This is a genomic window from Arthrobacter globiformis (assembly GCF_030818015.1).
Lineage (GTDB): Bacteria > Actinomycetota > Actinomycetes > Actinomycetales > Micrococcaceae > Arthrobacter > Arthrobacter globiformis_C.
This window is the reverse complement of record NZ_JAUSZX010000001.1, coordinates 3469740-3700425: the sequence shown is the minus strand read 5'-3', so window position 1 is coordinate 3700425 and position 230686 is coordinate 3469740. Positions and strand designations below refer to the sequence as shown.

At 66.3% G+C, this 230686-nt stretch carries 203 protein-coding genes, 3 tRNA genes, 3 pseudogenes and 1 riboswitch (2 of these 210 only partly in view); of the genes and pseudogenes, 132 read left to right on the top strand and 77 right to left on the bottom strand.

The annotated features are described in order from the left end of the window. The 4 genes from groL to QFZ23_RS17285 form a co-directional block, all read left to right on the top strand. On the top strand, positions 1–1444 hold the 3' portion of the coding sequence (gene groL / locus QFZ23_RS17300) for a chaperonin GroEL (protein ID WP_306924777.1). Its footprint begins 167 nt before the window's first position; the window shows 1444 of its 1611 coding nt (coding positions 168–1611); its start codon lies beyond the left edge, outside the window; it ends in the stop codon at positions 1442–1444. A gap of 223 nt (positions 1445–1667) precedes the next feature. After that, positions 1668–3737: an acyltransferase family protein gene (locus QFZ23_RS17295; RefSeq protein ID WP_306926919.1), complete on the top strand. Its 2070-nt coding sequence runs from the start codon at positions 1668–1670 to the stop codon at positions 3735–3737. A 237-nt stretch (positions 3738–3974) separates the two neighbouring features. Then, a complete protein-coding gene (guaB, locus tag QFZ23_RS17290) occupies positions 3975–5486 on the top strand; it encodes an IMP dehydrogenase (RefSeq protein WP_306924776.1) in 1512 nt (503 codons plus the stop codon). Positions 5487–5628: 142 nt separating this feature from the next. Next, positions 5629–7488 (top strand): ABC transporter ATP-binding protein, encoded by a 1860-nt coding sequence (locus tag QFZ23_RS17285; RefSeq protein ID WP_306924774.1) that lies wholly within the window; start codon positions 5629–5631, stop codon positions 7486–7488. Positions 7489–7526: 38 nt separating this feature from the next. On the opposite strand, the gene QFZ23_RS17280 is transcribed toward QFZ23_RS17285, so the two are convergent. From QFZ23_RS17280 to QFZ23_RS17265, 4 genes are read right to left on the bottom strand one after another with little or no spacing between them, the layout of a single operon-like run. Continuing rightward, positions 7527–7991, bottom strand: coding sequence for a hypothetical protein (locus QFZ23_RS17280; protein WP_306924771.1), 465 nt, complete (start codon positions 7989–7991; stop codon positions 7527–7529). A gap of 44 nt (positions 7992–8035) precedes the next feature. Further along, positions 8036–8692 carry a hypothetical protein gene (locus QFZ23_RS17275; protein WP_306924769.1) on the bottom strand — a complete coding sequence of 219 codons (657 nt, stop codon included), beginning with the start codon at positions 8690–8692 and terminating at the stop codon, positions 8036–8038. 44 nt (positions 8693–8736) lie between these two features. Next, entirely contained in the window at positions 8737–9627 is an 891-nt protein-coding gene (locus tag QFZ23_RS17270; protein WP_306924767.1) for a hypothetical protein, read from the bottom strand. 56 nt (positions 9628–9683) lie between these two features. Further along, positions 9684–10337, bottom strand: a complete 654-nt coding sequence (locus QFZ23_RS17265) for a hypothetical protein (RefSeq protein ID WP_306924765.1) — start codon at positions 10335–10337, stop codon at positions 9684–9686. Positions 10338–10368: 31 nt separating this feature from the next. On the opposite strand from QFZ23_RS17265, the gene QFZ23_RS17260 reads away from it, so the two are divergent. The 8 genes from QFZ23_RS17260 (at position 10369) to QFZ23_RS17225 (ending at position 21655) form a co-directional block, all read left to right on the top strand. Beyond that, a complete protein-coding gene (locus QFZ23_RS17260) occupies positions 10369–11505 on the top strand; it encodes a GuaB3 family IMP dehydrogenase-related protein (RefSeq protein WP_306924763.1) in 1137 nt (378 codons plus the stop codon). Positions 11506–11593: 88 nt separating this feature from the next. Continuing rightward, entirely contained in the window at positions 11594–13345 is a 1752-nt protein-coding gene (locus QFZ23_RS17255; RefSeq protein WP_306924761.1) for a glycerol-3-phosphate dehydrogenase/oxidase, read from the top strand. A gap of 50 nt (positions 13346–13395) precedes the next feature. Then, the gene (locus tag QFZ23_RS17250) at positions 13396–13884 is read left to right on the top strand and encodes a PTS sugar transporter subunit IIA (RefSeq protein ID WP_306924760.1); all 489 of its coding nucleotides are present in this window, start codon (positions 13396–13398) and stop codon (positions 13882–13884) included. Between the two features lie 70 nt (positions 13885–13954). Further along, positions 13955–14809 (top strand): SURF1 family protein, encoded by an 855-nt coding sequence (locus tag QFZ23_RS17245; RefSeq protein ID WP_306924758.1) that lies wholly within the window; start codon positions 13955–13957, stop codon positions 14807–14809. Beyond that, on the top strand, positions 14806–15306 hold the full coding sequence (locus QFZ23_RS17240; protein ID WP_306924756.1) for a DUF3817 domain-containing protein: 501 nt from the start codon (positions 14806–14808) through the stop codon (positions 15304–15306). Before QFZ23_RS17245 ends, QFZ23_RS17240 begins: the two co-directional genes overlap by 4 nt. Positions 15307–15377: 71 nt before the next feature. Further along, on the top strand, positions 15378–16967 hold the full coding sequence (gene guaA, locus QFZ23_RS17235; protein ID WP_306924753.1) for a glutamine-hydrolyzing GMP synthase: 1590 nt from the start codon (positions 15378–15380) through the stop codon (positions 16965–16967). Positions 16968–17126: 159 nt separating this feature from the next. Beyond that, positions 17127–21335, top strand: coding sequence for an AAA family ATPase (locus tag QFZ23_RS17230; protein ID WP_306924751.1), 4209 nt, complete (start codon positions 17127–17129; stop codon positions 21333–21335). Further along, positions 21332–21655, top strand: a complete 324-nt coding sequence (locus QFZ23_RS17225) for a hypothetical protein (RefSeq protein WP_306924749.1) — start codon at positions 21332–21334, stop codon at positions 21653–21655. Before QFZ23_RS17230 ends, QFZ23_RS17225 begins: the two co-directional genes overlap by 4 nt. Positions 21656–21710: 55 nt before the next feature. Here the strand turns inward: QFZ23_RS17225 and cpaB are convergent, their stop codons facing one another. The 3 genes from cpaB to QFZ23_RS17210 form a co-directional block, all read right to left on the bottom strand. Then, a complete protein-coding gene (gene cpaB / locus QFZ23_RS17220) occupies positions 21711–22457 on the bottom strand; it encodes a Flp pilus assembly protein CpaB (protein WP_306924747.1) in 747 nt (248 codons plus the stop codon). Between the two features lie 209 nt (positions 22458–22666). Further along, a complete protein-coding gene (locus QFZ23_RS17215; RefSeq protein WP_306924745.1) occupies positions 22667–22954 on the bottom strand; it encodes an FmdB family zinc ribbon protein in 288 nt (95 codons plus the stop codon). Positions 22955–23101: 147 nt separating this feature from the next. Beyond that, positions 23102–23713, bottom strand: a complete 612-nt coding sequence (locus QFZ23_RS17210) for a 5-formyltetrahydrofolate cyclo-ligase (protein WP_306924744.1) — start codon at positions 23711–23713, stop codon at positions 23102–23104. Between the two features lie 88 nt (positions 23714–23801). On the opposite strand from QFZ23_RS17210, the gene galU reads away from it, so the two are divergent. The 5 genes from galU to QFZ23_RS17185 all read left to right on the top strand — a co-directional run bounded on the left by galU (position 23802) and on the right by QFZ23_RS17185 (position 27388). Continuing rightward, entirely contained in the window at positions 23802–24707 is a 906-nt protein-coding gene (gene galU / locus QFZ23_RS17205; RefSeq protein WP_306924742.1) for a UTP--glucose-1-phosphate uridylyltransferase GalU, read from the top strand. Positions 24708–24713: 6 nt separating this feature from the next. Further along, positions 24714–25334 (top strand): GNAT family N-acetyltransferase, encoded by a 621-nt coding sequence (locus QFZ23_RS17200; RefSeq protein ID WP_306924740.1) that lies wholly within the window; start codon positions 24714–24716, stop codon positions 25332–25334. Between the two features lie 126 nt (positions 25335–25460). Beyond that, on the top strand, positions 25461–26438 hold the full coding sequence (locus QFZ23_RS17195; protein WP_306924738.1) for a hypothetical protein: 978 nt from the start codon (positions 25461–25463) through the stop codon (positions 26436–26438). 33 nt (positions 26439–26471) lie between these two features. Next, complete coding sequence (locus tag QFZ23_RS17190) at positions 26472–27272, top strand: SDR family oxidoreductase (RefSeq protein ID WP_306924737.1); 801 nt, start codon at positions 26472–26474, stop codon at positions 27270–27272. 43 nt (positions 27273–27315) lie between these two features. Further along, positions 27316–27388 (top strand) — tRNA-Ala (locus tag QFZ23_RS17185). A gap of 100 nt (positions 27389–27488) precedes the next feature. On the opposite strand, the gene QFZ23_RS17180 is transcribed toward QFZ23_RS17185, so the two are convergent. The 6 genes from QFZ23_RS17180 to QFZ23_RS17155 form a co-directional block, all read right to left on the bottom strand. After that, on the bottom strand, positions 27489–27890 hold the full coding sequence (locus QFZ23_RS17180) for a hypothetical protein (protein ID WP_306924735.1): 402 nt from the start codon (positions 27888–27890) through the stop codon (positions 27489–27491). Positions 27891–28089: 199 nt separating this feature from the next. Then, positions 28090–28431, bottom strand: coding sequence for a hypothetical protein (locus QFZ23_RS17175; RefSeq protein WP_306924734.1), 342 nt, complete (start codon positions 28429–28431; stop codon positions 28090–28092). A gap of 75 nt (positions 28432–28506) precedes the next feature. Continuing rightward, positions 28507–29013 carry an AFG1/ZapE family ATPase gene (gene zapE / locus QFZ23_RS17170; protein WP_306924732.1) on the bottom strand — a complete coding sequence of 169 codons (507 nt, stop codon included), beginning with the start codon at positions 29011–29013 and terminating at the stop codon, positions 28507–28509. After that, positions 29013–30008, bottom strand: a complete 996-nt coding sequence (corA, locus tag QFZ23_RS17165; protein ID WP_306924731.1) for a magnesium/cobalt transporter CorA — start codon at positions 30006–30008, stop codon at positions 29013–29015. The genes zapE and corA overlap by 1 nt, the downstream gene beginning before the upstream one ends. 82 nt (positions 30009–30090) lie before the next feature. Further along, the gene (locus tag QFZ23_RS17160; RefSeq protein WP_306924730.1) at positions 30091–30516 is read right to left on the bottom strand and encodes a DUF1761 domain-containing protein; all 426 of its coding nucleotides are present in this window, start codon (positions 30514–30516) and stop codon (positions 30091–30093) included. Between the two features lie 9 nt (positions 30517–30525). Next, positions 30526–31026, bottom strand: a complete 501-nt coding sequence (locus tag QFZ23_RS17155) for an Lrp/AsnC family transcriptional regulator (protein WP_373427894.1) — start codon at positions 31024–31026, stop codon at positions 30526–30528. Between the two features lie 171 nt (positions 31027–31197). Between QFZ23_RS17155 and QFZ23_RS17150 the strand changes: the two genes are divergently transcribed. From QFZ23_RS17150 to QFZ23_RS17140, 3 genes are all read left to right on the top strand, one after another. Further along, positions 31198–32430 carry an MFS transporter gene (locus QFZ23_RS17150; protein WP_306924728.1) on the top strand — a complete coding sequence of 411 codons (1233 nt, stop codon included), beginning with the start codon at positions 31198–31200 and terminating at the stop codon, positions 32428–32430. A 113-nt stretch (positions 32431–32543) separates the two neighbouring features. Further along, complete coding sequence (locus QFZ23_RS17145) at positions 32544–33263, top strand: ArsR/SmtB family transcription factor (RefSeq protein ID WP_306924726.1); 720 nt, start codon at positions 32544–32546, stop codon at positions 33261–33263. Further along, the gene (locus QFZ23_RS17140; protein WP_306924725.1) at positions 33260–33502 is read left to right on the top strand and encodes a 2-nitropropane dioxygenase; all 243 of its coding nucleotides are present in this window, start codon (positions 33260–33262) and stop codon (positions 33500–33502) included. Before QFZ23_RS17145 ends, QFZ23_RS17140 begins: the two co-directional genes overlap by 4 nt. A gap of 48 nt (positions 33503–33550) precedes the next feature. Here the strand turns inward: QFZ23_RS17140 and QFZ23_RS17135 are convergent, their stop codons facing one another. Together QFZ23_RS17135 and QFZ23_RS17130 are read right to left on the bottom strand one after the other, a co-directional pair. Continuing rightward, on the bottom strand, positions 33551–34060 hold the full coding sequence (locus QFZ23_RS17135; protein WP_003805226.1) for an Lrp/AsnC family transcriptional regulator: 510 nt from the start codon (positions 34058–34060) through the stop codon (positions 33551–33553). Between the two features lie 118 nt (positions 34061–34178). Next, on the bottom strand, positions 34179–35510 hold the full coding sequence (locus tag QFZ23_RS17130) for an MFS transporter (RefSeq protein ID WP_306924722.1): 1332 nt from the start codon (positions 35508–35510) through the stop codon (positions 34179–34181). 90 nt (positions 35511–35600) lie between these two features. Here QFZ23_RS17130 and QFZ23_RS17125 point away from each other — a divergent pair, with 90 nt between their 5' ends. Then, entirely contained in the window at positions 35601–36587 is a 987-nt protein-coding gene (locus tag QFZ23_RS17125; protein WP_306924720.1) for a LysR substrate-binding domain-containing protein, read from the top strand. Between the two features lie 46 nt (positions 36588–36633). Here QFZ23_RS17125 and QFZ23_RS17120 read toward each other — a convergent pair whose 3' ends face one another. Then, the gene (locus QFZ23_RS17120) at positions 36634–37665 is read right to left on the bottom strand and encodes a nitronate monooxygenase (RefSeq protein ID WP_306924718.1); all 1032 of its coding nucleotides are present in this window, start codon (positions 37663–37665) and stop codon (positions 36634–36636) included. A gap of 135 nt (positions 37666–37800) precedes the next feature. Here QFZ23_RS17120 and QFZ23_RS17115 point away from each other — a divergent pair, with 135 nt between their 5' ends. The 9 genes from QFZ23_RS17115 to QFZ23_RS17075 all read left to right on the top strand — a co-directional run bounded on the left by QFZ23_RS17115 (position 37801) and on the right by QFZ23_RS17075 (position 46682). Beyond that, positions 37801–38688: an N-acetylglucosamine kinase gene (locus QFZ23_RS17115; protein WP_306926917.1), complete on the top strand. Its 888-nt coding sequence runs from the start codon at positions 37801–37803 to the stop codon at positions 38686–38688. A 171-nt stretch (positions 38689–38859) separates the two neighbouring features. Further along, a complete protein-coding gene (locus QFZ23_RS17110) occupies positions 38860–39312 on the top strand; it encodes an NUDIX hydrolase (RefSeq protein ID WP_306924716.1) in 453 nt (150 codons plus the stop codon). A gap of 299 nt (positions 39313–39611) precedes the next feature. Next, entirely contained in the window at positions 39612–40721 is a 1110-nt protein-coding gene (gene rsgA / locus QFZ23_RS17105; RefSeq protein ID WP_373427947.1) for a ribosome small subunit-dependent GTPase A, read from the top strand. A gap of 172 nt (positions 40722–40893) precedes the next feature. Then, a complete protein-coding gene (locus QFZ23_RS17100; protein WP_306924713.1) occupies positions 40894–41982 on the top strand; it encodes an ABC transporter ATP-binding protein in 1089 nt (362 codons plus the stop codon). Next, positions 41982–42692 carry an ABC transporter permease gene (locus tag QFZ23_RS17095; RefSeq protein WP_306924711.1) on the top strand — a complete coding sequence of 237 codons (711 nt, stop codon included), beginning with the start codon at positions 41982–41984 and terminating at the stop codon, positions 42690–42692. Before QFZ23_RS17100 ends, QFZ23_RS17095 begins: the two co-directional genes overlap by 1 nt. Next, positions 42692–43435: an ABC transporter permease gene (locus QFZ23_RS17090; RefSeq protein WP_306924709.1), complete on the top strand. Its 744-nt coding sequence runs from the start codon at positions 42692–42694 to the stop codon at positions 43433–43435. The genes QFZ23_RS17095 and QFZ23_RS17090 overlap by 1 nt, the downstream gene beginning before the upstream one ends. Continuing rightward, complete coding sequence (locus QFZ23_RS17085; protein ID WP_306924707.1) at positions 43432–44391, top strand: ABC transporter substrate-binding protein; 960 nt, start codon at positions 43432–43434, stop codon at positions 44389–44391. Before QFZ23_RS17090 ends, QFZ23_RS17085 begins: the two co-directional genes overlap by 4 nt. Before the next feature lie 180 nt (positions 44392–44571). After that, positions 44572–45792, top strand: coding sequence for a pyridoxal phosphate-dependent aminotransferase (locus tag QFZ23_RS17080; RefSeq protein ID WP_306924705.1), 1221 nt, complete (start codon positions 44572–44574; stop codon positions 45790–45792). Positions 45793–45827: 35 nt separating this feature from the next. After that, complete coding sequence (locus tag QFZ23_RS17075) at positions 45828–46682, top strand: PPK2 family polyphosphate kinase (RefSeq protein WP_306924703.1); 855 nt, start codon at positions 45828–45830, stop codon at positions 46680–46682. Between the two features lie 37 nt (positions 46683–46719). On the opposite strand, the gene QFZ23_RS17070 is transcribed toward QFZ23_RS17075, so the two are convergent. Beyond that, positions 46720–46908 carry an exodeoxyribonuclease VII small subunit gene (locus tag QFZ23_RS17070; RefSeq protein WP_111905333.1) on the bottom strand — a complete coding sequence of 63 codons (189 nt, stop codon included), beginning with the start codon at positions 46906–46908 and terminating at the stop codon, positions 46720–46722. Between the two features lie 205 nt (positions 46909–47113). After that, entirely contained in the window at positions 47114–48397 is a 1284-nt protein-coding gene (gene xseA, locus QFZ23_RS17065) for an exodeoxyribonuclease VII large subunit (protein ID WP_306924701.1), read from the bottom strand. 285 nt (positions 48398–48682) lie between these two features. Between xseA and QFZ23_RS17060 the strand changes: the two genes are divergently transcribed. Then, a complete protein-coding gene (locus tag QFZ23_RS17060; RefSeq protein WP_306924697.1) occupies positions 48683–49531 on the top strand; it encodes a hypothetical protein in 849 nt (282 codons plus the stop codon). A 40-nt stretch (positions 49532–49571) separates the two neighbouring features. Beyond that, complete coding sequence (locus tag QFZ23_RS17055) at positions 49572–50648, top strand: 4-hydroxy-3-methylbut-2-enyl diphosphate reductase (RefSeq protein ID WP_306924696.1); 1077 nt, start codon at positions 49572–49574, stop codon at positions 50646–50648. Positions 50649–50682: 34 nt separating this feature from the next. Here the strand turns inward: QFZ23_RS17055 and QFZ23_RS17050 are convergent, their stop codons facing one another. Continuing rightward, positions 50683–51978, bottom strand: a complete 1296-nt coding sequence (locus QFZ23_RS17050) for a DNA recombination protein RmuC (RefSeq protein ID WP_306924694.1) — start codon at positions 51976–51978, stop codon at positions 50683–50685. 169 nt (positions 51979–52147) lie between these two features. On the opposite strand from QFZ23_RS17050, the gene ychF reads away from it, so the two are divergent. The 4 genes from ychF to QFZ23_RS17030 all read left to right on the top strand — a co-directional run bounded on the left by ychF (position 52148) and on the right by QFZ23_RS17030 (position 58191). Continuing rightward, on the top strand, positions 52148–53233 hold the full coding sequence (ychF, locus tag QFZ23_RS17045) for a redox-regulated ATPase YchF (RefSeq protein WP_306924692.1): 1086 nt from the start codon (positions 52148–52150) through the stop codon (positions 53231–53233). 325 nt (positions 53234–53558) lie between these two features. Further along, the gene (locus tag QFZ23_RS17040; protein WP_306924689.1) at positions 53559–55337 is read left to right on the top strand and encodes an ABC transporter family substrate-binding protein; all 1779 of its coding nucleotides are present in this window, start codon (positions 53559–53561) and stop codon (positions 55335–55337) included. A 179-nt stretch (positions 55338–55516) separates the two neighbouring features. Next, a complete protein-coding gene (locus QFZ23_RS17035; protein WP_306924688.1) occupies positions 55517–57058 on the top strand; it encodes an ABC transporter permease in 1542 nt (513 codons plus the stop codon). Next, complete coding sequence (locus QFZ23_RS17030; protein WP_373427893.1) at positions 57055–58191, top strand: ABC transporter permease; 1137 nt, start codon at positions 57055–57057, stop codon at positions 58189–58191. Before QFZ23_RS17035 ends, QFZ23_RS17030 begins: the two co-directional genes overlap by 4 nt. A gap of 43 nt (positions 58192–58234) precedes the next feature. Here QFZ23_RS17030 and QFZ23_RS17025 read toward each other — a convergent pair whose 3' ends face one another. After that, positions 58235–58864: a PH domain-containing protein gene (locus QFZ23_RS17025; protein ID WP_306924685.1), complete on the bottom strand. Its 630-nt coding sequence runs from the start codon at positions 58862–58864 to the stop codon at positions 58235–58237. Between the two features lie 79 nt (positions 58865–58943). Here QFZ23_RS17025 and QFZ23_RS17020 point away from each other — a divergent pair, with 79 nt between their 5' ends. Beyond that, positions 58944–60818: an ABC transporter ATP-binding protein gene (locus tag QFZ23_RS17020; protein ID WP_306924683.1), complete on the top strand. Its 1875-nt coding sequence runs from the start codon at positions 58944–58946 to the stop codon at positions 60816–60818. Between the two features lie 92 nt (positions 60819–60910). Here QFZ23_RS17020 and QFZ23_RS17015 read toward each other — a convergent pair whose 3' ends face one another. Continuing rightward, positions 60911–61753: an SGNH/GDSL hydrolase family protein gene (locus tag QFZ23_RS17015; RefSeq protein WP_306924680.1), complete on the bottom strand. Its 843-nt coding sequence runs from the start codon at positions 61751–61753 to the stop codon at positions 60911–60913. Between the two features lie 273 nt (positions 61754–62026). Between QFZ23_RS17015 and typA the strand changes: the two genes are divergently transcribed. Beyond that, positions 62027–63955 carry a translational GTPase TypA gene (gene typA / locus QFZ23_RS17010; RefSeq protein ID WP_003805173.1) on the top strand — a complete coding sequence of 643 codons (1929 nt, stop codon included), beginning with the start codon at positions 62027–62029 and terminating at the stop codon, positions 63953–63955. A 28-nt stretch (positions 63956–63983) separates the two neighbouring features. Beyond that, the gene (locus tag QFZ23_RS17005; protein ID WP_306924678.1) at positions 63984–64352 is read left to right on the top strand and encodes a hypothetical protein; all 369 of its coding nucleotides are present in this window, start codon (positions 63984–63986) and stop codon (positions 64350–64352) included. A 42-nt stretch (positions 64353–64394) separates the two neighbouring features. Here QFZ23_RS17005 and QFZ23_RS17000 read toward each other — a convergent pair whose 3' ends face one another. After that, a complete protein-coding gene (locus QFZ23_RS17000) occupies positions 64395–64904 on the bottom strand; it encodes a helix-turn-helix domain-containing protein (RefSeq protein ID WP_306924677.1) in 510 nt (169 codons plus the stop codon). A 63-nt stretch (positions 64905–64967) separates the two neighbouring features. Between QFZ23_RS17000 and QFZ23_RS16995 the strand changes: the two genes are divergently transcribed. Continuing rightward, positions 64968–66290 (top strand): MFS transporter, encoded by a 1323-nt coding sequence (locus QFZ23_RS16995; RefSeq protein ID WP_306924675.1) that lies wholly within the window; start codon positions 64968–64970, stop codon positions 66288–66290. A gap of 12 nt (positions 66291–66302) precedes the next feature. Here the strand turns inward: QFZ23_RS16995 and QFZ23_RS16990 are convergent, their stop codons facing one another. Then, entirely contained in the window at positions 66303–66560 is a 258-nt protein-coding gene (locus QFZ23_RS16990; protein WP_306924672.1) for a putative acetyltransferase, read from the bottom strand. Positions 66561–66714: 154 nt separating this feature from the next. Between QFZ23_RS16990 and fdxA the strand changes: the two genes are divergently transcribed. The 5 genes from fdxA to QFZ23_RS16965 all read left to right on the top strand — a co-directional run bounded on the left by fdxA (position 66715) and on the right by QFZ23_RS16965 (position 71312). Then, positions 66715–67041, top strand: coding sequence for a ferredoxin (gene fdxA, locus QFZ23_RS16985; protein ID WP_026265673.1), 327 nt, complete (start codon positions 66715–66717; stop codon positions 67039–67041). Between the two features lie 13 nt (positions 67042–67054). After that, complete coding sequence (gene dapC, locus QFZ23_RS16980) at positions 67055–68194, top strand: succinyldiaminopimelate transaminase (RefSeq protein ID WP_306924669.1); 1140 nt, start codon at positions 67055–67057, stop codon at positions 68192–68194. A 309-nt stretch (positions 68195–68503) separates the two neighbouring features. Further along, entirely contained in the window at positions 68504–69787 is a 1284-nt protein-coding gene (locus QFZ23_RS16975) for a citrate synthase (RefSeq protein ID WP_306924667.1), read from the top strand. A 184-nt stretch (positions 69788–69971) separates the two neighbouring features. Continuing rightward, positions 69972–70610, top strand: coding sequence for a TetR/AcrR family transcriptional regulator (locus QFZ23_RS16970; protein ID WP_306924665.1), 639 nt, complete (start codon positions 69972–69974; stop codon positions 70608–70610). Positions 70611–70700: 90 nt separating this feature from the next. After that, complete coding sequence (locus tag QFZ23_RS16965) at positions 70701–71312, top strand: hypothetical protein (RefSeq protein ID WP_306924664.1); 612 nt, start codon at positions 70701–70703, stop codon at positions 71310–71312. Positions 71313–71336: 24 nt separating this feature from the next. On the opposite strand, the gene QFZ23_RS16960 is transcribed toward QFZ23_RS16965, so the two are convergent. Both QFZ23_RS16960 and dapD read right to left on the bottom strand, forming a co-directional pair. Next, positions 71337–72188 (bottom strand): hypothetical protein, encoded by an 852-nt coding sequence (locus QFZ23_RS16960; protein WP_306924661.1) that lies wholly within the window; start codon positions 72186–72188, stop codon positions 71337–71339. A 78-nt stretch (positions 72189–72266) separates the two neighbouring features. Next, positions 72267–73295 carry a 2,3,4,5-tetrahydropyridine-2,6-dicarboxylate N-succinyltransferase gene (dapD, locus tag QFZ23_RS16955; RefSeq protein ID WP_306924659.1) on the bottom strand — a complete coding sequence of 343 codons (1029 nt, stop codon included), beginning with the start codon at positions 73293–73295 and terminating at the stop codon, positions 72267–72269. A gap of 139 nt (positions 73296–73434) precedes the next feature. Here dapD and dapE point away from each other — a divergent pair, with 139 nt between their 5' ends. Further along, complete coding sequence (gene dapE / locus QFZ23_RS16950) at positions 73435–74559, top strand: succinyl-diaminopimelate desuccinylase (RefSeq protein ID WP_306924657.1); 1125 nt, start codon at positions 73435–73437, stop codon at positions 74557–74559. An 84-nt stretch (positions 74560–74643) separates the two neighbouring features. Here dapE and QFZ23_RS16945 read toward each other — a convergent pair whose 3' ends face one another. The 4 genes from QFZ23_RS16945 to QFZ23_RS16930 form a co-directional block, all read right to left on the bottom strand. Beyond that, a complete protein-coding gene (locus tag QFZ23_RS16945) occupies positions 74644–75483 on the bottom strand; it encodes an amino acid ABC transporter permease (RefSeq protein WP_306924655.1) in 840 nt (279 codons plus the stop codon). Beyond that, the gene (locus tag QFZ23_RS16940; protein ID WP_306924653.1) at positions 75480–76130 is read right to left on the bottom strand and encodes an amino acid ABC transporter permease; all 651 of its coding nucleotides are present in this window, start codon (positions 76128–76130) and stop codon (positions 75480–75482) included. Before QFZ23_RS16940 ends, QFZ23_RS16945 begins: the two co-directional genes overlap by 4 nt. Before the next feature lie 99 nt (positions 76131–76229). Beyond that, entirely contained in the window at positions 76230–77117 is an 888-nt protein-coding gene (locus tag QFZ23_RS16935; protein ID WP_306924651.1) for a glutamate ABC transporter substrate-binding protein, read from the bottom strand. 86 nt (positions 77118–77203) lie between these two features. Further along, on the bottom strand, positions 77204–77959 hold the full coding sequence (locus tag QFZ23_RS16930; RefSeq protein ID WP_306924649.1) for an amino acid ABC transporter ATP-binding protein: 756 nt from the start codon (positions 77957–77959) through the stop codon (positions 77204–77206). Between the two features lie 106 nt (positions 77960–78065). Between QFZ23_RS16930 and QFZ23_RS16925 the strand changes: the two genes are divergently transcribed. From QFZ23_RS16925 to QFZ23_RS16910, 4 genes are all read left to right on the top strand, one after another. Then, positions 78066–78851: an LOG family protein gene (locus QFZ23_RS16925; protein ID WP_306924647.1), complete on the top strand. Its 786-nt coding sequence runs from the start codon at positions 78066–78068 to the stop codon at positions 78849–78851. A 79-nt stretch (positions 78852–78930) separates the two neighbouring features. Next, positions 78931–79317 carry a DivIVA domain-containing protein gene (locus tag QFZ23_RS16920; RefSeq protein ID WP_306924646.1) on the top strand — a complete coding sequence of 129 codons (387 nt, stop codon included), beginning with the start codon at positions 78931–78933 and terminating at the stop codon, positions 79315–79317. Next, positions 79314–80633 (top strand): hypothetical protein, encoded by a 1320-nt coding sequence (locus tag QFZ23_RS16915; RefSeq protein ID WP_306924644.1) that lies wholly within the window; start codon positions 79314–79316, stop codon positions 80631–80633. The genes QFZ23_RS16920 and QFZ23_RS16915 overlap by 4 nt, the downstream gene beginning before the upstream one ends. A 246-nt stretch (positions 80634–80879) precedes the next feature. Beyond that, entirely contained in the window at positions 80880–81047 is a 168-nt protein-coding gene (locus tag QFZ23_RS16910; RefSeq protein ID WP_003805139.1) for a DUF3117 domain-containing protein, read from the top strand. Between the two features lie 109 nt (positions 81048–81156). Here the strand turns inward: QFZ23_RS16910 and QFZ23_RS16905 are convergent, their stop codons facing one another. Continuing rightward, entirely contained in the window at positions 81157–81789 is a 633-nt protein-coding gene (locus QFZ23_RS16905; RefSeq protein WP_306924642.1) for an O-methyltransferase, read from the bottom strand. Positions 81790–82106: 317 nt separating this feature from the next. On the opposite strand from QFZ23_RS16905, the gene sigE reads away from it, so the two are divergent. The 3 genes from sigE to QFZ23_RS16890 all read left to right on the top strand — a co-directional run bounded on the left by sigE (position 82107) and on the right by QFZ23_RS16890 (position 84151). Next, positions 82107–82724, top strand: coding sequence for an RNA polymerase sigma factor SigE (gene sigE / locus QFZ23_RS16900; protein WP_306924640.1), 618 nt, complete (start codon positions 82107–82109; stop codon positions 82722–82724). Positions 82725–82732: 8 nt separating this feature from the next. Beyond that, positions 82733–83662, top strand: coding sequence for an anti-sigma factor (locus tag QFZ23_RS16895; RefSeq protein WP_306924638.1), 930 nt, complete (start codon positions 82733–82735; stop codon positions 83660–83662). Between the two features lie 90 nt (positions 83663–83752). Further along, entirely contained in the window at positions 83753–84151 is a 399-nt protein-coding gene (locus QFZ23_RS16890) for a twin-arginine translocase TatA/TatE family subunit (RefSeq protein WP_306924636.1), read from the top strand. Between the two features lie 24 nt (positions 84152–84175). Here QFZ23_RS16890 and QFZ23_RS16885 read toward each other — a convergent pair whose 3' ends face one another. The 3 genes from QFZ23_RS16885 to QFZ23_RS16875 are packed head-to-tail and all read right to left on the bottom strand — an operon-like array spanning position 84176 to position 87300. Further along, positions 84176–85303, bottom strand: a complete 1128-nt coding sequence (locus tag QFZ23_RS16885) for an Mrp/NBP35 family ATP-binding protein (protein WP_306924635.1) — start codon at positions 85301–85303, stop codon at positions 84176–84178. 10 nt (positions 85304–85313) lie between these two features. Then, entirely contained in the window at positions 85314–86033 is a 720-nt protein-coding gene (locus QFZ23_RS16880) for a DUF1003 domain-containing protein (protein ID WP_373427892.1), read from the bottom strand. Beyond that, complete coding sequence (locus QFZ23_RS16875; protein ID WP_306924631.1) at positions 86017–87300, bottom strand: magnesium transporter MgtE N-terminal domain-containing protein; 1284 nt, start codon at positions 87298–87300, stop codon at positions 86017–86019. The genes QFZ23_RS16880 and QFZ23_RS16875 overlap by 17 nt, the downstream gene beginning before the upstream one ends. A 77-nt stretch (positions 87301–87377) precedes the next feature. Between QFZ23_RS16875 and QFZ23_RS16870 the strand changes: the two genes are divergently transcribed. Beyond that, entirely contained in the window at positions 87378–88364 is a 987-nt protein-coding gene (locus QFZ23_RS16870; RefSeq protein ID WP_306924629.1) for a general stress protein, read from the top strand. A 133-nt stretch (positions 88365–88497) separates the two neighbouring features. Here QFZ23_RS16870 and QFZ23_RS16865 read toward each other — a convergent pair whose 3' ends face one another. Further along, on the bottom strand, positions 88498–90087 hold the full coding sequence (locus tag QFZ23_RS16865; protein ID WP_306924627.1) for an aminopeptidase P family protein: 1590 nt from the start codon (positions 90085–90087) through the stop codon (positions 88498–88500). A 105-nt stretch (positions 90088–90192) separates the two neighbouring features. Between QFZ23_RS16865 and QFZ23_RS16860 the strand changes: the two genes are divergently transcribed. Further along, positions 90193–91038, top strand: coding sequence for a PHP domain-containing protein (locus QFZ23_RS16860; RefSeq protein ID WP_306924625.1), 846 nt, complete (start codon positions 90193–90195; stop codon positions 91036–91038). A 9-nt stretch (positions 91039–91047) separates the two neighbouring features. Here the strand turns inward: QFZ23_RS16860 and QFZ23_RS16855 are convergent, their stop codons facing one another. From QFZ23_RS16855 to QFZ23_RS16845, 3 genes are all read right to left on the bottom strand, one after another. After that, positions 91048–91920, bottom strand: coding sequence for a DNA-methyltransferase (locus tag QFZ23_RS16855; protein ID WP_306924624.1), 873 nt, complete (start codon positions 91918–91920; stop codon positions 91048–91050). Positions 91921–91925: 5 nt separating this feature from the next. Continuing rightward, positions 91926–93599, bottom strand: a complete 1674-nt coding sequence (locus QFZ23_RS16850) for a DEAD/DEAH box helicase (protein WP_306924622.1) — start codon at positions 93597–93599, stop codon at positions 91926–91928. A gap of 301 nt (positions 93600–93900) precedes the next feature. Further along, complete coding sequence (locus QFZ23_RS16845) at positions 93901–95415, bottom strand: RNB domain-containing ribonuclease (RefSeq protein ID WP_306924620.1); 1515 nt, start codon at positions 95413–95415, stop codon at positions 93901–93903. 41 nt (positions 95416–95456) lie between these two features. Here QFZ23_RS16845 and QFZ23_RS16840 point away from each other — a divergent pair, with 41 nt between their 5' ends. Next, complete coding sequence (locus QFZ23_RS16840) at positions 95457–96143, top strand: ferritin-like fold-containing protein (RefSeq protein WP_306924619.1); 687 nt, start codon at positions 95457–95459, stop codon at positions 96141–96143. A gap of 50 nt (positions 96144–96193) precedes the next feature. Here the strand turns inward: QFZ23_RS16840 and thiE are convergent, their stop codons facing one another. After that, positions 96194–96895 carry a thiamine phosphate synthase gene (gene thiE, locus QFZ23_RS16835; RefSeq protein WP_306924618.1) on the bottom strand — a complete coding sequence of 234 codons (702 nt, stop codon included), beginning with the start codon at positions 96893–96895 and terminating at the stop codon, positions 96194–96196. 27 nt (positions 96896–96922) lie between these two features. After that, a riboswitch (TPP riboswitch) is annotated at positions 96923–97043 on the top strand. On the opposite strand from thiE, the gene thiO reads away from it, so the two are divergent. The 4 genes from thiO (at position 97037) to QFZ23_RS16815 (ending at position 100164) form a co-directional block, all read left to right on the top strand. After that, entirely contained in the window at positions 97037–98296 is a 1260-nt protein-coding gene (gene thiO, locus QFZ23_RS16830) for a glycine oxidase ThiO (RefSeq protein WP_306924617.1), read from the top strand. (Overlaps the previous riboswitch by 7 nt.) Positions 98297–98389: 93 nt before the next feature. Further along, complete coding sequence (gene thiS, locus QFZ23_RS16825; RefSeq protein ID WP_306924615.1) at positions 98390–98626, top strand: sulfur carrier protein ThiS; 237 nt, start codon at positions 98390–98392, stop codon at positions 98624–98626. Positions 98627–98631: 5 nt separating this feature from the next. Further along, complete coding sequence (locus QFZ23_RS16820) at positions 98632–99426, top strand: thiazole synthase (protein ID WP_306924613.1); 795 nt, start codon at positions 98632–98634, stop codon at positions 99424–99426. A 63-nt stretch (positions 99427–99489) separates the two neighbouring features. Then, positions 99490–100164 (top strand): 4a-hydroxytetrahydrobiopterin dehydratase, encoded by a 675-nt coding sequence (locus tag QFZ23_RS16815; RefSeq protein WP_306924611.1) that lies wholly within the window; start codon positions 99490–99492, stop codon positions 100162–100164. Between the two features lie 51 nt (positions 100165–100215). Here QFZ23_RS16815 and QFZ23_RS16810 read toward each other — a convergent pair whose 3' ends face one another. Genes QFZ23_RS16810 through QFZ23_RS16800 form a run of 3 tightly spaced genes read right to left on the bottom strand, consistent with a single transcriptional unit; the run spans position 100216 to position 101476 of the window. Continuing rightward, positions 100216–100518, bottom strand: a complete 303-nt coding sequence (locus QFZ23_RS16810) for a hypothetical protein (protein ID WP_306924609.1) — start codon at positions 100516–100518, stop codon at positions 100216–100218. 8 nt (positions 100519–100526) lie between these two features. Continuing rightward, a complete protein-coding gene (locus tag QFZ23_RS16805; RefSeq protein WP_003805104.1) occupies positions 100527–100751 on the bottom strand; it encodes a DUF3107 domain-containing protein in 225 nt (74 codons plus the stop codon). Positions 100752–100807: 56 nt separating this feature from the next. Further along, entirely contained in the window at positions 100808–101476 is a 669-nt protein-coding gene (locus tag QFZ23_RS16800) for a TetR/AcrR family transcriptional regulator (protein WP_306924607.1), read from the bottom strand. 84 nt (positions 101477–101560) lie between these two features. Between QFZ23_RS16800 and moeB the strand changes: the two genes are divergently transcribed. Further along, complete coding sequence (moeB, locus tag QFZ23_RS16795; RefSeq protein WP_306924605.1) at positions 101561–102760, top strand: molybdopterin-synthase adenylyltransferase MoeB; 1200 nt, start codon at positions 101561–101563, stop codon at positions 102758–102760. A gap of 46 nt (positions 102761–102806) precedes the next feature. Here moeB and QFZ23_RS16790 read toward each other — a convergent pair whose 3' ends face one another. The 3 genes from QFZ23_RS16790 to QFZ23_RS16780 all read right to left on the bottom strand — a co-directional run bounded on the left by QFZ23_RS16790 (position 102807) and on the right by QFZ23_RS16780 (position 107299). Continuing rightward, positions 102807–105155 carry a multicopper oxidase domain-containing protein gene (locus tag QFZ23_RS16790; protein WP_306924602.1) on the bottom strand — a complete coding sequence of 783 codons (2349 nt, stop codon included), beginning with the start codon at positions 105153–105155 and terminating at the stop codon, positions 102807–102809. Then, complete coding sequence (locus QFZ23_RS16785; RefSeq protein WP_306924600.1) at positions 105152–105835, bottom strand: hypothetical protein; 684 nt, start codon at positions 105833–105835, stop codon at positions 105152–105154. The genes QFZ23_RS16790 and QFZ23_RS16785 overlap by 4 nt, the downstream gene beginning before the upstream one ends. 96 nt (positions 105836–105931) lie before the next feature. Beyond that, positions 105932–107299 (bottom strand): glutamyl-tRNA reductase, encoded by a 1368-nt coding sequence (locus QFZ23_RS16780; protein ID WP_306924599.1) that lies wholly within the window; start codon positions 107297–107299, stop codon positions 105932–105934. Between the two features lie 159 nt (positions 107300–107458). Here QFZ23_RS16780 and hemE point away from each other — a divergent pair, with 159 nt between their 5' ends. The 10 genes from hemE (at position 107459) to hemL (ending at position 118687) form a co-directional block, all read left to right on the top strand. Then, entirely contained in the window at positions 107459–108553 is a 1095-nt protein-coding gene (gene hemE, locus QFZ23_RS16775) for a uroporphyrinogen decarboxylase (RefSeq protein WP_306924598.1), read from the top strand. A gap of 5 nt (positions 108554–108558) precedes the next feature. Beyond that, on the top strand, positions 108559–110043 hold the full coding sequence (gene hemG, locus QFZ23_RS16770; RefSeq protein WP_306924596.1) for a protoporphyrinogen oxidase: 1485 nt from the start codon (positions 108559–108561) through the stop codon (positions 110041–110043). Between the two features lie 113 nt (positions 110044–110156). Continuing rightward, on the top strand, positions 110157–111317 hold the full coding sequence (locus QFZ23_RS16765; RefSeq protein ID WP_306924594.1) for a hypothetical protein: 1161 nt from the start codon (positions 110157–110159) through the stop codon (positions 111315–111317). A gap of 74 nt (positions 111318–111391) precedes the next feature. Then, positions 111392–112093 (top strand): hydrogen peroxide-dependent heme synthase, encoded by a 702-nt coding sequence (gene hemQ, locus QFZ23_RS16760; RefSeq protein ID WP_306924592.1) that lies wholly within the window; start codon positions 111392–111394, stop codon positions 112091–112093. Then, positions 112090–113325, top strand: a complete 1236-nt coding sequence (locus QFZ23_RS16755) for a ferrochelatase (protein WP_306924590.1) — start codon at positions 112090–112092, stop codon at positions 113323–113325. Before hemQ ends, QFZ23_RS16755 begins: the two co-directional genes overlap by 4 nt. Continuing rightward, the gene (gene hemC / locus QFZ23_RS16750; RefSeq protein ID WP_306924588.1) at positions 113322–114320 is read left to right on the top strand and encodes a hydroxymethylbilane synthase; all 999 of its coding nucleotides are present in this window, start codon (positions 113322–113324) and stop codon (positions 114318–114320) included. Before QFZ23_RS16755 ends, hemC begins: the two co-directional genes overlap by 4 nt. A 17-nt stretch (positions 114321–114337) precedes the next feature. Continuing rightward, positions 114338–115219, top strand: a complete 882-nt coding sequence (locus QFZ23_RS16745) for a uroporphyrinogen-III synthase (RefSeq protein ID WP_306924587.1) — start codon at positions 114338–114340, stop codon at positions 115217–115219. Between the two features lie 42 nt (positions 115220–115261). After that, the gene (hemB, locus tag QFZ23_RS16740; RefSeq protein ID WP_306924585.1) at positions 115262–116242 is read left to right on the top strand and encodes a porphobilinogen synthase; all 981 of its coding nucleotides are present in this window, start codon (positions 115262–115264) and stop codon (positions 116240–116242) included. Beyond that, positions 116242–117342, top strand: a complete 1101-nt coding sequence (locus QFZ23_RS16735; RefSeq protein ID WP_306924583.1) for an LLM class flavin-dependent oxidoreductase — start codon at positions 116242–116244, stop codon at positions 117340–117342. Before hemB ends, QFZ23_RS16735 begins: the two co-directional genes overlap by 1 nt. Before the next feature lie 13 nt (positions 117343–117355). After that, complete coding sequence (gene hemL / locus QFZ23_RS16730) at positions 117356–118687, top strand: glutamate-1-semialdehyde 2,1-aminomutase (RefSeq protein WP_306924581.1); 1332 nt, start codon at positions 117356–117358, stop codon at positions 118685–118687. 105 nt (positions 118688–118792) lie between these two features. On the opposite strand, the gene QFZ23_RS16725 is transcribed toward hemL, so the two are convergent. The 4 genes from QFZ23_RS16725 to QFZ23_RS16710 form a co-directional block, all read right to left on the bottom strand. Beyond that, positions 118793–119530, bottom strand: coding sequence for an amino acid ABC transporter ATP-binding protein (locus QFZ23_RS16725; protein ID WP_306924579.1), 738 nt, complete (start codon positions 119528–119530; stop codon positions 118793–118795). Beyond that, positions 119527–120291 carry an amino acid ABC transporter permease gene (locus tag QFZ23_RS16720; protein ID WP_306924577.1) on the bottom strand — a complete coding sequence of 255 codons (765 nt, stop codon included), beginning with the start codon at positions 120289–120291 and terminating at the stop codon, positions 119527–119529. Before QFZ23_RS16720 ends, QFZ23_RS16725 begins: the two co-directional genes overlap by 4 nt. Positions 120292–120309: 18 nt before the next feature. Then, positions 120310–121260 carry an ABC transporter substrate-binding protein gene (locus QFZ23_RS16715; RefSeq protein WP_306924575.1) on the bottom strand — a complete coding sequence of 317 codons (951 nt, stop codon included), beginning with the start codon at positions 121258–121260 and terminating at the stop codon, positions 120310–120312. A gap of 283 nt (positions 121261–121543) precedes the next feature. After that, positions 121544–122254: a 3'-5' exonuclease gene (locus QFZ23_RS16710; protein WP_306924573.1), complete on the bottom strand. Its 711-nt coding sequence runs from the start codon at positions 122252–122254 to the stop codon at positions 121544–121546. A 143-nt stretch (positions 122255–122397) separates the two neighbouring features. Between QFZ23_RS16710 and QFZ23_RS16705 the strand changes: the two genes are divergently transcribed. From QFZ23_RS16705 to QFZ23_RS16695, 4 genes and pseudogenes are all read left to right on the top strand, one after another. After that, on the top strand, positions 122398–122814 hold the full coding sequence (locus QFZ23_RS16705; RefSeq protein ID WP_306924572.1) for an MGMT family protein: 417 nt from the start codon (positions 122398–122400) through the stop codon (positions 122812–122814). Beyond that, positions 122811–123188: pseudogene (locus QFZ23_RS23800) on the top strand (UvrD-helicase domain-containing protein); the annotation flags it as partial. The gene QFZ23_RS16705 and the pseudogene QFZ23_RS23800, both read left to right, overlap by 4 nt. Before the next feature lie 145 nt (positions 123189–123333). Continuing rightward, the gene (locus QFZ23_RS16700; protein WP_373427891.1) at positions 123334–126219 is read left to right on the top strand and encodes a PD-(D/E)XK nuclease family protein; all 2886 of its coding nucleotides are present in this window, start codon (positions 123334–123336) and stop codon (positions 126217–126219) included. Then, complete coding sequence (locus tag QFZ23_RS16695) at positions 126216–129665, top strand: ATP-dependent helicase (RefSeq protein WP_306924570.1); 3450 nt, start codon at positions 126216–126218, stop codon at positions 129663–129665. Before QFZ23_RS16700 ends, QFZ23_RS16695 begins: the two co-directional genes overlap by 4 nt. 76 nt (positions 129666–129741) lie before the next feature. Here the strand turns inward: QFZ23_RS16695 and QFZ23_RS16690 are convergent, their stop codons facing one another. Beyond that, positions 129742–131091, bottom strand: a complete 1350-nt coding sequence (locus QFZ23_RS16690; RefSeq protein WP_306924569.1) for a phosphotransferase — start codon at positions 131089–131091, stop codon at positions 129742–129744. 164 nt (positions 131092–131255) lie between these two features. On the opposite strand from QFZ23_RS16690, the gene nudC reads away from it, so the two are divergent. The 3 genes from nudC (at position 131256) to QFZ23_RS16675 (ending at position 135126) form a co-directional block, all read left to right on the top strand. Continuing rightward, positions 131256–132308: an NAD(+) diphosphatase gene (gene nudC / locus QFZ23_RS16685; RefSeq protein WP_373427890.1), complete on the top strand. Its 1053-nt coding sequence runs from the start codon at positions 131256–131258 to the stop codon at positions 132306–132308. 83 nt (positions 132309–132391) lie between these two features. Continuing rightward, a complete protein-coding gene (locus tag QFZ23_RS16680) occupies positions 132392–134524 on the top strand; it encodes an ATP-dependent DNA helicase UvrD2 (protein ID WP_306924566.1) in 2133 nt (710 codons plus the stop codon). Then, positions 134524–135126, top strand: a complete 603-nt coding sequence (locus QFZ23_RS16675; RefSeq protein ID WP_306924564.1) for a M48 metallopeptidase family protein — start codon at positions 134524–134526, stop codon at positions 135124–135126. Before QFZ23_RS16680 ends, QFZ23_RS16675 begins: the two co-directional genes overlap by 1 nt. 10 nt (positions 135127–135136) lie before the next feature. Here the strand turns inward: QFZ23_RS16675 and QFZ23_RS16670 are convergent, their stop codons facing one another. After that, positions 135137–136609 carry a zinc-dependent metalloprotease gene (locus tag QFZ23_RS16670; RefSeq protein ID WP_306924562.1) on the bottom strand — a complete coding sequence of 491 codons (1473 nt, stop codon included), beginning with the start codon at positions 136607–136609 and terminating at the stop codon, positions 135137–135139. A 221-nt stretch (positions 136610–136830) separates the two neighbouring features. On the opposite strand from QFZ23_RS16670, the gene QFZ23_RS16665 reads away from it, so the two are divergent. From QFZ23_RS16665 to QFZ23_RS16645, 5 genes are all read left to right on the top strand, one after another. Beyond that, on the top strand, positions 136831–137991 hold the full coding sequence (locus QFZ23_RS16665; RefSeq protein WP_306924560.1) for a YlbL family protein: 1161 nt from the start codon (positions 136831–136833) through the stop codon (positions 137989–137991). 129 nt (positions 137992–138120) lie between these two features. Beyond that, positions 138121–141108, top strand: coding sequence for a UPF0182 family membrane protein (locus QFZ23_RS16660; RefSeq protein ID WP_306924559.1), 2988 nt, complete (start codon positions 138121–138123; stop codon positions 141106–141108). 170 nt (positions 141109–141278) lie between these two features. Further along, a tRNA-Met gene (locus tag QFZ23_RS16655) sits at positions 141279–141352 on the top strand. A gap of 170 nt (positions 141353–141522) precedes the next feature. Then, a tRNA-Met gene (locus QFZ23_RS16650) sits at positions 141523–141599 on the top strand. Between the two features lie 163 nt (positions 141600–141762). Next, positions 141763–142698 (top strand): cytochrome b/b6 domain-containing protein, encoded by a 936-nt coding sequence (locus tag QFZ23_RS16645; RefSeq protein ID WP_306924556.1) that lies wholly within the window; start codon positions 141763–141765, stop codon positions 142696–142698. 4 nt (positions 142699–142702) lie between these two features. Here QFZ23_RS16645 and QFZ23_RS16640 read toward each other — a convergent pair. From QFZ23_RS16640 to QFZ23_RS16630, 3 genes and pseudogenes are all read right to left on the bottom strand, one after another. Beyond that, positions 142703–143961 (bottom strand): annotated as a pseudogene (locus QFZ23_RS16640) (cryptochrome/photolyase family protein). Positions 143962–144036: 75 nt separating this feature from the next. After that, entirely contained in the window at positions 144037–144828 is a 792-nt protein-coding gene (locus tag QFZ23_RS16635) for a PspA/IM30 family protein (RefSeq protein WP_306924555.1), read from the bottom strand. A gap of 109 nt (positions 144829–144937) precedes the next feature. Next, positions 144938–147001 carry a TPM domain-containing protein gene (locus QFZ23_RS16630; RefSeq protein ID WP_306924553.1) on the bottom strand — a complete coding sequence of 688 codons (2064 nt, stop codon included), beginning with the start codon at positions 146999–147001 and terminating at the stop codon, positions 144938–144940. A 307-nt stretch (positions 147002–147308) separates the two neighbouring features. On the opposite strand from QFZ23_RS16630, the gene QFZ23_RS16625 reads away from it, so the two are divergent. The 4 genes from QFZ23_RS16625 to QFZ23_RS16610 all read left to right on the top strand — a co-directional run bounded on the left by QFZ23_RS16625 (position 147309) and on the right by QFZ23_RS16610 (position 151771). Then, positions 147309–148973: a S1C family serine protease gene (locus QFZ23_RS16625; protein WP_306924552.1), complete on the top strand. Its 1665-nt coding sequence runs from the start codon at positions 147309–147311 to the stop codon at positions 148971–148973. A 245-nt stretch (positions 148974–149218) separates the two neighbouring features. Beyond that, the gene (locus QFZ23_RS16620; protein ID WP_102971961.1) at positions 149219–150019 is read left to right on the top strand and encodes an electron transfer flavoprotein subunit beta/FixA family protein; all 801 of its coding nucleotides are present in this window, start codon (positions 149219–149221) and stop codon (positions 150017–150019) included. A gap of 14 nt (positions 150020–150033) precedes the next feature. Further along, positions 150034–150987 (top strand): electron transfer flavoprotein subunit alpha/FixB family protein, encoded by a 954-nt coding sequence (locus tag QFZ23_RS16615; RefSeq protein ID WP_306924550.1) that lies wholly within the window; start codon positions 150034–150036, stop codon positions 150985–150987. A 4-nt stretch (positions 150988–150991) separates the two neighbouring features. After that, positions 150992–151771 carry a PIG-L deacetylase family protein gene (locus QFZ23_RS16610; protein WP_306924548.1) on the top strand — a complete coding sequence of 260 codons (780 nt, stop codon included), beginning with the start codon at positions 150992–150994 and terminating at the stop codon, positions 151769–151771. Between the two features lie 74 nt (positions 151772–151845). On the opposite strand, the gene QFZ23_RS16605 is transcribed toward QFZ23_RS16610, so the two are convergent. The 4 genes from QFZ23_RS16605 to QFZ23_RS16590 all read right to left on the bottom strand — a co-directional run bounded on the left by QFZ23_RS16605 (position 151846) and on the right by QFZ23_RS16590 (position 154985). Further along, positions 151846–152703 carry an anti-sigma factor gene (locus QFZ23_RS16605; protein WP_306924546.1) on the bottom strand — a complete coding sequence of 286 codons (858 nt, stop codon included), beginning with the start codon at positions 152701–152703 and terminating at the stop codon, positions 151846–151848. Between the two features lie 2 nt (positions 152704–152705). Continuing rightward, positions 152706–153311, bottom strand: a complete 606-nt coding sequence (gene sigK, locus QFZ23_RS16600; RefSeq protein ID WP_306926906.1) for an ECF RNA polymerase sigma factor SigK — start codon at positions 153309–153311, stop codon at positions 152706–152708. Positions 153312–153526: 215 nt separating this feature from the next. Further along, on the bottom strand, positions 153527–153994 hold the full coding sequence (locus QFZ23_RS16595; protein ID WP_306924544.1) for a tRNA (cytidine(34)-2'-O)-methyltransferase: 468 nt from the start codon (positions 153992–153994) through the stop codon (positions 153527–153529). A gap of 46 nt (positions 153995–154040) precedes the next feature. Further along, on the bottom strand, positions 154041–154985 hold the full coding sequence (locus tag QFZ23_RS16590; protein ID WP_306924542.1) for a J domain-containing protein: 945 nt from the start codon (positions 154983–154985) through the stop codon (positions 154041–154043). Positions 154986–155134: 149 nt separating this feature from the next. Here QFZ23_RS16590 and QFZ23_RS16585 point away from each other — a divergent pair, with 149 nt between their 5' ends. Beyond that, a complete protein-coding gene (locus tag QFZ23_RS16585) occupies positions 155135–155830 on the top strand; it encodes a hypothetical protein (protein WP_306924541.1) in 696 nt (231 codons plus the stop codon). Here the strand turns inward: QFZ23_RS16585 and QFZ23_RS16580 are convergent. Continuing rightward, a complete protein-coding gene (locus QFZ23_RS16580; protein ID WP_306924540.1) occupies positions 155800–156246 on the bottom strand; it encodes a hypothetical protein in 447 nt (148 codons plus the stop codon). The genes QFZ23_RS16585 and QFZ23_RS16580 overlap by 31 nt on opposite strands. A 91-nt stretch (positions 156247–156337) precedes the next feature. Between QFZ23_RS16580 and QFZ23_RS16575 the strand changes: the two genes are divergently transcribed. Beyond that, positions 156338–157027: a helix-turn-helix transcriptional regulator gene (locus QFZ23_RS16575; protein ID WP_306924538.1), complete on the top strand. Its 690-nt coding sequence runs from the start codon at positions 156338–156340 to the stop codon at positions 157025–157027. Positions 157028–157098: 71 nt separating this feature from the next. Next, the gene (locus tag QFZ23_RS16570) at positions 157099–158328 is read left to right on the top strand and encodes a cysteine desulfurase family protein (protein ID WP_306924536.1); all 1230 of its coding nucleotides are present in this window, start codon (positions 157099–157101) and stop codon (positions 158326–158328) included. Here the strand turns inward: QFZ23_RS16570 and QFZ23_RS16565 are convergent. Together QFZ23_RS16565 and QFZ23_RS16560 are read right to left on the bottom strand one after the other, a co-directional pair. Then, complete coding sequence (locus tag QFZ23_RS16565) at positions 158307–158888, bottom strand: FAD-dependent oxidoreductase (protein ID WP_306926904.1); 582 nt, start codon at positions 158886–158888, stop codon at positions 158307–158309. The genes QFZ23_RS16570 and QFZ23_RS16565 overlap by 22 nt on opposite strands. Next, entirely contained in the window at positions 158770–159561 is a 792-nt protein-coding gene (locus QFZ23_RS16560) for an NAD(P)/FAD-dependent oxidoreductase (protein ID WP_306924534.1), read from the bottom strand. Before QFZ23_RS16560 ends, QFZ23_RS16565 begins: the two co-directional genes overlap by 119 nt. Positions 159562–159716: 155 nt before the next feature. On the opposite strand from QFZ23_RS16560, the gene mnmA reads away from it, so the two are divergent. The 5 genes from mnmA to QFZ23_RS16535 all read left to right on the top strand — a co-directional run bounded on the left by mnmA (position 159717) and on the right by QFZ23_RS16535 (position 166697). Continuing rightward, positions 159717–160856 carry a tRNA 2-thiouridine(34) synthase MnmA gene (gene mnmA / locus QFZ23_RS16555; RefSeq protein WP_306924532.1) on the top strand — a complete coding sequence of 380 codons (1140 nt, stop codon included), beginning with the start codon at positions 159717–159719 and terminating at the stop codon, positions 160854–160856. 249 nt (positions 160857–161105) lie between these two features. Next, positions 161106–162740 carry an ABC transporter substrate-binding protein gene (locus tag QFZ23_RS16550; RefSeq protein WP_306924530.1) on the top strand — a complete coding sequence of 545 codons (1635 nt, stop codon included), beginning with the start codon at positions 161106–161108 and terminating at the stop codon, positions 162738–162740. A 129-nt stretch (positions 162741–162869) separates the two neighbouring features. Then, positions 162870–163961 (top strand): ABC transporter permease, encoded by a 1092-nt coding sequence (locus tag QFZ23_RS16545; RefSeq protein WP_306924529.1) that lies wholly within the window; start codon positions 162870–162872, stop codon positions 163959–163961. A 1-nt stretch (position 163962) separates the two neighbouring features. Further along, positions 163963–164985, top strand: a complete 1023-nt coding sequence (locus tag QFZ23_RS16540; RefSeq protein ID WP_306924527.1) for an ABC transporter permease — start codon at positions 163963–163965, stop codon at positions 164983–164985. Next, positions 164982–166697 (top strand): ABC transporter ATP-binding protein, encoded by a 1716-nt coding sequence (locus QFZ23_RS16535; protein WP_306924526.1) that lies wholly within the window; start codon positions 164982–164984, stop codon positions 166695–166697. The genes QFZ23_RS16540 and QFZ23_RS16535 overlap by 4 nt, the downstream gene beginning before the upstream one ends. 81 nt (positions 166698–166778) lie before the next feature. Here the strand turns inward: QFZ23_RS16535 and QFZ23_RS16530 are convergent, their stop codons facing one another. Beyond that, positions 166779–167435, bottom strand: coding sequence for an NADPH-dependent F420 reductase (locus QFZ23_RS16530; protein WP_306924524.1), 657 nt, complete (start codon positions 167433–167435; stop codon positions 166779–166781). A gap of 95 nt (positions 167436–167530) precedes the next feature. Between QFZ23_RS16530 and QFZ23_RS16525 the strand changes: the two genes are divergently transcribed. Both QFZ23_RS16525 and QFZ23_RS16520 read left to right on the top strand, forming a co-directional pair. Then, complete coding sequence (locus tag QFZ23_RS16525; RefSeq protein WP_306924522.1) at positions 167531–167953, top strand: chorismate mutase; 423 nt, start codon at positions 167531–167533, stop codon at positions 167951–167953. Between the two features lie 3 nt (positions 167954–167956). Next, positions 167957–168997 carry a hypothetical protein gene (locus QFZ23_RS16520; protein WP_306924520.1) on the top strand — a complete coding sequence of 347 codons (1041 nt, stop codon included), beginning with the start codon at positions 167957–167959 and terminating at the stop codon, positions 168995–168997. Between the two features lie 36 nt (positions 168998–169033). Here QFZ23_RS16520 and QFZ23_RS16515 read toward each other — a convergent pair whose 3' ends face one another. The 6 genes from QFZ23_RS16515 to QFZ23_RS16490 are packed head-to-tail and all read right to left on the bottom strand — an operon-like array spanning position 169034 to position 175522. Then, positions 169034–169753 carry a DUF4166 domain-containing protein gene (locus QFZ23_RS16515; RefSeq protein WP_306924519.1) on the bottom strand — a complete coding sequence of 240 codons (720 nt, stop codon included), beginning with the start codon at positions 169751–169753 and terminating at the stop codon, positions 169034–169036. A 47-nt stretch (positions 169754–169800) separates the two neighbouring features. Next, positions 169801–171093 (bottom strand): DUF58 domain-containing protein, encoded by a 1293-nt coding sequence (locus QFZ23_RS16510; protein ID WP_306924517.1) that lies wholly within the window; start codon positions 171091–171093, stop codon positions 169801–169803. A gap of 4 nt (positions 171094–171097) precedes the next feature. Further along, positions 171098–172066 carry an AAA family ATPase gene (locus tag QFZ23_RS16505; protein WP_306926902.1) on the bottom strand — a complete coding sequence of 323 codons (969 nt, stop codon included), beginning with the start codon at positions 172064–172066 and terminating at the stop codon, positions 171098–171100. 56 nt (positions 172067–172122) lie between these two features. Further along, on the bottom strand, positions 172123–173406 hold the full coding sequence (locus QFZ23_RS16500) for a DUF4350 domain-containing protein (protein WP_306924515.1): 1284 nt from the start codon (positions 173404–173406) through the stop codon (positions 172123–172125). Beyond that, positions 173403–174110 carry a DUF4129 domain-containing protein gene (locus QFZ23_RS16495; protein ID WP_306924513.1) on the bottom strand — a complete coding sequence of 236 codons (708 nt, stop codon included), beginning with the start codon at positions 174108–174110 and terminating at the stop codon, positions 173403–173405. The genes QFZ23_RS16500 and QFZ23_RS16495 overlap by 4 nt, the downstream gene beginning before the upstream one ends. Then, complete coding sequence (locus QFZ23_RS16490; RefSeq protein ID WP_306924512.1) at positions 174107–175522, bottom strand: hypothetical protein; 1416 nt, start codon at positions 175520–175522, stop codon at positions 174107–174109. The genes QFZ23_RS16495 and QFZ23_RS16490 overlap by 4 nt, the downstream gene beginning before the upstream one ends. Before the next feature lie 194 nt (positions 175523–175716). Here QFZ23_RS16490 and mtrA point away from each other — a divergent pair, with 194 nt between their 5' ends. From mtrA to secA, 7 genes are all read left to right on the top strand, one after another. Then, positions 175717–176391: an MtrAB system response regulator MtrA gene (gene mtrA, locus QFZ23_RS16485; protein WP_003804986.1), complete on the top strand. Its 675-nt coding sequence runs from the start codon at positions 175717–175719 to the stop codon at positions 176389–176391. Between the two features lie 157 nt (positions 176392–176548). Continuing rightward, positions 176549–178429, top strand: a complete 1881-nt coding sequence (gene mtrB, locus QFZ23_RS16480) for an MtrAB system histidine kinase MtrB (RefSeq protein ID WP_373427946.1) — start codon at positions 176549–176551, stop codon at positions 178427–178429. Between the two features lie 5 nt (positions 178430–178434). Next, entirely contained in the window at positions 178435–180144 is a 1710-nt protein-coding gene (locus tag QFZ23_RS16475) for an LpqB family beta-propeller domain-containing protein (RefSeq protein ID WP_306926900.1), read from the top strand. Positions 180145–180234: 90 nt separating this feature from the next. Beyond that, positions 180235–181143, top strand: a complete 909-nt coding sequence (locus QFZ23_RS16470) for a ComF family protein (protein ID WP_306924508.1) — start codon at positions 180235–180237, stop codon at positions 181141–181143. A gap of 172 nt (positions 181144–181315) precedes the next feature. After that, entirely contained in the window at positions 181316–182041 is a 726-nt protein-coding gene (hpf, locus tag QFZ23_RS16465) for a ribosome hibernation-promoting factor, HPF/YfiA family (RefSeq protein WP_306924505.1), read from the top strand. 29 nt (positions 182042–182070) lie between these two features. After that, positions 182071–183285: a winged helix-turn-helix domain-containing protein gene (locus tag QFZ23_RS16460; protein WP_306924504.1), complete on the top strand. Its 1215-nt coding sequence runs from the start codon at positions 182071–182073 to the stop codon at positions 183283–183285. 84 nt (positions 183286–183369) lie between these two features. Next, positions 183370–186102, top strand: a complete 2733-nt coding sequence (secA, locus tag QFZ23_RS16455) for a preprotein translocase subunit SecA (protein WP_306924503.1) — start codon at positions 183370–183372, stop codon at positions 186100–186102. A 59-nt stretch (positions 186103–186161) separates the two neighbouring features. On the opposite strand, the gene QFZ23_RS16450 is transcribed toward secA, so the two are convergent. Next, positions 186162–186683, bottom strand: a complete 522-nt coding sequence (locus QFZ23_RS16450) for an Rv3235 family protein (RefSeq protein WP_306924502.1) — start codon at positions 186681–186683, stop codon at positions 186162–186164. Positions 186684–186775: 92 nt separating this feature from the next. Continuing rightward, complete coding sequence (locus QFZ23_RS16445; protein ID WP_306924501.1) at positions 186776–187591, bottom strand: LysM peptidoglycan-binding domain-containing protein; 816 nt, start codon at positions 187589–187591, stop codon at positions 186776–186778. Between the two features lie 138 nt (positions 187592–187729). On the opposite strand from QFZ23_RS16445, the gene QFZ23_RS16440 reads away from it, so the two are divergent. Beyond that, complete coding sequence (locus QFZ23_RS16440; protein ID WP_306924499.1) at positions 187730–188299, top strand: hypothetical protein; 570 nt, start codon at positions 187730–187732, stop codon at positions 188297–188299. Between the two features lie 14 nt (positions 188300–188313). Here QFZ23_RS16440 and QFZ23_RS16435 read toward each other — a convergent pair whose 3' ends face one another. After that, positions 188314–188529: a helix-turn-helix domain-containing protein gene (locus tag QFZ23_RS16435; RefSeq protein ID WP_043419585.1), complete on the bottom strand. Its 216-nt coding sequence runs from the start codon at positions 188527–188529 to the stop codon at positions 188314–188316. Positions 188530–188682: 153 nt separating this feature from the next. On the opposite strand from QFZ23_RS16435, the gene QFZ23_RS16430 reads away from it, so the two are divergent. Genes QFZ23_RS16430 through QFZ23_RS16415 form a run of 4 tightly spaced genes read left to right on the top strand, consistent with a single transcriptional unit; the run spans position 188683 to position 197069 of the window. After that, complete coding sequence (locus tag QFZ23_RS16430; protein ID WP_306924496.1) at positions 188683–189327, top strand: SAF domain-containing protein; 645 nt, start codon at positions 188683–188685, stop codon at positions 189325–189327. Beyond that, entirely contained in the window at positions 189324–190652 is a 1329-nt protein-coding gene (locus tag QFZ23_RS16425) for an AAA family ATPase (RefSeq protein ID WP_306924495.1), read from the top strand. The genes QFZ23_RS16430 and QFZ23_RS16425 overlap by 4 nt, the downstream gene beginning before the upstream one ends. 58 nt (positions 190653–190710) lie before the next feature. Further along, positions 190711–195564, top strand: a complete 4854-nt coding sequence (locus QFZ23_RS16420) for an NAD-glutamate dehydrogenase (RefSeq protein WP_306924494.1) — start codon at positions 190711–190713, stop codon at positions 195562–195564. A gap of 35 nt (positions 195565–195599) precedes the next feature. Next, a complete protein-coding gene (locus QFZ23_RS16415) occupies positions 195600–197069 on the top strand; it encodes a sensor histidine kinase (RefSeq protein WP_306924491.1) in 1470 nt (489 codons plus the stop codon). Positions 197070–197181: 112 nt separating this feature from the next. Here the strand turns inward: QFZ23_RS16415 and QFZ23_RS16410 are convergent, their stop codons facing one another. Continuing rightward, positions 197182–197430, bottom strand: a complete 249-nt coding sequence (locus QFZ23_RS16410) for a WhiB family transcriptional regulator (RefSeq protein ID WP_003804966.1) — start codon at positions 197428–197430, stop codon at positions 197182–197184. Positions 197431–197663: 233 nt separating this feature from the next. On the opposite strand from QFZ23_RS16410, the gene QFZ23_RS16405 reads away from it, so the two are divergent. Further along, positions 197664–198161 carry a hypothetical protein gene (locus tag QFZ23_RS16405; RefSeq protein WP_373427889.1) on the top strand — a complete coding sequence of 166 codons (498 nt, stop codon included), beginning with the start codon at positions 197664–197666 and terminating at the stop codon, positions 198159–198161. On the opposite strand, the gene QFZ23_RS16400 is transcribed toward QFZ23_RS16405, so the two are convergent. Next, complete coding sequence (locus QFZ23_RS16400; protein WP_306924489.1) at positions 198158–202327, bottom strand: FtsK/SpoIIIE domain-containing protein; 4170 nt, start codon at positions 202325–202327, stop codon at positions 198158–198160. The genes QFZ23_RS16405 and QFZ23_RS16400 overlap by 4 nt on opposite strands. A 191-nt stretch (positions 202328–202518) precedes the next feature. On the opposite strand from QFZ23_RS16400, the gene glf reads away from it, so the two are divergent. The 4 genes from glf to QFZ23_RS16380 are packed head-to-tail and all read left to right on the top strand — an operon-like array spanning position 202519 to position 207310. Continuing rightward, the gene (gene glf, locus QFZ23_RS16395) at positions 202519–203706 is read left to right on the top strand and encodes a UDP-galactopyranose mutase (RefSeq protein WP_306924488.1); all 1188 of its coding nucleotides are present in this window, start codon (positions 202519–202521) and stop codon (positions 203704–203706) included. Then, on the top strand, positions 203703–205715 hold the full coding sequence (locus tag QFZ23_RS16390; protein ID WP_306924487.1) for a glycosyltransferase: 2013 nt from the start codon (positions 203703–203705) through the stop codon (positions 205713–205715). The genes glf and QFZ23_RS16390 overlap by 4 nt, the downstream gene beginning before the upstream one ends. Continuing rightward, a complete protein-coding gene (locus QFZ23_RS16385; protein WP_306924485.1) occupies positions 205705–206583 on the top strand; it encodes an ABC transporter permease in 879 nt (292 codons plus the stop codon). The genes QFZ23_RS16390 and QFZ23_RS16385 overlap by 11 nt, the downstream gene beginning before the upstream one ends. Position 206584: 1 nt before the next feature. Then, positions 206585–207310, top strand: coding sequence for an ABC transporter ATP-binding protein (locus QFZ23_RS16380; RefSeq protein ID WP_306924483.1), 726 nt, complete (start codon positions 206585–206587; stop codon positions 207308–207310). A 105-nt stretch (positions 207311–207415) separates the two neighbouring features. On the opposite strand, the gene QFZ23_RS16375 is transcribed toward QFZ23_RS16380, so the two are convergent. Continuing rightward, entirely contained in the window at positions 207416–209479 is a 2064-nt protein-coding gene (locus QFZ23_RS16375; protein ID WP_306924482.1) for a DUF6541 family protein, read from the bottom strand. 95 nt (positions 209480–209574) lie between these two features. On the opposite strand from QFZ23_RS16375, the gene QFZ23_RS16370 reads away from it, so the two are divergent. From QFZ23_RS16370 to QFZ23_RS16360, 3 genes are read left to right on the top strand one after another with little or no spacing between them, the layout of a single operon-like run. Continuing rightward, a complete protein-coding gene (locus QFZ23_RS16370; protein ID WP_306924481.1) occupies positions 209575–210258 on the top strand; it encodes a glycosyltransferase family 2 protein in 684 nt (227 codons plus the stop codon). Positions 210259–210261: 3 nt separating this feature from the next. Then, positions 210262–210615 carry a DUF2304 domain-containing protein gene (locus QFZ23_RS16365; RefSeq protein ID WP_306924480.1) on the top strand — a complete coding sequence of 118 codons (354 nt, stop codon included), beginning with the start codon at positions 210262–210264 and terminating at the stop codon, positions 210613–210615. A 1-nt stretch (position 210616) separates the two neighbouring features. After that, positions 210617–211441 carry a glycosyltransferase gene (locus QFZ23_RS16360; RefSeq protein ID WP_306924479.1) on the top strand — a complete coding sequence of 275 codons (825 nt, stop codon included), beginning with the start codon at positions 210617–210619 and terminating at the stop codon, positions 211439–211441. 22 nt (positions 211442–211463) lie between these two features. Here the strand turns inward: QFZ23_RS16360 and QFZ23_RS16355 are convergent, their stop codons facing one another. The 3 genes from QFZ23_RS16355 to QFZ23_RS16345 form a co-directional block, all read right to left on the bottom strand. Then, positions 211464–212267, bottom strand: coding sequence for an SDR family oxidoreductase (locus QFZ23_RS16355; RefSeq protein WP_306924478.1), 804 nt, complete (start codon positions 212265–212267; stop codon positions 211464–211466). Continuing rightward, positions 212264–213055: an acylneuraminate cytidylyltransferase family protein gene (locus tag QFZ23_RS16350; RefSeq protein WP_306924477.1), complete on the bottom strand. Its 792-nt coding sequence runs from the start codon at positions 213053–213055 to the stop codon at positions 212264–212266. The genes QFZ23_RS16355 and QFZ23_RS16350 overlap by 4 nt, the downstream gene beginning before the upstream one ends. 72 nt (positions 213056–213127) lie before the next feature. Continuing rightward, the gene (locus QFZ23_RS16345; protein WP_306924475.1) at positions 213128–214213 is read right to left on the bottom strand and encodes a Gfo/Idh/MocA family protein; all 1086 of its coding nucleotides are present in this window, start codon (positions 214211–214213) and stop codon (positions 213128–213130) included. A 37-nt stretch (positions 214214–214250) separates the two neighbouring features. Between QFZ23_RS16345 and QFZ23_RS16340 the strand changes: the two genes are divergently transcribed. The 8 genes from QFZ23_RS16340 to QFZ23_RS16305 are packed head-to-tail and all read left to right on the top strand — an operon-like array spanning position 214251 to position 222890. Continuing rightward, on the top strand, positions 214251–215300 hold the full coding sequence (locus tag QFZ23_RS16340) for a hypothetical protein (protein WP_306924473.1): 1050 nt from the start codon (positions 214251–214253) through the stop codon (positions 215298–215300). Between the two features lies 1 nt (position 215301). Further along, entirely contained in the window at positions 215302–216003 is a 702-nt protein-coding gene (locus QFZ23_RS16335) for a transferase (protein ID WP_306924471.1), read from the top strand. Next, positions 216000–217052 (top strand): N-acetylneuraminate synthase family protein, encoded by a 1053-nt coding sequence (locus QFZ23_RS16330; protein ID WP_306924469.1) that lies wholly within the window; start codon positions 216000–216002, stop codon positions 217050–217052. Before QFZ23_RS16335 ends, QFZ23_RS16330 begins: the two co-directional genes overlap by 4 nt. Position 217053: 1 nt before the next feature. After that, the gene (gene neuC / locus QFZ23_RS16325) at positions 217054–218208 is read left to right on the top strand and encodes a UDP-N-acetylglucosamine 2-epimerase (RefSeq protein WP_306924466.1); all 1155 of its coding nucleotides are present in this window, start codon (positions 217054–217056) and stop codon (positions 218206–218208) included. Between the two features lie 5 nt (positions 218209–218213). Continuing rightward, positions 218214–219272 (top strand): sugar phosphate nucleotidyltransferase, encoded by a 1059-nt coding sequence (locus QFZ23_RS16320; protein ID WP_306924465.1) that lies wholly within the window; start codon positions 218214–218216, stop codon positions 219270–219272. Positions 219273–219277: 5 nt separating this feature from the next. Beyond that, positions 219278–220285, top strand: coding sequence for an SDR family NAD(P)-dependent oxidoreductase (locus QFZ23_RS16315; protein ID WP_306924464.1), 1008 nt, complete (start codon positions 219278–219280; stop codon positions 220283–220285). Positions 220286–220306: 21 nt separating this feature from the next. Further along, a complete protein-coding gene (locus QFZ23_RS16310) occupies positions 220307–221461 on the top strand; it encodes an aminotransferase class I/II-fold pyridoxal phosphate-dependent enzyme (protein ID WP_306924462.1) in 1155 nt (384 codons plus the stop codon). Next, complete coding sequence (locus tag QFZ23_RS16305) at positions 221454–222890, top strand: lipopolysaccharide biosynthesis protein (protein WP_306924460.1); 1437 nt, start codon at positions 221454–221456, stop codon at positions 222888–222890. The genes QFZ23_RS16310 and QFZ23_RS16305 overlap by 8 nt, the downstream gene beginning before the upstream one ends. Positions 222891–223223: 333 nt before the next feature. Here QFZ23_RS16305 and QFZ23_RS16300 read toward each other — a convergent pair whose 3' ends face one another. Further along, positions 223224–224963: a GH25 family lysozyme gene (locus QFZ23_RS16300; RefSeq protein WP_306924458.1), complete on the bottom strand. Its 1740-nt coding sequence runs from the start codon at positions 224961–224963 to the stop codon at positions 223224–223226. A 475-nt stretch (positions 224964–225438) separates the two neighbouring features. On the opposite strand from QFZ23_RS16300, the pseudogene galE reads away from it, so the two are divergent. From galE to QFZ23_RS16265, 7 genes and pseudogenes are all read left to right on the top strand, one after another. Next, positions 225439–226480, top strand: a pseudogene (galE, locus tag QFZ23_RS16295) (UDP-glucose 4-epimerase GalE). Positions 226481–226629: 149 nt separating this feature from the next. Beyond that, on the top strand, positions 226630–227853 hold the full coding sequence (locus tag QFZ23_RS16290; RefSeq protein ID WP_306924456.1) for a CpaF family protein: 1224 nt from the start codon (positions 226630–226632) through the stop codon (positions 227851–227853). Continuing rightward, complete coding sequence (locus tag QFZ23_RS16285; protein ID WP_306924454.1) at positions 227853–228707, top strand: type II secretion system F family protein; 855 nt, start codon at positions 227853–227855, stop codon at positions 228705–228707. Before QFZ23_RS16290 ends, QFZ23_RS16285 begins: the two co-directional genes overlap by 1 nt. Then, positions 228704–229645 (top strand): type II secretion system F family protein, encoded by a 942-nt coding sequence (locus tag QFZ23_RS16280; RefSeq protein WP_306924453.1) that lies wholly within the window; start codon positions 228704–228706, stop codon positions 229643–229645. Before QFZ23_RS16285 ends, QFZ23_RS16280 begins: the two co-directional genes overlap by 4 nt. Positions 229646–229725: 80 nt before the next feature. After that, positions 229726–229965, top strand: a complete 240-nt coding sequence (locus QFZ23_RS16275) for a hypothetical protein (RefSeq protein ID WP_373427945.1) — start codon at positions 229726–229728, stop codon at positions 229963–229965. 3 nt (positions 229966–229968) lie between these two features. After that, a complete protein-coding gene (locus tag QFZ23_RS16270) occupies positions 229969–230364 on the top strand; it encodes a TadE family protein (protein WP_306924450.1) in 396 nt (131 codons plus the stop codon). After that, positions 230345–230686 carry the 5' portion of a hypothetical protein gene (locus QFZ23_RS16265; RefSeq protein ID WP_373427888.1) on the top strand. The gene runs 225 nt beyond the window's last position, so the window shows 342 of its 567 coding nt (coding positions 1–342); the start codon lies at positions 230345–230347; the stop codon falls past the right edge of the window. The genes QFZ23_RS16270 and QFZ23_RS16265 overlap by 20 nt, the downstream gene beginning before the upstream one ends.

Genomic DNA, 230686 nt, shown 5'->3' with positions numbered 1-230686 from the left:
CCGGGAAATCGAGCTGGACGACCCGTACGAGAACCTTGGCGCCCAGCTGGCCAAGGAAGTCGCCACCAAGACGAACGACGTCGCCGGTGACGGCACCACCACAGCTACCGTGCTCGCCCAGGCACTGGTCAAGGAAGGCCTGCGCAACGTTGCCGCCGGCGCCGCTCCGGGCCAGATCAAGCGCGGCATCGAGGTCTCCGTCGAGGCCATCGCAGCACGCCTGCTGGAGAACGCCCGTCCCGTCGAGGGCACCCAGGTGGCCAACGTTGCCGCCATCTCCGCCCAGAGCGACGAGGTGGGCGAGCTGCTCGCCGAGGCATTCGGCAAGGTCGGCAAGGATGGTGTGATCACCATTGAGGAATCCTCCACCACGCAGACCGAGCTGGTCCTCACCGAGGGCATGCAGTTCGACAAGGGCTACCTGTCCCCGTACTTCATCACGGACACCGAGCGCCAGGAAGCGGTCCTCGAGGATGCCCTCATCCTGATCAACCAGGGCAAGATCTCCTCGTTGCAGGAATTCCTGCCGCTGCTGGAGAAGGCGCTGCAGAGCTCCAAGCCGCTGTTCATCATCGCCGAGGACGTCGACGGCGAGGCCCTGTCCACGCTGATCGTCAACCGCATCCGCGGCACCCTGAACGTGGTTGCCGTCAAGGCTCCGGGCTTCGGCGACCGCCGCAAGGCCATGCTGCAGGACATCGCCACGCTGACCGGCGCCCAGGTTGTGTCCCCCGAGCTGGGCCTGAGCCTGGACTCCGTGGGCCTCGAGGTGCTGGGTACCGCCCGCCGCATCACGGTGACCAAGGACAACACCACCATCGTTGACGGCGCTGGTTCTGCCGAGGACGTCGCGGCACGTGTTGCCCAGCTGCGCGCAGAGCTGACCCGCACCGACTCCGACTGGGACCGGGAAAAGCTGCAGGAACGCCTGGCCAAGCTGGCCGGCGGCATCGGCGTGATCAAGGTCGGCGCAGCCACCGAGGTTGAGCTGAAGGAAAAGAAGCACCGCATCGAAGATGCAGTGTCCTCCACCCGCGCCGCCCTCGAAGAAGGCATCGTGGCCGGTGGCGGTTCCGCCCTGATCCACGCGCTGAAGGCACTCGATGAGGACCCCGCTGTCACGGCACTCGAAGGTGACGCGGCTGCTGCCGTCGGCATCGTCCGCCGTGCACTGGTCCAGCCGCTGCGCTGGATCGCCCAGAACGCCGGCCACGACGGCTACGTTGTGGCCGCCCGGGTTGCCGAGCAGGACAACAACCACGGCTTCAACGCCAAGTCCGGCGAGTACGAGGACCTGATCGCGGCGGGCGTCATTGACCCCGTCAAGGTCACCCGTGCAGCCCTGCGCAACGCAGCCTCCATCGCCGCGCTCGTGCTCACCACCGAGACCCTCGTGGCCGAGAAGCCCGCTGAGGAAAACGAGCACGCAGGCCACAGCCACTAGGCTGCTGCCGCCCGCTCTCGCGGTTCCGCCAAGGAGGCCCGTCCAGCTGTCGCTGGCCGGGCCTCCTTCGCGCTTTCAGGAGCATCTTCCCAGCTGAGACGCCGGTCACAGCCGGCGCGTTTGATTGGCCTGAAAAATCACGAAACGGTAACGTGGGTGCTTTGTGCTGCCGTTTGAGGGGTTATCTGTGCCAGAAGCGAGATCGACAGACCCGATGAAAAGCATGCCGCGCGTGGAGCCGGCAGGGGGACAAGCCCATGAACCGCGGGCTGCCCGCCTGAAGGCCAAGCCGGGCTACCGGCCCGAGGTCCAGGGCCTTCGCGCCCTGGCTGTGCTCATGGTCGTCACGTACCACGTGTGGCTTGGCCGGGTTTCGGGCGGCGTGGACATCTTCCTCCTCATCTCCGCATTCCTGCTGACCATGTCCTTCGTCCGCAAGGTGGAGAAGGGCACGCCGCTGCGCCTCGTGAGCCACTGGCTGCACCTCTTCAAGCGGCTGATCCCGGCCGCCGTCGTCGTGATTCTCGGCGTGCTGGCCGGAACCTGGCTGGTCCTGCCGCAGAGCCGCTGGCCCGACGTCCTCAACGAGGCGTGGGCGTCCCTCCTCTACGGGCAGAACTGGCTGCTGGCCAACAGCGCTGTGGACTACTACGCGCAGGACCACTCCGGGGCCAGCCCGCTCCAGCACTTCTGGTCGCTATCCATCCAGGGCCAGGTCTTCATTCTTTGGCCCCTCATCTTCGCCGGCTCCGCCCTGGTGTGGCGGCTGCTCCGGCGCCGCCGGGAAGTCGGCTACCGGACTGTCCTGATGGTTGCCTTCAGCGGCATCTTCATCGCTTCCCTGGTGTTCTCGATCGACCAGACGGCCAGCAACCAGGCCTATGCCTACTTCGATACGCGGACCCGGCTGTGGGAGTTCGCGCTGGGATCGCTGCTGGCCCTGGCGCTGCCCTACCTGAAACCGGGGAAGGCGCTGCGCGTGGTGCTGGGCTGGGCCGGGCTCGCCGCCATGATCTCCTGCGGCCTGCTCCTCACCGTGGACCGGTCCTTTCCGGGCTTCATTGCGCTGTGGCCCACGCTGGCCGCGGCTGCCATCATCGTCGCCGGGCAAAGCGGCAGCCGGTTCGGTGTGGACCGGATCCTGTGCTCCAAACCCCTCGTGGCCCTGGGGGACAACTCCTATGCCCTCTACCTCTGGCACTGGCCGGTCCTGGTGCTGGCCTTGGCGGGCACCGGCATCGCGGCGCCCAACCTGGTCCAGGGCCTCATCATCGTGGCTGGTTCCGTGGTCCTGGCCGTGCTGACCACCCGCTTCGTCGAGAAGCCCCTGCGCGACTGGCACTGGCCGCAGCTGCGGGCCTGGCGCACGGCCGTCGTTATTGTTGCCTGCGGCGCCCTGCTGGCCGGTCCCGTCGCGGTATGGCAGACGAAGCTGACGGCGGACGAAGCGGCCGCAGCCGCGCAGCCGCGCGAGCTGACTCCGGGCGCCGCCGCGCTGGCACCCGAAAACGCCGGCAAGCCGACGCCGGAAGCCACCGTGATCCCGGCCCCCGCGGCCATGAAAAACGAGTGGGCGGACATCGACGGGCTGTGCACCGACGAAAACGTCCCCAGCGACCCCCTGCTCAACGGCTGCCTGCAGAACAGCAAGCCGGACAAGGTCACCAAGCGGATCGTGGTGCTCGGCGACTCCCACGCGCAGCAGTACATGGCCGCGCTCGGCCCCATCGCCAGGGACCACGGCTGGGAGGTGGTCACCCTCCTGAAAGGGAACTGCCGGTTCGGCGCCGAATCCCCGGAGCGCGACGCCGACTGCAACGCCTTCAAGAAGGCCAGCGCCGCGTACGTCATGGAGCACAAGCCGGACGCGGTGTTCACCGTGGCATCCCTCACGCACAAGGAACCCCCGTTCGAAACCGAAGTGCCCGGCTACCTGGAGGGCATCAAGCAGTTCACCGACGCCGGGATCGACGTGGTGGGGGTCCGGGACAACCCCCGCTTCGCCACCAACATGCCCGAATGCGTCCAGAAGTATGGCACCGACGCTCCGGAGTGCAACCCGCCGCTCGGTGAATCACTGGCCGCCAAGTCGCCGCTGGACGCGTACCGGGGCAAGGTGGACGGGCTGCACCTGATGGACATGAGCGACTTCATCTGCGCTGGCGGCATCTGCCCGGCCGTGGTGGGCAACGTCTACGTCTACAAGGACGATAACCACCTCACCAAGACGTACGTCCAGTCCATGATTCCGATGTTCGAAAAGCGGCTCCTGGCCGCCACTGGGTGGAAGTAGCTGCCCGATTGTTGGGCCCACGCCCGCGAGGTTAGGGAGCGGGCGGGGCGTGCCCTTGCTCACAATGCCGGCCCGGAATATGGGGATCGCCGCCAAGGTTCTAGTATTAATTCAATTCCTCCAGAACCACCTCCTGGCCCCGAGCCAACCCTGCACAGGCCAGTCCCGTAATGACGGGCTGGTCATCGGCTGCAACCCCTACCCGTGAACCTGTAAACCAAGGTAAGAGGCGCACTCATGACCCAGCCCGAGCACGACCCCTTCGGCTTCATCGGCCTGACGTACGACGACGTCCTGCTGCTTCCCGGCCACACCGACGTGATCCCCTCCGAGGCCGACACGTCCTCCCGGATCTCCAAGCGCATCACCGTCCAGACGCCGCTGCTTTCCGCGGCCATGGACACCGTCACCGAATCACGGATGGCCATCGCCATGGCCCGCCAGGGCGGCCTCGGCGTCGTCCACCGCAACCTCGCGATCGATGACCAGGCCGACCAGGTGGACCGCGTCAAGCGCAGCGAGTCGGGCATGATCACCAACCCGCTGACCATCGGCCCCGAGGCCACGCTGCAGGAACTTGACGAGCTGTGCGCCCGCTACCGCGTCTCCGGCCTTCCCGTGGTCGACGACGGCAACCGCCTCCTCGGCATCGTCACCAACCGCGACACGCGTTTCGTGCCGGAATCCGACTTCCCGATCCGCCTGGTCAGCGACGTCATGACCAAGATGCCGCTCGTCACCGGCCACGTCGGCATCAGCCGCGAAGAGGCCTCGCACAAGCTGGCCACGAACAAGATCGAGAAGCTCCCGCTGGTGGACGAGCAGGGGCGCCTGAAGGGCCTCATCACCACCAAGGACTTCACCAAGGCCGAGCAGTACCCGCTGGCCACCAAGGACGACGAGGGCCGGCTGCGTGTCGGTGCCGCCATCGGCTTCTTCGGTGACGGCTGGGAGCGGGCCATGAAGCTGGTGGACGCCGGCGTTGACGCCCTCTTTGTGGACACCGCGAACGGCCACTCGCAGGGTGTGCTGGACATGATCCGCCGCCTCAAGTCGGATCCGGTTGCTGCGCACGTGGACATCATCGGCGGCCAGGCTGCCACCCGCGAAGGCGCCCAGGCCCTGATCGACGCCGGTGCCGACGGCATCAAGGTGGGCGTCGGCCCGGGCTCCATCTGCACGACCCGCGTCGTGGCAGGCGTGGGCGTTCCGCAGATCACCGCCATCTACGAATCGGCGAAGGCTGCCATTCCGGCCGGAGTTCCGCTTATCGCCGACGGCGGACTCCAGTACTCCGGCGACATCGGCAAGGCTCTGGTCGCCGGTGCTGACACCGTGATGCTCGGCTCCCTGCTGGCCGGCTGTGACGAGTCTCCGGGTGAGCTCATCTTCGTCAATGGCAAGCAGTTCAAGAGCTACCGTGGCATGGGCTCCCTCGGGGCCATGCAGTCGCGCGGCAAGAACACGTCCTACTCGAAGGACCGCTACTTCCAGGCGGACGTCTCCGGCGATGACAAGCTCATCCCCGAGGGCATCGAAGGCCGAGTGGCCTACCGCGGCCCGCTGGCATCGGTGGCTTACCAGCTGGTGGGCGGCCTCCGCCAGACCATGTTCTACGTGGGTTCCCCGACCATCCCCGAGCTCAAGGCCCGCGGCAAGTTCGTCCGGATCACCCCGGCCGGCCTGAAGGAATCGCACCCGCACGACATCCAGATGACCGTCGAGGCGCCGAACTACGGTTCACGCTGATCGGTTCCGCTGGCTGAGCTTGGGGCCACGACCGCCGGGGTTCCCTGACCGAGCTTCCGAGGTTAGGGAGCGGGTGGGGAGCGAAACCAGGGTTTGGGCAAGCTCAACCAGCGGACATGCCGGCCGGGGCTAGGCTGGAGCCATGTCCCAACCACGCCATCCCGCCGAACTGAGCCCCAAAAGGGAACCCCAGCGGCGGCTGGCACTGAAGCCCTATGCGCGTGCCGTGGCCCAGGTCCTCCGCGTCAGTTTCCGCGCGTCGCCCGGGGCCGTGCTCATGAAGGTGGCTGGATCCCTGATCTCGGCGGTCCTGCCCCTGGTTACCACGTACTTCGCCGGCCTGACCACCACTGCGCTGGCCGCCGCCTACAACGGGGACGCTGCCGCCGGGCAGCAGGCCATCCTCTACGTCATCATCACCGCCGGGCTGGGCCTGTTCTGGGGAGCCTTCAGCAGCGTGGACCGCTACATCCAGCAGCTCATGAGCTTCAGGGTGGGGGCCATCGTGGGCGACCTGATGTACGAGCGGTTCCTGGCCCTGGATTTCTGGCGGTACGACGACAAGGAAACGGTGGACCTCTACGACCGCGCCAAGCGGTTCTCCGATTCCTATGCCAGGGTCCTGGACCGGATCGCGGCCATCTTCACACAGCTGGTGTCTGTGATCCTGGCCATCGGCGCGCTGCTGCTGGTGAGCTGGTGGATCGCGGTGATCGTGCTGGTCGCCATCGTGCCCAGCGTCTACCTGCAGTTCAAGCTGTCCCGTGAGCAGATCGCGCACTGGAACACCCAGGTGGATTCGCGGCGGCAGCGGCGGATGATCGAAACCAACCTGCTCCGCCCGCAGCACATTGCGGAGATGCGCCTGTACGGAATCGTCGGGTACCTCATGGAACTGCGCTCACGGCTCCGGGACGCCGACGAGAAGCGCCGGCTGGACTTCCAGAAGCGGTACATCCCCAAGCAGCTGGCGGCGGACGCCCTGCAGTACGCCGCGGAGGTTGTCTCGCTCATCTGGGTGGTGGGCCAGATCATCGCCCGGGCCCAGCCGGTGGGGCAGTTCCTCTACGTCCAACAGATCGTCAGCCGGGCCCTGTCCACCGCGAACAACCTGGTGTCCTCGCTCAGCTCGATCGACGAGGACCTCGCCAACCTCAAGGACTACGAGCTGTTCATGGCGCTGCCCGTGCATTCCAGCCACGCACCGCCGCTCCTGGAGGCCCCCAAGACCGTTGAGCTGCGGGACATCCGCTTCACCTACACCGGCAGTGACATCGAGGTGATCCGGGGCATCAGCATGACCATCCGTGAGGGCCAGCACATCGCCATCGTGGGGGAGAACGGCGCCGGCAAGTCCACGCTGATCCGCATCCTGGCCGGGCTTTACCGCCCGGATTCCGGCCAAGTGATGCTCGACGGCGTGGACCTCGCCGCCGTCGACGTCACCTCCTGGCACCGCCACCTGGCGGTGCTCAGCCAGGAGTTCCTTAAGTACGAGTTCGCCACCGCGGCCGAAAACATCCTGTTCGGCGACGTCGACTCGCCCCGGAACGACGAACGGATCAGCCGCGCGGCCGCCGATGCAGAGGCCCTGGATTTCATCAACAAGCTGCCCAACGGCCTGGACAACCACGTCAGCAACTGGATGGAGGATCCGCGCGGCCGCAAGGGGAGCGGACTGAGCGGCGGGCAGTGGCAGCGGCTGGCCATGGCGCGGAACTTTTACCGGAACGCCTCCTTCATGGTCATGGACGAGCCCACCTCCGCCATCGACGCGCTGGCAGAGCACCGCATCTTCACCCGGCTGTTCGCCGAGCGCAGCAGCACCATCATCGCCATCAGCCACCGGCTCGCCACGATCGAGAAGGCCGACATCGTGTACATGCTGGAGGACGGCCGGATCGTGGAGCAGGGCACACACCGGGAACTGGTGGCACTCCGTGGCCGCTATTTCCGGATGTTCGAATCCCAGCTCAGCGTCGAGGAGGCCGGCGGGATCTGATTTCCGTCACGGCAATCCGGGCGGATCTGCGCTCCTGGTTAGCGGCGGGCCAGCCAAGCTGTATACAGGCGGTCGCGGTCACGGTGCAAATACCTTGAATAAAGCATCCCTGCCGCAACGGGAAGCGGAAATGAAGCAAGGAACGCCAGGATGGGCAGCACCGCCGGAGACGTTCCCCGCGGCGTAGCGAACATCAAAGCCCCGACGATCAGAAACATGGCGACCACCGAGGCGATGGCGACACCGGGAACAATGCGGACGTACTGTTCGGCGCGGGCCACGTCCTCCGCCGGCCGCGGGGACGAGCGTGTAAACCTCGGCCCGATGGCGATCAGCCAGCCAACCCCGGAAATCACCAGCCCCAAGCACGTGAGTATGAGGCCGTTCTCCGGATTTTGCCCCGTGGCGGCCAGAGCGCCAGCCTGCGCAACGCCCGGAAGAGCAAAGACCATTCCCATCCACCAGAACCAGAAGACACGGGCGCAGCGATGCGCATACCCCAATGCGTATTTCCTGGAATCAGCAGTGCTGGGCGTAACCGTATCCATCATGACGCGCCAGCCAATAGGCGGCGGACCGTCAGACCGGGTTGCTCCCCGGCCTGAAGGTCGCGGATGCGAAGTTGTCCGTTTTCATCCAACGGGCCGGATGCAAGTTGCAGGGAGCCGGCATCGGGCACCTTGATGTTGGCAACCACGGGCGTAGCTGATTCGACGCTGTACCGACGGGAGCTGATCATCCCTCCACCCTCCTCCCGCAATACCCCTACTGCCTCGTCCACGCTCATCTGCACGAAATCCAACAGATCTACATCGTCCCGCAGCGGAAGGCACAAATACTCGCTCAGTGGCCGGAGGAAGATAGCAGCGCGGCCGGCAGGGGAATCCACCAAGTAACTGGGAGAGACAATCTCGGATCCAATGCGGGTTATGTCGAACCACCCGGAAGACGTTCCAAAGATTCGGGCCAGAATCTTCGCCTCCGCCAGAAGGGTCACTTCTTCGCCGTTTATTTCCACAGTGTCCCGGATATTCAACGTGCAGACGCCTGCCCGCACCAGCTCGTGGTCGTCTGCAAGTTCGGCAAGGCCAAGCACTCGGCGGGTCAGCGCTGTTCCTGCGCCCGGATCAAAAGTGAGCAGAGCCAGAATCTCGTGACTGGTCATTCGGTACGCCGCTGCCGGCGTGGCGGTGTCGGTCATCATGTCCTTGTGCGGTTAGTTTGCGGGATCTGAACGTCTCCTGTGCCCTAGCCGAATCCGAGCTTACCGCCCGCCCATCCCATGGCGTCCTTGGCGGCACCTGCCACATCCCTGACGCCGCCGACCACCCCTGCGCCGAAGTCCCAGATTCTCTTGGTGACCGGGACGTCGCCGGAAATCATGCCCAGGACTCCCCAGCCAAGCGCGACCCCGCCGAGCACCAAGCCGGCCGGTGCTCCAAAGATTGTCCCGGTGGCAGCCAGCGCAGCAATAGAGAGACCGCCGCCAACGAAGCCGTCGGCCATTCTGAACGGGTCCTTGCCCTCGAGTCCAGACAGGACATCCAAAACCCCGACAGCACCTCCCAGTATGCCCAGCACCTTGCCGGCGCCCCTCATGAAGTCAAAAAACTTGCTGACCCCTTTTTCGACCTGCGCAAGGTCTATATTCCAGCTGAACTTGTCTGCTACGAACTGAAGCGCGCTCGCGATGTCGGAGGCCTTATTCCCGTCCTCCGCTCCAAGCTTTTCCAGCAGCCATTCCAGGCCCGAGGGCGCATGTTCATAGTTTGGGTCCGTAAAGGCATCGTCCCAAGTCCTGCCCTCAGCCGGCGACGGCTGGCGTGATGCTGCTGAGGTTCCAGCCGGCGCGGAAGCATTCCCGCCGTCCTCGTTGCTTGCCTTTTCCTGTTCGGTCGCCTGGGTCAGCAATAATTTGGACTGCTGCTGCAGTGATTCGGCCGCCTTGTTCAGCATCGGCCGCAGGGACGACGTCCATGCATTCCGGAACTTGTCTCCGTCCGCGCCCTTCCAAGCGGCTGACTGCACGAGGGAGTTCACGGTGGATTCCACGTTCTCAAGACGCAGCCTGGACTGGCCCATCGATTTGGACAGGGCACGAAGCTGCTCGATGTCAGCACCGTAAATTCCAGGCGCCATTGATTCCCCCAATATGTTCTCTAATCACGGCCTGGGCATCAGGACAGTGCACAAAACTATCGCATCATGGGTCCGGCTTCGATGGGGAGTTGTCCCCATCCGTGGGGCTTTCCACCACAGTGGTCCGGACCCGGGCAAGGCTGGGGCCGCGGCGGCACGCTGCTGAACCCGAACGTCACCGGAGGGTTGATGGGGGACAGCGCTCCGGCGCCCTCGCCTTCCCAGCGGACGACGGCGGAGCTGATGTGATGAAGGTCGGTCACCCCGTAATACTCCAGCCTGCCGTTCCCTGCCGTGCCGAAGGTCCGGGTTCCGGGGCTGGCTGCAGCCACGAACGGGCTGACTGCGGTCAGCCAGCGGGTGTGGACGGCAAGCGGGCGGGGCATGCTACGCAGCAGCGCGCCTAGGAGGGCCCTGCCGCCGATGCCTGCCCGGATCACCAGAGGTCCGGCGTCGACCGTCAACGCCTGTCCGGCCCGCACGGCATCGACGTCCACGACGCGGACCTCCTCAAAGCTGTAGGTGGCGGCAATGAAGCCAGCCACGTCCTCCGTCGGTGCCAGCAGTATCCGACGTCCCGTCGGCAACTGGACCATCGCGTCCGCGAACGGACCGAAGGGCGACTCCTGCCAGATCCCCACCACGGCGCGCAGGCCGGAAGCGGTTCCGATCCCTGCGATATGGCCGTCGAAGACCCGCCGTCCGCCCATCCGGCCACTGTAGCTGGGATAACCTAGAGCAGTGACTTACGAGATTGAGATTGGCCGTGGCAAGCGTGGGCGTCGTGCCTACTCCCTGGACGACATTGCGATCGTCCCCAACCGTCGCACCCGTGACCCCAAGGACGTCTCCGTCTCGTGGCAGATCGATGCCTACAAGTTCGACATGCCGGTCATTGCGGCACCCATGGACTCGGCCATGTCCCCGGCGACGGCCATCACGCTCGGCAAGCTCGGCGGCCTGGGCGTCCTGGACCTCGAGGGCCTCTGGACCCGGTACGAGGATCCGCAGTCCGTACTGGACGAGATTGGCGGGCTTGCCGACGAAACCAACAGCCCGGCCGTCACGCGCAGGATGCAGGAGCTCTACAAGGCGCCCATCCAGCCCGAACTGATCACGTCCCGGCTGGCCGAAATCCGCGCCGCCGGCGTCACCGTGGCCGGATCGCTGACCCCGCAGCGCACCCAGGAACACTACAAGACCGTGGTGGCCGCCGGCGTCGACATCTTCGTGATCCGCGGAACCACGGTATCCGCCGAGCACGTCTCCAAGGACCACGAGCCGCTGAACCTCAAGCAGTTCATCTACGAACTCGACGTCCCCGTCATCGTGGGCGGTGCCGCGGGCTACACGCCCGCCCTGCACCTCATGCGCACCGGCGCGGCCGGCGTCCTGGTCGGGTTCGGCGGCGGCGCCACCACCACCACGCGCCGCGCCCTCGGTATCCACTCGCCCATGGCCTCTGCCATCTCCGACGTCGCCGCCGCCCGGCGCGACTACATGGACGAGTCCGGCGGACGCTACGTCCACGTCATTGCCGACGGCGGCATGGGCACCTCGGGCGACATCGTCAAGGCCATCGCCGTGGGCGCCGACGCCGTCATGCTCGGCACCGCCCTCGCCCGGGCGGAGGAGGCCCCCGGAAAGGGCTGGCACTGGGGTCAGGAGGCGCATCACCTGGAGCTGCCCCGCGGCGACAGGGTCAACATCGGAACCGTCGGTCCGCTCGAAGAGGTGCTCTTCGGGCCGGGCCACAACACCAACGGAACCTCCAACCTGATCGGCGCGCTCCGCCGCTCCATGGCCACCACAGGCTATTCGGACCTCAAGGAGTTCCAGCGGGTCGACGTCGTGGTTTCTCCCTACGCCGGTAAGTGACGCACAGCCTCCGCCCGCACCCTGCCCATCGGCAGACGTACGAAGTACTCTGGTGAACTACAACGTTCGATGAGGATGGAGGCCTGTCATGACCGGTTTCGGTGAACGTCCGGCGGCGACCAGGGGAGCTTTGGGCCCCGAGGCACGGGAGGCCGCGCTTGCCGCGCTGAAGGCTTCGGCGGAGCCGGGCAAGGAACTGGACATCCTCATCGTCGGCGGCGGCATTGTTGGCACCGGGGTCGCCCTTGACGCAGTGACCCGCGGCCTGAGTGTCGGCATCGTGGAAGCCAGCGACTGGGCCGCCGGGACATCGTCACGGTCCTCCAAGCTCATCCACGGCGGCCTCCGTTACTTGGAAATGCTTGACTTCGGACTCGTGAAGGAGGCGCTCCAGGAACGGGGGCTGCTGCTTTCCGAGCTGGCGCCGCACCTGGCCAGGCCGGTGCCGTTCCTGTACCCGCTGACCAAACACTTCGTGGAGCGGCCGTACATTGGCGCCGGCATCGCGCTGTACGACGTCATGTCCATCTCTGGCGGGCACAAGCGCGGCGTGCCGTTCCACAAGCACCTTTCGCGCCGGGGCACCCTGCGTGCCGCCCCGAGCCTGAAGGACGACGCCTTCGTCGGATCGATCCGCTATTACGACGGCCAGGTGGACGACGCGAAGTACGTGGCCAACCTGGTGCGCACCGCCGCGTACTACGGCGCGCACGCGGTCAACCAGACCGCCGTCGTCGACTTCCTGCGCGAGGGCGAGCGTGTGGTGGGCGCCAAGGTGGTCAACCGCGAGGACAATTCCAGCTTCAACATCCGCGCCAAGCAGGTCATCAACGCCACCGGGGTGTGGACCGACGAGACCCAGGCCATGGTCACCGAGCGCGGCCAACTGAAGGTGCGCGCATCCAAGGGCATCCACCTGGTGGTGCCGCGGGACCGTTTCCAGTCAACGGTAGGCCTGATCCTGCGGACGGAGAAGTCCGTGCTGTTCGTCATCCCGTGGGGGCGGCACTGGATCATCGGCACCACGGACACCGACTGGCATCTGGACAAGGCCCACCCCGCGGCGTCCAGCAAGGACATCGACTACCTCCTGGAACACGTCAACACGGTCCTGAAAAGGCCCCTCACCCGGGAAGACGTGGAGGGTGTCTATGCCGGGCTCCGGCCGCTGCTGGCCGGCGAAAGCGACTCCACGGCCAAGCTTTCACGCGAGCACGTCGTGGCCCATCCCGTGCCCGGCCTGGTGGTAGTGGCCGGCGGCAAGTGGACCACGTACCGCGTAATGGCAAAGGACGCCGTGGACGAAGCCGTCCGAAGTATGGACGAGCGCGTGCCACCGAGCTGCACCGAGACTATCCCGCTGTTGGGGGCCAGCGGATTCAAGGCCGCCTGGAACCGTCGCAACCGGACTGCCGAGGAATCCGGGGTGCATGTGGCGCGTGTGGAGCACCTGCTGAACCGCTACGGATCCATGGCATCGGAGGTGCTGGCACTCATCCAGGACCGGCCCGAACTGGCCGAGCCGCTGCCCGGTGCCGACGACTACCTGCAGGCCGAGGCAGTCTACGCGGCAACGCATGAGGGTGCCCGGCACGTGCACGACGTCCTGACCCGGCGCACCCGGATTTCCATCGAGTCGTGGGACCGCGGTGTGTCTGCCGTCCCGGTAGTCGCTAAGCTTATGGGAGAAATTCTTGGCTGGAGCGATGCGCAGCGGGAAAGCGAAATCAAGCATTACCTTGCGCGGGTGGAAGCCGAACGGCTCAGTCAGCAGCAGCCCGATGACGAGTCGGCGGATGCTGCCCGGCTGGGTGCGGAGGATATCGTCCCGCTGCGCTGAGCTCGCAACCTGTCGCCGGACAGGCCCCGGCCCCACTGAAGGGACACCACTTGGCGGAACCACTGGACCGTTACGATGCCGAGCTCACCACACCGGACATGGTGATCCTCGAAATGGACGCCGAGGACAAGGTGGACGCGGCCAGCCAGCTGGCCCGGAAGCTGTTCGACGCCGGCCGCGTCTCAGACCTCGAGGGCTTCCTGGCGCACGTCAACGCCCGTGAGCACCAGCTGGCCACCGGCCTGCCCGGGGGAGTGGGCCTGCCGCACGCCCGCAGCGAGTTCGTCTCCGAGACCTCGATCGCCGTCGGGATCACCAAGTACGGCAAGGCCCTGGACTTTGGGGCAACTGACGGTCCGGCCACCGTGGTCCTGCTCATCGCCACGCCGGCGAGCTCGTTCTCCGACCACCTCGAAGTGCTGGCCACCCTGGCGCGGTCACTGTCCAAGGAATCGTTCCGGGAGTCGCTGCGCCGGGCCTACGACGCCGAGGTCATCGCTGAGCTCATCAACTCAAGCCTGGTCTTCTTCGACCACTAGAGATTGGGGATGCCCGGCTGCCCCACTCTGCGGTTCGTTGTTCTACACGAGGACGAAGTAACGTTAAGGGGTGTGGAAAACAGCCCTCCAGCCCCGGTGGATCGCAGGCTTGGTCTTTGCGATCGCCGTTTCGGGTGTCTTTGTGCTCCTGAGCCAATGGCAGTTCGGCCGTTCCACGCAGCCCGAGGTGCCGGTCAACCCCGCCACCGAGCAGGTCCAGGCCCTAACGAAAACCCTTCAGCCCGGTGACTTCTTCCGTGGTTCGGTGGCGGACCAGATGGTCCAGGCGTCCGGCACCTACGATCCGGCTAAGCAGGTCCTGGTCGCGGGCCGACTGAAGGACGGCAAGACCGGATACTGGGTGGTCACGGCCTTCGCGGTGACGGATGCCCCCGTGCTCAAAGGCGCGGCGGCCTCACCGAAGACCTACATACCGGTGGCCCGCGGCTGGATCGCCGACCCCGCTGACGCCACTGCCCCGCCGTCGGGCGTTATCCGGCTGACCGGACGGCTCCTGCCGTCCGAGGCCCCCGTGTCCAACGCGGCCCCTGAACCCGGCCGGGCGACGGCAGTCTCGGTGGCTGAACTCATCAACGCCTGGAACGTCAGCAGTTACCCTGCATTCGTTTCCGCCACGGCGGAAAAGTCAGGAACGGCCGACGTCGGTGCTGCCGCCGGCAGCGGTCTGGAGCCGCTCAGCATCGCTGCCCAGCCGCCGGCCGCGAAGGTCAACTGGCTGAACCTGTTCTACTCCGTGGAGTGGATCGTTTTTGCCGGATTTGCCCTGTTCATCTGGTGGCGGCTGGTCAAGGACGACTACCGCAGAAGCCTCGAGGACGCCGAGGACCACGACGCCGGTGGCCACAGCCTCGACGGACCAGAACCTGCCCAGCCCAACGAGATCCAACAAAAGGTACAGCCATGATCGAACCCAAGCCGGCCATCCAGCCCTCGAACCCGACCGGGGCGGCGAAGAAGCGACGCTTTGGCGGCACGGAGGCGCAGATCCGCTCCGCCCTGAAGTTCTACAAGGTCATGGCCTACCTCACTGGTGCCATGCTGCTGCTGCTGTGCTCGGAGCTGGTGGCCCGCTACGGCTTCGGCCAGTACCTCTTCGCCGGCGGAACGGACGCCCTGACTGGCCAGCCGTTCGGCTTCGGCTTCTCGCAGGCGGAACCGAAGGGCGTGCTCGGCGGGTTCAACGTGTCCGTGACCGTGCTCATCGTCCACGGCTGGATGTACGTCGTGTATCTCATGTCCAACTTCCGGCTTTGGACGCTGATGCGCTGGCCGTTCGCCAAAATGATCCTGCTGGCGCTCGGCGGCGTGGTCCCGTTCCTGTCCTTCATCGTGGAGAAGAAGTTCCACGCCGAGGTGGAGGCCGAACTCGCCGCCAACCCCCAGGCCGCCAGCCGCTACTGATCCGCGTTCCGTGCGTCACAGCGGGCCCGCTCAAGATGCGTCGGGGCAATCGCGCAAAGTAGGCTAGTACGGTGACTACTCCCACTGCATCCCAGACTTCCCAGAAGCCGGTGCTGGTTGTTGACTACGGTGCCCAGTACGCGCAGCTGATTGCCCGCCGCGTCCGGGAAGCGAATGTGTATTCGGAAGTGGTTCCGCATACCCACAGCACTGAGCAGCTCCTGGCCAAGAACCCCGCCGCCATCATCCTCTCCGGCGGACCCGCCAGCGTCTACGCCGACGGTGCCCCGAGCGTCGGTGCCGACCTGTTCGAGGCCGGTGTTCCGGTCTTCGGCATCTGCTACGGCTTCCAGGCCATGGCCAACGCCCTCGGCGGCAAGGTGGACAGGACCGGCCTGCGGGAGTACGGCTCCACCCAGACCACCATCCTCGGCGAAGGCCGTTCCGTCCTCGAAGGAATGCCCCAGCACCAGAACACCTGGATGAGCCACGGTGATTCCGTCCACGAGGCTCCCGAGGGCTTTGAGGTGCTGGCCACCACAGCGGGCGCTGAAGTTGCCGCCTTCGCCAACGAGGAGAAGTGCCTGTACGGCGTGCAGTGGCACCCCGAGGTGAAGCACTCGGCCTACGGCCAGCAGGTCCTGGAGAACTTCCTGTTCAAGGGCGCCAAGCTGGAACCGAACTGGACCACGGGCAACATCCTTGAGGAGCAGGTGGAGCGCATCCGCAAGCAGATCGGCGATGCCCGGGTCATCTGCGGCCTCTCCGGCGGTGTGGATTCGGCCGTTGCCGCAGCCCTCGTCCAGCGTGCCGTGGGCGATCAGCTGACCTGTGTCTTCGTTGACCACGGGCTGCTGCGCGAAGGCGAGGCCGAGCAGGTGGAGCGCGACTTCGTTGCCGCCACCGGCGTGAACCTCTACGTGGCCAACGAGCAGGAGCGTTTCCAGGCGGCGCTGGCCGGCGTCAGCGATCCCGAAACCAAGCGCAAGATCATCGGCCGTGAGTTCATCCGGGCCTTCGAAGAGGCCGAGCGCGCCATCATCGCCGACGCCGCAGCGCACGGCGAAAAGATCAAGTTCCTCGTGCAGGGCACCCTGTACCCGGACGTCGTCGAATCCGGCGGCGGCGAGGGCGCAGCGAACATCAAGAGCCACCACAACGTGGGCGGACTGCCGGAGGACCTGGAGTTCGAGCTCGTTGAGCCGCTGCGCGCCCTGTTCAAGGACGAGGTGCGTGCCGTGGGCGCCCAGCTCGGCCTGCCCCAGGAGATCGTTGGCCGCCAGCCGTTCCCCGGCCCCGGCCTGGGAATCCGCATCGTCGGCGAGGTCACCAAGGAACGCCTGGACCTGCTGCGCAAGGCAGACGCCATCGCCCGCGCAGAACTGACCGCTGCCGGACTCGACAACGACGTCTGGCAGATGCCCGTGGTTCTCCTCGCGGACGTCCGGAGCGTGGGTGTCCAGGGCGACGGCCGTACGTACGGCCACCCGATCGTGCTGCGCCCCGTCTCCTCCGAGGACGCCATGACGGCCGACTGGTCGCGGCTTCCCTACGACCTGCTGGCCCGGATCTCCAACCGGATCACCAACGAGGTGGACGGCGTCAACCGCGTGGTGCTCGACGTCACCAGCAAGCCGCCGGGAACCATCGAGTGGGAATAGCGTTATGAAAATGGCCGGCCTCCGCAGGGAGGCCGGCCATTTTGCATTCCCGGGTATCGGATCAGGCATGGCGGGCAACGGTGCGAAATGCGCCGCAACTTGGGCCGACCCAGTGTTGCGGTCTCTCAACCGCGGCCGTTTCCGGCTACGCTCGAAACTATGCCCGTATGGTCCAAGGCGTCACGCGCAAGCTCAGAAAAGAAGGCAGTAGTGTCAGTAGGTCAGGTCGACTCCGAGGGTTCGGAGGAGCTCAGGAAGTGGCTGTCCGGGCTCAAGCCCGTTACAGGGGCAGACACCATGCTGCGCTTCACCAAAACGCCCGAGGGTTCCATCGACCTCACCCACGCGCACCCTTCGGGCCTGGCGCAGCTCATGGCCGGGCGCCGGACGCGGCTCTCCACACTCATCCGCGACCAGCAGCAGTACGTCGTGGCCGCCCGGGCCTGCCGGAACCTGCGCTCCAAGATTTTCGAACTGGCCAATGACCGCGGCATCGAGGCAGGGTACTTCTCGGCTGGCACCGTGGTGTGGACCTCCGCCGTGGGCGGCAAACCGCAGCGCGTCTCGGCGCCGGTGATGCTGACTGCCATGTCGCTCACCATCCGCCCCGGGGAAGACGACTACGAACTCCAGCTCACGGAGCAGGCGCGCATTAATCCGGCCCTGATCCGGCATCTCAAAACCATCCACGGGATCGTGTTCGACGTCAACGCCGTGACACGGATGGCGTACAGCACTGCGCGGTTCGACCCGCTGCCCGTGCTGGACCGGATCAGCACCCTGGTCAAGCCGATCCATGGCGCCGACGTGGAGCACAACCTGCTCGTCTCAACCTTCGCGGACCTTTCCGGCAACCTTGACGATCCGTGGATCAACGGGCAGAACGCCCTGGTGGCCTCGCTGGCCAAGGCCGCGTCGGGTGAAATCGTCGACGTGCCCGCGCTCCAGCCCGGACGCTTTCCCAGCGTGGACGAGCGGGACCCGGCCGAGGAGCTGCTGCTCCTGGACGCCGACGCCGACCAGCAGTATGTGATCGACGCCGTCAGGGCAGGGGACTCGCTGGTGGTAAGCAGCCCGCCCGGCACCGGCCAGACGCAGACGGCCATCAACACCATCGGTGCGCTCGTGGACGAAGGCAAAACCGTTCTGGTGGTGGGGGACCGCCGCGCCAGCCTCAACGAAGTGGCCGGACGCCTCGAAGACCTGGGCTTGGACTCCATCCTTTTCCAGCTGTCCGGAAACGCAACACCGCAGCAGCTTAAGGGCCAGCTGGTGCGCGCCATCATGCGCAACGAGAAGGCGCAGGAGCCGCAGCTCGGGAGCCTGCACAAGACCCTCACCGAGCACCGCCATGCGCTTCTGGACCACGTAGCGTCGCTGCACAACGTGCGGCAGCGGTGGGGCTGCTCGCCGTACCAGGCCATGCAGTCGCTCGCGGAGCTGACGTCCATCCAGCCCGCCCCGGCCACCACCGTCCGCCTCAAGCGCAGCGTCCTGGACAGCATCCGGGACCGCGAGGAGCTGGCCGGTCGGCTGAAGCGCGCCGCCGAACTCGGTGCGTTCAGCAGGGCATCGACCACCAGCCCCTGGCACGGTGCACGGCTGGTGACGCGCAAGGAAACCGAGGAAGCGCAGGAGCTGGCGCGTGCGGTGGCGAAGAAGCTGCCGCTGCTGCAGGAACGGATGAAGGACGTGGCCAGCCACGCCGAAATCCGCCTGGGCACCACCTTCGCCGAATGGGGCTCCCAGCTCAAGCTTCTGGTGGCCGTCCGCGAAAGCCTGGACAAATTCACGCCGGACATTTTTGACCGGCCCGTGACGGACCTGATTTCCGCGACGGCGTCCTCGTCCTGGCGCAGGGAGCGCGGCATCGACATGGCCTCCATGCAGCGGTCCCGCCTGCGCCGGGTGGCCAAGGAGTACGTCCGCCCGGGCGTGCACATTGCCGATCTTCACAGTTCGCTGGTGCTGGTCCAGGAACAGCGTGCCCAGTGGGCCGGGTACGCCACCACACAGCGGCATCCGGCGGTGCCGTCCGGCCTGGCGGAAATCAGCATCATGCACCGCGGACTTACCCGCGAGATGAAGATGCTGGGTGATGCCCTGCGGCATACGGCTGCGGGCGGTTCGCTCGAAAACATTCCCTACCCGGAGCTCATGGAGCGTCTGGAACGGCTGGTCGCGGACACACAGACGCTGCAGACCCTGCCCGAGCGAACGCTGCTCATCGAGAACATGCGCGAGCACGGGCTGGGGGAGCTGCTGGCAGATCTCTCGGAGCGCGAGGTCGGCGCCGGGTCCGTCGCTGCCGAACTTGACCTGGCCTGGTGGCAGTCGGCGCTCGAGGCGATGATCAGCGGTGACGACTACCTGGCCATGTCCGACGGCGACGCCCTGCGCCAGCTGGAGGCGGAGTACCGGCTCGCGGACAACGCCCACATCGCCAGCGGTGCCGGGCGGCTGCGGTGGAAGCTGGCTGAACGCTGGCGCGCTGGCATCGAGGAGCATGCCCGCCAGGCGGACCTGCTCCGGAGCCTGCTCAAGGACGGGCGGGTCACGCTGGCTGCGCTGACGGCGCAGGCACCGGGGCTGGTTCCCATGCTGGTGCCTGTCTGGTCGGTCAGCCCCTACCTCATGACCGGCCTCCTGCCTGCCGAGCAGAAGTTTGACGCCGTGGTGATCCTCGACGCCGAAGCGACGTCGCTGCAGGCGGTCCTCCCCGCCGTCGCGCGCGCCCGGCAGGTGATCGCCTTCGGCGACGACAGGATCGCCAGCCCCCGCACCTTTACCGTTGCCGTGGAGCGGCTCGCCGCCGGCGAACAGTCGCACCAAAGTGTTGAAAGCGCGTTCACCGCACTTTCGGCAGTGCTGCCGACGGCGCCGCTGCGCTCTGTCTACCGCGCGGTGGACGAGGACCTGGTGCTGCAGCTGAGCAAGAACTTTTACGACGGAAGCCTCCGCCGCCTCCCCGAGGGGCAGTCGGCCACGGGGCTGGACCGTGCGCTGACGGTGGAGTATCTGCCCGACGGCACGGGCCTGCCCAGCGCTGACCATGAGGGCGTCGAATCGGTGGTGGCCGAAGTGAACCGGGTGGTGGAGCTCGTGTTCGAGCACGCGCGGCTCCGTCCCCGCACCTCGCTGGCGGTTGTGACTGCCAGCCTCCGGCACGCGGCACGCATCGGCGAGTCCATCCGGCTGCAGCTGCCCAACTACCCGTCGCTGTCCGGATTCTTCACAGCAGGTGATGAATCCTTCCGGGTCGTGGACCTGGAGCGTGCCCAGGGGCTGGTCCGCGACCGCGTGATTTTCTCGCCGGGCTACGGGCGGACGCCGCACGGCCGCGCCCTGCACAGCTTCGGTCCGCTGTCCGCCGAGGGCGGCCGGGCCAAGTTCGCCCTGGCCATGACCCGGGCACGGCAGTCGCTTCACGTCCTGACGTGCTTCAAACCAGAGGACCTTGACCGGACGCGGCTGGCCCACGGCGCCGTCGATCTCTTCGAACTTCTCGACCGGGAGATCTCCGGCAACACGGACCTGGGGACGCCTGCGTCCAGGGCAGCTGCAAGTGAACAGGCATTGGGGGCTGATCCGCTGGTTGCCGATCTCGGCGACCGGCTGCGGGCCCGCGGTGCCCGCGTCTGGCACCAGTACGACGGCGTCATCGACGTCGTGGCCGCGGCCGATCCGCTCAGCACCATGGGCCAGGACGAGGCCGATATTCCACGGCCGGTAGCCATCGAATCGGACGGCACCGAGCAGTACCGGCAGATGACAGTCCGGGAACGCAGCCGGCTGCGCCCCCAGCTGCTGGAGCGGCTCGGCTGGCGGTACATGCCGCTGTGGACCATCGAGGTCTTCACAGATCCCTCGGCGTGCGCCGACAGGATCGGCGGGTACCTCGGGCTTGAGAAGCCTGCCCCTACGCTTCGCTCCGTGGGGGCGCCGGGATTCTTCCTGGATGACGACGTCAGCACCCTTGCGGTGGGCGACTTCGAGCCCGATCTGGGGGAGGACTCGTACCAAGGCATGGATGGCAGCTTCGGCGACGACCCGAACGGTGACGATGGGGGCCAGAGCGGCTGGGAAGCACCCGATCGGGGTGCAACCGAGGCGGTCTTGGCGGACGCGCACTCGCCGGGTGCGGAACAGACGGACATTGATCAGATGGACGTTGATCAGACAGGCGCTGATCAGAGGGACGTTGATCAGACTGGCACCGATCAGGCTGGCACCGATCAGGCTGGCACCGATCAGGCGAACGGTGGCGGGGACGGTTTCGATTCCGACGCCGCCGGCGCGGGAGTAGGCTTCGGTTCTGAGCCCGGCTTGGAACGGCCGGCCACGGAACGGAAGAAAGGCCCGCTGTGATATCCGACGGCGGGACCGAACGCCAAGGCGGGGCCGAACGCAAAGACGGGCCCGAGCGCCAAGGCGGGGCCGAACGCAAAGACGGGGCCGAACGCAAAGACGGGCCCGAGCGCCAAGACGGGGCCGAACGCAAAGACCAGCAGTCCGCGGACCGCGAGAAGCCCGCAAAGGCGCGCCGCGCCAAAGAGGACGGGCAGCAGCGGACTGGCGTGGTCCCCAAACGTGCAGCCGAGGACGATCCCCGCACCTGGGGCGACGCAGAATCCGGCAACGACCACGACGCGTGGCTGAAGGAGCAGAAGCCCCCGCACTGGGGCTAAGCAACCGGGCAAACACGGCCGATTCCCACAGACCTGAGGATTCGCACGGGCCGGCTCACCGGGCACCGGATCCCACCAGTACAAAAAACAGCTTTCCCTGGGTTGACGCGCCCGCCAAGGCACTGGCCTGGGCAGGGGTGGCGGCCACTACCAGCAGCCCGTCCGAATCCCCGGCAGCCAGCCACTTGCCGCCCTGGCCTTCCTGACCGGAGGTCCACAGGACGGGCACTGACTTGGCGAGTACTTTCGAGGCTGATGCCTGCTCATAGCCGTTGCCGCTTGTCAGGACCACGTTCACGAGTTGTCCGGGGGACACCAGTTGGATGGATGAGGGATCTGCCATCCGCAGCGGCACCGCAGCGGACCCGGGCGGCGCTCCCGTCAGCAGGCCTGGCCCCACCAGCTGCGTATCGGTCAGGAGCTGGCCCTTGCGAAGCGGCGCTGCCAGCTGCTTGCCGTCCGCTCCGGAGCTGTCAGCGATAGTCCCGCCCGGCACCAGGGCCGGCGGAACGCTGACGCTCCTGACGTCACTCCCGGCCAGCTTCGCTCCCGCTGGAAGGTCACGGGCAGCGGCCAGGACGCTTACGGTCTGGGCAGGGGCAGGAGTGAGCTGGTGGACGGCGATCCCCGCGGCCGCGCACAGGAGGAGTGCCACAGCAAGACGGCGGTTTCGGTTCAGCCATCCCGCGAAGCGCCGCCCGCGCGGGCGCGGGCGGGCGGCAGAACCGGGCAATGCGTTGCCGCGGCCGGGACGAACGGCCGGGCGGGTTGCCCTTGCAGGGAAAATTCCGGTAGCTGGCATGCCGCCACGCTACGGGCAATCCGTTGGCTCACGACAGGTGCCGGTAGCGGTATGTGGAAAACGCGCCCCGAGGCGCATCGGAAGACTGCCCTGCAAGCGCGAACGGGCACTTGAGGCCGGGGCTGTACTCGATCGAAGCAAGAGAGTCCGGCCGGGTAATCCCGGCCGGACTCTATTAGCTTGAAGGCGGCAGTGCCGCAGGAACTCGCCTAGCTCGCGGCTGCAGCTGCCGGGGCAGCGGATGATGCAGACGACGAGGAGGCGGCCGGGGCGGCCGGCGCTGGCGCAGTGGGGGAGGGCGAGACGGCGCTTCCCTTGGAATCGCGCGAATCAGTCCGGTAGAAGCCGGAGCCCTTGAAGACCACGCCGACGCTGTTGAACTTCTTGCGGAGCGTGCCCTGGCATTCGGGGCAGGACGTCAGAGTGCTGTCGGTGAAAGACTGCACGATGTCGAAGGCATGGCTGCAATCCTTGCAGGCATAGGCATACGTGGGCACTGTAGATCCTCCTCTTGGACAAACGACAGGTCCCGTGCTGCCTGGCTTCATTTCCCGGATTCTCCTTGACGGATCACCGCGGCGGAAATGCCTCCATTAGCAGTCGCAGGGCCTGAGTGCCAATTCTACCACCCCGCCCGGGCGTGGTCACGCGAAGGCTACCAGCCCGGATGGCATGAGCACTGCCTCGACGGGGCGGTCGAAGTCTTCAGCTGGGATGGTCTGGGCGGGCAGAAGTTCGGAGTCGTAGATGATGGCAGCCTTCGGAAGGTGCAGGCCACCGGCGCTGGCTGCAGCCAGGAACTTGTCGTAATAGCCGCCGCCCTGTCCGATCCTGTTGCCGCTGCGGTCCACCGCCGTTGCCGGCATGAACATTCCGGCCGCAGTCCGCACCGTATCCAGGCCGTGGCGCTCACCGGCGGGTTCCTGGATGGGTGCATACCTGCTGCGGATGAACTCGCTGTCGGGGGTCCAGAAGACCCAGCTGAGTTCCCGGTCCGGTTCGCAGACCGGGAGCAGGATGCTGTGGCCGGCCTCATGAAGCGCGTGCAGCAGGGGAAGTGTCGGCGGTTCGAAATCGACGCCGAGGTAGGCGGTGAACGTGGCCGGCTTGCCCGCAGCGATCGCTTCGGCCCAGGGCAGCCCGTGGGTGGCGATGCCGTCGCCGGCGTTTGAGAGGTCCGTTGCTGTCATCGTGGCCCGGATCTGCCGGTGCCGCGAACGGATCCCGTCCTTCGACGGCATGGTCCCTGTTGGCATGGATGTCATCCTTTGTCGCAGCGGCAGGCGGCCGGGCCGCTGCCGGAAGCATTTACCGTATGAATGTTCCCTCGGATAGATTAGACCAGTGACTTCCACTAATTGTTCAGTCCGCAAGGCCGTAATCCCCGCTGCTGGGCTCGGCACCAGGTTCCTGCCTGCCACCAAGGCCATGCCCAAGGAGATGCTGCCGGTAGTTGACAAGCCGGCCATCCAGTACGTCGTCGAGGAGGCCGTCAAGGTAGGCCTGAGCGACGTCCTTATGATCACCGGACGCAACAAGCGCGCGCTCGAGGACCACTTTGACCGCGTCCCGGCCCTGGAAGCGACGCTGGAGGCCAAGGGCGACACCGCCAAGCTGGAATCGATCCAGGCCGCGAGCAACCTGGGGGACATCCACTATGTCCGCCAGGGTGACCCCAAGGGCCTTGGCCACGCGGTGCTGCGTGCCCGCCAGCACGTGGGCTACGAGCCGTTTGCCGTTCTCCTCGGCGACGACCTGATCGATGCCCGCGATGAGCTGCTCAGCATCATGATTGACGTGCAGGCCAAGACCGGCGGATCTGTGGTGGCGCTCATCGAGGTGGAGCCGTCCCAGATCAGCGCCTACGGCTGCGCGGACATCTCCGAGATTGATGGCGAGGGTTTCGTCCGCATCAACAAGCTGGTGGAGAAGCCGGACGTCAACGAGGCGCCCTCCAACCTGGCTGTCATCGGCCGTTATGTGCTCCACCCCGATGTCTTCGATGTGCTGGAAAAGACCGAACCGGGCCGCGGCGGCGAGATCCAGCTGACGGACGCCCTGCAGGAGCTGGCCAGCAGGGACGGTGAAGGCGGCGGAGTGTACGGTGTGGTCTTCCGTGGCCGCCGTTACGACACCGGCGACAAGCTCAGCTACCTCAAGGCCTGCGTGGAGCTAGCCATCGACAGCGAGGACCTCGGACCTGGTCTGCGTGCTTGGCTTCCGGAAATTGCCGCACGTCTGTCCGAGTAATCTTTCATGAGGGTCAGCCACATCTGGCCGGTCACGCTGGAGTGCGGGGACATTGTCCTGCGGCCCATCAGGTACCGGGATCGGAAGGAGTGGACCGAGGTCCGTTCCCGTAACAGTGACTGGCTGGCGCCCTGGGAGGCCTCGAATCCGATCGCGGGCGGGGCGCTGCCCGATTACCGCCAGATGGTCAGGTCCCTGAACACGCAAGCGGCCCAGGCCACCGCGCTGCCCTTTGTGATCACGGAGTGGACGCCCGGACACCGTGACCCCGTCATCGTGGGGCAGCTGACGGTCTCCTCTATTGTGTGGGGATCCGCCTTGATGGCGACGCTCGGCTACTGGGTGGACCAGGCGCGGGCCGGGCACGGGATCGCTCCCACTGCGGTGGCGATGGCAACTGACCATTGTTTCCGGACCCTTGGCCTGCACCGGATGGAAATCAACATCCGTCCCGAAAACGGGCCCAGCCTGCGCGTCGTGGAGAAGCTCGGCTTCCGGGACGAGGGCTACCGTCCGCGCTACCTGCACATCAATGGGGAATGGGCAGACCACCGCTCCTTCGCCCTGACCTCAGAGGAAGTTCCGGAAGGTCTCCTCAGCCGCTGGCTGCGGGTCAGGCCCGCCTGACCGCAGACAGGCGGAGCCGCTGGTCAGGGCCGGGTTCACGACATAAGTCCATTGATTTGAAGCTCGGCCGCGACACACCGAGACGAATGCCACAACAGCCCCCACATACCTCATACGGTTTTGTGTGTGGACTTCCCCCTTAGCAGCTCAGTCATCCTTGTGGCTGCTGTTGCGCTCTGGATCGTTTGGGTTGCCCCTTACGTGCTCCGCAACGGCCGGCATCAGTTCCAGGCTGCCGGTGACCTGACGCTGGATAGCGTCGACGCCGAAACTGCAAACCCGCAAGCCGGGACGGTTGTATATATGGCCGCCCAGCAGGAGAAACGCATGGACACCAGGAAGAGCAGCGAACCAGCAACAGGCCTCACCCCGGCTCCGTCCGGCAGTAGGCCTGCCGCCAGGGGGACCGGTGCCTTTCGGATCCGCTATGGACGGACGGCAATCGCGCTTGTCGGGTTGCTGTCCTTCCTCACGGCGGTTGTGGCCGGAGTCCTGCGTCTCTTTGGGCTCGGCAACCCCTGGGTTCCGGCCGTGGCGTTCCTGACAGGTGTTGCCGCCGTCGTGGTTTTGCGGCGGCTCGCTGTCCGTGACCGGCGCAGGAAAGTCAACGCCGCCTTCAAGGCGGCCATGGGCTCGCCGGTAAGCCGGGAGCCGGCCGTCGAGCGCCCCGCGGAGGCGGCACCCGCCCCGGAGTCCGTTAAGCCCCGGGAAAGTGCCCTCTTCGACGCCGAGGCAGAAGCGCCGAAGCCCAAGCCTCTCACGGCAGTCGAACTGCGTGAGGCGGCACTGGCAGTTGCCATCGCGGCCGGCGACGAAAGCGCCGCAGCCCCTGTGCAGGGCCCGGCGGCTGCGCCTGAATCCAGCTGGGATCCGGTGGAAGTTCCCAAGCCGACATACGTTGAAGCGGCCAAGGCCGAGCGTCCGGCACCCGAGCCGCTGGCGCTGCCCGAGGCTCCGAAGTCGGTGGGCAAGCCTTCACTCAAGCAGGGGCCGGCTGCCGCACCTCCTGCTGCCTCCCCGAATGCCGAGCCCGCCAAGCCGCTGACCAAGGCCCAGAGCGCGCTGAGCAACCTTGATGACGTACTGCAGCGCCGCCGCGCGTAGCCGGCCTTCAAAGCAGCACCAGCTGTCACCGTAATGGTCCGCATCTGCGTTGCCGGCGGCACTGGCGAGGCTGGCCGCGAAGTGGTGCGCCAGGCCCTTGGCCTGGGGCACGCCGTCGCGGTTTTGACTCGAAACCCGCCGCTCCCGGGTGCCCGGGAGTATTACGACGGCGCCGCGTACTTCCGCGCGGACGTCACCACCGGAGACGGGGTGCCCGAAGCGCTGGCGGGTGCCGACGTCGTCATCGATTGCCTCGAAGCGCGGACCGGCAAAGCACTCAGGCACTATGCGGCCGGCGGCGCACTGCTGCTGGGCGAAGCCGCGGCGGCTGGCGTGGTACGGGCCGTACAGCTTTCCATCATTAACTGCGACCAAAGCGCCCTCACGTATTACCGGTCAAAGGCGGACAAAGAGCGCGTGTACGCGAGATCGCCGCTCGAAACGCGCACTGTGCGGGCAACGCAGTTCCACAGCCTGGTGACGGGGATTTTCGGTGCGGGTTCCCGCGTTGGCCTCGTACCGGTGATCAAAGGCGCCCGGTTCCAGACGATCTCGCCGGCCGATGTGGCGGCGGCGCTGCTGGAAGCCGCACTGGGACCGCCGTTTAGTGATTCCCGCGCGGTGGAGACCGTCGGAGGGCCGGAGGTGCTGAGCATGGCATCGATGGCCACAGTCTGGAAGCGGATAACCGGTGCCAGGGGCCTCGTGACCGAACTGCCGCTGCCCGGATCGACGGGCAGATTTTTGCGTGAAGGGAAGAACCTGGCGCCCGAACAGCGTTACGGACACACGACATTTGAGGCCTGGTTGGCAAACCGGCAAGAAAATTTGTAGCCTAGGGAAACCGGCGTTGAGTTCCTCCGGGAAACGGCGCCACGGGGTTATAGCTCAGTTGGTAGAGCGCTTCGTTCGCATCGAAGAGGTCAGGGGTTCGAATCCCCTTAGCTCCACAGTTACACCCCGGTCTTCGGACCGGGGTGTTTTTGCTTTGGCCCGTGTGGTCGCCGGGGCCGGGCATGGCTCTCAGGTTGGGGGATGCGCGGCTGCAGCTCATGAGTTCGAAGATCCGTGTGATTTGGGCGGCAGATGGCCGCGCCTGGATGCTTCCCGGACTACCTGCCGGATGTTGGCGAACAGCACTGCCTTCACTGCTGTCATGTCCGGGTTGTGCCCGTGCTTCAGCGCGCTCTCAAGGCTTCGGCAGTATGCCTCAAGGCGGTGCGCGCCGGCCATCCCGGAGCTGACCCTCAGGCTGATGATGGCCTCCAGAGTTGTGTCTGTATCACCGCGGGTGAGGCCCTTGAAGATCTTGGCCGCCCGCACGGGGAGCATCACCAGATACTCCTCCATGAACTTCCGCGCTGCATCCTTCCCGGCTTCGTCCGTGAGGTCCTGCAGCGCACCGTCATCCAGTACCGGAAGGTCCTGGTCCGCGTCCGGGTCCTCCGCCATGCAGCCACCTCATCCAGTTGTCCACGCCGTCCTGCGATTCTCAATGAAATGGTCCGGGACGCAGCTCAAGAACCTGACACTGTCATCGCAGGTTCGGATCAAGAGTTCGCCAACGTTCATCTTGTTCTGCCAACGCGAAAGGCGGCCACGGGCAGGAGGAGTGCCCTGCCCGGGCCGCCAGGCGTGTAAGAGGCGCGGGCTACTGGCCGCCGCAGAACTTGCTGTAGGTGCTGCCGGCCTGCTCGTAGCCGGCCTTCAAACCGGTGAGTTTCGCCTCATCCGGGGTTTCCTTGGCGGACTCGTCCGTGTACTCCAGGATGGCCTGCAGCGCCGGGCGCAGCTCGTCCGAGGACACAGCCTCGATAGGGCGGATCTGGTTGGCCAGGCGGGTCATGCCGGTCTTGCCCACGGAGTTCGTGGGGTTCGAGACAACCGTCCTGATCCGGTCACAGGTTTGTGCGGTGGTGAGCTGCGGTGCAGCGCAGGCGGAAGCGGAGAGGACGAACCCGGCGGCAAGCAGGGCGGTAGTGAGTTTCTTCATGTTTCCCTCAGTAGTTGATGTCAATCGATTGTAAGCAGACGCAACCGGCTCGGGACGGCCGGGTTACGGCTGTTGCTAGCAGCCGCCAGACTGCTCATCCGCCAACTGTTCGTCCGACTCGATCCTGCGAAGCACGGAGAGCCGCTCTCCGATGCGTGACAGAACGGCGGCCAGTTCCTCAGGAGGGCCGCCCTCCGGTGGTCCAAAGGGGCTGCCAAACAGGCCCGGCGCAATGAGGAACGGAGTGATGTCCCGCTCGTGGAGGACGTTCAGCAAAGTCAGGAACCGCTGCCAGTCAGCCGGGCTGGACGCGGACTCTGCAGAAGGTGAAGGTATGCCGTCCACGACCCAGGCTGGGAACGTCTCCGCCAGCAGAAGATAGTCCGCCGTCGACCAATTTCCGCCGCATAGCTCGGCGAAGCTGGCCCAAAGCATGTCCGGGTCGGCGCCTTTGACTGACAGCGGACCGGTGGGCAGGGCCAGGACGTCCCGCTGGGAAGGGGAGGGCCTGAACAGCCCGTAGGCGCCCAACTGCCGTTCGGTGCCGGGCGTGATGACCAGGCCGCGGTGAAAACCGGCCACTAGAGCCAGCCCTTCCGCTTGAAGATGAGATACATCAGGGCGGCTGTGGCTGCCATCAGCAGTATCGCCATGGGGTAACCGTAGGCCCAATGCAGCTCCGGCATATGGTCAAAGTTCATGCCGTACACGCCGGCCACAAACGATGGGGCGAAGAAGATGGCCGCCCAGGACGAGATCTTTTTTACCTGCTCGTTCTGCTGCGCGCTCGCCTCGTTCTGCCGGTTGGCGGTAAGCGTGCCGTCCAGGGTCAGCGCGTTTTGAAGGAGGTCACGGAATGAATCAGCCCGCGAAATCACCCGCTCCACGTGGTCCTCGACGTCCCGGAGATTGTGCTGGAGCTCGGCGTCGGCAGCAAAGTCGTCAAATCCTTGATTCAGCTGCTGCATCATGGCCGGCAGCGGATGGATGGCCCGCTGGAACTGGATGACCTCGCGGGCGAGTTCATAGATGCGGCGGGACACCGCGGAATCCCCCGAAAACAGTTGGTCTTCGATTTCGTCGATGTCGTTTTCCAGCCCGGCCACCACCGGGGCGTAGTCGTCCACCACCTGGTCCAGCAGTGCGTACAGTACCGCCGGCGGTCCGTGGCGGAGGAGATCCGGCCTGGACTCCAGGCGGCGGCGTACCTGTCCGACGCCGGACATCTCGGCATGCCGGACGGTCACCACGAAGTTCGTTCCAACGAATATATGGAGCTCGCCGAATTCCACAGTTTCGGTGTCATCGCGGTACCGGGCCGGCCTCAGAACAGTGAAAAGGCTGGCCCCGTAGCGCTCCAGCTTTGGCCGTTGGTGGGCCGAAACGGCGTCCTCCACGGCCAGGTCATGCAGGCCAAACTCCTCGGCGACGGCGGCCATCTCGGCTTTCGAGGGACGGTACAGGCCGATCCAGGCCATCCCGCCGTGGCTGTCAAGCGTTTCAAACGTCTGTTCCAGGTTTTCGGGCTCCGCGGTGCGGACCCCGTCGACGTAGACGGCGTTGTCGATGATGGTCACAGTCTGCAGGTCTCCGTCTATTTGGGTCAGGACATCGCGTTGGGTCAGGACATCGCGTTGGGGTCAGGACATCCGCATTGGGTCAGGACAGCGCGCCGATGATGACTCCGGCGGCTGTCACAGCGAGGACATCGTGGCCGGAGTCGATGAGCGTCACCGCGGCAGGACGTCCGGCGAAACCGTTGTGGATTACGTGGCCGCCCACACGGAACACCACTGCCAGCACGAAAGCGAACGATCCGCCGGCCAGCGCGCTGTCGAGTCCGAGCTTGCTGATCAGAACTGCGAGCAGGATGGCTGTTAGGGCTGCAGCTGCCATCATGGGAACCCAGATTCCGGCGCCGCCATTAGTGTTCCTGAGGTCCTCTTCCGTCTTGCCGACGGCCTCCATCCACCGCTTGCCGAGCACAGCGGGCAGGTACCAGACGAAGCCGATGGCCATGCTTGCGACGAAGGCAAGAAGCACCGCAAGCCAGTTGACCTGAAAGAAGTAAGAGAACCAATCCATACTCGAATCCTATTCCGGCCGAAGGGGCGCAGGCCCCGGAGCCGACTGAACCAGGCGGCTGATCAGCGGCTCGGTCCGGTACGGGATGTGCGTGTGGAGGGCCAGCACGGTTTCGGTGCGGATCACGCCCTTGATGCGCAGGATCGAACGCAGCGCGCCCTGGAGGTTTTGCGTGTCCGTGGCCACCACCCGGCACCAGACGTCGCCCCGGCCGGAGATCTCGTGCACTTCGAGGACCTGGGGAATCAGCCGCAAAGCGGCGATCACGCCGTCGAGCTCCCGGTGCGTCACTTCAATCGTCACAAAGGCGACGACGTCGTATCCCACCGCTTCGAGGTCGATCTCGCGGCCGCCGTCGTGCAGGATGCCAGAGCGCAGCATCCGGCGCACGCGTGACTGGGCAGTGTTCCGCGCAATGCCGAGTTTTTCGCTCAGCTCACCGATCTGGACCCGGGGGTCGCGGATCAGCTCGAGCAGGATCTTCAGATCCGTGGGGTCCAAGGTGTTCAAATCGTCACTCCGGTTCATGAATCCGGCCAAAGATTGATGGTTTTGCTCAATATTCCCACAGAATGACGCACGGGTACGCACTCCTGCCGCATTCTTTAGGTACCAAGATTCCATCCGCGCGGGCAGCCCCCACAAAGGGCAGGTTCCCCGGACACAGGCAAGGGCACGTGCATGACCGTCTTTAGCGAACTTCGAATGCGTCCGGCTACGGCCACCCGCTGGGGCTGGGATGCGTCCACCACCACACGGCTGGCCATGGCCGGCGTCGTCATTTTCACGCTCCTGGTGGGAGCAAACCTCGCGACCCCGCTGTATCCGCTGCTGCAGGTGCGGCTGGGCATCGGCTCCCTGGGTATCACCGTCGCGTTCGCCGCCTACGTCCTGGCACTCGTGGCCACGCTCATGCTCGCGGGGCACTGGTCCGACCACATCGGGCGCCGTGCGGCACTTCTCCTTGCCGTGCTGACGGGGCTCGCGGGTGGCCTGGTCTTTGCGAACGCGGACAGTCTTGCCGGGCTGTGCGGCGGCCGGGCGCTCCAGGGCGTCGCCGTCGCCCTGGCTACCGGGGCCAGCTCGGCGGCACTGCGTGAACTGCTGCCGGAGCGCCCGGAGTGGGCCTCCCGTTTCACCCTCCTGGCCTCGGCCGGGGGAGTGGCAGCGGGCCCCGCGATCGGAGGGATCCTCTCGCTCCTGCCGGACTCCACCAGCACGCCGTACCTCATCCATACGCTCGTCCTGGCCGCCTTGCTGGTCCCGCTGTACCTGCTGCGAGCCCGTCCCGCCATCAAGCCTGCCGGCCCCCGTCCGCTGAAGGCGCTTGCGCCGCGCCTGCCCACGGTGTCCCGCGACGCCCGGGGTGCATTCTGGCTGGCGGCAGCCGTCGGCTTCCTTAGCTTTGCCGTCTTCGGCTTCTGCCTGTCCCTCGCGCCGGGTTACTTCGCGAAGATCCTCGGCACCGAATCGCGGCCGCTGATCGGCCTGCTGGCCGGGCTAACCCTGGGATCGTCCGCCCTGAGCCAGTTGGTCGCCGTCCGGAGCAGGTTCGCTGTGCCGGCCGGGCTGGCTGTGCTGGGCGGCGCCGTGGCGCTCATCGCGGCCGCCGCTGCCGCTGGCAATCCGTGGCTGCTGGTCGCGGCGAGCGTAGCCGCAGGCGCCGGCCAGGGCGTCGCCTTCCGGACAGTTTTCAACGACGTGGCAGGCAAGGTGGAAGCGTCCCGGCATGCACAGATCATCAGCACCGTTTATGTAATCACCTACCTCGGAAGTGCCGTCCCGGTAGTGGGGCTGGGGCTCGCGACGGCGGTCTACGGGCTCGACGCGGCCGTCGCCGGATTCGTGACAGCCTGCGCCTGCGCCGCGGGGCTGCTGGCGGCGATCACCTGGCGCCGCAGCCTCCGCCGGTAGCAGCGGCCGGAGAAACCGCCGGAGTAAGCACGTTCCTTGCAAAGAAACGGTTGCAAAGAACTGATTGCAAAATAACCGTTGCAAAGAAATCTTTGCAAGAGTAGCCTTGCGATATGGCCAGCAAGCCGAACTTTGAAGCCCCCGACGTACAGGACCTGCCGTACCCCGTCCGGAAGATGGACCCCGCTTCCCTCAAGGCGCTTGCGCATCCGCTGCGAGTCCAGATCCTGGAAATGCTTTCGCGGTACGGCGCGCAGACGGCGTGCAGCCTCGGCGAGCTGCTGGGGGAGTCCAGCGGTTCCACGAGCTATCACCTGCGCCAGCTGGCCAAGCACGACTTCGTTCGGGAGGTAGAGGGAAAAGGGACCGCGCGGGAGCGGTGGTGGGAGCGGCCGCGCGGCGCCATCGAGGTCTCGTCACCTGAACTTGCCAGTTCCCCCGCCACCCAGGAAGCGTCGCGGCTGGTGAACCGGGAGTTCGAGCTCCGCCGCCAGGCCGTGCTCGCCGATTTCATGGCGCACGGGGCGGACAGCCTGGACCGTGACTGGCTGGAAGCCGCAACCGTAAGCACCGCCAATGTGCGGATGAACGAGGAGCAGCTGGGCGCCTATACGCGGGCCATGGAGGCCTTCTCCTATCGGCTGCTGGAGGAGATCCGCGGCGAGGGGGACCAGGAAGGTGCCCGGCCGGTCCAGATCCACTTCAACGCCTTCCCCATCCTCAGGGTCCCCGCGTCCGCAGGCACCCGCGGCCAGCGCAGGACTCCGAACCCCGCCCAAGCGGAATCCTTCAGCACAAAACAGTCAACGAGCCCCGAAAGGAAAGAGCCATGAGCGCTCTATCGGTCAACCAGTCCGTTCCCTGCGCCGGCTACCGCCGTGCCTCCGTCGTGGAAGCCATGGCCGTCCGTATCGGCGCAGGCCTGGTGGAATGGGCGGAGCGGCGCCGGGTTGTTCCGGAGGAATCCGCCCGGCAGCAGCGGGACGCCGCGCGGCGCCGCGATGAATTGAGCCTGTTGCGTGGCGATGTCCTCGGGGCAGCCCACTCTGGCCTGCTGCTTGCCCGCCACTAGGTAGCGCCGGGTCGGTTGTTCCGGCGCCTGGTGAGTTCCGGCGCCTGGTCAGTCCTGTTCCGGCAGCGGTCCGTGGTTGCCCTGCATGTGGTCGAACACCAGTGTGGTTTCGGTGTGGCCCACCACGGGGTCGGTGGCAAGGTTGTCCAGAACCCAGTCCCGCAGGTCCTCGGTGGTGGCGACGGCGATGTGCAGCAGATAGTCGACCGAGCCGGACGTATGGAAGGTTGAAAGTACGGCGGGCAGCTTGGGGACGCGGGAGGTGAACCGGTCGATCTGCTCCCGGTCGTGGGCACGGAGCCGGACGGCGATCAGGGCCTGCACTGACCGGCCAATCGCGGAAAGGCTCAGTTTCGCTTCGAATCCCTGGATGATGCCCCGGTCCGAAAGAGCGCGGGTGCGCATGAGGGCGGTGGAGGGGGCGATGCCCACCAGCTCGGCCAGCTGCTTGTTGGATATCCGGGCATCGTCCACCAGGGCCGCCAGCAGCCGCTCATCAATGGCGTCCAGCGGCTCGTGCCCCGCTGGCGGCCGAATATTCTTCGGGTTGCTGCTCACGGATCCTCCTGAAGTGTTCTCCGTTCATCTTAGCGGCGCCAATGTTGCCAAGACATTCACAGGCGGGCGGCACTTCCGAACATCTGCAAGTTTTCGGCCCGGTTCGGCGGCGAATTATTCAGGGATGCTGCAGGCTTGCCTTATCCGGCTGGCGCTGCCGCCGCTGGGGCGCGGACGAGGGGTGCACGACGGCGGTGATCACCGCCGTCGTGCATCCCAGGATGATGACGGCGGCCGCCAGCGCCGGCCAGCCGAGGGACTGGAACACCAGTCCTCCGGCCCAGCCCAAGATGCTGGAGCCCAGGTAATACGCGAGGTTGTACAGCGATGCTGCCTGTGCCCGGCCTGACTGGGCGATGGCTCCGGTCCAGCCCGCGCCGATGCTGTGGGCCGCGAAGAAACCGCCGGTGAAGATGATGAGGCCGGCCAGTATCAGCACCAGCACCTGGGTGAGGGTGAAGGCGAGGCCTGCCGCCATAACCGCAATGCCGGCCAGCAGCACCGTGCGCCGGCCGAAGCGCTGCGTCAGGGCTCCGGCCCAGCGTGAGGTCGCAGTGCCCGACAGATAGGCCAGGAAGATGAGGCTGATGAGCGTGGCCGGAAGGCTGAACGGCTCGCCGGAGAGCCGGAAACCGAGATAGTTGTAGACGGCCACGAAGCCGCCCATCAGCAGGAAGGCCTGCACGTAGAGTGCCAGCAGCCGCGGGTTGGCCAGATGCCCAGACAAGGTCCTGGCCGCTCCGCGGAGGCCGATACCCCGGGCGGGGCTGAAGCCGCGGGCCTTGGGAATCAGGACCAGGAAGAGCACGGCGGCCACGGTGGCCAGGACGGAGACGGCGAGCGCGGCGGCGCGCCATCCCCATAGTTCCCCCGCCGGCCCGGCCACAAGCCGGCCGGCCAGGCCGCCCAACGTGGTGCCCGCGACGTAGCTGCCCGCGGCCACGGCAGCGTGCGCCCGGTCGATCTCCTCGTTGAGGTAGGCGATGGCGATGGCCGGGATGCCGCCCAGGGCCATGCCCTCCAGCATCCGGAGCCCCAGCAGGACGGGGAAAGACGTGGCCAGCGGCACCAGCAGCCCCAAGGCCGTGGCCAGGCAGATTCCCCAGGTCATGGCCTTTACCCTCCCGATCCGGTCTGCGAGGAACGACCAGGGAATGACGGTGACGGCGAGGCCCACGGTGGCCAGGGAAATGGTCAGCGCGGCGTCCGCGGCGCTCACCCGAAGCTCGGCAGCCATGACAGGAAGTACTGCCTGGGTGGAATAGAGCTGGGCGAAGGTGGCCACCCCGGCAAACGCCAGGCCAGCCAGGATCCTGCCGTAGGCCTGTGAACCCTTCGGATGCCCGTTCCATTCGACGCCTGCCCCGGCAGCCGGACTCGCCCCGGCAGCCTGCGCCGGCCCGGACTGGCTCGGCTGGATTCCGCGGGCATGCTGGTTGGGCGTTGGCATGCCTTCAGCGTAGATCTATGCTGTCCTAGCATCCAATGCATGATTCACCGATAATTCATGCGGGAACGGATTGATTGACGGAGGAAAACCGTGGATATCGAGCACAGGCAACTGGTGCAGCTGCTGCCGGTTCTGCCGCTGCTGGCGGAGCTTGGGCGGACACAGCACATCACCGAAACCGCCGAGCTGCTGGGCGTTCCGCAGTCCACGGTCAGCCGCGCGCTGGCGCGCGCCAGTGCCGTGGTGGGGACCGATCTCCTGGTAAGGGACGGCAGGGGCGTGCGGCTAACGCCTGCTGCCACGACGCTGCTGCCCTACGTGGAGTCGGCGCTCGCCGAGTTCCGCGCCGGCCTGGACCTTGTCCGGCACGAGTCGGAGGTGGTGCGCGGCCGGATCGCCGTGACCTTCCAGCACACGTTCGGCGAAGCGACGCTGCCACTGCTCATCAGTGCGTTCCGGAGCCGCTATCCGCAGACGGAGTTCGATCTCAGCCAGGGCTCCCGCGACAGCTGTCTGGCGGAACTCTCCTCCGGGGCCGCCGATCTCGCGCTGACCGCACCCGTGGCACCCGCCGGCAGGACCATCGGGTCCGCAGCCCTGTATCGGGAACCACTGCGGCTCGTGCTGCACCACCGGCACCGGCTGGCGGACCGGAAATCAGCGTCTGTGGCCGAGATCCGGAAAGACCCGTTCGTCGCGCTGGGATCGGGGTACGGGCTGCGGTCCCTGACGGATGTCCTGTTCCGGGAAGCCGGCTTCCGGCCGCGCATTGCCTTTGAAAGCCAGGATGCACACACCGCGCGGGGCCTGGTGTCCGCCGGGCTGGGTGTCAGCATTCTTCCGCCGGAGGGCGGCAGCGGCCCGGGCCGCGGCGTCACGGCGGCCACCGGGGACCTGGGCTGGGTCGAAATTGCGCTGGAATCGGAACTGGCATACCGCGAGATCGGTCTGGCTTGGCGCGAGCGCCGCGGCGTGCGGGAGAGCGAACCGGATGCGCTGCGGCTCTTCCGGGAGCTGGTATTGGGCGAGGGGCCAGGGCTGCTGGCAGGGCTGGTCCAGGCCCGGTCGGGCCCCTGACTGGCCGTTGGCGCCCGGCCCTTAACTGTCCGGCCCGGCCCGGCCCTTAACTGTCCAGGAGCGCTCCGACCGCCTCGGCCACGGGTCCGGTCCTGGCCGAGCGCCAGCCCTTTCCTGCCCAGAGGTTCAGCCGCTCCCGGTCACCGGCGGCCGCTGCTGCCGCGCGGATGGGAGCTGTCAGATGGTGGATGGCGGGGTAGCCCGCAGGGGCGTCCCGGTGGTCGCGGACAAAGTCATTGACGAGTGCCCGTGCGTACCGGCCGGTGAACGCCCGGGTGGGTGCTGTTTCGGTGAAGCGGTCATCGCCAAGGGCGTCCTTGTGCAGCTGCCGCGCGCCGCTTTCGTCCGTCCGCAGCAGCGCCGTTCCCACCTGCGCGGCAACCGCCCCGGCGGCAATGACCGACCTGACGGCGGCGGCGTCCGACACCGCGCCGGCCGCGATCAGCGGAAGGTCGACGGCGGCTGCCACCTCCCGGATCAGGTCAGTCGTCGACGGCGGCATGTCGCCTGGTTTAGTCCCGGGCAGGAACGCGCCGGAGTGGGCGCCGGCGCTGCTGTGCTGGACGACGAGGGCATCGGCTCCGCGGTCCGCTGCCAGCTCGGCCTCGGCGCGGCTGGTGACCGTCGCGACGACGGTCGACCCGGCTTTCCGGAGCGCCTCGACAACTGCGGAATCGGGCAGCCCGAATGCGAAGCTGACCAGTTCAACGGGGTGCTGCAGCAGGAGGTCGATCTTCGCCTGCCAGGCGTCGTCGTCGTCAAGCACCAGGGGCGGCACGGTCACGCCGTAGCGCCCGGCGTCCCGGTCAAGGCTGCTCCGGTACTCCTCCATCCTTGCCACGGCGTCGCGGGAGGGGTTCAGCTGTGCATGGTCGGGCACAAAAACGTTGACGCCGAACCGGACGCCGGCGTCCCGGCAGGCGCGGATCTCGGCGCTGACCGCGTCCGCGCTCTTGTAGCCCGCGGCGAGAAAGCCCAGTCCCCCGGCGCGGTGGACCGCCGAGACGAAGCCCGGCGTGGACGTCCCGCCTGCCATGGGCGCTGCAATGATGCGGGTATCGATCTCGGCGTGGGGCATGGCCGGCTCCTTGGGGCTAATCAGTAATCTGTTCAGGTGACTAACTCTGACAACCTATCCGGTGCGGCCCCTGTCCCGTCCAGTGCCGTCCCGTCCAATGCTGTTTCGTCCAGCACGGTCCCGTCCGGCTCCGCCCTGCCCAACGACGTCGTGATCGGCCTCGACATCGGCGGCACCAAGACGAGGGGCGTCCGCTTCGAGCACGGGGAACCGGTAGCCGACCAGAGCGTGGGAAGCGCCAACGTCCAGAACGTCAGCCGTGAGGAGGCCGCCGCGCATCTCGCGGAGCTTTTCGCCAAAATCGGCAGTGGCCCGGTGGCGCAGGTCTATGCCGGCGCCGGCGGGATCGACACCAATGAGGATGCCGCCGCCCTGGCCGCCCTCATTGAGCCCTACGCCCCGGGGGCCCGGATTACGGTGGTCCACGACTCCCGGCTCCTGCTCGCGGCCGGCGGCGCCAGTAGCGGCGTCGCCGTCATTGCGGGCACCGGCTCCGCGGCCTGGGGAACGAACGGGGACGGCGATGAGGCGCGGGCCGGCGGCTGGGGCTACCTCCTGGGCGACGAAGGCAGCGGTTACTGGCTGGGCAGGGAGGCCGTCCGGCACAGCCTGCGGCGTATGAACCAGGGTCAGGAACCGGACGAGCTGACCAGGGCGCTCCTGGACTCCTGCAACACCGATGACCCGAACAAGCTGATCGCGCTCTTCCACTCCCCCGACACCGGACGCCGCTTCTGGGCGCAGCGGGCCCGGCTCGTGGTGGAGGCGGCCGACGCCGGCCACAGGGTAAGCCGCGACCTGATCGACCAGGCGGGCAAGGACCTGGCGGACATGGCTGCCCAGGTCCTCCGGCAGCTGGGGCTGGACGGTCCGGTTATCCTGGGCAGCGGCCTGGGCATGAACGTAGTCCGGCTCCAGGAATCGTTCCGGCAGCACCTGGCCGTGGCAGGAGTCCGTGACGTGCGGATCCTGGAGCAGGACCCTGTTTTCGGTGTCCCGCTGCTGGTCCGCGACCAGGCCTGACCCGGGCATGACTGAGCGCGAACGGACACTTGGGCCCCGCCTGAGGGCCCCAAGTGTCCGTTCGCGCTTGGACGGAGCAGGTTTCCTCCTGCGGGAGATGCTTAAGGTTCGTCACAGTCCCACTCCAGGACGGCCGCCTGCACGCGGACAGCGCGGGGCTACGCTGGAGCCATGACCGTTCTCTTCGACACCCGCCCCGCCGCTTACGCGGTGATCATCCGCGACAGCGCGATACTCCTGGCGTACTGGAAGCAGGATGGCAAGGAAGGCTGGACGCTGCCCGGCGGCGGGCTGGACTTGGCCGAGCACCCGGTGGACGGCTGTATCCGTGAGGTCTTCGAGGAGACGGGCTACCACGCCGAAATCGGCGCAATGCTCGGGATCGACGTCGGGCACTGGCCGGCGGGTTCGCGGCTGGACGGGGCGGACCGCGACTTCCAGGCGCTCCGCCTGGTTTATGAGGCGAGGGTGACGGGCGGGGAACTCACCCACGAAGCGAACGGCACCACCACGCACGCCGCGTGGATACCGCTGCACGACATCGGCTCGCTCAACAGGGTGTCCCTGGTCGACGCCGCGCTGCGGCTGTTCCGGGAGCGGCCGGTCAACGGCAAACTGGACTGAATTTCCGGCCCCGCCTGGTTTCCCTAGCCAGCCGGCGCCCAGCTGGCTATTCTGGGGGAGTCTCCGGGAATTCTGTCCGGCGGCGGCCAGTCTGGCGTGAACTTCGTGCGGGGGAGGTGGACCTGATGATTGCAGAATTCGTGCGCGCTCCGCGCCTTGTCGAAAGTACTCTCATTACTCCCGCCCCCGCTGCTGCCCACTCGTAGCCAGTCCAGCGCACTCTGTGCACAACGCACGGCCTGGACGGCCGGCGGCGCTTCGGGGCCAACCCGAGGTCCACAGTGAAAAATTCTTCCGGCATTCGTGCCAACCAGTTTCAAAACCAGACTCCTTCAATAAAGCCTGACCCCCTGCCTGGCCCAGTCCCGTACGGTTTTACGGAGGCAGCGGCGCAGCACTTTGCGGCCCATCCGGCAGCCGGCGGCGAGGCGGCCGCCCGCGTCGTCCGGGTGGACCGTAACCGGATTGTCGCGGCCACGACCGACGGTCTCGTGCACCTGCCTTACCCGGCCGGTACCGTGCCGGCCACCGGCGACTGGATCTGGGTAGGCCGCAACCGGGCCGCGGAACCGGCCGTCGTCGGCGTTCTTCCACGCACGTCCGAGCTGAGCCGCAAGCGTGCCTTTGACCCGTCCACCGAGGCGCAGGTCCTCGCCGCGAATATCGACATGGTGGGCGTGGTTGTTCCCGTGGACCGTCCGCTGAGCCACAACAGGCTTGAACGGACACTCGTGGCCGTCTGGGATTCCGGCGCCACACCCCTGGTGATCATCACGAAGGCGGACCTGGCGGAGATCGCCGATGACGTCGTCGGGAAGGTGATCCTGCAGGCAGCCGGCGTGGACGTGGTGACCACCTCGGCCGAGCAGTGGGACGGCATCGACGAACTGCTCTCCCGGGTGCAGCCGGGGACAACGCTCGCCCTGCTCGGGCCCTCCGGCGCAGGAAAGTCCACGCTCATCAACGCGCTCGTGGGACACCACGCCCAGTCAACAGGTGACGTGCGCGCCACCGACGGCAGGGGGAGGCACACCACGACGTCGCGGCAACTGGTGCCGCTGCCCAACGGTGCCGTGCTGATGGACACTCCCGGTGTCCGCGGGTTCGGGCTGTTCGACGCCGAGGACGGCATGGAGGAGATGTTCGGCGACCTGCAGGCGCTCTTCGAGCACTGCCGCTTCGCCGACTGCGCCCATGACAGGGAACCCGGGTGCGCCGTCCGGGCGGCGCTCGACGACGGTTCCCTCGAGGAGAGGCGGTGGGCCAGCTACGTCAAGCTCCAGCGCGAGCTCGCTGCCCTTGAGCGGCGCCACGACGCTGCGGCGAGAAGGGCGTACCAGCGGGAATGGCACCAGAAGGTGGTGGTGGCCGGCCGCAGCCAGCGGGCTGCTGAACGCTACCGCCATTGATGAACCTGGAGTGTTTGTCTCCGAATGATTACGGTATCCGTGCCTGCGGCGGTTTTGCCGCGGGCACTGGTTACGCTGTGTCAAGACGCGCTTTACAGCCAAAAAACAGCGTGCTTATGATCAATTCGCTTTACCGTCCGATGTTGCCGCCCAACAGTTAGGTAAGCCGGGTATGGCCGAAGCCATGATTGAGTTCCAGAGCGTCACCAAGCAGTACCAGGGCGGGCAACCGGCGGTGGACCAGCTGAGCATGTCCATTGATCGGGGCTCCATCACGGTGTTCGTAGGACCATCAGGCTGCGGCAAAACCACCTCCCTGCGCATGATCAACCGGATGGTGGAGCCCACGTCCGGGACTATCACCGTGGGCGGGCGCGACGTCACCTCCGTACCGGCGGCCGAGCTCAGGCGCTCCATGGGCTACGTAATGCAGTCGTCCGGACTAATGCCGCACCGCTCCGTGGTGGACAACATCGCCACCGTGCCCCGGCTGAACGGCGTCTCGAAAGCCGACGCCCGCAAGCGGGCGGAAGAACTGCTCGACGTCGTGGGGCTGGCCCCGTCGCTGGGCAAGCGGTACCCGTCGCAGCTCTCGGGCGGCCAGCAGCAGCGCGTGGGCGTGGCCAGGGCGCTCGCCGCCGATCCGCCTGTCCTGCTCATGGACGAGCCGTTCAGCGCCGTGGATCCCGTGGTCCGCGACGAACTGCAGCAGGAACTCCTGCGCCTGCAGCGCGACTTGGCCAAGACCATCGTTTTTGTTACCCACGACATCGACGAGGCCACCGTGCTTGGGGACAAGGTGGCGGTTTTCGCCGTCGGCGGCAAGCTGGCGCAGTACGCCACGCCGGAGGAGATTCTTCGGGCACCGGCCAACGAGTTCGTGGCTTCGTTTGTTGGCCGGGACCGCGGGTTCCGGCACCTTGCCTTCACCACGGCCGACGGCGTCGCGGTCCATCCCGTGGAAACGGTCACCCGGGGCGGGGACGCCAGTGCCAACGCGGACGCCTGGCGCCTGGTGGTGGATGAAGAGCAACGCCCGCTGGGCTGGGAAGGCCCCGGCCTTGACTCCCAGCTCATTCCCGGCGGCTCACTGTTCCGTCCGGGCGACACCCTCCGGCGAGCCCTCGACGCCGCGCTGTCCTCCCCATCGGGGCTCGGCGTCGCGATCGACGGCGACGGCAAGGTTGCCGGCGTCGTCAAGGGCGCGGAGGTGCTCTCCGTAATCGACTCCGCACGCCAGGCCCGGCAGGGCGCACTCTGATGGAGTGGTTCCTGGCGAACAGCCCCATGGTCTTTGAACGGGCCGGCCAGCACCTGGTCCTGGCCCTGGTTCCGATGATCCTTGGCCTGCTGATCTCCATCCCGCTGGCACAGTTCTCGCGGCGGCACAGCGCACTCCGGCAGCTCGTGGCCACCGTGAGTTCCCTGCTCTATACCATCCCTTCCCTGGCCCTGTTCATCATCCTGCCGCCCCTGCTGGGAACCCGGATCCTTGACCCACTGAACGTCATTGTCGCCCTGACCATTTACGCGGTGGCGCTGCTGGTGCGGGCCGCCATGGACGCCTTCGATTCCGTGGATGATGACCTCCGGCAGGCGGCTGTGGCCATGGGCTACCAGCCGACCGCCCGGTTCCTGCAGATCGACCTGCCGCTGTCCCTGCCCGTGATGTTCGCCGGCCTGCGTGTGGTGTCGGTGAGCAACATTTCGCTGGTGAGCGTCGCCGCCCTGCTGGGGGTTGGAAACCTCGGGATGCTGTTCACGGACGGACTGCAGCGGAATTTCGTCACCGAAGTAGTGGTGGGGATTGTCGCCATCCTCCTGCTGGCCCTGGTGATGGACGCGCTGCTGGTGATCCTGGAACGGGTCCTCACGCCGTGGACCAGGGCAGGCTCCCTAAGGACCGACGCGAACGCCAGGTCCGGCGCCGAATTCCTCGCCGACGCCAAAGTGCACGCGGGGGCGGGCTGATGAACATCTTCACTGAGACATTCGCCTGGCTGGCGGATCCAACGCACTGGTCCGGTCCGGGCGGGATACCTGTCCGCCTGCTCGAACACCTGCAGTACAGCGGCCTGGTCCTGATCATCGCCGCAGCCATCGCCGTCCCGGTCGGGCTCTACATCGGGCACACGGGCAGGGGCCGCGTTGTGGCCGTGGCCGTGGCCGGCGCCCTCCGCGCGCTGCCCACACTCGGGCTGCTGGTGCTCTTCGCCCTCGTCGCCGGAAGCGGGCTCATGCCGCCGGTGTGGGCGCTGGTTATCCTCACGGTGCCGCCGCTGCTGGCCGGCACGTACGCCGGCATCGCCAGCGTGGACTCCAACGTGGTGGATGCCGCCCGCGCCATGGGCATGAGAGAGCTGCAGGTCCTGTTCGGCGTGGAGGTTCCCAACGGGCTCCTGGTGATGTTCGGCGGTATCCGCACCGCCGTGCTGCAGGTGATCGCCACCGTGTCGGTGGTGGCCTACCTTCCGCTCGGCGGCCTGGGGCGCTATCTGTTCGACGGGCTGGTGCTCCAGGACTTCCCGCGGATGCTGGCTGGCTCGCTGCTCATCGCGGCGCTGGCGATCGTCGTCGACCTCGTCCTGGCGGCCGGGCAGCGGCTGGTCGTTTCACCGGGACTTTCCGCACGTTCCAAGGGCGGCCGCAAGGCCGCCACCGATCTCTCGGCTGCCGCGCCCGCGGCGGCTGCTGTTCAAGGAGGCACCGCATGAAGTATCCCGTCCGCACGACCCTTACCCGCCGTGGCCTGGGCGGCCTCGCCGCCGGTGTCGGCGTCGCCCTCGCCCTGTCCGCCTGCAGCAGCGGCAATCCGCTGTCTTCCCCCTCCACGAGTGCAACCGGCGGCGCCACCTCCGGCGGTTCCCTCGTCGTCGGGTCCGCGGACTTCCCGGAAAGCCAGATCATCGCCGAGATCTATGCCGGCGCTTTGAACGCGGCCGGAGTCACCGCCACCACCAAGCCGAACATCGGCTCCCGCGAGATCTATTTCAAGGCCGTTCAGGACGGTTCGGTGGACGTCGTTCCGGACTACTCCGGCAACCTTCTGTCCCACGTCGACGCGCAGGCTGCCGAGGTCACGCCGGAGGACGTCTACAAGGCCCTTCCAAGCAAACTGCCTCAGGGTCTCGCCGTCCTTGAGCCCTCCAAGGCCGAGGACAAGGACGCCATGGTGGTCACCAAGGCCACCGCGGAAAAATACCAGCTGAAGTCCATTGAGGATCTGGCCAAAGTCTGCAAGGACCTGACCATGGCCGCACCCGCCACGTTCGAAACCCGGTCCTACGGGTTCCCGGGGCTCAAGAAGAACTACAACTGCGAGCTCAAGGGTCTCAAGCCCTTCAGCGACGGCGGCGGCAACCTCACGCTGCAGGCGCTCCTGAGCGACGAGGTCCAGGTGGCCGACATCTTCACCACCACGCCGTCCATCGCTGACAATGACCTCGTTGTGCTGGAGGACCCGAAGAACAACTTCAAGGCCCAGCAGGTGCTCCCGCTCTACAACGACGCGAAGGTGACGGACAAGGCCAAGGAGGCACTCAACAACGTTTCCAAGACCCTCACCACGGACGACCTGATCAACCTCAACCGTGCCGTGAGCGGAAGCCAGAAGCAGAACGCCAAGGACGCGGCTGCTGCATGGCTCAAGGACAAGGGCATCGTCAAGTAATTCTCATTACTGACTGGGTGAGTAGGACGGCGGTTGCCGGTTCCGCGCGGACCGGCAGCCGCCGTCGTCGTCGTTAGACGGGCGACGGGTTCTGCGGGTCACGCCCGTGGTGCCTTGCGGTCAACACTGTGTGAGGCACGTCTCCCCGGAAGTGCATCCCGCTTGTGGCATATTTGATGAATGGCAGAATTCAAGCAGTCCACCAAGCTTCATAATGTCCTTTACGACATCCGTGGACCGATTCTTCAGGCCGCCCAGCAGATGGAGGCAGAGGGTCACCGCATCCTCAAACTGAACATCGGCAACCCCGCACCCTTCGGTTTTGAAGCGCCGGACGCGATTTTGGTGGACATGATCCGCCACCTGCCCCACGCCCAGGGATACAGCGATTCCCGCGGCATCTTCTCGGCCCGCACCGCCGTCTCGCAGTACTACCAGACCCGCGGTATCCAAAGCATCCACGTGGACGACATCTACCTGGGCAACGGGGTCAGCGAGCTCATCACCATGTCGCTGATGGCCCTGCTCGAAGAGGGCGACGAGATCCTGATCCCCACCCCGGACTACCCGCTGTGGACCGCTTCGGTGGCGCTGGCCGGCGGACGTCCGGTGCACTACCTCTGCGACGAGGAGTCCGGCTGGCAGCCTGACCTGGAGGACCTCGAGGCCAAGATCACGCCCCGCACCAAGGGGATCGTGGTCATCAACCCGAACAACCCTACCGGCGCCGTGTACCCGGAAAGCACGCTGCGCAAGATCGTTGCCCTGGCTGAAAAGCACGGGCTGGTGATCTTCGCCGACGAAATCTACGAGAAGATCCTCTACGAGGACGCCGTCCACGTGAACATGGCCGGGCTCACCGGCGACGACGTGCTGTGCCTGACCTTCAGCGGGCTGTCCAAGGCCTACCGCGTCTGCGGCTACCGGGCGGGATGGATGGCTATCTCCGGGCCCAAGAAGGAAGCCGCCGACTATCTTGAGGGCATCAACCTGCTGGCCAACATGCGGCTGTGCGCCAACGTCCCGGCCCAGCACGCGATTCAGACGGCACTAGGCGGCTACCAAAGCATCAACGACCTCATCCTGCCCGGCGGCCGCCTGCTGGAGCAGCGCAACAAGGCGTACGACATGCTCAACGCCATCCCAGGAGTGAGCACGCAGCAGGCACGCGGAGCCCTCTACCTGTTCCCCAAGCTGGACCCGGAGGTCTACAACATCCGGGACGACGAAAAGTTTGTCCTGGACCTGCTGAAGGAACAGAAGATCCTGGTTTCCCACGGCCGGGCGTTCAACTGGGTCCGGCCCGACCACTTCCGGATGGTGACCTTGCCGAACGTCAAGGACATCGAGGAAGCAATTGGCCGCATGGGAGACTTCCTCAGCAGGTATCAGGGGAACTAGCCTTTAGCCACATTCAACTGTGGAAAGAGGTCCCCATGGCCGGCGTTGTGGAATTCGCGAAGTTCCCCTCCAAATCCTTAAGGGTCGGCAAGGGCTTCAAGCTGGCGGATGTTGACCCTGATGCCACCACAGGGTATTCCGGGGTCAAGGCCGACGGCGCGGCGCTCCTTGAGGACCTTGATGGCAAGCTTGCGGAGCTCCAGGAAAAGCTGTTCGCCGAGTCCAAGTTTGGCGGCACCAAGCGTGTCCTGCTGATCCTGCAGGGAATGGACACCGCCGGCAAGGGTGGGATCGTGAAGCACGTCCTGGGCGCCATGGATCCGCAGGGCGTGCAGTTCAAGTCGTTCAAGGCCCCCACGCCTGAGGAAAAGGCCTACGACTTTCTCTGGCGCATCGAGAAGGAAGTCCCGGCCGCCGGCATGCTGGGGGTCTTTGACCGGTCCCATTATGAGGATGTCCTGATCCACCGGGTTCACCGCTGGGCCGACCCGAAGGAGCTTGAACGCCGCTACACGGCGATCAACGAGTTCGAGGCGCGGCAGGTGGCCGTGGGCACGAAGGTCATCAAGGTCATGCTGCACATCAGCAATGACGAGCAGAAAGAGCGGCTGCTGGCCCGGCTGGACAATCCGGCCAAACACTGGAAGTACAACACCGATGACCTGAAACAGCGCGCCTTCTGGGACGACTACATGGCCGCCTACCAGGCAGCCTTCGATGTCACCAACACGGACCATGCACCCTGGTACGTCGTGCCGGCCAGCAAGAAATGGTACGCGCGGATCGCGGTGCAGCAGCTGCTGCTGGAGGGTCTGGAAGAACTTGAGCTGGAGTGGCCCAAGGCCGAGTTCGACGTGGAAGCCGAACGCCGCCTCGTCGAGCGTTCCTGAAAACCGGGTTTGATCTGCGGCTAAGTCTCCGCCGGCGTTAGCTGTCCTTGCGGGCAGCCGCGAGCCTCTTCCGGGCGCCCTCCAGCCAGTCCTCACAGCGCCGTGCCAATGCCTCGCCCCGTTCCCACAGGGCCAGGGAGTCCTCGAGGCTGGTCCCGCCGGCCTCGAGCTTGGAGACCACGGCCACCAGCTGTTCCCGTGCTTCCTCGTAGCTGAGGGCATCAATGTCCGGAGGAAGAGCGGGGCCAGGCCGGGCTGCGCTGTTTGGCTGGTCTGTATTGTTTGGCAGGTCTGTGTTGTTCGGCTGCGCTGTGTTGTTCGCCGGTTCTGTGTTGATGGTCGGGTCTGTCATGTTTTCTGGCCTGTCATGTCGATGGTGATGTCATTCGGTGCCGGCGTCATGTCGGCGCCGGCTTAAGGTGCCCCTCGGTTCATGGTGCGCCTGTGGACTCCGCGCCGAACCGCCCGCCGGCCACCCGGACCGAGAGCGCGGCTCCGGCGGGGGCCTGGGACGGCTGGCGGACAACTGTCCCGCCGGACCCGGAAAGCTGCACCACGGCGTAACCGCGGTCCAGGGTCTGTTGCGGTGACAAGGCCCGGACCTGCGCCTGAAGGTGGACCAGCTGGTCGGAAGCCCTCATGACGGCGGCGCTGATGGCTGCCGTGGACCGGCGGGCCAGCCGTTCCACATCGTCTGCGCGCGCCGTGATCATGCTCTCCGGAGCCGCGAGGACGGGACGGGACCTGACTGCCGCCAGACGGTCCGTTTCCCGGGCCACCAGCAGCGTGACGGAGCGGCGCAGCTGGGCCTCAGCCTGCCGTACCCGGGCAAGTTCCTCCGAGACTTCGGGCACGATCCGCTTGGCTGCGTCCGTGGGCGTGGAGGCCCGGAGATCGGCGACGTCGTCCAGGATGGGCCGGTCCGCCTCGTGTCCGATCGCGCTGACCACTGGAGTCACCGCGGCGGCCACCGCGCGGATGAGTTCCTCGCTGCTGAACGGCAGCAGGTCCTCCAGCGCTCCACCGCCGCGGGCGATGACGATGACGTCGACCTCGGGACGGGCATCGAGTTCGCGCAGCGCCTTAACCATCTGGGATACGGCGTTGGTGCCTTGCACCGCGACTTCGCGGATCTCAAACTCGACTGCCGGCCAGCGCAGGGCAGCGTTGCGCAGAACGTCCTTCTTGGCATCGGAGTCGCGGCCGGTGATGAGCCCGATCCGGTGGGGGAGCAGCGGCAGGCGCTTTTTCCGCGACTCGGCAAACAGGCCTTCCGCGGCCAGTGCATGGCGCAGCCGTTCTATCCGTGCGAGGAGATCGCCCAATCCAACAGGGCGGATGTCCTTCACGGACATGTTCAGGCGCCCGGTCTTCAGCCAGAACTCAGCCTTGAGCAGGGCCACAACCCGGCTTCCGCGCTCAAGCGGTGTCTCCTGGCGGTCGAGCAACCTGGACCAGATGGAAGCCGGCAGCGAGATCTCGGCGTCAACATCCCGGAGGGTAAGGAACGCACTGCCGCCGCGCCGGTTCAGTTCGATGACCTGCCCTTCAACCCAGGCTGCCGGTGCCCGCTCGATGTGGTTTTTGAGCTTCTGGGAGAGCAACTGCAGCGGCCAGGGGTTGTCCGGGCTCGTGTCTGCGGCAGTGGCCGGCACCGTACTGGGGCCAGCCGCGGGGGCCGTGCCGGGTACAGGGACGGTGGCGTTTTCAGCCATGTGCAGCCCCGGTTGCGGCGAATGCCAGTTGCATGGTCGCGGTCCTTTGCCTGTGGATGGTGCGTGCGCAGTGGGTTAATCCACTCTATCCATAGCTGTATCACCGGGCTCCGACAGTAATGATGGAATTGCGCGGCATTGCTCATAACCCGGCATTTGCCGATGGCCCGACATTTCTTGATCGCCCTACTTTTTCGATCGTGGGACGGCGCGCCTAGGATGGCAGTGTCCTGCCGACCAGCCAGGCACCCGACCAGCCGAGAAACCCGACCAGCTAGGAATCCCTTGCGCTCATTTTTTGCGGCCTTGGCCGTCATCCTTGGTCTTCTCCTCTCCGCCGCCGCGGTTCCGGCCATCTGGGTGGACCGCAACATCGTGCAGGAGGATGGCTTCGTTGCCCTGGCGGCACCACTGGGCAAGGACCCAGCTTTCCAGAAGCGCCTGGCAACCGCCGCCGTCAACAGCATTGAGACCGGCGGCAGCATCCCGGCGCAGGTGGCCGCACTGGTCCGGCCGGTGCTGGAAAGGGCGGCAACCTCCCTCACTGGCCTGCCTGAGTACCCGGCTGCCTGGGAAGAAACGCTGCGGAGGAGCCACCGCCTCAACTTCGCCGATCCGGCCTCCCTTCCGCCCGAGGGAGATTCCAGCACCTCACTGACCCTGGATGTGGCCCCGCTCGTCGCCCTCGCGGCCAAGCAGATTTCCAGCCAGGTGGGTGTTCCGCTGGAGGCGCCGGGCCAGACCCTGGTGAACATCGGCCAGACGAACCAGCGCCAGCTCATAGAACGGGTTACCGCATACTCTCCGCTGGGATACAGCCTGGCCGTCGGTGCCGGGGCGGCATTTCTCCTGGCGCTCGTGACCGCCCGCCGGCGGTGGAAAGCCCTGGCGGGCATAGGCGTGGGCACACTTGCGCTTTCCGGACTGTGGACGCTGGCATCCCGCTGGGCCGCCGACGCCGTCATGGGAACCGCGAGCGGAAACGAAATGGCAGACCTGTTCAAGCGGGAGTTCGTTGCGGCTTCCGCTGCCGGGTTTGCGTCCTGGACGCTGGCGGCGGCGATCGTCGGTGCGGCCCTGGTGGCGGCAGGCCTGCTGCTCAGGGTGGTCGGCGGTCCTGCCGGCAGGCCATGAGCCGCCCAGAGGCCTGCCGCCCAGCCGGTAGCATGGAGCAATGACTTCCTCTGCAGTTTCCCTTTCGATGCCAACCGTCCCGCGCCGGCGGCGTTCGCCGGAGGAAGTGCTCGCGGCGGCACCGGTCCCGGGCCCCAAAAAGGTTCTGCTGGCAGCCCCGCGCGGATACTGCGCAGGCGTGGACCGCGCGGTCATCGCCGTCGAAAAGGCACTGCAGCACTACGGACCGCCCGTCTATGTACGGAAACAGATCGTCCACAACGTGCACGTGGTCAGCTCCCTGGAGGAGCAGGGCGCCATCTTCGTGGACGAAACGGACGAAGTGCCCGAGGGCGCCCTGGTCATCTTCTCGGCCCACGGCGTATCCCCGGCGGTGGTCCAGTCCGCGGAGGACCGCGGGCTGCGGACGATCGACGCCACGTGCCCCCTCGTGACCAAGGTCCACAAGGAGGCCGTCCGCTTCGCCAAGGACGACTTCGATATCCTCCTGATCGGCCACGACGGCCACGAGGAAGTCGAGGGAACCGCCGGAGAAGCCCCGGAGCACATCCAGATCATCAACGGCCCGCACGAGGTGGACAAGGTGACCGTCCGGGACCCGGAAAAGGTCATCTGGCTTTCCCAGACCACACTGAGCGTGGACGAAACGATGGAAACTGTCAGACTGCTCAAGGAACGGTTCCCGACGCTCCAGGACCCGCCCAGCGATGACATCTGCTACGCCACGACCAACCGCCAGGTGGCCATCAAGAAGATCGCGCCCCAGGCGGATCTGGTGATAGTGGTCGGTTCGGCAAACTCTTCCAACTCCGTCCGCCTCGTCGAAGTGGCGCTCGAATACGGCGCCAAGGCGTCGTACCGTGTTGACTTCGCCAACGAGGTGGACGAGTCCTGGTTCGAGGGTGTTGCCACTGTAGGCGTCACCTCAGGCGCGTCCGTTCCGGAGGTCCTGGTCAAGGACGTGCTCCGCCTCCTGGCCGATTACGGATACGACGCCGTCGAAGAGATTGTGACTGCGGAGGAGGACCTCCTCTTCTCCCTGCCCAAGGAGCTCCGCGCCACGCTCAAGGAAGCGGGGGACGTGTCCCGCGCCCTCGGCGGACGCCGTTCTCGCTAGCAGGAGCACGCGAACCGGCGTCCATCCGGCTTCTTTAGGCGGCGTCCTCTTCCTCCACGGTTGACCGCAGTCCGCCGGCTTCCAGTTCAGTCGCTGCCAGCTCCGCGGCGTGCAGGTCATCGCGCTGCCGTGATTCGCCCTGCAGTTCGGGGGCCGCGAGCGAGCGTGGCGTGACCTGCACAGCCGGAGGCGTCACCAGTCCGCTGGCGTCCAGGGCATTCAGTTTCCGCGCGGTGGGAAGCACCCGTGCCTCCAGCGTGCCGACCATCGCGTTGTAACGGTCCACCGAGCTTTTCAGCGAGGACCCCAGCTTGCCCACGTTGTCCCCGAGGGTGCCCATCCGCTCGTACAGCTGCCGGGCAAGTTCGAAGAGCTCGCGTGCACTGTCCGTGAGAACGTCCTGGCGCCACGTGAACGCCACGGACTTGAGCACCGCGAGCAGTGTGCCGGGGGAGGCCAGCACCACATTTTTGGACAGCGCGTGGTCCAGGAGCGCCGGGTCGGCGGAGAGCGCGGCGGCGAGGATGGACTCGGCAGGGACGAAGCAGATCACCAGTTCCGGCGAGTTCCCTGAAATGTCCCAGTACTTCTTGGTGCTGAGGGCGTCCACATGCGTCTTCAGTGCCTTGGCGTGCGCGGCCAGGAGGTTTTGCTGCGCTGCCTGGCTGATCCCGGGCCTGTCACTGGCTGACTGTCCCAGCTCCTGCGCCTCGAGGTAGGCGGACAGGGGGACCTTGGCGTCGACAACGAGCTGCTTGTCGCCCGGCAGCTGGACCACAAGGTCCGGGCGGACGGCGGCCTCGGCGCCTGAGGTGCCGTGGTGCTGCTCATGGAAGTCGACGTGCCGCATCATGCCGGCCGCCTCCACGACCCGGCGCAGCTGCACTTCGCCCCACTGGCCGCGGGCACTGTTCGACCGGAGCGCCGACTCAAGTGCATGCGTGGACCGCATCAGCTGCTCGTCCGTGAGGCGGGCCTCCTGCAACTGCTGGGCCAGCTGCCCGTACTGTTCAAGCCGGTCCCGTTCCAGCAGGGAGACCTGCTGCTGCACCGCCGTCAGCTTCTCGGCCACCGGCGCCAGGGCCCGCAGGACGCTGGCGTCCTGCTCACGCGACGTGCCCAACTCCCGGTTCTGGGCGGACAGGAGCTTCCGCTCGGCATCCGCGGCAGCGAACTGGGCGCTCACCTCCGAAAGACGCGCCGAAACGCCGTCGAAATCCGCTTCCAGGGCGGTGCTCCGGCGGCGCAACACCACGTACACCGCGCCCGCGCCGGACACGGCGCCCAGCAACAGCATTAAAAGGGCCAGAATGACTGCAAAAGGTTCCATGCCTTCACTGTGGCACGGGGCTGTGACATTTATTGTGAAGGCGACACCTGGCGGCACGCACAGGACAGGCGCACAGGACAGCGGCACGGAATGCCGGACGCGCGAGAACGGGCGCCCGGAGAAGATAGCGGCACGGGGTGCGGGGACCGAACAGGTAGAATCAATGTCCGTGGCTCTTACTATTGGCATCGTCGGACTGCCCAACGTCGGCAAATCAACACTTTTCAACGCACTGACCCGCAACCAGGTCCTGGCCGCGAACTACCCGTTCGCCACCATCGAACCCAATGTCGGCGTCGTGAACCTGCCCGACCCCCGGCTGCAGCAGCTCGCCGGGATCTTCGGCTCGCAGCGCGTACTGCCCGCGGCTGTCTCCTTCGTTGACATCGCCGGCATCGTCAAGGGCGCCTCCGAAGGGGAAGGCCTGGGCAACCAGTTCCTCGCCAACATCCGTGAAGCGGAAGCCATCGCCGAGGTGGTGCGCGTCTTCGACGACCCCGACGTCATCCACGTCGACGGCAAGGTCGACCCCCGCTCGGACATGGAAACCATCAACACCGAGCTGATCCTCGCCGATCTGCAGACCATCGAGAAGGCCATTCCCCGGATCGAAAAAGAGGTCAAGATCAAGAAGCGGGAGGCCGCGGAGCTCGCTGCCATCAAGGCTGCGCAGGCGGTGCTGGAGCGCGGCGACACCATCTACTCGTCCGTCACGAGCGACAAGCTGGAGATGGAACACCTCAAGGAGCTCAGCCTTCTGACGGCCAAGCCCTTCATCTACGTGTTCAACGCGGACGAGGGAATCCTCGGCAGCGAGGAGAAGCAGGCCGAGCTGCGCGCCATGGTTGCTCCGGCCGACTGCATCTTCCTTGACGCCAAGCTCGAGTCCGACCTGGTGGAGCTGGACGAGGCCGAGGCACGCGAAATGCTCGAAATGAACGGGCAGGACGAATCCGGACTGGACCAGCTGGCCCGCGTCGGATTCCACACGCTGGGGCTGCAGACCTACCTCACGGCCGGGCCCAAGGAGGCACGCGCGTGGACCATCCACCAGGGCGACACCGCGCCGCAGGCAGCCGGCGTCATCCACTCGGACTTCCAGCGCGGCTTCATCAAGGCTGAGGTTGTCTCCTTCGAGGACCTCATCGATGCCGGTTCCATGGCGGAGGCCAAATCGCGCGGCAAGGTCCGCATCGAAGGCAAGGAATATGTCATGGCCGACGGCGATGTGGTGGAGTTCCGCTTCAACGTGTGAGTTTCCACTGAGGTACTCAGTGATTGAGTATTAACGGCGAAAAGCCCCGATCCTTTGGATCGGGGCTTTTCTGTGATTGGCTCCCATACCCGCCGTGCAACCGGGCGTCAAGGAAAAACACTGCGGACTTTTCGTCCGGCAACAGCTTGGTTGCATCTCGATAACAACCTTTACTGAGGGACAACTTTCGGACCGCAGGTGTCGCCTTCGGGTCTAGGCTACTTGTCATGTGAGACTCGCCACATCTCACTGGGGGGATGTAGCGGGTCTGGCCGGCGCCCACAGCGAAGGTCTTTTCCACACTCACAGAAACATAGGAGGCGGAATGCGATTCAGTCGTATTTCCAAAGCAGTAGGCGTTGCAGCCGCGGCTGCACTGGCGCTCAGCGCCTGCGCGAGCACCAATGGCGGGACAACCCCGTCCAGTAATGCGGCCGGCAAACAGGGGGGAACAGCCACTGTAGTTGAGGTCAACGCGTTCAACACCTTCAACCCCAACACGGCCGATGGCAACACTGACATCAACTCGAAGGTCAGCTACGCCACACACTCCGGGTTCTACTACATCGATAACCAGCTGAACATCGTCCACAACGACAAGTTCGGCAAGATGGAAAAGACGTCTGACGATCCGCTGACCGTCAAGTACACCATCAACGAAGGTGTGAAGTGGTCGGACGGAACGCCCGTCACCGCAGCGGACCTGCTCCTGCAGTGGGCAGCCTTCTCCGGGTACTACAACGACGCCGACGCCGAGGGCAAGGCGGGGACATCCTACTTCTCCTACGCCGGCGACCCCACAGGCTTGAAGCTCACCGATTTCCCCGAAATCGGCGACAACAACCGTTCCATGACCATCAAGTACTCCAAGCCGTTTGCTGACTGGGAGATCGCGCTGGGCGGTCCGGGCATTGATATTCCGGCCCACGTCCTGGCCAAGAAGGCCGGCCTTGCCGACACTCAGGCGTTCATCAACCACCTCAAGAGCCTGCCCCGCGGCGACTCCAAGGCGCCGAAGGCCGCCGATGCCAAGCTCAAGGCCATGTCCGACATGTGGAACACCGGCTTCGATTCCAAGACCCTGCCGAGCGACCCGAGCCTGTACCTCTCCAACGGCCCCTTCGTTGTCCAGAGCATTAACCAGGACCAGTCCCTGACCATGGTCCGCAACAAGGACTACAACTGGGGCCCCGAGGCCAAGCTGGACGAGATCACCGTCCGCTACATCGGTTCCTCCCCGGCCCAGGTCCAGGCGCTGAAGAACGGCGAAGCTGACATTATCGCTCCGCAGGCCTCGGCTGACACCCTCGAGCAGCTCAAGGCACTCGAGAGCCAGGGCGTCACGGTGGAGCAGGGCAACCAGCTCTCCTATGACCACATCGACCTGAACTACTCGGGGCCCTTCGCCGACAAGAGCGTCCGCGAGGCATTCTTGAAGACGGTTCCGCGCAAGGACATCGTTGACAAGATCATCAAGAAGCTCGACCCCGAGGCAAAGCCTTTGGACTCGCAGCTGTTCGTTCCCGCGCAGCCGGCCTACGACGCCTCCGTGCAGGGCAACGGTTCCTCGGCCTTCCAGGATGCGGATGTTGATGGCGCCAAGAAGCTCCTGAACGGTGCGACCCCCGAGGTCCGCATCATGTACAACAAGGACAACCCGAACCGTGTGGACGCGTTCTCGCTCATCCGCGAGTCCGCAACCAAGGCCGGCTTCAAGATCGTTGACGGCGGACTCGGCGCCTCTGACTGGGGCAAGGCCCTCGGCAAGGGCGGCTACGACGCCACGATCTTCGGCTGGATCAACCCGGGCGTCGGAGTCTCCGGAGTGCCGCAGATCTTCCGCTCCGGCAACGGTTCCAACTTCAACAAGTTCAGCGATCCTGAAGCCGACAAGCTCATGGACGAACTCATTGTGACGACTGACCGCAGCAAGCAGGATGACCTGACCAAGCAGATCGACAAGAAGATCTGGGCCTCGGCATACGGTCTCCCGCTGTTCCAGTCGGTTGGTGTTGACGCCTACAGCGACCGCATCACCGGCGTGAAGTTCATGCCGAACCAGACGGGCGTCTGGTGGAACTTCTGGGAGTGGGCCGAGAAGTAGGCCCGTGCCACGAAGTGCAATTAACTAGGTGAGGCGCCGGGACCATGCACCACGGTCCCGGCGCCTTGCAGCGCCATCTCCCGGCAGCGCCCTGTGTTGGCAGCACAAGCAGTAAGGCGCCGCCAAACACGCGACCGGTCCGGGCAATCCCTGGACCCGAATCCTGAGGTTCTATCACAATGGTGACCTACATAGTCCGGCGGCTCGTCACCGCCGCACTCATCCTTCTGGGCGCATCCTTCCTGGTGTATCTGCTGACCGCCGCATCAGGCGACCCGCTCGCAGAGTTCCGCGCCAGCAGCGCGCCGAACAAGCAGCAGCTCATGGACTCGAGATCTGCGCTGCTGGACCTCGATACGCCGGCGCCCGTGCGGTATTTCAAATGGCTCGGCGGCGCAGCCCAGTGCCTGGTGCCCTTCACCGGCTCCTGCAATCTCGGCAAGAACATCGTCGGCCAGCCCATCACGGACGCCCTCGGCCATGCACTCATTCAGACACTGACACTCGTCACCGGGGCCACCGTTCTGGCCATCCTCGTGGGCATCACGCTGGGCATCATCACCGCCCTGCGGCAGTACAGCACACTGGATTACGGCGTGACCTTCATGGCCTTCCTGTTCTTTTCCCTGCCGATCTTCTGGGTCGCCGTCCTGCTCAAGGAATTCGGCGCCATCGGCTTCAACAACTTCCTCCGTAACCCGGAGATACCCCTGACTGTCTCACTCGGGGTCGGCGCCGTCCTCGGCGCCGTGGCCGTGATCGTGGCTGGCGGCGACGCCAGACGCAGGGCAATCATCGGCGGCATCGTCTTCGCCGCTGTCGCTGCAGTACTCATCTACTTCTCCGTCACGCAGTGGTTCAAGACGCCCGGCCTGGGCCCGGTGGTCATCGCCATCGCCGGGGTGGGCATCGCCTTTGCCGTGACCCTGCTGACCGCAGGCCTGCGGAACCGCAAGGCGCTGCAGTCCACCCTGATCGCCGTCGGCGCGGGAGTGGTTCTCTACTTCGTGCTCCAGCCGCTGCTGAACCAGGCGACGTTCCTGATGATCGTGCTGCTGGCCGTCGCAGCGGTCCTGGTCGGTATGGCCATCGGCTACTTCATGGGCGGCTACGACCGCGGACAGTCCATGCGCGCGGCCGCGATCACCTCCTTCCTCGTAGGTTTCCTCATCTTCCTGGACCGCTTCATGCAGGCCTGGCCCGCGTACTTTAACAACAGCAGGGTCCGGGGACGGCCGATCGCCACGATCGGCGCCGGCACACCAAACATCGAAGGCGACTTCTGGATCCTGGGCATCGATTCGTTCACCCACCTGATCCTGCCCACCACCGCGCTCGTCCTCATCTCCCTCGCCGGGTACACGAGGTTCACCCGGGCCTCCATGCTGGAAATCATGAACATGGACTACATCCGGACGGCGCGTGCCAAAGGTCTTTCCGAGCGGACCGTGGTCATGCGCCACGCCTTCCGCAACGCCCTGATCCCGGTGGCCACCATCGTCGCGTTCGACATCGGCGGCCTCATCGGCGGCGCGGTCATCACCGAGACTGTCTTTTCCGTCCGGGGCATGGGGTTCCTGTTCCTGGACGGTATCCAGCACGTCGACCCGAACCCCGTCATGGGCGTCTTCATCTGCGTCGCCATCACGGCCATGGCGTTCAACCTCATCGCGGATCTCGCCTACTCCGCACTGGACCCACGAGTAAGGGTGAAAGCATGAGCCAGCCCAGTCAGCAGGATGAAATCATGGCGGAGGAGGCCAGTCTGCGGGGGCAGGAAGCTGCCGGCATCGAGCCTGTCTCCGAGGCCAGGGGCCTGAGCCAGGGCCAGATTGTCCGCAAGCGGTTCCTCGGCCACTCCGGCGCCATCGTCGGCCTTGCCGTCTTCGCCATCATCTTCGTCATGGCCTTCACGTCCGTGGGCTATGCCGGGATCCCCGGCTGGTGGAAGTACACCCATGAGGCCGTTTCGCCGCTGGTCAACGACGGCACTCCCACTGCTTCGCTGTGGCCGCTGGCTTGGGGGGAGCATCCCTTCGGCCAGGATCGGATCGGGCGCGACCTGTTCGCCATGACCATGCGCGGTGCCCAGCAGTCCATCACCATCATGGTCGTCATCGGCCTTATCGCCGGCCTGATCGGTGTGGTCGTCGGGGCACTGTCCGGCTACTTCCGGGGCTGGATGGAAGCCGTCCTGATGAGGCTCACCGACGTCATCATCATCGTTCCGGCGCTTCTCCTCGCCGCCGTCATGGCACAGCTCGCTGGACGCCGGGATGAAGGCAGCTGGTTTGCGGCCTTCGCCAGCAGTAACGGTGTCCTCGCCCTCGGCATCTTCCTGGGACTGATCAGCTGGGTGGGCCTGGCGAGGCTTATGCGCGGCGAGTTCCTCACCCTGCGGGAGCGCGAGTTCGTCGACGCGGCGCGGATTTCCGGGGCCAGCAACGCACGGATCATCTTCAAGCACATCCTGCCCAACGCGGTGGGCGTGCTGATCGTCAACGTCACCCTCACCATGTCGGCGGCGATCCTTACTGAAACGGCACTCAGCTACCTCGGTGTCGGCGTCAAGTCCCCGGACACCTCGCTGGGCCTGCTCATCTCCCAGAACCAGGAAGCCTTCGCCACCCGCCCCTGGCTGTTCTGGTTCCCAGGCCTGTTCATCGTCCTCATCTGCCTCAGCATCAACTTCATCGGCGACGGCCTGCGGGACGCCTTTGACCCGCGGCAAAAGAAGTTCAACGCCAAGAAGGCCAGGGACGCCGGGGCAACAGTTCCGGAGGCGACGCCGGTGGCGGCCATGGACAGCAGGGCAGATGACGGCCGGACCTCCGGCGGAGACAGGGGAGCCTGACGTGCTGCTGCGACGCCGCGGGCGGGCGCAGCGTGCTTCCTGCCTACAGGACGGCCACGCCCCAGTAGCTAAGCCCGAGAAGGATCAGGGTCGCCGTAGCCTCGAGCCAGCGGAACTTCACGCTGACCGGAGTGGTCTCGGCTGCTCCGGCATCAAGCAGTCCGGCCTCAACCAGCTGCTGCCAGCGTCCGCGGACCAGCTGCGCGGCCTGCCCCGAGTCGGTGGTCTTGAGGTCGCCGGGCCGGACGGAGTTTCCCGGCCCGTATGTGCTGTCCGGCAGTCCCCGAAGGTCCTCGGGGCGGGCGTTGCGTCCGCCCCAGATGCCGGGGGCGGGAGCCGCCCAGGCCCCGTAGCTTCGGCCGGGGGTGACGAGGGTCAGCGCGTACCGCGTGTCCACCTGCACGAGCGCCGCCCATGGCACCGTGATGGCACGGAACGGATTCTCGATGGTGACCCCGGCGTCGTGCACAACCACCGCGGGACGCCAGAACAGCAGCCAGCCCAGGTAGGCGATGAGCAGCAGCGGCCCGGCACCGGCCAGGGCGGGGACTCCGCCCGCCACGACCAGGCCGGCCAGTCCGGCGGCCGCCACGAACCACGAAAATCCGGCAAACCATTTGTTGGTGCGCGCTTTGAAGATTGCGGCGTTTCCGGCATGCGGCACAGTGCTCATGCCCCCAATAATTCAGTATTCCCGGCCGCAGCACTAATCTCAGCTGCTCCGCTGGCCCGGGTGGAAGGAAAACCCCAACATGTCTGACTACATCAGCCCTCACCGCCCGTCGTCGGACCCGCTGGAGCCGGGCTCCATTGAGCCCGGCACTGGACGGCGGAGGGCAGACGGGAAGGGTTCCGTCGTCCTTGAAGTGCGCGACCTCAGCGTCGACTTCGGCGTCGAAAAGAAGTGGGTGCCGGCCGCCGTCGGCCTGAACTATGAGGTCCGCGCCGGCGAGGTCCTGGCCATCGTGGGCGAGTCCGGCTCGGGCAAGAGCGCCAGTTCCATGGCGTTGCTCGGCCTGCTGCCCAGCAACAGCAGGGTGTCCGGGAGCGTCAGGCTCTCCGGCAAGGAGCTGCTGGGCGCGGATGCGGCCAATATCCGCAGCGTCCGGGGCAAGGATGTGGCCGTCATCTTCCAGGAGCCCATGACGGCGCTGAACCCGGTCTACACGGTGGGCGCGCAGATCGTCGAGACGGTGCGCCTTCACAATGAAGTCTCACCGGACCAGGCCAAGGAGCGCGCACTGCGGATGCTCGAACTGGTGGAGCTGCCGGACCCGGTGAAGGCTTTCAAGTCCTATCCGCACCAGCTCTCCGGCGGCCAGCGCCAGCGCGCTATGATCGCCCAGTCGCTGTCCTGCGATCCCAAACTGCTGATCGCTGACGAGCCCACCACTGCCCTGGACGTCACCGTGCAGGCGGAGATCCTGGACCTGATGAGGAACCTGCGCAACAAGCTGGACAGCGCCATCGTCCTGATCACCCACGACATGGGCGTCGTGGCGGACCTGGCCGACCGGATCGCCGTCATGCGCAAGGGCCTGATCGTGGAGACCGGCACCGCCGAGCAGATCTTCCACAACCCGCAGCACCCGTACACGCAGGCGCTGCTTGCGGCCGTGCCGCACCTCGGACAGGGCGGAACGGAAGCCGCGCCGGACGTGGACGTGACGGCAGCGCTGGCCGCCGCCACCCACGCACAGCTCGACTCCGTGGACCACGATGAACTGGTCCGCCGCGAGCGGGAGAACGCGGCGGCCCTGGCAGCCGCCGAAACCAGGGGACCCGTGGGCGAACCGGTCCTGGAGCTGACCGATGTCGCCATCGAGTACCCAAAGCAGGGCCGCGTGCCGGCCTTCCGCGCGGTCGAGGGGGCCAACCTGACCATCCATCCCGGGCAGGTGGTGGGCCTCGTGGGGGAGTCCGGATCGGGCAAGACCACCATCGGGCGCGCCGCCGTCGGACTGCTGCCGGTGGCGGCCGGAACGATGCGCGTGGTGGGCGAGGACATCTCCGCCGCGAAGAAGAACGGTAAGCAGCTGCACCAAGTGCGGCGCCACATCGGCATGGTGTTCCAGGACCCGGCCTCGTCCCTGAACCCGCGCCTGCCCATTGGCGAAAGCATCGGCGAGCCGATGTACCTTGCCGGCGTGGCGAAGGGCGCCGACCTCCAAAAGCGCATCGAGGCGCTGCTGGACCAGGTGGAGCTGCCGCGGAACTACCGGAACAGGTACCCGCACGAGCTGTCCGGCGGGCAGAAACAGCGTGTCGGCATTGCCCGGGCACTCTCGCTCAAGCCGAAGCTGATGGTGGCTGACGAACCGACGTCTGCGCTCGACGTATCGGTCCAGGCCAAGGTCCTGGAGCTGTTCCAGAACCTCCAGCGCGAGCTCGGGTTCGCCTGCCTTTTCGTCACCCACGACCTCGCCGTCGTGGACGTGCTGGCGGACCGCATCTGCGTCATGCAGCGCGGCCGGATCGTGGAGCAGGGCTCCCGCGACCAGATCCTGCGCAACCCGCAGGAGGCCTACACGCAGCGGCTGCTTGCCGCCGTCCCGTTGCCGGATCCGGAAAAGCAGCGCGAGCGCCGGGAATTGCGCGCCCAGCTGCTGCCCACCGGAACGGAGTAGCGGGGTCAAGTAATAGCAAGGGTGCCGGTGACCGCCATCAGGCAGCCACCGGCACCCTTGCTATTTTGTGCTGTGGATGCTGAGACCCGCCCCTAGGAAAGACGCAGCCCCAGCTTCGCGAGCCTGTCACCCAGCAGCGCACCCAGGGCGCGGTGCCCCTCGCCGTTCATGTGGACGCTGTCCTTGAGCTGCGACTCCAGCCCGTAGCGGGTGAGCCAGTCCCCGACGCTGACAAACGGAATGCCGTGGTCTGCGGCGACAGTCCCCAGCAGGGCGTCAACCTCGGCGCGCCGTGCGCCGCCGTGATCCGCGCCCTTGCCCAGCGTTCCCACCATGGCCAGCTTCGCGCCCGGGTACCGCTGTTTGATCGTCGTGATAAGCCGGTCTGCGTTGGCCGAGATCTGCTCGTTGCTCGCCCCTTGCTTGGCGTCGTTTCCGCCGCCTTCGATGAGCACCAGCGGAGGGAAGCCGTAGGGCAGGTGCCAGTCGCCGCGCTGCAGGGCATCGACGTAGTTGCCCGTGGTGCCGTTGGAGGCGACGAAGCCGGTGCCGCCCTTGCCGCAGAAGAAGACGTCATAGCCCAGCCCCGTGAGGGCCCGGCGCGGCCAGCTGGCCTGCGGCTCGGACTGCGAGTCGCCGATCAGCAGCGCGGTGTCGGCAATGTTGCCCACGATTACCTCGTCCCGACCGTTGGCCGGATTGCGGTACAGCGCTCCTGCCGGAAGGCTGGCGGGGTCGACGGCAGCCCCCAGATCGCTCACGACCGCCGAACCGGCGGCCACGGCCTCACCGGGGGCGGCCACCGGGGCGGCGGCACGAGGCGCCGCCGATCCGGCACCGGACGCCGGTTCCATTGCTGCGCCGCAGCCCGTCAAAAATACGCTGGCGGCGATGACCGGGCCAATCAGGAGGGCCCGCGTCGAGGCTTGTAACATCCGTGGACTCCTGGCCTTTTCGAAAAGTGGTCTAGCCAATAGTGGTGGATCACTTTCGGAAAAGCCAGTGATTTTGCTCACATGACGCGCCGCTGGATTCACGATTTGGTAACGGGCCCGGGAATGCGGGAGATGCCCGTTTTAGGCCAATAAATGGCTCAGCGTTTAGACTGGCAGTAGGTGCCCTGTGTTAAGGGTCTGATCCGTCGTGCGTTCCGGTTGGAAATGTCGCGATACAACAGCTGACTTCACCACTGAATCGAGCAATAACGCATGTCTGAAACCACCACCAACACCGCGGTAGCAACTGCAGTTCGCAGTGACCTGCGCAACGTCGCGATTGTGGCCCACGTTGACCACGGCAAGACCACCCTTGTGGACGCCATGCTCAAGCAGACCAACTCCTTTGCCGAGCACAACCACCTCGAAGACCGCGTCATGGACTCCGGTGACCTGGAGCGCGAAAAGGGCATCACCATCCTGGCCAAGAACACCACGGTGGCCTACAACGGACCGTCCTCCAACGGCGAAACCATCACCATCAACGTCATCGACACCCCCGGCCACGCCGACTTCGGCGGCGAAGTGGAGCGCGGGCTGTCCATGGTGGACGGCGTCGTTCTTCTCGTGGATGCGTCTGAGGGCCCGCTGCCCCAGACCCGCTTCGTCCTCCGCAAGGCCCTCGCCGCGCACCTGCCGGTGATCCTCCTGGTCAACAAGACCGACCGCCCCGACGCCCGTATCGAAGAGGTCGTCCACGAGTCCATGGACCTGCTCCTGGGACTGGCCTCCGACCTCGCCGATGAGGTTCCGGACCTGGACCTGGACAAGATTCTCAACGTCCCGGTGGTTTACGCCGCCGCGAAGGTAGGCCGCGCGTCCCTCGAGCAGCCTGCCGACGGCACTGCCCCGGAGAACGAGGACCTCGAGCCGCTTTTCAGCGCGATCATCGAGCACATCCCCGCTCCGACCTACAACCCGGAAGGTGTCCTGCAGGCGCACGTCACCAACCTGGACGCCTCCCCGTTCCTGGGCCGTCTCGCACTGCTGCGCATCTACAACGGCACGCTCCGCAAGGGTCAGCAGGTTGCCTGGGCCCGCGCCAACGGTGAGCTCAAGACCGTCAAGATCACCGAACTCCTCGCCACCAAGGCCCTCGAGCGCGTTCCGGCCGAGTCCGCCGGACCGGGCGAAATCGTCGCCGTCGCCGGCATCGAGGAGATCACCATCGGTGAGACCCTGACCGACGTTGAGAACCCCCAGCCGCTGCCCCTGATCACCGTTGACGATCCCGCGATCTCGATGACCATCGGTATCAACACCTCCCCGCTGGCCGGCAAGGTCAAGGGCGCCAAGGTCACGGCCCGCCAGGTGAAGGACCGCCTGGACAAGGAACTGATCGGTAACGTCTCCATCAAGGTGCTCCCCACCGAGCGTCCGGATGCCTGGGAAGTCCAGGGCCGCGGCGAGCTCGCGCTGGCCATCCTCGTGGAGCAGATGCGGCGTGAAGGCTTCGAGCTCACCGTCGGCAAGCCCCAGGTGGTCACCAAGACCATCGACGGCAAGGTCCACGAGCCGATGGAGCACATGACCATCGACGTGCCCGAAGAGTACCTCGGCGCCGTCACCCAGCTCATGGCCGCGCGCAAGGGCCGCATGACCAACATGGCCAACCATGGCACCGGCTGGTGCCGCATGGAGTTCATCGTTCCCGCCCGTGGCCTGATCGGCTTCCGCACCAAGTTCCTCACGGACACCCGCGGCGCCGGCATCGCCGCTTCCATCGCCGAGGGCTACGAGCCCTGGGCCGGTCCCATCGAATACCGCACCAACGGTTCCATGGTGGCCGACCGTGCCGGTGTGGTGACCCCGTTCGCCATGATCAACCTGCAGGAGCGCGGTTCCTTCTTCGTCAAGCCGACCTCCGAGGTTTACGAAGGCATGATCGTGGGCGAAAACTCCCGCGCAGACGACATGGACGTCAACATCACGAAGGAAAAGAAGCTCACCAACATGCGTGCGGCTTCCTCCGACAGCTTCGAGAACCTCACGCCCCCGCGCGAGCTCACCCTCGAAGAGTCCCTCGAATTCGCCCGTGAAGACGAGTGCGTCGAGGTCACGCCGGAGGACATCCGCATCCGCAAGGTCATCCTCGACTCCAACGAGCGTGCCAAGGCCAACCGCGCCCGCGCCAAGGCATAACGGCACCCTCTCGCAGGGAACTGCGACCGTGAACAGAAGAGCTGCCGGCATGGCAGGCGGCCTGGCCGCCGCCGTGCCGGCAGCTCTTTTTGCTGCCTTCGCCGGAACCGCGCTGCACCGCCAGGAGTTCGGGGCCATCGGTCCTGCGCTGCCGCTGGGGGCCGTCGGGGCGCTGCTGCTCCTGGCGTCGCTCCAGCTGTTCCTCGGGGCGGCGTTCAGGACACTGATTCCGACGGCGCTGTGCGGCGCCCTCTGTTACGCCCTGGCCGGCTGGTGGTCAGGGATGGAGTCCGGCAAGCGGCTGATCGCGGGGGACCTGGCCGGGAGCATCTGGGTCTATGGGATCGTGGTGGTTACCGTCGGAATGCTGGCCTGGTGCCGGCGGTACAGCCGATAGTCCTCTGGCGATACCGCCACCGCTCATCCGGCGGTACGGCCGCTAGTCAGCCGTCGGGTCCCGGTGGTGGGCAATCATCAGTGAGGTGGCCTCGCCGTCGTCGTCTGCGGGAAGTGCCATGTACTCTTCGACGACAGCGCGGAGCTTGCCCAGCATTTCCTCCCGCCGGGCGGCGTTGAACTTCACGCCCAGCCGCCACACCTCGATGTCCTCAGGCGGCAGGTCCCGGGTCTCCTGAAGGAACGTCTCGATGAGGATCGGCGAGACATTGTCCACGGGTGTGCTCCACGACTTGCGGCTGGCGATGTAGGGCACCTCCGTGGCGCCGCGCCGGCCCTTCCGGCGTTCCTCCGCCAGCAGGAAGCCGGTCCGCACCAGGGTCCGGACGTGGTGGAGGCTGGAGGCTGGATTGAGGCCGAGCAGCTCGGCGATTTCCTTGTTGGTCCGCGACTGGTGCAGGCACAGCCGAAGAATCCTCAGCCGCAGCGGGGAACTCAGCGCGCGGCCCTTGGCCACCAGGTCCGCGTCGTCGCTCTCCGGCGGGTGGTTCATAGACGCAAGTGTAACGAGCAATAAGTGATTGACATATATCAATCAGCCCCCGAGACTGAAGCCGTGAATGCCGAACCCACTGCCGCGGAGCCAACAGCAAGGCCGCTGTGGCGGGACCGTAACTTTTCCACCTTTTGGGCCGGACAGGCCTTGGGACAGTTCGGTGCGCAGCTGGGCCAGCTCGCGTTGCCGGTGCTGGCCGTCACCATGCTCCACGCCTCGGAATTCGAGGTGGGCGTGCTGAACGCCGCAGGTCTGGCGGCGTTCCTGGCAGTCGGTCTGCCGGCGGGGGCCTGGGTGGACCGCTGGCGGAAGCGCAGGACCATGATCTCCGCCGATCTGCTGCGGATGGCCGCCATGGCCACGGTGCCGATCCTGTGGTGGAGCGGCAGCCTGGAAATCTGGCATCTCTTTCTGGTCGCGGGGATCGTGGGGACGGCCACGGTGTTCTTCGACGTCGCATACCAGAGTTACGTGCCGGTCCTGGTGGCATCCCCGCAAGTGCGCGAGGCCAACTCAAAGCTTGAAGCGACGGCCCAGATCGCACGCATCGGCGGACCCGCTGCCGGCGGTGCACTGCTGGCGGTCGTGTCGGCTCCCGTGCTTTTCGTGGGCGAAGCCGCAGGTTATCTGCTCTCCGCGGTATTCCTTGCCCGTACCCGCGACTCAGAGGCACGTGTGCCGGCGGCCGGACGGCGCCCCCTTCCGGTCGAAATACGGGAAGGCATCTCGTTTGTTGTCCGGCATCCGCTTATCAGCCGCATCGCGGCCTGCACCGGCGGAATGAACTTTTCCGGCATGCTGATCTATACACTGATGCCGCTGCTCGTGCTGCGCAGCCTCGGGCTGGGGCCGCAGGGCATGGGCCTCATCATGAGCGTGGGTGCAGCAGGCGGGCTGCTGGGCGCAGTGGCGGCGCCGCGGCTCGCCGCCCGGATCGGCGAGGGTACCGTGATTCCCGTGTGCGCCCTGGTCAGTTCGGTCTTTCTGCTGCTGGTGCCGTTCGCGGGCGTCGTGTCCGAACCCGGAGTCTCACTGGCCCTGCTGCTGATCTCGGAGTTCGGGTTTGGCTTCAGCATCCTGGTGTACAACATCATGCAGCTCACCATGCGCCAGCGGGTTTGCCCGCCACGGCTGCTCGGCCGCATGAACGCGTCCATCCGGTTTGCGGTGTGGGGCGTGATGCCGCTGGCAGCCTTGGCATCCGGGTACCTGGGCGCACACCTTGGCCTGGTGCCCACCATGCTGATCGGAGCGGCCGGCAGCTTCCTGGCCACCGCTCCGGTCCTGTTTTCGCCGTTGCGGAGGATGCGTACTCTTCCGGACGGGGCGCCGGAACACGCTGCCGTGGATGACGGGGCGCTGGAGGAAAAGGACAGGGCCTAGGCCGCGCCGGCGTCAGTCCGAGGCCGGCGGCGTCCGCCGTGAACCACGGCGCGGAGGTGCCGGCGGCACCTGTTTGGCGGCCACCACCCTGTCAAGGGGAATGCCGACGTCGGAAGTCCGGGTCCTGACGGTGCATTCACTTTCGCCGCACTCCAGGAGGTCTCCCAGCGCGTCCGTAAAGCCGCCGTCGAGCCTGTAGCGCACCACCACGCGTGTTCCGGGCGGGGCCGTGGCCAGGAACTGCCGGGGTGTTGGTGGTGTCGGACTCACCCGTCCATCGTATGACGCGTCCGGAGTGTGACGCGCCCGCTTCGTTCGCGGGACGAGCCTGGGAGATAATAGGCTCTGAAGTGGACAGCCCGGCATGCAGGCCGGAAGCAGCAACCGGCCAGTCGCCGGGAATCAACGTGGAGAGGCAAGGGACGTGACGTACGTAATCGCGCAGCCGTGTGTAGATGTCAAGGACAAGGCATGCATTGAGGAGTGCCCCGTCGATTGCATCTACGAAGGCGAACGCTCCCTCTATATCCATCCCGATGAGTGCGTCGACTGCGGTGCCTGCGAGCCCGTCTGCCCGGTGGAGGCCATTTACTACGAGGATGACACCCCTGAGGAATGGGCCGACTACTACAAGGCGAACGTCGAGTTCTTTGACGACCTTGGCTCCCCGGGTGGCGCCGCCAAGGTGGGCAACACCGGCAAGGACCACCCGATGATTGCAGCGCTCCCGCCGCAGAACCAGGACCACTGAGGCGGACCCCTTCGTGACTACAGCTGTGCGCAGTTTCGGCCTTAGCCTGCCCGACTACCCGTGGGAAGCGATGGCGCCGTACCTCGCGAAAGCGGCTGAACACCCCGGCGGTGCGGTGAACCTGTCCATCGGCACGCCCGTGGACCCGACGCCGCCGGTCATCCAGGACGCCCTTAAGGCGGCCGCGGATGCTCCCGGTTACCCCACCGTCCACGGCACGCCCGCGCTCCGGGAAGCCATCGCCGGGTGGTTCGGCCGCCGCCGCGGAGTGGAAGGGCTCGATCCCCGCGCCGTCATGCCGACCGTGGGTTCCAAGGAACTCGTGGCGTGGCTGCCGTTCCTGCTGGGCCTCAAGCCGGGCGACGTCGTCGTCCGGCCTACCGTCGCCTACCCCACCTACGACATCGGGGCCACGTTCGCCGGGGCCACGGCGGTGGCGGCTGATGACCTCGACGAACTGGACGCGGCCACCCGGGCCAAGGTCCGCCTGGTCTGGATCAACTCCCCGGGCAACCCCACCGGCAGCGTCCGGGACGCCGCATCCCTGAAGAAGATTGTGGACCAGGCCCGCGAAATCGGCGCGCTGGTGGCGTCCGACGAGTGCTATGCCGAGCTTGGCTGGGGGGAGTGGGACCTGCAGCGCGGCGGGCAGGCTGTTCCGAGCATCCTCGATCCGCGCGTCGCCGGTGCGTCCCACGACGGGCTCCTCGCCGTGTACTCGCTGAGCAAGCAGTCCAACCTGGCCGGCTACCGGGCGGCCTTCGTCGCGGGGGATGCGGCCCTCATGGCCAACCTCGTCAACAGCCGCAAGCATGCTGGCATGATCCTGCCGTACCCGGTGCAGGAAGCCATGCGTGTGGCCCTGGGCGACGACACGCACGTCCTGGCGCAGAAGGACCTGTACCGCGGACGGCGGGAGCGGCTCCTGCCGGCGCTCGAGTCCTTCGGGCTGACGCTGCACGAGTCGGCTGCCGGCCTGTATCTGTGGTGCACCGCGGGCGAAGCCACCTGGGACACCGTGGCACGCCTCGCGGAGCGGGGGATCGTGGTGGGTCCGGGCGTGTTTTACGGCGACGCAGGGCACGGTTATGTGCGCGTGGCCCTCACCGGAACCGACGAACGGATCGACGCCGCGGTGGCCCGCCTGGCCTAGGCCGGTTTCCCGGCGTTACGCCGACGTCGCCATGGGCCCAGACCCCAAAGGGGGCGACTTTTGACGCTCCGGCCGCCGTAACATTGATGTGACTCGCACCACAACTAGCCTGTTTTAGGGATAATTCGGCGCTCCCGGATTAGTGGCAACCTGCAAGTGGCGGTAGTTTTTTAATTGACTATCAATGGTGGCTTTCTACAAGAAGGCGGCAAGGCCGTTGGAATTCCCGTCTGGGCGGGACCCCGCGCGGCTCACCTGATGTTGGATCAAGCTTTCTAGAGAGGCCAGACGCCTCATGAAGGGGACTCCATGACTGAGACCACCAGCGCAACCCTGCGCCACGCAGGCGGCGAGCTCGAGCTCCCGCGCATCAAAGTTGTTGAGGGAAACGAAGGCTACGACGTTTCCAAGCTACTGAAGCAGACCGGCGCCGTTGCCTTTGACCCCGGCTTCATGAACACGGCCGCCACCACGTCGGCCATCACCTACATCGACGGCGACGCAGGCATCCTGCGGTACCGCGGCTACCCGATCGAGCAGCTGGCCCAGCACTCCAACTTCCTGGAGGTCTCGTACCTGCTGATCTACGGCAACCTCCCGACGCCGACCGAGCTGGAAGACTTCGACCAGAAGATCCGCCGCCACACCCTGCTGCACGAGGAGCTCAAGGGCTTCTTCGGCGGCTTCCCCCGCGACGCGCACCCGATGCCCGTGCTGTCCTCGGCCGTGTCCGCGCTGTCCACGTTCTACCAGGACTCGCTGGACCCGTTCAATGACGAGCAGGTGGAGGTTTCCACCATCCGCCTCATGGCGAAGCTGCCGGTCATTGCGGCCTACGCGCACAAGAAGTCGATCGGGCAGCCGATGCTGTACCCGGACAACTCCATGAACCTCGTGGAGAACTTCCTGCGCCTGAGCTTCGGCCTGCCGGCCGAGCAGTACGAGCTGGACCCGGTAGTGGTCAAGGCCCTGGACCTGCTCCTCATCCTGCACGCGGACCACGAGCAGAACTGCTCCACGTCCACGGTGCGCCTGGTGGGCTCCTCCAACGCCAACCTCTTCGCGTCCGTGTCAGCCGGCATCAACGCCCTGTTCGGCCCCGCCCACGGCGGCGCCAACGAGGCCGTCCTGAAGATGCTCCGCCAGATCCAGGCCGACGGCGTCAAGCCCGAGGACTACATGGAGAAGGTCAAGAACAAGGAAGACGGCGTCCGCCTGATGGGCTTCGGCCACCGGGTCTACAAGAACTACGACCCCCGCGCCAAGATCATCAAGGCCACCGCGCACGAGGTCCTCAGCAAACTCGGCGGCCACGACGAGCTCCTGGACATCGCTATGCGGCTGGAGGAGAAGGCCCTCGGCGACGACTACTTCATCCAGCGCAAGCTGTACCCGAACGTGGACTTCTACACCGGCCTGATCTACAAGGCCATGGGCTTCCCGGAGAAGATGTTCACCGTGCTGTTCGCCATCGGCCGCCTGCCGGGCTGGATTGCCCAGTGGCGCGAAATGATCAACGATCCCAACACCAAGATCGGCCGTCCGCGGCAGCTCTACACAGGAGAGCCCGAGCGGCAGTACCCCGCCCGCTAAATCCGCACCGGCTCCCAAGCCTCACGCTCGGTTCGGTCCCCTCGTCGGGGCCCTTTGAGCGGAGTACGACGGCGGCCGCCCACCTTCCCGGTGGGCGGCCGCCGTCGCTTTTTAACCCGCTGACTGAACCCGGCCGACGGGAGCGCCGCCGCGGTTTCGGCGCACACCCGTGCTAAAAACAAGAATGCCGAAAATCGTGGACGCCGCGCAGCGCCGACAGGAGATCGTTGGCGCCGTGTGCAGGATCATCGCCACGGACGGCCTGGAACGCGCGTCACTGCGGGAGGTGGCGGAGGAGGCAGGCCTGGCGGTGGGCTCCGTGCGGCACTACTTCGACAGCAGCGATGACCTGCTCGCCTACTCGTTTGCGGCGGTTTCGGACCGCCTCCTGGCGCGCCTTCATACTGCGCTTACCGGGCTCGGGCCCGCAGCCGATGAACCGGACACGAGCGGGGCGGTATTAACACTCCTGGGCGAATTCCTGCCCCTGGACGAGGAACGCGCCCTGGACGCGTGCGCCTGGCTGGCGTTCAGGAACGCGGCGAGGATCCGGCCCTTCCTCGCCGCCGAGGCAGACAGGAGCCACCGGGCCGTGGCCGCCGTCGTCGGCCAGGTGATCACCCGGCTCCTGCACGAGGACCATGCCACCGGGGCCGATGCCGGGCCGCAGCTGGTGACGGCGGCCGAACACCTGCTGGCGACCCTGGACGGGCTGGCCATGCACGCCCTGCTGCAGCCGGGCTGGATGTCCCCGGAAATGTGCCGTGACGTGCTCGAATCCCACATCGAGGGGCTCCGCAGGAGGGTCGGTGCCAGCCATTAACCTCCCCGGGCTGGGGGAATAGACTGAAAGCCGGAGAGCGGGTTGCCGGCACAACGGGGCGGATAAACGAGATGCCAAGGAGGCATACGCATGCAGCACACAGGCGGTCCAGGCTGGCGCATCACTATGGACACGTCGGGGCCCATGCTCATTGCCCTCTATATACGTGATGTCGCGGGGCTCGACGGTGCAGGCTTTCCGGCGCTTTCGCATGCCGCGCCGAAGGTCCGTCACGTGGACCATGGCCACCTCACCGCCGAAGTGGGCGGCATCAGCGCCCTGAAAACGGAGTGGGAAGCCTGGTGGCAGCAGCTCCTCAAGGCCCACCCGCAGATGTCCCCTGAGCTGTCGCCCCCGGGGTTCCGGTCCTTCGCCAACTCGCCGGCGCTGCGCAAGGTCCTGCAGGCGCACTTCGGGGCAGCCCTGACCTGGGCCAGGGAGCGGCGCGCGGAGTACGCCGAACTGGAGGCCGAACGGGTGGCCGGAGGCTCCGCGCACCTGCTCGAGGACATCGTGGAGGACCGGCTCCTGGAGGTGGGCCGGGACTCACGGGACTTTGCTCTGACGATCATCGAGCTGCCCCTGGATGAGCAGCGGGCCTGGTACCTGGAACCGGACAAGATCATCATGAGCCACGAGCTGCTGTCCCAGCCCGAGGTGTTCCGCAGCTACGTGCAGCCGGTTGTGGAGATGCTCGTCTAGAGCCCGAGGGCCAGGACGTCAGATTCAGGACCCATCGGCAGCAAGCGTGATGGCCACCCGGCCGCCGGCGTCCGGTGCATCCTGCCACCCGTTTCGGGCATTCCTGTCCCAGCGCTTTCCGTCCACGTCCACGCGTTCCACCGAGAGCTCCTTGGCGTTTGCCACTGCCCAGTGGGCCACGGACCAGGCAAAGGTGTCGGTGACGTCGACCTGCAGCGTTTGGCCGGTGGCCGTCGTGGGGATGCTTCCGTAGGAGGCTTCCAGCTCATCGAGCAGGGCGGCGGGGTCGCCGGCGGTGTCCGGTGAGCGGAGAGTGCAGTTCAGGGCAGCCGGGGACTCGCCTGTCAGGGCCGAGGCGAAAGACCGTGCCATCGCCTCGTGCTCGGCGTATGCCGCCGGGTAGGCGGAGCGCTGGACCCGCTGGGCGGCGTCGGTAATTTCCAAGGTGGCATAGCCCGGCACCTTCACGAGGGCATCGTAGAAGGCGTTCGTGGCATAGACCGGGTCCATCACCTGGTCCTGGGTGCCCCAGCCCTGGGACGGACGCTGCTGGAAGAGTCCCCTGGAGTCCGGTCCGGCGAGATCGCCGTGGTCGATGTTCCGGAGCTTGGATTCCTGCATGGCGGTGGCCAGGGCAATGCTGGCTGCCCGCGGAGGGAGCCCGCGGCGCACCGACACAGCCGTGATCAGAGCAGCGTTCGCAGCCTGGTCGGTGGCCAGGGCAGCCTGCTGTGAGCCGGCGGCGGCCGTGCATTCCTCTGTGATCAGCTGTTCGGAGCGCTGCAGCAAAGTGGTCACGGTGTAGATGCCGCCCGCGACCAGGACGAGGGAGAGGCCGGTGATGGCAGCTCCGCGCAGCGTGCGTCCGCGTGTCACGTGGTTACTCCAGCAATCTGCCGGCACGCCCTTTTGGGTGGCGTGCCGGCTATGTCCTCACGGTCAGTTGGCGTGCGGTCAGTTGGCGTGGAGGGCGTCGTTCAGTTCCACGGTCTGGCCCTGGCGGGGCAGGACTTCAACCTCACCTGTGGTGGAGTTGCGGCGGAAGAGCAGGTTCGGCACGCCGGACAGCTCCACGGCCTTGACGATCTTGCTGGTGTCCTCGCCGTCGGCGTCCTTGGGGCCGGCAAGCCGGACGCGGGTGCCGGCCGTGACGTACAGCCCTGCCTCCACCACGGAGTCGTCCCCGATGCTGATGCCGACGCCGGAGTTGGCACCCAGCAGGACGCGCTGGCCCAGGGATACCTTTTCCTTGCCGCCGCCGGAGAGGGTGCCCATGATCGAGGCGCCGCCGCCGACGTCGGTGCCGTCGCCGGCCACCACGCCGGCGGAAATGCGGCCCTCAACCATGGAGGTCCCCAGGGTGCCGGCGTTGAAGTTCACGAAGCCCTCGTGCATGACGGTGGTGCCCTCGGCGAGGTGGGCACCCAGCCGGACGCGGTCGGCGTCGGCAATGCGGACGCCCGCCGGGACGACATAGTCCACCATGCGCGGGAACTTGTCCACGCCGTAGACGGTGACGGCGCCGCGCTTGCGGAGCTTGGCGCGGGTCAGTTCGAACCCGTCCACGGCGCACGGGCCGAAGTTGGTCCAGACGACGTTGGGAAGCTTGCCGAAGATGCCGTCAAGGTTGATGCTGTTGGGCTGGACCAGGCGGTGCGAGAGGAGGTGCAGGCGCAGGTAGGCGTCGGCGGTGTCGGCCGGAGCTTCGTCCAGGTTGATCTGGACGAACACCACCTTCTGCTCTGTCCCGCGGTCGGCGTCAGTGCCGACGGCCGCGATGTCCGTCAGGGTTTCGTCGGCGTTTTCCACGGCGCGGAGGCTTTCGGCGGCCACACCGAGGGCGGGAGCGGGGAACCAGGCATCCAGCACGGTGGCTTCGCCGTTCCGCGTGGCGATGGTGGCTACGCCGAATCCATAGGCCGAACGGGAGCCGTCGGACAGTGTCTGGGCAGCGGGCACGGCGGAAGAAGCGGTTTCAGTCATGCGCCAAGTCTATCGAGACGAGGTGCACGCACCGAAACCGGTCCGCGCGAATCTGAGTCGCATTTCGGGGCGTTCCCAGCGCGGGGAACGCCCTGGGCTGCTGCCCCGGTGGGGAGGGGCAGGCGCGGGATACAGTGGGATGGTGATTGCCGAAACAGCCCCCGTAACCCTAGACCTGCGCCAGGATGTGGCACTGCTGACCTCCGCGCTGATCGACATCAACAGCGTCTCCGGGAATGAGCGCGAGCTGGCCGATGCCGTCGAGTCCGCACTCCGCCAGCTGCCCGGCCTCGAACTGGTACGTGACGGCGACTCCATCATCGCCCGGACCAACCTCGGCCGAAGCGAGCGGGTCATTCTGGCAGGCCACCTGGACACCGTGCCGCTGCCGGTCACGCAAGACTCGCTGGGAACGGTGCCGTCCACCTGGCCGTCCGGCGTCCCTGGCGACGGCGTTCTGTACGGCCGCGGCGCCACGGACATGAAGGGCGGCGTTGCGGTCCAGCTGGCACTGGCGGCTTCAATGTTCGACGGCGGCGCGGAACCGGGCAAGGACGTCACCTTTGTGTTTTACGACCATGAGGAGGTGGAGGCCGTCAAGAGCGGGCTGGGCAGGCTGGTGCGGAACCACGGCGGGCTCCTCGGCGGCGACTTTGCCATCCTCCTTGAACCGACCGACGGCACCGTGGAGGGCGGCTGCAACGGCACCATGCGGTTCCACGCCACCACCTCGGGCGAGGCTGCACACTCGGCGCGGGCCTGGATGGGCCGCAACGCGATCCACGCCGCCGCGCCCATCCTGGAACGGCTCGCGGCGTACAGCCCGCAGACCGTGACCGTGGACGGACTGGACTACCGCGAAAGCCTGAACGCAGTGAAGATCCACGGCGGTACCGCGGGCAACGTCATCCCGGACCGCTGTGTCGTGGAGATCAACTACCGCTTCGCCCCGGACAAGACCCCCGATGAGGCGGAGGCGCACGTTCGCGCTCTGTTGGACGGGTTCGACGTGGTCCGTACGGACAGCGCTGCCGGCGCGCGGCCGGGACTGAACCACCCTGCCGCCGCGTCCTTCGTGGCCGCCGTGGGCGGCGAGCCGAAACCCAAATACGGCTGGACCGACGTCGCCCGCTTCAGCGAACTGGGCATCCCGGCCGTGAACTTCGGGCCCGGGGACGCGCTCCTGGCGCACAAGGACAACGAGCACGTGGAGGCCGAAGCCATCCGCACCTGCCTGCGGGCGCTGCAGACGTGGCTGTCCTGAGCATGCTGTCCTGAGCACGGGCAGATAAACACGAAGGGTCCGCAGCCGGATGGCTGCGGACCCTTCGCTGTCAATGGCTGCCGTTTATTTCACTATGGTGGAGACACCGGCGGTGGGGGCCTTCGCCACTCCGCCGGCAGCTTTCTTGGACCCGTGCCGCTCAATCCAGATGGCCAGCCGCGACACTGCCAGATTAATGGCGATGTAGATGGCCGCTGCCACGAAGAACACCGGGAACAGGAACTGCGGGCCCAGGAAGTCAGCCATTACCTGCACCGCGCGCAGCAGTTCGCCGTAGGCCACGATGTATCCCAGTGACGTGTCCTTCAGCAGGACCACCAGCTGCGCCACCAGGGACGGCAGCATGCGGCGGACCGCCTGGGGCAGTTCGATGGTCAGCCGGGACTGGAAGCTGGTCAGGCCGATCGCCAGCCCCGCTTCGCGCTGGCCGCGGGGGAGGGACTGGATGCCTGCGCGGATGATTTCCGCGAAGATCGCCGCGTTGTAGAGGACCAGGCCGGCCACCACGGCGATGAACGAGCTGGTGGCGAAGACCAGCAGCACGAACAGCATCATCAGGACCACCGGCATGCCGCGGAGGAACTCGAGCACGATCCGGGTGGGAATCCGGATCCAGGCGACGTCGGAGATACGCATCAGGCACAGCAGGAGTCCCAGCGGAAAGGCAATGACCGCCGCGATGGCCGCCGCGCTCAGCGTCGCGCTGATGCCGTTGAAGATCAGCGTCCAGACATCCGCCTGGCCGAAGATCGCCCAGCGCTGCGCCTGGAAGATGCCCTGCTGGGCGAGGGTCATGATGGCCCAGGCCAGCAGGGCCGCGATCAGCACGACGCCGATCACGGACCCGATCAGCGAGGTGCGGCGGGCCTTGGGGCCGGGGACGTCGTAGAGAACCGAACTCATCGTGCGATCGCCACCTTTCGTTCGACCTGGTGGGCGAGGTAGCCCAGCGGCACGGTGATCAGGAGATAGAAGAAGGCAACGCCCACCAGCACCCACATGACGGCGTCGCCGTGGTCGTTGGCCAGCTGCTTGCCGTAGCCGAACAGCTCCAGCACGTAGAAGGCACCGGCCACGGACGAGTTCTTGACGAGCGCGATGAGGATGTTGATCATCGGCGGGATCACGGTCCGCAGTGCCTGCGGAAGGATGATGAGCGAGAGCACCTGGCCGAACTGCATGCCGATGCTCCGGGCCGCCTCGGCCTGGCCGACGGGAACGCTATTGACGCCCGAGCGCACCGCCTCGGCGATAAACGCGGAAGTGTAGGCGCTCAGGGCGATGATGGCTGCGATCTCGAACTGCTGGAAGGTCACGCCCAGCCGGGGGAGGACCACCGCCGCGAAAAAGAACGCGATGGTCAGCGGCGTGTTACGCACCACCTCCACGTAAGCCATGCTGAAGCCGCGGAGGGCAGCCACGGGGGAGACACGCGCCGCGGCCAGCAGGGTGCCAACCACCAATGCGATGATGCCGGAAACGGCGGCCAGGAACAGGGTTCTGAGAAAGCCGTCCCAGTATTGGGGGAGGCTTTCAATGATGACGTCCATAGGGTCCTTTAGCTGCGTTCAGGGGAATGTGCGGAAAACGGAAGCGGCGGTTACCGACAGGCTGTAGCATGCACAGCCGCCGGTAACCGCCACGATCGTTTAGTAGCGGTCGATGGCCGGAAGTTCCGGTGCCGTCTTGATGACCGCGCCGGCCGTGTCTTCCCAGGCCTTCTTGTAGGAGCCGTCCTTGGCGAAGGCCTCGAGCTGGTCGTTGATCCAGTTGCGGAACTCGGTGTCACCCTTCTTCAGGCCGATGCCGTATGGCTCCTTGGTGAAGGTCTCATCGGAGGCCAGCTTGAACGCGTCCGGCTCCTTGTTGACGAAGCCTGCCAGGATGACGTTGTCCGTGGTCACAGCCTCAACCTGCTTGTTGCGCAGCGGCTCGAGGCAGGCCGAGTAGGTGGCGGCCGGAACCAGGACTGCGCCGTACTTCTCCACGATGGTGGAGGCCGGGGTGGAACCCGTCACGGAGCAGACGTTCTTGCCCTTGACGTCCTCGGGCTTGGTGATGGACGTGTTGTCCTTGTTCACCATCAGCGCCTGGCCGGCTTCGTAGTACGGGCCGGCGAAGTCGACTTCGGTCTTGCGCTTGTCGTTGATGGTGTAGGTGGCCACGATCAGGTCCACCTTGCCCTGCTTGATGAACTGCTCGCGGTTGGCGGAGACGGTCTCTACCCATTCAATCTTGTCAGCGGGGATGCCCAGCTTGGCGGCGAGCAGCTTGCCGATTTCGACGTCGAAACCGACAGGCTTGCCGTCCAGGCCCTTCTGGCCGAACAGCGGCTGGTCGAACTTGGTGCCGATGGTGATCTTGCCGGCGGAGGCGAGCTTTTCCATGGTGGTGCCTGCAGCGAAGCTGGGCTTCTCGACCGGCGTGGGGTTGGAGCCGGTCCCGGTGCCGCCGCCGCCGCAAGCGCTAAGCGTAAGAGCGATGGCCGCGGATGCTGCTGCCAGAAGGGATTTCCTTCGGGTCAAAAATGCCTTCATGACATTCCTTTCATTGGGCGGCCGTCCGTGACGGCCAGGGTGCGAAATCGGGGGTCTTGAAGTTGGGGGATTGCTGGATCGGTTTGTCAGTGCGTGAGCAGCTTGGACAGGAAGTCCTTGGCGCGGCTGCTCTGGGGGTTGGTGAAGAACTCCTCGGGAGTGGCGTCCTCAACGATCTGTCCGTCAGCCATGAACACCACGCGGTCGGCGGCCTTGCGGGCGAAGCCCATCTCGTGGGTAACCACGATCATGGTCATGCCTTCCTTGGCCAGCTGGATCATGACGTCCAGGACCTCGTTGATCATTTCCGGGTCGAGGGCCGAAGTCGGCTCGTCGAACAGCATGACCTTGGGCTTCATGGCGAGGGCGCGTGCGATGGCCACGCGCTGCTGCTGGCCGCCGGAGAGCTGAGCCGGGAGCTTGGGCGCTTGATGGCCCACACCCACGCGCTCAAGCAGGGCCATGGCCTCCTTGTCCGCTTCCGCCTTGGAGACGCCCTTGACCTTGATGGGGCCAAGCGTCACGTTTTCCAGGATGGTCTTGTGCGCGAACAGGTTGAACGACTGGAACACCATGCCGACGTCGGCGCGCAGCCGGGCGAGCTCCTTGCCCTCCTCGGGCAGCCGCTTGCCGTCAATGGCGATGTCGCCGTCGTCGATGGTTTCCAGCCGGTTGATGGCCCGGCACAGTGTGGACTTCCCCGAACCTGACGGGCCGATGACCACAACCACCTCGCCCTTGCGGACCTGGAGGTTGATGTCCTTCAAAACGTGCAGCTGACCGTAATGCTTGTTGACGGCATTCAGGGAGACGAGTGCATCGCCGGGCAGTTGAGTAGTCATGGATAAGAATCTAGCGAACATTGGTCGGTTATGACCGGAATCACTCCAACTTCCCGCTGATCGTAATTCAAGAGATACCTGCAGGTCATCAGGTTAGCCTTGGGGGATGAGCATCAACGCAGATCCGTCAAAATCAGTACAACCCCGCCGGAAAGGGCCCCTCGAGCTGCGCCGCAAACAGGCTGCGGTGGAGATGTCGGATCAGCGGCTGCTCGACACCAAGGGCCCCGGCCACTTCATCCACACCGATCCCTGGCGCGTCATGCGGATCCAGAGCGAGTTCGTGGAAGGCTTTGGCGCCCTGTCCGACCTGGGCCAGGCGGTCAGCGTCTTCGGCTCCGCGCGCACCAAGCCGGGAACTGCGTTCTACGACATGGGCGTCGAGGTGGGACGCAAACTGGCCGAAGCCGGCGTGGCCGTCATTACCGGCGGCGGACCGGGCTCGATGGAAGCGGCCAACCGGGGAGCGGTGGAAGGCAACGGCGTCTCCGTTGGGCTCGGCATCGAGCTGCCGTTCGAGCAGGGCCTGAACCAGTGGGTGGACCTCGGCATCAACTTCCGCTACTTCTTCGCGCGGAAGACCATGTTCGTGAAGTACGCCCAGGGCTTCATCGTTCTTCCCGGCGGCCTCGGCACCCTGGATGAGCTCTTCGAAGCCATGGTCCTCGTCCAGACGCAGAAGGTCACCTCGTTCCCGATCGTCCTGCTGGGTGCGGCATTCTGGGGGCCGATGATCGACTGGATCAGGGGAACGCTGGTGGCTGAGGGAATGGTCTCGGAAAAGGACCTGGACCTCATTCAGGTGGTGGACACCCCGGAGGAAGCCGTGAACCTCGTCCTCCACGGCCACGTCCGCGCGCCCTCCACCAACGGCGACCAGCGGCCCGAGTAGCAGCAGCCCGGGTATGCGGCCAGGGCAGCAGCTGCGCCGATAGGCGGCAGGCGGGGCTACGTCTGGCACGATTGGTGGTGTGAGTTTCTTCCTCGTTTTCCTCGCCATCGTCCTGATTGGAGCCACCGCCCTCATCGGGACCGATCTCGGGGCGGGCATGCTGCGGAGGAAACGCGCCCGCGCACCTCTCGCCAGGGACGGCTTCAACGACGGATTCGATGAACCCGTGGCCTCCCTGCCTCCGGTGCTGCTTCCCGACGACGCCACACCTGCCGACGTCGACCATGTCCGGTTTGCGCTGGGGCTGCGGGGTTACCGGATGGACCAGGTGGACCAGGTATTGGACGACCTGCGCGACCAGTTGGCCGCCAGGAACGCCGAAATAGAAAGCCTCCGCGAGCAGCTGCACGCCTGCGCCGGACAACTGACTGCCGCCGAACAGCCTGCCGCCGGGGACCGGACGTGAGCTCCCCAATGCCGCCTCCGGGCCCCGTTCCGCCAGCAACGGCCGACCCCCCGCCGTCGGATCACGGGACGCGGCTGGACACGGCGTTCCGGACCGCCGCGGCACGGCTCGGCGGCCGCCTGGTCCGCTGGCCGTGGTGGGCCCAGGTGGGGGCGGTCTACGTGGCCGCCCGGCTGGTCAGTGCGTGCATCTTCATGTCGGCCGCCCTGCACCAGGGATTCAACCCCTGGTTCCCGGCCAAGCCCGACTACTGGAACTTCATCAACATCTGGGACGCGCGCTGGTACGAATCCGTCATGACCGCCGGGTACCCCTCCGAACTCCCGGTGGATGCAGCCGGCAACGTCCAGGAGAACACTTGGGCCTTTTATCCGCTGTTTCCGACGCTGGGGCGGATGCTCTCCGCTGCCACGGGCATGAGCCCCGCCGCCGCCCTCGTCCTGATCGCGATGCTCGCCGGACTGGCGGGCTCCCTGGTGGTCTACCAGCTGTTCCGCACCCGGACAGCCCACTGGCCGGCCCTCTGGGGCGCCGCGTTCTTCTCCACCTTCCCCGTCTCGCCGGTGCTCCAGGTGCCGTACGCGGAATCCCTGAACCTCCTGCTGCTTGCCGCAGCGCTGTTGCTGCTGGTCCGGCGCCACTACCTGTGGGACATTCCCGTGGTTCTGGTTATGTGCCTTTCCCGGCCCACGGGTGTGCCGTTTGCTGCGACCGTCGGGATCCTGTTCCTGTACCGCGCCGGTGAGGCATGGCTCGCCGCACGGAACCACCGACTGGCCGACCAGGCGCGCCAGATCCACAGCCGGAACGAACTGTGGTCCCTCGCCGGGCTGACCGCCGTCAGCGGTGCCGGCGCCCTCGCCTGGCCCGCCATCGCGTGGGCGGCCACCGGCGACATCGCCGCGTACACCAAGACCGAAACCGTATGGCGCGGACACGACCTCGTGCTTTTCAAACCCTGGTTCGACACCGGCGTCCTGCTGTTTGGGCCTGTGCTGGGGCTCGTGGCACCGTTCGTTTTCGTGGCGGTGTTCGGGCTCTTCATGGCCTCCCCGCCGGTGCGCCGGCTGGGAACGGAACTCCGGCTGTGGTGCCTTTGCTACATGGGATACCTCGTGGTGTTCCTGCATCCGCAGACCAGCACGTTCCGCATGCTGCTGCCGCTGTTTCCGCTTGCGCTGGCTGCCGCGCTCGTCTCCCGATCCAGGGCCTACCGCGGCGCCGTGATCACGATGTTCGTCCTGCTGCAGATCGTGTGGGTGGTGTGGCTGTGGACGTGGGCGCAGCTGCCGGGCGGAGGGGATTATCCGCCGTGACGGGCCCGGGGTTTCCCCGGGATCAGCTTGCAGAGGGGCGCAGGAATCCGGACGTGACGAATTGTCCATCGATTAGCTACAGACGGGTAATTACAGGATAATAGGTAATAAGCAAGGATATAAAGCATTCGGATTGTTCGGCCATGGCGGCTGCCGAAAGGACCGCCAGGGCGGCATTGTTTTGACCACGCGGACTCAGCCCGGCCGGGCTGCTCGGTCCTGGGACTACTGGAGGGGATATTCCTCATGGCGGCTATGAAACCACGCACCGGCGACGGCCCTATGGAAGTAACCAAGGAGGGCCGCAGCCTGATCATGCGTGTGCCGCTCGAAGGCGGGGGCCGGCTTGTGGTTGAACTTAATGCCACAGAGGCGGCCAACCTCAAGGACTGCCTCGTCGGCGTCACCGAATAAGAGTAAAGGCAGAATAAGAGTAAAGGCAGGGCCCGCAGCCGGAAGGCTGCGGGCCCTGCCTTTTTCGTATCCTTGTCCGCCTATGCTGGCCGGCCTCTTTCGGACCTGCCTATTTCTTGACCGCCACCAGCAGCCCGTCACCGGTGGGGAGCATGGCGGAAGCCAGCCGGTCGTCGTCGCGCACGGCCCTGCCCACCTGGCGCAGCACAACGGTGGTTGCGTCGCGGGCCGCCGGGTTGGACACCCGGTCCTTGTCCAGGGCGTCATTGACGATCAGCAGGCCGCCGGTCTTGAGCAGGCGTACGGCCTGCTCCACGTAGCGGGGAAAGTTGGGCTTGTCCCCGTCGATGAACACGAGGTCATAGGCGGCGTCGGTGAGCCTCGGCAGGACATCGCCGGCACGGCCGGAGATGGTGCGGGTGCGGTTGGCCGGACTGCCGGCCTCCTGGAACGCCTCCCGCGCGGCCTTCAGGTGCTCCACGTCCACGTCGATGGTGGTGAGCACGGCCTGCGGGCCGAGGCCGCGGAGCAGGCAGACGCCCGAAACCCCGGCGCCGGTACCGATCTCGACGGCGGTCTGCGCCTTGGAAGCCGCGGCCAGCACAGTCAGCACGGCGCCAACGCCACGGCCGATGGGTGTCACGCCCAGCTCGAACGAACGCTCCCGGGCGCGCAGCAGGACCTCATCCTCGGCAGGCAGATCTTCTGCATAGGACCAGCTCGTGGACTTATCGGCGCTCATGGATTTCGCTTTCTGGGCGGCAGGGGGCATGTTCTTACAGCGTACTTGGTTGGACGGCGCCCGCGGGGTAAGTGACAGCGGGGACGGCTGTGATGGCGCATACTCTCACGCTGTGCGGTGAATGGCGAACAAAATCCCCGGAACCCAGGCATGAATCCGCGCCAAGAGTTGCGCTTCTAGCAAAGAGGGGCTCCGCAGTCAGGAAATTCCCAGCCAACTTTGACATGATAATAATCCGCTCATCCAAGTGGTGATCGGCGCCGAATCAATGATGTAAAGCACGTCAGGCGTTATTACATCCACGAGGGGAGTGGACGATGTCAGCATCCGTTGCGGCACCTGTCCCTGCAACTGAAGAGCAAGCTGCCGAGTGGGCCATGCCCACGTGGGAAGAAGTGGTCACCAACCACTCCGCCAAGGTGTACCGGCTCGCCTACCGGCTTACCGGTAACAAGTACGACGCCGAGGACCTCACCCAGGAGGTGTTCGTCCGCGTCTTCCGTTCCCTGGAGAACTTCAAGCCCGGAACCCTGGATGGCTGGCTGCACCGGATCACCACCAACCTCTTCCTGGACCAGGCGCGGCGCAAGAGCCGCATACGCTTTGACGCGCTCGCCGAGGACGCCGAATCGCGCCTGCCCGGCCGGGAACCCGGCCCCGAGCAAAGCTTCGAACTCAACAACCTGGATCTCGACGTCCAGGCCGCCCTCGAGGAACTCCCGCCGGATTTCCGTGCCGCCGTCGTCCTGTGCGACCTTGAGGGACTGTCGTACGACGAAGTCGCCGAAGCCCTGGGCGTGAAGCTGGGTACGGTGCGTTCGCGCATTCACCGCGGCCGCACCATGCTGCGCGAAAAGCTTGCCCACCGGGATCCGCGCCCGCAGCAGGCGCGCAAGCCGCGGCTGAAGATCCCCCGCATCGCCGGCGTTCTCTGATCGGCGACATGCGTCAGCTACATCGCTTGCTGGAGGGGCTCAGGACCAAGACAGGGTTCCCGCTTGCCGGCGGACGGCACCCGCAGACGACGGACCATATCCGCGCGTGCGCCGAATGCGCCAGCGCGCTGCACCGGCAGCGCCAGTACATTGAGCGGCTCCGTACTGCCGCAGTCCCGGCCGCCAGTGACGAACTGACGGCGCGGCTCCTGCTCCGCACCGAGCAGTTGGCCATGGCGCCGGCCCCCGTCTCCCGGCCCAGCCGGATAATGCTTGCGGGGCTGGCCGGCGGGGTGGCTGTCGTGGCGGCAGGGGCAGTCGCCGCCGGAGCCTACACGGTCGCGGGCGAACCCAGGCAGTATGCCGCGGGCACGGCCTCGCTCTACGGCCAGTCCGGGCATTCCCCGGGAACAGACAGCCGCTTGGCCGCGCTGCGGTCCTCCGGCTGGACCTGCCCTGAACTGCCCGCCATGGGCTTCCACCTTGTTTCCGCCAGCACAAGGGTGCTGGCGGGCAAGCCCACCGTGGAACTGCGCCTCACGGACGGGCAGCACACGGCACGGATTCTGGAACAGCACCAAGGATCGCCGGCAGCGCCCTGGCCGGTCAACCCGCTCACCGGCCACGCGGCGGGAAGCGACGGATACGTCGCCGCTGACCTGCCGGGAACGATGGCGGACGGCCAGGTCTGGGTCAAGGCGGGGCAGCCGTGGAGCGCGATCTACCAGACGTCGCGGAGCACCTTCACCTACGTGTCGGACCTGCCCGCCACTTCGGCCGACGACGCCGTGGCGATGCTCGCCGGGACCGGAGGTGCGACGAGCCCAGGTCTTGCGGCAGGAACGGACACGGCCGGCGGAGGTGCCGCGGTGCAGGAGACTGTCGTCGACCGGGTGGAACGCGGCCTCCGCAAAATAGCCCGCCAGCTGGGGCTTTGAGACGCATCCCCGTCCGTGCAGCATGCCCTCAGGTGGCGCCGGCCGGGCCGAAATCGTCACTGCCTCCCCGGAGAGGGTAATCTTCCTAAAGTGTTTGGAATCAACGGCCCGGAGTTTATCCTTCTGCTGCTCATCGGCATTCTGGTGATCGGCCCCCAGCGGCTGCCCGAATACACCCAGAAGCTGGCAAACCTGGTCCGTGAAGTGCGCCGGATGGCCTCGGGCGCGCGGGAACAGATCAAGGAAGAAGTCGGCATCGACATCGATGACGTCGACTGGAAGAAATATGACCCCCGCCAGTACGATCCGCGTCGCATCATCAAGGAAGCGCTCCTCGAAGACGACACCAAGCCGGTCAGCTCCGGGGGTCCGGCGGCCGTAGCCGCAGCGGCATCAGCCGCCGCTTCCCATAACGAGGAACGGCCGGCGCGCATCATCGAAAGCCTGGGTGTCGGTGAGCGGGCTCCCTTCGACTCCGAGGCGACGTAGCGGATTTCGACTGGACTGGCTCAATCAGCGGGGCTGGACGTCCAATTTCATCCCTGCCAGTCCCCGAGGCCTGGCGGCGAGCTTCCCCGCGATGCCGGACAGCGCCGCAGCGGCGGGCGTGTCCGGTCCGCCCAGGACGATGGGCTTGCCTGAGTCGCCGCCTTCCCGCAGGAGAATGTCCAGCGGAATCTGGCCCAGCAACGGCACGTCCGTGCCGGTCGACGCGCTCAGCCTTTCGGCGAGCACCTCCCCGCCGCCGGTGCCGAACAGGTCCATCCGGCCGCCGTCGGGCATTTCCAGGAACGACATGTTCTCGATGACCCCGGCCACCGTCTGCCCGGTCTGGGTGGCGATGGCACCGGCACGCTCTGCGACGTCGGCCGCGGCGGCCTGGGGAGTGGTGACCACTAGGATCTCGGCTTTGGGCAGCAGCTGGGCCACCGAGATGGCGATGTCGCCGGTGCCCGGCGGCAGGTCCAGGAACAGCGCATCAAGGTCGCCGAAGTAGACGTCGGTGAGGAACTGCTCGAGGGCCCGGTGCAGCATGGGTCCGCGCCAGGCCACGGGCTGGTTGCCGGTGACGAACATGCCGATGGAAATGACCTTCACGCCGTAGGCCACCGGCGGCAGGATCATGTCGTCCACGCGGGTGGGGGTCTGGGTGATCCCCATCAGGGCCGGCACCGAGAAGCCGTACACGTCCGCGTCCACGATGCCCACGCGCAGCCCCTGCGCCGCCAGGGAACAGGCGAGGTTGACCGTTACCGAGGACTTTCCCACACCACCCTTGCCGCTGGCCACCGCGAAGACCTTGGTGAGGGACCCTGGCTGGTTGAACGGGATGCCCCGCTCGCCGCCTGGGCCGCGCAGCTGCTCCTTCAGCGCATCGCGCTGCGCCTGGGTCATGACTTTGAGGTCCACCTCGACGGCGGTCACGCCGGGAACGTCCAGCAGCGCCGCCTCGGAGTCCCTGGTGATCGTGTCGCGGAGCGGGCAGCCGGCAATGGTGAGCAGCACTGCCAGGCGGACGGTCCCGTCGTCGGAGATCTCCACGGAGTCCACCATGCCCAGATCGGTGATGGGGCGGCGGAGTTCCGGGTCGATGACAGTTGCCAGGGCAGCGTTGACTGCCTGAACGAGAGTGGTGCTCATGCCGTGGTGCTCAGCTTTCGGGAGAGGTGGGTCGGTGGGCTGCCCGGCCCTGCCGCGGTTTTTCGGACTTGACCTTTGGGATCTGCTGCGTGCGGGGATTGCGTTGCTTCTCCCGCTTCTCCTTCAGCTTTTCCCGGACCAGTTCGCGCGGCGATTCATGGCTTCCGGGCCCGGACGGCTCGTGCGTGCGGAGCTCCTCCTGGGCTTCGAGCAGGTCCTCCAGCAGGCTGCGCAGTTCCGCCCGGACGTAGTCGCGGGTGGCCACTTCACGCAGCGCGATCCGCAGCGAGGCCAGTTCCCGGGTGAGGTATTCGGTGTCCGACAAGTTGCGCTCCGCCCGCTGGCGGTCCTGCTGCAGGGATACGCGGTCTCGGTCGTCCTGGCGGTTCTGCGCGAGCAGCAGCAGCGGCGCGGCGTAGGACGCCTGGAGGGACAGCATCAGCGTCAGGAGCGTAAACCCGAGTTCGACCTTGTCGAACTGCCAGGCCGTGGGGGCGAAGGTATTCCAGGCCAGCCAGAAGACACAAAACACGGTCATGTAGAGCAGGAACTGCGGCGTGCCCATGAAACGGGCGAAGCCCTCCGTTGCGTGGCCGAACGCATCAGGGTTCGGCGAAAACTTGGGGAGGATTCTCTGGCGGCCGCTCAGCGGCGTGTCCAGGCTTCCCTGGGCTGCCGGCTTTCCGGGCGGACGGGTTCCCTTTACCGTGTTCTCAGCCAATGCGGCCACCAAGCTTCCTGACCGGGGCCTCGCCGTCGTTGGCCCGCCAGTCATCGGGCAGCAGATGGTCCAGGACGTCGTCCACCGTCACTGCGCCCACCAGGCGGCCGGCCTGGTTGACCACCGGCAGCGAGTTCAAGTTGTACGTGGCGAGCGTGCGGGCCACTTCGCTGATGTGTGCCAGGTCCGAGAGGGGCTCCAGGTTCTTGTCCACGAGGTTGCCCAGCGACTCGAACGGCGGGAAGCGCAGCAGCTGCTGGATGTGCACCACGCCGAGGAACCGGCCGGTGGGCGTTTCCAGCGGAGGACGGGCGATGAAGATGGACGAGGCGAGGGCAGGGGAGAGTTCCTCGCGGCGGACGTGGGCGAGGGCCTCCGCGACCGTGGCTTCAGGCGGCAGGATCACGGGCACGGGGGTCATGAGGCCGCCGGCGGTGTCCTCGTCGTATTCGAGGAGGCGCCGGACGTCCTCGGCGCCCTCAGGCTCCATCAGCTGAAGAAGTTCCTCCGCCTGGGCGGACGGGAGCTCGCCGAGGAGGTCGGCGGCATCGTCAGGGTCCATCTCCTCCAGGACGTCCGCGGCGCGCTGGACGTCGAGGGCGGAGAGGATTTCCACCTGGTCGTCCTCGGGCAGCTCCTGCAGGACGTCCGCGAGCCGCTCGTCCTGCAGTTCGCTCGCCACTTCGAAACGACGTTTGTCGCTCATTTCCTGCAGCGCCTCCGCGAAGTCCGCGGGCTTGAGGTCCTCGTGGTTCGCCACGAACTGGGTGGCTGCCTGCGGTTCTGTCTTCGCTCCCTGGTGGGCGTCGGCCCAGTCGATGATCATGGTCTCGTTGCGGCGCAGCCTGCTCAGGGGCGCCAGGGAATGTCCCCGCCGGACGAACAGCTTGCTCACGAACCAGTCGCCCGAGCGGTGCTGGTCCATGGCGATGTCCTCGATGGTGGCGTCGCCGCTGCCGTCCGTCAGGGTGACACGTCGGTCGAACATTTCGGCCACCACCAGGGTCTCGGCGCCGCGCTGTTCGAAGCGCCGCAGGTTGACCAGCCCGGTGCAGATGATCTGCGTCTGGTCGATGGAGGTGATGCGGGTCATCGGGACGAAGACACGCTTCTTGCCGGGAACTTCCACGACGATGCCCACCACGTGCGGGGCGCCCCAGGTTCCGCGGGAGAGCACGACGACGTCACGCAATCGTCCCAGACGGTCGCCCAGAGGGTCGAAGACGTCCAGTCCCAGGAGGCGCGCAACAAAGACGCGGGTAGGATTCGTGCTCACCTCTACAGGCTACCGAGTCTGCTCTCTTTTAGCTGAATTTTCAGCTTTCACCCATCCTTATGGGCAAGAATGGGGGTATGGCTAACATTTTTGGTGCTCCGAAGGCTGCGCCCAACGGCTCGGACGAATCGAAGACTGTCCCCACCGGGGATACCGTCGGCTCGTATACCTCCTACCTGGACGCCCAGAAGGCCGTTGACTACCTTGCCGACCAGCAGTTCCCGGTGCACCTCGTGTCCATCGTGGGGAACGACCTCAAGATGGTGGAGCGGGTGACGGGGCGCCTCAGCTACCCGCGGGTGGCGCTCTCCGGTGCCCTGAGCGGCATGTGGTTCGGCCTGTTCGTCGGCGTCATGCTGTCCTTCTTCACGCCCGCCGGCGGGACGTTCTCCATCATCAGCTCGGTGCTGATGGGCGCGGCGTTCTTCATGCTGTTCGGGATCGTCACCTACGCCATGCAGCGCGGCAAGCGTGACTTCACGTCCACCAGCCAGGTGGTTGCCACCAGTTACGACGTCATCGTGGCGCTCGAGGCGGCCCACGAGGCGCGGCGGCTGCTCCAGCAGCTGCCGATGACGCCGTCCGACGCCACCCCTGGTGCGCGCCCGGCGTCGTCCGCCCAGCACGACTACCAGAACCAGCCCTACCAGCAGCAGGGCCGGCACCAGGGACCGCCGCAGGGCCCGTCCCAGAGCCAGGCGCCGCAGCGGCCGGCGGGCTGGAACGACCCCTACGGCCAGCGCAGCCAGGACGCCAGCGAGCAGTACGGTGCAGGGCAGCACGCCGAGGGCGGGCAGCCGCAGGGCCAGCAGTACGGCACAGACCAGCAGGGCCAGCCGTACGGCGCAGAGCAGCCACACGGTTCCGGCCAGCAGGCCGGCGCCAATCAGCAGGGCCAGCAGTACGGCGCTAACCAGCAGGGGCAGGGCACGGAAGGCACGCCGGCAGCGGGCCAGCGCCCGGCGTCCGTCCGTTACCCTGACCTGCCGGACGGCCGGCCGCAGTATGGCGTACGGGTGGATCCGAACCAGGCTGACCAGGGGCGTGACGGACAGCAGCAGTAGCGGGAGACAGCAATAAGGGACGGCCACCGGATCACCCGGTGGCCGTCCCTTTCTGCTGTGTTCCTGGGTCTGCTGTGTTCCTGGGTCTGCAGGGTTCCAGGGCGTCCGCCACGGACGCCCTGCAACCCAACGCTTAACCCTTGGCGTCGATCTCCTGGTAGATGCCGGCCATCCAGGCCTCGACGTCGTCCGCGGTGCGGGGCAGTGCCGCGCTGAGGTTCACGGGGCCCTCGGCTGTCATCAGGATGTCGTCCTCGATGCGCACGCCGATGCCTCGGTACTCCTCGGGAATGGCGAGGTCTTCCTGCTTGAAGTACAGGCCCGGTTCGATGGTGAAGACCATTCCCTCGCGCAGCACGCCGTCCAGGTAAAGTTCCCGCTTGGCCTGGGCGCAGTCGTGGACGTCGAGGCCGAGGTGGTGGCTGGTGCCGTGCGGCATCCAGCGCCGGTGCTGCTGGCCGTCCTCGCCGAGGGCTTCCTCGACGGGGACCGGGAGCAGGCCCCATTCGGCAAGGCGCTCCGCGAGGACAGTGGTTGCGGCCGTGTGGATGTCGCGGAACTTCACGCCGATCTGGGCGGCCGCGAAGCCGGCGTCGGCTGCGTCGAGGACGGCTTCGTAGATCTTGCGCTGCACGTCCGAGAACTTGCCGTTGGCCGGGAGCGTGCGGGTGATGTCCGCGGTGTAGAGCGAATCCGCCTCAACGCCGGCGTCCAGCAGGAGGAGTTCCCCGGCGTTGACCTTGCCGGTGTTGCGGGTCCAGTGGAGCACGGTGGCGTTGTTGCCGGCGGCGGCAATGGTGTCGTAGCCAAGTTCGTTGCCTTCCTCCCGGGCACGGGCGAAGAAGGCGCCTTCCACTACGCGCTCACCGCGGAAGTGTGTCAGGGCGCGGGGCAGCGCCTTGACCACTTCGGCGAAGCCCTCCACCGTTGCGGCCACTGCGATCTGCATCTGCTCGATTTCCCACTCGTCCTTGGTCAGGCGCAGCTCGGAGAGTGCTTCGGAGAGCTTCTCGTCGAGGGCGTCCAGCACGCCAAGGTCCAGGTTGTCCGGGTCCTTGGCGGTGTTGTAGCGGGCGGTGTCCACGAGCGCGTCGATGTTTTCGTCCACCTTGCGCACCAGGCGGATGGAGACGCCGCCGATCTCGGGGGCGCCGACGTTCTTGGTGACGGCCACCTCGAGTTCGTCGATGTGGGCCGTAGGGATTCCGAGCCGGGCCTCAAACTCGGCCAGCGTCGGCCGAGCCCCGATCCAGAACTCTCCCGACCGCGCGTCGGCGTAGAACTGTTCGGTGTCCCGTCCGGCCAGCGGCCGGAAGTAGAGCGTGGCGCGGTGGCTGCCGCCGTCGTCGCCCTTTCCCTCCTCAACAGGTTCGAAGATGAGCACGGCGTCGGGCTCATGGTCCAGCCCGAGGCCGGTGAGGTGGGCGAAGCCGGAGTGCGGCCGGAAGCGGTAGTCGCAGTCGTTGGACCGGACCTTCAGGGGCCCGGCCGGAAGCACCAGGCGTTCACCCTTGAACTGGTCGGAGATGGCCCGCCGCCTCTTCGCGGCGTGGCTGGCGACGGCGTCCCGTTCAGGGGTCACCTGCGGCGCGGGCGCCCAGTTGCTGGCCATGAAGGCCTTGAAAGCCGCGGAACTGGGCCGCTGGGAGCGGTTGTTGACGCGCTCTTCCAGGGGCTGGGAAGCTGTGTTTTCACCGTTGTGGGTGTTGTCTGCAGAGTTCACCGTCCCATCGTCTCACCAGCCGAGCGGCTTAGGCCAACACCGGCGCGGGAGGGAGAATCATGCCCATCCCGGCCACATGGGCGCGCCATCTACTAGGCTGGGCTGGTGAGGATAGATCTGCACGCCCACTCGAATGTTTCCGACGGCACGGAAACTCCGGCTGAGGTCATGGCAGCCGCGGCGGCGGCAGGGCTGAACGTCATCGCGCTGACGGACCATGACTCCACGGACGGCTGGGAGGAAGCGTCCCGGGCGGCGATCGACAATGGAGTGGCAGTGGTGCCCGGCATGGAGATTTCCTGCCGGACGGAGCACGGGATCAGCGTCCACCTCCTGAGCTACCTGCATGACCCCACGCACCCGGGTCTGCTCGAAGAAATCTCGAAGGCCAGGGAAGCCCGACTCACCCGCGCCGAACGCATGGTCACGCTGCTGGCCGAGGATTACCCCCTGAGCTGGGACGATGTGATCCATCATGTCGCGCCGGGGGCCACGCTGGGACGGCCGCACATCGCCGACGCCCTGGTGGCGGCGGGAGTGGTGGCGGACCGTTCCGAGGCCTTCACCTCGATCCTCACCTCCCACTCCCGCTACTTCGTCCAGCACTACGCGCCGGAGCCGGCCCTCGCCGTCGAACTGGTCCGCGCCGCGGGCGGCGTACCTGTCTTTGCCCACCCCGTCGCCTCCGCGCGGGGTCGCATCGTGGGTGAAAGCACATACCACAACATGATCGACGCGGGCCTGGCCGGGCTGGAGGTCAACCACCGGGACAATCCGGAAGAGGGCCGGGAATTCCTGCGGAAGCTGGCCGCCCAGCACGGGCTCCTGGTGACCGGATCCTCGGACTATCACGGCCTGGGCAAGCCGAACCGGCTGGGCGAGAACCTGACCGCGCCGGACGTGTTCGAGCGGATCGAGGAGCTGGGCACGGGCACCGCCGTCGTGCGATAGATCGGATGCCTACGCGGGCGGGCAGGACGCGATTTCGGCATGCGCTCCGAGCCGCTTGGCCATGACGTCGATGGCCGGCTGGTTCTGGTCCACGCAGACGAACCTGCGCCCCATCTTGGCCGCCACGGCGCCGAGCGTGCCGGAACCGGCGAAGAAATCGAGGCACCAGTCACCCGGACGGCTCGACGCAGCCACCACGCGGCGCACCAGGCCCTCGGGTTTCTGCGTGGGGTAGCCGGTCTTTTCCTTGCCCGTGGGGGAGACGATGGTGTGCCACCAGACGTCGGTGGGGAGCTTGCCCAGCTCACGTTTGGCCGGAGTCACAAGCCCCGGGGCCATGTAGGGCTCCCGGTCCACCTCGGCGCTGTTGAAGTGGTACTTGGCCGGGTTTTTGACGTAGACGAGGATGTTGTCGTGTTTGGTGGGCCAGCGGTTTTTGGCGCGCGCGCCATAGTCGTAGGCCCAGATGATCTCGTTGAGGAAGCATTCCCGGCCAAAGATGGCGTCCAACATGACCTTGGCGTAGTGCACCTCGCGGTAGTCAAGGTGCAGGTACAGGGTACCGTCGTCGGCCAGGAGCCGCCAGGCCTCCACCAGGCGCGGTTCGAGGAAGGACCAGTAGTCGCTGAAGGCGTCGTCATACCGGTGCAGGGCGCCCTTAATCGTGTCGTAGGAGCGGCCCTTGAAGCCCACCCGGTCCCCGTCGCCGTCGGCGTTCAGCACCATCCTTGTTTCCTGGCGCTGCTGGGCCCGGCCGGTGTTGAAGGGCGGGTCCACGTAAATGAGCGTGAAGGCGCCGTCCGGCAGCGTGGGGAGGAAGTCCGCGTTATCCGCGTGCACCACCAGGTTGCTGCCGTCCGGCGCCCAGACAGTTTCAGTCATTGAGGCTATGGGACCTCGGTGCCGCCCGGCTGCGAGCCGGTTGCTGCGGATTCGCTGCCGGAGACCACTTCGCCGTTGCGGCGGCGCGTGCGGGTGCGGTTGCGGCGCGGGCGCGCCGGCTGCTCGTCTTCAACAGTTGCAGTTGCAGTTGCAGTGGGGCCGGTGCCGGCATCCGCGCCGGAGTCTGAAGAACGACGGCGGCGCTCGCCCGAACGCTTGCCCGCGTCACCACCGCGGCGGCTGCCTTCCCTGCTGGCGGAGCGGCCAGCATCGCGGCCGCCCGAACGGGTGTTCTTCTTGCCGGTCTCGCCCAGGTCCTCGAGGACTTCGGCGTCGACGCCGGCGAGGGTCCGCTTGCTGCGCGGCAGCCGGCCCTTGGTGCCTTCGGGGATGTCCAGGTCCTCGTACAGGTGCGGTGACGAGGAGTACGTTTCGATCGGCTCCGGAACGCTCAGGCCCAGCGCTTTGTTGATGAGGCTCCAACGCGGCATGTCGTCCCAGTCCACGAACGTCACGGCGGTGCCCTTGTTGCCCGCGCGGCCGGTGCGGCCCACGCGGTGCAGGTAGATCTTCTCGTCCTCAACGCACTGGTAGTTGATGACGTGCGTGACATCGTCGACGTCGATGCCGCGGGCGGCAACGTCGGTGGCGACAAGGACGTCCACCTTGTTGTTGCGGAAGGCGCGGAGGGCCTGCTCGCGGGCGCCCTGGCCCAGGTCGCCGTGGATGGCGGCGGCGGCAAAGCCGCGGTCGACGAGTTCCTCGGCAACCTTGGCGGCCGTGCGCTTGGTCTTGGTGAAGATGATGGTGCGGCCGCGGCCGCGGGCCTGCAGGATGCGGGCAACTACCTCGGTCTTGTCCATGCTGTGCGCACGGTAGATGAGCTGGCGGATGTCACGCTTGGTGAGGCCTTCGTCATCCGGATCGGCGGCGCGAATGTGGGTGGGCTGCGTCATGTACCGGCGGGCCATGGCGATAACGGGCCCGGGCATGGTGGCGGAGAACAGGAGGGTCTGGCGGACGGCTGGCGTGCCCGCGATCAGGGTCTCGACGTCGGGCAGGAAGCCGAGGTCCAGCATCTCGTCGGCTTCATCGAGGACCACGATCTTCACGTTCTTCAGCACGAGGTGCTTCTGCTTGTAGAGGTCGATGAGGCGGCCGGGAGTGCCGACAACGACTTCCACGCCCTTCTGCAGAGCCTCGATCTGTGGCTCATACGCGCGGCCGCCGTAGATGGTGGCGATGCGGGCGTTGCGCTTGCGGGATGCGGTCTGCAGGTCGTTGGCCACCTGGACGGCCAGTTCGCGGGTCGGGACAATCACCATCGCCTGCGGTGCCCCGGGGGCAGGCAGTTTGCCGAAGCCCGGGTCATCCTGGCCCACCACCCGCTGCAGGGCGGGAATGCCGAAGCCAAGGGTCTTGCCGGTGCCGGTCTTGGCCTGGCCGATGATGTCGTGACCGGACAGCGCCACGGGCAGGGTCATGGCCTGGATGGGGAAGGGGTGCGTGATGCCGGCGTCGGCGAGGGACTCGACGATGTCGGCGCGTACGTTGTAGTCGGCGAAGGACTTTTCGGCTATTTCGTGCGGCTTCTCGTCCGAGATGATGGTCTCTTCCGGCTCGATGGTCTCGGTGCCGGTGTCGTCGGAGAGAAGCTGGTGGGTATGCAATTCACTCACAGGGGAGTTTCCTTATTCATTTAGGCATTGGCGCCGCCTGCTCAACGGGGCGGGCACGGGGGCCGTTCCGGAGCACGCTCAGGCGCGCAAGCAATTCCAGTGGAAGCCGATCGCGGGCTATCTAATTGCCGGCACTGGGGACCGGCGGGTGTGACTCAAGATCGCGTAGGGGCGGGCTTGTTGAATTCAAATCAAGGAAATCAACGACCGGGCATCCATTACTACCCACCCAGTCTACTGGCAAACCCGTGTTTTCCTTGACTCGCGCCGCCGCAGGGACCCGTGGTGGCGCAACAGCGGATCAGTCGACGAGCCCGAGGCGGATCTCCCTCGTGGTGATGTCCGAGGAGATGAGGCGGACGCGGACCCTGGTGCCGGGCTCCATTTCGCCCTCGCACCTGGCCGTCACGGCCGGTTCGGCGATCTGGACCACGCCGGAGGGGCCCGATCCGTTGGTCCCCTTGCCGTTCGGTCCCTTGCCGTTCCCGTTTCCGTTGCCTGCGCCGTTCCCGTTGCCGTTTTTGGCCGGCTTTGACCCGGAGATCACCACGGCATCGAACTCCTGCCCGATGTGGTTGATCAGCAGCGCGGCTTCCACGGTGTCCAGGGCCAGCCGTTCCATCCTTGCCGCCAGCTGGTCGGAGTACGCCATGATTTCGGGCAGGGAAGGGAGCGCCTGTCGGGCCCAGTCTGGTACCGGCCGGTTGTTGCTCAATGCTTCGCAGATGACCAGGACGAACCGGTCCACGAGGCGGCGAAGCGGGGCGGTGGTGTGGGCATACGCGGTGCCGATGGCTGACTGAACCGCGTCCTCCGGGACCGTTCCGTCGAAGTGCGTGTACCCGGCCCCGCGGAAGAGCATGCCGGCCGAATGGAGGATAGCCAGCTGCTGGTGGTCCGTGGGGTCGAGGGTGCGCAGGTACTCGCCGTAGCTTTCCTGCCCGTCCCAGGGTTTGCCCAGTGCGGCGGTCTGCCGCTTGAAGTGGCTGAGTGAGCGTTCATCGGGGGCAGGCATGGTGCGCAGGATCCCCACTTTGCCGTCGAGCATCAGCGACGCGGCGGCCATTCCGGTCATCAGCGAAATCTGCGCGTTCCAGTCCTCCACCGGAAGTTGCGGCACCGCCACGATCCGGTAGCCGCCGTCGGGAAGCTGGACGATCTCCTGCTCCGGCATGTTCAGGCTGGCCCCGCCGCGGGCGCGCTCCAGATCCACGCGCTTGCGCCCCACCTCGCGCAGAAGCTGCAGAACGGGAGGTGCTGTGCCGGCGTCCAGGTCCGCCTGGACCCCCTTGTAGTTGAGCTTGGCGCGGCTGCGCACCATCGCCCGGCGCACCACCACGGACACCACCTCGGCGGCGGCGTCGAGCTCGAACTCCCAGACGAAGGCGGAGCACAGCTGCCCGGCCAGCAGGCTGCCGGCGTTCTCGCTGATGACCTCCGGATGCAGCGGAATCCGGCCGTCGGGGGCGTAGAAGGTCTGCCCGCGGCGGCGGGTTTCGGCGTCGAGCGCGCCACCTGGCTGCACGAAGGACGGGACGTCGGCAATGGCGTAGAGGATCCGGTAGCCCTCGCCGCGGCGTTCGATGAACAGCGCCTGGTCAAGGTCGGTGGACGACGGCGGATCGATGGTCAGGAAGTTCACCCCGGTCAGGTCCAGGTCCGGAAACTGCCGGTCCGCGACGGCGGCTTCGGCCTCCTTGAGCACATCCTCAGGGAACCCCCCCGGAAGCTCCAGCTCCGTCCGCAGCGCGCTCAGGGCGTCCGCGAGCGCGTTGGTCTGCTCGTGGACGCTGGGCGACAGACGATGATGTGACACGAAAATCAGGTTAGCCGGAATTGCGCCGTTAGTCTTGGATTATGGGCACATCCTCGGCTGGCACCGCTCGCTACGACCGCTTCGTCGCAGACCTGTTCGGCGTGATGGCGTACGGCGAACTGTCCGCGTTCGAACGGCTTTCCTCTGACGCCCGTTACTCACCCACACTGCATGACCGGGCCGTGATCGGCAGGATCGCGGTCATTGAATTCCAGCACTACGAACACGTGAGCGCCAAGCTGGCGGAGATGGGCGTCGACGTCGAAAATGCGATGCTGCCGTTCCAGTCGGCCGTGGACCACTTCCACGAACGGACCCGTCCGGCAGACTGGTACGAATCCCTGATGAAGGCCTATGTGGTGGACACGGTTTCCGCCGATTTCTACCGGGCGGTGGCCCGGTTCGTGGATCCCGGAACGCGTGACGTCATCCAGCAGATCCAGTCGTCGGAAGAGGCTACGGGCGTTCTCCGGGAGCGGCTCAGGGGAGCGCTGGCGGACGACCCCCGGCTCGCGTCCAGGCTCGCGCTCTGGGGCCGCCGGCTCTTGGGCGAGGCGATCATGCAGGCCCAGCGGGTGGGCCACGAACACGCGTTTCTTGGCGAGCTGTTCGTCGAGGCGGAGCCCGGCGCCACGGACGCCACCGCGCGCGAGCTGGTGCGGGGCATCACCGCCGAAGTCGCGGAAAACCACTCCCGGCGGATGGTCCAGCTGGGCCTGAGCGGGTAGCTTTCCGGGTCCTCCCGCCCGGCCCGGATCCCCCGTCTGGGCCGTTCCGTCTAGGAGACCACCGCCGGGGACGTTGCGTTGAGGGCGTCGAGCAGTTCCGCCGCGGCGGCCGCCGGGTCAGGTGCCTCGGTGATCGCCCGCACGACGACGATCCGGCTTGCTCCGGCCGCCAGGACCTGCTCGACATTGGTGCGGTCGATCCCGCCGATCGCGAACCAGGGCAGCAGCAGGCCGCCGACCCGTTCCTCGTTCGCAGTGCGGACAGCCTCCGCCGCATAGCGCACCAGGTCGAGCCCGACGGCGGCGCGCCCGGGTTTGGTGGGCGTGGCCCACAGCGGACCCACACAGAAATAGTCCAGGCCGCTGCGCCCATGCGCGGCGTCGATGGCGGCATCCACCTGATCCGTGCTGTGGGTGGACAGTCCGATCACGGTGGAATCGTGCAGCAGCTTCCGGGCGGCGCGGAGGGGCAAGTCCTTCTGGCCGATGTGGAACACCGGTGCGCCAGTGATGGACGCGATATCGGCGCGGTCGTTCACGGCCCAGAGCCGGCCGTGCCTGCGGGCGGCGGCGTGGACGATTTCCAGCAGCTCGAGTTCCTCGGCCGCCTCGATGTTCTTGTCCCGCAGCTGGATGATGTCCACGCCGCCGGCAAACGCCGCGTCCACGAAGTCTGCAAAGTCCCCGCGGTCCTTGCGGGCGTCGGTGCAGAGGTACAGGCGGGCGGCGGTGTGGGCAGAGTGCTGGGTCATGGCAACCACCTTAGTTCCTCTAAACTGGGCAGGTACCGCGGGAGCCCGTTACTGCTGTCATAAAAGGCGCAGGGCTGAGAGGGCGTCAGAGCCGACCGCTTGACCTGATCCGGTTAGTACCGGCGTAGGGAAGGATTTTGCGTGAACCCTGGAACAAGCGGCGAAGAATGTGCCGCCGCAAGTCTTGAGGCAGATGTGGCCGTCATCGGCGGCGGCGTGGTGGGCCACGGCATCGCTTGGGAGGCACGGCGCTCCGGCCGCTCGGTGGTGCTGATAGATGAGGCCCCCGGCAGCGGCGCAAGCTGGGCTGCGGCCGGCATGCTCGCTCCGGTCAGCGAATTGCATTACCAGGAGGAAGGGCTCCTGGAACTGATGCTGGAGTCCTCCGCCGGATGGCCGGAGTTTGCCGCCACCCTCACCGCTGGCGAGGACGCCGGGTACCTGACGACGCCGACCCTTGCAGTGGGTGCCGATCCCGCCGACCGCCGTGCCCTGATGGACCTGCGGGAGGTGCAGCGGACCCACGGCCTGGAGGTTGAACCGCTGACCATCCGCGAGGCACGTTCCCGGGAGCCGCTGCTCAGCCCCGCGATCTCCTGCGCCCTGGACATCCCCGCGGACCACCAGGTGGATCCGCGAAGACTCGTCCGGGCGATTGCTGCCGGCCTGGCCAGCCGTGGCCAGGAGATTGCCGCAGCAAAGGGATACGCCGTGCGTGAGCACGCCGCCGGCCTGCTCTGGGACGGCGGGCGGGTCTGCGGGGTCCGGCTGGCCCGGGGCGGGTCCGTCAGGGCGGCCGAGACGGTGGTGGCCAACGGCCTGGCCGCGGCCCAGCTGCAGAACCTCCCGGAAGGCCTGCAGCTGCCGCTGCGCCCGGTCTACGGAGACATCCTCAGGCTCAGGGTCCCTGCACACCTGCAGCCCCTGCTCACCGCAACAGTCCGCGGCATGGTGCGCGGCGTTCCGGTCTACATCGTGCCCCGCCGGGACGGGACGGTGGTGATCGGCGCCACCCAGCGCGAGGACGGCGTACCGGGCACCAGCGCCGGCGGCGTCTACCAGCTGCTGCGCGACGCACAGGTCCTGCTGCCGGCAGTCGCCGAGCTTGAGCTCCTTGAAGCCACGGCGCGGGCGCGGCCGGGCACACCGGACAACGCGCCGCTGCTCGGCCGGGTGCCGGCCCGTGGGGAGGGGCCCCGGACGGACGTGGCCGGCCTCATCATCGCCACCGGCTTCTTCCGCCACGGCGTCCTGCTGACCCCGGCGGCCGCAGTGATCTGCCGCCAGCTCATGGACGGCATCACGGACCCGCGCTGGGCCGCGTTCCGGCCGGGCCGGTTTTCCCCCGGGCTCCCGGACCCGGTGGGAGCGGCCGTTGCACTCAGCCCTGCCCCGGGCTGATCACGCCCCAGCTCATCACCGCAGGCGATGACCGCCCCGCAGCGCGCACTGTCACATGACCCGCGTCACATTTGACCCGAACAAGGAACCAGCATGAATATCACTCTGAACGGTATCGAACAGGAAGTAGGCGAGGGTGCGTCGGTGACCTCGCTCGTCAGCCAGGTCACGGGGCGCCGCCTGTCCGCCGACGGGCAGGCCGTCGACGGCCAGCGACTGGGTGTGGCGGTGGCGCGCAATGCAGCCGTCGTGCCGCGCAGCCAGTGGCACAGCACCGCCCTCGCCGAGGGCGATGAGATCGAACTGGTCACGGCAGTCCAGGGAGGATGAGCACGATGGCAGAAACACTGATTGAAACAGCAGACAGCCTGGTCATTGACGGGGTGGAGATGACCTCGCGGCTCATCATGGGCACCGGAGGCGCTCCGAGCCTGGACGGTCTCGGCTCAGCCCTGATCGCGTCCGGCACCCAGCTGACCACAGTTGCGATGCGGCGCTATTCGCCTGCCGAAACGGGCTCGCTCTTCCAGCTGCTGGTGGACCACAACATCCGCGTGCTCCCCAACACCGCCGGCTGCTTCACGGCCCGGGATGCCGTCATGACGGCCGAGTTGGCCCGTGAGGCGCTGGAGACCGACTGGGTCAAGCTCGAGGTCATAGCGGACGAGCACACGCTGCTGCCTGACGCCGTGGAGCTGGTGGACGCCACCGAGCAGTTGGTCAATCGCGGCTTCAAGGTCTTCGCCTACACCAACGACGACCCTGTTCTGGCGCTCCGGCTCGAAAACCTGGGAGCCTCGGCCGTCATGCCGCTGGGAGCACCGATCGGCACGGGCCTGGGTATCCTCAATCCGCACAACATCGAACTCATCGTGTCGCGGGCTTCCATTCCCGTGGTCCTGGACGCGGGGATCGGCACCGCCTCTGACGCGGCACTGGCCATGGAGCTGGGCTGCGACGCCGTGCTGCTGGCCACCGCGGTCACCCGCGCGCAGAACCCCGCACTCATGGCCGAGGCCTTCAAACACGCCGTCATCGCCGGTAGGCTGGCGCGTGCGGCCGGGCGGATCCCGCGCCGTGAGCATGCCCTCGCGTCGTCGGCCATGGAGGGCCGGGCGGAGTTCCTCTAAGTCCGGCCGCCTCTGCCGGCCCGGCGCGCGGCAGGCTCAACAGGTCCTGCTTAGGAGTGCACCGTGGCCGCCAGGGACGACATTCTCACCCGACCCCAGATCGACGAAGCGCTCGCCGGGCTTCCCGACTGGCGCTACAGGCTGGGCGGCCTGGTCACCGTCTATAAGACGCCGACGGCGGCGGCCGCGCTGGAGCTGATCGCCGCCGTCGGGCGTGTGGCAGAGGACACGGACCACCATCCGGACCTGGACTGGCGCTATAACCGGGTGTTCATCCGGTTCAGTTCCCACGACGTCGGGGGCGAGGTGACCACGCGGGACACCGGCGCCGCGGCCGCGGTCAGCGCGGCTGCGGAGGCGGCAGGCGCAGAGGCCCAGCCCGGCCTGTACCGGTCGGTGGACATCGGCATTGACACGGCTGACGCGGCGGCTATTTCCGAGGTCTGGCGCGTCGCGCTCGGTTACCGGAAGGGCCGGTTCGGGGACCTCGTGGACCCGTACGGCCGCGGTCCGGGCGTGTGGTTCCAGGAGACCCCAACCCCGAACGAGAACCACCTGCACCTGGACGTCCACCGCTCGAAGGCCGAGTCGGCACCCATCCTGGAGAAGACGGCGGCCACCGGGGCCTTAATGAACAGTGACCACGCACCCAATTGGGTGGTGGTCACTGATGCCCAGGGGAACCGGCTCTGCCTGTGCACCGAGGAAGGCCACGGGCCGGACGTTGCCGGATCCTGACGTTGCGGGTCCCGACGCTGCCGGATCCTGGCATTGAAGATCCCGGGGTGGTCAGATCTTCAGCGCTGCCGTCAGCCGCTTGGTGTCCTGCTTGGCGCGGTGCCGGCCCAGGTAGACCGCCACTGCCAGGGCGGCGGCCGTCCCGGCCACCATGGGAAGGACCCACGGCAGCCACGTCAGGCCCGGCTGGTAGCCCAGCCCCGCCCAGATGCAGATGATCCACGCCAGCATGCCTACCACCGCGCCGGTGCCGGCCGGCAGGAGGATGCCGTACTTGGTGTGGCGCCGGTCGTTGGCCCAGACGATGAAGCCGGCAGCAACAGTCACCAGGAGCACGATCGCGAGGGACAGCACGGCTCGGCCTACAGTGCGCCGAAGCCGACCCGGCGCACTTCCTCTGCGCCGATTTCGACGTAGCCAAGGACGTTGGCCGGGATGATGATTTGACGGCCCTTCTCGTCGTTCAGACGCAGCTCGCTGCCCTTGGCGATGGCCTCGGCCACGACTTTGGCCACAGCGTCAGCATCCTGAGCCGATTCCAGCACAATTTCACGGCCGACGTTCTGAATGCCGATCTTTACTTCCACAGCAAGGCCTCCCAGCCAGTCAAGGTTGAAATTTCAAAGGTAGTTTCAGTTGTAGTCTAGGTCTCTTTGGGGAAGCGGGAGATTCCGCGCCAAGCTAAACGGTAAATCAGGTCGCTGGCCACATCCAGGTCGAGGTTCCCGTCCGTTTCGAGCCAGTACCGTGCACTGACCTGGGCCATGCCCGCAAGTCCGCGCCCCAGCAGCTGCGCCTCCAGCAGGGGCAGCTTGGTGTCCTCCGCAATGACCTGCGCAATGGCGTTGGCGAACGTCTTGTTGAACGTCTCCAGGCGCGAGCTGACGTCGGCGTCGTTGATCAGGTCGGACTCAAAAACCAACCGGTGCGCCTGGTCGTCGCTGTCAATGAAGCGGTAGTAGGCGCGCATGACGGCCTGCACACGTTCCTTGTTGTCCGTGGTCGAGTTCAGGGCGCCCAGCATGAGCTCGGTCAGTGCCTCGAGGTGGCTGTCCAGCAGGGCAAGGTACAGCTCCCGCTTCGACGGGAAGTGCTGGTAGAGCACAGGCTTGCTGACGTGGGCCGTTTCCGCGATCTCGTCCATGGCGGCTCCGTGGTAGCCGTTGGCAACAAAAACCTCCTGGGCTGCGGCCAGCAGCTGGGCCCGGCGCTCGTCGCGCGGCAGCCTGGCGGAGCGCTGCCCGGCGGCGCGGGCCGGGCCGGCATTGGATTGCGCGGCCTGAGTTCGATCAACCGGTGCATGATGAACCACTGTTGGCCTTCTTTCCTTTGCAGTTAACTTCACTTTACCCGGGGGTAATATGACCGCGCGGTATCTTCAGGCATACATTGAAGTATGGCTTCTCCGTCCACCGCAAATACAGTCCGCACGCTCCCGGGCCCCCTCGTCGATCCCGCGCCCGGGCTTTCCACCGAAGAGGTGGAGCGGTATTCCCGGCACCTCATCATTCCCGAAATCGGCGCCCTGGGCCAAAGGCGGCTGAAGAACGCGCGCGTGCTGGTGATCGGGGCGGGCGGCCTGGGGTCGCCGGCCCTGCTGTACCTCGCCGCTGCCGGCGTCGGAACCATCGGGATCATCGACGACGACGCCGTGGACCTGAGCAACCTGCAGCGGCAGATCATCCATGGTGTGCGGGACGTTGGCCGTCCCAAGATCGAATCCGCCCGGGACGCCATCGCGGAACTGAACCCGCTGGTGGACGTCCGCCTGCACAACGTCAGGCTCGATGCCTCCAACGCCCTGGAACTGTTCGCCGGCTACGACCTCATCCTGGACGGGGCGGACAATTTCGCCACGCGCTACCTGGTCAATGACGCCGCCGCCATCCTCGGCAAGCCGTACGTGTGGGGATCGATCTTCCGCTTCGACGGGCAGGTCAGCGTGTTCTGGGAGCAGCACGGGCCCACGTACCGGGACCTCTACCCGGAGGCCCCGCCGGCCGGTTCCGTGCCGTCGTGCGGGGAAGGCGGCGTGTTCGGCATGCTGTGCGCGGCGGTCGGATCGCTCATGGTGACCGAAGCCGTCAAGCTGATCACCGGCGTCGGGCGTTCCTTGCTGGGCCGGGTGGCACTGTACGACGCGCTGGGCGGCAGCTGGCGCGAGATCAGGGTGTCCAAGGACCCCGAAGCCCCGCGGATCACAGAACTCACCGACTACGAGGCCTTCTGCGGCGTCGCCCCGGCGGAGACAACCGACACCGAGCACACCGTGACGGCCACGCAGCTGGCCACGATGCTGGCCTCGCGGCAGGCCGGGCTGAAGGACTTCGACCTGGTGGACGTGCGTGAAGCGGGGGAGCACGACATTGTCCGGATCGATGGCTCCGTGCTGATCCCGCAGGGGCGCATCCTCTCCGGCGAGGCCTGGGGCGAGCTGCCGCAGGACAAAGACATCGTGTTTCACTGCAAGGCCGGGACACGGTCGGCCGCCGTGCTGGCCGCCGCCCGGAAGGCCGGCTACCAGCGCGTCAGCCATCTCGACGGCGGCATCCTCGCCTGGGTGCGGGACGTGGAGCCGCAGAAACCCGTCTACTGACCCCGGCGGCGTCCCCGCCGGGGCCAGCGCCGGTTTTGCCGGCTGGTCACCGTGCAATGACAGGGATCTGCCGGGTATGCAGGACCTTGCCGGTGATCCAGTCCAGCAGGTCCACGGTGAGCTTGTAGTCGCCGGCCGCCGGCGGCCGCAGCAGCATGTCGTACCGTTCCGCCGCACCGAAGTTGACGAGACTCGCACGCATCGGGCTGGTTTCCGAAATCGGCCGGGCCGGCCCCGCGGGGTTTGACGTGTCGCGGAACGCGCGGCCGTCATGTGCGATCAGCTCGGCCATGGCCACGCGCTTTCCCGCGGCGTCCGTAAAGTACGCGTTCACCGGGTAGTAGTTGGCGTTCAGCAGGCGCAGCAGGGTGGGCTTGACCGTGCCGCCGTTGGGCACGCGGGCGCGGATTTGGGTCAGCTCCATCGGGCCCTCCACGGTGGGCGTCTGCGCCAGTTCGCCGCCGAGCAGGTAAAAGTGCTGGGGGTTGAACTTGTCCAGGCCGGCGTCGTCGCCGGACAGCCCGGCGGCGTGGTTGAGCTCGTGCCAGCGAGGATCCACCGAATACGGGACCAAGATGGTCTCGGTACCGATGTCGTACTCCGGTCCATCAATGAACGCCCTGCGGGCCCCCTTGGTGACGGGGAAGTCCGGGTGCACGGGCGGGTCGATGACCAGCGGGCCGAACATGCCCATCTGCACGTGCAGCGTGGTGTTGACGTGGCAGTGGTAGAAATACGTTCCGGATGCCCCGGCGTTCGGGTTCCCTGGCTGGCCCCGGTCCGGCCGCCACTGGTACGTGTATGAACCGGCTACCTCGAAGGAGGTGTGGCCCACGCCGTCGTTCCTTGGGTCGGGCTCCATCCCGTGCCAGTGCAGGGTATGGACCCGCTTGCTGGGATGGATGGTGCCGTGGAACAGCTGGCCTTCCGTAAGGCGCACCAGGGGAGCGGGGAAAATCTGGCCGGAGTTCTCGGTCTGGAACGTCCACATCTCAAATTCGCCGCCGTCGCCGAACCTCATCTTGCGGTTGAAGAACTTGAATTCATGGGCGACGTCGGGATTCAGTGGGAACTCGGTCTTCGGGCTTCCCTCATGCAGCTGGTGCGAGCTGAAGTCCACCTGGCTGCGGAAGAGCTCGGGCCGCGGCGTGGCGTCCACCGGGCCGGGGGCGGCAACGGACCAGTGGCCCACCAGGCCGCCGGGATACATGCCGCCGCGCGCCACCTGCGACGGTTCCGCGTGGCAGTGCATGGGGTAGCCCCAGTCCCTGTCCCGGGCGTTCCACACCTGGTCCACGGTCTCAGGCGGGCGCCGCACGGGCAACACGGAGTCCTTGCGGTCCAGCGGGTGCATTTCCACTACGTCTTCCCACTGCTGGAGCACCACGTGGCCGTCGGCGTCCACCCTGCCGTGCGTACGGGGGAACGACTCACCGTTCCGGCGCACCGTCCAGAGATGGTTGCCGTGGAAATGCAGCTGGTGGTGGACCACGCCGGCGTTGACGAAGCGCATGAACTGGCCGGTGCGGACCGTTCCCGGCGCGGTGCTCAGGCTGAAATTGCGGACGTCGATGTCCCGGGCGGAGCCGGACATCAGTGTGTCCTCTTCCCGCGTGCGGTTCAGCGCCTCGTCCGTGGAGACTGCCAGGGACTGAAAGCCACTGCGACCGTTGAGGGTGAAATAGCGGGGTTGCACCGGCGTTTTGTCGGGATCCACTGTGCCGTTCCGGGAGGCGATGCCGGCCCACACAGGGTCGATGTTGTGGAGGATCCAGAACCACTGGCGCTCGAATTCGGGCCCGTGGGCGCCCTCGCGCCAGGGTGAGTCCGGGTTTACCACCAGCAAGGCGCCGTAGAGGCCCAGGACCCGCTGGACCGGGTCGGCCGTCGGATCGGCGGGGTCGGTCCCGGGGTCGCAGTACAGGTAGGCGCCTTCCGCGGGCGCCTTGAAGGTCAGGGTTTTGGTCTGGGCAGGCTTGATGACGCCGGTGCCGATGTGGGCGTTCGCTGCGCCTGCATTCAGGAACTGGAGTGCGTGGTCCTGGGCCAGATGGTTGGTCACGCGGATGCTGATGGTGCTGCCTGTCTCGGCGATGAGCGTCCTGTCAGGGAAGAAGCTTGCCCAGTGGGCACGGTGGACAAGGAACTGGCCGGGATTGGCCGGATCCTTGGCCGCCGGTGCAGGCCGGCCCCGGGGAGGCACTGCGGCCTTGAGCGGATAGGTCCGGCGTGCCACGACGGAGCCGTCGCGCAGGAACACCCGGGGGCTCATGAAGAGGCTGGGCTTGGGGTCTTTAACCGCGGTCTGCCGGTCTCCGAAGCCCCGGTGGTAGACGAGCGTTCCGTCCACCATGGGAAGGTAACCGTCGTTGATGTGAAGGTCCAGGGGACTCATGAGGGTATTTTGGCGACAGTGAGGAGCGGCAGGGCGAGGGCCTGGGCGGCGTCGTCCAGACCGGTGTACTCGACCTCCATGGCGACCGAATCGTGCGGGGCAAGGTAGCTGATCCAGACGCGCTCGGTGGCGCCGACGGCGATCGTGCCTGGGCCGCGGTCGGCGTCCTGCGGGGCCACGGTGATGCCGGAAGGCAGCAGCTTGAGGCGCAGCTGCCCCGGGCTGAACAGGACAGGCTCGGGGCGGACATTGGTGAGGGCCACTTCGAGCACCACGACGTCACCCCAGGTGAAGTTCCCGGGCTGCGGCCAGTCGGAGTCCAGAAGGGGGTCGCTGTGGTGGTCCTCCACTGCGGTGCCCCGGCGGTTGGAAACGCGCTGTATCCCGGGCTGGCCTGCCGCAGCGGCTCTGCGTGTTCCGTCCGTGACCTGCGATATCGCCGAGGCGAGCGGCGTGGCAGCCGGCTGCCCCTGCGCATCAAGCCTGGCGAGGCGTCCGGCGTCGACGAGCGACAGGGTCCCGAACGCCGTGGAGAGCCCCGCTCCGCCGCCGGGCCTGCTGCGGGAGACTAGGCCGTAGGTGCCACCGCCTACCAGGAGGAGCGCTCCGCCTCCGACGATTAGTCCGAATTGCCGGCGGCTCAGGGGCGGAACGGCAGGTGCCGGTGAAGAAAAGTTCATGATTGCTCCCCAATATGGTTTTCACGGGCAGCTTCAATGCTGCGCAGGGAACCTATGGAAAGCTTGTGGGGACCTGTTTGTCAGGACATATGCCGGCTACGCGGAGTTCCTGCGTGCCCCGTTTTCCTGCAGGTTGACGGCGTCCTGCAGGGGGCTGGCCGTGAGGCCACTGTGGTCCACGGGGCACTCTGCCTTGGACGCGGCGGCCGGCTGCTCAACCGTGATGCCGTACAGGGTTTCCAGGGCTGCGACGTAGTCGTCCTGCTGGCCGTTGGACGCCAGCTCGCGGGCACGGACGGTGGGGACATGGAGCAGCTGCTTCACCATGCGGCGCAGCGCGAACTCCACCTCTTCGGCAGCGGCGGTACAGCCGTGGCGTGCCCGCACCTTTTCCATTTCAGCGTCGAGCACGTTCATGGTGTGGCGGCGGAGGGCAACGATGGCCGAGTCCACGGACCGCGCTTCGCGCTCCTGCTCAAAGGCCTGGGCGGCGCCGGCAACCATGCTGCTGGCCTGGGCGAGCGATTCCGCCTGCTCCTGGGGTGCCGCGAGCCGTACGGACTCGAGGGTCAGCAGCTCCACGCCGTCGAGCTCTCCCACGGCGGGATCAAAATCGTGGGTGAGCGCCAGGTCGATGGCGATCAGCGGCTGGGCGGACCCGGCGCGGACCTGGGCGAGCTCGGCGGCTTCCACCCTCGTGTCCGAGCCGCTGCAGCCGATCATGACGTCGGCGGCGGCGACGGCGGCGTGCAGGGTGTTGCCGTCGAGGGCGGTCCCGCCGCGGGTGGCCACGAAGGTGGCCGCGCGTCCTGAGGACGAGAACACCGAGATGTCGTGGCAACCGCGTTCGCGGAGGAGGGCCATGGTGGCGCCGGCGTAGGCGCCGGTGCCGAACACCACGACCTTCTTCTTCGACCAGTCGGTCTCTTCAGACAGGTCGATGGCGAGGTCGAGTGCCACCGAAACGATGGACAAGCCGCGGGAGCCGAGTGCTGTCTGTGCGCCGACGTCTTTGGCGGTCTTGGAAGCGGCCTGGAACAGGCGGACCAGTCCGGCGCTGGCCGTGCCCTCTTGCTGGGCGGTGATCAGGGCCCGGCGCACCTGCCCGGCGATTTCACGCTCGCCAACCACTGCGGAATCGAGTCCGGAGCTCACGGCGAAGAGGTGCTGGCTGACGTCGGGGCCGGTGTGCGTGCTGAACGACCGGGACACGAGTTGCTCGCTGAGTCCGCTGGTTTCGCTGATCTTGCCCACGAGGGCGGCGCGTGCGGCCTCCACATCGTCGGCATGGGGCGCCTCGCCGTAGATTTCGTAGCGGTTGCAGGTGGCAAGGACAACCGCGCCCTTGACCGCCGGCGATCCGGCGAGGGCGGACGTGGCAATGCCAGAAGAACCGTTGCTCAGCTGAGCAACGGTTTCGAGGTCGATGTCGGCGTGTGTAGCCACCAATGAAAAAAGAACCACAGCAGGACAATCATAGCTTTTTCGCGGCGGCGTAGAACAACCTTTCGCCCGGATGAGGAGATTTCCACGCCTGTGATTCCTGCCACGACCGGATACGACTGCCGCGGGATGACAGGCTGTCGTTATCTTTTGGGGGCGATTTTGGGCACAATCAAAGGCATGACTTCTAGCGCTGTAACACCCGCCGGTACCGGACTCGACGCAGGCCATCCGCTTCGCGACGGACGCACTGCAGACTCTCCGCTCATCACGGCGTACCGCGGCGGCAAGCCAAGCCGCCGCCCGGTGTGGTTCATGCGCCAGGCGGGGCGTTCCTTGCCGGAGTACCTGAAGGTTCGCGAGGGCGTCGCCATGCTGGACTCCTGCCTCCGGCCCGAACTTGCCTCGGAAATCACCCTGCAGCCGGTGCGCCGGCATGACGTGGACGCGGGCATCTTCTTCTCCGACATTGTTATTCCGCTTAAGCTTGCCGGCGTCGGCGTGGACATTGTGCCCGGTGTGGGTCCTGTCCTGGACAAGCCCGTGCGGACCGCCGCCGACGTCGCCGCCCTGCCCCGCCTCACGGAGGAGTCGCTGGAACCCATCCGGGAAGCCGTCCGGCTGACGGTGGATCAGCTCGGCAAGACCCCGCTCATTGGCTTCGCCGGCGCACCCTTCACGCTGGCCGCGTACATGGTGGAGGGCAGGCCCTCCCGCGACCACCTTGGTCCGCGCACGATGATGCACGCCGACCCCGGGACGTGGACGGCGCTGGCCAACTGGGCCGCCGACGCCTCCGGCCTGTTCCTGCGTGCCCAACTGGAGGCGGGCGCGTCGGCCGGGCAGCTGTTTGACTCCTGGGCCGGATCCCTGGGCCTGGCCGACTACACCCGCTTCGTCGCCGCAGCCTCGTCCCGCGCCCTGGACCACGTCCGTGACCTTGGCGCGCCGCTGGTCCACTTCGGCACGGGCACCTCCGAGCTTCTCGTGGCCATGCGCGACGTCGGTGTAGACGTCGTCGGCGTGGACTACCGGCTGCCGCTGGACGAGGCCAACCGCAGGCTGGGCGGCACCGTCCCGCTGCAGGGCAACATCGATCCTGCACTGCTGTCCGCTCCGTGGGAGGTCCTTGAGGCGCACGTCCGCGAGGTCATCGCATCGGGCGCTGCCGCCCCCGGCCATGTGCTGAACCTTGGCCACGGCGTGCCGCCGGAAACGGACCCGGACGTCCTGACGCGCGTCGTCGAACTCATCCACTCCATCTCTCCGGAGTAAAGGCCTTGGCTGCGGGCAGTCCTCCGGCTGCCGGACGCACGGCGCTGGTGGTCGGCGGCGGCATCTCCGGGCTCCTGGCCGCCCGGGAACTGGCACGGGCAGGCCTCACCACCACGGTGCTGGAAGCTTCCGACGCGTGGGGCGGCTGTGTGGGCCGCCATGACGTGGCCGGGCTGACCCTGGACAGCGGGGCCGAGTCCTTCGCCACCCGTTCCACCGCCGTGGCAGACCTGGCTGCTGAACTGGGGCTGGGCGGACACATCGTTGCCCCGCGGCCCGGCGGCGCCTGGGTGCAGTTGCCGGGCGGGCCCCGCGAACTTCCCAAGACCGGTGTGCTGGGCATCCCGGCCAATCCCTGGGACCCGGAGGTTCGCCGCTCGCTTGGCCTCGGTGGCTCCCTGCGCGCCTCGCTGGACAAGCTGCTGCCCGCCTCCGTGGGAACCACCGCCGAGGTCTCTAGCGTCTCCGCGCTGGTGCGGGCCCGGATGGGGCGCCGCGTCCTGGAACGGCTGGTGGAACCCGTGGTGGGCGGCGTGCATTCGGCTGACCCGGGCCTGCTCGACGTCGACATGGTGGCCCCGGGGTTGCGTGCGGGCGTTACCCGGCACGGCTCGCTGGCAGCGGCGGTGGCCGCCCACCGCAAGGGGACCGGAACCCAGGCCACGGCAACGCCTGGCGCGTCAACACAAGGTAAACCGGCCAAGGCAGGTTCCGCCGTCGCCGGCCTGAGGGGCGGCATGCACACCCTCGTCACGGAGCTCGTGGCGGACCTCCGGGCACGCGGCGTGCAGCTGCTGCCGGGGACGGCAGCGACCGCCGTTGCACGGACCCCGGATGGCTGGGAGATAACAGCGGGGGAGGACGGCTACAAGGCCGACAAATTGGTGGTCGCCCTGGACGGCCCGTCCGCAGTACGGCTGCTCAAGGAAGCGGTCCCGGCCCTGGCCGCGCATGAACCCGGCCCCGGACCTGTGGTCAAGCTTGTGACACTCGTTGTTGATCTCCCCGCACTGGACCGGCGCCCGCGTGGCACCGGAATCCTGGTGGCGCCGCAAACTGAGGGGATCGAGGCGAAGGCCCTCACCCACGCCACCGGCAAATGGGACTGGGTGGCCGAAGCGGCCGGACGCGGCAGGCACGTGCTGCGGCTTTCCTATGGACGCAGCGAGGGAGCATCAGCCGCTTCGGCGACGGCCGTGCCGGGGCCGGAGGCGGCATCGGACGAGGAGCTCCTTGACATGGCTTTGCAGGATGCGTCAGCACTGCTGACCGTTCCCGTCACACGCAAGGTGCTGGTGGACTGGGACGTCGTCAGCTGGGCCGGAGCACTGCCCTTTGCCGCGGTGGGGCACCGGCAGCGGGTTGCGGACGTCCGGCAGGTCTGCGCCGGCATTGACGGGCTGCTGATGGTCGGCGGCTGGCTGGCCGGCAACGGCCTGGCGGCAGTGGTGGCGGACACGAAAAAACAGCTCGCCACCTTCCTGGCATAGCGGGGCAGGGAAGGTGTCCGGGGTTTCCGGGAGGCAGTGTCCCTGCCGCCCGCGATACCTTCTTGCTGGCACGCCCGCAAGTTTTTCCTCGCGCGAAAATGTGTTTAGGGTCGATGACTATGGTCAATCAGAAGTCCGATGGTTTTCGTTCGCTGACTGGTTTCCATGGGGGTCTTCGGCGCGGCACGGCAGCAGCTGCGTTCGGAGCGGTACTGGTCTTCTCCGCAGGCGTTCCTGCATCCAACGCTGCCGCGTCCGAGCTGCCCGCATCCGACCTGCCCGCGGACCCCGGTCAGGGCGGTACCGCTGCCGGAACAGGGCCGGATGCCACCGTCGACGCCGCCGGCCTCGAAGCCTGGGCGGCGGCCGCGCTGTCCAACCACGGCAGGGGCGAAGGCGCGCCGCACAGCGGCAAGTCCAACAGCGGCAAATCGGGCGACAGCAAGTCGAACGAAGGGAAATCGAACGGCCGCAGGGCGGCCGAACCCTCCGAGCCCTCGCCATCGGAGTCACTGCCGCCGTCGCTTGCGCCACTGGTCCCGGTCCCAGCCCCGGTCCCCTCAGTGACGCTTACAGCCAGCCCGACGCCCGAGCCGTCGATAACCGCCTCGGCCACCCCTACGCAGCCCGCTCCGGCACCGTCGCCGTCCGATCCTGGTCACACCGGCCCGGCACCGTCGCCCGCGCCGCCCTCGTCGGAAACGGCATCGCCCTCCCGGCCGGCCAGGCCATCAGGCTCTCCGGTTGCCCCTGCACCCTCCGAAACACAGCCCTCCGAAACACAGCCCTCTGGCACGCCGTCACAATCGGGCAGCTGGTCGGGATCGTCGGCAGGAACCGGCGGCTCTTCCCCGTCCGGTCAGGCTCCTGCCGGCCAGTCGCCGGCCGGCTCAGCGTCCGGAACCGCGGGATCCTCCGCGCCGGCCGCCGGTAGCTCCCAGGGCGCCGCGGCCAATAGCTCCCCAGCGACCGCCGAAAACCCGTCCGCGGACGCCAGCCCGTTCGAGGACATCACCGGTCTGTCAGGCGGATCAGGCCTTCGGGGACGCTCGGCCGCGGGCGTCGCCGGCGGAGTCTGGGGTTCGGCGCAGCTCGCAGGCCCCAACAACATGGCCACGATCAGCTCGCCCTACACGCGCGGACCGGCCGAGAGCGCCGTCATGGGCGTTTCGCGGAGCGGGACCATTGAGCCGCAGGTGTGGTGGGGAGCGGGGCTGCTGGCGCTTGCCGGGGCGGCGGGGGTGGCGGCAGTCCGGATCCGGCGGTCGCTGTGAAATTAGCCACTTCTACGCGACGTAGAAGTTGAGTTTTTCGACTTAGGCCGCATGGAAGGGGCAGGATAGTAACCATGAGCCACACTCCTGCCGAATCTGTCACCAAAACCGAAGACTCAGCCGAGCAGTTCTTCACCCTCTGGACCGTTTTCAAGCGTACCGCCGAGGTCCTCCGCAGCGCCGATGCTGCCGAGGATTTCGACGCCCTGGTGGCGCGCCTGGCCCAGGGAGGGGTGACCCACCGCGGAAGCTACGACGTATCCGCCATGCGCGCCGACGCCGACGTCATGGTCTGGCTCCACGGCCCCAAGCCCGAGGCCCTGCAGCAGGCCATCCGCGACATCCGTCGCAGCAAGCTCTTCGCGGGGACGGAACTCGTGTGGTCCGCCATGGGCGTGCACCGCGAGGCGGAGTTCGCCAAGAACCACACCCCGGCGTTTTCCCGCGGCGTGGAGCCGGCGGAATGGCTGTGCGTATACCCGTTCGTCCGCTCCTACGAGTGGTACCTGCTCCCGGAGAACGAGCGCGGCAAGATGCTGCGCGACCACGGCCTGCTCGGCCGCGACTTCCCGCAGGTCATTTCCAACACGGTTTCCTCATTTGCCCTCGGGGACTGGGAGTGGATCCTCGGCCTGGAAGCGCCCGAGCTCGTGGACCTCGTTGACCTGATGCGCCACCTGCGTTCCACCGAAGCACGTAACCACGTCCGCGAGGAGATCCCGTTCTACACCGGCCGGCGGATCACCTCCGGCGAGATTGCCGAGGTTCTCGCATGAGTCCGTTGGACCCACAGGAAGGCGTCGCGAATCCTGTCACCGAGGCCGGCAGGATGGCCCCCAAGGAATACGACGGCATCCTCCTCGCCTCCTTCGGCGGCCCCGAAGGCCAGGACGACGTGATTCCGTTCCTCCGCAACGTCACCCGTGGCCGGGGGATCCCCGATGAGCGGCTGGAAGAGGTGTCCCACCACTACCGCGCCAACGGCGGCATCAGCCCGATCAACCAGCAGAACCGCGAACTGAAGGCCGCCCTCGAAGCCGAGCTGGCAACGCGGGGGATCGACCTGCCCGTGCTGTGGGGCAACCGCAACTGGGACCCCTACATCCCGCAGACGCTCCAGGACGCGTACGACGCCGGCCACCGCCGCCTGCTCATGCTCACCACGAGCGCGTACTCCTCTTACTCCAGCTGCCGCCAGTACCGCGAGGACATCGGCATGGCCCTGACCGAAACCGGGCTCGATGGCAGGCTGGAAGTGGACAAGGTCCGCCAGTACTTCGACCACCCCGGCTTCGTGGAACCCTTCATTGCGGGCACCGCCGAGGGAGTCGCCGAGGTGCGCGCCCAACTGGCCGCCGCCGGCAAGCCGGACGCCCCCATCCATATTCTCTTCGCCACCCACTCCATCCCCACCCGGGATGCTGTGGCCGCCGGCCGCTCCGAGGACGAACCCCGCGAGTTTGCGCAGGATTCCGCCTACGTGGCCCAGCATCTCGCCAACGGCGCGGAGATCATGCGCCGCGTGGAAGCCGATTCCGGCATGTCCGCGCCGTGGTCCCTCGTCTACCAGTCCCGGTCCGGCGCTCCGCATATCCCGTGGCTCGAGCCGGACATCAACGATGCCATCGAGGACCTCGCCAAGCAGGGCGTCGCGGGCATTGTGATCGTGCCCCTGGGCTTCGTCAGCGACCACATGGAGGTGGTCTGGGACCTCGACACCGAAGCGCTGCAGACCTGCCAGGACCTGGGCCTCGCCGCCACGCGCGTGCCCACGCCGGGGACGCACCGCCGCTTTGTCGAGGGACTCGTGGACCTGATCTGCGAACGGACGGTAGCCAACAACATCGCGGACCGCCAGGCCGTTACCGGCCTCGGCCCCTGGTACGACGTATGCCGTCCCGGCTGCTGCGAAAACTTCCGCGGCGCAAAGCCCACCATTGCCGGCGCCGACACCACCGTGGGCCAGGGGCACGACCCCTACCCTGCCGCCGGGCGGGACGCGAAGTGACAGTACGGATCGGCACCAGGGCGAGCAAGCTCGCCCTGACCCAGACACAGCAGACAGCCGACCGGCTGGCCGCCGTCGGAGGGTTCGACGTCGAACTCGTCCATGTCAGGACCGACGGCGACGTCCTCACCGGCTCGCTGTCCCAGATGGGCGGCACCGGCGTCTTCGTCGCCGCGCTGCGCGACGCGCTGCTGCGGAACGAGTGCGACGTGGCTGTCCACTCCCTCAAGGACCTGCCCACGGGTTCTGCCCCGGGCCTGACGCTGGCCGCAACCCCGCCCCGCGTGGACGTCCGCGACGTCCTGTGCGCCCGCGACGGCCTCAAGCTGGCCGACCTGCCCAAGGGCGCCCGCGTCGGCACCGGCTCGCCCCGCAGGGCCGCGCAGCTGCGCGCCGTCCGCCCCGACCTGGACATCGTGGACATCCGCGGCAACGTCGACACGCGGCTGGGCCGGGTGCCCGGCCTGCCGGGCAACGCCACCGACGCCGTGGTTGCCGGGAAGTCGTGCGACCTCGACGCCGTCATCCTCGCCGCAGCCGGACTGGAACGGATCGGCCGCCTGGACACCGTCACCGAATACCTGGAGACGGACATCATGCTCCCGGCAGCTGGCCAGGGCTCGCTGGCCATCGAATGCCGCACCGCTGAGGCGCCCCGCCGGGCCGGGTCCACCGAGGGGTCGCAGGGCGTGCTCGCCCAGGCGCTGGCCGCCCTTGACGACGCCGACACGCGGCTCGCGGTCACGGCCGAACGTGCACTGCTTGCCCGGCTCGAGGCGGGCTGCGCCGCCCCCGTGGGCGCCTACGCGTACCGCAAGGGCAGCATGCTCCACCTGGAAGCTGTCGTCTGCGCCGTGGACGGCACCGCCTCGGTGCGGGACAAGCGGGCCACGGACGGACTCACCGAAGTTGGTGCCACCCTGCTCGGAATCGAACTGGCCGAGGTCCTGCTGGCAGCGGGGGCTGCGGACATCGCGGACCTGACGGCTTCCTGACCGCAGCCGGCCACCGTATGGGAACGACGAGCGGGGAGAACCGGGCTGGCGGGCGCCCGCTGGAAGGGTCCCGCGTCCTGGTGACGCGAAGCCCCGAGCGGTCCGGACCATTAGCGGAGGCACTGCGGCTGGCCGGTGCCGTTCCCCTCCTGCTGCCGCTGACGGCCGCCGAACGCGCCCCGGACCAGGCTGCGTTCGACGACGCCTTCGCGGCGCTGGGCGCGGGCAGCTTTGAATGGCTCGTGGTCAGCAGTGCCACCACCGTCCTGGCCTTGCAGGAAAAGGCGGCAGAGCACGCCGTAAAACTGGGCGACTGGCTTCCGGCCGGAACCCGGGTTGCCGCCATTGGCCCCGCCAGCCGGAGGGCGCTTGAGGCTGCGGGAATTGCCGTGCACTTCGAGCCGGAGCAAGAACATTCAGCCGCCGGGATCGTCAACGGGTGGCCCGGCGGGCCCGCCGATGTGCTGCTGCCGCAGGCCGATATCGCCGCCCCTGCGCTGGCCCGCGGACTTGAGGCGAAGGGTGCCCGGGTCCGCACTGTGGTGGCCTATTCCACGGTGGACTTTCCGGCCGAGCCGGCGCGGCGCCTCGGCCGGACTCTTAGTGGCCTTGGCCAGCCCGACAGCGAAGGCACGGCCGCCGCGCTGCCGCTGCTGACGCCCGCCGAAGCGAAAGCCGAGGTCGACGACGGCGTCCTGGCCGCCGTCGTCGCCGCCTCACCCAGCGCGGTGCGGCGCATCTGCGCCACCCTGGCGCCTCTCGGCTCCTGCCGCCTCGTGGCCATCGGCCCGGCAACAGCGGCCTTGGCGGAAGCGCAGGGGCTCACAGTGGCGGCCACGGCCCGGGAGGCCACGCCCGAAGGGCTCGTGGCGGCCGTCATCCGGGCGTTTGCCCCCTAAACATCCACTCATCAACAGCAGGCCCACAGTGAAGGACAGGACATGAGCTTTCCGCACCACCGCCCCCGGCGGCTCCGCACCACCCCCGCCATGCGCAGGCTCACGGCTGAGCACCGGCTCGCCCCGGCAGACCTGATCCTTCCCGCGTTCATCCGCGAGGGGCTCTCGGAGCCCAACCCGATCGCCTCCATGCCCGGCGTCGTGCAGCACACCACCGACACGCTTAAGCGGGCGGCGGCCGAAGCCGTGGAACTGGGCGTCGGCGGCATCATGCTGTTCGGTATTCCCGAGAGCCGGGACGCGGAGGGCACGGCGTCGCTGGACCCGGACGGAGTGCTCAACAAGGCCATCCGCGACGTGCGGGCGGAGGTGGGGGACAGCCTCGTGGTGATGAGCGACGTCTGCCTGGACGAATTCACCGACCACGGCCACTGCGGCATCCTCGACAGCGACGGCTACGTGGACAACGACGCCACGCTGGAGATCTACGCGAAGATGGCGGTGGCCCAGGCCGACGCCGGCGCCCACGTGCTGGGCCCGTCCGGAATGATGGACGGACAGATCGGCGTGATCCGCCAGGCCCTGGAGGACGCCGGTCACGTTAACACCGCCGTGGTGGCCTACGCCGCGAAGTACGCGTCGGCGTTCTACGGCCCGTTCCGGGAAGCGGTGGACTCGCAGCTGAAGGGCGACCGCAGGACCTACCAGATGGATGCCGCCAACCGCCGCGAGGCCATCCAGGAGGTGGAACTGGATCTTGCCGAGGGTGCGGACATGGTGATGGTCAAACCGGCCATGAGCTACCTCGACATCCTCGCCGACGTCGCCGCGATGAGCCCCGTGCCGGTCGCGGCCTACCAGATCTCCGGCGAGTACGCCATGATCGAGGCCGCCGCTGCCAACGGCTGGATCGACCGGCGGGCGGCGATCACCGAATCAGTCCTCGGCATCCGCCGCGCCGGGGCCAACATGGTCCTCACGTACTGGGCCAGCGAAATCGCCGGCTGGCTCAAGGAATCCTGATGCCGGCGCCGGCCCCGGGCCAGACCACAGCACCCACCGCTCCGGTGGGTCCAGGACAGATCCTGCTGGGCCTGAACACGTTCGGGGACGTCGGCCTGGACCGTGCCGGCGAGCCGAAGCCTCATGCCCAAGTGCTGCGGGACCTGCTGGACCAGGCGGTCCTGGCCGACGCCGTCGGGCTTCACGCCTTCGGTGTAGGGGAGCACCACCGCCGCGACTTTGCCGTGTCCGCCCCCGAGGTGTTCCTGGCAGCCGCCGCGGCGAGGACCGCCAGGATCCGGCTCGGTTCGGCCGTGACCGTCCTGAGTTCGGACGACCCCATCCGCGTGTTCGAGCGCTTCTCCACCGTGGACGCCCTCTCCGGTGGCCGCGCCGAGGTGATGCTGGGCCGCGGCTCGTTCATCGAGTCCTTTCCGCTGTTCGGCCTGGACCTGGCGGACTACGAGGTGCTGTTCGAGGAGAAGCTCGAGCTCTTCGACAGGGTGCGGGCGCAAAAGCCGGTCCATTGGGAGGGCCGAACCAGACCCGCGCTGGCGGGGCTGAGCGTCTATCCGCCGCTGGAGCACCACCTGCTGCCGGCCTGGATCGGCGTCGGCGGCACCCCGGAGTCCGTCCTGCGGTGCGCCGAGTACGGCTACCCGATCATCTTTGCCATCATCGGCGGCCAGCCCCGCGCGTTCGCTCCGCTGGTGGACCTGTACCGCGAGGCGATGGCCAAGTACGGCCAGCCCATGCAGCAAATCGCCACCCACTCGCCCGGCCACATAGCTGAAACCGATGAGGCGGCCCGCGAGGAGCTGTTTCCGCACTGGCTTGCCCAGCGGAACAGGATCGGCGCAGAGCGGGGCTGGGGCCCGGGAAACCGCCGTGAGTTCGACACCATGTGCGGTCCCGAGGGTGCCCTGTACGTCGGCTCGCCTGAGACGGTGGCGCAGAAGATAGCGCTGCTCAAGCGGAACCTCGGCGTCGACCGCTTCGACCTGAAATACGGCAACGGCACGCTGCCGCACGAATCCATGATGCGCTGCATCGAACTCTTCGGCACCGTGGTGGCACCGCGGGTGGCCGAGCTCCTGTCCGGTGACACTCCCGCAGACTGAAAGAATGGGAACCATGACTTCCAGCACCCCTCGCAACGAGGAACTCTTCGACCGAGCCCGCCAGCTGATGCCCGGCGGCGTGAACTCCCCCGTCCGCGCCTTCGGTTCCGTCGGCGGCACGCCCCGCTTCATGGTCGCGGCCAAGGGCCCTTACCTGACGGACGCCGACGGCAAGGACTACGTGGACCTGGTCTGCTCCTGGGGCCCGGCCCTGCTGGGGCACGCCCACCCGGCTGTCCTCGACGCCGTGCACGCCGCCGTGGACCGCGGCCTCTCCTTCGGTGCCTCAACCCCCGATGAGGCCAACCTCGCGGCCATCGTCAAGGAACGCGTGTCCGCCGTCGAACGGCTGCGCATGGTTTCAACCGGAACGGAAGCCACCATGACGGCGATCCGGCTCGCCCGGGGCTTCACCGGCCGCAACCTGGTCATCAAGTTTGCCGGCTGCTACCACGGGCACCTCGACGGGCTGCTCGCGTCCGCCGGCTCCGGCGTGGCCACGCTTGCCCTGCCCGGTTCCGCAGGCGTCACGGCCGCCACCGCCGCCGAGACCCTGGTGCTGCCGTACAACGACCTCGGCGCCGTTGAGGCAGCCTTCGCTGAGCACGGGCCCAACATCGCCGCCGTCATCACCGAGGCGGCGCCTGCCAACATGGGCGTGGTCACCCCCGGCGAAGGCTTCAATGCCGGCCTCTCACGGATCACTGCCGCCCACGGCGCGCTGCTGATCGTCGACGAGGTCCTGACTGGCTTCCGCACGGGCTACTCGGGCTACTGGGGCCTCACCGGCGGCGCCGCCGACGCCACCGAGAAGTGGACCCCCGACCTTCTGACATTCGGCAAGGTGATCGGCGGGGGCATGCCGGCGGCGGCCCTCGGCGGACGTGCCGACGTCATGGACTACCTCGCGCCGCTCGGTCCCGTCTACCAGGCGGGCACGCTGTCCGGCAACCCGGTGGCCATGGCTGCCGGTGTGGCCACCCTGACGCACGCCACCCGAGACGTGTACTCGTTTGTGGACGCCCGGTCGCTGGAGCTGTCCGCCGCCCTGTCCGCCGCCCTGGCTGCGGCCGGCGTGGATCACTCCATCCAGCGCGCCGGTAACCTGTTCTCGGTGGCCTTCGGCACGTCCGAGCAGGGGGTCCACAACTACACCGACGCACTGAAGCAGGAGTCGTTCCGCTACGCGCCTTTCTTCCACTCCATGCTGGATTCGGGCGTCTACCTGCCGCCGTCCGTCTTCGAGGCCTGGTTCCTGTCCGCGGCGCACGACGACGCCGCCATGAACCGGATCTTCGAGGCACTGCCGGCCGCCGCGGAGGCGGCCGCCGCAGCGAAGGCCTAAACCGCCGTCGATGCCTCCCGGCGTCGGACTTTCTTTCCAGTAAAAAACTCTGGCACCCGCCGCGGCGGGTGCCAGAGTTTTTTACTGTCCGGTGTTCCGGTGTGCCTACAGGACGTCCGAGAGGAAACCCTGCAGCCGTTCGGTCTGCGGGTTTTCAAACACCTGGCCGGGCGGACCCGACTCCACCACCACACCGCCGTCCATAAAGGTTACGGTGTCGGAGACGTTGCGCGAGAAGCCCATTTCGTGGGTAACCACCACCATGGTCATGCCGCCCTTCGCGAGGTCCGCCATGAGGGCCAGGACCCCCTTGACCAGCTCCGGGTCCAGGGCGGAGGTGGCCTCGTCGAAGAACATGACCTCCGGCTTCATGGCGAGGGCCCGTGCGATGGCAACGCGCTGCTGCTGGCCGCCGGAGAGGGTGGCAGGGCGGACGTCGGCCTTGTGCCTGAGCCCGACGAGGTCGAGCTGGTCGAGGGCCTCTTCGCGCGCCTGCTCCTTGGGCAGCTTCCGCAGCTTGCGCAGGGCAAACGCCACGTTCTCGCCCACGCTCTTGTGCGGGAACAGGTTGAACTGCTGGAAAACCATGCCGATCCTGCGCCGGAGCTCATCCGGGTTCTCGTTCAGGACCGATTTGCCGTCCAGGAGGATGTCCCCGGCATCCGGTTCGATCAGCCGGTTCATCACCCGCAGAAGGGTCGACTTCCCGGAGCCGGACGGCCCGATTACCGACGCCGTGGTGCCGGCCGGGACGCTCAGGTCGATGCCGCGCAGGACCTTGTTGTGCCCGAAGGCGAGATGGACGTTTTTCGCTTCGAGAGAGCCTGAGGTGAACTGGCTCATGAGTGGGCTCCCTTCCCGACGACGGCTGCAGCCTCGTCCGGTTCCATCTTCTGCGGCCGGCCGGTGCGCAGGCGCGCGTCGATCCAGTTGACGAAGTGCGTCAGCGGAACGGTCATCGCCAGATAGAACACCGCGGCCGCCACGTAGCCGGACAGGTTGCCGCTTCGGGCGGCGGCGTCCTGGCCGATCTGGAACAGCTCCCGTTCGGAGGCCAGGAGCCCCAGGGTGAAGACCAGCGAGGATTCCTTGATCAGCGCGATGAACTGGTTCACCAGCGCCGGGAGCACACGGCGGATGCCCTGCGGCACCACGACCATGCGCAGCGAGGGGCCGTAGCCGAAGCCCAAGGCGCGGGCGGCCTCGAGCTGGCCCTTATCGACGCTTTGGATGCCGGAACGGAAGATCTCCCCGATGTAGGCGCTGGACATGAGCGAGAGCGCCGCGATGCCCATGGGGTAGGGGCTGGTGACCCCTGTCACCTCGCGGAAGATCGGGCCGAAGCCGAGGCCGATGACGAGGATGGTGAGAACCGCCGGGAGGCCACGGAACACGTCCGTGTACACCCGGGCGGCCCACCGCGCCACAGGATTGCGCGAGATGCCCATCAGGGCCAGCACCATGCCGACCACGCAGCCGATGATGCCCGAGACGATTGCGAGGACGAGGGTGTTGGGCAGACCGACCGCGAACATGGCCGGGAGTACTTCGGCGATGGCCTTCCAGTCGAGGAAGGTCTCGGCGAGCCTGTTCAGATAATCCATGTGGCGCCTGTCAGTTGGTTACTTCGTGGGGACCTGGACGGCCTTGCTGCCCGGCTTCCAGCCCTCAGGAGTCTGCTCCTTGATGGTCGGGCGGTCCGTGTACCACTGGGCGGTGAGCTTGGTCCAGGTGCCGTCGGCGATCACGGCATCGAGCGCCGAGTTGAGCGCGTCAGTGAGGGGCTTGTTGTCCTTGGCCACTGCGTAGGCCGTGAAGTTCTGGGTGTTGACCTTCTTCTCGGCGATCTTCGTGCCGTCGCCCGACTTGACCTGGCCCTCGGCCTGCTGCGAAGGGGCAACCCAGGCGTCGATCTGGCCGCTCTTCACGTTCGCGTAGACCGTGTTGTAGTCCGGGAAGCGGACCGGCTCGAGCTTCAGCGTGTTCGTGACGAAGTCGTCCTGGACGGTGCCCTGGACGACGCCGATGCGTACACCCTGCTTCAGGTCGTCGAAGGACTTCACCTTCGCGTTATCCTTGGTCACGATCGCCATGTAGCCGAAGTCGTAGCCGTTGGTGAAGGCCACGGTCTCGCGGCGGGCGTCCGTGGTGGAGATGGAGGAGGAGCCGACGTCGAACTGCTTGTTCTTCACCTGCGCCAGGAGGCCCTGGAACTTGGTCGACGCGAACTCCACCTTAAGGCCGAGCTTGGCCGCCATGGCCTTCAGGAGTTCGTTGTCGTACCCCGTGAAGTTTCCTTCCTTGTCGATGAAGATGTTGGGCGGCGCGTCCGAAAGGGTGCCGACCTTGAGCGTGCCGGGAGTGATCAGGCCAAGCTTGGACTTGTCGATCTTGTCCAGCGCGGTGACGTCCTTGGTGGTGTACTTGTCCAGCGTCTGCTGGTCGCTGCCGGCGAGGGCGTCGGTCGACGAGCCACTGGGAGCAGCGGTGCCTCCACCGCAAGCAGCCAGGGATACGGCCAGGGCTACGGCTACGGGAACCGTGGACAGCCACTTCAAGGCTTTGATTTTCATCACGCATCACTTTCATTGGGATAAACGAGGGCGGGCAGTCAAGCCGTCTGTGGCCGAGATCCGGCTCCGCAGAGGGCGCGCCCGCAAAACATAATTGTCTCACCTGCCGTTAACTCAGCCGTTAGACGACGTAATGAATGCGATGTGCACGTTCTATCGAATATAATGCGAGTTTCGCCTGATTGACGGGCCAATAGCAATGACTGAAGTTGCTGTTACAGAATCAGCAAGGCGCCGCGGGGACGCTGCCGGGGCGAGCTCGCGTTTGTGAATTGCGTCGCAGTCAAAAGCTGCCGCGGCTGGCATCCTCAGGAGGCAGCACGGGCCAGTCACCCTCGATGACGGCGGCTGGCTTGGTCTTGCGGAGGTACTGCTGGAAGTCGGCGGCCTGGCTGACGGCCCAGTCCACCTGAAGCTGGTGCAACTGGCCGGCCGGCATGCTCAGCTTGGGGAATTTTCCGGCCATGGCGTCGAGCATGCGCAAAGTTGCCAGTGCATCCGCGGCCGATGTGTGGGCGTTTTCCAGCTCCACGCCGTACTCCTCGCACAGGGCTGTCAACGTCCTCTTGCCCTTGCGGTAACGGTCCACCTGCTTGTTCATGATGTACGGGTCCAGGACGGGGAACCGGCTCAGCTGCGGCACACCGTAGCGGGCCGACTCGGCGGCCAGGACGGTGAAGTCGTAACTGGCGTTGAAGGCGATCACCGGAACGCCGTCGTCGAAGAGCCCCTGGAGCACGGCAGCGACTTCCTTGGTGACCTCGGCCGCAGGCCGGCCGTGGCTGCGGGCGTGTTCGGTGGTGATCCCGTGGACATCGCTCGCCTCAGCCGGAATCTCAACCCCCGGATCGGCCAGCCACTCATGCTCGCGAACCACGTTCCCGGAGCTGTCTACCACGGTGACAGAAGCCGTCACGATCCGGGCGGCACGGGAGTTGCGGCCCGTGGTTTCGAGGTCGAACGCGGCCCGGGGGAGAGTGTTCCAAGTGCTCATGGCTCCAAATTACCCGGAGGCACCGACAGTAAAGGTGCTTGCCCGCCGCGTGTCCGGCATGGTGTGGGAAGACACGGTGTGGGAAGACGCACACGGCGCCTGTCCTGACCGCTGATGGTGCGTACCGCCGATAGTCTGAAGGCATGCGGGCGGAGTACGTGGAGGCGGTTTTGGCGGTGGTTGACCTCATCCCGGCCGGCTCGGCGGTGGCCTACGGCGACGTCGCTGAGCTTCTTGGTGCCGGAGGGCCCCGGCAGGTGGGGTCCGTGCTGAGCCACTACGGCAGCGGCGTCCCATGGTGGCGGGTGCTGCGGGCCAGCGGCCTGGCGCCGGATGGCCACGAGTCCGAGGCACTCAGCCACTACCGGCAGGAGGGCACGCCCCTGCGCGGGGACTATCGCGGGTTTGCGAGGACGGGCGAGGGACGGTGGCGGGTGGATCTGACCGCTGCGCGGTGGGCGCCGTCCGACGCCGATTTTGACGCCCTGGACATGATTGCCGAGCGGCTGGAAGCGTCGCTGCGAAAATTGTCAGTCCCGGATGATGGAATGTCCGTGTGACCGCAACACTCGATCAGACCTCCGCCGATCAGGCGTCCGTACTCACTTCGGAACGGGACCACGCGGACTCCTTCTCCGCCGCCCCGTTTCCGTCTGCCGGTCTTCGTCTGCTGCCCCCTCGGCAGGTGCACTCCCGCGTTCCGGTCCTCACTGCGGACCAGCTGGCCGCCGTCGAAGTGCCCCGGGGAGCCGGCCCCGTACTGGTCCCCGGAGCGCCCGGAACCGGAAAATCCACCGTGCTCATCGAGGCGGCAATCCGCCGGGTGGAGGCGGAAGGGGTGGACCCCGAACGAATCCTCATCCTTGCCCCGGGACGGCTTGCCGCGGACACCCTGCGGGACCGGTTTACCGCCAGGCTGAACCGGAGCCTGAGCACCACGCCTGCCCGCACCTGGGCCGCGTATGCCTTTGACCTCATCCGCCGCGCCAAAGCGGAAGGGCTCCTGCCGCTGTCGAAGGCCCCGCGGCTCCTGTCAGGCCCCGAGCAGGACCTCATCATTAAGGAACTGCTGGAGGGCCATGACCTGCCGGGCCTCGGGCTGCCCTGGCCCGACGACCTCACGGCCGCCCTGCCCACGCGCGGGTTCCGGCACGAGGTCCGCCAGCTTTTCGACCCGGATCACAGAGACGGGCCGCACCGCCGAGGACCTCGCCGGCCTGGGCCACGCCTGCGGGCGGCCGGACTGGATTGCCGCTGGGGCACTGTATGCCGAGTACCGCGACGTCCTCGACCTGCGCATGCCGGAGGCATTCGATCCCGCGGGCATCATCACCGCCGCCCGCCAGCTCTTTCAGGATTTCCCGGACTTCCTGGCGGCGGAACACGACCGTCTCCAGCTGATTCTTGTGGACGATATCCAGGAGGCCAACCCCGCCGTCTTCGAACTCCTGGCCGATGTGGCCGCCGGCAAGGATGTCTATGTGACGTCCGCACCGGACACGGTGGTGCAGGGGTTCCGTGGAGCGCGGCCGGATCTCGTGGCTGAGCTCCCGGGCCTGCTGGGCGGCGAGGAACGGACAGTCGTCGAGAAGCCGCTGTCCCATGCCCACCGCCATCAGCCGGCTGTGGCCCAGGCCTGGCTGGGGGTGGCGGACCGGATTTCCCTCCGGTCCGGCGGCCAGCTCGCCCGCCGTCTGGACCCGGTTGCTTCCGACCCCGCTCACAATGCTGGGGACCCCGGTGACACTGCTTCGGCGGATACAGCCACCGGTGACTCTGCCCAGCCGGCACGCGGCACCGTGGAAGCGCACCTTCTGCCCTCGGCGGTGCATGAATTGCGGTACGTCGCCCAAAGGATCCTCGAAGCGCACATCAGGGACGGGCGGCCGCTGGAGGACATCGCCGTCATCGTCCGGAACGGCGGCCAGCTGAGCCAGCTGCAGCGCTACCTCTCCGGCCAGGGAATTCCGGTGCGGATTCCGGTGGCCGAGTCCGCCGTGCGCGATGAGGTGGCTGTCCGTCCGCTGCTCGACGCCTACGCGGTGGCCCTGGATCCCGAGGTCCTCACCCCGGAATCGGCGGTGTCGTTGCTGACATCCCGGATCGGCGGTGCGACGTCCCTCGAACTGCGCCGGCTCCGCCAGTCGCTCCGGCGGGAGGAGCTGCTGGGCGGCGGCGGACGCTCCAGCGATTCCCTGCTCGTGGAGGCGCTCGTTGAGCCCGGCGCGCTTGGCTCACTGGGCATCGAGGGCCGGTCGGCGCGAAGGGTCGCGCGGATGATCCAAGCCGGGCGGAAGGCCGTTGCCGAACCCGGTGCCAACGCCGAGACAGTGCTGTGGGCCCTCTGGCACTCCACCGGGCTCGCGGCGGCATGGACGGCCGCTGCGCTCGCCGGCGGACTCGTCGGAGCGCGGGCGGACCGGGATCTGGACGCCATGATGGCGCTGTTCCACACGGCCGAGCGCTACGTGGACCAGATGCCCGGGTCCGGCCCGGAACAGTTCCTGGAATACCTGCTGAACCAGGAACTGCCCATGGACACCCTGGCGGCGCGGGCCCAGGTTGACGACGCCGTGGAGCTCATGACGCCCGCCAGTGCCGCCGGCCGGGAATGGCCGTTCGTCATCGTCGCCGGCCTGCAGGAAGGCGTCTGGCCCAACACCCGCCTCCGCGGCGAGCTCCTGGGCAGCACACTGTTCGCGGACGCCGTCGAACACGGCGTGGAGTATGCGCTCCAGCTTGGTCCGCTGAGCCGGCTGCGGGAGATCCGCTACGACGAGCTCCGCAGCTTTTCCACGGCAGTGTCCCGGGCAAAGGACGTGCTGCTGTGCACCGCCGTGTCTTCGGAGGATGAACAGCCCTCGTCCTTCCTGGATTACGTTGCGCCGCTGCTGCCGGGCCAGGAGGGGCGCGGCTACACCCCCGTGGAACGGCCCCTGACGCTGCGCGCGCTCGTGGCAGAACTCCGCCAGTACGCCCAGCTCGACGGCAGGCTGGCCGCCGAGGCGGATGAGGCCGTGCGTGTCCTGGCCCGCCTTGCCACGGCTGAGCCTCCTGTTCCCGGAGCCCATCCGGACACCTGGTGGGGGCTGGCCCCGCTGACGTCCGTGGACCGTGTGGTGCCACCGGGCGGCACCGTCTATGTTTCGCCGTCCAAGGTGGAGTCGGTGCAGAAATCCCCGCTGGACTGGTTCATCCAGGCCGCCGGAGGCGAAGCGGCCACGGACTTCGCCCGCAGCCTCGGAACGCTGGTGCACGCCATCGCCCAGGATCTCCCCGACGCCAGCGGAGCTGAATACCTCGCCGAACTCGTCCGGCGGTGGCCGGCCCTCGGCATGAAGGACAACTGGGAAGGCAAACTGGACTTCCGTAGGGCGGAAGCCATGGTCCGGAAACTGGCGCAGTACATTCTGGTCATGCGCAGCGAGGGCCGACGCCTTGTGGGGGTCGAGCAGGACTTTGAGGTGATCCTGCCCGAGCCCGGTGCTGTTCCCCGAGAGGATGTTCCCACCGATGAGGGTCCCCGGTCAGCCGTCCTGCGCGGGCAGGTGGACCGGTTGGAGATCGATGCCCAGGGGCGGTTGGTGATCGTGGACCTCAAGACGGGCAAGCGCCAGCCGGGCAAGGCCGAACTGGGTAGGCACCCGCAGCTGGGCGCTTATCAGGCGGCCGTGCTTGCCGGGGGCTTTGACACCGCCGAGGCTGCCGACGCCAAGCCCCGGCCGGGCGGTGCCGTGCTGGCCCAGCTGGGCACAACCACCAAGAGCCCGGGCATCCAGCACCAGGACCCGCTGGACCCGGGGGATAACTGGGCGATGGAAATGGTGAACGACGCCGCCGCGGTGATGTCCGGCCACGAGTTCGAGGCAAGGCACGATCCCGCCAAGGCCGGTTTCGGCGGCCACGGCTGCCGGCTGCCGGAGGTATGTCCGCTGTGTGCGCGGGGAAAGCAGGTTACCGAATGAGCCGGACGGCAGAGCTGCCCGAGCCCAGGTTCAGTCCCGAAGAGCTGTCCGTCCTGCTGGGTGAGAAAAACCTGCCGACGGCGGAACAGTCGGCCATCATCTCCTCACCGCTTGCCCCCCGGCTGGTTATCGCAGGCGCCGGCTCGGGCAAGACGGCCACCATGGCAGACCGCGTCGTCTGGCTGGTCGCGAACGGCTGGGTCAAGCCGGAGGAAGTCCTCGGTGTCACGTTCACCAGAAAGGCAGCCGGCGAACTGGCCAGCCGCATCCGCGCCAAACTCAGTGCGCTGCAGCGGACGGCCAGCGGTGACTCCGGCGGCGCCGTGGCCGGGGCGCTGCTCAGCGCTGATGCCCTGGAGCCGAAGGTTTCCACCTACCACTCGTTTGCCAGCGGCATCGTCTCCGACTACGGCCTGCGGCTCGGGATTGAGCGGGATGTCGTGCTGCTGGGCGGCGCACAGGCCTGGCAGCTGGCCAGTGAGGTGGTTGAGGCGTTCGACGGCGAGTACTCGCATTTCAGGGTGGCCAAGTCCACCCTCGTCAAAGCCGTCATCCAGCTCGCGGGGGAGTGCGCGGAGCACCTCCAGGACCCGGACGGTGTCCAGGGCTGGCTGATGCAGCGGCTCGCCGAGTTCGAGGCCCTGCCGTATGTGGCCGGGGCCAAGAAGAACCCCAGCCAGGCCGCCGGCGAACTCGGAGCCATGCTCCGGACACGGGCCAGTGTGGCAGAGCTCGTGGGGCGGTACGCGGACGCAAAAAGGGCACGCGGAGCGCTGGACTTCGGCGACCTCGTGGCGCTCGCGGCACGCGTGGCCCGCGAGGTGCCCCTGGCCGCCGAGATGGAGCGGCAGCGCTACAAGGTGGTGCTGCTGGACGAATTCCAGGACACCTCACACGCCCAGCTGGTGCTGTTCTCCAGGCTCTTCGGGGACGGCCACGCAGTCACGGCCGTCGGTGATCCGAACCAGTCCATTTACGGCTTCCGCGGGGCGTCCGCCGGACAGCTGTTCCACTTTGTCAACGAATTTCCGGTCTGCGAGGACGGCCCGACAGGGACGGCGTCCCGGCGTCCCGCCCCCGTTTCGTACCTGACCACTGCCTGGCGGAACGGCCGCAACATCCTGGCCGCGGCCAACCTGATCTCGGCTCCGCTCAGCGCCGCCGCGGCCCAGACCGGACCCGCAGGGCAGCGGTCCTCCGGCGCGGCCGTGGAGGTGCCTGCGCTCCGGCCGAGCCCGGCGGCGGTGCAGGGCCGGGTGGTGCTGGGCCGTTTTGCCACCGATGAAGATGAAGCAGCGGCGATCGCCAAGGATCTCCTGAGGTTCCGGGCAACGGATTTCGACGGCTCTTCCCCGGAACCGCGCGTCCAGCCTGCCATGGCCGTCCTGTGCCGCAGGCGCGCGCAGATGGAGTGCCTCCGCAAGGAGTTCGAGGCCACAGGGATCCCCTATGAGATTGTGGGCCTGGGAGGGCTGCTGGACACTCCCGAAATCGTGGACCTGGTCTCTACGCTGCGGGTCCTGGCCGATCCGGGCCGTTCGGATTCGCTGATGCGGCTCCTGGCCGGTGCCCGGTGGAGGATCGGCCCCGCCGACCTCATGGCGTTCCGGGACTGGTCCGCGTTTCTGGCTCGGCGCCGCGGCATGGTCGATAACGGCCGCGGGCTGGGCGTGGACGATCCGTCGGGTGATGAGGATTCGGAGGCCGCCGACGTCGTCATCGAGGGCGACATCACCGACGCCGCAAGCCTCGTCGAAGCCCTGGACTGGCTACCCAACGAAGGGTGGACGTCCGCGCACGGCCGCAGCCTGACCCCTCCTGCCCGCGAACGGCTGCAGCGCCTGGGCACGGAACTGCGGCAGCTTCGGGCGCTGATGGGGGAAGATCTGACCACCCTGCTGGGCGAGGTGGAACGGGCCATGCTGCTGGACATCGAGGTTGCCGCGAGGCCCGGACTCAGCATTCACCAGGCGCGGCGGAACCTGGATGCGTTCCAGGACGCGGCCGCCGGGTTCCTGCAGACATCTCACCGGGTGGACGTCCTGGCCTTCCTTTCATGGCTGGAGGCGGCAGCCTCGGAGGAGGGCGGCCTGGATGTGCCGCCCGCGGACGTCAACCACGAGGCCGTGCAGCTGCTGACTGTGCACGCCTCGAAGGGTCTCGAATGGGACGTCGTGTTCGTGCCGGGCCTGAACTCGGGCGCGTTCCCCAGCAGCCGTGACTCCAGGTGGAGCAGCGGTTCCGCGGCCCTGCCCTGGCCCCTCCGGGGTGACCGTGCCGATCTTCCGCAGTGGGATCTGGACCAGCCGGACCAAAAGGGGTGGCTGGACGCCGAGAAGGTGTTCAAGGGAGACGTTCAGGCCCACGGCGAGGCTGAGGAACGGAGGCTGGCCTACGTTGCCTACACCCGGGCCAAGCACGTGCTCTGGATTTCCAGTGGAGCGTGGGTCGGCGGACGCGGCGGTATGGCGGAGATGTCGCCCTTCCTTGCTGAGCTGGCGCCGCTGGCAGAACAGAAAACTGCGGAAATCCACCCTGGCTCTGTCGTTGAGGACTCCCTGCCCCAGGAAAGTCCCCTCACCCGGGAGCTGGAGGTGGCGGCCTGGCCGTATGATCCGCTGGAAGGTCCTGTGGACCCCCGCAACGGCAACCGGCTCCGGCTTGTGCCGGGACGTAGGGCGGCCATGGACCGTGCCGCCGACCGGCTGCTCACCGAGATCGCCGCTGTCGAAACTGGTGCGCCGGGGATCTCCGAGGGCCATGGGTTGCGCCCCCAGGCGGCAAACTGGGAGCGCGAGGCCGCCCTCCTTTTGGAACGCCGCGCCAGGCGGGCCCGTAGCCGCGACGTGCATCTGCCCGGGCATATCTCAGCGTCCACCCTCGTGGACCTGGGGGAGGACGCCGAGGCCGTGGTCCAGCGGCTCAGGAGGCCCGTCCCGCGGGAACCGGGCATGTCCGCGCGCAAGGGCACCGCTTTCCATGCCTGGGTGGAAGAGTACTTCGGAACGGCGGGAATGCTGGATCTCGGCGAAGCGCCCGGCTCCGACAACCACATTGACGAGGCCTACGGCCTCGACGACATGGTCGCTACCTTCAAGGACTCACGCTGGGCACACAGGTCACCCGCCTACGTGGAAGTCCCCGTGGAGACCCGCATCGGCGACGTCGTTGTCCGCGGCCGCATCGACGCTGTGTTCCGGGACGCCGACGGCGGCTGGGACCTCGTGGACTGGAAGACCGGCCGCCGGCCGTCGGCAGGGCAGCTGAAGACCAAGAGCGTCCAGTTGGCCGTCTACCGGCTGGCCTGGGCCCGGCTCAAGGGCGTGCCCCTCGCGGAGGTCCGTGCTGCCTTCTTCTACGTCGCGGACAACCATGTGGTACGCCCGCACGACCTCGCGTCAGGCGCCGAACTGGAAGGGATCGTGGCCGCCGCCCTCGCCAGTTAGGAAGATTGTTCAGTTAGGCAGGACAGGGCGGAAGGCTGGCCGGTTAGGAAGATTGGCGTGTGGGAATCCGGCCCAGTCAGGTCGTCTTGGCGTCGACCACCGTGAGGGCGACGGTGGAGGTGTCCGCGCCTGAGGGCTTCGCGGCCTGGGCATCTTCCGGTGTCCCGTCCTGTACCCTGTCCGCTTCGGCATCGTCAGATGCGCCGGCATCCTCCGCCGCGTCATCTTCAACGGCGCCCTGCGACGTGTCCTGCCCTGACGGCTGGTCTGCATTCTTCCAGGGGTCCTCCTCGTCAGCCGGGACGGGCGCCACCTCGACCGGGATGGGCGCCACCTCGACCGGGAGAGGCTTCACATCAACCGGGATTGGCGTGACGTGGACGGCGGGCATGGCCTCGGAAATGTCGGTGGCCGCCGGGGCGTCAACGAGGCCGGGTGAGGCCGGTGCCTGGCCGGTTGGCGGGGAGTCGGGCTGGGCCGGCGGCAGGGGTTCCACGCTGATGGGCTGGCCGCCGTATTCGGCGATGTCGTCGGCCAGCGTGGAAAGCATGCCTTCGGCCTCGGCGATCATGTCGGCGTCGGCCGCTGCGATGCCCTTGACGAGGTACTGGGCCAGGGCAAATTCGGCTGAGAGCGCGGCGCGGCGCAGCAGGTGGTTGTCCGGCGCGTCCCGGCGTTTCGCGGTGTAGTGCTTGACCACGGCGTCGACGAATTCGTGCTCATTGGATGCCACGAGCCAGGCGAGGTCGTCGGCGGGGTCGCCGATGCGCAGGTCGGTCCAGCCGGTGACGGCAGTGACGCGGTGGTCCTCGACCAGCAGGTTGTCCTCGTGCAGATCACCGTGCACCACGCAGGGGTTGAACCGCCACAGTGAGACGTCTTCCATGGCGTGCTCCCAGCGCCGGAGCAGGAGGGCCGGAATCTTGCCCGTGGTCGCGGCCTGGTCGAGCTCGTTGAGCCTGCGCTGGCGAAACTCATTCGGCGTGTAACTGGGCAGGTCGGCGTTGCTCACCAGTGCGCGGGGCAGGTCGTGGATTGCCGCCAGCGCCGTGCCGATCTCCTTCGCCAGCTGCGGCGGACCCGCCGTCAGCTCTTCGACGGTGCGCGTGGCGCCATGCAGGTGGGAGTACACGAAGGTGGTCAGGTCCTGCTGCCGGACGGTGCCCGCCACGGTCGGCATAAGAAACGGCAGTTCGGCCCGGATGGCGGGCGCGAAGGCGCGCAGTACCAGGAACTCGGTCTCCAGCCTGGTGCTTGCTTCCGCGTGCCGGGGTGAGCGGACACGCCAGCGCTTGCCTTCTGCATCAAGAAGGAGGGCCGAATCAAAGTCTGCCGGGTCATCCGGGGCAGAGCTCACAGCGGTCGGGCTCAGTCCGGGAACTGCCGCGGTGGCCACAGCTGCCAGTTCGATTGGTTCTCTTCTCACGGTTCCACGGTAGATTGAGCGGCGTCCAAGACAATGATGTGTCGCGGCGAGTCTCGAGATCCACCTAAATATGGATACCGCGAGGCAAGTACAGACGCACTGTCCGGGTCTGCAGGTGCCCTCCCGAAATGTAAATTGTCACTGCGAGTCAGTACGGTGGATACATGAGTCACGCGGAGGCCGCTGCGCCGGTCGGTCAAGCGGCGGGCACGATGCCGGAACATCAGCTGGCGGCAGGCGAACTGCTAGCCAACCATCTCATCGACACCGTGCTGCCGGTTCGGCCCGCAATGGTCAACAGGGGGTCGGTTGAACGGATGAGGCCCGGCCTCGTTCCGGACCTCCTGGCGGCCGGAACCGCCAAGGCCATGCTCCTGTCCGGCCGGCACGCGCTGGTCCACGGGGATGCGCTCGTCCTGGCAGAAGCCGGACCGTTGCTGGACCGGCTCGAGAGGTCGGCGTCCGGCCCGGAGCACATCATCTATCTCGGCGCGGCCCTCGGCTCCGAGGACCTTCCCGCCGGAACCGGCGTCCTGCTTTTCATCCTGCCGGAACCGGTGGATCCCGGTTCGGCCGGCTTGCCCGCCGGAGCCACCTGGGGAGGCTTCCGGGACGTCGCCGCGCAACTGGATCCGACGCACACCGCACTGTTCGTTGAGGCCAGTGCCATTGCCAACTGGCACGCCACCCACACCCACTGTCCGCGGTGCGGCGCCGTCACAGATGTGGAGGCCGGCGGATGGGTCCGGCGGTGCCCGGCTGACAACTCCGAACACTACCCGCGCACGGACCCGGCCATTATCGTCACGGTGGTCGGCCCGGACGGCCGTGTCCTGCTGGGCGGCGGAGGTCCGCTGGACGCAAAGAATTACTCCACACTGGCAGGATTCGTCGAGCCCGGGGAATCCCTCGAGCAGGCCGTGGTCCGGGAAATCCAGGAAGAGGTGGGCGTGCGGGTCAAGGCGTGCCAGTACCTGGGCTCCCAGTCGTGGCCGTTCCCGGCGTCCCTCATGCTCGGCTTTACAGCCGTCACCGACGACACAGAAGCAAAGCCCGACGGCGTAGAGGTTACCAGGGCGCGCTGGTTCAGCCGGGAGGAAGTCCAGGAAGCCGTGCTTAGCGGTGAGATCGTGATCTCCACCAGGCTCTCCATCGCCAGGTCCCTCATCGAGCACTGGTACGGCGGCGTGATCCAGGACCGTCCGGCCGAGGACTGACCCGCCCGCCGGCCAGCAACACACCTACCGTCGACGCCTTCATGGCAGAGCAGCCCATCCATCCCCAAAGCAAGCAGCAAGAAGTGACGACAGAAAATCCTGATGGCAACGCCTCCCTCGAGGACCGGATCCTTAGCGGCCTCGACGCGGAGCAACGGGAAGTGGCAACCACCCTGACTGGCCCGCTCTGCGTGCTCGCCGGAGCCGGCACAGGCAAGACCCGCGCCATAACCCACAGGATCGCCTACGGAGTGCACTCAGGCGTTTACAGCCCGCAGCGGCTGCTGGCAGTCACGTTCACGGCACGCGCGGCAGCGGAAATGCGCAGCCGGCTCCGCGATCTCGGGGTTGGAAACGTCCAGGCCAGGACGTTCCACGCGGCCGCGCTGCGGCAGCTGCAGTTTTTCTGGCCGCAGGCGGTGGGCGGGACGCTGCCCAACCTGCTGGACCACAAGGCGCAGATGATCGCCGAGGCCGCCCGCCGGCTTCGGCTGAGCACAGACCGCGTCTCCATCCGGGACCTAGCATCGGAAATCGAGTGGGCCAAGGTGTCCATGCTCACTCCGGCCAACTACCTGGAAAACGCGCAGGACAGGGGCGCGCCGGGAGGCTTTGACCTCACGGCCGTGGCCCGGGTGTTCCAGGCCTACGAGGACGTCAAGACCGACCGCAACGTCATCGACTTCGAGGACGTCCTCCTGATCACCGTCGGCATCCTGCAGGAAGACCCCAAGGTGGCGGCGACGGTCAGGGAACAGTACCGCCACTTCGTGGTGGACGAATACCAGGACGTTTCCCCGTTGCAGCAGCGCCTCCTGGAACTCTGGCTTGGCGGCCGCAATGAACTGTGCGTCGTGGGTGACGCCAGCCAGACCATCTACTCGTTCACGGGAGCGTCTCCGAAGCACCTCCTCGGATTCAAGGCCCAGTACCCGGACGCGAACGTGGTCAAGCTGGTCCGGGACTACCGGTCCACTCCGCAGGTGGTCAAGCTGGCCAACGATCTGCTCGCCTCACGCCGGAGCGGCGGACCCGCGGCCGATGCCGCATGGGCCGCGCCGCTGAAGCTCGTGGCCCAGCGGAACCCGGGACCCCAGCCGCAATTCACCGAATGCACCGATGACGAAGCCGAGGCTGCAACGGTCGCCGGCAAGATTCGCACTCTCCTCGACGACGGCGTGCCGGCGAGTGAAATCGCTGTCCTGTTCCGCACCAACGGCCAGTCGGAGGCCTACGAACAGGCCCTGGCGTCGGCCGGGATCGGCTACCAGCTGCGCGGCGGCGAGCGCTTCTTTGCACGGAAGGAGGTCCGCGACGCGATCCTGCAGCTCCGGGCAGCCACCCGTGCCGCGGCCGAGTCCGACCCCCAGCCTCTTGGCCAGCTGGTGCGCGACATCGTCGCGTCACTTGGTTACACGGACACCGCCCCGCACAGCGGCGGTGCCCTGCGGGAACGCTGGGAATCCCTGGCCGCGCTGGTGGCTCTGGCGGACGAGCTGGCGCAGAATCGGGGGCCGCAGTTCGGCCTGGCTGACTTTGTCAACGAGCTTCAGGAGCGCTCCGTTGCCCAACACGCCCCGACCGTCCAAGGGGTCACGCTGGCGTCCCTGCACGCGGCGAAGGGCCTTGAATGGGACGCGGTATTCCTCGTGGGGATGTGCGAAGGGCTCATGCCTATCTCCTTCGCAGACTCTCCCGCCGCGGTGGACGAAGAACGCCGGCTGCTGTACGTCGGCATCACGCGCGCCCGCGAACACCTGTCCCTCTCCTGGTCCACCGCCCGGACCCCCGGCGGGCGCGCCAACAGGAAGCCGTCCCGCTTCCTCGACGGGCTCCGCCCGGACTCGGTGGCCAGCTCGGCCGCGCGGGGGAGGGGAGCCGCGCCGCGCCGCAAGGCGGCCGCCCCCGCTTCCTGCCGCGTCTGCGGCAGCATGCTGGCCAGCGGGGCCGAGCGGAAGGTTGGACGCTGCAGCCAGTGCCCGCCCAGCTATGAAGAGCAGACGTTCAACGCGCTTCGTGAATGGCGCAAGGAGGTCGCACATTCCGCCGACGTCCCGGCCTTCGTGGTGTTCACCGATGCCACCCTCACCGCCATTGCCGAGGCCCGGCCGTCCTCACTTGAGGAACTGGCCCGGCTCGCCGGCGTTGGCCCGTCCAAACTGGAGCGGTACGGCGAGGCAGTCCTCGCGGTGCTGACGGAAAGCAGCACGCTGTAATGCCTGGAAAACTTGAGACCAGCACGCCTTTGACCACCCACGACGGCGCGCCCGTGGAGGTCCGCCGCTCCGCCCGGCGGCGCCGCACAGTCGCGGCCTTCTGGGAGAACGGCACCGCGGTGGTCGCAATCCCCGCCCATTTCAGCAGGGCACAGGAATCGGACTGGGTTCACCGGATGCTGGAGAAGCTCCGGACCCAGGGGGAGAAGCGTTCCAGCGGTGCGGGGCGGCGGCCTTCCACGGATGCGGCCCTGGCCGCGCACGCTGCGCAGCTCTCGGCCAGGTACCTCGGCGGCAGGTCGGCCCCGACGTCGGTCCGGTGGGTCAGCAACCAAAACTCGCGCTGGGGTTCAGCCACCCCTTCCGACGGGTCCATCCGGCTTTCAGACAAGCTCCGGCCCATGCCGCAGTGGGTCATCGACTATGTGCTGCTACATGAACTCGCGCACCTGCTGGTGGCAGGTCATAACGCGGCGTTCTGGAAACTGCTGGAGGCGTATCCCGAAACGGAACGTGCCAAGGCCTTCCTGGAGGGCGTGTCGTTTGCCACGTCGCGCGGCCTCGCGGCCGGCGAAACAGGACAAGCAGAACCGGCTCTTTAAAGACCGCTGGTTACGCCTGGCTCTTCGGAGCGTCGCCCTCGCCGCCTTCGCCCTCGTCGCCGTCGGCCTTTTCGGCTTCGCCCTGGTCGCCGTCAGTCTGGTCGCCGTCAGTCTTTTCGCCGTCGATATCGGCGGGGCTGTCAAAGCCGCCGTTCAGGAGCTTCTGGAGGGCGTCGTCCACTTCGCTGTCACTGGCCTCGGCGAGCTTGCGGCGTTCGCTGAATCCCTTGGGATCGTCAAGATCCTCGGCAGTGGGGAGCAGGTCGGGGTGTTTCCAGACGGCGTCGCGGCCGTCGATGCCGCGCTCGGCCTTGAGCGATGCCCAAAGCGCGGCGGCTTCGCGGAGGCGGCGGGGCCGCAGCTCCAGCCCGACGAGGGAAGCGAACGCATGTTCCGCGGGACCGCCGGTGGCCCGGCGGCGACGGACTGTTTCGCGGAGCGCTGCAGCCGAGGGAAGCACCTTTTCCGTGGCGGCAGCGGTGAGCTCGTCCACCCACCCCTCCACCAGGGCCAGTGCAGTCTCCAGCTTCTGCAGGGCCTGATCCTGTTCCGGCGTGCGCTGCGGCATGAAGACACCCTGCGAGAGGGCCTCCTGGATTCCCTCCGGATTGCTGGGGTCAAGGTCCCGGGCCAGCTCCTCGATCCGCGACGTGTCGATGTGGATGCCGCGCGCGTAGGCCTCAATGGCACCCAGCAGGTGCCCGCGAAGCCACGGAACCTGGACGAACAGGCGGGCATGCGCTGCCTCGCGGACGGCGAGGAAGAGCCGGATGTCGTTTTCGGGAAGGCTGAGCCCCTCGCCGAACTTGGCCACGTTGCCGGGAAGCAGTGCCATCTCCAGATCGGCCAACGGAACGCCGATGTCCGTGGAACTGACCACGTCAGTGGAGAGTGCGCCGATGGCCTGGCCCAGTTGCATGCCGAAGATGGCGCCGCCCACGTTCTGCAGCATGGACGAGGCGCCGCCCATCATGGACTTCATCTCCTCCGGCATCTGCTCCGTCATGGCGGTGGAGAGGGCGTTGGCCACGCTGTTGGCCACAGGCTCCGTCAGCCGCTTCCAGGTGCCGAGCGTCTCCTCCACCCATTCGGCGCGTGACCACGCCTTGCCGATGAGGCCGGTAGCGGGCAGGTCCGTGACCTGGTCCAGCCACAGTTCGGCAAGCCGCAGCGCCTCATCCACTTCGCGTGACTGCGCGGACGTGACCGAGGGGTCGGCGCTGCCCGCGGCCACACGGCGGGCGTTGTCATGGGCAAGCTTCCAGTTGACGGGGCCCTCAGAGGGCGCGCTCATCATGGCCTGCACCTGGGAGAACATCTGGGCCAGCAGGTTGGGATCGTTCGGCAGTCCGGCGGCTTTGGCCAGTTCTGCGGGGTCAATGTCACCCAGGCCCTTGCCGCCCATGAGGTTCTGCAGCATCTCCGCCAGCGGATCCTTTGGATTGTCGTCGCCGTTGGACGGATTGAGTGGATTGGAGGTCATGATCCCGCCGATCGTCGGTGTGACTATTAATCAACTTCACGCTACCCCTGTGCGGGAGCGGCTGTCTGCCGAAAGCAGGGACGTTCGCTGTAGGCAAAGAGCTAACGGCAGGCAGGGACGCGTAGTGTTAGAAGCCGGAACGTATGTAGGCTGTGCCCGGCCGTCCGCCGGGCTGCGGCCGCGGTGCAGCGCTGAACGACGCGGTGCGGAGAGGTCCTTCAGTGACGATTACCAAGGGCGGCCAGCCCGCAGAGGAGTCCCCGGCGCCCGCCGCGGGTGGCGGGAATCCCGATGGAACTGAGGATGCCCGCCGGTCCCGGCGTGCACGGGGCAGGGATCCCCGTATCTCCGCGATGACACTGTCCGGGCTTCTTGCGCTCGGGCTGGGCGTGACGGCCGCAGTCCTGCCGGTCCCGTATGTGGTTGAATCGCCCGGGCCCACGTTCAACACACTGGGCACTGAAAATACGAAGCCCGTGATCAGCGTTTCCGGCCGTGAGACGTTCCCGGCCAAGGGGAACCTCGACCTCACCACTGTCTATGTCGACGGCGGCCCCAACGGTCCCGTGAGCGTCTTTGAGGCGTTCTCGGCGTGGCTTGACAGCTCTAAGGCGGTGTACCCCGAGGAACTGATCTTCCCGACGGGCGTAACCAAGGAGGAATCCCAGCAGGAGAGCGCAGTGGCCATGGCCACGTCGCAGGAGAACGCCGTGGCGGCGGCCCTGAAGGGGCTCGATATTCCTTACGGGCAGAAGCTCGAAGTAGCGGACCTGTCCGAGGGTTCGGCCGCGCAGGGCAAGTTGCAGAAGGGGGACGTCTTCACCTCCATCAACGCCAAACCAGTCACGTCACTGCAGGTGATCCAGGACGAACTGGCCGCCGGAAAGGGGAAGCCCGCCGTCGTCGTCGTAAGCCGGGACGGCAAGCAGGTGACCGAAACGGTGACACCGGCCAAGAACCCGTCGGGACGGTACATCATGGGCGTCCTGCTGCAGTACCGCTTCACCTTCCCGTTCGACGTGAAGATCTCCCTGGACAAGGTGGGCGGCCCGAGCGCCGGGATGATGTTCGCCCTGGGAATCATGGACACCCTGACGCCCGGGGATCTCACCGGCGGAAAACACATCGCGGGGACCGGCACCATCAGCCCCGACGGCATAGTGGGCCCGATCGGCGGCATCGCGGTGAAGATGCACGGTGCCCGGGCTGACGGGGCCTCTATGTTCCTGGCTCCTGCTGCAAACTGCGCCGAGGTTGTGGGGCATGTTCCGGACGGGCTGCAGGTGGTCAAGGTGGAAAACCTGGACGAGGCAAAGTCCGCCGTGGAGCTGGCCGCCAAGGGTGCCGACACGTCGGGACTTCCGGGCTGCACCAACAACTAGACTAAATCGAGGAACTAAGGCTCCGGTCCGCTCGTGGCACTAATTGACAGCCGGTGCCGGCGCTATGCGGGCCTTCCACTGAAAACTTAAAATCATGACCAGCAACTGACAAAGCTATGAGGTACGAGTTTGTCCCGTCCTGCCAGCCCCACCCCGCCCGGAAAACTCCAGACAAGGCGCGGTGCGTTGACGCCCACGCTCATCGTTGTTGCGCTGGTTGTTGTCGGGTTCATCTTCTTCGCCAATGTGTGGACGGATGTCCTGTGGTACCAGCAGCTTGGCTATTTCGAGGTGTTCCTGACTGAGAACCTGGCGAGGATCGGCATTTTTGCCACCGGCTTCCTCATCATGTTCGCGGCCGTGTTTTACGCGATCCGCATCGCCTACCACGCCCGCCCGGTGTACGCGCCGGACTCCGAAATCCGGGATAACCTCAACCGCTACCAGGCGCAGCTGGAACCCGTACGGCGGGTGGTCATGACCGGGCTGCCCGTGCTGTTCGGGCTCTTCGCCGGCAGCGCCGCCTCGAGCCAGTGGCAGAAGGTCATGCTGTTCTTCAACCAGGAGTCCTTCGGCCAGAAAGATCCGGAGTTCGGGCTCGACATCGGCTTCTACCTGATGACGCTGCCGTTCCTCGGCTTCGTCACCGGGTTCCTGATCAGCGTGGCAATCGTGGCCGGCATCGCGGGCATCCTCACGCACTACCTCTACGGCAGCATCAGGATCATGGAACGCGGCATCTTCACGAGCCGTGCCGCGCAGATCCACCTCGCCGTCACCGGCGCCTCATTCCTGATCCTGCTGGGCATCAACTTCTGGCTGGACCGGTACTCCGCTCTGCAGAACAGCGGCGGCCGCTGGGCGGGCGCCCTGTACACCGACGTCAACGCCGTGATCCCCACGAAGGCGATCCTTGCCGTGGCGGCGGCCCTCGTGGCCATCCTCTTCATCGTCGCAGCCATTATTGGCAAATGGCGGCTTCCGGTCATCGGTACGGCGATGCTGGTCATCACCTCCATCCTGGCCGGCGGCGTCTACCCGTGGGTCATCCAGCAGTTCCAGGTCCGCCCGTCCGAGCAGACCCTGGAACGGAAGTACATCGAGCGCAACATCGGCATGACCCGGGCAGCCTACGGCCTGGACCAGGTAAAGGTGGAGCGGTACAACGCCACCACCACCACCACGGCCGGCGCCCTGGCCCCGGATGCGCAGACCACGGCCAACATCCGGCTCCTGGACCCGAACCTCATCTCTGACGCCTTCTCGCAGCTTGAGCAGTTCCGCCCGTACTACCAGTTCCCCAAAGCGCTCAACGTCGACCGGTACATGGTGGACGGCAAGGTGCAGGACACCGTCATCGCCGTGCGCGAGCTGAACCCGGACGGCCTCAGCGCCGACCAGCAGTCCTGGCTCAACCGCCACGTCGTCTACACCCACGGCTACGGTGTTGTTGCCGCGAAGGGCAACAAGTTCACGGCAGACGGAAAGCCGGAGTTCCTGCAGTCCGGCATCCCGTCCACCGGCGTCCTCGGCAACGACGAGACCTACGAACCCCGCATCTACTTCGGCGAGGACTCCCCGGAATACTCGATCGTGGGTGCCCCGGAAGGCGCACCGCACCGCGAGCAGGACCGCCCGGCGTCGAAGGAGGGCGGCGAAACGCAGTACACCTTCACCGGAAACGGCGGCCCGAACGTTGGCAGCTTCTTCAACAAGGTCCTGTACTCGATCAAGTTCCAGTCCTCGGACCTGCTGCTGTCCGACGGCGTGAACGACGCGTCCCAGATCCTGTACGAACGCAACCCGCGGGAACGCGTGCAGAAGGTGGCTCCCTACCTGACGGTCGACGGCAACGCCTACCCCGCCGTCGTTGACGGCCGGGTCAAGTGGATCGTGGACGGCTACACCACTAGCCAGTACTACCCGTACTCGCAGCAGGAACAGCTTTCCGACGCCACCACCGATTCGCAGACCACCGCCGGCCGCAATGTGGCGCTGCCCAACAGCTCCGTCAACTACATCCGCAACTCGGTCAAGGCCACCGTGGATGCCTACGACGGTTCCGTCACGCTCTATGCGTGGGATGAACAGGATCCCCTCCTGAAGGCCTGGCAGAAGGTGTTCCCTTCCACCCTGAAGCCTTATTCGGAGATGTCCGCCGCTGTCATGAGCCACGTCCGCTACCCGGAGGACCTGTTCAAGGTCCAGCGTGAGCTGCTGGGGCGCTACCACGTGACGGACCCCGTGAGCTTCTACAAGAACGACGACGCCTGGAGCGTTCCGAACGATCCCACCGTGTCCCAGGAGGTCAAGCAGCCGCCGTTCTACATGTCGCTGCAGATGCCGGACCAGAAGACTCCTGCGTTCCAGCTGACGTCGTCCTACATTCCGCAGGTGGTCAACAACAATGCCCGCAACGTCCTTTACGGCTTCCTCGCGGCCGATTCCGACGCCGGTTCGAAGAAGGGCGTGAAGGCGGACAGCTACGGGCAGCTCAGGCTCCTGCAGGTTCCGCCCGAAGCCCAGGTGCCCGGCCCCGGCCAGGCGCAGAACAAGTTCAACTCGGATCCTGCAGTCTCACAGGCGCTGAACCTGCTGCGGCAGGGTGCATCGGATGTGCTTAACGGCAACCTGCTGACACTTCCCGCCGCCCGGGGCATGCTATACATCCAGCCCGTCTACCTCAAGTCCACGGGTGAGACCTCCTACCCGACACTGCAGAGGGTGCTCGTTGCCTTTGGCGACAAGATCGGCTTCGCCCCCACCCTGGACGAGGCCCTCAACCAGCTGTTTGGGGGCCGGTCCGGAGCCCAGGCCGGAGACTCGCCGAACAACGGCAAGACACCGACGACTCCGGGCGGCGGGACCACACCGCCTCCAACGGGTTCGGCGGATGCCAAGGCAGCGCTGAAGGCAGCCCTGGATGAAGCCAATGCGGCCATAAAGGCCGGCCAGGAAGCACTGGCGAAGGGTGACTTTGCGGCGTACGGCGAGCAGCAGAAGAAGCTGTCAGCGGCGCTGAAGAAGGCGCTCGACGCCGAGGCGAGGCTTGGCACCGGAACTGCCAGCAGCCCGACGTCGCCGTCCGCGACGCCGACGCCGTCACCCAGCAGCTGATCGAGCCGTAGCTGATCCGACCAGAGGCTGATTGAGCGGTCGCTGACCAAGTGAAAGGCCGGCCCATCCCCACAAAAGGGGATGGGCCGGCCTTTCGCTTTGCCGGAGACGCAGATCACGTCGTTTGGATTTGGCCTCCTGTTCACCGGCCGGTAGAGTTGTTCTTGCGACGCGGGGTGGAGCAGTTCGGTAGCTCGCTGGGCTCATAACCCAGAGGTCACAGGTTCAAATCCTGTCCCCGCAACTGAAGAAAAAACCCGGATCACCGTTTGGTGGTCCGGGTTTTTTGCTGTCTCGACTTGGCTGGCGGGAGGTTTTGTTGGCCGAGGGGAGGGTGCCTGCTGGTCGGCACCGGCCCCGCCGGACGGCCGTGGTCAAAGCGCCCGCAAAAGTAGGGTAGTGTTAACCAAGCGACGCGGGGTGGAGCAGTTCGGTAGCTCGCTGGGCTCATAACCCAGAGGTCACAGGTTCAAATCCTGTCCCCGCAACCAGAAGGAAGCCCTGACCACAAGGTGGTTGGGGCTTTCTGCATTACCGGAGCATTTGTTCATGTGCTCAGGGTTCCTAGTATTCTCTATTCGCAGGGCCCGGAATTCCTGGCCGGCGCACGGCGCCCACACGGGTCAGTCACTCTCGAGAGGAACGTGTAGCTCGATGTCCACAACGAAGAACAAGTCCGGCACTGCCAGGGGCAAGCGCGCCAGGCTGTACTGGGCGGTGCCTGCAGCGCTCGTGGCCCTGGTGCTGGTGGTGCTCCTCGCAAAGTGGGTCACCGGCCTGCCTGACGTTCGCTCGTTCGTTGCGGACTACCCGGGGCATTCGGAGCTTCCCGCCGGCGCCCCCGTCGGCTTCCCCGCCTGGCTGGCCTGGCAGCATTTCCTGAACGCCTTCTTCCTGCTGCTCATCATCCGTTCGGGCTGGCAGGTCCGCACCACCACCCGCCCCGGCGGCTACTGGACCCGAAACAACAAGGGCCTCATCAGGACCAGGATGGCTCCCACCAAGATCAGCCTGGAACTCTGGTTCCACCTGACACTGGATGCGCTGTGGATCCTGAACGGGCTCGTCTTTGTGATCCTGCTTTTTGCAACCGGCCAGTGGACCCGGATCGTCCCCACATCCTGGGATGTTTTCCCGAATGCCGTCTCGGCCGCCCTGCAGTACGCTTCGCTGAACTGGCCCACGGAGAACGGCTGGGTCAACTACAACGCCCTGCAGCTGCTGACCTACTTCGCCACGGTGTTCATCGCTGCTCCGCTGGCCTTCATCACGGGCCTGCGGATGTCCGCCGCGTGGCCTAAAAAGGCCACCGGGCTGAACAAGGCCTTCCCCATCGAGGCCGCCCGCGCAGTGCACTTCCCGGTGATGATCTACTTCGTGGCCTTCATCGTGGTGCACGTATTCCTGGTCCTGGCGACCGGCGCGCTCCGGAACCTCAACCACATGTACGGCGGCAGCGACGACGTGAGCTGGGTCGGCTTCTGGTTCTTCGTTGCGTCAGTTGCGGTAATGGTCGCAGCGTGGTTCCTGGCCCGGCCGCTGTTCCTGCGACCCATCGCCTCCCTCATGGGCAAGGTCACCAGCCGCTAGGTTCTCACCCCTCCTTGAGCCGCTGGTAGGTGTCCAGCGCCCGTTCCCGGGATTCCTGCAGACCCACCAGCGGCTCTGGGTAGCCGGGAGCCGCCGCCGGATTCTTCCAAGGCTCGTGCACGGTCCGGTCATCCACGTCCGACAGTTCAGGGATGTAGCCACGCAGGTAACTGCCTCCGGCGTCGAACTTCTTGCTCTGGGTCACCGGGTTGAAGATCCTGAAATAGGGCGACGCGTCCGCGCCGGAACCCGCCACCCATTGCCAGTTTGCCGGGTTGTTTGCCGCGTCTGCATCGACGAGGGTGTCCCAGAGCCAGGCCTCGCCCACGCGCCAGTCCGCGAGCATGTTCTTCACCAGGAACGACGCCGCCGCCATGCGGACCCGTACAGCAGCTGCCAGCAGAATTCACGCCAGCCCAGCTCGCTGCGGAAGATCCCGACGTCGGCCGGTGCGTGGTGGAGGAAGCGTTCCCGAAGGGAATGCCAGACGCGGAAGGGACTGATCTCGCCGAAGCGAAGGTGCGGTGAGAGGCGGCTGGTGCCCTCGACGCCCGGCAGGTCCCGTCCCCTGCCGTAGTCCTCCACGGGACCGTCCAGAAAATTCTCCAGCCGTTCCTTGGCGCCGTCTTCGCCCGGGGTCCAGGTCCGGGCGAGTCCGCCACTCCAGTCCGGCCGACGGGGGAGGAGCCGCCAGCTTTCCAGACGGTCACCGGCCGGCGGGCGGCCGGACCTTCCTGCTGCGGGCTCCGGCAACTGATCCGGGGCATCGGCCGGCAGCCGCGGTTCGGCGCCGGCCAGGCAGGAACGCCAGAACGGTGTGAAGACCTTGTACGGCCCGCCCGAGCCGGTGCGCACCGTCCACGGCTCGAACAGCAGGTTTGCCTGGAAGCTGGTCGCCTCGATGTCCTGCCCGGCGGCCCATTCCTTGATGCCGGCGTCGATGGTCCGCTCCGGCTGGCCGTACCGCCGGTTCCAGAATAATTTGTCCGCATCGGTTTCAGCGGCCAGGTCCTCGATGACTGTAGCGGCGGCGCCCCGGCGGAGCAGCAGCCGTGACCCGTGCGCTTCGAGGCTGTGTGCGAGCGCGGACAGGGAATGGTGGAGCCACCACCTCGCTGCAGCGCCCAGCGGGCGGATGCCGGGGGAGTCATCGTCGAGGATATAGACAACCGTCACCGGGTCCGGCAAGGCTGCCACGGCGGCGAGGGCGGGGTTGTCATCGAGGCGCAGGTCGTCCCGGAGCCAGACAATGGTGGCAGCCATGGATTCACGCTACACGTCCAGGAGATGGCGGAGGCCGGGATCCGCTGGGATCCCGGCCTCGTGCAGCGTGGGAGATTACAGCTTGTCGAAGTCCGCCTCGTCCACGGTGGACGTGGAAGCGGAGGACGCCGTTTCCCCGGCTGCGATGGCCGGTTTGGCATTGCCAGACTTCAGCGCCGCGAGCCGCGCCTCGATTTCGGTCTGCTCGCCGAGGTCCTCAAGCTGGTTGAACTGGGCATCGAGGCTCGAAGCGGCAAGCTCCTGCTGGCCGCGGACCTTGGCCTCTTCGCGGCGAATTTTCTCCTCGAAGCGGCCGACCTCGCTGGTGGGATCCATGAAATCGATGCTCTTGAGCGCGTCGTGAACCTGTGACTGAGCGGCAGCCGTCTTGGAACGGGCCACGAGTTCGTTGCGCTTGCTGGTGAGCTGGTTCAGCTTTCCCTTCATCTGGTCCAGCCCGGTCTTAAGCCGGTCCACCACCTCGGTCTGGGACGCGATACTCGGTTCAGCTGCCTTTGCCTCGTTTTCCGACGACATCTGGCGCTGCAGGGCGACTTTAGCAAGATTGTCGAATTTCTGGGCGTCGGCCGGGTTACCGGCGCTGCGGAACTCATCTGCCTTGCGGGACGCCGCCAAGGCCTTTTGACCCCAGTCCTGAGCGTTCTTGATGTCCTCGTTGTAGTCGTCCTGGAGCATGCGCAGGTTTCCGATGGTCTGGGCCACCGCGGACTCGGCTTCGGCAATGTTGTTGGTGTAGTCCCGGACCATCTGGTCCAGCATCTTCTGCGGGTCCTCGGCCTGGTCAAGCAGCGAATTGATGTTTGCCTTTGCCAGCTGCGCCATGCGGCCGAAAATGGACTGCTTCATGGTGTTACCTTTCGTCCTGCTCCGAGTTTTGCCACTGAATTCAGTGACGTTCATGTACCGCTTCCACCCGCCGGCCCGTCGGTCCGGGCCAGCCGCCAGTGTTTGCTGGCTAGAAACTTCCCGAGTCGCCGCCGCCGAAGTCGCCCCCGCCGAAGTCACCTCCACCGAAGTCACCTCCGCCGGAGTCGCCGCCCCAGCCGCCGCCGTCGCTGTGTCCACCACCCCAGCCACCGCCGCTGCCGCCATTGAGGATGGAATTGATGAGGATGCCGCCAAGGATGGCACCGCCAAGGCCGCCGCCTCCGCCGCCGCCGAACATGCCGCCCCGCCCGTATCCCTGGCCGTACCCCTGGTTGGCGTAGCCGAAACTGTCGACGTCGGACTGGGCCAGCTGGGCCGCCTGGGCAGCCAGCGCGTGCGCCTGTTGCGCGTAGGTCAGCGCGGTCACGGGGTCGTTGCGGGAGATGGACAGCGCGTAATCGAGGTTGCGCTGGGCTTCCGCCAGGCGGGTCCGGGCCTCCGTGCCGACACCGCCGCGGCGGGCCGTGATGTAGTCCGAGGTAGCACTGATCTGGGCCTGCGCCGACATGATGGTCTGCTGCAGTGAAGCCTGCGCCCTGCGTGCCTGCTCCTGTTGGTCCCTGATCCCACCCAGGGCATTGTCCAGTGACTGGTGCGCCGACTCAACCCGCTCGAGGGTGGCGATGGGATCGATCTTGCCGCTCTGGATTTCGCTCTTGACGCGGGCGAGGGCCGCTTCGACTCCGGCCACGGGACCCTCAAGCTCCGGGTGGGCGCCGGACTGGATCATGGCCCGCGCCTGGGCGAGGTCCTGTGATGTGTCCACAACAGCGGATTCGAGTCCCTGGCGGGCCGAGTCCAGGTTGCCGGCCACCTTGGAGATTGCATCCAGCAGCACGTTTGTCTGGTGCAGGCTCTCCTCGGATGCACGGACGGCGACGGCTGCGAGGCTCCCCTCTCCGGCGGCAAGCTTTTCGCGGGCCGTGGCGCTGGCGTTCTGAACGAAGGCCAGCCGTTCCTTGGCCTGCGTGATGTTGTCCGATATTTGGGCGAGGGCGCTGTCCGCATACTTGCCCCGAAGCTCCGCCAGGGTCTGGTCAGCCCGGGCGATCTTCGCATCAGCCTCCGAGGCGCCGGCGTCCACTGCGGCGAGGGCCTGCGGCGCATTCTTCTCGAGCTCGCGCAGCGAGTCGAAGTCCGCCTTCTGCTCCTGCAGCGATGCCAGCGCAGCCTCCGACCTCCGGATGATTTCGCCGAGCCAGCTTCGCTGCTGTTCTTCGGTATCGGGGATGTGGTCGTCCAGCTGCTGCTGCAGCTTGAACGACTCGGACATGTGCGCCTTCGCCTCCTGGAGCGCCTTGGTGAAGTTGCCCACGGCCGCTTCCCCGTATTGCGCCTCGGCGAAGCCCAGTTCCTGCTCGCTCGTCTTGATCGCGTCGTCTGCCTCAATCAGCAGGGAACCGCTCTTCCTGCGCAGGTCCTCGATGCTCATGCCGGCCAGGGGATCGAGTTCGGCGCCCTGCGGGCCGTAGCTTGCACTGGACGCCTGGCCGGCCTTCTTGCGCCTGTTGCGCAGGTAAAGATACGTGCCCGCGCCGCCAGCTGCGACGACTCCGGCGCCAACGAGGATGGCCGTGCCCGCACCGGCACCCGACGGGACTGTTCCGCTTCCGCCGCCCGCGGCGTCACCGATGGCGGCCGCAGTGTCAATTGCAGCTTGGGCAAAGTCCTTCTTGCCGCCGCCGAGGTTTGTTGCGATTGCATTTTGCGTGATGTTCCCGGTCTTCGACGCTATGGCGCTTGCCGAGTTTGGAGCGAAGTAGTAACGCCCCTCGGTGGAGATAGCCAGCAAGACGTCAGCACGTCCCATACCCTTCTGGGTGGCCACCGCCTGTCCCCACGACTTGGGATCAGCGGGGTTGCTGAATGATTTCACGGTGACCACGTACAGGTTGTACTTGTGGTCCTTGAGGAGCTTCTGGATCGAGTCCTCAACTTCGCCCTTGCGGCTGCCGAGGACATTCGCGTCGTCGACAATGTTTTGGCCGGAGGGGATGTTCACCGGATCCTCGGCCCAGGCCGCCGCGGCCGGAGCCGCCAGCATTGCCGTCAGGCCGATCACGGCGAGAACACGTTTCAACATTGACCGCATGGCAACCCTTCAGCACGCCGCGGCTGGTTCGGGATGAACAGCCGTCACAGAATGCAGCAGCGCCCCCACGCCGGGTGTAAAGCCGCAGGTCGCTGTGGCAATTCTTCTTGATTCTATGGTGCACCAGCGGGACCGTCCACGGCGGGGAATATGCCACCAGCGAAAAGCGCTGGAGACCTTGGTGGCCGTCCAGAACGATGGCAGGAAAACCATGACGGAGCGCATTCAGGAACCTCCCAGCAAACGTCCGAACTAGTTTCAGTCCGATCGTCCATAGTTAATACAGACGCGGATGAAAGGAAGTCCAATGACTGAGCACCCAGTACCGGGCGCAGCACCTGAGAACCGAGATCCTTCAGGGCGCCCTGTTGATCCGACCCCTCGGCCTGAGCCCGCCGAGGGTCTCCAGCCTCCTGCGCAGCAGGACGGCGAATACCGCACAGCCGGCGGTTCCGAGAACCCCACGGTGCGCCTTGACTCCGATCGCAACCCCACCCGGCCGTTGTACCGGCCCGCACAGGACGCAGGCCAACCAAGCGAAGGCCAGCCCCGGGGAGTCCAGGCAGATGAAGGCCGGCCGTATGGCAGCCCCGGGGAGAACCGCGAACGCCCGCAGCAGCAGCGCTCCGGCAATCCGCACCCCGTTTACCCCCAGCATGCCCCCTTCTACGGCCAGCAGTCGGCGCCCGCGACGCAACCAATCGGTCCCCAGTACTCCCAGCACAACAATCATTCCGCTTTCCAGGACAGCCGTGCCAACCAGCCCAAGCGCAAGGCGACGTTCGGCGTCGGCACGCTCGTGGCCAGCATCCTGGCCGCAGGGCTCGTGGGCGGCGGCGTTGCGACGGTAGGCGCCGGCAACCTGTTCGACGCCGGCTCTGCGCCGGCTGTCAGTTCCGGCAGCCAGCCCGGTACGGTGATCGTCAACAACCAGGACTCGGTCAATGAGATCACGGCAGCAGCGGTCAAGGCATCCCCGAGCGTTGTGACCATCAAGGCCACCAATGGCAGCGAGGGCGGCACGGGCTCGGGAGTCATCCTCGACGACCAGGGTCACATTCTCACCAACACCCACGTGGTGACGCTGGACGGGACGGCCGCGAGCGCAGACATTGAAATCCGCACCAACGACGGGCGCGTGCTCACCGCCAAGGTCGTTGGCACAGACCCGCTCTCCGACCTTGCGGTCATCAAGGTGGACAATCCGTCCGGCCTCACGCCGGCAGTGCTGGGTGATTCCAGCAAGCTGAACGTCGGGGACACGGCTGTTGCCATCGGTTCGCCGCTCGGCCTGACCGGCACGGTGACGGACGGCATCGTCTCCACGCTCAACAGGACCATCAGCGTGGCGTCCTCGGCGGCGCCCAAGCAAGGGACAGACAATTCGCAGGGCGGTGACCAGGGATTTGAGTTCGCTCCTCCGGGCCAGGGGCAGAGCCAGAACCCGGCCAGCAAAGGATCAATTTCCATCAACGTCATCCAGACAGATGCGGCCATCAACCCGGGCAACTCCGGTGGCGCGCTGGTGAACAGCAAGGGTGAAGTGATCGGTGTCAACGTCGCGATTGCCTCCGCCGGTGGCAGCTCCGCGGCAAGCGGAACAGGCAACATCGGCGTGGGCTTCAGCATCCCGATCAACAATGCAAAGCGCGTGGCGCAGGAAATCATCGACAACGGCAAGGCCACCCACGGCCAGCTTGGCGTGAGTGTCCAGGAGAAGTCGGCATCCGCATCCGGGTTCTCAACGGGTGCCGATGTGGCCTCGGTGGAGCAGGGCTCGGCGGCGGCCAAGGCAGGGATCAAGGTGGGCGATGTGGTGACCCGCTTCAATGACCTGGCCATTAGTGACCCGAACCAGCTGACGGCTGCCGTCCGCGAGCAGCCATCCGGTTCCTCGGTGAAGATCACGGTCCTGCGCAACGGCCGCGAGCAGCAGCTGGACGTCACGCTCGGCGCAGCCGCAGAGCAGTAGCGCAGCCGCAGAGCAGCAACAGTGCACAACACGGCGGCGGCCCGCACCTGGGGGTGCGGCCCGCCGCCGTCGTTGTTCCTGCCTTTGACTCAGGCCTTTGACACAGGCGTTAACGGGACGTCATATGACGGGCCCAATATGGTTAGCTAGGAGCTACCCGTATCCCGGGCGTTCCACGGCCATGACCTCACCCGGCTGGCTATCCACAAGCACGGAAGGCTGCTGTAAATACAGTGGAAGAGACATTGAAGATCGTCGTCCTGGTCAAGCATGTGCCGGACGCCCAGTTCGACCGGCACCTCAGCGGCGAGGGCCACACCACGGACCGCGACGAGAGCATCCTGTCTGAACTGGATGAGTATGCCCTGGAGGCCGCGCTGCAGCTTGCCGAAGCGCGCGGGGGTGCCAAGGCCGGCAACAAGGTGATCGCTTTGAGCATGGGACCTGCCGGTGCCGTGAACGCCATCAAGAAGTCCCTGCAGATCGGCGCCACCGAAGGCGTGCACCTCACCGACGCCGCGCTCGCAGGCTCGGACGCAGCGGCAACCTCCCTGGCGCTCGCAGCTGCCGTCCGCCACCTCGGCGCGGACACCCCCGTGGACCTCGTGCTGACCGGCATGGCCTCCACCGACGGCGAGACGTCCCTGGTGCCCGCGCAGCTCGCCGAGCGTCTGGGTCTTCCGCAGGTTACCTTCGCCTCCTCCCTGGACGTGGACGGCGGACGTGTCTCGGCACGCCGCGATGCGGACACCCACTCGGAGACGGTTGAGGCGTCCCTGCCCGCAGTGGTCTCGGTGACCGACCAGATCAACGAGCCGCGCTACCCCAACTTCAAGGGCATCATCGCGGCCAAGCGCAAGAGCATCACCACCCTTTCCCTGGCTGACATCGGAGTCGATTCCTCCCAGGTGGGCCACGCCGGATCCTGGACGCGCGTGACGGCCGCCGAGGAACGCCCGCCGCGCACTGCCGGCACCATCATCACGGACGAAGGCGACGCCGGCATCAAGCTGGTTGACTTCCTGGCCGCCCAGAAGCTGCTCTAAGAGGACTCCACAACATGGCAAACGTACTGGTATTCATTGACAACCCCGGGCAGGCTCTCAAGAAGAGCAGCCTGGAACTCCTCACCATCGCCAGCTCGCTCGGGGAAACCGCCGTGGCGGTCAACGGCGAACTGACCGACGACGCCGCCGCCAGCCTGGGTGCCTACGGTGCGGCCACCGTCTTCCGGCCGTCCGCAACGGACCTCGACGACTACCTCGTTGCGCCGAAGGCCGCCTTCCTGGCTGCCGTGGCGGACAAGTCCGGTGCCACCACCGTCCTGCTCGAGAACTCGCCCGAGGGCAAGGAAATCGCGGCGCGGCTCGGCATCCGGCTCAGCGCCGGCGTCATCACCGACGTCGTCGCGGTCGACGCCGACGGCACCGCCCACAAGTCGGTGCTCGCCGGCTCATACACCACGACGGCGAAGGCCACCACCGCAGTCACCGTGCTGTCCGTGAAGGCAAACTCCGTGGACCCCGAACCCGCTACGGCCCCCGGCACACCCGAAACGGTGACCATTGACGCTCCCGCCGACGCAACCGCCACGGCTGCCCGCATCACCTCCCGGGAACAGAAGGTTGCCAGCGGCCGCCCCGACCTCACCGATGCGCGTATCGTGGTGGCCGGCGGACGCGGCCTCGACGGCGACTTCGGCCCCGTGGAGGAGCTGGCGGATGCCCTAGGTGCGGCCGTGGGCGCATCCCGCGCGGCAACGGACGCCGGCTGGATCAGCCACGACGCCCAGGTCGGCCAGACCGGCAAGACCGTCTCGCCGCAGCTCTACATTTCCGCCGGCATCTCCGGCGCCATCCAGCAGAAGGCCGGCATGCAGACCGCCAAGGTGATCGTCGCCGTGAACAAGGACGCCGAATCGCCCGTGTTCGAAATCGCGGACTTCGGCATCGTCGGCGATCTCTTCCAGGTGCTGCCGCAGGCAACTGAAGAAATCAAGAAGCGCAAGGGCTGAATCCTTGGCCCCAAACGCTGCACCAGCGCAGAGCCCGTTCAATCCGGAACAGCACCGGATTGAGCGGGTGCTCTGTTTCTCAGCCCATCCCGATGACATCGATTTCGGCGCCGCAGGCACCGTCGCCGCGTGGACAGCGGCCGGCGTCGAGGTGAGTTATTGCATCATGACCGACGGCGACGCCGGCGGCTTCGACCCTGCGCAACGCGCCGAAATCATTGCCCTCAGGGCTGCCGAGCAGGAACGTGCCGCGGCCCTCGTCGGCGTCACGGACATCCACTACCTGCACCAGCGGGACGGGTACCTTGAGCCGAACCACAAGGTGATGCGCGGTGTGGTGAAGCTGATCCGCGAAGTCCGGCCCGACGTCGTGCTTTCCATGCATCCGGAGCGCAACTGGAAGCGTATCCAGAAGAGCCATCCGGACCACCTGGCCGTTGGAGAGGCGGTGACCCGTGCCATCTACCCTGCAGTGGAAAACCCGTTCGCGTACCCGGACCTCGCCGAGGCCGGCCTTGAGGCCTTCAAGCTTCCCTGGCTGTGGCTCTACGCCGGTCCGGAGGAGCGCGAAAACCACTTTGTGGATGTCACGAAGCATGTGGAGAGCAAGCTCGAGGCGATCCACGTTCACGTCAGCCAGCATCCCGATGCGGAGGCCATGGAGGCCACCGTGCGGCGCGGCATGCAGGCAAACGCCGAACGTGCAGGCCTGCCCGGCGGCCGGAGCGCCGAGGCCTTCCACGTGGTCATGGTCAACGGCCCGGGGACGATCGCAGGTTTCTAGGCTGTGCTGCCAGCCTGCAGCTGAGCTGAGCTGCAGGTAGCCCGGTTCAGCGGCTGAGCGTCAGGCCCTGAGCGTCAGGCGTTCAGCGGCGCGGCAGCCACGGTGGGGGAGGTCGGGGTAGCGGATCCGCCGGCAGGCTCAACAGTGATGCCGAGCGCGGCTGCCGAGCCGATGCCCTTGACCAGGGCAGGCTTCGACAACGCCTCCGCATCCATCAGTCCCTGCGACACCGGAGTGGAGCCATCCTTCGGAATCAGCCACATCTGGTACACCTTGCCCGCGGGTGGCGGCGGCACATCCTTCATCCGCACCACCAGCGCATCATGCGACGGCGAGATCGAAACCGTGGCCGTGCCTCCGCCGCTGACGTCGACAGTCGCCTGCCGCGCGTCCTGAGCCTCGATGACCTGGTTGAAGGGATCGTTCTGGTTGGCCACATAGGCCCCGATCCCCACACCGCCGAGCGCGATCACGGCAGCAGCCGCAACACCGATCAGCCAGTTACGGAGGCCGGCCGGCCGGCGTCGTACTTCACGGCGCTGGCGCGCAGCGGAGAGTTCGTCAGCAGCGGGGGCCGGCTCCGCCGACGCATCAGCGGCAGTGTTTGCCTTGGCTGGCTCCGCCGCCGGTGCAGCAGCGGGAAGCTGCGCGACGATCCGGGCGAACAGGTCCGCAGGCGGCTCCTCCTCGGCGGTAAAGGACATGGCCAGGGTCTCCCTGGCCTGGCGGACGCGTTCATTGAAGGACGCGCGTTCAGCCTCGGGAGCGCCTGCGACGTAGGCGTCGATGGCTTCCCGCTCTGCGTCGCTGATGGCGTCCAGAGCGTAAATTTCGGCGAGCTCAACCGCCCGGCCGGCCGCAAGGTCGGTGGGAATATCGGCTGCAAATGCCCTGGGCAGCTGGCGCCCGCGGGAATCATTCGTGTCGGTCATTGTCAGCTCACCCCCAAGCAGGTCTTGAGTCGGATCAGTCCGTCGCGGATGCGGGACTTGATGGTCGGAATGGCCGTGTTCAGCTTTTCAGCCACTTCGCGGTAGGTGAGGCCGCCGTAGTAGGCGAGCCGAACGGATTCCTGCTGCGTCTGGGTCAGGGTCTCCAGGCAGCGGACGACGGCTTCGGCCTCGAGCCGGCTGTCCACCTCGTCCGAGACCGAGTCGTGGTCGATGTCCTGGCTGTTGGCGCCGTACCTGGCCTCACGCTCGCTCGCGGACTGCGATGACCGGACCCTGTCCACGGCCCGGCGGTGCGAGATGGTCATGAGCCAGGCCAGGGGACTTCCGCTCGCCGGATCGAAGCGCGCGGCGTTTTGCCAAACCTGCAGGAAGACTTCCTGGACAGCGTCCTCGCTGAGCTCCGGGTCGATTAGCACCCGGCGCGCCATGCCGAACACCCGCCGCGACGTCAGCCGGTAGAACTCGGCGAAGGACGCCTGGTCGCCGTGGGCAATCCGCTCCAGCAGCTGTGCCAGCTGCTGGTTCAGGTCGACGGCGGTGCCGGGCGGCGCGGTGGCGTCAAAGTTCGGCGCGTTGGGAGTATCCATCACCCTCAAGCATAGGTCGCCTGCTGGCGGGCGCTGCACACCGTTTCCGGCCACGGCGGCATCGTGCCGGGCAAAACGGAATGCCGTGTTGCCCGGCCTTTGTGTTGTCACCTGCCGCTCCTTACCCCCTGTGGATGTGCATCCCCTTTGGATGTGCTCAGGAGGGATTCGGCGCGGCACGGGCCTTGGATGGGTGCAGTGCAGGTGGGCTGCACTCAAAGCTGTGCGCCGGTGAAACCTTGCTGGCGCCAGGCCTCGTAGACGGCGATGGAGGCCGCGTTCGCCAGGTTCAGCGACCGCAGGGATGGCAGCATGGGCAGGCGGACCCGGGAGGTGACGTGGGGATCGCGCTTCAGGTCGTCCGGCAGGCCCACCGACTCCGGGCCGAACATCAGGACATCACCGGGCCGGTAGGCAATGTCTGTGTAGGACACCTCGCCGTCTGAGGTGAAGGCGAAGACGCGCTCCGGCTGCAGTGCCTCCCACGCGGCCTCGATGTTGGCGTGGACGGTGACCACAGCCAGGTCGTGGTAGTCCAGGCCGGCGCGGCGGAGCTTGGCATCGGAGAAGTCGAAGCCCAATGGCTCCACGAGGTGGAGTTCAGCGCCGGTGATGGCGGCGAGACGGATGGCGTTGCCCGTATTGCCGGGAATTTCAGGCGTGTGGAAGAGGATGCGGAACACGGTTCCATCCTAGCGTCGGCAAAACCTGCGCTCTTCGGTCATGACCTCAGTGCATGCCCCTGAGCAGCCTCGCGAGCACCGGAACGTTTACTGTGTTCGGCGCCGGACCGGAGGACAGGAAATCCTTGAGCCCGCGGGCCAGGCCGGCGGCATTGACCACCTGGATAATGTCGGAGCCGCCGCGGGAGCGGCGGTGGCGGTCGATGACGGGTTCGTGGAGGTTACCGTCCGGGCTGTGGACCACTGTCCATCCGGTGACGTTGAGCTCGGGAAAAATGTCCTGCATGCGCCGGACCACCTGGGCCAGCTGTGGCGGGGCGATCGACCTGCCGCCGTGGTTCAGAGTGTTTCCGTCCCAGGCGTAGGCTCCCTTGGGCAACAGCATCGAACCGATCAGTGCAAGCCGGTAGCCCGAGAGCAGGGCGTGGTCAATGTGGCTGTTGTCCGCCGGGGACTGCAGCCCGTTGATGAGGCGGGCCGCCGGAATCGCCGGCAGGACCTGCCTGCTGATCAGCTGGACCGTGCGCAGCTCCCGCTGGATCCTGGCTTCAGCGCCGAAGATGCCCCGTTTCCTGGGCATGCCGTGGACCTGCTGGCCGGCCAGCTCCGGCGGGAGGAGCGGTACGGCGCCGGGCGTGTCGAAAGGCGGCACGTAGACGGGGGCATCGGCGGAGGTGTTCCGGGGCGTTCCTGGCTTGTGGATCGTCGCCGAGGCGTGGCTGCCGGCAGCGGGGGCGTCGAAGTGCGCCTCATCGCTGTCCTGGCGGCCCCTGCGCGGGCTGGTCGCGTAGGAACGGTCATAGGCGGCCCGCCGCTGGGGGTCAATGAGCGTTTCATACGCGAGGGTGACCTGGCGGAATGTCGCGGCGTCGCCTCCGTGGTCGGGATGCGAAGCGCGGGCAGCCTTGCGGTAGGCCACCTTGATCTCCCTCTCCGTCGCGGTCACCGCCACGCGGAGCACCTCGTAGTGGGAACTGCTGCCCTTGGTCAAGCATGGTCCTTAAGTCGTTGTTGCCGGCATGCATGCGCGGCCCGGTGTGCCAAGCATATAAGCCGGTCTTGGCAGTCTCTTGAGACAACGACCGCAGCAGGGGTGCGGGTTCCCGCCGGTGGAAACGCAGGACGTCTAGACTTTTCGGAATGGGAGTTCGGACAGGTCGCGGTGGTGCCCGCCTTGCATACGTGGCGGTGGCAGCCGGTGTAGTTGCTGCCCTTTTGGGCGGCTGCAGCGTGGGGGTTCCTGATCCGGCCGCCCCAAGCAGCGTGCCCCTCACCAGCGGGCCGGGCACGCCGACCATCACGCCCGGACATGACGCCGGTGCGGTGGCCGCCCGCAACATGCCCTTCTCAGCGGGGGCCACGCTGGCGCACGGTGTTCCCGTCGGGCTGTCCGAGGACTTGGCCGAAGCGCCGCAATGGAAACAGGTGGTCAGTAACGCCGGTGGCGCAAGCCGCTATCAAAAATCCGACGGCTGCCAGGTTGCGGCCGAGGTGCGCCAGAACCAGTGGCCCCTGGTGGCGGCTGATGACAGGGAATCGACAGCCGCGCTGTTTGCCTATCTGGACCCCACCATCCTGCCCGCCTACCTGAAGCCGGCGTCGCTGCGCTGGGGCGGCGAACGGGGCAAACCCGGACCAGCGGTGGATGTACTGGTCCTGGAACGTAGCGCCAAACCAACAGGTCAGAAAGCCGGCCGGGCCACCGCGGTGCTGGCCCGGGTTTTCGGTAAGGCCGGCTCGTCCGTCTACGTGTCGGCGTCGTGCCCGACGGCGGCCGCGCTCGCCGCCGCCCGGGCAGACATTGCTCAGTGGCTGACGGTGGTTCCGCCGGGCTGATGAGGCGCTGCGGCGGTGGCCAGCCGGTTGAGGGCCAGCGCACCCACGACCAGGCCGAAGTCGCGCAGGGCGACGTCGTAGAAGGCCCCGAGGACGATCAGGTTCACGATGATCCCCAGGAGCCACGCAGCTACCACCAGCGAACCGATCCGCGGCCGGAGGGCTACCAGGATTCCGGCAATGATCTCGATGACGCCGACGGCGTACATCACCGTCTGCGCCGGCAGATGCAATGTTGCCGGAACCAACGGTGCGAGGTAGCCGGTCCACTCGGTCAGGAGGTTGGTGAACTTGTCCAGGCCGAACAGGATGGGCGCCACGGTGAAGACGGTGCGCAGGAGCAGGAACGCCTGGCGGGCGGGATCCGCCGCGAGCGTGTGCGGGCTGGCGGACTCGTTCAGTGCTGTGGTTTTCATGACGAACTCCTTCTAAAGGTAGATAGCTTGATTTTAGAACTGCGCGTCCTTCTTTAGCAACGGATCTTGATTTTAGAGTTACGCTGGACCTGTGAACCGACCAGCTGAGAACCGCGAATCAAAGCCCGCTCTGTCGTGGACCGGCCGCCTGGCCGCCCTGGCCTCGCTGGGAGATGCTGGCAGGCGGCGCCTTTTTGAGTACGTGGCCGGGCAGCCGTCGGCTGTGGGGCGGGACGACGCTGCGGCTGCGCTGGACATGCCCCGATCCACAGCGTCCTTCCACCTGGACAGGCTGGTCCGAGACGGGCTGCTCGCCGTCGAGTTCCGCAAGCGCGGCGGAAAGGCCGGCCCGGGGTCGGGCCGTCCGGCGAAGCTGTACCGCCCGGCACTGGAAGAGGTGGGGGCGTCGGTTCCGGACCGGAGCTACGACCTGGCCGGAGAGCTGATGGCCACAGCGATCGAATCCGCCATGACCGGCGGGGGAGGGGTGCGCGAGGCATTGACTGACGCGTCCTACTCCCGGGGCCGTTCCCTGGGCGGGAACGGGGCGTCCCTCGATGATCTGCTCGGCGGCGTTGGCTATATGCCGGAAAGGGACGCCGAGGGCGCAATCATCCTGATGAACTGTCCTTTCCACCGGCTCGCCGACGGGCACGCGGACGTGGTGTGTGCCATGAACGGGGCGTTTCTGAGTGGTGTTGCCGCTGCCTGCGGAGTACCGGCGGAGAAAGTGGAGGAGGACCGGGCGGTCGGGCGCTGCTGTGCCAGGATCAGGCCCTGACCGCGGCTGAAACCCGCCGGTGTTTGGAATCCTGCCGGCTCCCGATATTCTGCGGCGTCTAGACTTTAAGCGTGCCTGTTTACCTGGACCATGCCGCCACCACACCCATCGCCGCCGAAGCCCTGGCTGCCCTGACGCGCGAGCTGTCCCGGACCGGGAACCCCTCGTCCCTCCACGGCTCCGGCCGCCGGGCGAGGCGCTCGGTGGAGGACGCGCGGGAAATCCTCGCCGCCGCGGCAGGCGCCCATCCCTCGGAGGTCATCTTCACCTCGGGGGGCACCGAAGCGGACAACCTGGCCGTCAAGGGCCTGTATTGGTCCCGGCTGGCTGAAAACCCGCGCCGGCGGCGGATCCTGTGCTCCGCCGTCGAACACCATGCCGTGCTGGACACCGTGGAGTGGCTGGAGCGCCACGAAGGGGCCGAAATTGCGTGGCTGCCCGTCAACAAGGAAGGCGTGCTGGACCTCGAAGCGCTGCAGGCGGAACTGCAACGTGAGCCCGACTCCATTGCCCTGGTGACGGTCATGTGGGCCAACAACGAGGTAGGGAGCATCCAGCCCGTCCACCGGGTGGTGGAACTCGCGCACGCCGCCGGCGTCCCGGTGCATTCCGACGCAGTGCAGGCGTTTGGCTCCGTCCCCGTCGATTTCCGGGCCTCCGGGCTGGATGCCATGTCCATCTCAGGCCACAAGATCGGCGGGCCGGTTGGCGTCGGTGCGCTCATTCTTGGGCGGTCGGTGAAGCTCACTCCGGTGCAGCACGGCGGCGGCCAGGAGCGCGACGTCCGCTCGGGGACGCTCGACACGGCATCCATAGCGGCCTTCGCCGCCGCTGCTGACTCCGCCGCGAAGAACCTCGAGGCCGAGGCGGTGCGGATTTCCGGGCTGCGCGACCGGCTCATCGCGGGGGTCCGTGACGCAGTTCCGGCCGCGGTGTTGCGCGGGCCGGAGGGCGAAGGGCGGCTGCCCGGTAACGCCCATTTCACGTTCCCTGGCTGCGAGGGTGACTCCCTGCTGTTTCTCCTGGACCTCGCCGGCGTCGAATCGTCCACCGGCTCCGCCTGCACGGCGGGTGTCCCGCGTCCGTCGCACGTCCTCCTTGCCATGGGCCTGGACGAGGAGACCGCGCGTGGTGCCCAGCGCTTCACGCTTGGGCATCCGTCGACGGAAGCGGACGTGGACGCACTCCTCGCGGCCCTGCCCGGCGCTTATGCCCGGGCGCGGCAGGCCGGAATGGCCGGACACGAATCCTCCATTCAGACGGCTGCCACTGTTGCCCGTCAGGGTTCCGGCATCAGCTGATCGAGGGGAACCGCCTGGTCGGCCAGGCGCCCGGCAGGCACCTCGGCCCGGGCGGAGATGAGCGCCTTGATGGTCTTCTGGGCACTCGGTTTGACGGACCTCGGCCAGTTGACGCTCATGCCGGCCACGACGCGCCCGTCCTGCTGCCAGAACGCCACGAACTCCTTGCTGTCGAGCGAGCCGCGGATGACCGGAGCAGCCTTTGCTGCGAGGGACGGGAAGCCGGAGTACTCCATGCTGATGTCGAATTGGTCGGTGTAGAAGTAGGGAACCATGTCCAGGGCGACGTCCTGGCCGAGCATGGCCTTGGCCGCCACCTTGCCGCCGTTGAGCGCATTGGACCAGTGTTCGCTGCGGTGGTGCTCGCCCGTGAACGGATGCAGCGCATTGGCGGCGTCGCCGGCGGCAAAAATATCCGGGGCGCTGGTGCGCAGCGAAGCGTCAGTGACGATGCCGTTGCGGACCTCCAGCCCGGCCGCGGCGGCAAGTGCCGTTTCCGGAGCCACTCCCACAGCGATGACCACGATGTCCGCGGGCAGGAGCTCGCCGGCGTCGGTCACCACGCCCGTCACCTTTCCGTCTTGTCCGGTGATCTCCTGGGCGGGAGGCGGGAAGCCGGAAGCGGACTCCGTTGTCCTCGTGCAGGGTGCGGAAGAAGCCGCCAAGCTCCGGGCCGATCGCCGCTGCGAGCGGGATGTCCTCAAGCCCGAGCAGCGTGACCTGGTTGCCGTAGGTGCTTGCCGCCGCGGCCAGTTCCATCCCGATCCAGCCGGAGCCGATGAGGACAACGTTCCGGCCGCCGGACACCAGCTGTTCCCGAAGGCGGCGGCTGTCATCGAGCGTGCGGAAGGTGCTGACGCCGTCCAGTTCCGCGCCGCTCAATGGCAGCGTCCGGGGCGTGGCGCCAGGCGCCAGCAGCAGTGCCCCGTACCCCTGGACTGTCCCGTCTGCGAAGCGGACAGTGTGTGCCGCAGGATCGACCGACGCCACCGGGGTGTCCAGCCGGAGGCTGACGTTGTTGTCGGCGTACCAGCTCTCCGGCACGATCTCGACGGCATCCTCCCCGGCTTTGCCGAGCAGGTATTCCTTGGACAGCGGCGGCCGGAGATAGGGAGGGTGCGGCTCGGTGCCGGCGATGGTGATGTTCCCGGCGTACCCTTCGGCACGCAGGGTGCGGGCCGCCGTCGCGCCGGCCAGCCCGGCGCCGGCGATGACAATGCTTTCAGGGGTCATGGCGCTACTCGATTCGGCCGGCAGGCCAGCGGCCCGCGTTCTAAAAACGGTACTCGTGACTTTAGAAGGGCGAACGGGAACCGTCAAGGAGATTTAGGCCCTCATTCCGGCTGGCAGTAGAATAGTTCGGCAACCGGTGTCAACAGAAAGCCATAATGCGAGTTCTAGCAGCCATGAGCGGCGGAGTTGACTCCGCCGTCGCAGCCGCCCGCGCCGTCGAGGCGGGGCACGACGTCGTCGGCGTCCACCTCGCTCTGTCGAGGATGCCGGGCACCCTGCGCACCGGCAGCAGGGGCTGCTGCACCATTGAAGATTCGCGCGATGCCTGGCGGGCCTGCGACGTCCTGGGGATTCCCTACTACGTGTGGGATTTCTCCGAGCGGTTCAAGGAGGATGTGGTCCAGGACTTCATCGACGAGTACGCCGCCGGCCGCACCCCCAACCCCTGCATGCGCTGCAACGAGCGCATCAAGTTTGCTGCCCTGCTCGAAAAGGCGATCGCCCTCGGGTTCGATGCCGTCTGCACCGGCCACTACGCCAAGGTGATCGAGGACGCCGACGGAAACCGCGAGCTGCATCGCGCCGCCGATTGGGCCAAAGACCAGAGCTACGTCCTGGGCGTACTCACCCATGAGCAGCTGAAGCACTCCATGTTCCCGCTTGCGGACACGCCGTCCAAGGCGGAAGTGCGCGCGGAAGCCGAACGGCGCGGGCTGTCCGTGGCCAACAAGCCGGACAGCCACGACATCTGCTTCATCCCGGACGGTGACACCGCCGGATGGCTCGCGGAAAAGATCGACATGACCACGGGTGACGTCGTCGATGAGACCGGCGCCAAGGTGGGCGAACACGGCGGAGCGAACGCGTTCACCGTCGGGCAGCGGCGGGGGCTGAAGCTTGGCCGGCCGGCGGCGGACGGCAAGCCGCGGTTCGTGCTGGAGATCCGGCCGAAAGAAAACAAGGTGGTGGTGGGGCCTGAGGCCCTGCTGGCCATCGACGAGATCCGCGGCATCAAGGTTTCCTGGGCCGGCCTGCCCATCGATGAGGTCGGCTCCGGCGCCGACTTTGACTGCCATGCGCAGGTCCGCGCGCACGGTGACCCCGTACCTGCCATTGCGCGGATGGAGCGTCTCGCTGACGACGCCGGGATCGAGCGGGACAGCCTCGTGGTGACCCTGACGGATCCCCTGCGCGGTGTTTCACCGGGCCAGACCGTGGTGCTCTACCAGGGCAGCAGGGTCCTCGGCCAGGCGACCATCGACGCTGCTCGGTCCCTGCAGCGGGCACAACTTTAACCGTGCTCCGGTTTCCGGAGTGAGAGCGGCCGGCGGATTGTTCCGCCGGCCGTTTTTTGTTGCCACTTCCTGGTTTCCGACCGTTCGGTCAGTGGACGGCAAGCCCGTCTGGTAAATTTTGTGTCTCAACTCACACGATGCAATGTTTCACCGGGCAACCTTCTGGTTGAATCAGAGGCATCAGCGGGCTGCCCGCACACGAGTCAGATCGGGCACCCCGCGCGTACTCATCGAACAGAAAGTTCACAGATGGCAAAGAATCAGAGGGCCTTGCGGAGCGCTATCGCGCTGGCAGGCGTTTCCGCTTTCGCACTCACAGCCTGCACCGGCCCTTCCGGTGGCGGCGGCACGTCCACCGGCGGCGCCGGCGGAGGCACCATCACCTACGGGACCACGGACAAGGTCGTCACCCTGGACCCGGCCGGCTCCTACGACGCCGGCTCGTTCATGGTGATGAACCAGGTCTATCCGTTCCTCATGAACTCCAAGCCGGGATCTCCGGAGGCCAGCCCCGACATCGTGGAGTCCGCCTCATTCACGAGCCCCACGGAATACACGGTCAAGCTCAAGCCGGGCCTCAAGTTCGCGAACGGCCACGCGCTCACGTCCTCAGATGTGAAGTTCTCGATCGACCGCGTGGTCAAGATCGCCGACCCCAACGGGCCGGCTTCGCTGCTCTCGAACCTGAAATCGGTGGCAGCCAAGGATGATTCCACGGTCGTTTTCACGCTCAAGGCAGCCAATGATCAGGTCTTCCCAAGCGTGCTCGGTACCAATGCCGGGCCCGTCATCGATGAAGAAGTCTTTCCGGCAAACAAGATCATGGGCGACGACGACATCGTCAAGGGCAAGCCCTTCGCGGGTCAGTACACGATCGAGAGCTACAAGAAGAACGAGTTGGTCAGCCTCAAAGCCAACCCGGACTACCAGGGCATCCTCGGCAAACCCGCCAATGACGGCGCCAACATCAAATACTATGCCGACTCCAACAACCTGAAGCTGGACGTGCAGCAGGGCAACATCGACGTCGCCGGCCGCAGCCTCACAGCCACCGACGCGGCCGACTTGGAAAAGGATTCCAAGGTCAAGGTCCACAAGGGCCCCGGTGGCGAACTGCGCTACATCGTGTTCAACTTCGACACCATGCCCTTCGGCGCCAAGACAGCCGACGCCGACGCCAAGAAGGCGCTGGCTGTGCGCCAGGCCATGGCCAACATCGTGGACCGCGACGCTATCGCCACCCAAGTCTACAAGGGCACGTACCTGCCGGCGTACTCCGTCGTTCCGGACGGACTGCCGGGCGCAGCCCAACCCCTCAAGGAAATGTACGGCGACGGCAACGGCAAGCCCGATGTTGAAAAGGCCAAGAAGGCATTCGCCGACGCCGGCATCACCGGCACGGTTAACATCAAGCTCCAGTACAACCCCGACCACTATGGCAAGTCCTCGGGCGATGAATACGCCATGGTCAAGGAACAGCTGGAAAAGTCGGGCCTGTTCAAGGTGGACCTCCAGTCCACCGAATGGGTCACCTACTCCAAGGCACGCACCGCAGACGCCTACCCCGTCTACCAGCTTGGCTGGTTCCCGGACTATTCCGACGCCGACAACTACCTGACGCCGTTCTTTCTCCCGGGCAACTTCCTCAAGAACCACTACGAAAACCCGGCCGTCACTGACGTCATCAAGAAGCAACTGGTCACGGCTGACAAGACCGAGCGCGAAAAGCTCATCGGTGACGTCCAGACGGCCGTCGCCAAGGACCTTTCAACGTTGCCGTTGCTGCAGGGCGCCCAGCTGATGGTGGCTGGCGCGGATGTCAAGGGTGTGGAACAAACGCTGGATCCTTCGTTCAAGACGCGTCTCGGCGTAATCTCCAAGTAGGCGCGCCGACCTAACGTCCTGACCGGCCAAGGAGGCGGGGCGCTTACCAGGCGTCCCGCCTTCGCGCTGGTTCCAGAACAGCCGATTCCGGATCCCACAAGGCTTCCGGAAACACAGAATCAGGCAGTAATGACAACTCTCATCGAAGCGCCGCCAAGCGACGCCGACGGCCTTTTGCCGACAAAGAAAAAGAAGTCCGGCGGGGGACTGGGCCAATACCTTATGATCAGGTTCCTCCTGATCTTCCCCACAATCTTCATCCTGGTCACCATGGTGTTCTTCCTCATGAGGATCACCGGCGATCCCATCACCGCCGCCATGGGCGGCCGGCTGCCCCCGGACCAGCTGCAGGAGCGGATCCATGCGGCCGGCTATGACCGCCCGCTTCCCGTGCAGTACTTCGAATACCTGGGCCAGCTTGTCACGGGCAACTTCGGCACCACGCTGTCCGACAACCGCAAAGTCACCGAAATGCTGGCGACGTACGGTTCAGCCACCCTCGAACTGACCATCAATGCGCTGATCGTCGCGCTGCTGGTGGGCATTCCGTTCGGGATGGTCGCCGCGCACCGGCGTGACCACCTTCCCGACGCCGTGCTGCGGGTCTTTGCCATCCTTTGCTACGCCACTCCCGTGTTCTTTGCCGGGCTCCTGCTGAAGCTGACGTTCTCCGTTTGGCTTGGCTGGCTCCCCGTGGCGGGGCGGGCGAAGACCTCCAGCGAACTTGCCCTCACCGGACTGCAGGCGCCAACAGGAATCTATTGGCTCGACGCGCTCAGAAGCGGCAATATGGCCGCACTCGGCGATGTGATGGCGCACGCGGTCCTGCCCGCCGTTGCCCTGGGCCTGCTGACAGCCGGCATTTTCCTCCGGCTGGTGCGCACCAATGTCATCGGCACCCTGGGCCGAGATTACATCGAGGCGGGGCGTTCGCGGGGCGTCAGCGAGTTCCGGTTGGTCACCAAACACGCCTACAAGCCTGCCCTGATCCCCATCATCACCGTGATGGGCCTGCAGATCGCCGTGATGCTTGGCGGCGCCGTGCTGACCGAAAAAACGTTCGAGTGGAAGGGGCTGGGCTTCCAGCTGGCCAACTACCTGACGGCCCGGGATTTCGTGGCGGTCCAAGGCATCGTGGTGCTCCTGGCCGTGATCGTCGCCGTCACCAACTTCATCGTGGACATCGTGGCCGCGCTGATCGATCCCCGTGTGAGGTACTGACATGAGCATCACCACTCCAGTGAAAGCCACGGCAGACCGCAGGGCGCCGCTGCTCAAGCGGCTGCCCGTTATCTCCCACTTCAACAAGAGCGTCGGACTCCAGCGGGGGATGCTCGTCGTCGGCCTCGTCCTGACCGGCGTCTTCCTCCTCACAGCCATCTTCGCGCCGCTCCTTGCCCCCTACGGATTCGCGCAGCTCTCCGACGCCGACGGCAGCTTCCCCACACAGCAGCCTCCCGGCGGAAAGCATCCGCTGGGCACCACCGTGGGCGGCTACGATGTCCTGTCCCGGGTCATCTGGGGCTCCCAGACCGCCATCCTCGTGATCGTGGTGGCCGTCGTCCTGTCCATCTTCGCCGGTGTCATCCTCGGCCTGGTGAGCGGATACCTCGGCGGCTGGCTCGACCGCATCCTCGTGGTCGTGGCAGACGCCATCTACGCGTTCCCGTCCCTGCTGGTGGCCATCGTCATGGCCATCGTCATCAGCGGCGGCGAGTCCAGCCTCTTTGGCGGCGTGCTTGCCGCGGCGATCTCCATCACCGTGGTGTTCATTCCGCAGTACTTCCGGGTCATCAGGGCGGAGACGATCAGGCTCAAGGCGGAACCCTTCGTCGAATCGGCGAAGGTGGTGGGCGCGTCAAGCATCCGCATCATGGGCAGGCATATCTACCGCAATGCCACCCGGACCCTTCCGCTGATTTTCACACTGAATGCGTCCGAGGCAATCCTGACCCTGGCGGGCCTGGGCTTCCTGGGATTCGGCATCGAACCCTCGTCCGCTGCCGAATGGGGTTTCGACCTCAACAAGGCACTCGCGGACACAACGTCCGGCATCTGGTGGACCGGCGTGTTCCCGGGCCTTGCCATCGTCTGGACAGTCCTTGGCCTCACGCTCGTGGGGGAGAGCATCAACGACCTTAACGATCCCCGCCTCCGCGGCCGCAAGCGCGCCGGGACCAAGGGCGGAGCGGACTCCACCGCGGCCGCCCAGGCAGCCATTTCAGCAGATGTGAGAAGCTCATGACCATCAACATCGGATCGGTTTCAGACCGGCACCCGGCCGGCACCGGACCCGTGCTGGACATCGACCACCTCAAGGTCACGTTCGCCACCGACGCCGGGGACGTGTACGCAGTCAAGGACGTGAGCCTTGAAGTGAGGGCGGGGGAGGTGCTCGCCATTGTCGGCGAGTCCGGCTCTGGCAAGACCGTGACGGCCAAGACCATCCTGGGCCTGCTGCCGGAAACCGCCATCAGCTCCGGCGCGGTGCTGATCAACGGCAGCAACGTCATCAGCGTCAGCCCCGGGAAGCTCCGGCAGATCCGGGGGCGGGACGTTGCCATGGTCTTCCAGGAGCCGTCCACGGCATTGAACCCAGTGTTCACGGTCGGCTGGCAGATCGCCGAAGGGATCCTCGCCCACGCAGGCCGGGACGGCGGCAAGCGGGTCACGGCGAAGGAGGCGAAGGCCAGGGCCGTCGAAGCCCTGCGCAAAGTGGGCATCCCGGACCCCGAAACGCGCGTCAACTACTACCCCCATCAGTTCTCCGGCGGCCAGAAACAGCGCGTGGTCATCGCCGCTGCGCTCGCCCTGAACCCCGGGCTGATCGTGGCTGACGAACCCACCACCGCGCTGGACGTCACCGTGCAGGCGGAGATCCTCGATCTCCTGCGGGACTTGAGGGACAAGTACGGGACGTCCATTGTGCTGATCACGCACAACATGGGCGTGGTAGCCGACCTCGCGGACCGCGTCGTGGTGATGTACCAGGGTGACGTCGTCGAGGAGGCCTCGGCGAAGTCCCTCTTCGCCGAGCCGCGGCAGGACTACACCCGGAAGCTGCTGGCCGCCGTGCCGCACCTTGGCCGGCATTCGGCATCGGAAGGCATGACGGAACGGGCGCACCAGGACGGCAAGGTCCTGGTGGAGGCGAAGGGCCTCACCATCGAGTATCCCGGACGGCTGGGCAGCCCCGCATTCAAGGCTGTGGACGGCGTCAGCTTCACGGTATCCGAGGGCGAGGTGTTCGGTCTCGTCGGCGAATCGGGGTCGGGCAAGACAACCATCGGGCGGGCCATCGCCGGCCTCAACCGGACCACCGGCGGGAGCCTGAACGTGCTCGGCTACGAGATGCTGAACTTCAAGGAACGGAGCTTCAAGCCGCTCCGGAAGGAGATCGGGTTCGTCTTCCAGGACCCGGCGGCGTCCTTCAACCCCCAGCTGACCATCGGCGACTGCGTCGCCGAACCGCTGGTCATCCACACCAACCCGTCACCGGCGCAGGCGCGCAAACGCGTTGGTGAACTGCTGGAGTCAGTCCAGCTGCCGGCGTCGTACGCTGACCGTTTCCCGCACGAGCTCAGCGGCGGGCAGCGCCAGCGCGCATCCCTGGCGCGGGCGCTGATCCTGAATCCGAAACTGCTCATCGCCGATGAGCCGACGTCGGCGCTGGACGTTTCGGTGCAGGCGAAAGTGTTGGAGCTCTTCCGGGAAATCCAGCAGGAGTTCGGGTTCGCGGCGCTGTTCATCAGCCACGACCTCGCGGTGGTGGACATGCTGGCGCACTGGGTCGGGGTGCTGTACAAAGGCAAACTCGTTGAGCAGGGGATTGGCCACCACGTCATGGGTGCTCCGCAGCATGACTACACGAAGCGCCTGATCGCCTCCCTGCCTGTCCCGGATCCCGCCGAGCAGGCCAAGCGCCGGGAGGGCCACCGGACACTGCTGGGCATCTAGAACGCTGGGTATCTAGCCGGAAATTGCACGGCAGGCCCGTGTCCCACCTTTCGCCAAGATCGGGGATACGGGCCTGCTGCCCTATTCAGAGACCACCTTGATGTTGAACACCCTGTCCCCCTGCTTCAGGAAAATCCGCAGCCACAGCGGCAGCCACATTTCCAGGCCCCGTGCCGCCTCGAGCGGGCCCAGGTCCCTGATGTGTTCGGGCCGCCAGCCGAACACCCGCAGGAGTCCGGCCACCACTTCCTTGGCCTCCGCGTCGTCCCCGGCCATGAACACGTCGTGATCCCCACCTGACAGCCGGTCCGGGGCCACCATGACATCGGCGCGCATTGTGTTCAGTGCTTTCACCACGCGGGCCGTGGGAAACGCCCGTTGGATGGTTTCCGCCAGGCTGTCGGTGTTCGAGATGGAGAGCGACGGCGGGAAGCCGGCCGAATGGTCCAGCGGGTTGGCCACATCGATCAGCACCTTGCCGGCGAGGTTCTTCGTGCTGGCCGCGGCCAGCACTTCGAGCGAAACAGTTCCGGGCGTGGCATTGATGACCAGCTCTGCCTCCGCCGCGGCGTCGAAGAAGGTCGCGGCCTTGGCCCGCGGCCCCGCTTCCGCTGCCCACCCCACGGCAGCTTCGTTGGTGGCGCGCCGCGACCCGAGAACGACGTCGTGCCCGGACTCCACGAGTTTTCCCGCCAGGGTCCTGCCCACCACTCCGGTACCAAGAACTGCGATCCTCATGTGCATCTCCCTCATCGGTATGTGCGAACACCTACATTCTCTGCCAGCATCCTTAACACGGGCAGAGAGTCCTGCGGTGCCCATAGACTGGAACCATGACCGAGCTAAACCATGATTTGCGTGACACCGACTCCTACAATCCCGCCGCCAGCTCCCTGGCCGGGCATGTGGATCCTGCGGTGATGGCGGAGCTGCTGTCAATCCGGTCGAGCATCGACAACATCGATGCAACCCTCGTATACCTCCTGGCCGAGCGGTTCAAAGCGACGCAGAAAGTGGGCTTCCTCAAGGCCGCCCACCGTCTGCCGGCCGGGGATCCCGGGCGGGAAACCGCCCAGATTGCCCGGCTCCGCCGCCTTGCCGAGGACGCGCAGCTGGATCCGGCGTTTGCGGAGAAGTTCCTAAACTTCATCATCGGCGAGGTGATCCGGCACCACGAGGCGATCGCCGAGGACCACAATGCCGCCGGTGGGCCTTCCAACGGGACGGCCAGCCCAACAGCTCCGCTGACCGCCTAAGCCGTGCCGGACGCAGACATCCAGCTGCCGGCAGAGGTAACGGCCACCGCACTGGGACCGTGGCCGGGCCAGGATCCCGTGGAGGCCACCCGCATCATCCGCGGTGAGCTCGGCAGCCCGCACCTGCCCTTTCTGGCCGAGCTGCCTGACCGTGGCGTCGGCGCTGACGCCATAGGCCGCACCGCCTCACTCCTGGTGGATCTGGCCGTGGACGTCCAGCCGCACGGCTGGCGGATCGTTGACCGGCCCGGTCGCGACTTGGTGCGGGCAAGGTCGGCACTGTCCACGGACATCAATGTGCTGGCCGATATCGCGGGCGAAGAGGACAGCGCCGCTGAGGAATTCAAGGTCCAGCTGCGGGGCCCCCTGAGCCTGGCCGCCGGACTGCACCTCCACAACGGCGAACGGGCGCTGATCGACTATGGCGCCCGCCGCGACATCGCTGCTTCCCTCGCGGCCGGGGTTGGCGCGCACCTGGCCAAGGTGTCGGCCGCCGTTCCCGGGGCCAGGCTCGTGGTGCAGCTCGACGAACCGGACATAGCTTCCGTCCTCGCCGGCACTATTCCCACCTCCAGCGGCTACCGGACCCTGCGCTCCGTCGCCGGACAGGAAGTCACGGAGCTCTGGCGCGTGGTGATCGATGCCCTCCGCGAGGCCGGTGCCGCCGAGGTCGCCATTGCGGTGCCGGAAATCGAGGCCCCGTTCGAAAGGATCCTGTCTGCCGGCGCGGACGCCATCGCCGTTCCGCTGCGGGCCCTCACCACCCGGCAGTGGGAGCAGCTCGCGGAGGCGGTCGAAACCGGCAAGCGGCTCTGGGCCGGAGCCCTGCAGGCCGACGAACCGGGCGGCCTGCCGAAGGCATCCGCGGTTGTGGACTCTGTCCGGCGCCCGTGGCAGCAGCTCGGTCTGCCGCTGGCGGCGCTCGGCACGGTGCGGGTCACGCCGTCGGGTGGCCTTGAAAGCCAATCACCTGCCGCCGCAACGGAGGTCCTCACCCGCCTCACCCAGGTTGCCGACGGCCTGAACCAGCTCGCGCTCGGCTAAACGGGCTTGTCCGGCTATAGCTTCGCCGGTACTGCCTTAGCTTCGCCGCTCCCAGCGGTCGGGCCTGGCATACGCCGGAAGGAAGCCCGCCGAAGAATTTCCGGACGGATAGGGTTCCAGCCGGTAGTCGAAGTGGCCCGCATAAACCAGGACGAGGCCGAGCTGCGGCTGGATCACCTTCACCTGGATCCTGTGACGCCCGGTTTCCCCCGCGGCCGGGTCCCACCACTGCTCCGCGTAGGCTTTCGCGTCAAGTGCCGCTGGCAGCGGCAACCGGAGCGGGCCGAGGAACAGCCGGGATACTTCGGAGACTCCCCGCAGCCGGCCCTCGGCCGTCACACTGAGGTTGAGGTCCGTGACCAGCCGGCGGTACCGGCCCACGTAGTCCACGAGGCGGGCCTGGGTGCCCGCGCCGCCCTCTTCCACACTTGTGGTGTCCTGAAAGATCCTGGTCCCGCCGGGGAAGAATATCTCCCGCCGGGCAGTCAGGCTGGAGCGGCCGAACGGATCGAGATGCGCGTGGTTTTCGATCCGGAACGGAACGCGCTCGCCGTATTCCGGAAAGAACGCCTCCTCGCCTGCGGTCAGCCGCAGCATCGGCCGCAGCCACCGCTGCCTGCAGCCCACCACATCGAAAACACCCTCGCCCACGCCAAAGGTTCCCGAACCCGGGGCAAGCGAAAAGTACTCCTGCAGTTCCGGCTGCAGCCGGAAGAAGCCAGCACCCAGGGCCTGGCGGTAGATCGGGATACTCACGGCGGCTCCTGGCATCTGGTCTGGTGATTCGGTCTCCCGGCGGGAACTCACAGCCGTCCCGCCGCCTTGAGCCGTATATAGGCGTCGGCCAACGCCGGCGGCAGCTGGTGCGGTTCCGCGTCCACTACTTCGACGCCCAGCTGGCGGAGCTGGACACTCACGGCTTCCCGCTCGAGGAGGGCGCGTTCCGCGGCAGCCGCGCGGAACACCTGGGCCGCCGTGGTCCTGTCCCGGAGCATCTCGCCAAGCAGCGGGTCGCGGACCGACGCCACCACCACTACGTGCTGCCGGGCGAGGCGCGCCGCCATGGGAATGAGCCCTTCCTCCGGGGCGCCGCTATCCAGCGAGGTGAGCAGGACCACCAAGGAACGGTGCGCCGAAATCTCACGGACCTGGGCAGGCAACTGTGTCCAGTCCAGCTCGATGAGTTCTGCCTGCAGCGGCGCCACCGCCTGCACCAGCTGACCCAGCAGGTTGCCGCCCGCCGTCGTGCCTGCCCGGGCGCGCATCCTGCGGTCGAAGGCAAAGAAATCGACGCGGTCACCGCCGCGTTCGGCCAGGACGCCCAGCAGCAGTGCGGCCTCGATGCCGGTGTCCAGCCGGGGTTCGTCATTCACGCGCGCAGCGGCGGTCCGGGATGTGTCCAGCATGATCACCACGCGCCGGTCGCGCTCCGGCCGCCAGGTGCGCACGACGACGGCGGACCGTCTCGCCGTCGCGCGCCAGTCAATGGAACGGACATCATCGCCCCGGACATAGTCGCGCAGGGAGTCGAACTCTGTTCCGGCGCCGCGGATCTGCACTGCCGCCTTGCCGTCAAGCTCCCGCAACCGGCGCAGTTTTGACGGCAGGTGCCGCCGGGAATTGAAAGGCGGCAGCACCCGCAGCGATCCGGGAGCGTGCACCGTTTTCTGGCGGGCGGCCAGCCGGAGTGGCCCGAAGGAACGGACGGTGATGTGGGGCGCCCTGAGGTCACCCCGCCGGACGGGCCTGAGCCTGACACTCAAACGTCGCCTTTCACCGGCCGGAACCTCTGCAGCCTGGACGGGGTTTTCCGCTCCGGCGGAAGGCTGCCAGGCGTCGCGCACCATGGCTCTGAGCCTGCGCCTACCGCTGTTATGCACCGTCAGCACAGAATCCGCCGTGCCTCCAAGCGTAACGTTGGCGGGCGCTGACCTTTCCACCGAGACCTGCTGCAGTGCCGCAGCCAGCAGCACGTCCAGCAGGATCAGGGCGCCAAGCACGAGGAGCACGGCGAGCACAGTCAGCCAGCCGGGAAAGAGCAGCACCGGCGCCAGCCCGGCCGCCGCCAGGAGTACCAGCCGTCCGGAAATCGCCACGGGATCAGCGGGGGACCGGTACGGATGCCAGGATGCTGCCCAGTACGTCGTCCACCTGAACGCCGTCCATCAGGGCTTCGGGCCGGAGCGCCACGCGGTGCCGCAGGCACGGCTGGGCCAGCGCCTTGACGTCATCCGGGGTGACAAAGTCCCGGCCGGACAGCCAGGCCCAAGCCCGCGAGGTGTTGAGCAGCGCGGTTGCACCGCGCGGCGAGACACCAAGCTGGAAAGACGGGGCGGCGCGCGTGGCCCGGACCACGTCCACGATGTAGCCCAGCACCTCGGGGGACACCTCGACGGCGGCCACAGCCAGCCGCGCCCGTTCAAGTTCGTCGGCGCCAGCCACCGGGCGGATGCCGGCCGCGGCGAGGTCGCGGGGATCGAAGCCGGCGGCGTGCCTGCGGACCACCTCGATTTCGGCCGCACGGTCCGGCAAGGGCATGGTCAGCTTCAGGAGGAAGCGGTCCAGCTGGGCCTCGGGCAGCGGGTAGGTGCCCTCGTACTCCACGGGGTTTTGCGTGGCCGCCACGATGAACGGCACCGGCAGCCGGCGCGACACGCCGTCCACGGACACCTGGCGTTCTTCCATGGCCTCCAGCAGTGAGGCCTGGGTCTTGGGCGGCGTCCTGTTGATTTCGTCCGCCAGGAGCATGTTGGTGAAGACGGGGCCTTCGCGGAAGCTGAACTCTGAATTGGCGGCGTCGTACACCAACGACCCCGTGACGTCGCCGGGCATGAGGTCCGGGGTGAACTGCACGCGCTTGGTGTCCAGGCTCAGGGCAGCGGACAGGGCGCGGACCAGCAGCGTCTTGGCCACGCCGGGCACGCCTTCGAGCAGCACATGTCCGCGCGACAGGAGGGCGATCAGCATGCCGGTGACCGTGGAATCCTGGCCCACAACTGCCTTGGCCACCTCATGCCGGACGTCCAGCAGCGCCTGCCGGACCGGATCCGGCGCGTGCGGAGCGGCCATGGTGCCCACCGGCGCCTCGCCGTAGGTGCCCTGCTGGTGGCCGTTTGGCTGCTGGCTCATCTGGCCTTTACCTCTTTCTCTAGTCGGACAAGGTCCTGGGCCCAGCGGACAAGCTGGGCCTCGGTTGCGGGGCGGTGTTGCAGGATCTGCTGGATTTCGGCGGCATTGCGGTCCAGGTGCCGGGCTGCGGCGGCAGCCACGTCAGAGCCGGCCACGTCAGAAAACCCGGCTGCGGTGCCCACCCGTAGGGCCGAGGCAAGCCGGACGATGGTGCCGGCACGGAGTGTGTCCGCAGCCCGGGCAACATCGTGGGCCTCGTGGTACAGGCGGGCCCTGCCCTCGGCCGTTTCCGCGGACTTCACCACCACCGGCAGGGGTTCGAAGACCAGCGGGCCCAAGCGGCGTCCACGCCACAGCACGGCAAACAGGGCCACCACAAGGAGCCAAGGGGCCACGAACGCCGACCACGCCGGTGCAAGTTCGGCCAGGGTCTTCGGTGCGGGGTTGCCCCCGAGGTCACCGGGACCGGGCAGGTACCAGACGAGGTGTCCCTGGCTGCCCAGGGTCCGCAGGGTGAGTGCGGCGTTGCCGTTGGCGGCCAGGAACTGGTTGCTGATCACGGCCGTGCTCCCGATGACCACGAGCTTGCCGTTCTCTGCCGTGGCGTAAAGGCCCCGCGCGCCGCCGCCGGCGCCGTAGCACACGGTGCCGCCGGTGTAGAGGAAGCCTCCGTCCGCACTGATGTCACCGGCGGCCTGGGCATCGGCAACGGCGCATCCGGGCTGGAGGGTCTGCTCCGAGCCGGGGACCACCCCTGCCTGGCGGATAGTGCTGCCCAGGCCGGTCAGCGTGGCCAGGCGCGGCGAGACCACCACCAGCCGGTCAGTCGCTGCGAGCAGCCGGCGGAGCCGTTCGGGCGCAAGGAACCCGCGTTGGTCGTAGACCAGAACCGTTGAGCCGGACCCGCTGCTGCCGGCCGCACGCGCCGCTGCCAGAGTTTCGTCGAACGACGCCGTCTGTGCAACAGTGACGCCTTGCGCACCAAGGATCTGGGCCGCTGCCCTGGCCCCCTGCGGGCCGGGGTTGCGGACGGACAGTTCCTGGTTGTCAGCCCGTTGCGTCGACTGGAGTATGAGGATCACCGCAAGGGCAACGGCCATGGCAACGCCGAACAGCACTCCCGCCCGGCGCCTGCGGATCCAGCCAGTTCTCCTGCGCCGGGCCGCGACAAGAACACCGCCTGCGGGCCCGGCGCCGCCGGACGGGGCAACCGCGCCGGACGCCGGTTCCGTAGGGGCCGGTTCCGTGCGGCCGGGTTCGGTGCGGGGGAGATGCGTCACCTGGGCACCGCCAGTCCGCCGGGTCCGGCCTCCGCGTAGGAAGGCGTGAGCCTTTCCAGAGTCGAGTCCAGCTCAACCATCGCGGCATAGTCGGCTGCCAGGGCGCTCCCGCTGCCGTAGCGGACAGCGTCGAAGATGCGGGAAGCGGCGTCGAGTCTGTCGCTGGCCGAGGGAAACGCGCTCGTCAGCTGTCCGGCCGCCTCGTCGGCTGTCCGGCCAGGCTGGGGCTCCAGGACGGCCCGGTCCTCGGCGGAAATCACCAGCGCGCGGAACTGTTCGACGACGGCGGCCGCCCAGTCGCCGCGGGCTGCTGCGGCTTTGGCACGTCCCCGGTGGTCGGCTGCCGTCGTGGCTGCCTCGGCGCCGAAGATCTCCTTCGGTTCGCGGCGGCGGGCATTCAGCCGGGGCCGGGCGAGGATGATGGCCACGCCCACCAGGATGGCGATGCCCAGGCCGATGAAGGGCGCCACCGGAGGTCCATCGGCCGGGAACTGGCCATCGGTCACGGACTGCAGCCAGTCGAGGAACTGCTGCCAGACTGTTTCCAGCCAGCCGGGTGCCGCCTCCCGGTACTCGCGTTTGGAGAGCTCCTCCGCCGCCCAGCGGCGCGCTTCGTCCCGGTCAGGCTGTACCGGCGGTTCCAGGGTTCGCTGCAGCAGCGCCGTGGCGCGCCGCAGGCCCGGGAGGAGGCCGACGGTGATCATCCCGGCATCGTTGGCGGCCCCGGGGGCGGCGGCCAGCCTGCTGAATTTCCGTGAGGCCCAAATTGGTGGGGCCCGGGTTGGTATGAGCCTTCTTGGTGAAGCCCCGGCTGGTAGGCCCCGGGCTGGGAAGGCCTGCTGTTCCGGCCCGAGCTGTAGACGGGCACGCCCCGGCCCGGGATGCCTCCGTCGTCGTTCCCGGTTTCCAGCAGCCGGAGCAGAGCGATATCCAGTCCGTCGTTGCGCATCCGCAAATCCATATAAAGCAAGGCCATGACCGATGTCTGGAAGGCGAACGCCACGGCGCCGACGGCGGCAGACACAACCGCCGTGGCCACACCGACCAACACCTGCAGGGTGGCCACCTGGCTGGCAGGGTCCTGGGGGCCGGCGACGGTGGTGAGCAGCCCGGAGAGCAGACTGACCGGGATGAGGACGATCTGGCCAATAATGCCCACGAGCAGCGACACCACGAGGACGATGCCGAGGACCCGCCACCAGCTTCCCCGGGTAACGGCCCAGGAACGCCGGATACCGTCCAGCGCTCCCACGTCCTCGACGACGATGACCGCAGGTGCGACCGTCAGCTTGACGGACACCCAGATCATGGCTGCAATAAAGGCCAGGAACAGCGGAACCACTATGACCAGCGACCCCGTGCCCATCGAATTGGCCAGCAGCGCGGTGGCCAGCACGATGAGGGCCGTCGCCAGCAGCACGGCTGCCACTCCGATCCCGGCCAGGCGAACCAGCGCCCAGGCCCGGCCGCGTGCCAGCAGCCACATCTGCCGGAACCCGGTGTGCCGGTTGAGGATGGACCTGGCCACCGGGACTACCATGGCCCCCTGCATCACCACGGAGATAAACACGGACACCAGGCCGAAAAGTACGAAGCCGCCCGCCACACCCGCGACGAGGCTGGTCATCTCGGAAGTGCTGAGGTTCGCCAGCCAGGCCTCCGCGGAGGCATCGGAGGCCGGGGCGACCAGCGGGACAACGCCGGCGATCACGGCGCCCAGCGCCTGGGCCAGCAGGCCTGCCCCGAGCATCGCTTTGGGATTCCGCCGGATCGTCTGGAAGGCGCCGTCCATGATTTCGCCGAACATCAGCGGCCGCAGCGGCACCACACCGGGCTTCGGCGGGGTCGCGTACACGGGATAGGGAACGGCGGGATAGGTGCCGGGCTGGTAGGGCCCAGGATGCTGGCCGCCCCACTGCGGGGCTGCGCCCCAAGCCTGCTGCGCCGGTGGAGCCCACGGCGTGTGGGGCTGGCCGGTGTTCTGGGCGGTGTTTCCGGCGGCGGGCTGCGGTGGCAGGCGGTCCGGAGGCAGTTGCCCGTATGAGGAGGGTTCGGGTGGGCGGGGTTCAGGCGGCGTTTGTCCGGACGGCGGGTGCTGTGGATCCTGCTCTGACAACCTGTTCCTCCCCAAGGTGCACACCGGCCAACGGCCGGGCACCTCCAGACTATAGTTCCGCCGTCGGGCATCCTAGCTTCCGGGCCTGTTGGCGCCCAGCGCATCCGCATGTGCCGTGCCAGGTCCCCGGGCACGCGCCCCGCCGAAAACTCCATCAATAGGACAAAGCAACGGCAATAAGGGAACATATAACTATGAAGGCACGCATTCTGGTGGTTGATGATGACGAGGCGCTCGCAGAAATGATCGGCATTGTCCTGCGCAACGACGGCTTTGAGCCCGTCTTCTGCGCGGACGGCGGACAGGCTCTGGACGTCTTTCGCTCGTCAAAGCCGGATCTCGTGCTTCTCGACCTGATGCTGCCGGGAACGGACGGCATCGAGGTATGCCGGCAGATCCGTTCCGAGTCGGACGTTCCGATCGTCATGCTGACGGCCAAGTCGGACACCTCCGATGTGGTCAGGGGACTGGAATCAGGTGCCGACGATTACGTGCCCAAGCCCTTCAAGCCGGCAGAGCTCGTTGCCCGCGTGCGGGCGCGCCTGCGCCCCGGTGACCAGAAGGCGCCCGAGACGCTGCGTATCGCGGACATCACGATCGACGTCGCCGGCCACCTCGTGAGCCGCGGGGATGAGCGGATTTCGCTGACCCCCCTCGAATTCGATCTCCTGGTTGCCCTGGCGCGCAAGCCCTGGCAGGTTTTCACCCGTGAGCTGCTCCTGGAGCAGGTCTGGGGTTACCGCCACGCGGCTGACACCCGGCTGGTCAATGTCCATGTCCAGCGACTGAGGTCCAAGATTGAACGTGATCCGGAAGCCCCGGAAGTTGTAATGACGGTTCGTGGTGTCGGCTACAAAGCAGGGTCCTGAGCCCCAGGGCCAAAATCCCGCTGAGGCGCCCGTGGGATCCGGTTCCGAAACCCGCGGAAGCGCTCCCGTGGCGGAGCATGCCCAGGACGGTTCACGCAAACCCGGTTCCCGTCCCCTCCCGGAGCACACCGACGCCTTTGGTGCCGGGCTCGCGCGGCTGCCTTCGCAGGCACGGATCTGGCGGCGCCGCGCACTCATCGTCGTGCTACGGGTCGCCCGCCTGGTGCGCACCGGCGTCGACCGCATCTTTCCCGGCATCCGGTATCTGCTGTATTCCCTGCGGCGGCGGTGGCGCCGGTCGCTGCAGTTCCGCACCGTCCTGACCACCCTGCTGCTGTCCATTAGTTCGTTCGCGATCGTCGGCGCCTACCTGTCCAACCAGATTGCAAACAACCTGTTCCAGGAACGGCTGACGCAGGCGGAGTCCGAGACCCGTTACAACGTCAAGCAGGTGCAGGACACGTTCGACGGCGCTCAGGTCACCGACCAGTCCAGCGTGATCACCCTTGTCTACGACACCCTGAACGCCGTGGAGGGCAAGGGCTCGGTGATCCAGCGCCGCTACGTGTTTGAGGCGATGCCGGAGCAGACCAAGCCCCGCAACCGGTGGGTGGAGTCGCGCGCGTCCGACCAGCTGACCATCAGCGTCATACCGCCGGACCTCCGGAAGGCAGTCCAGGATTCCGGCAAGGAACAGTTCTGGGCGTCCACGGAATTCCCGGTGGGGACCGAAGACAGGCCAGGCATCGCCGTCGGGAACAAGGTCACCTTCAACGGCACTGTTTATGAGCTCTACCTGATCTACGACCTCAACACCGCGCAGCAGACCCTGAACGAAATCCAGAATGTCCTCTGGGCCGGCGGCGCTGCGCTGATCCTCATGATCGGCGCCATCGCCTGGTACGTCACCCGCAATGTGGTGAGCCCAGTCAGTCACGCCGCCGTGGTGTCGGAAAAGCTGGCAGCAGGCCAGTTGCAGGAACGCATGGTGGTCAAAGGGGAGGACGAGGTGGCACGCCTCGGGGCGTCGTTCAACCACATGGCAGCGAGCCTGCAGGAGCAGATCACGCAGCTGGCCACGCTGTCACAGATGCAGCAGCGGTTCGTTTCCGACGTATCCCATGAGCTCCGCACCCCGCTCACCACTGTCCGGATGGCCGCAGAGGTGCTGTACGACGCCCGTGACGACTTCGACCCCATAAACAAGAGATCGGCTGAGCTGCTCTATAACCAGGTGGAGAGGTTCCAGTCGCTGCTGGCGGACCTGCTGGAAATTTCCAGGTTCGACGCCGGCGTCGCCATGCTCGATGCCGAGGCTACGGATATCGTCCAGCTCATCTCGCATGTGATGGAGGGCGCGGTCCCTGTCGCCGAAGAGTACGGTTCGAAGATGATGCTGAGTGCGCCGGAAGGCAGCGTCGTGGTGGAAATGGACTCCCGCCGCATCGACCGGATTCTGCGGAACCTGATTCTGAACGCCCTCGAACACGGCGAAGGCCGGCCCGTCCATATCTCTGTCGCCTCCAATGCGGACGCCGTCGCGGTCACCGTCAGGGACCACGGCATCGGCATGAGTCCCGCCGAGGCGGCACGGGTGTTCGACCGTTTCTGGCGCGCCGACCCCGCCCGGGCCCGCACCACGGGCGGCAGCGGGCTGGGCCTGTCCATTGCGACCGAGGACACCAAACTGCACAACGGCTGGCTGCAGGCCTGGGGAAACACCGGCGTCGGCTCCAGCTTCAGGCTCACGCTCCCGCTCAAACAGGGCGGAACCATCACAAAGTCGCCGCTGCCGCTTGAGCCTGCAGACGTGGGACTCGGCAGCCCCGGCGGCCACAGCGTCCTTTTCCTGGGCCCGGGCGCCACCGCCGCGCCCAAGGACTCCGTGTTGGCGGAGTCTGCTGCGGAGCCACCTGCCGCGGACTCAGCAGCGGCAGGTGGCTCCGCCTTTGGCGCTGCGCCGGAGAGGGAGGCCGGGCGGGCTGCGGCTGCCGGGGCGGGCACACCGGAGGCGGCGCGCACGGGGGAGCGTTCGTGAGCCGGGTGCGCCGGGCGGTCCGCGGACTGGCCGCGGGGCTGCTCGCCGTCATTCTGCTGTTCCTGGCATCCTGCGCCCAGATTCCGCGGTCCGGCCCCGTTGGAAGGAGCACGGACGAAAGCGCCGGAAATCCCAACGCCCCGGTGTTCTTTCCCGTCGCTCCGCGCACCGGTTCCAGTCCCGAAGCGGTCATTGAGGACTTCTACCTGGCAGGCAGCGGGTACGAGGACGACTATGCCGTTGCGCGGCAGTACCTGACGCAGGCTTCATCGGTGGCCTGGAAACCGGACCAGCGAACGCTGGTGTTCCGCTCCGAGCGCGTGGTGAAGACCGGCGTCGAGGGCGTCTACAACTACGAACTGGACGTCGCGTATTCAGTGGATTCCGACGGCGTCGCCACTCAGATGCCGGAAGGAACCAAGGAAAGCATCCCGGTGACGCTGGTGCAGGTTGACGGCGAATGGCGCATCTCCAAGATCCCCGACGGCACTGCGATTCCCGAGGAGACCTTCAAGGTCATCTACGGCGCCTACCCGATATATTTCTACGACCCCAGCTTCACGTATGCCGTTCCGGATGTCCGCTGGTTCATTAAAAAGAAGACAGTGAAATCCATGACGAGCGCCCTGCTCGGCGGACCCGCCCCGTATCTGAAGGGCGCCGTCGTCAGTGCGTTCCCGTCCGGCATGAAACTTGCCAGGGAGTCAGTGCCCGTCGTTTCGGGCGCAGCCCAGGTGGACTTGTCGGCCAAGGAGCTGACCGACGCGTCCACCGAGGACAGGCTCAGGATGCAGACACAGCTGGCCCTCACGTTCCGCAGCCAGCCGGACGTCATCAACGTCGAGCTTCGGGCCAACCAAGACCTCGTCCGGGTGGAGGACAACGGCTCCGTGCTGCCGCCGGTCCAGAACAGAAATGTTCCCGCGCGCCAGATCGCCGTCAGCAACAACGAGCTGGTGCGGTACGAGAACAACAGGGTGTCACCGTTGCCCGACATGCAGCCGGTGGCGGCGCTGAAACCGCGTTCGCCGGCCGAGTCGCCCGTCTCGCAGACCGTGGCGTTCCTGAACGGCAGCCGCAGCACCCTCTATTCGATGGTGCCCGGCCAGCCCGCGCGTGCCCTGACCACCCGCAGCACGCTGACGCACCCGTCGTTCAGCCTGCACGACTGGCTGTGGACCGCGGGGCCGGGCGCCCAGGGCGTCACGGAGCTGACCGCCTTCCGGCCCACGGGAATAGCCCAGGGTGCGGCGGTGCCTTCCGTAACCCTGACGCCGTCCTGGCTGGCCGGGCGCACGGTTAAGGACTTCCGGGTTTCCCGGGAAGGTGTCCGTGCACTGGTCATCTCCGAGCAGAGCGGCACTACGCGGGTGCAGGTGACGGGGATCATCCGGGGTGCTGATGGCACTCCAAAGGAACTGACCGCGCCCATCACGCTGCAGGCGAGCGGCAACCCGGACCAGGGAGTGTGGGTGAATGACACCACGGCTGTGGTCATGAAGGGCGACGACACGGCGAACGTTACTCCCGAACTGCTGTCCCTCACCTCGTCGCAGCCGCAGAAGCTTGCACCGTGGCCGGGCCTGGTCGCCCTCAGCGCCGGCAACGGTCCCGAGGAGATCTATGCCCAGTCCAGGGACGGCATCTTCCAGAGGCTCGGAAATGGGTGGTCGGCGCAGCTCAGGGGACCCACGGACCCGTCCTTCCCCGGCTGACGGTTCTCCGGTCCTTCCTGCGTGCGGCATTTTCCACATGGAGGCCGCGGGCCCTTTTGCTGGCCGGCTCCGGCGCCGCACCCTTGAATCGTGGGGAGTTATAGGACAGGCGACGGGCAGAGGACTTCGGCAGATCCCGATCTCCTGGCCCAGCCGTTGTGGCACGCCCGCCACCGCGGGGAGCACCGGCAGCGCCTCCTGCAGGCCTGGGACCTGCTGGCCAGGGCCGCGGCCGACATCGTGGCCCTGGCGATGCCCGTGGAGTGCGTCTGCTGCGGCAAGGAGGATCTGGCGCTGTGTGCCGGCTGCGAGCGCAGGCTCCGGATGCTCACCCGGCATCCCTTTCGGGCGGAGACCGGGGCACCGGCGCTCATGGACACCGACGGCTCCGTGATCCTGCCGGTAGTTGCAGCGGGCATCTACCGCGAGGAGCTCTCCCAATCCATCCTGGCCTTCAAGCGGCACGGCCAGGGTCAGCTGCGAAGCGTGCTGTCGAAGGTACTGGCCGGCGCGCTTGCAGCAGCATATGCGGGAACGGACGGCGTGGTCCTCATTCCGGTCCCAACCAGTGGCAGCGCGTACCGGAAACGCGGTTTCAGTCCCGTTCACTTGCTGTTGGCCGGCGTCGGGCGGAGCTTCAACGACCGTCACGTCGGATGCAGTGATGCGCTGCGCAAAGTCAGGAACCCCCGAGCCGGAGGTGGCCTGTCCGGAGGGCAGAAGGGACTTGGCAGGGGAGACAGGTCCCGAAGGGTCCGCGGCTCCATGCGCACCGCGCGCGGCACCCGCGGACACTCGCTGCGGGGAAGGCAGTGCATCATCGTCGACGACGTACTGACCACCGGCGCCACCCTGGCGGAAGCCGCCCGGGCCATCCACGAAGCCGGCGGAATTGTGCGCGGCGCCGTGGTCCTTGCCGCCACCCGTGCACCCGATGCGGCGGCAGCCCCGGCGCAGTCGCGGCATCCGGGGACTGCCTGGGGCCTACCTGAGACATAGAAAAAAATAAACTGCGAAAGGATGAATAACTTGTTGCTATGAACTAACGTCGGATATGGGTACCAAGAACAGTTGTACCTTTCGATAGCGGCTCGGAAAGGGGCTCGACTGTCAATCAGATCGTCCCCCGGAAGTGCCGCCGTCGTGTCACCGAAGTCATTTGGAGGGCACCATGGAGTTCATGATCAGCGGACGAAATCTGACGGTCTCGGACCGATTCCGCGAATATGCCGGCGAGAAGATCTCGAAGATCGAATCGCTTGGGGACAAGGTCCAGAGGGTCGACGCGAAGGTTTCAAAGGAAACAAATGCGCGGCAGACCGGTGACCAGCTCACGGTTGAAGTGACAGTCCTGGGCCGCGGCCCCGTGATCCGTGCCGAAGCAAGCGCCGCAGATAAGTTCGCCGCGTTCGACCTCGCCTACAACAAGCTGCTTGAGCGGCTGCGCAGGGCCAAGGACCGCAAGAAGGTCCACCACGGGCGGCATACGCCCAAGGCCGTACGCGAGGCAACTGCAACGCTGGAGCCCGCGAGCTCCAACCAGCCGATCTATGTCGAAGCGAGCAATAACAGCCAGACCGCTCCGGAACCCGCTGAGAAATCGCCGTACGATGTCGACAACGACATTCCCGCCGGCGACTCGCCGGTGCTGATTCGGCGCAAAGTGTTCCCGGCCGCGTCCCTCACCCTTGACGACGCCGTGGACAACATGGAACTTATCGGTCACGACTTTTACCTTTTCGTGGACAAGGCCACGAACGCTCCATCGGTTGTGTACCGTCGCCGCGGCTGGACATACGGGGTTATCACCCTGGACCACTACTGCGAACCCGGCGAAAACACGCATGAGGAGAAAATCCTTGCGTACCGCTCGGACGACGCGGCCGCAACTGCATAAGATGGAGCCCAGGCAACGAAAGGGCTGACATGGGTGCATCGCTGAGCCTCTCGCAGGCCCGGCGGATCGCACTGGCAGCCCAGGGACTGGACAAAGGACGGCCCGCCGGCCCCGTGACCTCACGGGCGGTGGGCCGGACCTTTGCCCGGATCCAACTCGTCCAGATCGATTCCGTCAACGTTCTGGCCCGGAGCCACTTCCTCCCGTTCTTTTCCAGGCTCGGCGACTACGACCGCTCCATCCTCCAGCAAATGGCAGGCAGGCACCCGCGGCGAATGCTGGAGTACTGGGCCCACGAAGCCAGCTACATCCGCCCGGAACACTTCCTGGACCTGGTGGTGTGGCAGAACCGCAAGTGGGTTGGGGCGGCAGGGATGGACCCCGGGCTGCGCTCCGGTGTAACTGGCCGGGTCCTTGATGCGCTCGCCGACGGCAGGCCCATGACCGCCGCCGAACTCACCGCCAGGCTCGGGCACGTGGAAGACCGCAAGCACGTCAACTGGGGCTGGAACTGGAACGCCGTCAAACGGGTGCTGGAGCACCTGTTTGAAGAGGGAGTCGTCTCATCGGCGTCAAGGACGGACCAGTTCGAACGGCAGTATGCCCTGACCCGCCAGGTTTTGCCCGGGCATGACCTCGACGCGATACCGGATCCCGCGGCCGCCATGGACCGGCTCATCGATGCTGCGGCGCAGGCCCACGGGATCGGGACGGTGCGGTGTTTCGCCGACTACTTCAGGACTCCGGTAAAGGCAGCTGCTGCCTCGGTTCAGCGCCTCGTTGATGCCGGGCGCCTGGAACCGGTGACAGTGGCAGGCTGGGACCGGAAGGTGTACCGCCACGCCCAGGCCCGGCTGCCGCGCCAGGCTGCCGGCAGGGCGCTACTCAGCCCATTCGATTCGCTGGTGTTTGAACGGCGCAGGCTCGAAGAGCTCTTCGGATTTCATTACCGCATCGAGATTTACACCCCGGTGGCAAAACGGCGCTTCGGCTACTATGTGCTTCCGTTCCTGCTCCGCGACCGCATTGTGGCAAGAGTGGATCTTAAGGCTGACCGGGCCGCGGGCCTGTTGCTTGCCAAGGCGTGCTTCGGTGAGCCGGACGCTCCGGCGGACACCGCCGTCGAACTCGCCGCTGAGCTGCAGCTGATGGCAGGCTGGCTGGGACTGGACGGCGTAGCGGTCTTGCCGGTGGGGGATCTTGCTCCCGCGGTCGCGGTCGCGGTCAACGGCTATCCGCTGTGAGGGAACAGGGCAACGTGCCATGCGTCTCTCCCGTAGACTAAATCACGCCAGAATTCGGCAGCATGAGACTGGGAGCAACTTCACGTGGCATCACTAATCGAAAAAATTCTCCGCACAGGTGACAAAAAGCTCCTGAGGCAACTGCGGAACTATGCTGATTCCATTAACGCCCTTGAAGACTCGTTCCAAACCTTTACGGATGCGGAACTGCGCGAAGAAACAGACCGGCTCCGTGCGCGCCACCGGGATGGCGAGAAGCTCGACGACCTCCTGCCGGAGGCCTTCGCCGCCGTTCGCGAGGCGTCCTCGCGCACGCTCGGCATGCGGCACTTTGATGTTCAGCTCATGGGTGGTGCTGCCCTGCACCTGGGCAACATCGCCGAAATGAAGACCGGTGAAGGCAAGACTCTGGTGGCCACTGCTCCGGCCTACCTCAATGCCCTCACCGGAAATGGCGTGCACGTTGTCACCGTGAACGACTACCTGGCCGAATACCAGTCTGAGCTTATGGGCCGCGTCTACCGCTTCCTGGGGCTCACCAGCGGCTGCATCCTCGCCAACCAGGACCCGTCTGTCCGCCGCGAGCAGTATTCTGCCGATATCACCTACGGCACCAACAACGAATTCGGCTTCGACTACCTCCGTGACAACATGGCCTGGGACAAGTCCGAACTGGTGCAGCGCGGCCATAACTTTGCGATCGTCGATGAAGTCGACTCGATCCTCATCGACGAGGCCCGTACGCCGCTGATCATTTCAGGCCCGGCCCAGGGTGACACCAACCGCTGGTACAGCGAGTTCGCCAAGGTTGTCCTGCGCCTGCAGCCGGAGAAGGACTACGAAGTCGACGAGAAGAAGCGCACCGTCGGCGTACTCGAAAGCGGAATCGAAAAGGTTGAGGACTACCTCGGCATCCAGAACCTCTACGAATCCGCAAACACGCCCCTGATCGGCTTCCTCAACAACGCCATCAAGGCCAAGGAGCTGTTCAAGCGGGACAAGGACTACGTCATCCTCGACGGCGAGGTCCTCATCGTTGACGAGCACACCGGCCGTATCCTGGCCGGCCGCCGCTACAACGAGGGCATGCACCAGGCGATCGAAGCCAAAGAGGGCGTCGAGATCAAGGCTGAAAACCAGACCCTCGCCACGGTGACGCTGCAGAACTACTTCCGCATGTACGACAAGCTCTCCGGTATGACGGGCACGGCAGAGACCGAAGCCGCCGAATTCATGAGCACGTACAAGCTCGGGGTAGTTGCCATCCCCACAAACCGGGACATGGTTCGGATGGACCGGTCCGACCTGGTCTACAAGAACGAAACCGTCAAGTTCGATGCAGTGGTCCGGGACATCGCCGAACGCCATGAAAGTGGCCAGCCTGTGCTCGTTGGCACCACGAGCGTCGAAAAGAGCGAGTACCTCTCGCGCCTGCTGGCGAAGGAGGGCATCCGGCACGAGGTTCTCAACGCCAAGAACCACGCCCGTGAAGCCGCCATCGTGGCCCAGGCCGGACGCAAGGGTGCGGTCACTGTCGCCACCAACATGGCTGGCCGCGGCACGGACATCATGCTGGGCGGCAACGCCGAGTTCACCGCCATCGCCGAACTGGCACAGCGGGGACTTGACCCGGAGGAAAACTCGGACGAGTACGAGGCCGCCTGGCCCGGGGCGCTGGAGGCTGCGAAGAAGGCCGTCAAGGACGAGCACGAGGAAGTACTGGGCCTGGGCGGGCTGTATGTGCTGGGAACTGAGCGCCACGAATCCCGCCGCATCGACAACCAGCTCCGCGGCCGCTCGGGCCGCCAGGGCGACCCCGGCGAATCCAGGTTCTACCTTTCGCTGACCGACGACCTCATGCGCCTGTTCAATTCGGGAGCGGCGGAGCGGCTCATGAACAGCTCCGTGCCCGACGACGTGGCGCTGGAATCCAAGCTGGTCTCGCGCGCCATTGCCTCGGCCCAGGGGCAGGTCGAGGGCCGGAACGCCGAGCAGCGAAAGAACGTCCTGAAGTACGATGACGTCCTCAACCGCCAGCGCGAGGCCATCTATGGCGACCGCCGCCGGATCCTCGAAGGCGATGACCTTCACGAAAAGGTGCAGTTCTTCCTGGAAGACACCATCAACGCACTGATCGACGAAGCGACCGCCGAAGGCAACGGCGACGACTGGGACTTCGACCAGCTCTGGACCAACCTGAAGACGCTCTACCCTGTGACCGTGACGCCGCACGATGTCATCGACGAGGCCGGCGGCAAGTCGCGCATCACTGTGGAGTTCCTGAGGGAAGAAATCATGTCTGATGCCAAGCTGGTGTATCAGGCACGCGAGGAGGCGATCGGCTCCGAGAGCATGCGTGAACTCGAGCGGCGTGTTGTGCTCTCCGTGATCGGGCGGAAGTGGCAGGAGCACCTGTACGAGATGGACTATCTCAAGGAGGGCATCGGCCTGCGTGCCATGGCCCAGCGTGATCCGCTGGTGGAATACCAGCGTGAAGGTTTCACGATGTTCCAGTCCATGATGGAAGCCATCCGGGAGGAGAGCGTCGGCTTCCTCTTCAACCTTGAAGTGGAAGTCACCCCGGCCGAGGACGTCGTGGTTGCCGATGCCGCCGGAGGCCACACCGAACACCACGAGCCGCAGATCCGAGCCGCCGGTCTTGAGGCGCCGGAGAAGCCCGCGCAGCTCCAGTACACCGCGCCGCGGGAGGACGGCGGAGCCGAGACCCGGATTGAAGGCCGCGCTACAGGCCGCTCGGGCAACCCCGCCAAGGCCGCATCGCAGGAGCGGCGTGACGGGAAGAAGAAAAAGCGCTAACCAGCGGATATGACAGGAAGGGACCGGAGCTCGTGCTCCGGTCCCTTCCTGCTTTCGCGTTAGCCAATCTCCAGGGCGGTCACGCGCCAGACGTTTTTGCTGCGTTCCAGCCGGACGGCGACTGCCCGGACCCGCAGTTCATCAATCACCACCGCGCTGGCCTCGTAAACGTCAGGCGTCACCCCGCAGGCGCGGACCGAGCGGACTGATGCGTTGCGGTGGAGCAATTCCATCTTCCGGGGAGCCCGGGCAGCCACCCGCCGGGTGAGGGCCGCCCGGTGCTGGAGCACGGTGAGGCAGCGCTGGTCCAGCCGCCGCGCCAGCTGGTGGATGGGCCTCGTTCCCGCCAGGACCTCAATGGCAGCCTGGACCGTGGCCCTGGTGATGGCGCATATTTCGCGCGCCTCGTCTCCGGGGGCGGGAGCTACCGCCAGCTGAGTTTGCGCTGGCCGGGTTTGCGCGGACCGGGTTTGCGTGTGTTCAGGGCAGGAGGGTGCCGCTACCGCCGGGCGGGCGGGCGCGGCCGGGAGGGGCTCAAGAACAGCGCTTCCTTCACGCCGTATTGGAGTTACTGCAGTCATGATCGGTCCTTCGGTAGAGGCTGGCTTGGGATGGCCGCGAGGAGGGGCGGCCGCGGGTCCGGTGGCGCGGAAGGAAAGCATGCCGACGCCGCTTACGGCGGCGGCGGGCTGAGGAGCTGGCCCGGGAGAAGGACGTTGGGATCGGCTCCGATGATGTTCCGGTTGGCCTGGTGCCAGAGCGGCCAGCGGGCTGCGATTTCCACCTCGGAAGCACCGGGACCCAGTTCGCGTGCGGCGATGGTCCAGAGTGATTCGCCGGCCCGGACGGGTACCTCGCGGCGGGCACTGGCCGGCTCAGCCGTTGCCCTGGCCGGCAATGAGGCGACGAGGCCGGGTTCCACAACCGGGACGCGCGGCTTCCACTGAGGCTGGAGTTCGCTGCCCTCCGCGACGGATCTTTCGGTGATGCCGGAGTCCGCGGAACGGCCGGCGGGTAGGTCCGGCCGCCGGTCGGTCAGGGGCGCCCATGCTGCGGACAGGGACGATCCGTTGCTCGAGGAAAGGGCTGCAGCGGGCAAGGCATCCGCATGGGCGAGCGGTGCGCCGAGGAGCTGCACGCCCACCGCGGCCATCGCCAGCCTGCGCATGAAAACAGGGCTGAACCGCCCTGTGGCGCGGGCGGCGGCATGATGCCCGGTCCGTTCCAGGAGTGCCGATGCAAAGGCGGTGGCCAGGGACAGCAGCCACCAGGCGATGACGGTCAGCCCGGCGGTGAGCGCCAACAGGCCAAGCAGGTCGTCGAAAAGCAAGGCCTGCTGGCGTGCAGCGGACCGCTTCCAATGGTCGACTATCCCGGCCCCGGTCAACGCCAGGAAGACTCCGAGCCCCAGGATGACAACCGCCAAGGCGGCTTCTGCCCTCACCGGGCGCTGGACCACTTCCGCCATGACTTCCTCCAACCAATGCATTTGATGCAGTTTGATCAACTTTGATTTCGTTTAGGATTAATGGAGTCAGTTTGCAGCAGTTGCATCTCTGTTGTCCATGGAGATAGGAAAGTTTGTGGATTAATTGACCGCCTTCGTGGGCGCGCCTACGCTGTCGCCATGCGATGGAATGCACTTTTTCAGGATCTTGAGCTGCAGCTTGCCGAGGCCGGGGTCCTGGGCCTGGAGTCCGAGATTGCCGAGCGCTCCCGGGCAGACACGGCCGCCATCGCGCTCGATGACAGGCTGCGTGGATCCCTAGGCTGCCACGTGGGCATCCATCTGGGTTCGGGACCTGTCTTTGCCGGCACGCTCAGCCATGCGGGATCCGAAAGCCTGGTCCTTGACGAGGCGGGACACCAGGTGCTGATTCCGTATGCCGCCGTCGGCCACTACACCGGACTCGGCCGGTTCGCGGTGGGCGAGTCGTCCCCCGTGCGCCGGAAACTCGGCCTTGCCAGCGCGCTGAGGGGGTTGGCGCGGGACAGGGCTGAACTCACCGTCCTGCTGGCAGGCCGGCCACCGGACGTGCAGCTCTCGGGCGTAATTGACAGGGTGGGGCGGGACTTTTTTGACCTCGCTATGACACTGCCGGGCGAAGCGCGCAGGGCTGGCCGGGTTGCCGATGTGGCAACGGTCCCGTTTCAGTCGCTGGGTGCGCTCCGCTCAAGGCGCGGCGGTGAACTCTGACGGCCCTCTCGTGCTCAAACGGATTTGGACTTGGCCTCTTGGATCATCCGGCTTGCCTCGGCATATCGCTCTTCGATGTACTGCTCAAGCATCTTCTCCTCGACGCGCCACTGGCCGCGGCCACCCACCTGGATCGCCTTCAGTTCGCCGCTGCGGACGAGGGCATACGCTGCCGGCGCGTTAATCTGAAGCTGCTCGGCTACATCTGCAAGCGTAAGGAAACGGGGCATATTCCAATTGTGCCACCGTTGGGCGCGGGTGGTGCCGTTATCCACAGTTTGGTGGTGTTTGCCTGAATACCTTTCCGATTGAGCGGGCATGCCGTAACAATGATCATGACCGGCGCGATTGAAGCGCCCAAGCGTCAAGGGGGAGCAGTACGCATGAGTGCAAGCACGGCGGCCACCGGCGCCCGGCTGAAGAAGCCTTCCTGGAAGGACCCGAGGCTTCTGGTGGGTGTGCTCCTTGTCCTCGCCTCTGTGGTCGGAGTCGTTGCTCTCGTCGGCAGTGCGGACCGCACCACAGAGGTATTTGCCGCCCGTGAGCCAATCGCCGTCGGCCAGAAACTCACTCCGGAAAACATCAGCCGGGTCAAGGTGCGCCTGGGTGATGTCGAAGCGCACTATGTCACGGCGGAGTCAGGTATTCCCGAAGGCCAGGTGGCCGTCCAGCGGATCGCCAAGGACCAGTTGGTTCCCCGTGAAAGCCTGGGCAGCGTCGACGCCCTGGACCGAAAGCCCGTGGCCGTCACGGTTCAGGAGGCCTTGCCTGAGCAGGCGGTGGCAGGCACCCGGGTCGACGTCTGGGTCTCCATGCCTGACGCCCGGAACGGATTTGCCGAGCCCAAGCTCCTGCTCCCGGGCGCGGAAATCGCGGAGGTCTCACAAGGATCCACCGCTCTGGGTGCTTCGAAATCCACGGTCCTGATGGTCCTGGTGGGGGACGGGCAGATGGCCTCGCTCCTTGGCGCGCAGGCAAACGAGGCTAAAATCTCAGTGGTGTGGAACCCCGGTGGGGCCGCCAAGTGAGCATCCCGGTTGTCACCGTCGGCGAGTCGCAGGAAGACCTGGTTGGCGGACTGGAGCGGCTGCACGGTCCCGTTACAGTAGTCCGGCGCTGCGCGGAGCTGGCAGAACTGCTGGCCGCCTGCCAGAGCGGGTTGGCCCGGGCGGCCGTTGTTGCCGAGGGAAGTCCGGACCTGACTGCCTCGCTGGTGGACAGGCTCGCCGCCGTGGGCGTAGTCATCATTGCCCTGACGGACAGCCCAGAGGAGCGGTTGAGGCTTCGCGACATCGGGGTCACTGCGGCGCCCTCGACCGTCGTGTCCACAGCCCTGGCGGAGAGTATTGCCGATGCCGTCAGTAGGCATGCGGGCTCGGTTCCGGCAGGACTGAATCCCGGCGCCGGACCCGGTTACAGCACGGGCTTCGCGGATGCCGGCGCGGCCCTGCGCCCGGAGGCTGTCGACACCGAACCGGAGCCGGCCGTTGTCGGAACCGGCAGGCTCCTGGCCGTGTGGGGGCCATCCGGCGCACCTGGCAGAACCCTGGTTGCCGTCAACATCGCAGGGGAGCTGGCTGCGCAAGGCAAGTCTGTCCTGCTGGTCGACGCCGACAGCTATGGGGCCAGCGTTGCCGGCGTCCTCGGGCTCCTCGACGAAGCGGCGGGTCTGGCGCAGGCTTGCCGGCTGGCCGACCAGGGCCTCCTGGACCGGGAATCATTGCTCCGGGTCGCCGTACCGGTTACTGCCACGGCAGGAACCTTCCGGGTTCTGACCGGCATAACCCGGGCCGACCGCTGGACCGAGCTGCGCGCGGCCGCGCTGGCGCTTGTTTTGGACCGAGCACGGGAATTGGCGGACGTCATCGTGGTCGACGCCGGCTTTTGCCTGGAGGCCGACGAAGAGCTGAGCTTCGACACGATGGCACCGCGGCGCAACGCCGCAACACTTAGGAGCCTTGAACTGGCGGACACCGTGATCGCCGTTGGCTCGGCGGATCCCATTGGTGTTCCCCGCCTTGTCAGGGGGCTGGCGGAACTCGAAGGTGCACTGCCGGGGGTTAGCCCTGAGGTGGTGCTTAACAAGGTGCGGGCCTCGGCTGTGGGCCGTTCGCCGGAACGTCAGCTTCGCGAGGCGTGGGACCGGTTCGGCCCGTCGTCGGGCATCAGGGCCTTCCTTCCGTGGGACCCGGGCGCAACCGACGCTGCGCTGCTGGCCGGATCGCTATTGCTGGAATCAGCGCCAGAATCCCGGCTTCGGTCGGCCATCGCTGAATTGGTTTGTGCACCTGTCCAGGAAAAACGCCGATCCTCTGTGTTCTCTTCCACAGCAAGGCGCAGGCTGACGGACTAGGCTCACGGTGAGGGCTGCAAGGAAGCAGCCGCAAACTGTGTGATGGAGGCGTGTGTCGATGTCGTCTGGGTCCAGCGTGGAGGATCAGTCCCGTTCAATCGGAGCCGAGGAAGGCTTCTTTGCGGACTACTACGAGCATCTGGCGGAGGAGGACGCGCGCGCTTACCCGCACGAGCTGCTGATGGCACGGGCTGAGACCCACCGCGCAGTGGGTTTTGAACGCCGGCCCGGCACGGCCAACATCTCCATCGTCCCTGAGGGCGACCGCAGCGTCGTGTACATCGTCACCGACGACATGCCTTTCCTGGTGGACTCAGTCAACGCCGAGCTGGTTCGGCAGAATTCGGCCATCCACCTCGTGCAGCACCCGATGTTCGTGGTCACGCGCAACCGCGAAACCAACGAGCTCGTCAAGGTGGACAGGGTCCCGTCGAGCATCGGTATTTCCAGCGGTGACACCGCGGCGCTGCCCGTCATGTCCCACCTGATTGCCCAGGGCGACAACGCGTCCCACATGGAGTCCTGGATTGCCGTCGAGATCGGCCGTGCCAGTGATGAGGCCGCTGAGCAGTTGCAGAAAGGGCTGGAGCGGGTCCTCGGAGACGTCAGAGCCGCAGTCGAAGACTGGCCGAAAATGCGCAACAAGGCATTGCAGATCGCCCAGGACCTGGACAAGGTAGCGCACCCCACACAGATCGCAGAGCTGCGTCAGGCCCAGGATTTGCTTCGCTGGTTGGACGAGGGCAACTTCACGTTCCTCGGCTACCGGGAATATGACCTGATCAACGAAGAGGGCGAGGATGTCCTGGAGCTGCGGGAGGACAGCGGACTGGGTCTGCTGCGGGCGCACCACGATACCCATCAGGTGCAGCATCTCACCGACGCGGGCAGGCGCAAGGCCCGTGAAAAGCGTGCTCTGGTCATCACCAAGGCAAATTCCCGCTCAACGGTGCACCGGCCTGCATACCTGGACTACATCGGCGTGAAAAGCTTTGATGCTGCGGGCAACGTCAACGGTGAACAGCGTTTCATTGGACTGTTTGCCACCAGCGCCTACACCGATTCCGTGCGCAATATTCCGATTGTCCGGGAAAAGGTCGAGGCCGTGCTGCGCGGCGCCGGTTTTCCGCCGGATTCGCATTCCGGGAAGGACCTGCTGGGCATCCTGGAAACGTACCCCCGTGACGAGCTCTTCCAGATCGAAATTCCCGACCTCGCCGCAACGGCAACGGGAATCCAGCGGCTGCAGGAACGGCGCCGCACCCGGCTCTTCCTCCGGCCGGATATCTACGGACGGTTCATGTCCGCCGTCGTCTACCTCCCTCGCGACCGGTACACCACCAACGTCAGACTGAGGATCGAGCAGGAACTCCGCGAGACGTTCCACGCCGAGTCCATTGACTATGAGGCGAGGATGACGGAATCGGCGCTTGCCCGCCTGTTCTTCCGGATCCGCCTGCCCAAGGGCGCGGACGTCAGCCACGTCAACACCGATGCGTTGGAAAAGCGGCTAGTCCGTGCCGCCCGGTCCTGGAGTGAAGGGATCGCCGAGGTACTCCGCGAGCGGAGCGCCGACGACGGGGCCAACGAGCTGGCAGCCATTTGGGCCGAGGCCTTCCCGGCGACCTACCGCGTCGATTACGAAATTGAGGACGCCCTCGAGGACATCGCCCGGTTTGAACAGTACGGGGCCGCAGCCGAACGCGCGGTTGGCGCCCGGCAGGAACGGCCGGGAGTCCATGTCTACCTTCCCGAAGGCGCCGGCGCCACCCTTGAGGAGGACGCCAGGGTCAAGCTGTACATGCTGGAGCCGAAGAGCCTGAGCCAGATCCTTCCCTACTTCCATAATCTGGGGCTGGAGGTGCTGGACGAGCGTCCGTTCGAAATCGAGACCTCCGACCGCCGGGACTTTTTCCTGTATGACCTCGGCTTGAAATACCCGGCCGGCGTGGATCCGGTGTCCACGGGGCAACTGCTAGCGGATTCGTTCGGGGCAGCAGTTTCGGGAGCCGTTGAATCCGACAGCTTCGACCGGCTCGTGCTGCGCGAGGGTATGACGTGGCGCCAGATCATTGTGCTCCGGGCCTACGCCAAATACATGAGGCAGATGGGCAACACCAACTCCTTCGAATTCATGGCGGACACGCTGCTGAGCAACCCGGACGTCACCCGTGGCCTCAGTGCCCTGTTTGAGGCCCGCTTCGATCCGGCACTGACCGAGCTGGAGCGGATCGAACGGCAGGAAAAAGTCCGCGCTGAGCTGTCGTCGTCGATCGAAGCGGTGGCGACGCTGGATGCGGACCGCGTCCTCCGAACGTTTATGAACCTGATCGAATCAACGTTGCGCACCAACTTCTACCAGGACAAGCCGCACCTGAGCTTCAAGCTCAACCCCGCAGCCATCGAAGGGCTGCCCTTCCCGCGGCCCATGTTCGAAATCTGGGTTTACTCCCCCCGGGTCGAGGGCGTTCACCTGCGCTTCGGCAAGGTGGCCCGCGGCGGGCTCCGTTGGTCGGACCGGCGGGAAGACTTCCGCACGGAGATCCTGGGTCTGGTCAAGGCGCAGACGGTCAAGAACGCCGTGATCGTTCCAACGGGCGCAAAGGGCGGGTTCTTCGCCAAGCGGCTGCCGGATCCCGCCAAGGACAGGTCGGCCTGGATGGCGGAGGGCGTCGAAAGCTACAAGACGTTTATCCGCGGACTGCTGGACATCACGGACAACATCGTTACGGGAGCCGACGGCGAACGGCTCGTCCCGCCGTCGGGCGTTGTACGGCACGACGGCGACGACTCCTACCTGGTGGTCGCAGCGGACAAGGGCACGGCATCCTTCTCTGACATTGCGAACGGATTGGCCGCGGACTACGGATTCTGGCTGGGCGACGCCTTCGCCTCCGGCGGTTCGGTGGGATACGACCACAAGGCCATGGGCATCACCGCCCGGGGTGCCTGGGAGTCGGTCAAGCGGCACTTCAGCGAGCTGGATTTGGACACCCAGTCCGAGCCCTTCACCGTGGTTGGCGTCGGCGACATGTCCGGGGATGTTTTCGGTAACGGAATGCTCCTCTCCAAACACATCCGGCTGCTCGCGGCGTTCGATCACCGGCACATTTTCCTCGATCCGAACCCGGACGAGGCAACCTCCTACACGGAGCGTCAGCGGCTGTTTGAGCTGCCTCGGTCGTCCTGGGATGACTACGACAAGAGCCTGATCAGTGAAGGCGGCGGGGTCTACCCGCGGCAGGCCAAGTCGATCCCGGTCTCGGCCCAGGTCCGGTCCGCGTTGGGCTTGCCCGAGGACACGACGCAGCTCAGCCCGCCCGAACTCCTGCGCGCCATCCTGCTCGCGCCCGCCGACCTGCTGTACAACGGCGGCATCGGAACCTACGTGAAGGCCAGTTCCGAGACGCACGCCATGGTGGGCGACAAGTCCAACGACGCCATCCGGGTGGACGGCCGCGACCTTCGGGTCAAGGTTGTGGGCGAGGGCGGAAACCTCGGCATGACCCAGCGGGGCCGTATCGAAGCGGCGCTGCAGGGCGTCATCCTGAACACCGACGCCATCGACAACTCCGCCGGCGTCGACTGCTCCGACCACGAGGTCAACATCAAGATCTTCGTGGACCGGATGGTGGCTGCCGGCAAGTTCGACGCAGCCGAGCGCTCGGACTTCCTTGCGGCGATGACCGACGAAGTGGGGCGGCTGGTCCTGGAAGACAACATCGACCAGAACATCCTGCTCCTGAACGACCGCCAGAAGGTTGCGGAATGGAGCCCGAGCTACGAGCGGCTGATGGACTGGCTGGAGAAGACGGCGGACCTGAACCGGGACTTGGAGGCACTGCCGTCCACCGCTGTCCTGCGCGAACGGCTGGAACAGGGGCAGGGCCTCACGTCACCCGAGCTGTCCGTGCTGGCCGCCTACGCCAAGATCGAACTGGCGACGGCCCTGCGCGACAGCGACCTGGCCGACGACCCCTGGTTCCGCGGGACGCTCCGGCAGTACTTCCCGGTCCAGCTCCGGGAGAAATTCGACGCCGAACTGGACACCCATCCGCTGCGCCGGGAAATCATCGCAACGGTCGTGGCCAACGACATGATCAATCTGGGCGGCATCACTTTTGCCTTCCGGACCATGGAGGAGACCTCGGCGAGCGAGGTGGCTGTAGCCAAGGCGTTCGTGGCACTGCGGGAAATCTACGAACTCGACGTCATGGTGTCCGAGCTCAACGATCTGCCTGCATCGTTCCCCACCGAGCACTGGAGCACCGTCCACCTCGATATCCGGCGGCTGCTGGACCGTTCGGTGCGCTGGGTCCTGGCCCAGGGCAACGCGTCGCGGCCCATCGCCGACATCGTCGCCGAGTTCCAGCCGGCGATGGAACCCATGCGGGCCCGGCTGCTGGACTACCTGCGCGGTGACGACCGCGAACGGGTGGCCTCCTGGCTTGAGAAGGCGCGGTCCTGGGGCCTGCCCGAGGACCTTGGCCACCGCTGGGCCGAGCTGTTCGAGAGCTTCGTCCTGCTGGACATCGCGAAAATCGCGCACAGCCGCAAGGAACCGGTGGTGGACATCGCCCACGTCTACTACACGGTGTTCAACCGGTTCCATGTGGACTCCCTCCTGGAGCGGATCAGTTCCCTGCCGCGGAAGGACCGCTGGCAGGCGCTGGCCCGTGCCGCGTTGCGCGATGACCTTTACTCGACTGTCTCAGACATGACGACGGCGGTCCTGGACTCGACCGACGAAGGATCGCCGGCCGAGGACAGGCTCAGGGCCTGGGAGCAGCTGAACGCGGAACATTTGGGCCGCGCGAAGAGCATGTTCGATGAGGTCAACGCCCTCGAAGCGGACGACATGGCCTCGCTCTCGGTAGCATTGAGGCTCTTGAGGTCAATCGTCCGACGCTAGGACACCGGTCCCGCCGTCGAAAAACTGGAGGTGCAGTGGCAATCTTTACGGACCCCATCAGGGAGCACGCTGATTTCGGGCCGGGGGATGCCGAGTGGCTGCACCTCCTGGTGGGCGACTGGCAGATGGTGGCCGATCTAGCGTTTGCCGACCTCGCCCTGTGGTTTCCCCATCCGGAGCACGGCTATGTTGCCCTGGCACACGTTAGGCCCTCCACGACACATACGGTGTTCCACGCCGACTTTGTCGGGGAGGGCATTCGCTCGGACCTGCAGCCGCTGGTGGATAAGGCGTGGGAGAGCCGCACTATTGAGCGTTCCAGTGAGACGAACTGGAGCAGCGACATGGCTTTGCGGGTTGAAGCCGTGCCGATGGTCAGGAACGGCCGTACGCTGGCGGTGGTCACCTCCCACATGGACCTCTCCAGCTCCCGGATGCCGTCCAGGCTGGAGCTGACCTACCGCCAGTGTGCCTATGACCTGCTGCGCATGGGCACACTGGGGCTCTGGCCGGACTTCGCCTCGCCCACCGGCTCCCGCCGCGGCGCCCCGCGCGTGGGCGACGGGCTGATCCGCCTCGACGCGGAGGGGATCGTGCAGTACGCCAGCCCGAACGGGGTCTCGGCCTTCCGGCGCCTCGGCGACGGCGAATCACTCGAGGGGCGCTCCCTGGCCGAGGTCACGGCGGGCCTGCTGAGGGACCGCCGCATGGTGGACGAGACGCTGCCGCTCGTTGTCACCGGCCGGATGCCGTGGCGCAGCGAGATTGAATCCCGCGGCGTCAGCCTGTCGCTGCGCGCCATCCCGCTCCGCGACGAGCAGCAGCGCTTCGGTGCGCTGGTCCTCTGCCGTGACGTGTCCGAACTGCGACGCCGCGAGATGGAGCTGGTCACGAAGGATGCCACCATCCGTGAAATCCACCACCGGGTCAAGAACAATCTGCAGACTGTTGCCGCGCTGCTGCGCATGCAGTCCCGCCGAATGGTCAGCGACGAGGCAAAGCAGGGGCTGGAACAGGCCATGCGTCGTGTGGCAACAATTGCTCTTGTGCACGAGACGCTCTCGCAGGGGCTGACCCAGAGCGTTGACTTTGATGAACTCATCGGACGGCAGTTCCGTCTTTCCGCAGAAGTGGCTTCACCGTCCCAGCAGGTGCGGACGCAGCGGTCAGGGTTGTTCGGTGAGCTTCCCAGCGACTTCGCGACGCCGCTGGCACTGGTGATCAACGAGCTCGTCACCAACGCTGTTGAGCACGGGCTGGAGGGACGCACGGGCACGGTGTGGCTGCTTGCCGACCGTTCGGCAGGCGACGACGGCGAGGAACTGCTCACCGTCACCGTGGCGGACGACGGCGTTGGCCTGCCGGAGACGCCGCATGTGGAGGGCCTCGGGCTTCAGATTGTCCGGACGCTGGTCACGAGCGAACTCGGCGGCACCATCCAGTGGCAGCCCCGCGAGGGCGGCGGTACTGCGGTGCAGATTGTGCTGAGCCTGGCAAACCGCTGATACGAAAAAGGCGACGGCCGCGGACTATGGGTCCGCGGCCGTCGCTTTTTGCTCTGATGCGTTTACTGTTGTGGGGCCAATTAGCTTAGCGGCTTAGTGCTTTGGTGCCGCGTCAGGAAGCGCGGCGGGCCCTGGCGGCCCGGCGCTTTAGTGCACGGCGCTCGTCCTCGCTCATGCCGCCCCACACGCCGGCATCCTGTCCGGACTCCAGCGCCCACTGCAGGCAGGTGTCAACGACCGGGCACCGGCGGCAGACGCTCTTGGCTTCTTCGATCTGCAAAAGTGCCGGGCCAGTGTTGCCCACGGGGAAAAACAGCTCCGGGTCCTTGTCGAGGCAGGCCGCGCGGTTACGCCAATCCATGCTGATCAGTCACTCCATTCCTGGGAAGTCAATACCCTTTGTGAAAATATTCACTAGGGCTTACATAGGAAAGGGGCCCTGCAGGGCCCCCTTGGTCATCTGGATCAAGCGTTTCATGTTAACGCTGTGTAAACAAGGGGTAGTGGGCCACGAAATCCCCAAGAAACGTGAGCGATGCATCACATCGGCGAACAGCCCCGCCGTGTGTCGACTATCTCGGGTAGTGTGCCAGTGTGTCAAGACCCCCAAAAGACCCGTCCGGCCCGCTCGCTGACGCCGGAGACAGTGGATTGCCGGAGAACCGGGGCTCAGCCGGAACAAAGCCTTCGAGCCCCCTCCGTCCCCGCGCCGTCGCCGTAATCTCCGGGATTGTGGGCGCCGAGGCCACGGCCCTGCTGGCCGCGGCAGCCTGGTACGGATTCCAGCTCGCCAGTGGGGCGCCTGTGATGTCCTTTTGGGGTGCCGTTTTCACGCTCGGCCTGCTGCTGGCCTTTGCATCGTGGCTGTTTGCCGTTGCCGTGTTCCTGTTCCGGGGCTTCCGCTGGCCGCGGGCTGGTGCACTGGTCGCTCAGCTGTTCGTGCTGACCATTGGCTTCCCCACGCTCACTGGCGGACTCCCGGTGGCCGGCGCCGCGATGCTGATCCCGGCCGCCACGGCCATCGTCCTGCTGTTCGACAAACGCGTGATTCGTTTCGCCTCCCGCGCCGCTTCCGATCCGCCGGCGCTCTAGAGCCTCCTGACATCTTCGGCCAGGGCCAGCTGAACGGGCATTGCCGTACCGTCCGCCACGAGCAGGGCGCGACCCGGCGGGGGATGGGAATCTGGCTCAATCCGCAGTCCGAAGAGGTCGCCATCAAGCGGACTGCGGGGCGCAATGAGGATGCCCCTGCCACCACTGCGGGCCGCCAGCGCGAGCGGGACACGTTGCAATAGCGACTGGCTGAACGCGGCTGAAAAAATTACCGCCCAGCCGCGGGTGTTCAGCTCCACGAGGTGCTGGTGGGAGGTGGCAGGCAGCATGTCGGCATCGTCGACGAGGAGTACGGCGTCCCTCGGCAGGCGTCCTTCCACGGCATTGCGGTGGGCCTCCGCCCAAAAGTCAGCCGGACTGGGCTCCGGGCCAGGGTGCAGCCACCCGGGCCCCGACGGGTTGAGCCCCGGGAGGGATGCCAGGAACGATGACTTGCCGGAACTGGCGCTGCCCAGCACGGCAAGGACAGCGCCTCCTGGCAGGCGCACGGCGGCAGGGGCGGGTTCGTCCCCGCCCATGCCGACGACCAGGCGCCGGGCGGCTGCATGCACCGGGTGGGCTGCTTCGGAATACCCGTGCACCGGTGCGTCTGGAGCCCCGCTGCCAGATTCCGGTGCGGGCAAGCGAGACAGCACGTCTGCAACAGAGAGCTGCACCGGAAGGGGATCCACGCGGAAGGGCTTGACCCGCACCGGCCCGTGCACCGCTGTGCCGGGGGCCAGTGCTCTTCCGTGACCGGCACGTCCAGCTTCCGGGGCATAGAGCTGGCAGACCGCCTGGCGCCCGGCCGACAAGGAGCCGGATGCGACGGCGCGGCCCGGAAGCGGCGGAAGGTCGGGCATTTTGGGCCAGGCCAGCCTGCTTTCGGCGCTGGTGCCCCGCGGACAGTAGATGCGGTTGGGTATGGCTGGAAAGAACCGCGACGTCACGAGTTCGCGGTCGCCGCAGATCACGACGGTGATTCCGGCAGGGCGGCCGTCCCGGACGATGTCCTGGACATGGTCTTCGGCGCGGGTCAGGGGGCCGGCGCGGAGGGCAGACAGCCAGGAGCCCCAGCCCGAAATGACCAGCACCAGCGGCGGACCGGAGGCTGCCGGGAGCCGGCTGAGCCTCTGGGACATTTCGGTCGCCAGACGCTCCAAGACGCGCACGCCGCGGCGGAGGTCGTGGAGGTTTACCAGGGATCCGATGCGTTGCGCGCCCGCCAGGCCAGTCAAGGACCCGTCCGCATCGAGGACATAGAGGTGGCATTCCGTGGGATGGGACAGGAGCTGTTGCATTGCCGTTGACATGGCCTGGGCGGCATCCCGGGATCCCGCGCCGATCAGGGCCAGATGCCCATCGGCTCCCGGCCGCCAGGTGAGAGCGGCAAGCCGCTGCTCCTCGGGCAGGTCCAGCAGGCCCAGCCCTACAGCCCAATCGCCGGCCGTTCCCGGCACGGTGCCCACAGGGACCGGGCCGGCAGGGATGGTGCCATCTGCGGTGAGTGCGGCCACGTCAGCGGGACCCGCCAGCACGTCCGGCAACGGCGGAGCCACCGGACGGCGCGCCGCGGAACCACCCGTCCCGGCCCAGAGGGAGGCGGCCAGCTCCACCACCGGCCTGGCGGCGTCCGACGGGGTTGCCGGCGGAGGGCTGCTGCCGGTGGCAGCGGGAGTCATCGCCAGCGCCACGATGGTCTCAAGCACCCTGACCCGACAAGACCCAGAGCCGTCATCAGTGGCGGCAATTGACGCCGCCTGGAACTCCTCGGCAGCTTCGGCACCCCTGGCCAGGTAGGCGCGACCGGGCCGGTTGACGGGTATGGCCGAGGCCGCGTTGGTGCCGACCACATCGGCTGATTCGTGCGGGGACTGCACACGCAGGGCGATGCTCGTTGTGACGTTCGCGCGGATGTCCGCCGTGAGTGCTCCCTGCGGGCGCTGGGTGGCCATGATCAGGTGGATGCCCAGCGACCGGCCAATGGCCGCAATCCTCATCAGTTCGGTCAGGGTCTCAGGAGCGTCCTCGACGAGCATTCGGAACTCATCAATGATGAGGATCAGCTGGGGGAGCGGCGGTCCGCCGGCCGGGGACAGGCGATACGCGGCCACGTCCGGGACGTTGGCGGCGGCCAGCAGCTGCTCACGCCTGCGTACTTCTGCCCGCAGTGACACAATCGTGCGCTCCAGCTGGCTGCTGGCAAGGTCCGTCAGCATGCCGACGCAGTGCGGGATGTCAGTCAGCGGACTGAGGCCGGACCCGCCCTTGAAGTCGAAGAAGAGAACATTGACGCGGTCCGGCGGATAGCACAGAGCGAGCCCGGCGGTAATGGTGCGAAGCAGCTCCGACTTTCCGGAACCTGTGGTTCCCGCAACGAGGACGTGTGGGCCGTCTGCTTCAAGGTCGAGGACGCGCAGGCCACCGGCTGTGCGGCCCAGGGGGACGGTGAGTCCTGGCTTCAGCCTGCCTGCCGCCCAGCGCTTAGCCGTCGCAGCGGCCGACTGGTCAAGGAGATCGCCAAGCCCGCAGCGTGGAGGCATGGATTGCCCGCCGGCCGATACGTCAGGGAGGGACTGCCGGTACGTCCGGCAATAGCGGTCGAAAACGCCGGACGGCACGAGGTCTGCAACGAAGCGATGACATGAATCGCGCGCCCGAAGCAGTGCCCCGCGTTCGCCGAGCTCAATATCGGTTTCCGCTGGCCGCTGTCCCCGGCCCAGGAGGTGGACCACGCGCCAGCCCAGCCCCTGGGCAGTTGCGATGATGCCGGCTTCGGGGGTGCCGTCTGCTGTGCCGCCGAACAGCAGCAGGATGCCGGACACGCCCTCCCCGCCGGACGTGTCCGTCAGGGCCGCCGTGGTGTCAGGGATTCTTGAATGGAGTGAGACGCCTGGAAGGAACCGCGCTGCGAGCGGAAGGACGGAAGCCGGTCCATGAATCGCGAGCCGGGTACCCCTGGCCAGCGGATACCCGGTGAGCTGCATGAGGAACGAGTGGGCCAGACCATGAACCTCTGAATCCGGCCCCCGGACCGAAACGACGGCAAGGTCCGGATCAAGGAGCAGCGGCACCGCGCCGAGCCGAGGGGGTTTGAAGCCCGGCTGGTCCGGTTCCAGACGTATGTTGGCCAGTTGATCAGCCAGGCCGAGTCTGAGCCAGACGCCGCGCGCAGGCATGGGCCCCGGATCATCCGTGTACTTAGCCGTCTCCGGTTCGGCGTTCCGGCCGGTGCCGGCAGGGCTCCATCCCGGAAGCGCAGCGCCCAGCGCGAGGACAGCAGCGGACGGTGCGGACCGCCGTCGTCGATCCAGATCCTGCGCAGCTGCCGCCGCGACTGCCGATCTGAGTTCACGGCGCTGCCGTGCGCCCGAGACCACGGGGACAAGGAGAGTCACTGCCGATACCGCCGTGAAGGCCAGAAACATCCACGATCCCGTCACCAGCACCAGCCCCACACCCATGATCACGGGAAGAACGGCCCCGAGAACCAGTACGGACCGGCCCGCGGGCGCGGCAGGGCGTGACACGGCCAGCGGCTCCGTCACGGGGCGGCCGGCAAACCCAAGGTCAGCGTCCCGTGCGTCCGACGGCGCAGCCAGCACGACTGACATGGAGGAATTGCCGCAGCGGATGCGGGAACCGATCGTGACGGTTGTTTTTGTTACCCGTTTGCCGTCGACCTCGGTTCCGTTGATGCTGCCAAGATCCACAAGCGTCAGGGCTGTGTCCGAAACCTCGATTGTGGCGTGCTCGCGGGAAAGATCGGCGTCCGGAACGGTCAGCTCGGCATTGGTCCGGCCGATCCGGTAGCTTCCCCGGCGCAGCGGAAGAACGGAACCTGCAGCTGGGCCGCTGTCCACCGCGAGGAGCACGGCAGCGGGAGGTTCGCCGGCAATTCCCGGCCCGGACCCAGAGCCGTCGGCGTGGCCGTCCACCAGGACAGCCCCGTTGACCAGGGGCGCCCTGCCAAGGGTCAGCCCTCTGAGCGGCAGGCCGGCTACAGTCAGCCCGCGCGTTTGGAAGCGGTGCGAAAGCTCTGCCTCCAGGTCTGTGCCCGGGCAACCATCCGGGGCCGCCACCGTCAGCTCGACCGGCCCGGCCAGGGAACCGGCCCAGGCGGAAACGGCCCCGGGGGCGCGGACTAAAGTGCATTGCAATTCCATCTGTAACCGCCTTCCCTGGGCCGTCCTATGGAAACGCTAGTGCCAGCCGAAGCCTTACTGCTTGGGCCATTCCCTGTATGTGGACAACCCGTCAGCCGGAGGGCGACATGGCCGGCCGGGCAGTCTCAGGTAGGCTAGAGCAGCAGACAATGCACAACGTTGGGCTGCCCGAATTCGAACCAGGAGATTTAGTGACTGCTGACCTCGTCATCGTAGGATCAGGTTTTTTTGGCCTGACAATCGCAGAACAGGCCGCCACTGAGCTGGGCTTGAAGGTCGTAGTCCTCGACCGCCGCCACCACATCGGCGGAAACGCCTACAGCGAAAAAGAAGAACAGACGGGAATCGAGGTCCACCGTTACGGTGCGCATCTCTTCCACACCTCCAACGAGCGTGTCTGGGAATACGTGAACCGCTTCACGACGTTCACGAACTACGTCCACAAGGTCTACGGCGTCCACAAGGGCGAGGTCTTTTCGCTGCCCATTAACCTGGCCACGATCAACCAGTTCTTCCGCGCCAACCTCACCCCGGGGCAGGCAAAGGCCCTCATCCAGGAGCAGGCAGGCGAACTGGCGGGAACGGATCCGCAGAACCTGAACGACAAGGGCATCCAGCTCATCGGCCGGCCGCTCTACGAAGCGTTTATCAAGCACTACACGGGGAAGCAGTGGCAGACGGATCCCAAGGATCTCCCTGCCGGGATCATTTCCCGGCTTCCCGTCCGCTACAACTACGACAACCGGTACTTTAACGACAAGTATGAAGGCCTTCCGACCAACGGGTACACGGCGTGGATTGAGAAGATGGCGGAGCACCCGAACATCGAAGTCCGGCTGAACACCGACTTCTTCGACGACTCCCATGAGTACAGCAAGGACAAGGTCGTCGGCAACATCCCGGTCATTTACACGGGGCCCGTGGACCGCTACTTCGACTTTGCTGAGGGCGACCTGTCCTGGCGGACCATCGACTTCGAAGAGGAAGTCCTCGACGTCGGCGACTTCCAGGGGACCTCTGTGGTCAACTACAACGACGAGGACGTCGCTTTCACCCGCATCATCGAACCGCGGCACTTCCACCCGGAGCGGGATTACCAGAACGAAAAGACGGTCATCATGCGGGAATTCTCCCGCGCCGCGGATAAGGGCGACGAGCCCTACTACCCGATCAATACCGCTGCGGACCGCGAGCGGCTGCTGAAGTACCGCGACCTGGCGGCTGCCGAGAAGGATGTCCTGTTCGGTGGACGCCTCGGCACCTACAAGTACCTCGACATGCACATGGCCATCGGATCGGCCCTGACGATGTTCGACAACAAGATCCGTCCGCATTTTGAAAGCGGAGCAACACTTGAAAGCGGAGGTGTGGACGCATGAGCACAGCTACCAAGACCGAGGACGTGCACGTGAGCGAAGAAGGCCAGTCCTGGCGGGTCCTGCAGCGGGTTATCCTGCCGAGCCAAAGCCAGATGGACACCGTGCCTCTGTACCTTGACACGGGGACGGCCACCGGTGTGCAGCTGCCGACGTCGAACCTTGAGGCGAACAGCAGGACCCTGACCCAGACCGTAAGCGCTCCGAGCAAGGAAGCGCACGTGGAGGACTTCCTGACCCGTCATTCGACGTCAGTCCGTCCCGGGGAGCGCGTCTCGTTCGGTACGTACTTCAACGCGTTTGCCGCCAGCTACTGGCGCCGCTGGACGACCGTCAAGAGTGTCCGGCTGTCGGTGGCCACTGCTGGTTCCGGCTCCGTAATCGTCTACAAGTCGAACGCCCGCGGTGCGCTCCAGCGCGTTGATTCCCGGAACGTCGACGGCGGCTCGGTCAGCACGTTTGACCTCACCCTGGCCCCGTTTGGCGACGGCGGCTGGTACTGGTTCGATCTCGTGGCAGGTTCCGAGCCTCTCGTGCTCCGGAATGCCGAGTGGCTGACGGAGGGCGACGACAGCCAGCAGGGCAGCGTGACGCTACAGATCACAACCCTCAACAAGACCGAATTCTGCATCAACAACCTCAAACTGCTCGCCGAGAACCCGGATGCCCTGGAGCACGTCAAGGAACTCGTGGTTGTCGACCAGGGGACGCAGAAAGTGTCCGATGCCGACGGTTTCTCCGAAGTATCTGCGGCGCTGGGGGGCAAGCTGAGGATCATCAACCAGGACAACCTGGGCGGTTCCGGCGGATTCGCCCGAGGCATGTACGAGGCAGTCGAGAACGGCAGCGACTATGTGCTGCTGATGGACGACGACGTCGTGGTGGAGCCCGAGAGCATCTCAAGGATGCTCACCTTTGGAGACCTGTGCAAGACCCCGACCATCGTCGGCGGCCACATGTTCGACCTGTACAACCGCACGGTGCTGCACACCTTCGGTGAGGTTGTGAACCCCTGGCGCTTCCTCTGGGAACAGTCCCGTCAGGACATGCTGCTTGGCCATGACTTCCAGTCGACGAACCTGCGCCAGACCAGCTGGCTCCACCGCCGGGCCGATGTGGATTTCAACGGCTGGTGGATGTCACTGATTCCCACGCGAATCATCCGCGACATCGGCCTTGCGCTTCCGGTATTCATCAAGTGGGATGACGCCGAGTATTCCCTCCGGGCCAAGGAACATGGCTATCCGACGGTTTCCATGCCCGGTGCGGCGGTGTGGCATGTCTCCTGGATCGACAAGGACGATCTCGTGGGGTGGCAGGCTTACTTCCACGCCCGCAACAGGTTTATTGCGGCACTGATCCACAGCCCTTACGAATTTGGCGGCCGAATCGTCCGCGAGTCGCACTACGCCGACATCAAGCACCTGGTGTCCATGCAGTACGCCACCGCGCGGGGGCGCAACATGGCGCTGCGGGACCTCCTGCAGGGACCCGGGCAGCTGCATGACCAATTGGACAGCAAATTGCCTGAAATCCGGGACATGATGAAGAGCTACCCGGACTCGGTGATCGCGACTGATCCGGACACGTTCCCGGCCGCCAAGCTGGATAAGCCCCCGAAGCACGGGCACGGTGTCCGCGAGCCGAACAAGCTCGGGCTGATTCCCATCGCGGCGAAGACCGTGCTGCGCCAGCTGGTGCAGCCCGTTTCGCCGTCGAGCAGGGTCCGGCCCCAGGCGAATGTGGCTCACCAGGACAACCGCTGGTGGCGCATGTCCCAGTATGATTCCGCCGTTGTCACGAACGCCGAAGGCACTGGCTCTGCATGGTACAAACGTGACCCGAAGCAGCTTCGGTCCATGCTCGCTGAGAGTGCCCGCCTGCACTCATTGCTGCTGAAGGACTGGAAGAAGCTCAGTGCGGAATATAAGGCTGCGCTGCCGGAGATTACTTCGATCGACACGTGGAAGAAGACCTTTGACGCACATAGCGACCGTGTAGATGAGCGTTAGCACGGAGGAGCTGGCCCGCCCCGGAGTCGGCGGCGGGCTCGCCGAGGTCTTCCGGACGAGGTTCTTGCTCAAGCTGCTGGTCCGCAAAGAGCTGAAGGTCAGGTACAGGGGTTCCGTGCTGGGGCTGCTGTGGTCGTATGTGAAGCCCGGTGTGCAGTTCATTGTGTTCTACATTGCGCTCGGTGTGTTCCTGGGCCTTGAGAACAGTCCCCGGAACCCGGACGGCCTTCCCAATTATGCGATCTATCTGTTCTCCGGAATCGTGCTGATCAACTTTTTCAGCGAGGCACTGGGGAACGCTTCCCGCTCCATCGTGAACAACGGGGGGCTCATCAAGAAGATCTATCTTCCGCGGGAGCTGTTCCCGGTGGCCTCGGTATGGGTCTCTGCGGTGCATTTCTTTCCGCAGCTCGTCATCCTCGTCGCGGCGTGCCTTTACGCAGGATGGCACCCGTCATTCCTGCAACTGGCTGCGGCAGTGGGCGGGTTCGCGATAGTCGGCCTGCTGGCGACAGGCCTCGGCCTGCTCTTCGGCGCAGTCAACGTCTACTTCCGGGACTCAGAGAACTTCGTCGACATGCTGCTCATGGTGGCGACCTGGGCTTCCCCCGTGATGTACGCGTGGACCATGGTTGCGGACAAGCTGGGTGAATTCTGGTTCACCGTTTACCAGTTCAACCCCATTACGGTGGGCGTGGAATCGTTCCACTATGCGTTTTGGCTCTCGACGACGGACGGCAGCGCTCCGTTACCCCCGAACCTGCTCTCTGTCTGGATGCCAGTGGCGCTGCTCGTCTCTGCCGGCATCCTGCTCATAGGGCAGCTGACTTTCCGACGGCTTGAGGGCCGTTTTGCACAGGAGCTCTAACTTGACCACCGCCATCGAAGTCAAGAACATCAACAAACAGTTCGTGCTGCGCCACACACGGTCTATCAAGGAAGCCATCGTCTGGCTGGCCAAAGGCCGCAAGGGCGATCTTTCGGAAAAGTTTCACGCACTGCATGACGTTTCACTGGAAATAGGCCAGGGTGAGGCCGTGGCCCTCCTTGGCTTCAACGGATCCGGCAAATCGACACTGCTGAAACACATTTCCGGTGTGATGGTGCCCGACAACGGAACCGTGCGGACGCGCGGCCGTGTAGCCGGTCTCATTGAGGTAGGTGCAGGTTTCCACCATGACCTGTCGGGCCGGGACAACGTATACCTCAACGGGGCAATCCTTGGCATGACCGAGGAACAAATCAACGAGCGCTTCGACTCCATCGTTGAATTCGCCGAAATCGGGAAATTCATCGACACCGAAGTGAAGTTCTACTCGTCGGGAATGTACTTGCGGTTGGCCTTTTCCGTAGCCGTCCACACGGATCCGGAAGTCTTCCTGGTGGATGAGATCCTGGCGGTTGGTGACGAGCCGTTCCAGAAGAAGTGCATCGAAAAGATTCAAGAGCTGGCGGCGGAGGGTAAGACCCTCGTGGTGGTGAGCCACGACCTGGACTTGGTTTCCCGGATTTGTGACCGCGGAATCCTCCTCGACCGGGGAAATGTCACATTTGATGGTCCCATCGAACAGGCAGTGGCCACGTTGCGGAGTTAGCTAACGCGATATCCCCCGGGGCATATGCCTTGCCCGCTTGGTAGGACAAAATAGGCCCCCGTGCGTCCAATCGGACGGACGGGGGCCTATTTTTGTCGGTTAAAACTACTGGTTCCCCAGCGGGCCGCAACCGGTCACCTGGTAAAGCCGGGCCGGTCCTTGCTGATCAACGAGCTTCAGCCCAGGCGCGCTGTCAGCCTTGTCCATGGCGGTGTTGGGGTGGGCTCCGCCGTGCACCTCGTGGTCGTCGAAGATGAGGGCGAACTGCACATTTAGCCTCTTCACGGCCGGACACACCAGCGGATTGACGCCAGCCTCGTCGATCCTGCTCAGGATGACCAGTTCGTCCGGGGTACGCCGGCCCACGATATGCGGGGATACAGAGCGGCGCAGCGACAGTCCCTCCGTCAGTGAAGCCCCGGTCCAGGGATCGCCGTAGACGGTGGCCCCGGCTGGAACGTGGCTGGGCAGGCGCTCCAGGAGTGCCCGCTCGTCGGTAGACACGAGCGGGGCACGGGGCCCTGTCCTGTAGTTGGCCGACGCAAAGACCTGTTCTTTTCCGACAGCACCGAACTGTGCACCCACGGCAATGGCGAACACCCCCGCGAGCAGAACGGCGGCGGGCGCAATCTTGTCTAAGGCCGTGGCGCGGGGAAGGCGCAGCATCCTGCTGGCCGTCTCGCCCATCCGCTGCCGCGTGGATATGGCGGCAGCTCCGCGCAGAATGCTTTCGCCTCCCAGCACAGCCAAGGGCAGCAGGACGACGGGCAGCATCGCGGCGAGGCGGAATGAGTCGTTGTACCAAACTCCGGTCAGGAAGTGCCGGGTCTCGCTCGGGGGAAGGGCGGACGCCACGATGAAAAGTCCGGCAGCAATAAAGGCCATGCCCAGCACCCATACGAGCCTGCGGCGCGCGATGGAGGCGACAAGTCCCGCCACGAGCATCACGAACATCACTAGGGAAACATGCCTTCCTTGGGGGCCGGCGCCAAGAACCTCACCGATGGCCTGAGAAACCGTCTGATAGGGCTGCCAGCGTGACGACGTGAGGCTCTGGCCGGCCATGTCCCACACGATGAAAACCAGCGGAATGAACACGGCTGTCAGGACTGTAAAGCCAATCAACTGCCGGCCCGAGGTCTCTCCGCGCCTGAAGCCGGCGGCGAGCCGGACGAGCTTGGTCAGCAGCAGCGGGAGGGCCAGCCCAAACAAGGCAACGACGAAACTCGGATGCGCCAGGGCCAGGCCGGGGAGGATGAGGATGCCCTGGCAGAGGACCGGCACAATTCGCCGCTTCGTCGGGTTGAGGCCGAGGAGATCAACGGTCAGCGCCAGTGCCACCGGCATGATGGCGATCGCCAACAGGTTGGGGTACAGAACCCCGAAGTCAACCATGAGGTAGGGAAAGGAGCTGAAGCCCGCAGCCAGTGCCCCCGTCAACAGCATGGGCAGGACGTGTCCACTGGAGATCCGGCTGATCAGGTACATCATGCCCAGCGGCCACATGACTGCGGCAATGACGATATTGCCGGCGCTGATGGCTTCCGGCACTGAGACTGACGCTGTTGACGCGACGAGTGCGATCAGATCGTGCCACGCGGCCGGGTAGAACGCCGCGGAAGCTGTGGTGAGGTTTCCGAGCGTCAGGGACGACCCCGACCCGGTGATCAGGATATGACCGATGGCATTCAGATGGAAAATGTTGTCGTACGTTTGCGAGATGTTGCCGGGCGCGCCGATGATCCGTGCAAACCGCACGGCGATGATGACCGCCGGTACGGCGAACGCGGCAACGATCGCACCGCGCCTGACCCATTCCTGCCCTGGCGTCAGGATTGGCCCCGTGTCCGCACCGTCCTGCGCGGCGTTTATGAACGACTTCCGGGGCTGGGCGCCGAACACAATGCCCCGCATGGCCAGGACATAGCGCAGCACGAGAGCCGTGACCGTGAGGACGAGGGCACAGGCAGCAACGGGGACGATCCCGTAGCCGACACCGGCGTAGGGGGCCGCCACAGCAACGGCGCTGGCGATGGTGACCGTCGTCGGACCGGAGACCGCGAAGAGGGGAAGACCCCTTACCCCCGCCCCGCGCATGACCAACAGTCCCGGCCCGAGGAAGATCACTGCGGCAAGCAGCAGAACGGGCAGGAATGTCACCCAGGGCATGGAGGCTCCTCGACGGTTTCAGGGAAATAAGGCCAGTTGCCAACAATACTGTAAGCAGCACGGGCGCTCAGCGCCGTCCCCGGCCCCTGTTCCCAATGTGGGAGACTAGTCCAGTGAATCGAACGTGGATTGTCATTCCTATGTACAACGAAGGCACCGTTGTCGCCGATGTAATCCGAGGTCTCCTGCCCGTTTTCCCGTACGTGGTGTGCGTGGATGATGGCAGCTCGGACAAGTCGGCGCAGATCGCCCGGGAGGCGGGTGCCGTGGTGGTGCAGCACCCCATCAACCTTGGCCAGGGGGCCGCGCTCCAGACCGGCATCGAGTACGCGCTGCAGGATCCGAAGCTCGGGTGCATTGTGACCTTCGACGCCGACGGGCAACACAAAGTCTCTGACGCGTTCGAGATGGCGAGCCGTGTCCTCAGCGATGAGGCGGACATCGTGCTCGGCTCCCGGTTCCTCGATGACCGGACCAAGTTGTCGCCCATGAAGCGGATCGTGCTCAAAACAGCCGCACTGCAATCCAAACTGTCCACCGGTCTGGACCTGACGGACGCCCACAACGGGCTGCGTGCCTTCAATCCCTACGTCGCCCGAAACATCAACCTGACCCAGAACCGCATGGCCCACGCCTCGGAACTGGTGAACCGGCTGGCCACGATGAAGCCCCGCTATGTGGAACACCCCGTAGAGATCATCTACACGGATTACTCGAAGGCCAAGGGCCAGTCCCTGCTGAACTCGGTCAACATTCTCGCGGAACTGTTTTTGAGGTAATAAATGCTAATCGTCATCCAGCTCATCCTGGTCCTCGCTGTCGTCCTCGTCGCGATGATCCTCATGCGGGGCGGGTCCAACGCAAGGCACCTGGCAATCCGCCGCCTCATGTTGATGGTCTTCACTTTCGTGGCCGCGCTTTCAATCTTCTTTCCGCAGATGTTGACCACCGTCGCCGGATGGTTCGGAATCGGCCGCGGAACCGACCTCGTGCTTTACGGCGTCGTTGTATGGCTCTTGATCTTCATGGCCACGACGTACCAGCGGTTTCGCCAGACCGAGATCTCGCTGACGAAGCTGTCGCGGAGGATTGCCATCGACGAGACTCCGAGAGTCTGGGAAACGGACGGCAAATAATATGGCCGCAGAGCCGGTAGAACCCATGGTGGATGTCTCGCTGATCATACCGACCAACAGCATGCACCGGTGGCTGGACCGGGCGGTTAGCTCCGTTTTAGACCAGACCGGCGCCAGCTTCGAGCTGATCCTCTACCTTGACGGGGTGGAACTGGCCCCGGGCACGGAATGGGCCTCCGACCCGCGGGTGCGGCTGGTCCACGGTACGAATTCCCAAGGCGTGGGGCATGCCCTTCGCGAGGCGTGCAAGCATGCCCGGGGCGAATTCATTGCCCGGCTGGACTCCGACGACGTCGCACTGCCCGGCCGATTTGCCCGGCAGGTCGCGTACCTGCGTGAGCATCCGGACACCGTGGCCGTGACCGGCCAGACGCCGTGGATTGATGAGGAAGGCGCGCGAATCGGAGCGTTCGGACACGCATCAGGCGCTGACGTGCGGGGAAAGCTGCTCGAGCAGAACGTTCTCGTCCAGTCGGCGATCATGTTCCGTGCCACTGACTACCGGGCGGTGGGCGGGTATAAGCCGCTGCGGCAGATGGAAGATTACGACCTCTGGCTGCGCCTGGCGCTGCGCGGACGCATGGCGGTCCTCGAGGCCGACGTCGTCGAGTACCGCATCCACCCCGACCAAACCAGCCGGGGCGTACATCCCCGCGCGTCCTACGTCAAGACTGTATATGCCGGCCGCAAGGACCTCGCCCTGCTGCTGGGGAAGTCTGCGGGCAGCCAACTGATCCGCAACACGGCATTCCGTGCGGCCCTGTACATGATGTACTACCTGCCGCCGTCCCTGATCCGGCGCATCCGAACTGCAGCCTCCCGCTAGTCCGCCGCAACCGCGGGGGCGCCTACCAAGCGCTCCAGCCGCCGTCGACCGCAATGGTTTGGCCTGTGACGTACCGGGAAGCGTCCGAGGCGAGCCAGGCGACAACGCCGCGGAAGTCGTCCTCCGTGGCCATTCGCCGCAGCGGGGTCAGCTTCTCGTACCGTTCGGTGAACTCCCCGGCCTGGCCCCGGGCGATCCCTCCTGGCGCGAAGGCATTGACGCGAACGGCAGGGGCCATCACCGTGGACAGATACCTCGTGAGCTGGACGATGCCGCCCTTCGTGGCGCCGTAAGCGGCGGGGTTGCCCATGACCGTGCCTTCGTAAAGGCCCATGTTCGGTCCCACGATCCCATAAATTGACGACACGTTGATGATCGAGCCGCGTCCGTCCGCCGAGAGCTTCGGTGCGAGTTCGCGGGCGAGCGAAAACGGCACTCGGAGGTTCAGCTTTGAGGCCAGCTCAAAGGCCTCGTCGGTCTGTTCCGCGAAGGGGACGGCGTAGCCGGGGATCCCCGAGGTGCCGGTAAAGGCAGCATTGTTCACCAGGATGTCCAGCGGCCCGTCGATGGCCCCGGCCAGTTCGCTCGTTCCGCCGTCTTCCAGGAGGTTGACCGCTACCGCCGTGGCCTTCACGCCGTACTGGCGCGCCAGTTGATCTGCTACTTCTTCGCAGGCATCGGCGGCGACGTCTGATACGACGACGTCGGCACCTTGGGCGGCGAGAGTCCCGGCCAGCACCCGGCCCAGTGGCCCGGCGCCTCCGGTGACCAGTGCCATGCGCCCTTCAAGGCTGAAGATGCCGTCCAGTCCGTCTAGGCCGGTCACTTGGCCGGCTCCGTGGTGGACGCGCCGGGTGCAGTGTCGGGCTGGTAGCCCGGCAGCGGGGCCAGTCCCGCTCCGACGACCGCCTCAACGAGGCGGAACTCGTGTTCGTCGTCGATGCTGAAAGCATGCGTTTCCGGTATTTCCACGAACCCGTGGCGGCCCTCATCGAACCAGCTGGTTTCCAGCCGGCGGATGAAATCTGCCCGCCAGACGTAGAAGCTTCCATTGATGCGCATGTACCGCGGCACGTCCTGGCGGCGGACGACGCCTGTTCCTTCCTCGAAGTACCTCACCAGGCCGGGGCCGTCGGCTTCAGGCCGCACCCCCACCCAGGTCGGGTTGAAGAAGGGCTCGGAGACCGCAACCACGCCGTCCAGCTCTGGCGTGGCCACGAGGGCGTCGATGGCCGCGCGCACCCGCTCGGGGGTGCGGGTCGGGCTTGTCGGGTCCAGGAGCAGCACCATGTCGTAAGCCACCGAGTCGATTTCCTCCATGGCGGCCAAGGCGTGACGGAGCACCACGCTCATGGGTGCCGTGTCCGACGCCAGCTCGGCGGGACGCAGGAAAGGGACCTCGGCGCCGGCTGCACGGGCCGTTTCGGCGATGGTCTCGTCATCCGTTGACACGATGCACCTGACGGAATCGCCCAGGAGAGCTGCCAGCGCGACGGAGTGGGCCAAGAGCGGCTTGCCCATCAGGGGGCGAATGTTCTTGCCGGGTAGCCCTTTGGATCCTCCCCGTGCCGGGATGACCGCCAGGACGCGGGGGCGGATGGAAGTATCAGTCATGGTGTTGTTGCCCTCGGGAGTCGTGCCCAGCGTGCCGGATCGGACGCTGACGTTGTCTGCAGCTGAAGCTGATTACCACACTATCGGTTCTTTCCCGCCGGAGGAGTGGGCGGCCCGGGCCGCGTCGCAGATGGCCACGGCACGAATTCCGTCCGCAAGCTCTGCCGGCACAAACCGGGCCATCAGGTTGCCGGCGGACACGCCGGCCTGCTCCAGAACAGCAAGGGTCTGGCGGGCGAGAGCCACATCGACCGAAGCATCATCCGGAAAGCGGATCGATCTCCGCTGGACGCCTGCCGCCGTCGCAATTTCGACGGCGATCTCATTGTGTACCACATCCCAGCACAACGCGCCGTCGGTGGTGCTGATGCGGATGCTGCGGGTCTTGACCGGGGTGACGTAGTCAAGCCGGATGTGGACCGCTCCGTGGCCGTCCCACAGCAGGTCGGCCGATTCTTCGGCCTCGATTCCGAGCACGCCGTGCCCCAACGTGGCCTGCAGGGAGGAGGGCGCGCCGAGCAGCATGACGGGGTAGTCGATGTCGTGGACGAGGTCGCGCAGGGCCCCGCCCTCGGCAGCGCGGGCCGAGTAGCTGTCGCGGTAGTCGCGGTTGGGGCGCCACGCCGGCAGCCAGGACTGGGAGCGCACCTGGGCGCTGGTGACCTGGCCCATGCGCGGAAGCAGGTCGGCCAGGACCGCGAGTCCCTGATGGAACCGCAGCGGCGCGCTCACGGAAATCGTGTCTGCCCTCGGGTGCGCCGAGAGGCTGCGGGCACTCGCCGCATCCTGGCTGACCGGCTTCTCCAGCAGGAGTGCCTTGGGGCTATGGTCCAGGGCTTCCAGGGCATCATCGACGTGCCGCGCCGTGTCGGTGGCGATGATCACCACGTCCATGTCTGTTTCCGGGTGCTTGGTGAGCAACTTGACGGACGCGGGAATGTCGCTCCGGCCGGCAAGGCTTGCGGTCGGACGGACGGGGAGCGCGAAGATGTCGTCGACACCCATCTCTTCGAGCACACGCAAATGCCGGGCGCCAATGGAGCCGGTGCCCCTCACCAGAGCGGAGGTCCTGCGGCCCCCCTCCGGCTGCCCGGCCAGCCGGGCAGAAGGCACCGGAGCCAAGGCCGGAGAGACATCCAAGTATGATGTGAGCGTCATCTGCTCAACTCTATTGCTCAAGGCGCCGCTACTCTAAATGGATATCCAGAATCACTATTACGGTCACTCTGCGGCATTCGCGCACCACTGCGGAATGAACAGGATCCACCACATTCCGGGCTTGGTGCAGCACGGATGGACGGTCAAATCGCCTGTCTTGGCCCAGTTTGCAGACTTCAATGACCGTGGTGCCAACCGGAAGCGGCTGGTCTGGACGTCGGCGTCGCGGGGATACTCGCCCGAAGGACCAGAGAACCTTTTCCCGGACGGATCCAGCATGATCACCGCTGTCGGGGCGCCGTTCCTGTACCTCCAGAAAGCAGTGCAGGATAAGGGCGGGCTGCCGGACCGGACGATGGGCCCCCTGGTGCTGCCCCTCCACGGAACAGCACTGGTGAAAGTCAGCGGTGACCACGATGGGTTCGCACAGGAGGTCCTCCGCCGTGACGGACCAGCCACGGTGTGCCTCCATATCGAGGACCTCGAGCACCCTGAGATCTACAGCGCCTGGACGGACGCGGGGCACAGCGTCATCAGCGCGGGCGACCGCCGAGACCCGCAGTTCTTGGGGCGGATTCTCTGGATGATGGCCTCCGCGCAGAAAGTTGTTTCGAACCGTATGTCGACGGCCCTTCTCTACGCCGCGGCTGCCGGCGCTGACGTGGAGATCTACGGACCGGACTTCCAGCTCGGCCAGAACGCGGAATCCGATCCCGGACTTCGGATGCGTGAGCTGTGGCCGGAATTCTATGAGCCGTCACCGGACAACGCGGAGCTCAAACGCATAGCCGACATGGAACTCGGTGTGCAGGACATGAAGTCCCCGGCCGAACTGAAGAGCCTGCTCGGCTGGAACAGCCGCTCTTTCGGCGCATTCTGGGACTATTGGGCCAGTGGCCCCCTGGAAAAAGCCCAGGCGGTCCTCGGGCTGCGGAAACGCCCCGAAGGTGCCCACAGCGGCGAAGCCGGCCTGTCCCCGATCCACTTCCTCCGCCACCCGCTCAAACACCTGCCCTCCCCGCTGCCGAAGCTCACGCCGGCGGTCGCCGTCGAGGCGGTCAGGCTTAAAGAGTCGGGCCGGCTCTAGGATGGGCGCCTGGCTGATCATCGGGGCGTCCGGGCACGCGCGCAGCCTCGCGTCGATCGTGAACGGCCGCGGAGACCATGTGGCCGCCGTTTCTGACGCAGGCCTGGCTGGAGCAGCCCGGGACTCCGCAGCGTCGGAACGGAGCCTCAGCCCGTTCGCTGCCGCGGACGGCCGGACCCCGCGGGTGTTTTTCGACGACGGCGAAGCGCTGAGGTTTGCCGCCGAAGCGTCCCTGTCGATCGCCGTCGGCATCGGGGACAACGGCGTCCGGAACCGCATCGCGGAATCGATCATCGCCTCGCCGGAACTGGGCCTGCTCACCGGCCCGTTGGTCGCAGCAAGTGCAACCGTTGATCCGACCGCCCGCCTCGGGGCCCTGTCACAGGTCTGCGAGCACGCCCACGTGGGCCCGTTGGCGGACATAGGCCCAGCGGTCATCATCAACACCGGCGCGATTGTCGAACACGAGGCCGGCGTCGGAGCCGGGACGCACCTCGCCCCTGGTTCGGTGCTTTTGGGGGCCTCGTTCGTGGGCAATAGAGTATTTGTTGGGTCAGGCGCCCGTGTCCTTCCCGGCTGCACCGTGGGAGGACTGTCTGTGATCGGTGCGGGCGCTGTCGTGACGCGTGATCTCGCCGGGGGAGCAACCTACATCGGTGTTCCGGCCCGGGAATTGACATCCAAGAAAGGCGCAACCCTGTGACCATCGAATCCAAAGCCCAGCATGTGACGTTCGGTCCGCACCGCATCGGCCCTGACGAGGAAGTCTTCATCATTGCAGAGGCGGGAGTGAATCACGACGGTGACGTGGCAGTTGCCCATGAACTGATCGACATGGCTGCCGACACCGGCGCCAACGCGGTGAAGTTCCAGACCTTCAAGCCTGAATCCCTGGTCACGGAAGCTGCAGACACCACGCCGTACCAGAAAAAGGCTGGGTTCGCGGAGTCCCAGTCCGAGATGTTGCGGCGCCTGACCCTGCCCGAGACTGCCTGGGTTGAGCTGCGGGACCACTGTTCCGAGCGGGGGATCACGTTCCTCTCCACGCCCTTCGACTACGACAGCGCACGAATGCTTGCGGACATCGGTGTTCCGGGACTCAAGATCGGCTCCGGAGAGCTGACGAACACTCCCTATCTGGCCGCCATTGCGGAATTCGGCATTCCGATGATCGTGTCCACGGGAATGGGAACCCGGGAAGAGATCGCCGCGGCGCTCGAGGCGACGGCCAAGGCGCCCGCGACCGTCCTGCTGCACTGCGTCTCTGCCTACCCCGCACCTTTGGACGAGGCCAACCTGCTCGCCATCCCCGCGATGCGGAAGGAATTCGGCGTCGAGGTTGGCTGGTCCGACCACACGCCGGGCTCCCTGACGGCCATCGCGGCCACGGCACTGGGTTCGACTCTGTTGGAAAAGCACATCACCACCGACAAGACACGCAACGGTCCGGACCATTCCGCGTCGCTTGAGCGGGACGAGTTCGAGGACTACGTGCGCTCCGTCCGTGACGTGTACCGGGCACTGGGAGACGGCAACAAGCGCAGGATGCCCAGCGAGGAAGCCAACGCCGGGCTGGTGCGGCGCTCCTTCCACGCAGTCCGGGACATCGCAGCGGGTGCCGTGATCACGGAGGCCGACGTCGCCATCCTCCGCCCAGAGGGCGGACTCCTGCCGTCAGCCAACGTGGTGGGCCGCTCCGCAGGCCGTGCCATCAAGGCCGGAACGCCGATAACCGCCGAAGACCTGGCCTGACATGCGGGTGCTGGGGTTCGTAGGGACGCGGGCGGATCTCTTCCCACTCGCCCCGGTCCTTGTCCAGCTGGCCGGAAATCCTGACGTCGAGTTGCACGTGGCAACCGCTGTCGGGTTCCCGGCCGGGACAGCAGCCAGCCGGCTGCGGGAGGCAGGACTCCAGGACGGCGCCTTCGTGCACCATGACCTGGGGCTCCACCTGGATGACGCCTCCGCTCTGGGCCAGCTGGCGCTGGGCCCGAAACTGTCCGGGAACATGGCCGAGCTGATTCAGCGGAGCAAGCCAGACGCCGTCGTTGTTCTTGGCGACCGCTGGGAGCTGCTTTACGTGGTGCCGGCAGTTGTTGTCTCAGGCGTAAGGCTGGTGCATCTCCATGGCGGGGAAGTCACTGAAGGGGCGCTCGATGAGCGCGTCCGGCACGCTGTGACCAAACTGGCGGACCAACATTGTGTGAGCACGGCCGGGGCCGCCCGCCGGGTGGCCCAGCTTGGCGAATCGCCGGAACGGATTCATCAGACAGGTGCCCCCGGGCTCGACCGGTTCAGGGAGCCGAACCCCCTGACAGAGGAAGAGTTCCAGGCAGAGTTCGGCCGGCCCCTGATCCGTCCGCTGCTGATGGTCACATACCACCCGCCCACAGCCGAGATGTCCGGGAACGCCGGCGCCTTGGCACGGCAGGTATTCGACGAGTCCATTGCCGCCGCAGGCACAGCGATTCTGACTTATCCGGGTTTTGACGCCGGGCGACACGAAATCGTGGCAGAACTTGAGGAGATTGCTGCCGGCGGCACCGCGATCGTACGGGAAAGCCTGGGACCGCTTTACCCCCGTGTCATGGCCACCATCGACGCCCTGGTGGGGAATTCCTCCTCCGGCATTCTTGAGGCTGCAACGTTTTCCGTGCCGGTCGTCAATGTCGGGGACCGGCAAAAAGGCCGTGAAAGCGGCGCCAACGTCATCCACTGCCGCGACGAGCGTCCGGGGATCCACGCTAGTATTGAAAAGGCTTTGAGCGCGGAGTTCCAGGAATTGGCCCGCCAAGTGGTCAATCCGTATGGGGACTCGCATTCGTCCGAACGGATCGAACGCGTAGTGGTTGGCAGCGGACGGACGCCGCTAACCAAGGCCTTCATTGACATCGGCGCTGGAGAATGACACGTATGAGTATTGACGGGCCCCTCGCAAACGTCTGCATCGGGCAGGACGCCACTGTTAGGCAGGCGCTGGAGACTATCGACCGCGGCGCGTCCGCAATAGCCCTCGTCACCGACGAGTCGGGCAAGCTCCAGGGAGTGCTTACCGACGGCGACATCCGCCGCGGCCTGCTCAAGGGAGCCGAACTCGATGGACTCGTCCACGAGTACGCCAACCGGGCACCGCACGTCGTCGGGCCTGATGCCACCCGCGCCTCCGTGCTGGACCTGATGCGGAGCCTGCGTATCAGCGAAGTTCCAGTGGTGGACGATTCCGGCAAGCTCGTCGGCTTGCACACCCTCAACGACATTGTGGGCCGGACGTCCCTGAGCAATATTGCCGTCATCATGGCCGGAGGCAAGGGCACGCGCCTGGGCGCGCTGACCAAGGACACCCCGAAGCCGCTGATGACCGTGGCCGACCGGACCATTATCGAGTGGATCATCCTCGGACTGGTGGAATCGGGCGTCACGAACATCTATGTCTCCGTGGCGTATCTGGCCGAAAAAATAATGGCCCACTTGGGCGACGGCTCCCGGCTCGGCTGCACGATCAAGTATCTGCATGAGGACCCGGCGAAGCCCCTCAACACCGCCGGTGCGCTGGGGCTGCTCTACCACGAGCGGCCTGACATTTCCGAGCCGGTGCTTGTCACCAACGCGGACCTCATGGTGCGGTACTCGGCAGCGGAGCTTCTCGCCTTCCACGCGTCCAAGAACGCGAGCGTGACCGTTGCTGCCCGGCCGTACGTCCATCAGGTGCCCTTCGGTGTCCTGGACATCGGAGAGGGACGATCGATCTCATCGGTTGTTGAGAAGCCGAGCATCGAATTCGAAATCAGCACGGGCATTTACGCCGTGTCTCCTGAGGCACTGGCGCTGGTGCCGTACCTTGAACCCTTTTCCATGCCGGAACTGGTTCAGGCCTGCATTGAGCAGTCCAAGACAGTGGCCGCATGGCCGATCGAATCCGACTGGATCGACGTCGGAACACCCAAAGACCTAGCGACAGCGAAAGGCCAGTGATCACCTTGACTCAGCAGAACCTTACGGGCAAGACCGTAGTTGTTACGGGCGCGGACGGCTTCATCGGAAGCCACGTCACCCAGCGGCTGATCGCCCAGGGTGCCAACGTGCGCGCCCTTTGCGTTTACAACTCCAACGGTTCCTACGGGTGGCTTGATGACCTGAGCCCCGAAGAGCGTGACTCCGTCGATCTGCGCCTCGGCGACATCCGGGACGCGGAGTACGTCTCCGACCTGGTTGCCGGTTCGGATGTCGTCCTCCACCTCGCAGCCCTCATCGCGATTCCCTACTCCTACGAGGCGCCCCGCTCGTACGTGGAAACGAACGTCGTGGGCACGCTGAACGTCCTCGAGGGCGTGCGCCGCCACAACGTGCCGCGGCTGGTCAACACCTCCACGTCCGAGGTCTACGGAACTCCCAAGACCGTGCCGATCACCATCGAAAACGAGCTCCGCGGCCAGTCCCCGTACAGCGCCACGAAGATTGCCGCCGACAAGCTCTGCGAGGCGTGGGCGAGCTCCTTTGAGACTCCCGTAGTGGTCCTGCGCCCGTTCAACACCTACGGTCCCCGGCAGTCCGCACGTGCCGTGATCCCCACGGTGCTGCAGCAGATGGTTGCCGGCGCCGACAAGATCCACCTCGGCTCGCTGACCCCCCGCCGCGACTTCACGTACGTCACTGACACGGCCGACGGATTCCTGAAGGCAGCCAGCGCGGACATCCCGCTGGAGGGCCAGGTCATCCAACTCGGCACCGGCTACGACGTCTCCATCGGGGAACTCGTTGAAATGGCCCGGAAGGTCACCGGATCAACGGCGGAGATCATCACCCAGGACGAGCGCGTCCGCCCGGAAGCCAGCGAAGTCATGCACCTTCTTTCGGACCCGTCGCAGGCGCTGGCCGAACTGGGCTGGGCACCGCAGGTCAGCCTCGAAGAGGGCCTGCGGGAATCCGCCGAATGGATCAAGGCCCGCGGCGTGGACCTTTCCGCAGCCGCACGTTACTCCCGATAAGTGTTGCCAGAAAGGTCAATTGTGGCGAGCCGTATCCCACTAGCTGTACCCAATATCGGCGAGCGTGAAGCCGAACTCGTCAACGAAGCCGTCGCCAGCGGGTTTGTCTCTTCCGTGGGGCAGTTTGTCTCCGAATTCGAACAGAAGTTCGCTGACTACGTCGGCGCCAAGCACGCCGTGGCATGCGCTTCGGGAACGGCGGCGCTGCACATTGCGATGCGCCTCGCTGACGTTCAGCCGGGGGACCTCGTTGCCGTGTCGGACTTCACCTTCATGGCAAGCTCCAACGCGGCGTCCTACCAGTTCGCCGACCTGCTGCTGGTGGACTCGCTGGCCGAGTCCTGGTGCATGGATGTCGTGAGCCTGCGCCGCGAGATCGAGCGCAGGACGGCAGCGGGGGAGAAGCTGCCCAAGGCCATCGAGATCGTGCACATCCTGGGCCAGCCCGCCGACGCCCAGGCGGCGCGGGAACTTGCGGATGAATACGGCATCATCCTGATCGAAGATGCCGCCGAGGCTCTCGGCGCCATGTGGACCGAGGGGCCGCTGCAAGGCCGCCACGTCGGGACGGTCGGCCACATGGGTGCGTTCTCGTTCAATGGAAACAAAATCATGACGACCGGCGGCGGCGGCATGTTCACCACTGACGATCCCGAACTGGCGGCGAAGGCAAAGCACCTTTCGACCCAGGCCCGGCTCCCAGACCGCGGCTACCTGCACGACGAAATCGGCTTCAACTACCGGCTGACGAACATCGCCGCGGCCCTCGGAGTGGCGCAGCTGGAGCGGCTCGACGGCTTCGTGGAAACAAAGCGCAAAATCGCGGCCCGCTACGCCGACGCTTTTGCCGGCACTGAGATCCAGACGCCTCCGAGCCTCCCCGGCCAGGAATCGACCTACTGGCTGTACTCGGTACTTGTCCCCGCCTCGCGCGGAACTGGCGCACGGGACGAACTGCAGGACTTCCTGGCCGAAGTGAATATCGAATCCCGCTCGCTATGGCGGCCGCTGCACATGCAGCCGCCGCTGCAGGACGAGCTCAGCCTCGGCGGCAGCATCGGCGAAGATCTTTTTTCCCGTGGCCTTTCGCTGCCATGCTCCACCGACCTTACGGAAGCCGATCAGGACCGCGTGATAAAACGGGTCCACGAATGGCTACGACTCAGCGGTGAGTAGTACCGGGCGGGCAGACGTTGCCGAATCCGGGAACAGCAGCGCTGTGGACAAGACAGGCAGGAACTCGGTTCTTTATCTGGTGGGCGCACTCATGCAGGGCCTGGGAATCTTTCTCGTCCAGCCATTTGCGCTCCGAGTGCTGAACAATGATGCTGAATGGCAGGAGCTGTTCCTGTCCGTCTCGGTAATCCAGATTGGCGTGGTCCTTGGCGCGGCAGGACTGCCGCTGGCAATTACCAAGGCATGGTTCGACCATAACGGTGCAGCCAAGGCACGTTCCATCAGCGGCTTTCTGAGCCTGCTCGGCGCTCTTGTCGGGGCCATCGCGGCGGCGGTGTACTGGTGGCTGGCGGGCGGTGGCCACGGAGTGTTCAGCTTCACCGTGGCGCTGCTGACGATGGGCCTGCTCGCCACCGTGCTGGCTGCCCAGGCTCTGCTTCGAGCCCAAGGCCGGCCCGTTGCGTTCGTTCTGCTGAGCCTCGGGTCATCGGTGGCTGCCTATGGCGTGGGGCTGTTGGCCATGCTCGTTGTCGGCGCCACCGCCAGCGTTTTCATGGTGGGCTTCGGGACCGCGGTCTGCCTCACGGCAGTCGCGGCGCTGTTCATTGCGCCGCCGTCACCGCCTTTCGCCGTACCCGGCGCCGCAAAAGAGGCGCTGCTCATCGGACTGCCCGTCTTGCCGCACACCGGATCGATGATGCTCCTGACGCAGGGAGCCGCTTTTCTGTTGGCGGCTGTGGCTGCGGAGGGTGTCTCCGGGGACTACGGCAAAGTTCAGATTTTTGTCCTGGGGACTGTCACGCTGCTGGGCGCCCTGAACAACGCGTGGGTTCCAGCCATCATGTCGGCGAAGCCGGGGGAGCGGCCGGAGCGGATGCGCTCAGTCATGAAGACAGCGAGTTTCGCGGGACTCGCGTTGGTCATCGTGGCGAGCGGTGGAGCGAATGTGGTGACCCACATCATGGCCGTGGGGCGTGAGGACCTCATCCCTGTCGCGCAGATAATGCCCCTGATCGCCCTCGGCTACCTGCTGTATTTGAACGCTTCCTCGCTGCTCTTTGCCGACAAGGTGACCTGGATCCTGGCGGTGGTCACGCCTTCGGTGCTCGTTATTTCGGCCCTGGCAGCGCTGGGACCGGCGTCCGCCGGGAACCTGGTGCTGATGGCCGCAACATCCGCGGGATCCTTTTTCCTTCTCGGCGGCGTGTATTTTCTGGTAGCACGTCGGCGGGCCCCGGGCGGGTGGCCGGTACGCACATATGCGCTGTGCTGTGTTGCCGCGGTTACCTATGTCGCCGCACTGCTGATGGTTCCGCGGGATATCGTTTCGGGAATCATTACCGCAGGCGCGGTGGCCTTGGCAGGTGCCGGCGGACTTGCAGTGTGGCACAAGCGCAGGGCAAAGCGGACGGGAAGGGCTTCACAATGACTGGCACGAGCGGCGCTGACTGTGACGAAGCCCGTTAGGCATCGGCCGGCCGCAAAGTCGGCGGCACGCACCAGTGACTTCTTTCCCGTCGCCCGCCGACGCTCGGCGCGGGCTCTGCTGGCTGGCCACACGCTCATCGTGTTGGTTCCGGGATTTTCATCGTCATCGGAGAACACGGTTCTTGCTCACAGTCCCAAATTTTCTTTGTGCTGCCGGGCCAATAACGGATAATCGGCGGCGCGCTAGGTACATACGCCACCAGTGTGGGGCCCCTGGGGCGCACCAGTTCTTTTTCGCTGGCCCCAGGTTTGACTCGTCGCCGTGCCCCGTCGCTTATTTGCGGCGTACGTTAACCCCAGTGGCGCTGTAGATCATGGATCCCCCTTGGAACGGTACCTCGCGGTAGCCGTTGTACTGTACGGCTACGCCGAGGGGATAACCGAGACCGCCACTCTGCCAGCCCGCGTTGCGCCAGGCTGACCAGTACGGTTCACCGACCATGTTTGCGCCGGTTGCGGCGGTGTAGTAGCTCGTGGCCCGTTCGAACGGCTGATAGCAGCCACCGCCGTAAAGTCCACACTTCGCTGGTCCAGTCGGATAACCGACGCCCGCCTGCCAGCCAGCCCACTGCCACGATCTGAAGTAGGCCCCGAAAACGGCATGGGCGCCGGTAGCGGGGGAGAAGTAGACGTTGGCTTTTTGGAAGGGCTGGTAGCAACCACCACCATAAAGCCCGCAACCAGTCGGGCCGGTCGGATAGCCAAGCCCCTGCTGCCAGCCTGCTTCCTTCCATGCATCCCAGTACGAACCTGTCACTGCATGGGCTCCGGTGGATGCAGAGAAGTAGATGTTGCCCTTTTGGAAGGGCTGGTAGCAGCCGCCGCCGTACAGGCCGCAGGAAGCCGTCGCGGTCGGGTATCCGATTCCCTGTTGCCAGCCGGCAGCTTTCCATGCGGACATGTAGCTGTTGGTCACCGCAAAGGTACCCGCGACGGGAGTGGCATAGACAATGCCGCCCTGGAATTTCTGGTGGCATGTTGAGGAGGCGGGCGCCCCGTAGGGGCAGGTGACATCGCCGGTAGGATAGCCGATGCCGCTTTGCCAGCGCGCCGCACCCCAGGCTTTCCAAAAGCTGCCCGTGACAGGATGTGCACCAGTTGCGCTGGTCCAGTAGATGTTGCCGGCCGCATAGGATCGGTAACATCCGCCGCCAACCAGGTTGCAGATGTCGGACTTGGAGATTGCCGCTCCAAGGCTTCCGGAGGCTCCACCCAATGACAGCCACTTCCGCTCGATAGCGCCTGCGGAGTCGACACCGTTCCTGGCAAAGGTCTGCAGCTGTGCGTAGGTGCCGTTCCAGACATTCGAGTCGCCTGCAAACGGCCCGCTTGGGCTAAACTGCCAGATACTGTACTGGCTCCAGCTTGACGGGATAGGCCCGGCATCGTCGGACGGGGCGGTTGGGTAGTTGGCCACCCACAAGGGATAGTCGCCGAAGCCAAGGGCATCGCCGGTGCACTGCTTCCACCAGCCCGTGTTCGTGTAGATGACCGGCAGTCGGCCGGTCAAGGACCGCATGGTGTTGCCAAAGTCCCGGACCCACGTAGCCAGCTGCTGTGGCGTCCTGTCATAGCAGGTGTTTCCGTGGTAAAAGCCGTTGATGGTCTGGCCTGCGTAAGGGTTGAATTCGAAATCCAGCACGGGAGGCATGGTGTAGCCGTCACCCGACCACCCCCCGCCGTTGGCCACGAAGAAGCGGGCTTGGTCTGCACCGGAAGATGCGTTGGGGATGGCGAAGTGATAGGCGCCGCGAACCATGCCGACGTTGCGGGCACCCTCATACTGGGAACTGAAACTTCCGCTGATGTAGTAATTGCCTTCGGTGGCTTTCACATACGCGAAGCGCGACCCCATGTTCCATTGCTGCTGCCAGTTAACGGCCGTTTGGTGGCTGCTAACGTCTTGGCCCTTGACGCCAAAGGACGGGACCCATGTGGCTTCTGTTACGGCGTTCGGCCGCGGCTGGAGAGCAACTGGATTGCCCTGGCCCATGTGCGCGCCGTCTTCGCCCACGGCTGCCCGCATCGCTGCCCTGGCTGCCTCCGTGTCGAGGCCAGCCGCGGGGTCGCTGAACGGGGGAACACTTGCCTCGCCCGTCGTGGGAGTCGGCTCTGGCTCCAGGGCCCAGGCGGGAACCGGAATTCCCAGACCGGCAAGCACCACCAATGCCAGAATGCCGGCGCTAAATCGGCCGGCAGTTTTGCGCCGTGCAATTTTTGTTTGTGTCATGTCTCTGCTCCGGAGTCAACGGCCTGGCCTCAGCGCCCTTTGGGCGTTGCAGAGTCGGTCGAGGTCGCTTTCCACCACGCCATCCCCCAAGGGCTAGTCCTTGGCGCGCCTAACATACCACTTTCTGTTACTAGTGGTGCTGAGGATGGCATTGATTCTCTTGTGGCCAATGAGAAGGCGAGTGGCCGGAAGGTTGTTGCTACCGCCTGCGCGTCACCCGAATTTCAGGGCTATTCCGCGTACGCCTAGACTGGTGGCCATGAAGGTTTTGGTTACCGGCGGCGCCGGCTACATCGGTTCACACACGGCTTTATGCCTGCTCGAGGAGGGGCACGACGTCGTCGTGCTGGACAACCTTATGAACTCGAACATCGAGGCAGTCCGCCGTGTTGAAGAGCTCGCCGGCAAGAAGGTGGAGTTCCGCGAGGCCGACCTGCTCGACGCTGTGGCTGTCGATCAGGTCTTCGCGGAGGGCGGCTTCGACGCCGTCATCCACTTCGCGGGCCTGAAGGCCGTCGGCGAGTCTGTGGCGAAGCCGCTCTGGTACTACAAGAACAACGTGGTGGGCACGCTCAACCTGCTTGAGAGCATGGAGAAAGCCGGTGTTCGGCGGCTGGTCTTCAGCTCATCGGCTACCGTCTACGGCGCCTCCGAGCACGTTCCCCTGATCGAGAAGTCGCCGCTGGATGCAACGAACCCCTACGGCAGGACGAAAGAGCAGATCGAGGACATCCTGTCCGACCTGAGCGACGCCGACCCGCGGTGGAGCATCGCGCTGCTGCGCTATTTCAACCCCGTGGGCGCCCACGAATCGGGACGCATAGGCGAAGACCCGCGCGGGATCCCCAACAATCTCTTGCCCTTCGTTGCGCAGGTCGCGGTGGGACGGCGCGAGAAGGTCATGGTTTTTGGCAACGATTACCCGACGCCCGACGGAACAGGGGTCCGCGATTATATCCACGTCATGGACCTGGCGGCCGGTCACCTCGCAGCGCTGAACTACCTTAAGACGAAGACCGGCTCGTTCCGGTGGAACCTCGGAACCGGCCGCGGTTCGTCCGTGCTCGAGGTCATCGAGGCCTTCGGCGCTGCCGCAGGCCATCCCGTTCCCTACGAGTTCGCTCCGCGCCGCCCGGGGGATGCGGCTGTGAGCTACGCCGACGCTTCTGCAGCCTTGGCGGACCTGGGATGGTCCGCTCACCGTGATCTGGCGCAGATGTGCGCTGACCACTGGCGCTGGCAGAGTGCAAAATCCCTACGGTTACGCCGGTGAAGGTGGAACTGCTGCCTCCGAGACGTAACATCTGCGGATGGCCGGTTGCCGTACACAGGCGCTTCGGTTGGGTTATCCACATTCTTAATCCTGTGACTTGGCTCACGGGGTAGCTTCCCTTAGCTTTAACCCAGATGTACTGCCTCCGCTGGGGGCGGCAGTCGTTCGGGGGAATTCATGGATGCAGTACGCATTGTCGAGGATGAAGTCCGGGAGCTGATCCGTCGGCGGGGTCTCGATCCGTTGCACCAGACTGCCGAGGTCAGGCGGCTCGTCGAAGCTGCCGTGACCGACTACGACGAGCGCGCCCTCATGGGTCCGCTTCCGCCGCTTGGGCCACTGGAGTCAGCCCGGCGGTTTGTCTTTGATGCCGTGGCCGGGTTCGGGGTCCTCCAACCTCTGCTGGATGATCCGGGGATCGAGGAAATCTGGATCAACGCACCGACGGAAATCTACGTTGCACGGAACGGTGAATCCGAACTCACATCACTGAGCCTTACGGATCAGCAGGTCCGGGACCTGGTTGAGCGCATGCTGAAGAGCTCGGGTCGGCGGCTGGACATCTCATCGCCCTTCGTGGATGCAGCCCTGCCTGACGGGTCCCGCCTGCACGTGGTGATTCCGGATATCACCAGGCGCCACTGGGCCGTGAATATCCGCAAGTTCGTTGTGAAGGCAACCCGGCTGGATCATCTTGTGGAACTGGGCACCCTGACCCCGCAGTCCGGGCGATTCCTGGGCGCCGCCGTCGCAAGCGGACTCAACATCCTGGTCTCAGGTGCCACGCAGGCGGGAAAGACCACGCTGCTGAACTGCCTCGCAGCCAGCATAGGAAGCCGAGAGCGCGTCGTTACGGTCGAAGAGATCTTCGAGCTGCAGTTTCCGCTGCGCGATGTGGTCGGGCTGCAGTGCCGGCAGCCCAATCTGGAAGGCGAAGGAGAAATCCCGCTCCGCCGGCTGGTCAAGGAAGCCCTTCGCATGCGGCCTGACCGCTTGGTGGTGGGCGAGGTTCGGGAAGCAGAGAGCCTCGACATGCTGATCGCCCTTAACAGCGGCCTTCCTGGGATGTGCACCGTTCACGCAAATTCAGCCCACGACGCGGTGACCAAGATGTGCACGCTCCCGCTGCTCGCCGGTGACAACATTTCCAGTGCGTTTGTGGTTCCGACCGTGGCCTCGTGCATCGATCTGGTGGTTCACTGCAGCCGCCTTGCGAACGGGCGCAGGCAGGTGACGGAAATCCTCTCCCTGGGCAGACGGGTCGAGAACGGAATTATCGAATCCTCGATGATTTTTTCTATGATCGGCGGCCTGCTGGAGCCGACGGCCAACACCATGCCGGCGGAGGAGAAATTCGCGAGGGCTGGTTATGAAGTCGCGGCGCTCTTGGACCCGCGCTAATGGCTGCATTGTTGGGAGTTCTGACAGGTGCCGGGCTGTTCCTGATCTGGTGGTCGGCCTGGGACCAGCCCGTGCGCCCCAAGCGTGGACCGCGGACAAGCCGTCTCCATGACCTCTTGTTGTCGGCCGGCATTGAAAAAGTCACCGGCGCCGGTCTCGTCGGCAGCTGCCTAGGCCTTGGCGCTTTTGCGACCCTGGCCTTTTTCGCCGTGAGCAGGTCCTGGCCCATTTCCGTTTGCTTTGGCCTGTTCGGCGGCTGGCTTCCGGTGGCGGTGGTCAAATGGCGGGCCAAACGACGCAGCGCTGTCCTGCGGCGGGTATGGCCCGACGTCGTCGATCACCTGCGGTCGGCCATCCGGGCTGGGCTGTCTTTGCCGGAGGCACTGATACAGCTGGGCGACAAGGGCCCCGAGGAGCTGCGGCAAGTGTTCCGCGACTTCGGCTCGGATTACCGCTCTGGTGGCCAATTCGACGCGTCCCTTAACAGGCTCAAGGAACGGCTGGCGGACCCGGTAGCCGACCGCATCATCGAGGCACTCAGGCTTACCAGGGAGGTGGGCGGCTCCGATCTCGGCAAGCTGCTCGGGACGCTCGCAGAGTTCCTGCGCGAAAGCGCCCGGACCCGCAGCGAGCTTGAAGCGCGGCAGTCGTGGACAGTCAACGCCGCCAGGCTGGCCGTCGCGGCCCCGTGGATCGTCATGCTGCTGCTGGTCAGCCGTCCGGAGGCCGTGGCTGCATACAACACCCCCATCGGGGCGGCCGTGCTGTTGGGAGGCCTGGTTGTCTCGCTGGTGTGCTACTCGGTCATGCTGAAGATCGGAGCCCTCCCGGAGGAAGAGAGGGTGTTGCGATGACTACCGTGCCAGCGGCCGCGATCGTCTGTGGCGCACTCCTCGGTGCCGGCCTGTGGCTCCTTCTTGTCAGGCTGCCGTTTATGCGGTCCGTCAGTTTCGTGGAACGCATCGAACCGCAGCTCAGGGCCCAAAACCTCGAATCGAGGCTCCTGCGGGCGGAGGAACACATCCTGACTCCGTTTGGTCCCCTCGAGCGCATACTCCGCCCGCTGATCAGGGAAGCAACAGCCAAACTGGCCCGGTTCAACCTTGGCTCCGCAGCCCTCAGCCGCAGGCTCGCCCAGGCACGAATCGACAAGTCGCCCCTGGACTTCCGGGCCCAGCAGCTCTTCTGGGCACTCTGCGCGTTCATCGCCGCTGTCAGTGTCATTGTTGTGGCAGCGCTGGCCGGGAGGTTCAGTCCTGTCCTGGCCGTGGCGGTCTCAGTCGGCTGCGGGATCGGCGGATTCCTGTTCCGTGATTACTGGCTGGGTGTGCAGATCAGGCGGCGGGAGGAACGCATGTTGGCTGAGTTCCCGAGCCTGGCGGAGATGATTGCGCTTGCGGTGGGCGCCGGGGAAAGCGCCACTGGTGCCCTCGACCGCGTGTGCAGGACGGCAAGGGGCGAGCTCTCCAAGGAATTCAGCAGGGTCCTGGCCGAAACCCGGGCGGGGAAGCCCCTAGTTGAGGCGCTCCAGGAGTTTTCCGCCCGGACGGATCTCGGGCCGCTTATCCGCTTTGTTGACGGCATCATCGTGGCGGTGGAACGCGGAACGCCACTGGCCGAAGTCCTGAGGGCCCAGGCCCAGGACGTCCGGGACACGGCCAAGCGTGAGCTGATGGAGTCTGCCGGCAAGAAGGAAATTGCGATGATGGTGCCGCTTGTCTTCGGGGTGCTGCCCCTGACAGTGGTGTTTGCCGTGTTCCCCGGAATAGCGGCACTTAGCCTGAATTTCTGACGCCGCTGCTCCGGCAACCGCTGGCGGAGGCCATGCCCAACAAATACCCAACTCGGAGAAAAGGGAAGCACATGACATTCATGGCCAGGCACGGACTTGCACTAGTCGCCGCAGTGACGGCGCTGATCGGCCACTCCTTGGCCGCCGTCCCGCGCCCCCGGAAGATTTCGACTTTCGCGGACCATCCCGAGCGCGGGGATGTGCCCGGCTGGGTCATGATCACCTTGATGTCCGCCGTACTTGTTGCCGCACTGCTGGCCCTGGCCGGTCCTGCCCTGGAGGCCATGTTCAATCAGGCGATGGACACGGTCGGAAAGTAGCCAGTGGACGGGACCGGCGCGGACACCTCCGGGCGCGAGCACGGTGCTGCTGTGGTCGACTTTGTGCTCGTGGGCGCCCTGCTGACCATGTTTTTTGTGTCCATCATCCAGCTCGCGCTCATCCTGCACGTCCGGAATACACTCATCGACGCTGCGGCGTCTGGCGCCCGGTACGGGACCCTGGCCGACCGCAGCGCGGCCGACGCCAGGCGCCGCACCGGCGAGCTCATCGCTACGGCGCTCAACGCGGACTTTGCCCGCGACATCGAAACGCGCGAAGTCTCATTCCAAGGGCTGCGGACGCTGGAAGTGACCGTCAGGGCCCCATTGCCGGTCATCGGTTTGATCGGGCCGCGCGAAGGGCTGGAGGTCACCGGACATGCCGCGATCACCGGCTGACCCCAGGCGGCGGCACTTGACCAGCAGCGTTGCGGGCAGGCTCCGGGAGGCTCTGTGCCTTGACGGCTGTGGGAGCCCCGGCACTCTCCGTGCCCACGGCGGCCGCCGCCCGGAAAACCTAGGGGGCGACGACGGGCAGCGGGGGAGTGCGGTCGTCGAGTTCACGTTCCTTGGACTGCTCCTCATGGTGCCCGTGGTCTACTTCATCATCACAGTTGGCCAGATCCAGGGCGGATCTTTCGCAGTGGTGGGGGCAGCTGACCAGGCGGCCAAGGTCTTCGTAACCCAGCCCGCGGCATCGTCGGGCCGGGCGGCAGCAGAG

Coding starts and splice junctions, on each gene's coding strand:
- QFZ23_RS17120 (WP_306924718.1), bottom strand. CDS start 37,665: ATGCCCCACGCCGAGATCGATACCCGCATCATTGCAGCGCCCATGGCA.
- QFZ23_RS16365 (WP_306924480.1), top strand. CDS start 210,262: ATGCTAATCGTCATCCAGCTCATCCTGGTCCTCGCTGTCGTCCTCGTC.
- QFZ23_RS16925 (WP_306924647.1), top strand. CDS start 78,066: ATGAGCATCAACGCAGATCCGTCAAAATCAGTACAACCCCGCCGGAAA.
- QFZ23_RS17140 (WP_306924725.1), top strand. CDS start 33,260: ATGAGCGCTCTATCGGTCAACCAGTCCGTTCCCTGCGCCGGCTACCGC.
- QFZ23_RS17210 (WP_306924744.1), bottom strand. CDS start 23,713: ATGCCAACAGGGACCATGCCGTCGAAGGACGGGATCCGTTCGCGGCAC.
- QFZ23_RS16445 (WP_306924501.1), bottom strand. CDS start 187,591: ATGCATTGGTTGGAGGAAGTCATGGCGGAAGTGGTCCAGCGCCCGGTG.
- QFZ23_RS16535 (WP_306924526.1), top strand. CDS start 164,982: ATGACCATCAACATCGGATCGGTTTCAGACCGGCACCCGGCCGGCACC.
- xseA (WP_306924701.1), bottom strand. CDS start 48,397: ATGGCTGAAAACGCCACCGTCCCTGTACCCGGCACGGCCCCCGCGGCT.
- QFZ23_RS16290 (WP_306924456.1), top strand. CDS start 226,630: ATGGATGCAGTACGCATTGTCGAGGATGAAGTCCGGGAGCTGATCCGT.
- mtrA (WP_003804986.1), top strand. CDS start 175,717: ATGAAGGCACGCATTCTGGTGGTTGATGATGACGAGGCGCTCGCAGAA.
- QFZ23_RS16630 (WP_306924553.1), bottom strand. CDS start 147,001: ATGCGGTCAATGTTGAAACGTGTTCTCGCCGTGATCGGCCTGACGGCA.
- QFZ23_RS17025 (WP_306924685.1), bottom strand. CDS start 58,864: ATGAGCACTGTGCCGCATGCCGGAAACGCCGCAATCTTCAAAGCGCGC.
- QFZ23_RS16700 (WP_373427891.1), top strand. CDS start 123,334: ATGACCTGCCGGGCCTCGGGCTGCCCTGGCCCGACGACCTCACGGCCG.
- hemQ (WP_306924592.1), top strand. CDS start 111,392: ATGAGCCACACTCCTGCCGAATCTGTCACCAAAACCGAAGACTCAGCC.
- QFZ23_RS17100 (WP_306924713.1), top strand. CDS start 40,894: ATGGCCGAAGCCATGATTGAGTTCCAGAGCGTCACCAAGCAGTACCAG.
- QFZ23_RS16720 (WP_306924577.1), bottom strand. CDS start 120,291: ATGGATTATCTGAACAGGCTCGCCGAGACCTTCCTCGACTGGAAGGCC.
- QFZ23_RS17110 (WP_306924716.1), top strand. CDS start 38,860: ATGACCGTTCTCTTCGACACCCGCCCCGCCGCTTACGCGGTGATCATC.
- QFZ23_RS16530 (WP_306924524.1), bottom strand. CDS start 167,435: ATGAGGATCGCAGTTCTTGGTACCGGAGTGGTGGGCAGGACCCTGGCG.
- dapD (WP_306924659.1), bottom strand. CDS start 73,295: ATGACTGAAACCGCTTCTTCCGCCGTGCCCGCTGCCCAGACACTGTCC.
- QFZ23_RS16320 (WP_306924465.1), top strand. CDS start 218,214: ATGAGTATTGACGGGCCCCTCGCAAACGTCTGCATCGGGCAGGACGCC.
- QFZ23_RS16495 (WP_306924513.1), bottom strand. CDS start 174,110: ATGATCACCGTCGGCCTCCTCCCGGGCCTGCGGCGCGCCACGGCGCTG.
- QFZ23_RS17090 (WP_306924709.1), top strand. CDS start 42,692: ATGAACATCTTCACTGAGACATTCGCCTGGCTGGCGGATCCAACGCAC.
- nudC (WP_373427890.1), top strand. CDS start 131,256: ATGAGTCACGCGGAGGCCGCTGCGCCGGTCGGTCAAGCGGCGGGCACG.
- QFZ23_RS16735 (WP_306924583.1), top strand. CDS start 116,242: ATGCCGGCGCCGGCCCCGGGCCAGACCACAGCACCCACCGCTCCGGTG.
- QFZ23_RS17145 (WP_306924726.1), top strand. CDS start 32,544: ATGGCCAGCAAGCCGAACTTTGAAGCCCCCGACGTACAGGACCTGCCG.
- QFZ23_RS16785 (WP_306924600.1), bottom strand. CDS start 105,835: ATGAACTTTTCTTCACCGGCACCTGCCGTTCCGCCCCTGAGCCGCCGG.
- QFZ23_RS16435 (WP_043419585.1), bottom strand. CDS start 188,529: ATGCCCCGTTTCCTTACGCTTGCAGATGTAGCCGAGCAGCTTCAGATT.
- QFZ23_RS17270 (WP_306924767.1), bottom strand. CDS start 9,627: ATGGCGCCTGGAATTTACGGTGCTGACATCGAGCAGCTTCGTGCCCTG.
- QFZ23_RS16910 (WP_003805139.1), top strand. CDS start 80,880: ATGGCGGCTATGAAACCACGCACCGGCGACGGCCCTATGGAAGTAACC.
- QFZ23_RS17240 (WP_306924756.1), top strand. CDS start 14,806: ATGATCGAACCCAAGCCGGCCATCCAGCCCTCGAACCCGACCGGGGCG.
- QFZ23_RS16385 (WP_306924485.1), top strand. CDS start 205,705: ATGAGCGTTAGCACGGAGGAGCTGGCCCGCCCCGGAGTCGGCGGCGGG.
- QFZ23_RS16585 (WP_306924541.1), top strand. CDS start 155,135: ATGGGAGTTCGGACAGGTCGCGGTGGTGCCCGCCTTGCATACGTGGCG.
- QFZ23_RS16550 (WP_306924530.1), top strand. CDS start 161,106: ATGGCAAAGAATCAGAGGGCCTTGCGGAGCGCTATCGCGCTGGCAGGC.
- QFZ23_RS17020 (WP_306924683.1), top strand. CDS start 58,944: ATGTCTGACTACATCAGCCCTCACCGCCCGTCGTCGGACCCGCTGGAG.
- QFZ23_RS17285 (WP_306924774.1), top strand. CDS start 5,629: ATGTCCCAACCACGCCATCCCGCCGAACTGAGCCCCAAAAGGGAACCC.
- QFZ23_RS16580 (WP_306924540.1), bottom strand. CDS start 156,246: ATGAAAACCACAGCACTGAACGAGTCCGCCAGCCCGCACACGCTCGCG.
- QFZ23_RS16885 (WP_306924635.1), bottom strand. CDS start 85,303: ATGAGCACCACTCTCGTTCAGGCAGTCAACGCTGCCCTGGCAACTGTC.
- QFZ23_RS16745 (WP_306924587.1), top strand. CDS start 114,338: ATGGGAACGACGAGCGGGGAGAACCGGGCTGGCGGGCGCCCGCTGGAA.
- QFZ23_RS16930 (WP_306924649.1), bottom strand. CDS start 77,959: ATGACTACTCAACTGCCCGGCGATGCACTCGTCTCCCTGAATGCCGTC.
- QFZ23_RS16430 (WP_306924496.1), top strand. CDS start 188,683: ATGAGTGCAAGCACGGCGGCCACCGGCGCCCGGCTGAAGAAGCCTTCC.
- QFZ23_RS17150 (WP_306924728.1), top strand. CDS start 31,198: ATGACCGTCTTTAGCGAACTTCGAATGCGTCCGGCTACGGCCACCCGC.
- hemB (WP_306924585.1), top strand. CDS start 115,262: ATGAGCTTTCCGCACCACCGCCCCCGGCGGCTCCGCACCACCCCCGCC.
- QFZ23_RS16765 (WP_306924594.1), top strand. CDS start 110,157: ATGACTATGGTCAATCAGAAGTCCGATGGTTTTCGTTCGCTGACTGGT.
- QFZ23_RS16895 (WP_306924638.1), top strand. CDS start 82,733: ATGCGTCAGCTACATCGCTTGCTGGAGGGGCTCAGGACCAAGACAGGG.
- QFZ23_RS16645 (WP_306924556.1), top strand. CDS start 141,763: ATGTCCACAACGAAGAACAAGTCCGGCACTGCCAGGGGCAAGCGCGCC.
- QFZ23_RS16440 (WP_306924499.1), top strand. CDS start 187,730: ATGCGATGGAATGCACTTTTTCAGGATCTTGAGCTGCAGCTTGCCGAG.
- QFZ23_RS17085 (WP_306924707.1), top strand. CDS start 43,432: ATGAAGTATCCCGTCCGCACGACCCTTACCCGCCGTGGCCTGGGCGGC.
- QFZ23_RS16450 (WP_306924502.1), bottom strand. CDS start 186,683: ATGACTGCAGTAACTCCAATACGGCGTGAAGGAAGCGCTGTTCTTGAG.
- QFZ23_RS17265 (WP_306924765.1), bottom strand. CDS start 10,337: ATGGGCGGACGGCGGGTCTTCGACGGCCATATCGCAGGGATCGGAACC.
- QFZ23_RS17055 (WP_306924696.1), top strand. CDS start 49,572: ATGACTTCCTCTGCAGTTTCCCTTTCGATGCCAACCGTCCCGCGCCGG.
- QFZ23_RS16420 (WP_306924494.1), top strand. CDS start 190,711: ATGTCGTCTGGGTCCAGCGTGGAGGATCAGTCCCGTTCAATCGGAGCC.
- QFZ23_RS16505 (WP_306926902.1), bottom strand. CDS start 172,066: ATGGCCGCTCCGCACGCGCCGGATCCGGTCCGGCAGGCGCTGCTGGAC.
- guaB (WP_306924776.1), top strand. CDS start 3,975: ATGACCCAGCCCGAGCACGACCCCTTCGGCTTCATCGGCCTGACGTAC.
- QFZ23_RS17180 (WP_306924735.1), bottom strand. CDS start 27,890: ATGGCGGAGGACCCGGACGCGGACCAGGACCTTCCGGTACTGGATGAC.
- QFZ23_RS16390 (WP_306924487.1), top strand. CDS start 203,703: ATGAGCACAGCTACCAAGACCGAGGACGTGCACGTGAGCGAAGAAGGC.
- QFZ23_RS16820 (WP_306924613.1), top strand. CDS start 98,632: ATGGCAGAAACACTGATTGAAACAGCAGACAGCCTGGTCATTGACGGG.
- QFZ23_RS16965 (WP_306924664.1), top strand. CDS start 70,701: ATGCAGCACACAGGCGGTCCAGGCTGGCGCATCACTATGGACACGTCG.
- QFZ23_RS17200 (WP_306924740.1), top strand. CDS start 24,714: ATGAGGGTCAGCCACATCTGGCCGGTCACGCTGGAGTGCGGGGACATT.
- QFZ23_RS16545 (WP_306924529.1), top strand. CDS start 162,870: ATGACAACTCTCATCGAAGCGCCGCCAAGCGACGCCGACGGCCTTTTG.
- QFZ23_RS16400 (WP_306924489.1), bottom strand. CDS start 202,327: ATGGAATTGCAATGCACTTTAGTCCGCGCCCCCGGGGCCGTTTCCGCC.
- QFZ23_RS16525 (WP_306924522.1), top strand. CDS start 167,531: ATGACCGAGCTAAACCATGATTTGCGTGACACCGACTCCTACAATCCC.
- moeB (WP_306924605.1), top strand. CDS start 101,561: ATGGCTTCTCCGTCCACCGCAAATACAGTCCGCACGCTCCCGGGCCCC.
- QFZ23_RS17230 (WP_306924751.1), top strand. CDS start 17,127: ATGCCCGTATGGTCCAAGGCGTCACGCGCAAGCTCAGAAAAGAAGGCA.
- QFZ23_RS17050 (WP_306924694.1), bottom strand. CDS start 51,978: ATGGAACCTTTTGCAGTCATTCTGGCCCTTTTAATGCTGTTGCTGGGC.
- QFZ23_RS17130 (WP_306924722.1), bottom strand. CDS start 35,510: ATGCCAACGCCCAACCAGCATGCCCGCGGAATCCAGCCGAGCCAGTCC.
- QFZ23_RS17075 (WP_306924703.1), top strand. CDS start 45,828: ATGGCCGGCGTTGTGGAATTCGCGAAGTTCCCCTCCAAATCCTTAAGG.
- QFZ23_RS16375 (WP_306924482.1), bottom strand. CDS start 209,479: ATGCCCTGGGTGACATTCCTGCCCGTTCTGCTGCTTGCCGCAGTGATC.
- QFZ23_RS16340 (WP_306924473.1), top strand. CDS start 214,251: ATGGATATCCAGAATCACTATTACGGTCACTCTGCGGCATTCGCGCAC.
- QFZ23_RS16625 (WP_306924552.1), top strand. CDS start 147,309: ATGACTGAGCACCCAGTACCGGGCGCAGCACCTGAGAACCGAGATCCT.
- mnmA (WP_306924532.1), top strand. CDS start 159,717: ATGCGAGTTCTAGCAGCCATGAGCGGCGGAGTTGACTCCGCCGTCGCA.
- QFZ23_RS17015 (WP_306924680.1), bottom strand. CDS start 61,753: ATGTTACAAGCCTCGACGCGGGCCCTCCTGATTGGCCCGGTCATCGCC.
- QFZ23_RS16360 (WP_306924479.1), top strand. CDS start 210,617: ATGGCCGCAGAGCCGGTAGAACCCATGGTGGATGTCTCGCTGATCATA.
- typA (WP_003805173.1), top strand. CDS start 62,027: ATGTCTGAAACCACCACCAACACCGCGGTAGCAACTGCAGTTCGCAGT.
- QFZ23_RS17080 (WP_306924705.1), top strand. CDS start 44,572: ATGGCAGAATTCAAGCAGTCCACCAAGCTTCATAATGTCCTTTACGAC.
- QFZ23_RS16285 (WP_306924454.1), top strand. CDS start 227,853: ATGGCTGCATTGTTGGGAGTTCTGACAGGTGCCGGGCTGTTCCTGATC.
- dapE (WP_306924657.1), top strand. CDS start 73,435: ATGGTGATTGCCGAAACAGCCCCCGTAACCCTAGACCTGCGCCAGGAT.
- QFZ23_RS16940 (WP_306924653.1), bottom strand. CDS start 76,130: ATGGACGTCATCATTGAAAGCCTCCCCCAATACTGGGACGGCTTTCTC.
- sigE (WP_306924640.1), top strand. CDS start 82,107: ATGTCAGCATCCGTTGCGGCACCTGTCCCTGCAACTGAAGAGCAAGCT.
- QFZ23_RS16605 (WP_306924546.1), bottom strand. CDS start 152,703: ATGACCGACACGAATGATTCCCGCGGGCGCCAGCTGCCCAGGGCATTT.
- QFZ23_RS17255 (WP_306924761.1), top strand. CDS start 11,594: ATGACCGGTTTCGGTGAACGTCCGGCGGCGACCAGGGGAGCTTTGGGC.
- QFZ23_RS17095 (WP_306924711.1), top strand. CDS start 41,982: ATGGAGTGGTTCCTGGCGAACAGCCCCATGGTCTTTGAACGGGCCGGC.
- sigK (WP_306926906.1), bottom strand. CDS start 153,311: ATGGATACTCCCAACGCGCCGAACTTTGACGCCACCGCGCCGCCCGGC.
- QFZ23_RS16715 (WP_306924575.1), bottom strand. CDS start 121,260: ATGAAAATCAAAGCCTTGAAGTGGCTGTCCACGGTTCCCGTAGCCGTA.
- hemL (WP_306924581.1), top strand. CDS start 117,356: ATGACTTCCAGCACCCCTCGCAACGAGGAACTCTTCGACCGAGCCCGC.
- QFZ23_RS16560 (WP_306924534.1), bottom strand. CDS start 159,561: ATGACCCCTGAAAGCATTGTCATCGCCGGCGCCGGGCTGGCCGGCGCG.
- thiE (WP_306924618.1), bottom strand. CDS start 96,895: ATGACCCAGCACTCTGCCCACACCGCCGCCCGCCTGTACCTCTGCACC.
- QFZ23_RS16840 (WP_306924619.1), top strand. CDS start 95,457: ATGGGCACATCCTCGGCTGGCACCGCTCGCTACGACCGCTTCGTCGCA.
- QFZ23_RS16970 (WP_306924665.1), top strand. CDS start 69,972: ATGCCGAAAATCGTGGACGCCGCGCAGCGCCGACAGGAGATCGTTGGC.
- QFZ23_RS16410 (WP_003804966.1), bottom strand. CDS start 197,430: ATGGATTGGCGTAACCGCGCGGCCTGCCTCGACAAGGACCCGGAGCTG.
- QFZ23_RS16675 (WP_306924564.1), top strand. CDS start 134,524: ATGCCTGGAAAACTTGAGACCAGCACGCCTTTGACCACCCACGACGGC.
- QFZ23_RS17275 (WP_306924769.1), bottom strand. CDS start 8,692: ATGATGACCGACACCGCCACGCCGGCAGCGGCGTACCGAATGACCAGT.
- QFZ23_RS16945 (WP_306924655.1), bottom strand. CDS start 75,483: ATGAGTTCGGTTCTCTACGACGTCCCCGGCCCCAAGGCCCGCCGCACC.
- QFZ23_RS16670 (WP_306924562.1), bottom strand. CDS start 136,609: ATGACCTCCAATCCACTCAATCCGTCCAACGGCGACGACAATCCAAAG.
- cpaB (WP_306924747.1), bottom strand. CDS start 22,457: ATGCCAGCTACCGGAATTTTCCCTGCAAGGGCAACCCGCCCGGCCGTT.
- QFZ23_RS16870 (WP_306924629.1), top strand. CDS start 87,378: ATGGCTAACATTTTTGGTGCTCCGAAGGCTGCGCCCAACGGCTCGGAC.
- hpf (WP_306924505.1), top strand. CDS start 181,316: ATGGAGTTCATGATCAGCGGACGAAATCTGACGGTCTCGGACCGATTC.
- QFZ23_RS16705 (WP_306924572.1), top strand. CDS start 122,398: ATGCGGGCGGAGTACGTGGAGGCGGTTTTGGCGGTGGTTGACCTCATC.
- QFZ23_RS17160 (WP_306924730.1), bottom strand. CDS start 30,516: ATGGATTGGTTCTCTTACTTCTTTCAGGTCAACTGGCTTGCGGTGCTT.
- thiS (WP_306924615.1), top strand. CDS start 98,390: ATGAATATCACTCTGAACGGTATCGAACAGGAAGTAGGCGAGGGTGCG.
- QFZ23_RS17030 (WP_373427893.1), top strand. CDS start 57,055: ATGAGCCAGCCCAGTCAGCAGGATGAAATCATGGCGGAGGAGGCCAGT.
- QFZ23_RS17175 (WP_306924734.1), bottom strand. CDS start 28,431: ATGAAGAAACTCACTACCGCCCTGCTTGCCGCCGGGTTCGTCCTCTCC.
- QFZ23_RS16345 (WP_306924475.1), bottom strand. CDS start 214,213: ATGACGCTCACATCATACTTGGATGTCTCTCCGGCCTTGGCTCCGGTG.
- QFZ23_RS16975 (WP_306924667.1), top strand. CDS start 68,504: ATGACTGAGACCACCAGCGCAACCCTGCGCCACGCAGGCGGCGAGCTC.
- QFZ23_RS16855 (WP_306924624.1), bottom strand. CDS start 91,920: ATGACTGAAACTGTCTGGGCGCCGGACGGCAGCAACCTGGTGGTGCAC.
- QFZ23_RS16370 (WP_306924481.1), top strand. CDS start 209,575: ATGTGGGAGACTAGTCCAGTGAATCGAACGTGGATTGTCATTCCTATG.
- QFZ23_RS16460 (WP_306924504.1), top strand. CDS start 182,071: ATGGGTGCATCGCTGAGCCTCTCGCAGGCCCGGCGGATCGCACTGGCA.
- QFZ23_RS16280 (WP_306924453.1), top strand. CDS start 228,704: ATGACTACCGTGCCAGCGGCCGCGATCGTCTGTGGCGCACTCCTCGGT.
- QFZ23_RS16905 (WP_306924642.1), bottom strand. CDS start 81,789: ATGAGCGCCGATAAGTCCACGAGCTGGTCCTATGCAGAAGATCTGCCT.
- QFZ23_RS16935 (WP_306924651.1), bottom strand. CDS start 77,117: ATGAAGGCATTTTTGACCCGAAGGAAATCCCTTCTGGCAGCAGCATCC.
- QFZ23_RS16540 (WP_306924527.1), top strand. CDS start 163,963: ATGAGCATCACCACTCCAGTGAAAGCCACGGCAGACCGCAGGGCGCCG.
- QFZ23_RS17040 (WP_306924689.1), top strand. CDS start 53,559: ATGCGATTCAGTCGTATTTCCAAAGCAGTAGGCGTTGCAGCCGCGGCT.
- QFZ23_RS16755 (WP_306924590.1), top strand. CDS start 112,090: ATGAGTCCGTTGGACCCACAGGAAGGCGTCGCGAATCCTGTCACCGAG.
- QFZ23_RS17000 (WP_306924677.1), bottom strand. CDS start 64,904: ATGAACCACCCGCCGGAGAGCGACGACGCGGACCTGGTGGCCAAGGGC.
- QFZ23_RS17190 (WP_306924737.1), top strand. CDS start 26,472: ATGGTCCGCATCTGCGTTGCCGGCGGCACTGGCGAGGCTGGCCGCGAA.
- QFZ23_RS16725 (WP_306924579.1), bottom strand. CDS start 119,530: ATGAGCCAGTTCACCTCAGGCTCTCTCGAAGCGAAAAACGTCCATCTC.
- QFZ23_RS17035 (WP_306924688.1), top strand. CDS start 55,517: ATGGTGACCTACATAGTCCGGCGGCTCGTCACCGCCGCACTCATCCTT.
- QFZ23_RS16275 (WP_373427945.1), top strand. CDS start 229,726: ATGGCCAGGCACGGACTTGCACTAGTCGCCGCAGTGACGGCGCTGATC.
- QFZ23_RS16615 (WP_306924550.1), top strand. CDS start 150,034: ATGGCAAACGTACTGGTATTCATTGACAACCCCGGGCAGGCTCTCAAG.
- QFZ23_RS16350 (WP_306924477.1), bottom strand. CDS start 213,055: ATGACTGATACTTCCATCCGCCCCCGCGTCCTGGCGGTCATCCCGGCA.
- neuC (WP_306924466.1), top strand. CDS start 217,054: ATGCGGGTGCTGGGGTTCGTAGGGACGCGGGCGGATCTCTTCCCACTC.
- QFZ23_RS17295 (WP_306926919.1), top strand. CDS start 1,668: ATGCCGCGCGTGGAGCCGGCAGGGGGACAAGCCCATGAACCGCGGGCT.
- QFZ23_RS16335 (WP_306924471.1), top strand. CDS start 215,302: ATGGGCGCCTGGCTGATCATCGGGGCGTCCGGGCACGCGCGCAGCCTC.
- QFZ23_RS16790 (WP_306924602.1), bottom strand. CDS start 105,155: ATGAGTCCCCTGGACCTTCACATCAACGACGGTTACCTTCCCATGGTG.
- QFZ23_RS16635 (WP_306924555.1), bottom strand. CDS start 144,828: ATGAAGCAGTCCATTTTCGGCCGCATGGCGCAGCTGGCAAAGGCAAAC.
- QFZ23_RS16710 (WP_306924573.1), bottom strand. CDS start 122,254: ATGAGCACTTGGAACACTCTCCCCCGGGCCGCGTTCGACCTCGAAACC.
- hemE (WP_306924598.1), top strand. CDS start 107,459: ATGACTTCTAGCGCTGTAACACCCGCCGGTACCGGACTCGACGCAGGC.
- QFZ23_RS16695 (WP_306924570.1), top strand. CDS start 126,216: ATGAGCCGGACGGCAGAGCTGCCCGAGCCCAGGTTCAGTCCCGAAGAG.